The sequence below is a fragment of the Rhizobium lusitanum genome (assembly GCF_014189535.1).
In the GTDB taxonomy this organism is placed as follows: Bacteria; Pseudomonadota; Alphaproteobacteria; order Rhizobiales; family Rhizobiaceae; genus Rhizobium; species Rhizobium lusitanum_C.
The window spans coordinates 3,504,607-3,729,588 of sequence record NZ_CP050308.1 but is presented as its reverse complement, the minus strand read 5'-3'; the positions used below and the strand labels follow the sequence as shown (position 1 = coordinate 3,729,588).

The 224,982-nt window shown below is 60.6% G+C and carries 223 protein-coding genes, 1 tRNA gene and 5 pseudogenes (2 of these 229 cut by a window edge); 118 read left to right on the top strand and 111 right to left on the bottom strand.

Features of this window, described 5'->3' with window-relative positions; translation table 11 throughout:
* Positions 1–477, top strand: the 3' end of a protein-coding gene (pdxA, locus tag HB780_RS31810) for a 4-hydroxythreonine-4-phosphate dehydrogenase PdxA (protein ID WP_183692360.1). The gene continues 549 nt to the left of window position 1, outside the view; the window shows 477 of its 1,026 coding nt (coding positions 550–1,026); the start codon falls outside the window, past its left edge; its stop codon occupies positions 475–477.
* A complete protein-coding gene (rsmA, locus tag HB780_RS31805) occupies positions 477–1,304 on the top strand; it encodes a 16S rRNA (adenine(1518)-N(6)/adenine(1519)-N(6))-dimethyltransferase RsmA (protein WP_183692358.1) in 828 nt (275 codons plus the stop codon). The genes pdxA and rsmA overlap by 1 nt, the downstream gene beginning before the upstream one ends.
* Positions 1,305–1,348: 44 nt before the next feature.
* On the opposite strand, the gene gmk is transcribed toward rsmA, so the two are convergent.
* The 7 genes and pseudogenes from gmk to fabD form a co-directional block, all read right to left on the bottom strand.
* A complete protein-coding gene (gmk, locus tag HB780_RS31800) occupies positions 1,349–2,014 on the bottom strand; it encodes a guanylate kinase (protein WP_183692356.1) in 666 nt (221 codons plus the stop codon).
* Positions 2,015–2,017: 3 nt separating this feature from the next.
* Positions 2,018–2,905 carry a YicC/YloC family endoribonuclease gene (locus HB780_RS31795; protein WP_183692353.1) on the bottom strand — a complete coding sequence of 296 codons (888 nt, stop codon included), beginning with the start codon at positions 2,903–2,905 and terminating at the stop codon, positions 2,018–2,020.
* Between the two features lie 110 nt (positions 2,906–3,015).
* Positions 3,016–4,233: an endolytic transglycosylase MltG gene (gene mltG, locus HB780_RS31790; RefSeq protein WP_183692351.1), complete on the bottom strand. Its 1,218-nt coding sequence runs from the start codon at positions 4,231–4,233 to the stop codon at positions 3,016–3,018.
* Positions 4,234–4,453: 220 nt separating this feature from the next.
* The gene (fabF, locus tag HB780_RS31785; RefSeq protein WP_183692349.1) at positions 4,454–5,716 is read right to left on the bottom strand and encodes a beta-ketoacyl-ACP synthase II; all 1,263 of its coding nucleotides are present in this window, start codon (positions 5,714–5,716) and stop codon (positions 4,454–4,456) included.
* Between the two features lie 111 nt (positions 5,717–5,827).
* A complete protein-coding gene (locus HB780_RS31780; protein WP_047464729.1) occupies positions 5,828–6,064 on the bottom strand; it encodes an acyl carrier protein in 237 nt (78 codons plus the stop codon).
* A 290-nt stretch (positions 6,065–6,354) separates the two neighbouring features.
* Positions 6,355–7,093: pseudogene (gene fabG / locus HB780_RS31775) on the bottom strand (3-oxoacyl-[acyl-carrier-protein] reductase).
* A gap of 26 nt (positions 7,094–7,119) precedes the next feature.
* On the bottom strand, positions 7,120–8,061 hold the full coding sequence (fabD, locus tag HB780_RS31770; RefSeq protein WP_183692347.1) for an ACP S-malonyltransferase: 942 nt from the start codon (positions 8,059–8,061) through the stop codon (positions 7,120–7,122).
* 195 nt (positions 8,062–8,256) lie between these two features.
* On the opposite strand from fabD, the gene HB780_RS31765 reads away from it, so the two are divergent.
* The 7 genes from HB780_RS31765 to rplI all read left to right on the top strand — a co-directional run bounded on the left by HB780_RS31765 (position 8,257) and on the right by rplI (position 13,947).
* On the top strand, positions 8,257–9,300 hold the full coding sequence (locus HB780_RS31765) for an aldo/keto reductase (protein WP_183692345.1): 1,044 nt from the start codon (positions 8,257–8,259) through the stop codon (positions 9,298–9,300).
* Between the two features lie 192 nt (positions 9,301–9,492).
* Positions 9,493–10,326 carry an FkbM family methyltransferase gene (locus HB780_RS31760; RefSeq protein ID WP_183692343.1) on the top strand — a complete coding sequence of 278 codons (834 nt, stop codon included), beginning with the start codon at positions 9,493–9,495 and terminating at the stop codon, positions 10,324–10,326.
* A 368-nt stretch (positions 10,327–10,694) separates the two neighbouring features.
* Positions 10,695–11,111 carry a hypothetical protein gene (locus tag HB780_RS31755; protein ID WP_183692341.1) on the top strand — a complete coding sequence of 139 codons (417 nt, stop codon included), beginning with the start codon at positions 10,695–10,697 and terminating at the stop codon, positions 11,109–11,111.
* 374 nt (positions 11,112–11,485) lie between these two features.
* On the top strand, positions 11,486–11,938 hold the full coding sequence (rpsF, locus tag HB780_RS31750) for a 30S ribosomal protein S6 (protein WP_183692340.1): 453 nt from the start codon (positions 11,486–11,488) through the stop codon (positions 11,936–11,938).
* A 14-nt stretch (positions 11,939–11,952) separates the two neighbouring features.
* A complete protein-coding gene (gene rpsR, locus HB780_RS31745) occupies positions 11,953–12,201 on the top strand; it encodes a 30S ribosomal protein S18 (protein ID WP_047464718.1) in 249 nt (82 codons plus the stop codon).
* Positions 12,202–12,364: 163 nt separating this feature from the next.
* Positions 12,365–13,345 (top strand): DUF2232 domain-containing protein, encoded by a 981-nt coding sequence (locus HB780_RS31740; RefSeq protein ID WP_183692338.1) that lies wholly within the window; start codon positions 12,365–12,367, stop codon positions 13,343–13,345.
* Positions 13,346–13,365: 20 nt separating this feature from the next.
* The gene (rplI, locus tag HB780_RS31735) at positions 13,366–13,947 is read left to right on the top strand and encodes a 50S ribosomal protein L9 (RefSeq protein ID WP_183692336.1); all 582 of its coding nucleotides are present in this window, start codon (positions 13,366–13,368) and stop codon (positions 13,945–13,947) included.
* Between the two features lie 105 nt (positions 13,948–14,052).
* Here the strand turns inward: rplI and HB780_RS31730 are convergent, their stop codons facing one another.
* The 3 genes from HB780_RS31730 to HB780_RS31720 are packed head-to-tail and all read right to left on the bottom strand — an operon-like array spanning position 14,053 to position 17,227.
* Entirely contained in the window at positions 14,053–15,117 is a 1,065-nt protein-coding gene (locus HB780_RS31730; RefSeq protein WP_183692334.1) for an HlyD family secretion protein, read from the bottom strand.
* A 17-nt stretch (positions 15,118–15,134) separates the two neighbouring features.
* Entirely contained in the window at positions 15,135–16,775 is a 1,641-nt protein-coding gene (locus HB780_RS31725; RefSeq protein ID WP_183692332.1) for an MFS transporter, read from the bottom strand.
* A gap of 8 nt (positions 16,776–16,783) precedes the next feature.
* Positions 16,784–17,227, bottom strand: a complete 444-nt coding sequence (locus HB780_RS31720; protein ID WP_183692330.1) for a MarR family winged helix-turn-helix transcriptional regulator — start codon at positions 17,225–17,227, stop codon at positions 16,784–16,786.
* A 343-nt stretch (positions 17,228–17,570) separates the two neighbouring features.
* Here HB780_RS31720 and HB780_RS31715 point away from each other — a divergent pair, with 343 nt between their 5' ends.
* Complete coding sequence (locus HB780_RS31715; protein ID WP_183692328.1) at positions 17,571–19,067, top strand: replicative DNA helicase; 1,497 nt, start codon at positions 17,571–17,573, stop codon at positions 19,065–19,067.
* A gap of 113 nt (positions 19,068–19,180) precedes the next feature.
* Entirely contained in the window at positions 19,181–20,344 is a 1,164-nt protein-coding gene (gene alr / locus HB780_RS31710) for an alanine racemase (RefSeq protein ID WP_183692326.1), read from the top strand.
* Between the two features lie 6 nt (positions 20,345–20,350).
* Here alr and HB780_RS31705 read toward each other — a convergent pair whose 3' ends face one another.
* Positions 20,351–20,986: a LysE family translocator gene (locus HB780_RS31705; RefSeq protein ID WP_183692323.1), complete on the bottom strand. Its 636-nt coding sequence runs from the start codon at positions 20,984–20,986 to the stop codon at positions 20,351–20,353.
* Between the two features lie 154 nt (positions 20,987–21,140).
* Between HB780_RS31705 and radA the strand changes: the two genes are divergently transcribed.
* The 12 genes from radA to rarD all read left to right on the top strand — a co-directional run bounded on the left by radA (position 21,141) and on the right by rarD (position 33,021).
* Positions 21,141–22,544 (top strand): DNA repair protein RadA, encoded by a 1,404-nt coding sequence (radA, locus tag HB780_RS31700; RefSeq protein ID WP_183692321.1) that lies wholly within the window; start codon positions 21,141–21,143, stop codon positions 22,542–22,544.
* Between the two features lie 93 nt (positions 22,545–22,637).
* Positions 22,638–23,249 (top strand): CvpA family protein, encoded by a 612-nt coding sequence (locus tag HB780_RS31695; protein ID WP_183692319.1) that lies wholly within the window; start codon positions 22,638–22,640, stop codon positions 23,247–23,249.
* Positions 23,250–23,414: 165 nt separating this feature from the next.
* Positions 23,415–24,899 (top strand): amidophosphoribosyltransferase, encoded by a 1,485-nt coding sequence (purF, locus tag HB780_RS31690; protein WP_183692317.1) that lies wholly within the window; start codon positions 23,415–23,417, stop codon positions 24,897–24,899.
* Between the two features lie 70 nt (positions 24,900–24,969).
* A complete protein-coding gene (locus HB780_RS31685) occupies positions 24,970–25,710 on the top strand; it encodes an SDR family NAD(P)-dependent oxidoreductase (protein WP_183692314.1) in 741 nt (246 codons plus the stop codon).
* A 212-nt stretch (positions 25,711–25,922) separates the two neighbouring features.
* Positions 25,923–27,314, top strand: coding sequence for a cysteine--tRNA ligase (gene cysS, locus HB780_RS31680; RefSeq protein ID WP_183692312.1), 1,392 nt, complete (start codon positions 25,923–25,925; stop codon positions 27,312–27,314).
* Positions 27,315–27,574: 260 nt separating this feature from the next.
* On the top strand, positions 27,575–27,895 hold the full coding sequence (locus HB780_RS31675; RefSeq protein WP_183692310.1) for an endonuclease domain-containing protein: 321 nt from the start codon (positions 27,575–27,577) through the stop codon (positions 27,893–27,895).
* Positions 27,892–28,374, top strand: coding sequence for a GFA family protein (locus HB780_RS31670; RefSeq protein ID WP_183692308.1), 483 nt, complete (start codon positions 27,892–27,894; stop codon positions 28,372–28,374). The genes HB780_RS31675 and HB780_RS31670 overlap by 4 nt, the downstream gene beginning before the upstream one ends.
* Complete coding sequence (locus tag HB780_RS31665; protein WP_183692306.1) at positions 28,371–28,862, top strand: GFA family protein; 492 nt, start codon at positions 28,371–28,373, stop codon at positions 28,860–28,862. Before HB780_RS31670 ends, HB780_RS31665 begins: the two co-directional genes overlap by 4 nt.
* Positions 28,855–29,331, top strand: coding sequence for a GFA family protein (locus tag HB780_RS31660; RefSeq protein WP_183692303.1), 477 nt, complete (start codon positions 28,855–28,857; stop codon positions 29,329–29,331). Before HB780_RS31665 ends, HB780_RS31660 begins: the two co-directional genes overlap by 8 nt.
* Complete coding sequence (gene pip / locus HB780_RS31655) at positions 29,328–30,293, top strand: prolyl aminopeptidase (RefSeq protein WP_183692301.1); 966 nt, start codon at positions 29,328–29,330, stop codon at positions 30,291–30,293. Before HB780_RS31660 ends, pip begins: the two co-directional genes overlap by 4 nt.
* An 89-nt stretch (positions 30,294–30,382) precedes the next feature.
* A complete protein-coding gene (gene cimA / locus HB780_RS31650; protein ID WP_183692299.1) occupies positions 30,383–31,999 on the top strand; it encodes a citramalate synthase in 1,617 nt (538 codons plus the stop codon).
* A 110-nt stretch (positions 32,000–32,109) separates the two neighbouring features.
* Positions 32,110–33,021, top strand: a complete 912-nt coding sequence (gene rarD, locus HB780_RS31645) for an EamA family transporter RarD (RefSeq protein WP_183692297.1) — start codon at positions 32,110–32,112, stop codon at positions 33,019–33,021.
* Positions 33,022–33,060: 39 nt separating this feature from the next.
* Here rarD and HB780_RS31640 read toward each other — a convergent pair whose 3' ends face one another.
* Both HB780_RS31640 and HB780_RS31635 read right to left on the bottom strand, forming a co-directional pair.
* Positions 33,061–33,402 (bottom strand): hypothetical protein, encoded by a 342-nt coding sequence (locus HB780_RS31640; protein WP_183692295.1) that lies wholly within the window; start codon positions 33,400–33,402, stop codon positions 33,061–33,063.
* Positions 33,403–33,499: 97 nt separating this feature from the next.
* Positions 33,500–34,123, bottom strand: a complete 624-nt coding sequence (locus HB780_RS31635; protein WP_183692292.1) for an LOG family protein — start codon at positions 34,121–34,123, stop codon at positions 33,500–33,502.
* A gap of 155 nt (positions 34,124–34,278) precedes the next feature.
* Here HB780_RS31635 and HB780_RS31630 point away from each other — a divergent pair, with 155 nt between their 5' ends.
* The 6 genes from HB780_RS31630 to HB780_RS31605 all read left to right on the top strand — a co-directional run bounded on the left by HB780_RS31630 (position 34,279) and on the right by HB780_RS31605 (position 41,403).
* Positions 34,279–36,306 carry a LysM peptidoglycan-binding domain-containing protein gene (locus tag HB780_RS31630; protein WP_183692290.1) on the top strand — a complete coding sequence of 676 codons (2,028 nt, stop codon included), beginning with the start codon at positions 34,279–34,281 and terminating at the stop codon, positions 36,304–36,306.
* Positions 36,307–36,505: 199 nt separating this feature from the next.
* Positions 36,506–38,392, top strand: a complete 1,887-nt coding sequence (locus HB780_RS31625) for an ABCB family ABC transporter ATP-binding protein/permease (protein ID WP_183692287.1) — start codon at positions 36,506–36,508, stop codon at positions 38,390–38,392.
* 74 nt (positions 38,393–38,466) lie between these two features.
* Positions 38,467–39,165 (top strand): acid phosphatase, encoded by a 699-nt coding sequence (locus tag HB780_RS31620; RefSeq protein ID WP_183692285.1) that lies wholly within the window; start codon positions 38,467–38,469, stop codon positions 39,163–39,165.
* A 248-nt stretch (positions 39,166–39,413) separates the two neighbouring features.
* Positions 39,414–40,112 carry a phosphatidylserine decarboxylase gene (locus HB780_RS31615; RefSeq protein WP_183692283.1) on the top strand — a complete coding sequence of 233 codons (699 nt, stop codon included), beginning with the start codon at positions 39,414–39,416 and terminating at the stop codon, positions 40,110–40,112.
* 20 nt (positions 40,113–40,132) lie between these two features.
* A complete protein-coding gene (pssA, locus tag HB780_RS31610) occupies positions 40,133–40,993 on the top strand; it encodes a CDP-diacylglycerol--serine O-phosphatidyltransferase (protein ID WP_183692280.1) in 861 nt (286 codons plus the stop codon).
* A gap of 269 nt (positions 40,994–41,262) precedes the next feature.
* The gene (locus HB780_RS31605) at positions 41,263–41,403 is read left to right on the top strand and encodes a hypothetical protein (RefSeq protein ID WP_183692278.1); all 141 of its coding nucleotides are present in this window, start codon (positions 41,263–41,265) and stop codon (positions 41,401–41,403) included.
* An 80-nt stretch (positions 41,404–41,483) separates the two neighbouring features.
* Here the strand turns inward: HB780_RS31605 and HB780_RS31600 are convergent, their stop codons facing one another.
* A complete protein-coding gene (locus HB780_RS31600) occupies positions 41,484–42,248 on the bottom strand; it encodes an SOS response-associated peptidase (RefSeq protein ID WP_183692276.1) in 765 nt (254 codons plus the stop codon).
* A gap of 43 nt (positions 42,249–42,291) precedes the next feature.
* Complete coding sequence (locus HB780_RS31595; protein ID WP_183692274.1) at positions 42,292–42,612, bottom strand: YnfA family protein; 321 nt, start codon at positions 42,610–42,612, stop codon at positions 42,292–42,294.
* 149 nt (positions 42,613–42,761) lie between these two features.
* On the opposite strand from HB780_RS31595, the gene HB780_RS31590 reads away from it, so the two are divergent.
* The 7 genes from HB780_RS31590 to HB780_RS31560 all read left to right on the top strand — a co-directional run bounded on the left by HB780_RS31590 (position 42,762) and on the right by HB780_RS31560 (position 46,927).
* Positions 42,762–43,181: an NUDIX hydrolase gene (locus tag HB780_RS31590; protein WP_183692272.1), complete on the top strand. Its 420-nt coding sequence runs from the start codon at positions 42,762–42,764 to the stop codon at positions 43,179–43,181.
* A gap of 78 nt (positions 43,182–43,259) precedes the next feature.
* Positions 43,260–43,721, top strand: coding sequence for a TIGR02301 family protein (locus HB780_RS31585; protein ID WP_435693902.1), 462 nt, complete (start codon positions 43,260–43,262; stop codon positions 43,719–43,721).
* A gap of 104 nt (positions 43,722–43,825) precedes the next feature.
* Positions 43,826–44,083 carry a hypothetical protein gene (locus tag HB780_RS31580; protein ID WP_183692268.1) on the top strand — a complete coding sequence of 86 codons (258 nt, stop codon included), beginning with the start codon at positions 43,826–43,828 and terminating at the stop codon, positions 44,081–44,083.
* A gap of 16 nt (positions 44,084–44,099) precedes the next feature.
* Positions 44,100–44,870, top strand: coding sequence for a hypothetical protein (locus tag HB780_RS31575; protein WP_183692266.1), 771 nt, complete (start codon positions 44,100–44,102; stop codon positions 44,868–44,870).
* Positions 44,871–44,943: 73 nt separating this feature from the next.
* Complete coding sequence (gene ygfZ / locus HB780_RS31570; RefSeq protein WP_183692264.1) at positions 44,944–45,783, top strand: CAF17-like 4Fe-4S cluster assembly/insertion protein YgfZ; 840 nt, start codon at positions 44,944–44,946, stop codon at positions 45,781–45,783.
* The gene (locus HB780_RS31565) at positions 45,780–46,397 is read left to right on the top strand and encodes a YfbR-like 5'-deoxynucleotidase (RefSeq protein ID WP_183692262.1); all 618 of its coding nucleotides are present in this window, start codon (positions 45,780–45,782) and stop codon (positions 46,395–46,397) included. Before ygfZ ends, HB780_RS31565 begins: the two co-directional genes overlap by 4 nt.
* A complete protein-coding gene (locus HB780_RS31560) occupies positions 46,394–46,927 on the top strand; it encodes a tyrosine phosphatase family protein (protein ID WP_183692260.1) in 534 nt (177 codons plus the stop codon). Before HB780_RS31565 ends, HB780_RS31560 begins: the two co-directional genes overlap by 4 nt.
* A 59-nt stretch (positions 46,928–46,986) precedes the next feature.
* On the opposite strand, the gene HB780_RS31555 is transcribed toward HB780_RS31560, so the two are convergent.
* The 3 genes from HB780_RS31555 to HB780_RS31545 form a co-directional block, all read right to left on the bottom strand.
* Positions 46,987–47,631, bottom strand: coding sequence for an EF-hand domain-containing protein (locus HB780_RS31555; protein WP_286203098.1), 645 nt, complete (start codon positions 47,629–47,631; stop codon positions 46,987–46,989).
* Between the two features lie 263 nt (positions 47,632–47,894).
* Complete coding sequence (locus HB780_RS31550) at positions 47,895–48,401, bottom strand: superoxide dismutase family protein (RefSeq protein ID WP_183692256.1); 507 nt, start codon at positions 48,399–48,401, stop codon at positions 47,895–47,897.
* Between the two features lie 144 nt (positions 48,402–48,545).
* The gene (locus HB780_RS31545) at positions 48,546–48,884 is read right to left on the bottom strand and encodes a hypothetical protein (RefSeq protein WP_183692254.1); all 339 of its coding nucleotides are present in this window, start codon (positions 48,882–48,884) and stop codon (positions 48,546–48,548) included.
* A 307-nt stretch (positions 48,885–49,191) separates the two neighbouring features.
* On the opposite strand from HB780_RS31545, the gene HB780_RS31540 reads away from it, so the two are divergent.
* The 3 genes from HB780_RS31540 to HB780_RS31530 are packed head-to-tail and all read left to right on the top strand — an operon-like array spanning position 49,192 to position 53,535.
* Positions 49,192–51,963: a DUF2339 domain-containing protein gene (locus HB780_RS31540; protein ID WP_183692252.1), complete on the top strand. Its 2,772-nt coding sequence runs from the start codon at positions 49,192–49,194 to the stop codon at positions 51,961–51,963.
* Positions 51,964–52,023: 60 nt separating this feature from the next.
* Positions 52,024–52,677: an HD domain-containing protein gene (locus HB780_RS31535; protein ID WP_435693936.1), complete on the top strand. Its 654-nt coding sequence runs from the start codon at positions 52,024–52,026 to the stop codon at positions 52,675–52,677.
* A gap of 9 nt (positions 52,678–52,686) precedes the next feature.
* A complete protein-coding gene (locus tag HB780_RS31530; protein ID WP_183692250.1) occupies positions 52,687–53,535 on the top strand; it encodes an MOSC domain-containing protein in 849 nt (282 codons plus the stop codon).
* Between the two features lie 23 nt (positions 53,536–53,558).
* On the opposite strand, the gene recO is transcribed toward HB780_RS31530, so the two are convergent.
* The 10 genes from recO to rpoZ form a co-directional block, all read right to left on the bottom strand.
* Positions 53,559–54,338 carry a DNA repair protein RecO gene (gene recO, locus HB780_RS31525; protein ID WP_183692248.1) on the bottom strand — a complete coding sequence of 260 codons (780 nt, stop codon included), beginning with the start codon at positions 54,336–54,338 and terminating at the stop codon, positions 53,559–53,561.
* 58 nt (positions 54,339–54,396) lie between these two features.
* Positions 54,397–54,771, bottom strand: a complete 375-nt coding sequence (locus HB780_RS31520; RefSeq protein ID WP_183692246.1) for a response regulator — start codon at positions 54,769–54,771, stop codon at positions 54,397–54,399.
* 671 nt (positions 54,772–55,442) lie between these two features.
* Positions 55,443–56,390 (bottom strand): GTPase Era, encoded by a 948-nt coding sequence (gene era / locus HB780_RS31515; protein ID WP_183692244.1) that lies wholly within the window; start codon positions 56,388–56,390, stop codon positions 55,443–55,445.
* 8 nt (positions 56,391–56,398) lie between these two features.
* Positions 56,399–57,118 (bottom strand): ribonuclease III, encoded by a 720-nt coding sequence (gene rnc, locus HB780_RS31510; RefSeq protein ID WP_183692242.1) that lies wholly within the window; start codon positions 57,116–57,118, stop codon positions 56,399–56,401.
* Positions 57,115–57,861 (bottom strand): signal peptidase I, encoded by a 747-nt coding sequence (gene lepB, locus HB780_RS31505; RefSeq protein WP_183692240.1) that lies wholly within the window; start codon positions 57,859–57,861, stop codon positions 57,115–57,117. The genes rnc and lepB overlap by 4 nt, the downstream gene beginning before the upstream one ends.
* Positions 57,862–57,976: 115 nt before the next feature.
* Entirely contained in the window at positions 57,977–58,381 is a 405-nt protein-coding gene (gene acpS / locus HB780_RS31500; protein WP_183692238.1) for a holo-ACP synthase, read from the bottom strand.
* 40 nt (positions 58,382–58,421) lie between these two features.
* On the bottom strand, positions 58,422–59,009 hold the full coding sequence (locus tag HB780_RS31495; RefSeq protein WP_183692236.1) for a DUF2062 domain-containing protein: 588 nt from the start codon (positions 59,007–59,009) through the stop codon (positions 58,422–58,424).
* A gap of 221 nt (positions 59,010–59,230) precedes the next feature.
* Positions 59,231–59,380, bottom strand: coding sequence for a DUF3563 family protein (locus tag HB780_RS31490; RefSeq protein WP_183692234.1), 150 nt, complete (start codon positions 59,378–59,380; stop codon positions 59,231–59,233).
* Positions 59,381–59,571: 191 nt separating this feature from the next.
* Positions 59,572–61,800 carry a RelA/SpoT family protein gene (locus tag HB780_RS31485; RefSeq protein WP_183692232.1) on the bottom strand — a complete coding sequence of 743 codons (2,229 nt, stop codon included), beginning with the start codon at positions 61,798–61,800 and terminating at the stop codon, positions 59,572–59,574.
* 102 nt (positions 61,801–61,902) lie between these two features.
* Positions 61,903–62,307, bottom strand: a complete 405-nt coding sequence (gene rpoZ, locus HB780_RS31480) for a DNA-directed RNA polymerase subunit omega (protein ID WP_183692230.1) — start codon at positions 62,305–62,307, stop codon at positions 61,903–61,905.
* 309 nt (positions 62,308–62,616) lie between these two features.
* On the opposite strand from rpoZ, the gene HB780_RS31475 reads away from it, so the two are divergent.
* A complete protein-coding gene (locus HB780_RS31475; protein ID WP_183692228.1) occupies positions 62,617–63,201 on the top strand; it encodes a LabA-like NYN domain-containing protein in 585 nt (194 codons plus the stop codon).
* A 127-nt stretch (positions 63,202–63,328) separates the two neighbouring features.
* Here the strand turns inward: HB780_RS31475 and smpB are convergent, their stop codons facing one another.
* Positions 63,329–63,808 (bottom strand): SsrA-binding protein SmpB, encoded by a 480-nt coding sequence (gene smpB / locus HB780_RS31470; protein WP_183692226.1) that lies wholly within the window; start codon positions 63,806–63,808, stop codon positions 63,329–63,331.
* A gap of 119 nt (positions 63,809–63,927) precedes the next feature.
* Positions 63,928–64,812, bottom strand: a complete 885-nt coding sequence (gene dapA / locus HB780_RS31465; RefSeq protein WP_183692224.1) for a 4-hydroxy-tetrahydrodipicolinate synthase — start codon at positions 64,810–64,812, stop codon at positions 63,928–63,930.
* Between the two features lie 218 nt (positions 64,813–65,030).
* On the opposite strand from dapA, the gene HB780_RS31460 reads away from it, so the two are divergent.
* The gene (locus HB780_RS31460; protein WP_183692222.1) at positions 65,031–67,085 is read left to right on the top strand and encodes a lytic transglycosylase domain-containing protein; all 2,055 of its coding nucleotides are present in this window, start codon (positions 65,031–65,033) and stop codon (positions 67,083–67,085) included.
* 84 nt (positions 67,086–67,169) lie between these two features.
* Entirely contained in the window at positions 67,170–68,060 is an 891-nt protein-coding gene (locus HB780_RS31455) for an alpha/beta fold hydrolase (RefSeq protein WP_183692220.1), read from the top strand.
* 124 nt (positions 68,061–68,184) lie between these two features.
* Here HB780_RS31455 and HB780_RS31450 read toward each other — a convergent pair whose 3' ends face one another.
* The 3 genes from HB780_RS31450 to HB780_RS31440 form a co-directional block, all read right to left on the bottom strand.
* Positions 68,185–69,252: a porin gene (locus HB780_RS31450; protein ID WP_183692218.1), complete on the bottom strand. Its 1,068-nt coding sequence runs from the start codon at positions 69,250–69,252 to the stop codon at positions 68,185–68,187.
* A 473-nt stretch (positions 69,253–69,725) separates the two neighbouring features.
* Positions 69,726–70,817: a porin gene (locus HB780_RS31445; RefSeq protein WP_183692216.1), complete on the bottom strand. Its 1,092-nt coding sequence runs from the start codon at positions 70,815–70,817 to the stop codon at positions 69,726–69,728.
* 615 nt (positions 70,818–71,432) lie between these two features.
* Positions 71,433–71,957 (bottom strand): DUF6428 family protein, encoded by a 525-nt coding sequence (locus HB780_RS31440; protein ID WP_183692214.1) that lies wholly within the window; start codon positions 71,955–71,957, stop codon positions 71,433–71,435.
* A gap of 46 nt (positions 71,958–72,003) precedes the next feature.
* On the opposite strand from HB780_RS31440, the gene HB780_RS31435 reads away from it, so the two are divergent.
* The 4 genes from HB780_RS31435 (at position 72,004) to arsK (ending at position 75,176) form a co-directional block, all read left to right on the top strand.
* Entirely contained in the window at positions 72,004–72,366 is a 363-nt protein-coding gene (locus HB780_RS31435) for an ArsR/SmtB family transcription factor (RefSeq protein WP_183692212.1), read from the top strand.
* Between the two features lie 87 nt (positions 72,367–72,453).
* The gene (gene arsC / locus HB780_RS31430; RefSeq protein WP_183692210.1) at positions 72,454–72,879 is read left to right on the top strand and encodes an arsenate reductase (glutaredoxin); all 426 of its coding nucleotides are present in this window, start codon (positions 72,454–72,456) and stop codon (positions 72,877–72,879) included.
* Positions 72,880–72,888: 9 nt separating this feature from the next.
* Positions 72,889–73,944 carry an ACR3 family arsenite efflux transporter gene (gene arsB / locus HB780_RS31425; protein WP_183692208.1) on the top strand — a complete coding sequence of 352 codons (1,056 nt, stop codon included), beginning with the start codon at positions 72,889–72,891 and terminating at the stop codon, positions 73,942–73,944.
* The gene (arsK, locus tag HB780_RS31420; RefSeq protein ID WP_183692205.1) at positions 73,944–75,176 is read left to right on the top strand and encodes an arsenite efflux MFS transporter ArsK; all 1,233 of its coding nucleotides are present in this window, start codon (positions 73,944–73,946) and stop codon (positions 75,174–75,176) included. The genes arsB and arsK overlap by 1 nt, the downstream gene beginning before the upstream one ends.
* Before the next feature lie 56 nt (positions 75,177–75,232).
* Here the strand turns inward: arsK and HB780_RS31415 are convergent, their stop codons facing one another.
* Complete coding sequence (locus HB780_RS31415; protein ID WP_183692203.1) at positions 75,233–75,865, bottom strand: FMN-binding negative transcriptional regulator; 633 nt, start codon at positions 75,863–75,865, stop codon at positions 75,233–75,235.
* A 72-nt stretch (positions 75,866–75,937) separates the two neighbouring features.
* On the opposite strand from HB780_RS31415, the gene HB780_RS31410 reads away from it, so the two are divergent.
* On the top strand, positions 75,938–77,422 hold the full coding sequence (locus tag HB780_RS31410; RefSeq protein WP_183692201.1) for a MocR-like pyridoxine biosynthesis transcription factor PdxR: 1,485 nt from the start codon (positions 75,938–75,940) through the stop codon (positions 77,420–77,422).
* 92 nt (positions 77,423–77,514) lie between these two features.
* Here the strand turns inward: HB780_RS31410 and HB780_RS31405 are convergent.
* From HB780_RS31405 to HB780_RS31395, 3 genes are all read right to left on the bottom strand, one after another.
* Positions 77,515–77,604, bottom strand: a tRNA-Ser gene (locus HB780_RS31405).
* A gap of 128 nt (positions 77,605–77,732) precedes the next feature.
* The gene (locus HB780_RS31400) at positions 77,733–78,950 is read right to left on the bottom strand and encodes an NAD(P)/FAD-dependent oxidoreductase (RefSeq protein WP_183692199.1); all 1,218 of its coding nucleotides are present in this window, start codon (positions 78,948–78,950) and stop codon (positions 77,733–77,735) included.
* Between the two features lie 146 nt (positions 78,951–79,096).
* Complete coding sequence (locus tag HB780_RS31395) at positions 79,097–80,215, bottom strand: Gfo/Idh/MocA family protein (protein ID WP_183692197.1); 1,119 nt, start codon at positions 80,213–80,215, stop codon at positions 79,097–79,099.
* A 233-nt stretch (positions 80,216–80,448) separates the two neighbouring features.
* Here HB780_RS31395 and HB780_RS31390 point away from each other — a divergent pair, with 233 nt between their 5' ends.
* The 5 genes from HB780_RS31390 (at position 80,449) to iolB (ending at position 87,181) form a co-directional block, all read left to right on the top strand.
* Positions 80,449–81,324 (top strand): MurR/RpiR family transcriptional regulator, encoded by an 876-nt coding sequence (locus tag HB780_RS31390; RefSeq protein ID WP_183692195.1) that lies wholly within the window; start codon positions 80,449–80,451, stop codon positions 81,322–81,324.
* 183 nt (positions 81,325–81,507) lie between these two features.
* Entirely contained in the window at positions 81,508–83,442 is a 1,935-nt protein-coding gene (locus tag HB780_RS31385; RefSeq protein WP_183692193.1) for a bifunctional 5-dehydro-2-deoxygluconokinase/5-dehydro-2-deoxyphosphogluconate aldolase, read from the top strand.
* 25 nt (positions 83,443–83,467) lie between these two features.
* Positions 83,468–85,318, top strand: a complete 1,851-nt coding sequence (iolD, locus tag HB780_RS31380; protein WP_183692191.1) for a 3D-(3,5/4)-trihydroxycyclohexane-1,2-dione acylhydrolase (decyclizing) — start codon at positions 83,468–83,470, stop codon at positions 85,316–85,318.
* A gap of 67 nt (positions 85,319–85,385) precedes the next feature.
* Entirely contained in the window at positions 85,386–86,303 is a 918-nt protein-coding gene (gene iolE / locus HB780_RS31375) for a myo-inosose-2 dehydratase (protein WP_183692189.1), read from the top strand.
* Positions 86,304–86,383: 80 nt separating this feature from the next.
* Positions 86,384–87,181, top strand: a complete 798-nt coding sequence (gene iolB, locus HB780_RS31370; RefSeq protein ID WP_183692187.1) for a 5-deoxy-glucuronate isomerase — start codon at positions 86,384–86,386, stop codon at positions 87,179–87,181.
* Positions 87,182–87,232: 51 nt separating this feature from the next.
* Here iolB and HB780_RS31365 read toward each other — a convergent pair.
* From HB780_RS31365 to HB780_RS31355, 3 genes and pseudogenes are all read right to left on the bottom strand, one after another.
* Positions 87,233–88,601, bottom strand: a pseudogene (locus HB780_RS31365) (MATE family efflux transporter).
* Positions 88,602–88,667: 66 nt separating this feature from the next.
* Complete coding sequence (locus HB780_RS31360) at positions 88,668–89,105, bottom strand: glyoxalase superfamily protein (protein WP_183692183.1); 438 nt, start codon at positions 89,103–89,105, stop codon at positions 88,668–88,670.
* Between the two features lie 251 nt (positions 89,106–89,356).
* Positions 89,357–89,803, bottom strand: a complete 447-nt coding sequence (locus tag HB780_RS31355; protein ID WP_183692181.1) for a baeRF12 domain-containing protein — start codon at positions 89,801–89,803, stop codon at positions 89,357–89,359.
* Positions 89,804–90,029: 226 nt separating this feature from the next.
* Here HB780_RS31355 and HB780_RS31350 point away from each other — a divergent pair, with 226 nt between their 5' ends.
* The gene (locus tag HB780_RS31350; protein ID WP_183692179.1) at positions 90,030–90,431 is read left to right on the top strand and encodes a PilZ domain-containing protein; all 402 of its coding nucleotides are present in this window, start codon (positions 90,030–90,032) and stop codon (positions 90,429–90,431) included.
* A gap of 184 nt (positions 90,432–90,615) precedes the next feature.
* Positions 90,616–91,728: a pyridoxal phosphate-dependent aminotransferase gene (locus HB780_RS31345; protein WP_183692176.1), complete on the top strand. Its 1,113-nt coding sequence runs from the start codon at positions 90,616–90,618 to the stop codon at positions 91,726–91,728.
* Between the two features lie 219 nt (positions 91,729–91,947).
* Here the strand turns inward: HB780_RS31345 and HB780_RS31340 are convergent, their stop codons facing one another.
* Entirely contained in the window at positions 91,948–92,211 is a 264-nt protein-coding gene (locus HB780_RS31340) for an SEL1-like repeat protein (protein ID WP_183692174.1), read from the bottom strand.
* 455 nt (positions 92,212–92,666) lie between these two features.
* Here HB780_RS31340 and HB780_RS31335 point away from each other — a divergent pair, with 455 nt between their 5' ends.
* The 3 genes from HB780_RS31335 (at position 92,667) to HB780_RS31325 (ending at position 95,035) form a co-directional block, all read left to right on the top strand.
* Positions 92,667–93,005: a DUF2147 domain-containing protein gene (locus HB780_RS31335; protein WP_183692172.1), complete on the top strand. Its 339-nt coding sequence runs from the start codon at positions 92,667–92,669 to the stop codon at positions 93,003–93,005.
* A gap of 227 nt (positions 93,006–93,232) precedes the next feature.
* Positions 93,233–93,409 carry a hypothetical protein gene (locus HB780_RS31330; RefSeq protein ID WP_183692170.1) on the top strand — a complete coding sequence of 59 codons (177 nt, stop codon included), beginning with the start codon at positions 93,233–93,235 and terminating at the stop codon, positions 93,407–93,409.
* Positions 93,410–93,532: 123 nt separating this feature from the next.
* The gene (locus HB780_RS31325) at positions 93,533–95,035 is read left to right on the top strand and encodes an AMP nucleosidase (RefSeq protein ID WP_183692168.1); all 1,503 of its coding nucleotides are present in this window, start codon (positions 93,533–93,535) and stop codon (positions 95,033–95,035) included.
* A gap of 17 nt (positions 95,036–95,052) precedes the next feature.
* Here the strand turns inward: HB780_RS31325 and HB780_RS31320 are convergent, their stop codons facing one another.
* Positions 95,053–95,283, bottom strand: a complete 231-nt coding sequence (locus tag HB780_RS31320) for a hypothetical protein (protein WP_183692166.1) — start codon at positions 95,281–95,283, stop codon at positions 95,053–95,055.
* Positions 95,284–95,439: 156 nt separating this feature from the next.
* On the opposite strand from HB780_RS31320, the gene HB780_RS31315 reads away from it, so the two are divergent.
* From HB780_RS31315 to HB780_RS31305, 3 genes are read left to right on the top strand one after another with little or no spacing between them, the layout of a single operon-like run.
* Entirely contained in the window at positions 95,440–95,799 is a 360-nt protein-coding gene (locus tag HB780_RS31315) for a YciI family protein (protein WP_183692164.1), read from the top strand.
* A 10-nt stretch (positions 95,800–95,809) separates the two neighbouring features.
* Positions 95,810–96,172 (top strand): YciI family protein, encoded by a 363-nt coding sequence (locus HB780_RS31310; protein WP_183692162.1) that lies wholly within the window; start codon positions 95,810–95,812, stop codon positions 96,170–96,172.
* 19 nt (positions 96,173–96,191) lie between these two features.
* On the top strand, positions 96,192–97,433 hold the full coding sequence (locus tag HB780_RS31305; protein WP_183697663.1) for an RNA polymerase sigma factor: 1,242 nt from the start codon (positions 96,192–96,194) through the stop codon (positions 97,431–97,433).
* A 6-nt stretch (positions 97,434–97,439) separates the two neighbouring features.
* Here the strand turns inward: HB780_RS31305 and HB780_RS31300 are convergent, their stop codons facing one another.
* Complete coding sequence (locus HB780_RS31300) at positions 97,440–98,399, bottom strand: lysylphosphatidylglycerol synthase domain-containing protein (protein WP_183697660.1); 960 nt, start codon at positions 98,397–98,399, stop codon at positions 97,440–97,442.
* 93 nt (positions 98,400–98,492) lie between these two features.
* Here HB780_RS31300 and HB780_RS31295 point away from each other — a divergent pair, with 93 nt between their 5' ends.
* The 3 genes from HB780_RS31295 to HB780_RS31285 are packed head-to-tail and all read left to right on the top strand — an operon-like array spanning position 98,493 to position 101,678.
* A complete protein-coding gene (locus tag HB780_RS31295; protein WP_183692160.1) occupies positions 98,493–99,512 on the top strand; it encodes a glycosyltransferase family 2 protein in 1,020 nt (339 codons plus the stop codon).
* The gene (locus HB780_RS31290; RefSeq protein ID WP_183692158.1) at positions 99,505–101,001 is read left to right on the top strand and encodes a glycosyltransferase family 39 protein; all 1,497 of its coding nucleotides are present in this window, start codon (positions 99,505–99,507) and stop codon (positions 100,999–101,001) included. The genes HB780_RS31295 and HB780_RS31290 overlap by 8 nt, the downstream gene beginning before the upstream one ends.
* A gap of 56 nt (positions 101,002–101,057) precedes the next feature.
* The gene (locus HB780_RS31285) at positions 101,058–101,678 is read left to right on the top strand and encodes an NUDIX hydrolase (RefSeq protein WP_183692156.1); all 621 of its coding nucleotides are present in this window, start codon (positions 101,058–101,060) and stop codon (positions 101,676–101,678) included.
* On the opposite strand, the gene HB780_RS31280 is transcribed toward HB780_RS31285, so the two are convergent.
* On the bottom strand, positions 101,679–103,046 hold the full coding sequence (locus HB780_RS31280; RefSeq protein ID WP_183692154.1) for an aspartate aminotransferase family protein: 1,368 nt from the start codon (positions 103,044–103,046) through the stop codon (positions 101,679–101,681).
* A gap of 82 nt (positions 103,047–103,128) precedes the next feature.
* On the opposite strand from HB780_RS31280, the gene HB780_RS31275 reads away from it, so the two are divergent.
* Positions 103,129–104,469, top strand: a complete 1,341-nt coding sequence (locus HB780_RS31275) for a glutamine synthetase family protein (RefSeq protein ID WP_183692152.1) — start codon at positions 103,129–103,131, stop codon at positions 104,467–104,469.
* Between the two features lie 6 nt (positions 104,470–104,475).
* On the opposite strand, the gene HB780_RS31270 is transcribed toward HB780_RS31275, so the two are convergent.
* Entirely contained in the window at positions 104,476–105,423 is a 948-nt protein-coding gene (locus HB780_RS31270) for a diacylglycerol/lipid kinase family protein (protein ID WP_183692150.1), read from the bottom strand.
* A 355-nt stretch (positions 105,424–105,778) separates the two neighbouring features.
* Here HB780_RS31270 and HB780_RS31265 point away from each other — a divergent pair, with 355 nt between their 5' ends.
* A complete protein-coding gene (locus HB780_RS31265) occupies positions 105,779–106,987 on the top strand; it encodes an MFS transporter (protein WP_286203200.1) in 1,209 nt (402 codons plus the stop codon).
* On the opposite strand, the gene HB780_RS31260 is transcribed toward HB780_RS31265, so the two are convergent.
* Positions 106,952–107,356, bottom strand: a complete 405-nt coding sequence (locus tag HB780_RS31260) for a winged helix-turn-helix transcriptional regulator (RefSeq protein ID WP_183692145.1) — start codon at positions 107,354–107,356, stop codon at positions 106,952–106,954. The two genes, HB780_RS31265 and HB780_RS31260, sit on opposite strands and share 36 nt — an antisense overlap.
* A gap of 103 nt (positions 107,357–107,459) precedes the next feature.
* On the opposite strand from HB780_RS31260, the gene HB780_RS31255 reads away from it, so the two are divergent.
* Positions 107,460–108,473, top strand: a complete 1,014-nt coding sequence (locus HB780_RS31255) for a zinc-binding alcohol dehydrogenase family protein (RefSeq protein ID WP_183692143.1) — start codon at positions 107,460–107,462, stop codon at positions 108,471–108,473.
* 354 nt (positions 108,474–108,827) lie between these two features.
* On the top strand, positions 108,828–110,201 hold the full coding sequence (mgtE, locus tag HB780_RS31250) for a magnesium transporter (RefSeq protein ID WP_183692142.1): 1,374 nt from the start codon (positions 108,828–108,830) through the stop codon (positions 110,199–110,201).
* A gap of 52 nt (positions 110,202–110,253) precedes the next feature.
* Here mgtE and HB780_RS31245 read toward each other — a convergent pair whose 3' ends face one another.
* Positions 110,254–110,727: an Lrp/AsnC family transcriptional regulator gene (locus tag HB780_RS31245; protein ID WP_183692140.1), complete on the bottom strand. Its 474-nt coding sequence runs from the start codon at positions 110,725–110,727 to the stop codon at positions 110,254–110,256.
* A 145-nt stretch (positions 110,728–110,872) separates the two neighbouring features.
* On the opposite strand from HB780_RS31245, the gene HB780_RS31240 reads away from it, so the two are divergent.
* From HB780_RS31240 to HB780_RS31230, 3 genes are all read left to right on the top strand, one after another.
* Positions 110,873–111,775 carry a DMT family transporter gene (locus tag HB780_RS31240; RefSeq protein ID WP_183692138.1) on the top strand — a complete coding sequence of 301 codons (903 nt, stop codon included), beginning with the start codon at positions 110,873–110,875 and terminating at the stop codon, positions 111,773–111,775.
* A 103-nt stretch (positions 111,776–111,878) separates the two neighbouring features.
* Positions 111,879–112,076 (top strand): type II toxin-antitoxin system VapB family antitoxin, encoded by a 198-nt coding sequence (locus tag HB780_RS31235; RefSeq protein WP_047464553.1) that lies wholly within the window; start codon positions 111,879–111,881, stop codon positions 112,074–112,076.
* A complete protein-coding gene (locus HB780_RS31230; RefSeq protein ID WP_183692136.1) occupies positions 112,073–112,438 on the top strand; it encodes a type II toxin-antitoxin system VapC family toxin in 366 nt (121 codons plus the stop codon). Before HB780_RS31235 ends, HB780_RS31230 begins: the two co-directional genes overlap by 4 nt.
* 1 nt (position 112,439) lies before the next feature.
* On the opposite strand, the gene HB780_RS31225 is transcribed toward HB780_RS31230, so the two are convergent.
* Together HB780_RS31225 and HB780_RS31220 are read right to left on the bottom strand one after the other, a co-directional pair.
* Positions 112,440–112,967, bottom strand: a complete 528-nt coding sequence (locus tag HB780_RS31225; protein ID WP_183692134.1) for a GNAT family N-acetyltransferase — start codon at positions 112,965–112,967, stop codon at positions 112,440–112,442.
* A gap of 5 nt (positions 112,968–112,972) precedes the next feature.
* A complete protein-coding gene (locus tag HB780_RS31220; protein WP_183692132.1) occupies positions 112,973–114,637 on the bottom strand; it encodes an electron transfer flavoprotein-ubiquinone oxidoreductase in 1,665 nt (554 codons plus the stop codon).
* Positions 114,638–114,933: 296 nt separating this feature from the next.
* Here HB780_RS31220 and HB780_RS31215 point away from each other — a divergent pair, with 296 nt between their 5' ends.
* The 7 genes from HB780_RS31215 to HB780_RS31185 all read left to right on the top strand — a co-directional run bounded on the left by HB780_RS31215 (position 114,934) and on the right by HB780_RS31185 (position 123,417).
* Entirely contained in the window at positions 114,934–115,722 is a 789-nt protein-coding gene (locus tag HB780_RS31215) for an SDR family oxidoreductase (protein ID WP_183692130.1), read from the top strand.
* A 426-nt stretch (positions 115,723–116,148) separates the two neighbouring features.
* On the top strand, positions 116,149–117,393 hold the full coding sequence (locus HB780_RS31210; protein ID WP_183692128.1) for an efflux RND transporter periplasmic adaptor subunit: 1,245 nt from the start codon (positions 116,149–116,151) through the stop codon (positions 117,391–117,393).
* Positions 117,390–120,509 (top strand): efflux RND transporter permease subunit, encoded by a 3,120-nt coding sequence (locus HB780_RS31205; protein WP_183692126.1) that lies wholly within the window; start codon positions 117,390–117,392, stop codon positions 120,507–120,509. Before HB780_RS31210 ends, HB780_RS31205 begins: the two co-directional genes overlap by 4 nt.
* Before the next feature lie 159 nt (positions 120,510–120,668).
* Positions 120,669–121,958 (top strand): Hsp70 family protein, encoded by a 1,290-nt coding sequence (locus tag HB780_RS31200; RefSeq protein ID WP_183692124.1) that lies wholly within the window; start codon positions 120,669–120,671, stop codon positions 121,956–121,958.
* Between the two features lie 55 nt (positions 121,959–122,013).
* The gene (locus HB780_RS31195) at positions 122,014–122,904 is read left to right on the top strand and encodes a uracil-DNA glycosylase (RefSeq protein ID WP_183692122.1); all 891 of its coding nucleotides are present in this window, start codon (positions 122,014–122,016) and stop codon (positions 122,902–122,904) included.
* 142 nt (positions 122,905–123,046) lie between these two features.
* Positions 123,047–123,238, top strand: coding sequence for a hypothetical protein (locus HB780_RS31190; protein ID WP_183692121.1), 192 nt, complete (start codon positions 123,047–123,049; stop codon positions 123,236–123,238).
* Positions 123,239–123,252: 14 nt separating this feature from the next.
* Positions 123,253–123,417: a hypothetical protein gene (locus HB780_RS31185; RefSeq protein ID WP_183692119.1), complete on the top strand. Its 165-nt coding sequence runs from the start codon at positions 123,253–123,255 to the stop codon at positions 123,415–123,417.
* Positions 123,418–123,525: 108 nt separating this feature from the next.
* On the opposite strand, the gene HB780_RS31180 is transcribed toward HB780_RS31185, so the two are convergent.
* Positions 123,526–124,401, bottom strand: coding sequence for a hypothetical protein (locus tag HB780_RS31180; RefSeq protein ID WP_183692117.1), 876 nt, complete (start codon positions 124,399–124,401; stop codon positions 123,526–123,528).
* Between the two features lie 321 nt (positions 124,402–124,722).
* Here HB780_RS31180 and HB780_RS31175 point away from each other — a divergent pair, with 321 nt between their 5' ends.
* From HB780_RS31175 to HB780_RS31160, 4 genes are all read left to right on the top strand, one after another.
* Positions 124,723–125,961: an MFS transporter gene (locus tag HB780_RS31175; protein ID WP_183692116.1), complete on the top strand. Its 1,239-nt coding sequence runs from the start codon at positions 124,723–124,725 to the stop codon at positions 125,959–125,961.
* A gap of 187 nt (positions 125,962–126,148) precedes the next feature.
* Positions 126,149–127,258: a methyl-accepting chemotaxis protein gene (locus tag HB780_RS31170; protein WP_183692115.1), complete on the top strand. Its 1,110-nt coding sequence runs from the start codon at positions 126,149–126,151 to the stop codon at positions 127,256–127,258.
* Positions 127,259–127,427: 169 nt separating this feature from the next.
* Positions 127,428–130,076 carry an aminopeptidase N gene (pepN, locus tag HB780_RS31165; RefSeq protein WP_183692114.1) on the top strand — a complete coding sequence of 883 codons (2,649 nt, stop codon included), beginning with the start codon at positions 127,428–127,430 and terminating at the stop codon, positions 130,074–130,076.
* Positions 130,077–130,305: 229 nt separating this feature from the next.
* Complete coding sequence (locus HB780_RS31160; RefSeq protein ID WP_183692113.1) at positions 130,306–132,621, top strand: PAS domain-containing sensor histidine kinase; 2,316 nt, start codon at positions 130,306–130,308, stop codon at positions 132,619–132,621.
* A gap of 1 nt (position 132,622) precedes the next feature.
* On the opposite strand, the gene HB780_RS31155 is transcribed toward HB780_RS31160, so the two are convergent.
* From HB780_RS31155 to ccmI, 8 genes are all read right to left on the bottom strand, one after another.
* A complete protein-coding gene (locus HB780_RS31155) occupies positions 132,623–135,583 on the bottom strand; it encodes a bifunctional [glutamine synthetase] adenylyltransferase/[glutamine synthetase]-adenylyl-L-tyrosine phosphorylase (protein WP_183692112.1) in 2,961 nt (986 codons plus the stop codon).
* Between the two features lie 105 nt (positions 135,584–135,688).
* Complete coding sequence (locus HB780_RS31150; RefSeq protein ID WP_183692111.1) at positions 135,689–137,104, bottom strand: sensor histidine kinase; 1,416 nt, start codon at positions 137,102–137,104, stop codon at positions 135,689–135,691.
* Entirely contained in the window at positions 137,101–137,859 is a 759-nt protein-coding gene (locus tag HB780_RS31145; RefSeq protein ID WP_183692110.1) for a response regulator transcription factor, read from the bottom strand. Before HB780_RS31145 ends, HB780_RS31150 begins: the two co-directional genes overlap by 4 nt.
* Before the next feature lie 106 nt (positions 137,860–137,965).
* Positions 137,966–139,528 (bottom strand): Do family serine endopeptidase, encoded by a 1,563-nt coding sequence (locus HB780_RS31140; protein WP_183692108.1) that lies wholly within the window; start codon positions 139,526–139,528, stop codon positions 137,966–137,968.
* Positions 139,529–139,703: 175 nt separating this feature from the next.
* A complete protein-coding gene (locus tag HB780_RS31135; RefSeq protein ID WP_183692106.1) occupies positions 139,704–140,159 on the bottom strand; it encodes a cytochrome c-type biogenesis protein in 456 nt (151 codons plus the stop codon).
* Positions 140,156–142,147: a heme lyase CcmF/NrfE family subunit gene (locus HB780_RS31130; RefSeq protein ID WP_183692104.1), complete on the bottom strand. Its 1,992-nt coding sequence runs from the start codon at positions 142,145–142,147 to the stop codon at positions 140,156–140,158. The genes HB780_RS31135 and HB780_RS31130 overlap by 4 nt, the downstream gene beginning before the upstream one ends.
* Positions 142,144–142,593, bottom strand: a complete 450-nt coding sequence (gene ccmE, locus HB780_RS31125; protein WP_183692103.1) for a cytochrome c maturation protein CcmE — start codon at positions 142,591–142,593, stop codon at positions 142,144–142,146. Before ccmE ends, HB780_RS31130 begins: the two co-directional genes overlap by 4 nt.
* Complete coding sequence (gene ccmI / locus HB780_RS31120; RefSeq protein WP_183692101.1) at positions 142,590–143,747, bottom strand: c-type cytochrome biogenesis protein CcmI; 1,158 nt, start codon at positions 143,745–143,747, stop codon at positions 142,590–142,592. The genes ccmE and ccmI overlap by 4 nt, the downstream gene beginning before the upstream one ends.
* Positions 143,748–144,126: 379 nt before the next feature.
* Between ccmI and HB780_RS31115 the strand changes: the two genes are divergently transcribed.
* Complete coding sequence (locus HB780_RS31115) at positions 144,127–144,435, top strand: hypothetical protein (protein WP_183692099.1); 309 nt, start codon at positions 144,127–144,129, stop codon at positions 144,433–144,435.
* Here HB780_RS31115 and HB780_RS31110 read toward each other — a convergent pair.
* The 7 genes from HB780_RS31110 to HB780_RS31080 form a co-directional block, all read right to left on the bottom strand.
* Positions 144,432–144,863 (bottom strand): hypothetical protein, encoded by a 432-nt coding sequence (locus tag HB780_RS31110; protein ID WP_183692097.1) that lies wholly within the window; start codon positions 144,861–144,863, stop codon positions 144,432–144,434. The two genes, HB780_RS31115 and HB780_RS31110, sit on opposite strands and share 4 nt — an antisense overlap.
* Before the next feature lie 90 nt (positions 144,864–144,953).
* The gene (locus tag HB780_RS31105) at positions 144,954–146,351 is read right to left on the bottom strand and encodes a sensor histidine kinase (protein ID WP_183692095.1); all 1,398 of its coding nucleotides are present in this window, start codon (positions 146,349–146,351) and stop codon (positions 144,954–144,956) included.
* Positions 146,341–147,012: a response regulator transcription factor gene (locus HB780_RS31100; protein WP_007693256.1), complete on the bottom strand. Its 672-nt coding sequence runs from the start codon at positions 147,010–147,012 to the stop codon at positions 146,341–146,343. Before HB780_RS31100 ends, HB780_RS31105 begins: the two co-directional genes overlap by 11 nt.
* Before the next feature lie 136 nt (positions 147,013–147,148).
* Positions 147,149–147,397, bottom strand: a complete 249-nt coding sequence (locus HB780_RS31095) for a hypothetical protein (protein ID WP_047463086.1) — start codon at positions 147,395–147,397, stop codon at positions 147,149–147,151.
* A gap of 516 nt (positions 147,398–147,913) precedes the next feature.
* Positions 147,914–148,522, bottom strand: coding sequence for a DUF3455 domain-containing protein (locus HB780_RS31090; RefSeq protein WP_286203097.1), 609 nt, complete (start codon positions 148,520–148,522; stop codon positions 147,914–147,916).
* Positions 148,523–148,756: 234 nt separating this feature from the next.
* Positions 148,757–149,065 carry a Dabb family protein gene (locus HB780_RS31085; protein ID WP_183692093.1) on the bottom strand — a complete coding sequence of 103 codons (309 nt, stop codon included), beginning with the start codon at positions 149,063–149,065 and terminating at the stop codon, positions 148,757–148,759.
* A gap of 105 nt (positions 149,066–149,170) precedes the next feature.
* Positions 149,171–149,656, bottom strand: coding sequence for a YcgN family cysteine cluster protein (locus HB780_RS31080; protein WP_183692092.1), 486 nt, complete (start codon positions 149,654–149,656; stop codon positions 149,171–149,173).
* Between the two features lie 164 nt (positions 149,657–149,820).
* Between HB780_RS31080 and HB780_RS31075 the strand changes: the two genes are divergently transcribed.
* From HB780_RS31075 to HB780_RS31055, 5 genes are all read left to right on the top strand, one after another.
* Positions 149,821–152,016: a transglycosylase domain-containing protein gene (locus HB780_RS31075; protein WP_183692091.1), complete on the top strand. Its 2,196-nt coding sequence runs from the start codon at positions 149,821–149,823 to the stop codon at positions 152,014–152,016.
* Positions 152,017–152,154: 138 nt separating this feature from the next.
* On the top strand, positions 152,155–152,742 hold the full coding sequence (locus HB780_RS31070; protein WP_183692090.1) for a DUF1214 domain-containing protein: 588 nt from the start codon (positions 152,155–152,157) through the stop codon (positions 152,740–152,742).
* Positions 152,735–153,283, top strand: a complete 549-nt coding sequence (locus tag HB780_RS31065) for a DUF1254 domain-containing protein (RefSeq protein WP_183692089.1) — start codon at positions 152,735–152,737, stop codon at positions 153,281–153,283. The genes HB780_RS31070 and HB780_RS31065 overlap by 8 nt, the downstream gene beginning before the upstream one ends.
* A 799-nt stretch (positions 153,284–154,082) precedes the next feature.
* Complete coding sequence (locus tag HB780_RS31060; protein ID WP_183692088.1) at positions 154,083–154,289, top strand: hypothetical protein; 207 nt, start codon at positions 154,083–154,085, stop codon at positions 154,287–154,289.
* Positions 154,290–154,715: 426 nt separating this feature from the next.
* Positions 154,716–155,744 carry a DUF2336 domain-containing protein gene (locus HB780_RS31055; protein ID WP_286203096.1) on the top strand — a complete coding sequence of 343 codons (1,029 nt, stop codon included), beginning with the start codon at positions 154,716–154,718 and terminating at the stop codon, positions 155,742–155,744.
* Between the two features lie 89 nt (positions 155,745–155,833).
* On the opposite strand, the gene HB780_RS31050 is transcribed toward HB780_RS31055, so the two are convergent.
* The 3 genes from HB780_RS31050 to HB780_RS31040 are packed head-to-tail and all read right to left on the bottom strand — an operon-like array spanning position 155,834 to position 158,588.
* On the bottom strand, positions 155,834–156,193 hold the full coding sequence (locus tag HB780_RS31050; protein ID WP_183692086.1) for a DUF1491 family protein: 360 nt from the start codon (positions 156,191–156,193) through the stop codon (positions 155,834–155,836).
* Positions 156,194–156,241: 48 nt separating this feature from the next.
* Positions 156,242–157,084, bottom strand: coding sequence for a peptidoglycan-binding domain-containing protein (locus HB780_RS31045; protein ID WP_183692085.1), 843 nt, complete (start codon positions 157,082–157,084; stop codon positions 156,242–156,244).
* On the bottom strand, positions 157,056–158,588 hold the full coding sequence (locus HB780_RS31040) for a sensor histidine kinase (RefSeq protein WP_183697655.1): 1,533 nt from the start codon (positions 158,586–158,588) through the stop codon (positions 157,056–157,058). Before HB780_RS31040 ends, HB780_RS31045 begins: the two co-directional genes overlap by 29 nt.
* A 469-nt stretch (positions 158,589–159,057) precedes the next feature.
* Between HB780_RS31040 and HB780_RS31035 the strand changes: the two genes are divergently transcribed.
* Positions 159,058–159,516, top strand: a complete 459-nt coding sequence (locus tag HB780_RS31035) for a DUF5330 domain-containing protein (protein ID WP_183692084.1) — start codon at positions 159,058–159,060, stop codon at positions 159,514–159,516.
* A gap of 131 nt (positions 159,517–159,647) precedes the next feature.
* Positions 159,648–160,070 (top strand): SufE family protein, encoded by a 423-nt coding sequence (locus HB780_RS31030; RefSeq protein ID WP_183692083.1) that lies wholly within the window; start codon positions 159,648–159,650, stop codon positions 160,068–160,070.
* Positions 160,071–160,145: 75 nt separating this feature from the next.
* Here HB780_RS31030 and HB780_RS31025 read toward each other — a convergent pair whose 3' ends face one another.
* From HB780_RS31025 to HB780_RS30985, 9 genes are all read right to left on the bottom strand, one after another.
* Positions 160,146–160,577: a Ros/MucR family transcriptional regulator gene (locus tag HB780_RS31025; RefSeq protein WP_183692082.1), complete on the bottom strand. Its 432-nt coding sequence runs from the start codon at positions 160,575–160,577 to the stop codon at positions 160,146–160,148.
* 536 nt (positions 160,578–161,113) lie between these two features.
* Positions 161,114–161,476, bottom strand: coding sequence for a monovalent cation/H(+) antiporter subunit G (gene mnhG, locus HB780_RS31020; protein WP_183692081.1), 363 nt, complete (start codon positions 161,474–161,476; stop codon positions 161,114–161,116).
* Positions 161,476–161,865 carry a cation:proton antiporter gene (locus HB780_RS31015; RefSeq protein WP_183692079.1) on the bottom strand — a complete coding sequence of 130 codons (390 nt, stop codon included), beginning with the start codon at positions 161,863–161,865 and terminating at the stop codon, positions 161,476–161,478. Before HB780_RS31015 ends, mnhG begins: the two co-directional genes overlap by 1 nt.
* Positions 161,862–162,335: a Na+/H+ antiporter subunit E gene (locus HB780_RS31010; protein WP_183692077.1), complete on the bottom strand. Its 474-nt coding sequence runs from the start codon at positions 162,333–162,335 to the stop codon at positions 161,862–161,864. The genes HB780_RS31015 and HB780_RS31010 overlap by 4 nt, the downstream gene beginning before the upstream one ends.
* Positions 162,332–163,900 carry a Na+/H+ antiporter subunit D gene (locus tag HB780_RS31005; RefSeq protein ID WP_183692075.1) on the bottom strand — a complete coding sequence of 523 codons (1,569 nt, stop codon included), beginning with the start codon at positions 163,898–163,900 and terminating at the stop codon, positions 162,332–162,334. The genes HB780_RS31010 and HB780_RS31005 overlap by 4 nt, the downstream gene beginning before the upstream one ends.
* Positions 163,901–163,904: 4 nt before the next feature.
* The gene (locus tag HB780_RS31000) at positions 163,905–164,282 is read right to left on the bottom strand and encodes a Na+/H+ antiporter subunit C (RefSeq protein ID WP_183692073.1); all 378 of its coding nucleotides are present in this window, start codon (positions 164,280–164,282) and stop codon (positions 163,905–163,907) included.
* Positions 164,282–164,701, bottom strand: coding sequence for a Na+/H+ antiporter subunit B (locus HB780_RS30995; RefSeq protein ID WP_183692071.1), 420 nt, complete (start codon positions 164,699–164,701; stop codon positions 164,282–164,284). Before HB780_RS30995 ends, HB780_RS31000 begins: the two co-directional genes overlap by 1 nt.
* Complete coding sequence (locus tag HB780_RS30990; RefSeq protein ID WP_183692069.1) at positions 164,698–167,073, bottom strand: putative monovalent cation/H+ antiporter subunit A; 2,376 nt, start codon at positions 167,071–167,073, stop codon at positions 164,698–164,700. Before HB780_RS30990 ends, HB780_RS30995 begins: the two co-directional genes overlap by 4 nt.
* A gap of 148 nt (positions 167,074–167,221) precedes the next feature.
* Positions 167,222–167,728, bottom strand: coding sequence for a GNAT family N-acetyltransferase (locus tag HB780_RS30985; RefSeq protein ID WP_183692067.1), 507 nt, complete (start codon positions 167,726–167,728; stop codon positions 167,222–167,224).
* A gap of 206 nt (positions 167,729–167,934) precedes the next feature.
* Here HB780_RS30985 and HB780_RS30980 point away from each other — a divergent pair, with 206 nt between their 5' ends.
* Entirely contained in the window at positions 167,935–168,450 is a 516-nt protein-coding gene (locus tag HB780_RS30980; protein WP_183692065.1) for a hypothetical protein, read from the top strand.
* Here HB780_RS30980 and trhA read toward each other — a convergent pair.
* A complete protein-coding gene (gene trhA / locus HB780_RS30975) occupies positions 168,425–169,093 on the bottom strand; it encodes a PAQR family membrane homeostasis protein TrhA (RefSeq protein WP_183692063.1) in 669 nt (222 codons plus the stop codon). The genes HB780_RS30980 and trhA overlap by 26 nt on opposite strands.
* Before the next feature lie 232 nt (positions 169,094–169,325).
* Between trhA and HB780_RS30970 the strand changes: the two genes are divergently transcribed.
* Together HB780_RS30970 and HB780_RS30965 are read left to right on the top strand one after the other, a co-directional pair.
* Positions 169,326–170,288, top strand: coding sequence for a VOC family protein (locus HB780_RS30970; RefSeq protein WP_435693935.1), 963 nt, complete (start codon positions 169,326–169,328; stop codon positions 170,286–170,288).
* Positions 170,289–170,387: 99 nt separating this feature from the next.
* Positions 170,388–171,560: an AI-2E family transporter gene (locus HB780_RS30965; RefSeq protein WP_183692059.1), complete on the top strand. Its 1,173-nt coding sequence runs from the start codon at positions 170,388–170,390 to the stop codon at positions 171,558–171,560.
* A 43-nt stretch (positions 171,561–171,603) separates the two neighbouring features.
* On the opposite strand, the gene HB780_RS30960 is transcribed toward HB780_RS30965, so the two are convergent.
* Entirely contained in the window at positions 171,604–172,398 is a 795-nt protein-coding gene (locus HB780_RS30960) for a polysaccharide deacetylase family protein (RefSeq protein WP_183692057.1), read from the bottom strand.
* A gap of 269 nt (positions 172,399–172,667) precedes the next feature.
* Between HB780_RS30960 and HB780_RS30955 the strand changes: the two genes are divergently transcribed.
* A complete protein-coding gene (locus tag HB780_RS30955) occupies positions 172,668–173,579 on the top strand; it encodes a DnaJ C-terminal domain-containing protein (protein WP_183692055.1) in 912 nt (303 codons plus the stop codon).
* A gap of 3 nt (positions 173,580–173,582) precedes the next feature.
* Positions 173,583–173,915: a chaperone modulator CbpM gene (locus HB780_RS30950; protein ID WP_183692053.1), complete on the top strand. Its 333-nt coding sequence runs from the start codon at positions 173,583–173,585 to the stop codon at positions 173,913–173,915.
* Between the two features lie 5 nt (positions 173,916–173,920).
* Here HB780_RS30950 and HB780_RS30945 read toward each other — a convergent pair whose 3' ends face one another.
* Positions 173,921–174,310 carry a DUF930 domain-containing protein gene (locus HB780_RS30945; RefSeq protein WP_183692051.1) on the bottom strand — a complete coding sequence of 130 codons (390 nt, stop codon included), beginning with the start codon at positions 174,308–174,310 and terminating at the stop codon, positions 173,921–173,923.
* 293 nt (positions 174,311–174,603) lie between these two features.
* Between HB780_RS30945 and HB780_RS30940 the strand changes: the two genes are divergently transcribed.
* Positions 174,604–176,697, top strand: coding sequence for a S9 family peptidase (locus tag HB780_RS30940; protein ID WP_183692049.1), 2,094 nt, complete (start codon positions 174,604–174,606; stop codon positions 176,695–176,697).
* 20 nt (positions 176,698–176,717) lie between these two features.
* Positions 176,718–177,240 (top strand): annotated as a pseudogene (locus tag HB780_RS30935) (DUF1697 domain-containing protein).
* A gap of 13 nt (positions 177,241–177,253) precedes the next feature.
* Here the strand turns inward: HB780_RS30935 and HB780_RS30930 are convergent.
* Together HB780_RS30930 and HB780_RS30925 are read right to left on the bottom strand one after the other, a co-directional pair.
* Positions 177,254–177,631, bottom strand: coding sequence for a VOC family protein (locus HB780_RS30930; RefSeq protein WP_183692047.1), 378 nt, complete (start codon positions 177,629–177,631; stop codon positions 177,254–177,256).
* A 2-nt stretch (positions 177,632–177,633) separates the two neighbouring features.
* The gene (locus HB780_RS30925) at positions 177,634–177,915 is read right to left on the bottom strand and encodes a ribbon-helix-helix domain-containing protein (RefSeq protein ID WP_183692045.1); all 282 of its coding nucleotides are present in this window, start codon (positions 177,913–177,915) and stop codon (positions 177,634–177,636) included.
* A gap of 93 nt (positions 177,916–178,008) precedes the next feature.
* Between HB780_RS30925 and HB780_RS30920 the strand changes: the two genes are divergently transcribed.
* Positions 178,009–179,517 (top strand): protein adenylyltransferase SelO, encoded by a 1,509-nt coding sequence (locus HB780_RS30920; RefSeq protein ID WP_183692043.1) that lies wholly within the window; start codon positions 178,009–178,011, stop codon positions 179,515–179,517.
* A 140-nt stretch (positions 179,518–179,657) separates the two neighbouring features.
* Here HB780_RS30920 and bla read toward each other — a convergent pair whose 3' ends face one another.
* From bla to dmeR, 3 genes are all read right to left on the bottom strand, one after another.
* Positions 179,658–180,677 (bottom strand): class A beta-lactamase, encoded by a 1,020-nt coding sequence (gene bla, locus HB780_RS30915; RefSeq protein ID WP_183692041.1) that lies wholly within the window; start codon positions 180,675–180,677, stop codon positions 179,658–179,660.
* A gap of 85 nt (positions 180,678–180,762) precedes the next feature.
* Positions 180,763–181,722, bottom strand: a complete 960-nt coding sequence (gene dmeF / locus HB780_RS30910; protein ID WP_183692039.1) for a CDF family Co(II)/Ni(II) efflux transporter DmeF — start codon at positions 181,720–181,722, stop codon at positions 180,763–180,765.
* 37 nt (positions 181,723–181,759) lie between these two features.
* A complete protein-coding gene (gene dmeR / locus HB780_RS30905; protein WP_183692037.1) occupies positions 181,760–182,032 on the bottom strand; it encodes a Ni(II)/Co(II)-sensing transcriptional repressor DmeR in 273 nt (90 codons plus the stop codon).
* A 339-nt stretch (positions 182,033–182,371) separates the two neighbouring features.
* Between dmeR and HB780_RS30900 the strand changes: the two genes are divergently transcribed.
* A complete protein-coding gene (locus tag HB780_RS30900; protein ID WP_183692035.1) occupies positions 182,372–182,860 on the top strand; it encodes a GNAT family N-acetyltransferase in 489 nt (162 codons plus the stop codon).
* Between the two features lie 37 nt (positions 182,861–182,897).
* Here HB780_RS30900 and HB780_RS30895 read toward each other — a convergent pair whose 3' ends face one another.
* Positions 182,898–183,548, bottom strand: coding sequence for a C39 family peptidase (locus HB780_RS30895; RefSeq protein WP_183692033.1), 651 nt, complete (start codon positions 183,546–183,548; stop codon positions 182,898–182,900).
* Positions 183,549–183,634: 86 nt separating this feature from the next.
* Between HB780_RS30895 and HB780_RS30890 the strand changes: the two genes are divergently transcribed.
* Positions 183,635–184,405 carry a class I SAM-dependent methyltransferase gene (locus HB780_RS30890; protein ID WP_183692031.1) on the top strand — a complete coding sequence of 257 codons (771 nt, stop codon included), beginning with the start codon at positions 183,635–183,637 and terminating at the stop codon, positions 184,403–184,405.
* A 19-nt stretch (positions 184,406–184,424) separates the two neighbouring features.
* Here HB780_RS30890 and HB780_RS30885 read toward each other — a convergent pair whose 3' ends face one another.
* The 3 genes from HB780_RS30885 to HB780_RS30875 all read right to left on the bottom strand — a co-directional run bounded on the left by HB780_RS30885 (position 184,425) and on the right by HB780_RS30875 (position 186,683).
* Positions 184,425–185,339 carry a c-type cytochrome gene (locus HB780_RS30885; RefSeq protein ID WP_183692029.1) on the bottom strand — a complete coding sequence of 305 codons (915 nt, stop codon included), beginning with the start codon at positions 185,337–185,339 and terminating at the stop codon, positions 184,425–184,427.
* Positions 185,340–185,445: 106 nt separating this feature from the next.
* A complete protein-coding gene (locus HB780_RS30880) occupies positions 185,446–185,892 on the bottom strand; it encodes a c-type cytochrome (RefSeq protein WP_183692027.1) in 447 nt (148 codons plus the stop codon).
* Positions 185,893–186,047: 155 nt separating this feature from the next.
* On the bottom strand, positions 186,048–186,683 hold the full coding sequence (locus HB780_RS30875; protein ID WP_183692025.1) for a LysE family translocator: 636 nt from the start codon (positions 186,681–186,683) through the stop codon (positions 186,048–186,050).
* A gap of 128 nt (positions 186,684–186,811) precedes the next feature.
* On the opposite strand from HB780_RS30875, the gene HB780_RS30870 reads away from it, so the two are divergent.
* Positions 186,812–187,504: a helix-turn-helix transcriptional regulator gene (locus HB780_RS30870; protein ID WP_183692022.1), complete on the top strand. Its 693-nt coding sequence runs from the start codon at positions 186,812–186,814 to the stop codon at positions 187,502–187,504.
* Between the two features lie 58 nt (positions 187,505–187,562).
* On the opposite strand, the gene HB780_RS30865 is transcribed toward HB780_RS30870, so the two are convergent.
* Both HB780_RS30865 and HB780_RS30860 read right to left on the bottom strand, forming a co-directional pair.
* Positions 187,563–188,411 (bottom strand): metallophosphoesterase, encoded by an 849-nt coding sequence (locus tag HB780_RS30865; RefSeq protein ID WP_183692020.1) that lies wholly within the window; start codon positions 188,409–188,411, stop codon positions 187,563–187,565.
* 101 nt (positions 188,412–188,512) lie between these two features.
* Positions 188,513–189,115, bottom strand: coding sequence for a superoxide dismutase (locus HB780_RS30860; protein WP_183692018.1), 603 nt, complete (start codon positions 189,113–189,115; stop codon positions 188,513–188,515).
* Positions 189,116–189,482: 367 nt separating this feature from the next.
* Here HB780_RS30860 and HB780_RS30855 point away from each other — a divergent pair, with 367 nt between their 5' ends.
* The 8 genes from HB780_RS30855 (at position 189,483) to HB780_RS30820 (ending at position 194,593) form a co-directional block, all read left to right on the top strand.
* On the top strand, positions 189,483–189,689 hold the full coding sequence (locus tag HB780_RS30855) for a cold-shock protein (RefSeq protein ID WP_007699502.1): 207 nt from the start codon (positions 189,483–189,485) through the stop codon (positions 189,687–189,689).
* Positions 189,690–189,886: 197 nt separating this feature from the next.
* Entirely contained in the window at positions 189,887–190,102 is a 216-nt protein-coding gene (locus HB780_RS30850; RefSeq protein WP_012651133.1) for a hypothetical protein, read from the top strand.
* A gap of 143 nt (positions 190,103–190,245) precedes the next feature.
* Entirely contained in the window at positions 190,246–190,683 is a 438-nt protein-coding gene (locus HB780_RS30845) for a hypothetical protein (RefSeq protein ID WP_286203094.1), read from the top strand.
* A gap of 13 nt (positions 190,684–190,696) precedes the next feature.
* Complete coding sequence (locus HB780_RS30840; protein WP_183692016.1) at positions 190,697–190,948, top strand: BON domain-containing protein; 252 nt, start codon at positions 190,697–190,699, stop codon at positions 190,946–190,948.
* Between the two features lie 48 nt (positions 190,949–190,996).
* Complete coding sequence (locus tag HB780_RS30835; RefSeq protein WP_183692014.1) at positions 190,997–191,647, top strand: aspartate/glutamate racemase family protein; 651 nt, start codon at positions 190,997–190,999, stop codon at positions 191,645–191,647.
* 105 nt (positions 191,648–191,752) lie between these two features.
* Positions 191,753–192,565 (top strand): helix-turn-helix domain-containing protein, encoded by an 813-nt coding sequence (locus HB780_RS30830; protein ID WP_183692012.1) that lies wholly within the window; start codon positions 191,753–191,755, stop codon positions 192,563–192,565.
* 109 nt (positions 192,566–192,674) lie between these two features.
* On the top strand, positions 192,675–193,367 hold the full coding sequence (locus tag HB780_RS30825; protein WP_183692010.1) for a YbhB/YbcL family Raf kinase inhibitor-like protein: 693 nt from the start codon (positions 192,675–192,677) through the stop codon (positions 193,365–193,367).
* Positions 193,364–194,593, top strand: a complete 1,230-nt coding sequence (locus HB780_RS30820) for an MFS transporter (RefSeq protein WP_183692008.1) — start codon at positions 193,364–193,366, stop codon at positions 194,591–194,593. The genes HB780_RS30825 and HB780_RS30820 overlap by 4 nt, the downstream gene beginning before the upstream one ends.
* Positions 194,594–194,598: 5 nt before the next feature.
* Here HB780_RS30820 and HB780_RS30815 read toward each other — a convergent pair whose 3' ends face one another.
* Positions 194,599–194,850: a DUF1488 family protein gene (locus HB780_RS30815; RefSeq protein ID WP_183692006.1), complete on the bottom strand. Its 252-nt coding sequence runs from the start codon at positions 194,848–194,850 to the stop codon at positions 194,599–194,601.
* 71 nt (positions 194,851–194,921) lie between these two features.
* Positions 194,922–195,044, bottom strand: a complete 123-nt coding sequence (locus HB780_RS33275) for a hypothetical protein (protein WP_007699477.1) — start codon at positions 195,042–195,044, stop codon at positions 194,922–194,924.
* A gap of 154 nt (positions 195,045–195,198) precedes the next feature.
* Between HB780_RS33275 and HB780_RS30810 the strand changes: the two genes are divergently transcribed.
* Complete coding sequence (locus tag HB780_RS30810) at positions 195,199–195,735, top strand: GNAT family N-acetyltransferase (protein ID WP_183692004.1); 537 nt, start codon at positions 195,199–195,201, stop codon at positions 195,733–195,735.
* 25 nt (positions 195,736–195,760) lie between these two features.
* Here the strand turns inward: HB780_RS30810 and HB780_RS30805 are convergent, their stop codons facing one another.
* Positions 195,761–196,648 (bottom strand): branched-chain amino acid aminotransferase, encoded by an 888-nt coding sequence (locus tag HB780_RS30805; protein ID WP_183692002.1) that lies wholly within the window; start codon positions 196,646–196,648, stop codon positions 195,761–195,763.
* Between the two features lie 207 nt (positions 196,649–196,855).
* Between HB780_RS30805 and HB780_RS30800 the strand changes: the two genes are divergently transcribed.
* The 3 genes from HB780_RS30800 (at position 196,856) to zwf (ending at position 200,499) form a co-directional block, all read left to right on the top strand.
* Entirely contained in the window at positions 196,856–197,896 is a 1,041-nt protein-coding gene (locus HB780_RS30800; protein ID WP_183692001.1) for a zinc-dependent alcohol dehydrogenase family protein, read from the top strand.
* A 57-nt stretch (positions 197,897–197,953) separates the two neighbouring features.
* Positions 197,954–198,724, top strand: a complete 771-nt coding sequence (gene tam / locus HB780_RS30795; protein WP_183691999.1) for a trans-aconitate 2-methyltransferase — start codon at positions 197,954–197,956, stop codon at positions 198,722–198,724.
* A gap of 254 nt (positions 198,725–198,978) precedes the next feature.
* Entirely contained in the window at positions 198,979–200,499 is a 1,521-nt protein-coding gene (gene zwf / locus HB780_RS30790) for a glucose-6-phosphate dehydrogenase (RefSeq protein WP_183691997.1), read from the top strand.
* A 72-nt stretch (positions 200,500–200,571) separates the two neighbouring features.
* Here the strand turns inward: zwf and HB780_RS30785 are convergent, their stop codons facing one another.
* Both HB780_RS30785 and HB780_RS30780 read right to left on the bottom strand, forming a co-directional pair.
* Positions 200,572–201,933: a metallophosphoesterase family protein gene (locus tag HB780_RS30785; protein WP_183691995.1), complete on the bottom strand. Its 1,362-nt coding sequence runs from the start codon at positions 201,931–201,933 to the stop codon at positions 200,572–200,574.
* Positions 201,934–202,014: 81 nt separating this feature from the next.
* Positions 202,015–202,413 carry a hypothetical protein gene (locus HB780_RS30780; RefSeq protein WP_183691993.1) on the bottom strand — a complete coding sequence of 133 codons (399 nt, stop codon included), beginning with the start codon at positions 202,411–202,413 and terminating at the stop codon, positions 202,015–202,017.
* A 226-nt stretch (positions 202,414–202,639) separates the two neighbouring features.
* On the opposite strand from HB780_RS30780, the gene HB780_RS30775 reads away from it, so the two are divergent.
* The gene (locus HB780_RS30775) at positions 202,640–204,166 is read left to right on the top strand and encodes a helicase HerA-like C-terminal domain-containing protein (RefSeq protein WP_183691991.1); all 1,527 of its coding nucleotides are present in this window, start codon (positions 202,640–202,642) and stop codon (positions 204,164–204,166) included.
* 130 nt (positions 204,167–204,296) lie between these two features.
* Here HB780_RS30775 and HB780_RS30770 read toward each other — a convergent pair whose 3' ends face one another.
* The gene (locus HB780_RS30770; protein WP_183691989.1) at positions 204,297–205,076 is read right to left on the bottom strand and encodes a VOC family protein; all 780 of its coding nucleotides are present in this window, start codon (positions 205,074–205,076) and stop codon (positions 204,297–204,299) included.
* A 208-nt stretch (positions 205,077–205,284) separates the two neighbouring features.
* Between HB780_RS30770 and HB780_RS30765 the strand changes: the two are divergent.
* A pseudogene (locus tag HB780_RS30765) lies at positions 205,285–205,614 on the top strand (MarR family transcriptional regulator); the annotation flags it as partial.
* A gap of 3 nt (positions 205,615–205,617) precedes the next feature.
* Here the strand turns inward: HB780_RS30765 and HB780_RS30760 are convergent.
* From HB780_RS30760 to HB780_RS30750, 3 genes are all read right to left on the bottom strand, one after another.
* The gene (locus HB780_RS30760) at positions 205,618–206,370 is read right to left on the bottom strand and encodes an RES family NAD+ phosphorylase (protein ID WP_183691987.1); all 753 of its coding nucleotides are present in this window, start codon (positions 206,368–206,370) and stop codon (positions 205,618–205,620) included.
* On the bottom strand, positions 206,330–206,713 hold the full coding sequence (locus tag HB780_RS30755) for an MbcA/ParS/Xre antitoxin family protein (RefSeq protein ID WP_183691985.1): 384 nt from the start codon (positions 206,711–206,713) through the stop codon (positions 206,330–206,332). The genes HB780_RS30760 and HB780_RS30755 overlap by 41 nt, the downstream gene beginning before the upstream one ends.
* Positions 206,714–206,842: 129 nt before the next feature.
* Positions 206,843–207,265 carry an organic hydroperoxide resistance protein gene (locus HB780_RS30750; RefSeq protein WP_183691983.1) on the bottom strand — a complete coding sequence of 141 codons (423 nt, stop codon included), beginning with the start codon at positions 207,263–207,265 and terminating at the stop codon, positions 206,843–206,845.
* A 132-nt stretch (positions 207,266–207,397) separates the two neighbouring features.
* Here HB780_RS30750 and HB780_RS30745 point away from each other — a divergent pair, with 132 nt between their 5' ends.
* Complete coding sequence (locus HB780_RS30745; protein WP_183691982.1) at positions 207,398–207,859, top strand: MarR family winged helix-turn-helix transcriptional regulator; 462 nt, start codon at positions 207,398–207,400, stop codon at positions 207,857–207,859.
* 38 nt (positions 207,860–207,897) lie between these two features.
* Here the strand turns inward: HB780_RS30745 and HB780_RS30740 are convergent, their stop codons facing one another.
* Together HB780_RS30740 and HB780_RS30735 are read right to left on the bottom strand one after the other, a co-directional pair.
* Entirely contained in the window at positions 207,898–208,638 is a 741-nt protein-coding gene (locus HB780_RS30740; RefSeq protein ID WP_183691980.1) for a L,D-transpeptidase, read from the bottom strand.
* 162 nt (positions 208,639–208,800) lie between these two features.
* Entirely contained in the window at positions 208,801–209,604 is an 804-nt protein-coding gene (locus HB780_RS30735; RefSeq protein WP_183697649.1) for a L,D-transpeptidase, read from the bottom strand.
* A gap of 158 nt (positions 209,605–209,762) precedes the next feature.
* On the opposite strand from HB780_RS30735, the gene HB780_RS30730 reads away from it, so the two are divergent.
* Positions 209,763–211,103: a methylmalonyl-CoA mutase family protein gene (locus tag HB780_RS30730; RefSeq protein ID WP_183691977.1), complete on the top strand. Its 1,341-nt coding sequence runs from the start codon at positions 209,763–209,765 to the stop codon at positions 211,101–211,103.
* Positions 211,104–211,358: 255 nt separating this feature from the next.
* Entirely contained in the window at positions 211,359–213,491 is a 2,133-nt protein-coding gene (gene scpA / locus HB780_RS30725; protein WP_183691975.1) for a methylmalonyl-CoA mutase, read from the top strand.
* Between the two features lie 4 nt (positions 213,492–213,495).
* Here the strand turns inward: scpA and HB780_RS30720 are convergent, their stop codons facing one another.
* The 4 genes from HB780_RS30720 to HB780_RS30705 form a co-directional block, all read right to left on the bottom strand.
* Complete coding sequence (locus HB780_RS30720) at positions 213,496–214,494, bottom strand: alpha/beta hydrolase family protein (protein WP_183691973.1); 999 nt, start codon at positions 214,492–214,494, stop codon at positions 213,496–213,498.
* An 89-nt stretch (positions 214,495–214,583) separates the two neighbouring features.
* Positions 214,584–216,221, bottom strand: a complete 1,638-nt coding sequence (locus HB780_RS30715) for a cisplatin damage response ATP-dependent DNA ligase (protein WP_183691971.1) — start codon at positions 216,219–216,221, stop codon at positions 214,584–214,586.
* Positions 216,221–217,231 (bottom strand): ligase-associated DNA damage response exonuclease, encoded by a 1,011-nt coding sequence (locus HB780_RS30710; RefSeq protein ID WP_183691969.1) that lies wholly within the window; start codon positions 217,229–217,231, stop codon positions 216,221–216,223. The genes HB780_RS30715 and HB780_RS30710 overlap by 1 nt, the downstream gene beginning before the upstream one ends.
* A gap of 27 nt (positions 217,232–217,258) precedes the next feature.
* Positions 217,259–218,029: a carbon-nitrogen hydrolase family protein gene (locus HB780_RS30705; protein WP_183691967.1), complete on the bottom strand. Its 771-nt coding sequence runs from the start codon at positions 218,027–218,029 to the stop codon at positions 217,259–217,261.
* A gap of 179 nt (positions 218,030–218,208) precedes the next feature.
* Between HB780_RS30705 and HB780_RS30700 the strand changes: the two genes are divergently transcribed.
* Positions 218,209–219,582 (top strand): TIGR03808 family TAT-translocated repetitive protein, encoded by a 1,374-nt coding sequence (locus HB780_RS30700; RefSeq protein ID WP_183691965.1) that lies wholly within the window; start codon positions 218,209–218,211, stop codon positions 219,580–219,582.
* Positions 219,583–219,586: 4 nt separating this feature from the next.
* Here HB780_RS30700 and HB780_RS30695 read toward each other — a convergent pair whose 3' ends face one another.
* The 5 genes and pseudogenes from HB780_RS30695 to HB780_RS30675 form a co-directional block, all read right to left on the bottom strand.
* Positions 219,587–220,369 carry a crotonase/enoyl-CoA hydratase family protein gene (locus HB780_RS30695; RefSeq protein ID WP_183691963.1) on the bottom strand — a complete coding sequence of 261 codons (783 nt, stop codon included), beginning with the start codon at positions 220,367–220,369 and terminating at the stop codon, positions 219,587–219,589.
* A pseudogene (locus HB780_RS30690) lies at positions 220,366–221,236 on the bottom strand (hydroxymethylglutaryl-CoA lyase). Before HB780_RS30690 ends, HB780_RS30695 begins: the two are co-directional and overlap by 4 nt.
* Positions 221,233–223,221 carry an acetyl/propionyl/methylcrotonyl-CoA carboxylase subunit alpha gene (locus HB780_RS30685; protein ID WP_183691961.1) on the bottom strand — a complete coding sequence of 663 codons (1,989 nt, stop codon included), beginning with the start codon at positions 223,219–223,221 and terminating at the stop codon, positions 221,233–221,235. The pseudogene HB780_RS30690 and the gene HB780_RS30685 overlap by 4 nt, the downstream one beginning before the upstream one ends.
* A gap of 7 nt (positions 223,222–223,228) precedes the next feature.
* Positions 223,229–224,836, bottom strand: coding sequence for a carboxyl transferase domain-containing protein (locus tag HB780_RS30680; RefSeq protein ID WP_183691959.1), 1,608 nt, complete (start codon positions 224,834–224,836; stop codon positions 223,229–223,231).
* A gap of 36 nt (positions 224,837–224,872) precedes the next feature.
* Positions 224,873–224,982: the final stretch of an isovaleryl-CoA dehydrogenase gene (locus HB780_RS30675; protein ID WP_183691958.1), read on the bottom strand. The gene runs 1,054 nt beyond the window's last position; the window shows 110 of its 1,164 coding nt (coding positions 1,055–1,164); its start codon lies off the right edge, out of view — the gene reads right to left on this strand; its stop codon occupies positions 224,873–224,875.

Genomic DNA, 224,982 nt, shown 5'->3' with positions numbered 1-224,982 from the left:
GCGCTGACCTTGGATCTCATCGTCGAGACCTGCCGGATCACCGATCACGATCTCAGAACCCGCTTCGGCATCGCCAAGCCGCGGCTGGCGGTCGCCGGCCTTAATCCGCATGCCGGTGAGAACGGCGCGATCGGCAAGGAGGATGAGGAGATCATTCGCCCGGCGATCGAGCTACTGCGCAAGGAAGGCATCGATGCCTTCGGCCCCCTTCCCGCCGACACGATGTTCCATGACGACGCGCGCCGTCGTTATGACGTCGCCATCTGCATGTATCACGATCAGGCTCTGATCCCGGCCAAGGCGCTTGGCTTCGACGATTCCGTCAACGTCACGCTCGGCCTACCCTTCGTGCGCACTTCGCCGGATCATGGCACGGCCTTCGGCATCGCCGGCAAGGGCGTCGCCAAGGAGGATAGCCTTGTGGCCGCCCTCAGGCTGGCAAGCGAGATCGGCTACACAATGGGAAGTAATCACTGATGGCTGCACTCGACGGCCTGCCCCCGCTTCGCGATGTGATCCAGCGCCACGGCCTCGACGCGCGCAAGGCACTTGGCCAGAACTTTCTGCTCGACCTCAACCTGACCCAGAAGGTCGCACGCACCGCCGGATCGCTGGAAGGCGTCACCGTCTTCGAGGTCGGACCCGGCCCAGGCGGTTTGACACGCGCCATCCTGGCGCTCGGAGCCGCCAAGGTCATTGCCGTCGAGCGCGACGCGCGCTGCCTCCCGGCGCTGGCCGAAATTGCCGATCATTATCCCGGCCGGCTGGAGGTCATCGAGGGTGATGCGCTGAAAACGGATTTCGCGGCGATGGTGCCGGAAGGCCGGGTGAAGATCATCGCCAACCTGCCCTATAATGTCGGCACGCAGTTGCTGGTAAACTGGCTGCTGCCGGGCCATTGGCCGCCTTTCTGGGAATCGCTAACGCTGATGTTCCAGAAGGAAGTCGGTCAGCGGATCGTCGCTGACGAGGATGACGATCATTATGGCCGTCTCGGCGTTCTCTGCGGCTGGCGGACGCAGGCGCACATGGCCTTCGACATATCGCCGCAGGCCTTCTCGCCACCGCCGAAGGTAACCTCGACGGTGATGCATCTGACGCCCAGAGAGAACCCGATCCCCTGCTCTGTCGACAAGCTGGAAAAGGTGACGCTGGCGGCCTTCGGTCAGCGGCGCAAGATGCTGCGCCAGAGCCTGAAATCGCTCGGTGGCGAAACGCTGCTACAGAAGGCCGATATCGACCCGCAGAGGCGTGCCGAAACGCTCTCCGTCGACGAGTTCTGCAGGCTGGCGAATTGCCTCTGACCTGAGATCAGAACTTCCGATCGGATCGGAGTTTCCGATCGGGATCAGAGTTTCGGCGTTTCTTCCAAGAGACCGCGTACGAAATCGAACATGCCATGACGACGGTCGCGGCGCAGACGTTCGGCCTTGACGATCGACTGAACGGCATCGAAGGCGGCATTCAGGTCGTCATTGATGATGACGTAGTCATACTCGCGCCAATGGGCGATCTCGGATCGCGAATTGGCAAGCCGTGTGGCAATCACTTCTTCGGAATCCTCGGCACGACGGTGCAGGCGTGATTGCAACTCCGTCATGGTCGGCGGCAGCACGAAGATGGAGACGACATCGGCGGGCATCTTTTCCTGCAACTGCTGCGCGCCCTGCCAGTCGATGTCGAAGAGCATGTCGCGGCCTTCGGCCATCGCCGTTTCCACCGGCTCGCGCGGCGTGCCGTAGAAATTGCCGTGGACCTCGGCCCATTCGAGCAGCGAATCCGAATCACGAAGCCGTTCGAACTCCCGTTGCGAAACGAAGTGATAGTGCACACCGGCGATTTCGCTCGGCCGGCGCTGCCGTGTCGTGACGCTAACCGAAAGACCGACATGCTTGTCGATGTCCAGCAGCGTGCGCGCGATCGTTGATTTGCCTGCCCCCGATGGCGAGGAAATGGCCAGCATCAGCCCCCGGCGGGCAATGGGAATGGATGATGTGGGTGTCGCCGGCGTCATAGCCTACTCCAAATTCTGAACTTGTTCACGGAACTGGTCGATGACCACCTTCAATTCGATACCGGCAGCGGTCACCGCCGCGGAATTCGATTTCGAGCAGATGGTATTCGATTCCCGGTTAAATTCCTGTGCAAGGAAATCAAGCTTGCGTCCGACCGGGCCACCCTTGGCGATGAGGTCGCGCGCGGCCACGACATGCGCCTTCAGCCGGTCGATCTCCTCGCGCAGATCGGCCCTGGTGGCGATCAGCGCGGCCTCGGCATGCAACCGGTCTCGATCGAGGCTGGCAGCGCCGTCCAGGAGCATGGAGACCTGTGTCGCCAGCTTCGCCGCGATCTCCTGCGGCGAGCGCGACGGATCGCGCTCCACGACCGCCGTCAGCGTCTCTATCGTGGCGACGTGACCGAGGAGGATCTGGCCAAGCGCCCGGCCCTCCTGGCTACGCATCTCGCTGAGATCGGCAAGTGCTGCCTCCAGACCCGCCATGATGTCGGCGTCGCGCGCTGCAAGTGCGTCTTCGCTCTCCTCGGCTTCCTTGAATTCCACGATGCCACGGATGCCAAGCAACGTGTCCAGCCGCAGCGGCGCGGGATCGATGATGCCCGCAAGCTGATCGCGCAGCGCCAGCACAGTCGCCAGCGCACCCTGATTGACGACGGCTTCGACCCGGCTTTCGTCGACGGATACGGAAAGACCGACCTGGAGATTGCCGCGCGAAAACCTGTCGGTGATCAGCTTGCGCACATCTGTTTCCAGGCGCTCCAGCCCCGACGGCAGGCGCAGGCGCGCGTCGAGACCCTTGCCGTTGACCGACCGCAGCTCCCATGCCCAGCGAGAGCGCCCGCTCGTTCCTTCACGCCGGGCAAAACCGGTCATGGACTGCAGCACCATGCAAGCCTCCGATGATTCAAATCCTCATCCGCCGAAAATCAGCGCATTGCGGACGAATATAAAGTGAGTCCGCCCGTGCGTCTCATCGAAAGCACGGTGCGGGCCAAGGATCAGTTCGTCTTCTTTTTCTGCTGCGTGCCGGAACCGGTGGTAGCAGCGGCGCCGTCGTCAGGCTGACCATCGACCGCGATCGCGCTCGGGTCCTCGCCCTTCTCCGCAACGAGCTTGCGCCAGCGTTTGACGTTGGCGTTGTGCTCTTCCAGCGTCGCGGCAAAGACGTGTCCGCCAGTGCCGTCAGCGACGAAATAGAGGTCCTGCGTCTTCCAGGGGTTGGCAACGGCTTCCAGCGCGTCCCTGCCCGGATTGGCGATCGGCGTCGGCGGCAAGCCCTTGATGATATAGGTGTTGTAGGCTGTCTCTTTCTTCAGATCCGACTGGAAGATCGGGCGGTCGCTCGGCTTTCCGTCACCGCCGAAGAGACCGTAGATTATGGTCGGGTCGGATTGCAGACGCATGCCCTTGCCAATGCGGTTCAGGAAGACGGAGGCAACATGGGCGCGCTCATCCGCCAGACCGGTTTCCTTTTCGACGATCGAAGCGAGTGTCACGAATTCCTGCTTGTTGGCCAGCGTCAGGTTCGGATCGCGCTTCTGCCAGATCTGATCGACCAGTTTCTCCTGCGCCCCCGCCATCTGCTGGACGATCTCCGTCCGCTTGGTGCCGCGCGTGAATTTATAGGTGTCGGGCCGCAGGCTGCCTTCAGCCGGCAGCGCCGAAGGCAATTCGCCTTCCAGCACCGTGTCGGCCTGCAGCTTGTTGAATATCTGGCGCACCGTCAGCCCTTCCGGCAGGGTGACCGAATAAAGGATCGACTTGCCGGACTTCAGCAGCTCCATGATGTCCTTCATGGAAGCGCCGGCCTTGATCTCATATTCGCCGGACCGCAGGGTCTCGCCTTCATGCAGATTGGTGGCCGTCATATAGCGAAAGATGCGGGCGTCGGAGATGAGATTATTGGCTTCGAGCCGATTGGAGATTTCGGCGAGGCCCGCGCCACTGCGCACGATGAAGTTGCTGTTGGTCGCCAGCGGGCCAGGGCTCTGATAGGCGGAGATGGCGTAATAGGCGCCGATGATCGCGAGAGCGATGACGAATACCACCAGCGTCATCAGAAAGTTCAGGAAGATCACCATCTGGCTGCGGGCTTTGCGGGAACGCTTCGGCGGATCCGGAACACGCTCCGGACGCAGCGCCTCGTTGGCCGATTTCGGGATGATCGGCCCCTTCTGCCCGTTCGGAGTTCCGTTGCTCTGATTCGTATCGCTCACCGGCAATCCCTTCGTTTTGTCATTGCCTGCTGTTTGGCCAAGCAATGCGGCAAAAAGCAGGTTCTGGAAACAAAGCGGAGCCCGGTGGAGCTCCGCTTTCGACCGATCAGACATTACCGCAAACGCATCCGGGATGCGCAAAAGACGCGGTAACATTCAAGGGCGGTGCATAGCTTTGCCGAAAAACACCTCCGCCTTTCGGACTTATATGCGCAGTTTATTATGCCTCATAACGCCGCAGGACAAGTGACGCGTTCGTACCGCCGAACCCGAAGGAATTCGACAATGCGACATTGATCTCCCGTTTGCGGGCCTTATGCGGGACGAGATCGATCGCCGTCTCGCGTTCCGGATTGTCCAGGTTCAGCGTTGGCGGAGCGACGCTGTCGCGAATGGCGAGCACAGAGAAAATCGCCTCAATCGCGCCCGCAGCCCCCAGCAGATGGCCGGTCGCCGACTTGGTCGAGGACATCGAGATCCTGGAAGCGGCATCACCGACCAGACGCTCGACGGAACCGAGCTCGATCGTGTCGGCCATGGTCGAGGTCCCATGCGCGTTGATATAGTCGACGTCAGCCGGCGTCAGGCCGGCGCGCTTCAGAGCCGATGTCATGCAACGGAACGCACCCTCGCCGTCCGCGGACGGTGCAGTGATGTGATACGCATCGCCGGAAAGGCCGTAGCCGACCACTTCGGCGTAGATCTTGGCGCCGCGCGCCTTGGCATGTTCCAGTTCTTCCAGAACGACAATGCCAGCGCCCTCGCCCATGACGAAGCCGTCGCGGTCGCGGTCGTAGGGACGCGAAGCCCTCTGCGGATCGTCATTATAGTCCGTCGACAGTGCCTTGCAGGCGGCGAAACCGGCAAGCGAGATACGGCAGACCGGAGCTTCGGCACCGCCGGCGACCATGACGTCGGCATCACCGAGCATGATCAGGCGAGCCGCGTCGCCGATAGCGTGCGCGCCGGTCGAACAGGCCGTGACGACCGCGTGGTTCGGACCGCGCAGCTTGTGGCGGATCGAGACCTGGCCGGAAACGAGATTGATGAGGCGTCCGGGAATGAAGAAGGGCGAAATGCGGCGTGGGCCCTTGTCGCGCAGCGTATAGCCGGCCTCGACAATGCCTTCCAGGCCGCCGATACCCGAGCCGATCATGACGCCGGTGGCGATCTGGTCTTCATCAGAGGTCGGATGCCAGCCCGCATCGGCCAGCGCCATGTCAGCCGCTGCCATGCCGTAAATGATGAAAGGATCGACCTTGCGCTGTTCCTTGGGTTCCATCCAGTCGTCGGCATTGAAGGTGCCGTCGCTGCCATCACCGACCGGAACGCGGCAAGCAATCTTTGCAGGGAGGTCTTCAACCTCGAATTCCGTCACGAGGCGGGCGCCATTGTGCCCTGCGATCAAGCGCGACCAGGACACCTCCGTGCCGCAGCCCAAAGGTGATACCATGCCGGTACCCGTGATAACGACACGTCTCATCGCCTGCAGACCCCCGTCCTTTTATGCCATGCGTATTAATAGAAATCGCCCGACCCTGCCGGACGAAATAGGGCGGACTCAGAGAGCCCGCCCATCAGAAAGTGCAATTGATTAGGCCTGGGCCTTTTCAATGAACTTTACCGCATCACCGACCGTCAGGATCGAGTCGGCAGCGTCATCGGGAATTTCAACGCCGAATTCTTCTTCGAAGGCCATGACCAGTTCGACGGTGTCGAGCGAGTCAGCGCCCAGGTCGTCGATGAAGCTGGCGCCTTCAACAACCTTGTCGGCGTCAACGCCAAGATGATCAATAACAATTTTCTTTACGCGTTCTGCGGTATCGCTCATGTCGGTTTCCTCGACTTTATGTCCTGATCAGAATGCCGTGTGACATTCCTACCCTGTTCTAAGCCTGCAGCACCCCTATTGGTGCCGTTGGCAAATCTGCTCAACCCCGCCCTGAGATCCGGTCCGGCCGCCTTATACGCGGCGCAGTCCAGCTGCATTTTCGGGGCGACTGTTCACAGTCATGGCCCGCTTAACACGGTTTAAGTCCGTCGCAAAGCCAGAAAATCGCCGGTTCTGCGTTGCTCAACATGCTATTGGAGGGAAAGTTCCTGCCAACAGACTTTTCCATTTCAGATCATCGCCATGCCGCCGTTGACGTGAATCGTCTGGCCGGTGACGTAGCTCGCCTCGGAGGAAGCGAGATAAGCGACGGCAGACGCGACTTCGGCGCCGTTGCCCATGCGCTTCATGGGAATGGCCCCCATGATCGCTTCCTTCTGCTTGTCGTTGAGCTTGCCGGTCATCGCGCTCTCGATAAAGCCGGGAGCGACGCAATTGACCGTCACGTTGCGGGTTGCGATTTCCTGTGCCAGCGACTTGGTGAAGCCGACCATGCCGGCCTTGGCCGCACAGTAGTTGGCCTGGCCAGGATTGCCGACGACGCCGACGACGGAGGTGATGTTGATGATGCGGCCATAGCGGCGGCGCATCATCGGATGCGTCAGTTCCCGGGTCAGGAGGAAGGCGGATGTGAGGTCGACCTCCAGCACGCTGTCCCAGTCCTCGTCGCTCATCCGCACGAAAAGACCGTCCTTGGTGATGCCGGCATTGTTGACGAGGATATCGACGCCGCCGAGCTCCTCTTCCGCCTTGGCGCCAAGCGCCTTGACCTCTTCGCGATTGGACAGGTTGGCCGGAAAGATCTTGACGCGGTCGCCAAGGTCGGCAGCCAGCGCCTCAAGCTTTTCGACGCGGGTGCCGTGCAGGCCGACGATGGCGCCCTGCTTGTGCAGCAGCCTTGCGATTTCTTCGCCGATACCACCCGAAGCACCGGTTACCAGGGGCCTTGCGGCCGGTCAAATCAAGCATGTGGTGTTCCTCGTTCCGTAATATTCTTAAAGCAGGCTTGTCAGCGCGGTATCGATATCGGCGGCCGAATTCACCGCGATGCCGTTCACCGATTTGTCGATGCGCCGTGCAAGTCCCGTCAGCACCTTGCCGGCGCCGATCTCATACAATGTTGTCACGTTATGGGCAGCGAACCATTCCACCGTCTCGCGCCAGCGCACCTGACCCGTGACCTGCTCCACCAGCAGGTTGGCGATTTCGCCAGCATCCGTGACCGGAGCAGCGCGAACGTTGGCGATGAGCGGCACGACGGGACTGGATTTCGCGACGTCGGCGAGTGCCGCGCGCATCGCCTCGGCTGCTGGCGCCATCAGCGAGGAATGGAAGGGTGCGGAGACCGGCAGCAGGATAGCGCGCTTGGCACCCTTGGCGGTCGCCAGCTCGGCGGCCTTCTCTACCGGGGCCTTTTCACCGGAAATAACGATCTGGCCGCCGCCATTGTCATTGGCGATCTGGCAGGCGCCAAGGACCGACGCCTCCGCGCAGACCGCGACGACATCAGCATGTTCCAGGCCGATGATCGCCGCCATGGCGCCGACGCCGACCGGAACCGCCGCCTGCATGGCATTGCCACGGATGCGCAGCAACCGCGCCGTATCGGCAAGCGAGAACGTGCCGGCGGCACACAGTGCCGAATATTCGCCGAGCGAATGGCCCGCGACGTAAGCGACCTTGCTTTTCAGATCGAGGCCGCGCGACTGAAGAACGCGGATGACGGCAATCGACACCGCCATCAGCGCCGGCTGGGCATTGGCCGTCAGCGTCAGCTTGTCCTCTGGACCATTGAAGATGACGTCGGACAGCTTTTCACCGAGCGCTTCATCAACTTCCTCGAAGACGGCGCGCGCTTCGGCGAAATTGTCTGCGAGATCCTTGCCCATGCCGACAGTTTGGCTGCCCTGGCCGGGAAATGTGAAAGCTACAGTCATTATATTAGGCTTCCTATGGCGTCGTTTCGTTCCCAAATGACATTGTTTGCGGTGGAGTCAATAGCGCGAGCCCCATAGCCGACGGCTTTTGCGTCTGCGAAATGTGCCAATTTTCCTCTTGCGCTTGCTCAATTCGAGCCTAAATTCGCTCGACCTTCCCCTTAGAGACGCTCCCGTTATCCGCAAGGTTTTCCCATGAAGTATAAGAATTTAGGCCGCACCGATATTTCCGTTTCACAGATCTGCCTGGGCACGATGACCTGGGGCACGCAGAACAGCGAAGCCGAGGCGCACGAACAGATGGATTACGCCCTAACCAAGGGCGTCAATTTCTTCGATACCGCCGAAATGTACCCGACGACGCCCGTCGGCGCGGAGACTCAAGGCCGCACCGAAGAATACATTGGCACCTGGTTCGAAAAGACCGGCAGGCGCAAGGACGTCGTGCTTGCCACCAAGGTCGCCGGCCCCGGCCGCGACTATCTGCGCAGCGGCCAGGGCGCCGATGCCGCCAATATCCGCGCAGCGATAGACAGCAGCCTTAAGCGGTTGAAGACCGACTATATCGACCTTTACCAGGTGCATTGGCCGAACCGCGGCCACTTCCACTTCCGCCAGAACTGGCACTATAACCCTTTCACTCAGGACCGTGAGAAGGTGGTCGCCAATATCACCGATATCCTGGAGACGATGGGTGAACTGGTGAAGGCCGGCAAGATCCGCGCCCTCGGCCTTTCCAACGAGACGACCTGGGGCATCCAGAAGTACCTGACGATCGCCGAGCAGAAGAACCTGCCGCGTGTCGTCTCGACGCAGAACGAATACAATCTGCTCTACCGGCACTTCGATCTCGATCTCGCCGAGTTGTCGCACCATGAAGATGTCGGCCTGCTCTCCTATTCGCCGCTGGCCGGCGGTATCCTCACCGGCAAATATGTCGGCGGCGCCCGCCCGGCCGGCTCGCGCGGCTCCATCAACCCCGACATAGGCGGCCGCCTGCAGCCACTGCAGGAACCAGCGGTCAAGGCCTATCTCGAAATCGCCGCCAAGCACAATCTCGATCCGTCCAAGCTGGCGATCGCCTATTGCCTCACCAAGCCCTTCATGACCTCCGTCATCATCGGCGCGACGTCGATCGGCCAGCTTGAGACCGATATCGGCGCGGCCCATGTGACGCTGTCGGAAGAGGTATTGGCGGAGATCGAAAAGGTACACCGGGTGTATCCGCTGCCGATGTAACCTCCAGGAAAAGGCGCCTTGCCCGTTTTCGGGCGAGGCGCAACGACGGCCTTGGACGACAGTTGCCTGCCTGATTTTGTACCGCGCACGTTATGAGAGCTGCTCGCACCATGATTGTCGCGCGTAAGTATTGATCGATACGGAAAGTTACTTTAGTCTGATCTGACTTATAATCTCATCTGGATAGTCAGAATGTTCGATGTAAGAAAACTTACTTTTTCCAGCATGGCAGCTATTTTCGATAGATTTCACAGCAATAAATCTATGCAGAAGATGATATTCAATGCCATTCGTCTGAACCGGCCCCAGATATCAGATGTCATCTTGAATGAAGATGTCAGATTTATTAGTTATTGCTTATCAAGACGAGACCGCTCCAAAGCCCAGATCATGCAGGATTTATGGGTCTGTTTTGAACTGTCGGAAAAGAGAAACGGGTTTTTCGTGGAATTCGGTTCAACCAATGGACTGAAAAACAGCAATACTTGGCTGCTCGAAAAGAAGTTCGACTGGAACGGCATCCTGGCCGAACCCAATCCAATCTGGCACGCGGATCTGGCCACCAACAGAACGGCCTTTATCGAACACAAATGCGTCTCTTCAAAATCCAATGAGATTGTCACGTTTATCGCGACCGATGAATCCGATCCCGAGCTGAGCGCGATCGCCGATTTTTCCACGGGCGATCACTTCTCGGACGTTCGCAGCCAGGGAAAGCATATTCAGGTGGAAACCATATCCCTGGACGATCTGCTTGAAAAATATCAGGCACCGGCCGTTGTCGATTATCTCTCGATCGATACCGAGGGCAGCGAGCTGGACATATTGTCCGCCTACAGCTTCGACCGCCAATTCGATCTCATATCTGTGGAGAACAATACGAAGACGGAGGGCGCGATACAAAAGCTACTGGAGAGCAAGGGATACAAAAGAGTGTTCGAGCAGTTCTCCCAGTGGGATGGCTGGTATGTCTCCAACAGGCTTCGGGACGGAAAGAAGATCGAAATAGCGGCTCCGTCATCTTGATGGCGCTGATGGATCGCAGGTGAAAGCCTGCTTCTCTGCCTCCGATGCGTAAGTTTTTTGCGCCATAGCGTTTCTCTGTCATCGGCATTCTCTCAGTGACACTCGTCACCCGATGCAGGACCATTTCCGCCGCCAACTATCAATTTCATAGTTATTTTATCGGCAGCGATCTATATATTCAAGATATTATATCTAAAAGATTCGCAAAATATATTGTATGAAAGATAGGTTTTCTTACAATTTACATCACACCAAAGAAAATACCTCGATATCTATTATTACCGGCTAGACCATTCGCAGCTTTAAACCTTCGTTATATTGAAGCTGATATTTGACCGGAACACACCCCAAACAGAGAGGTTCTGGGAATGCGTCGCCTCCAACATGCAATCTGGGCAATCACCTTCAGCGCGGCCACGGCTATCTCATCTATCGCGTGGGCTGACGGCTTCGCAAACATTATTATCTCCTCAACCAAGGACGCGGAGACATCCGAAGACACTTTCGCCCCTGATACCGCCAAAATATTCGTAGCGGCGGACCTGACGGATGACGTCAAATCGGGCTCGACAATCACCGTGTCCTGGATAGCGGTAGACACTGCCGGAGCGGCTCCGCCGAATTACAAGATCGACGAAGTAAGCTTCGATATCAAAGCAAATGAAAATCAGGTCAATTCGTCGATCACAAAGCCGAACACGGACTGGCCCGTCGGCACTTACAACATCATATTCTCGGTCGATGGCAAGCCGATGGAGACCGCAGACTTCTCCATAGAAGAATAACTCCTCGACCTGGCCAGCGGCTTTGCACCTGGCCAGGTCGACAGAATTGCAGTATCGCCGAAAAGCTCGAGCGGACTTCAATTGGCGACACGTTCGAGCGCACAACCCAATTTCGCCCCTCCCCTTGCCTTTCTTGCAAAAATCCGTATAAGCCGCCCTGTTCGCAACCCGGTCTTCTGGCTGGTGGCTGAACGGAGGGCCGGTTTTCTTTTGGGAAAATCGTCGGAACGGAAGCGTTCCAGCCTCCCGTGTCTCCGCTCTCGACCGTCTCGGAAACGCTTTTCTTGCTTGGGGTTACCCCTACTCAGGAGCAGTCGTTGAGGCTTAGCCGCTAGAGCCCGGGTTCAGATCAACGCAAGAAAGGCGAAGCTATCATGGCTCTTTATGAACATGTATTCCTTGCCCGACAGGATATTTCCGCACAGCAGGTCGATGCCCTCGTAGAACAGTACAAGGGTGTTATCGAAGCTAACGGCGGTAAAGTCGGGCGTATCGAGAACTGGGGCCTCAAGTCCCTTACCTATCGCATCAACAAGAACCGCAAGGCTCACTACGCCCTGATGGACATTGATGCACCTCCGGCTGCCGTCCAGGAAATGGAACGTCAGATGCGCATCAGCGAAGACGTCCTGCGTTACATGACGATCGCTGTTGAAAAGCACGAAGAAGGTCCGTCTGCCATGATGCAGAAGCGCGACCGTGACGATCGTCCGCGCCGCGATGGCGACCGTCCGGAGCGCAGCTTCGGTGACCGTGATCGTGGTCCGCGCCCGGATCGTGGTGATCGCGAAGACCGTCCGCGCCGTCCGCGCGAAGACCGCGTATAAGGAGATTTTGAACAATGTCTGAAGTTTCCTCCGCACCGGTCCGCCGTCCGTTCCATCGCCGCCGCAAGACCTGCCCGTTCTCGGGTGCCAATGCGCCGCGTATCGATTACAAGGACGTTCGTCTCCTGCAGCGCTACATTTCCGAGCGTGGCAAGATCGTTCCTTCCCGCATCACGGCCGTTTCCCAGAAGAAGCAGCGCGAACTCGCCCAGGCGATCAAGCGCGCTCGTTTCCTCGGCCTGCTGCCCTACGTCCTCTCTTAATCAGAGCTGACGCTACATGATTTGAGGGAAGGCATTCGTGCCTTCCCTTCTCCCTTTCGCGGTGGGCGCGGATCGGAACTTTAAACCCCATGTTGGGGACGGCTTTCAGAACCGAGTTTCGAAAGCATCCTCTAACTGCTCGATTATGAAGCAGGACAGCGACTTGAAAAATTTGAACGCCAAAGTGCTGGCCATCGGCGCCCTTGCCGGTTTTACCGCTGCCCTACTTGTGTATGGCGCGACAGTACAGCCGTTGCTGTTCATCCTGTTTGGCGCGCTCTCCGCCCTCCCCATTCTCATTGTCGGCCTTGGCTGGGGCAACGTTGCCGTCATCACCGCCGTTGTCGCGGCGGGCATCGTCGGCGCTGTCGGCCAATCGCCGTCCTTCGGGCTTTTCGCTATGGTCCTGGCGCTGGTGCCGGCCTGGCTCAGCCATCTTGCCAATCTCGCACGCCCAGCCTCCGAACTCGGCGGCCCCGAGCACCTGACGGCCTGGTATCCGCTCTCGGACATCATGCTGCATCTCTGCGGCCTCGCGGCGGTTGTCATCGTCATTGCCGGCGCGGTCATGGGCTATAGCGCCGATCTCGTCGGCCAGGTGGTGGATGTCTATACCAGCGTTGTGAACCAGCAGCAGCCGGAGCTTCAGCTCAACGCTGACGTAATCGCGAAGACGAAGTCACTGATGCTCTACGCCATTCCCCTCGTCTGGGGCATGATCTGGGTTATGATGCTGCTGGCCGCCTATTATATGGCCATCCGCATCGTCTCGACCTCCGGCCGCAACCTGCGCCCGCGCGAGGACATTCCCTCTGCACTGCGCATGAACCGCAACGCGATCTTCGTCTTTCTCGCGGCGGTCGTCGCCATGTTCTTCGGCGGTATCCCCGCCTTGGTCGGCGCCGTCCTGCTCGGTGCCTTTGGCGCCGGTTTCATCGTTTCCGGCTTCGCGTCGCTGCATTATCACACGCGTGGCAAGGATTGGCGCATACCCGTGCTGATCCTCACCTACCTGACGTCGCTGATGCTGACGGTGCCGCTCTTCATCATCCTTGTCCTCGGGCTCTACGATACGCGCAAGGCGATCGCGCTCACCCCGAACAAGAATGCCGAAATACCCAAACAACCAGACACGAAAATCTGATATCTGAAAGGAACACTAAAATGGACGTCATTCTCCTGGAGCGTATCTCCAAGCTCGGCCAGATGGGCGAAGTAGTCAAGGTTCGCGACGGCTTTGCCCGTAACTACCTGCTGCCGCTCGGCAAGGCCCTGCGCGCTAACGCTGCCAACAAGACCCGTTTCGAAGCTGAGCGCGCAACGCTCGAAGCTCGTAACCTCGAGCGCAAGAGCGAAGCCCAGAAGGTTGCCGACGTTCTCGGCGGCAAGACCTTCATCGTCGTTCGCTCGGCTGGCGAAACCGGCCAGCTCTATGGTTCGGTCGCAGCTCGTGACGTCGTTGAAATCCTCGCTGCCGAAGGCTTCAGCATTGGCCGCAGCCAGGTTCACATGAACACGCCGATCAAGGCAATTGGCCTGCACGCCGTTGCCATCGGGCTTCACGCCGAAGTCGAAATCACCGTCCAGCTTAACGTCGCCCGTTCCGCTGAAGAAGCCGAACGTCAGACCAAGGGCGAAACCCTTACCTCCGCTGACGCCATCTACGGCATCGACGAAGACGCCCTGCGTCCGGAAGACTTCTTCGATCCGGAAGCCGACGGCAACGCCGAAGACGACGACGCATAATTTCCAGCCCATCGCTGGATATCAGAAAGCCCGGATCTCGCGATCCGGGCTTTTCTTCTTTACGGCTATCGAAGCCCGGCTAAACGTATGTTTCCCGGAATCGCTTCAGTCGTCGTTGACGCCCACTTCCGGCTGGGAGTCCTTGTCAATCGAGACAACAACCGACATGCCGGGCGCCAGACCATCCACCAGCGGTTGATCCTTGTCGATCTTGATCCTGACGCCGATGCGCTGCGCGACCTTGGTGAAATTGCCGGTCGCGTTATCAGGCCTGATGACAGCGAATTCCGAGCCCGCCGCCGGCGAGAAACGCTGGATATGGCCCTTGAGCCGGCGATGACCGAGCGCATCGACGGAGATCGTCGCGGGCTGATCAATTTTCATTCCGTCGAGCTGGGTTTCCTTGAAATTGGCGATCACCCAGATATCCCTGGGCACGAGACCCATCAGCTGTGTTCCAGCGGTCACATATTGGCCGAGGCGCACGCCGACTTCTCCGACGCGACCATCCTGCGGGGCAACAATAGTCGCGTTCTGAAGATCGATCTCGGCGAGCTGCACGGCCGCTTGCGCGCCGCTAACGCCGGCTTCGAGCGAGGCGCGATTGACGATGATCGTCGTGAGATTCTGCTGCGATACGTCAATGCCCGCCTTCGCCTGGTTCACGGCCGCCTGCGCCTGTTGCAGCGTCGCCTGCGCCTGCTCGGAATCGCTGGTGGTGGACACGCCCTTGGCAACCAGCGTCGTCACGCGCTCCCAGGCGAGCTGCGCGCGCTTAAGCCCGGCGGTGGCGCTGTCGATCTGCGCCTGGCTGGAGGCGATGCCGGCCTTGGCGGCCTGCTCCTGCTGCTGGGAGTTTGCAAGCGCCGCCTTCTGGCCATCCAGCGTGGCACGCGCCTGCGCTACCTTTTGCTGATAGATGCGATCGTCGATCCTGGTCAGTACGTCGCCCTGCTTGACGAGCTTGTAGTCCTTGATCGGCACATCGGTGATATAACCGCTGACCTGCGGGCTGATCGTCGTGACATAGCCTTTGACATAGGCGTCGTCTGTCGTCTCGACCGAGCTTTTGAAGGGTGGCAAATGCCAAGCATAAAGTATGAGCATGACGCCGCCGACACCGGCGAGAACGGCAATAACTTCGATGGGGGAGCGAACGAGCCTCGACATGGCGCTATTTCATATCCTCAGGGGTTGGATGCCACGGTCTGCGGCCGATCGTCGGCAAGCCGTGCCTTGATAAAGCGATAGAACACATGCAGCGAAAGTCCGGCGAGTGATACGACAGCGATTACGCCTGCAACCAGAAAAGCATCGGCATAGGCGAGCGTATTGGCCTCGCGGCTGACCTGCGCGCCGAGCAGCGCCAATCCCTCGCCCTTCAGCAGCGCGCTGTCGCCGATCACCTTGCCGTAGGACGATGAAAGCTGGCTGACACGCTGGGCAACATGCGGATCCGTCAGCAGCACGCGCTCGGTCAGCACGGCGGAATGAAATTTTTCACGGATGATGATCAGCGTGCCGTAGAAGGCCGAGGCGATCAGGCCGCCGATGCTCTGCGTGAAGGTGAAGACCACGAAGAAGGTCACCAGATAAGGCGGACCTTTGGAAAAAGCCGCCTTGAAGCCCTCAGACATGGAAGGCGGCAGGAAAAGCGCCGCGCCGGCCGCTACCAGTGCCTGGCTGAGATACATCTGTTCGGGCCTGGTCAAGGTGGTGACCTGCGCATCCATGAAGGCGCCCGCCGCCATCATGATGAGTGCAGCAAACTGGATCTGCCAGCTGAGCCCATAGCTCATCAGCACCGTGCAGACGAGGCCGCCGACAATCGAGAAAACCAGGATGATCCAATAGAGCATTGAGAGCTGGTCATAGAGAAGGCCAACCGCACTCTGATAGAACGTCATGACGACCGCGCTCTGTTCGCCGACGATGATGCGGAAGACCAGAAGGATGCCGGTCAGATGCAGGATCGCCGGGCTGAGCAGCCAGCGGATGTCGATCAGTGGCGTCGGCCTGCGCAGTTCGATGACGGCGGCAAGCGTCAGGGTAGTGATACTGATCGCCGACAGCACTCCGAGCCAAGGCACTTCCAGCCACCAGTAGAGCCGCCCGACGGAGAGAACGACGGCCAGACAGCCGAAGCCGATCGCGACCAGCAGATAGCTGATGATGTCCCCGAAGACGATGACCTTCACGCGCGGCGGCGGCGTCAGCGGCAGCAGATAGATGATCGGCATCACCAGCAACGCCAACGCCATCTCCAGCGTATAAAGCCCGCGCCATTCGCCGTAGTCGAGCAGCGATGGCGAGACGAGGCGGGTGATGGGTGCGGCCAGCAGCGTATTCATCATCGCCAGGCTGACGCCGATCGTCATCTTCCTGGCCGGCTCGAAGGCTTCCAGCATATAGAGAAAGCCGAGCGTCGAGAGGGGGGCTGCGGCAATGCCGCTCAGGAAGCGAACAACGACGGCCGATTGCAGGTCGGAGACGAAGAGATTGAGCAGCGAGGCGGCGACGAAGCCGATAATGCTGACCTCGGCGAAATTGCGCACGCCATACTGCATGCGGATCTTCACCAGCGCGATGGCGAGACTGACGTTCGGCGCCATATAGGCGGCCGATAGCCACACCGACTCGGTGGTTGTCGCGGCGATCGAGCCCTGGATCTGGGTGAGGTTGGCCAAGGCGAGATTGAGACCGAGGCCCTGCGTCAAGAAGAACATCACAGACGCCAGGATATATAGCAGCATTTTCCAGCCGGGCATGGGCAGTTGAGCAGCTGCAGTGGCGTTCACATTCGCGATCGGGCCCGGCTTACCGCTCATAAGCTACCTCATGATTTGCCCAAATTCTGCAAATTGGCCGTCATGGCGCGGATGACCTTGAGAGCCATGCCGATATCCTCATCCGGAATTCCCTGCAGGATATCCGCCCGCACGCCGCTGGCAAGAGCCTCGACTTCGGCGGCAACGACTTTTCCGGATTCCGTCATGAAAATCTGCTTGGCACGCCGATCCGACGGAACCGCGCGACGCTCGATAAAGGTCTGTGCCTCCATGGCGTCGAGAATGCGCACCAGCGTCGGGGTCTCCAGCTCAAGCTCGTCGGCGAGTTCCCGCTGATTGATACCGTCACGGCGCGACAACTTATGGAAGACCCGGGCTCTCGCCAATGTCATTCCATGCTCGCGCACCAGGCTGTCGAACGCCGCCCTCAGCTTCCGATTGAAGGCGGAAAGCTCGTCGAAGATTTCTCGGCGCTGTGGATGACCCGGCATATAGCTACTTTATATGATTAATAACCTACCCTACTTCTAGGAAATATCTGGATTTTTTCATCTTTACAAGGGCGGCCGCCGGTTTGCCGATGTATGCTAGGGCGAGCTGGGTTAAAATCATCCTCAGACATTCTGCATAAGTGATTCGCGTGTCGGCAGTTCCATTGCAAGCTGGCGACAAGGACTTTTTTACCGCGGAGCGTTTGTCCCTGTGGATGAGTGGAACAACGTGAATAGCTCGAGCGAATTCGTCTCGCGCGCCACGCTGAGGCTCTTCTGCAATTGACCGTGACACCGGAACGTCGCAAACCATTCGACACACCACGAGACGAAGAGACGGAAAATGAACGAAGCTGCGCGCAACATTGCCGCCATTGCTCCCGCCGAAGCGCACTACCGCGAGGCGCCGAACAATATCGAGGCGGAGCAGGCCCTGCTCGGTGCCATCCTCGTCAACAATGACGCCTATTACCGTGTCTCCGACTTCCTGAAGCCGATCCATCTCTATGAGCCGCTGCATCGGAAGATCTACGAAGTGGCGGGCGATATCATCCGCATGGGCAAGACCGCCAATCCGGTGACGATCAAGACCTTCCTGCCGGCCGACGACAAGGTCGGCGACATGACGGTGGCGCAATATCTCGCGCGTCTTGCCACCGAAGCCGTGTCGATCATCAATGCCGAGGACTACGGCCGCGCCATCTATGACCTTGCCCTGCGCCGGGCGCTGATCACCATCGGCGAGGACGTGGTCAACATCGCCTATGACGCGCCGCTCGACATGCCACCGCAGAGCCAAATCGAGGATACCGAGCGCCGGTTGTTCGAGCTTGCCGAAAACGGCCGCTACGACGGCGGCTTCCAGGCCTTCAACGACGCCGTGGCACTGGCGATCGACATGGCGGCCGTCGCCAAGGAACGCGATGGCGGCCTGTCGGGCATTTCCACCGGCATTCATTCGCTCGACAGCAAGATGGGCGGCCTGCAGCGCTCGGACTTGATCATCCTCGCCGGCCGTCCGGGCATGGGTAAGACGTCGCTTGCGACCAATATCGCCTACAACATTGCCGCCGCCTTCGAAGGCGAAGTGCAGTCGGATGGCTCCACAAAGGCGAAAAACGGCGGCGTCGTCGGCTTCTACTCGCTGGAAATGTCGTCCGAACAGCTTGCCACCCGCATCATCTCCGAGCAGACGGAAGTCTCCTCGTCGAAGATCCGCCGCGGCGATATCAACGATGCAGATTTCGAAAAGCTTGTGGCATGCTCGATGATGATGCAGAAGGTGCCGCTTTTCATCGACCAGACCGGCGGTATCTCCATCGCCCAGCTGTCCGCGCGCGCGCGGCGCCTGAAGCGACAGCGCGGCCTCGACGTTCTCGTGGTCGACTACGTTCAGCTGATGACCGGCTCGGGGAAATCGAACGAGAACCGCGTCCAGGAAATCACCCAGATCACCACCGGCCTGAAGGCCCTCGGCAAGGAGCTGAATGTTCCGATCCTGGCACTTTCGCAGCTGTCGCGTGCCGTCGAAAGCCGCGACGACAAACGGCCGCAGCTGTCTGACCTTCGCGAATCCGGCTCGATCGAGCAGGACGCCGACGTGGTGCTCTTCGTGTTCCGTGAGGAGTATTACGTCAAGAACTCCGAACCGCGCGATCCGGCCGATCCTAAATATGCCGAATGGGAATCCCTGTTCGAAAAGGTGAAGGGCACCGCTGACGTCATCATCGCCAAGCAGCGCCACGGTCCCACAGGCACGGTGAAGCTCGCCTTCCAGGCGGAATTCACTCGCTTCGCCGACCTCGCCGACCCGTCCTTCTCGCCATATGAAGAGCATTGATTAAGGCCGCCCACGGCACATATGTGCAGTGCAGCACTTTCTCTTTGCAGCGATGATCACTATTCTGGCCGGAGCAATATTCCTCTCCGGCCATTTTTCGTTCAGGCGGTTTCATGACAGATAGTTTCGACGATAATGACGCTTTTGCCGCTGCCGGCCTGCGACTGACGGTCGATCTGGACGCCCTTGTCGAGAACTGGCGCGACATGGCGCACCGCTCCGGGCGCGCCCGCGCCTCCGCCGTCGTCAAGGCGGATGCCTACGGGCTGGGGATCGAGGATATCGGCGAGACGCTCTATCTGGCCGGCGCCCGGGATTTCTTCGTCGCGACCGCCGACGAGGGTGCGACCTTGCGCCTCTACGCGCCCGACGCGCGCATCTTCGTGCTCTCAGGCATCTGGCCGGGCATGGAGCGGGTCTTCTTCGAAAACGATCTCGTGCCGGTCATCGCCTCGGAAGAGCAGCTTACCTTCTGGATGTCTGTGCTAGCGGATTATGGCGACTACCCCTGCGCACTGCAGGTCGACACCGGCTTCAACCGGCTCGGCCTGCCGATGGAGGACGCGCTGGCGCTTGCCGACGACGTCTCCCGCCCGGCGAGCTTTGCCCCGGTGCTGGTGATGAGTCACCTCGCCTGCGGCGACGATCCAACCAATCCGATGAACCGGCAGCAGCTGGAATCCTTCCGCAAGGTGAGCGCCGCCTTCGAGGGCGTCGAGGCCAGCCTTGCCAATTCGGCCGGCATATTTCTCGGCTCGGACTATCATTTCGACCTCACCCGACCCGGCATCGCCACCTATGGCGGCGAGGCGGTTCCCGGCATCGCCAATCCGATGCGACCCGTCGCGACCGCTGAAGCGCGGATCATCCAAACCCGATTCGTGAAATCAGGCGAAACCGTCGGCTATGGGCGGGCGATGCAGCTTGCGCGCGACAGCCGGCTGGCGATCGTTTCCGCCGGTTATGCCGATGGCTATATGCGCAGCCAGTCGAGCGGCGGCGTGCCGCTGCGCCAGACCGGCTTGCCCGCCGGCCAAGGCTTTATCGCCGGCCACAAGGTTCCCGTTGCCGGCCGCATCACCATGGACCTCACCATCTTCGACGTCACCGATATCCCGCACCACCTCGTCCGTGCGGGCGACTACGTCGAGCTCTTCGGCACCAATATTCCGGTTGATGACGCGGCCCGCTCAGCCGGCACGATCGGCTATGAAATGCTGACGAGCCTGGGGCTCCGGCACGAGCGGCGCTATATTTCGGAAGAGGTTGAGGAATAGCCGACCTCAGCGCGCGCTGGTCGCCAGGCGGACACCCAATGCCACCAACAGCGCTCCAAGCCCGCGATCTAGCCACAAACCGACGCTTCGATTGCGCCGCAACGCCTCAGTGAGACGGCCGCCGAGAAGGATGAGCGGCGGCTCGATGAAGGCGGCAACGACGATGATGAGACTGCCGTGAAGCAGTAGCTGCGCCCAGACCGGGCCAGCGCCTTCAACGATGAATTGCGGCAGGAAGGCGAGAAAGAAGATCGCGACTTTCGGGTTGAGCAACGACACGAGAATACCCTGCCGATAGATCCGGCTCCACGGCAGTGTCTTGCCCGCTTCCTTGATCCAGGCTCCCTCGCCTTTCGAGCGCAGCGCCTGTATGCCGAGCCAGATCAGATAGGCGGCACCGACCCATTTGATCGTCGAGAAGGCGACTGCGGAGGCAGCCAATATCGCCGACAGGCCGGCCGCCGCCATCAGCACATGCAGGCATGCGCCGCTCCATATGCCAAACAGTGCGGCAAAACCGGAGCGTATGCCGCTTCTGACCGTATGGCCAAGAATGAAGGCGATGTCCGGCCCCGGCGACAAATTAAGAAGTATCGCGGCGGACAGAAATCCGATCCAGTGTGCAAGCGAATAGTCGAACATCAGTCGTCATCCATCAAAAAGCTGGCATAAGCCTGACATGATGGCCGTTGATGTGGAAATCATTAGTTTTGATAGGCCGCGAAAGACATTATCTGACAGCCAGTCGCGATTCGCTTCGACACGCGAAGCATTCGAACATTGAGAACAGCATCTGATGGCAAAAACCCGTACACAATTTCTCTGCCAGAACTGCGGCACGATCCACAATCGTTGGGCGGGCAAATGCGACGGCTGTGGCGAATGGAACACCATCGTCGAGGAAGACCCAATGGGCGGCATCGGCGGCGGTCCCGCCAAGGTGCCGAAAAAAGGCCGCCCGGTAGCACTGACGGCTCTGTCCGGCGAGATCGAGGAAGCACCGCGTATCTATACAGGTATTTCCGAACTCGATCGGGCAACCGGCGGCGGTTTCGTACGCGGTTCGGCGGTGCTGGTCGGCGGCGATCCCGGCATCGGTAAATCGACACTCCTGATGCAGGCAGCGGCGGCCCTTGCCCGGCGCGGACACAAGATCGTCTACGTCTCCGGCGAAGAGGCTGTGGCGCAGGTTCGCCTTCGCGCCCAGAGGCTGCACGCCGCCGATACCGACGTGATGCTTGCGGCCGAAACCAACGTCGAGGATATCCTGGCAACGCTCGCCGAAGGCAAGCGGCCGGATCTCGTCATCATCGATTCCATCCAGACGCTATGGAGCGAGCTTGCCGAATCCGCGCCCGGCACGGTGACGCAGGTGCGCACCGGCGTGCAGGCGATGATCCGCTTTGCCAAGCAGACGGGAGCCGCGATGGTGCTGGTCGGCCACGTCACCAAGGACGGCCAGATCGCCGGCCCGCGTGTCGTCGAGCATATGGTCGACGCCGTTCTCTATTTCGAGGGCGATCGCGGCCATCACTACCGCATCCTGCGCACGGTGAAGAATCGCTTCGGCCCAACCGACGAGATCGGCGTCTTCGAAATGTCCGACATGGGCTTGCGCGAAGTGGCCAATCCGTCCGAACTCTTCCTCGGCGAACGTAATTCCAAATCGCCGGGTGCTGCCGTCTTTGCCGGCATGGAAGGCACGCGGCCGATCCTGGTCGAAGTGCAGGCGCTGGTCGCCCCGACATCACTCGGCACGCCGAGGCGCGCCGTCGTCGGCTGGGATTCGGCGCGGCTATCGATGATTCTCGCGGTTCTTGAGGCGCATTGCGGTGTCCGGCTCGGCCAGCATGACGTCTATCTCAATATTGCCGGCGGTTATCGCATTTCTGAGCCGGCTGCCGACCTTGCCGTGGCTTCTGCACTGGTTTCCTCCCTGGCCGGTATTGCCCTTCCCGCCGATTGCGTCTATTTCGGCGAAGTAAGCCTGTCGGGTGCTGTTCGGCCGGTTGCGCATACCGCCCAGCGCCTCAAGGAAGCCGAGAAGCTGGGATTTTCTGCAGCGCTTCTCCCGACTGCCTCCCCCGACCTGCCGAAAGGCAGTGGTGGACGCTGGAGCGAGATCGACAGCCTGCCGGATCTGGTGGTGCGCATTGCAGGATCGAAGGCCGCGCTCAAGCGTGCGGAAGACGAAGACTGAGCCTTACTTCAGCCGTTCTTGACGGCAAGAGAGGCGAATAGTGAGGCCGATGGCGGCCATGCTCGGCATGGCAAGTCTTGGAGTGGATTATACATGCCCATTACGATTTTCGACGGTATTGTTATCGGCGTCATCCTGTTCTCTGCCGTTCTGGCCATGGTGCGCGGATTTTCCCGCGAAATTCTGTCGATCGTCAGCTGGGGCGGCTCGGCCGTCGCTGCCTACTATCTCTATTCGCTGCTCGTGCCCTATGCACTGCACTACACGGCAGACACCCGTATCGCGACGATCGCGTCTGCTGCGGTCATCTTCCTCATCGCGCTGATCATCATTTCGTTCATCACCATCAGGATCGCCGACTTCATCATCGACAGCCGCATCGGCGCGCTGGATCGCACGCTCGGCTTTCTGTTCGGCGCCGCCCGCGGCCTGCTGCTGATGGTCGTCGTCGTCGCCTTCTGGAACTGGCTGGTCGCGCCGCCGGCCCGTCCTGAATGGGTCAACAACGCAAAATCGAAGCCTTTCCTCGATTCGATGGTCGAAAAGCTGAAGTCCGCGCTTCCCGAGAATATCCAGGCGATGCTTCCGGCCGAGATCATCAACAAGATCTCGCCGAATCAGCAGCAGACGCAGCCGCAGGATGGTGGCGCGACCAACGATTCCGCGCCCTCCGACGACGCGCCGGCGCCGCAAACGAATAATTGACAAAGCGTTTACAGGCTTGACCCGCCGGGCGATAATCGCCATGTGAACGCCATGAAAACCGAAGATCCGGCCCGATAGTCTTTCCGGCCGGATTTTCAGCTATTTTTGCATTCAGTCGCGATGCCGCCCCGACCCACCCATGTTGAGAGCAAAGGTCCTGCAGCCATGACCCATTCCCTTTCCATCGAGGATGATATCGACGGCGATACGCTGCATGAGGAGTGCGGCGTATTCGGCATTCTCGGCCACCCGGACGCGGCAACCCTGACGGCGCTCGGCCTGCATGCTCTTCAACATCGTGGCCAGGAAGCGGCCGGCATCGTCTCCTTCGACGGCCAGCGCTTTCACTCCGAACGGCGCATGGGTCTCGTCGGTGATCATTATACTGATCCCGCCACGCTTGCCCGCCTGCCCGGCGACCGGTCGATGGGCCATGTGCGCTACTCGACGACGGGCGAAACCATCCTGCGCAACGTCCAGCCGCTGTTTGCAGAATTGGAAGTCGGCGGCATCGCCATTGCTCACAACGGCAACTTCACCAACGGCCTGACCATGCGCCGACAGCTGATCGCCGACGGTGCGATCTTTCAGGCCACCTCAGACACCGAAGTCGTCCTCCATCTCATTGCCCGCTCTAAGCAGGCTTCCTCCTCCGACCGCTTCATTGATGCGATCCGCCAGATGGAAGGCGGCTATTCGATGCTTGCGATGACGCGCACCAAATTGATCGCGGCGCGCGACCCGATCGGCATTCGGCCGCTGGTCATGGGTGAGCTCGACGGCAAGCCGATCTTCTGCTCGGAAACCTGCGCGCTCGACATCATCGGCGCCAAATACGTCCGCGACATCGAAAACGGCGAAGTCGTTATCTGCGAGATCCAGCCGGATGGCTCGATCACCATCGATGCCCGCAAGCCGGAAGTCTCCAAACCCGAACGGCTCTGCCTGTTCGAATATGTCTATTTCGCCCGTCCCGATTCCGTGGTCGGCGGCCGCAACGTCTATGTCACCCGCCGGAACATGGGCATCAATCTGGCCAGGGAAGCCCCAGTCGAAGCTGACGTCGTCGTACCCGTGCCGGACGGCGGCACACCGGCGGCCATCGGCTATGCGCAGGAAAGCGGCATCCCCTTCGAGCTCGGCATCATCCGCAACCACTATGTCGGCCGCACCTTCATCGAGCCGACGCAGCAGATCCGCGCTTTCGGCGTCAAGCTCAAGCACTCCGCCAACCGCGCCATCATCGAAGGCAAGCGTGTCATTCTGGTGGATGATTCCATCGTGCGCGGCACCACCTCGGTCAAGATCGTGCAGATGATCAGAGAAGCCGGGGCTCGCGAGGTGCATATCCGCGTTGCCAGCCCGATGATCTTTCATCCGGATTTCTACGGCATCGATACGCCGGACGCCGAGAAGCTGCTCGCCAATCAGTATAAAAGCCTGAAGGCGATGGGCGATTTCATCGGCGTCGACTCGCTGGCGTTTCTATCGATCGACGGTCTCTACCGTGCCGTTGGCGGCGCGCCGCGCGACAATGCGCAGCCGCAGTTCACCGATCACTATTTCACCGGTGACTATCCGACCCGCCTGCTCGACCGGGAAAGCACCAGCAATGTGCGCAAGCTTTCCATGCTTGCCAGCAACGGCTGACCCCGGTATCGGCTGATAAGGGGCGCTTTTTCGCCCCTTTCCTTCCCCAGAGCATTCGGATCCAGGCAGTATGAGCGTCAATCTCAAGGACAAGATCGCCCTCGTTACCGGCGCGTCGCGCGGTATCGGCTATTTCACCGCACTGGAACTGGCCAAGGCCGGCGCGCATGTGATTGCCTGCGCCCGTACCGTGGGTGGCCTTGAGGAACTCGATGACGCCATCAAGGCTGTCGGCGGGTCCGCAACGCTCGTGCCCTTCGACCTCGCTGACATGAACGCGATCGATGCGCTCGGCGCTTCGATCTTTGAGCGCTGGGGCAAGCTCGATATTCTCGTCGCCAATGCCGGCGTGCTCGGCGTCATCTCGCCGATCGGCCATATCGAGGCCAAGGTGTTCGAAAAGGTGATGACCGTTAACGTCACCGCGACCTGGCGGCTGATCCGCTCGGTCGAGCCGCTGCTGATGCGCTCCGACGCCGGGCGCGCCATCATCCTGTCGTCGGCCGCCGCCCACCGCTGCCGGCCTTTCTGGGGCGCCTACTCCGCATCCAAGGCCGCCGTCGAGGCGCTTGCCCGTACCTGGGCCGGAGAAACCCAAAGCACGCCGCTGCGTATCACCAGCGTCGACCCCGGCGCCACCCGCACCGCCATGCGCGCCCAGGCCATGCCCGGCGAAGACCCGGATACACTGCCGCATCCCCGCGACGTGGCCCAAGCCATCCTGCCGCTCGCCGGCCCGGATGTGACGGAAACCGGCAAGCTCTTCGTCGTGCGCGAGAACAAGCTCGTCGATTATCGGATGCCGGAATAATCGCTCGCTACGGCCCTATCCTGGCACTTGACCAATCACCATAGTCGAGCGATAAAGCCTGCCATGAAAACGGTTATCTGCATTATCTGCCGGAAAATTATTCGCTAGCGTTTCGCTGGCCTGGCCGTTTTCGTCTCCCAAAATCCAAGATGACAAACGCCCCGGCCTGCCGGTGACGATATTTTTCGGATTTATGCCTTTGGGAGAATGAAATGGGTACCGAGCCACAACTGAAGCTGTACAACACGCTGACGCGCGAAAAGGTCGACTTCCAGCCGATCGACCGCGAGAACGTCCGCCTGTATGTCTGCGGCCCGACTGTCTATGATTTCGCCCATATCGGCAATGCGCGGCCGGCCATCGTCTTCGACGTGCTTTTCCGGCTGCTCAGACAGGTCTATGGCGAAAGCCACGTCACCTATGCGCGCAACATCACCGATGTCGACGACAAGATCAACGCGCGGGCACTCCGCGATCATCCCGGCCTGCCGCTGAACGAGGCGATCCGCCTGGTCACCGAGAAGACCGAGACGCAGTATTATCAGGACACGACCGCGCTCGGCTGCCTTGAACCAACCGTGCAGCCGCGGGCGACGGACAATATCGCTGAGATGATCGAGATCATCGAAAAGCTGATCGTCAGGGGCCATGCCTATCAGGCGGCGGGTGAAGTACTGTTCGACACCAAGTCCATGGCTGATTACGGCCAGCTCTCGAAGCGCAATCTCGACGAGCAGCAGGCCGGCGCTCGCATCGCCGTTGATGCGCATAAGAAGAGCCCCGGCGACTTCGTGCTCTGGAAGCTGTCTGCCGGGAACGAGCCCGGCTGGGAAAGCCCCTGGGGGCGCGGCCGTCCCGGCTGGCATATCGAGTGCTCGGCCATGAGCGGCCGCTATCTCGGCGACGTCTTCGACATCCATGGCGGCGGCCTGGACCTGATCTTCCCGCATCATGAAAACGAGATCGCCCAGTCGCGTTGCGCCCATGGCACGGACGTGATGGCGAATGTCTGGATGCACAACGGCTTCCTGCAGGTCGAAGGCCGCAAGATGTCGAAATCCGAAGGCAATTTCGTCACCATCTACGAATTGCTGCAGACGGAGAAACTCGGCGGCCGGACGTGGCCGGGCGCGGTGCTGCGCCTTGCCATGCTGATGACGCACTACCGCGAGCCGATCGACTTTTCGGTGAAGCGGCTGGAAGAGGCAGAACGCTTGATTGCCAAGTGGCCGGCGGCGGATATCGGCGATGCCGCCCCGGACGCCAGCGTACTGGCCGCCCTTGCCGACGACCTCAACACCGTCATCGCCATCCAGGCTCTGCATGCTCTGGCCCAAGCAGCCAATGCCGATGCCAGCGTTTTGCCTGTGTTTGCAGCAAGCGCGGCGTTGCTCGGCCTGCTGCCCGAAAAGGTCGAGATGGATGACGGCGTCGTCTCGGAAATCGACCGGCGGGTGCAGGTGCGCCTGGAGCTGCTGAAGGCGAAGAACTTTGCCGAGGCGGACAAGGTCCGTGACGCGCTTTTGGCTGAAGGTATTCAGCTGAAGGACGGCAAGGATTCTGCGACGGGCGAGCGCATCACGACTTGGGAGATCAAGCGGTGAGTGTGAATACCCCCCTCTGTCACTTCGTGACATCTCCCCCACAAGGGGGAGATTGGGGGTGTCTGCCGACCGTTTCAACACAAAACCCACCCCTCTTGCAGTAGAAAGATGCGTTCGTATTCTTCCGAAGGAAGACGGGAGGTGGAGCGTTCGCCGCAGACGATCTCCCCCCTTGTGGGGGAGATGTCACGAAGTGACAGAGGGGGGGTCTCTTCCCACATACTCCGGTCCCGCCGAAGATACGAAACAATGCCCGCCGCATGCGCAAAGTCATGACGGACGCCGAACTCCGCGTCTGGAATGAGTTGCGCGCGCACCGTCTCATGGGTCTTGGCTTTCGCCGCCAATTGCCGATCGCTGGATACATCGTTGATTTTGCCTGCCCCGCCGAGAAGCTCATTGTCGAAGTCGACGGTTCCCAGCACGGTAAAGAGCATGATCAAATCTATGATCAGGTTCGCACCCGCCGTCTAGAAGTTGACGGCTGGACCGTTCTCAGATTCTGGAATGACGATATCCTCCGGGACATCGACAATGTCTGCATGCATATCCTCATTGTCCTCGGAAAGGATAAGGCATGACTGTCTCGACTTACACCGGCGGCTGTCAATGCGGTGCGGTTCGTTTCCGAGTGCGGGGCGAACTCAAGGACGCGTCGATCTGTCATTGTCGGATGTGTCAGAAAGCTTTCGGTGCCTATTATGCACCGCTGGTCTCGACGCGTGGCGCTGAACTTGTGTGGACGCGGGGGGAGCGGAAGACATTCCGGTCGTCGAATTTCGTCGAGCGCGGTTTCTGCGGTGATTGCGGCACGCCGCTGACCTATGAGGCGCCGGATGGCGTGGCGGTTGCGGCAGGCGCCTTCGATGATCCGTCGCTGTTGCCGCCGGTGGTGCAGTTCGGCACGGAGGGCAAGATCAGCTTCGTTGACGGGCTGCATCTGCTACCGGGCCACCGCACGGAAGAGGATGCGGAACAGGCGCCGTTTGTGCTGGAGCTTGTGTCCTACCAGCATCCGGATCACGATACGGCAGCATGGCCATTGGAGACAGGTCAATGACGATGGCGGCGGGATATAGTGGTGGATGCCAGTGCGGCGCGGTTCGTTATCGAACCGCCGGTGCCCTCGGCTATCCGCATCTCTGCCATTGTCGCATGTGCCAGAAGGCCTCCGGCAATTACGCCCTACCGCTGGGCAGCGCCAAGCTTACGGATTTCGAGCTGACGCGCGGCGAGCCTTCGTGGTTTCATTCATCCGATCTCGTACGCCGCGGCTTCTGCGGCACCTGCGGCACGCCTTTGTTCTATGACATTCCGGGCGCGGATTCGATCAATGTGACGCTCGGCTCGCTGGACGAGCCGATGGCGGTGCAGCCCGTCGCGCAATCGAATCTCGCGGGAAAAATGCCGTGGTTCCATGCGCTGGATGTACTTCCGGTGGAACCGGATGGCGACGAGGCTGACCGCACCGAGGCGATCCGCTTGTCCAACCATCAGCATCCCGATCACGATACCCAAACCTGGCCACAGGAGAAGAGCCATGACTGAAGTCACCAGAAGCGGAGGATGCCAGTGCGGCGCGGTGCGGTTTCGCATTCGCGGTGAACTCGGCCGGCCCTCGATCTGCCATTGCCGCATGTGCCAGAAGCAGTTCGGCAGCTTCTTCTCCGCCCTGGTGACGGCACCGGATGGCAATCTGGAATGGACGCGCGGCGAGCCGACCTATTTCCAGTCCTCGGTCAACATCGAACGCGGCTTCTGCAAGAATTGCGGAACGCCGCTGACCTATCGCCATCCCGGCGGGGTGGAGATCGCCATTGGTGCCTTCGACGAGCGCGACGATCTGGCACCGCAGATCCAGGTGAACCACGCCTCGCGCCTGCCCTGGGTTGAAACCATATTCCAGCAGCCAGTGCATCAGAATCCGGACTTCTATGCCCAGCAAGAGCGGATCATCTCCTTCCAGCACCCAGACCATGACACCGACATCTGGCCTTCGGAAGGGCTGAAAATATGACGGAAGCCTTGCGTACGCTCTATCCGGAAATCGAACCCTATGCCTCCGGCCATCTCGATGTCGGCGACGGCCATGTCATCTATTGGGAACGAGCCGGCACGCCTGGCGCCAAGCCCGCCGTCTTCCTGCATGGCGGCCCGGGCGGCGGCATCTCGCCGAGCCATCGCCGCCTGTTCGATCCGGCGCTCTACGACGTGACGCTGTTCGACCAGCGCGGCTGCGGCAAGTCCACGCCGCATGCAGGGCTGGAAGCCAACACGACCTGGCATCTGGTTGACGATATCGAGCGGTTGCGCGAGATGGCGGGCGTCGACAAATGGCTGGTCTTCGGCGGCTCCTGGGGATCGACGCTGGCGCTCGCCTATGCGGAAACCCATCCGGGGCATGTTTCGGAACTGGTCGTACGCGGCATCTATACGCTGACGAAGGCGGAGCTCGACTGGTACTATCAGTTCGGCGTCTCGGAAATGTTCCCGGACAAATGGGAGCGCTTCATAGCGCCGATCCCGCCGGAAGAGCGCCACGAAATGATGCTCGCCTATCACCGCCGGCTGACGCATGAGGACAAGGCGGCCCGTCTCGAGGCCGCCAAGGCATGGTCGCTCTGGGAAGGCGAGACCATCACCCTTCTGCCGGACCCTTCAACCAGCACACCGTTCGAAGACGCGGAATTCGCGCATGCCTTCGCGCGCATCGAAAACCACTTCTTCGTCAATGCCGGCTGGATGGACGAAGGCCAACTGCTGCGCGATGCCTATAAGCTGAAGGATATTCCCGGCGTTATCGTTCATGGCCGCTACGACATGCCCTGCCCGGCAAAATATGCCTGGGCGCTGCACAAGGCATGGCCGAAAGCGGAGCTTCATCTGATCGAAGGCGCAGGCCATGCCTATTCCGAGCCTGGCATCCTCGATCAGTTGATCCGCGCCACGGACAAGTTTGCAGGGAAGATCCGAGCCTGAACGATACCTCTCCCCGCCCCTTCGACAAGCTCAGGGTGAGGAGAGGAAGTGACTGAGCAAGAAGAAACCGGCTCGCCGGAGGAAACAGTATGACACGCGAAAAAATCTATCTCTTCGACACGACCTTGCGCGACGGGCAGCAGACGCCCGGCATCGATTTTTCCGTCGAGGACAAGATTTCGATCGCAACCATGCTGGACGAATTCGGCCTCGATTATGTCGAGGGCGGCTATCCCGGTGCGAACCCGACCGACACCGCCTTCTTTAACGAGAAGCGGACGCAGAAGGCGTCCTTCGTCGCCTTCGGCATGACCAAGCGCGCCGGCGTTTCCACCTCCAACGATCCGGGCCTTGCGACCCTCCTGCAGGCCAAGGCCGACGCCATCTGTTTCGTCGCCAAAAGCTGGGACTATCACGTCAAGGTCGCGCTCGGCTGCACCAACGAGGAGAACCTCGAAAGCATTGCCGAAAGCGTCAACGCGGCTGTCGGCGCGGGCAAGGAAGCGCTGGTCGACTGCGAACATTTCTTCGACGGCTACAAGGCCAATCCGACCTATGCACTCGCCTGCGCCAAGACGGCGTACGAGGCCGGAGCGCGTTGGGTCGTGCTCTGTGACACCAATGGCGGCACGCAGCCGCCGGAAGTGCGCGCCATCGTCGAAGCCGTGATCGCTGAGGGCGTTCCGGGGCACTGTCTTGGCATTCATGCCCATAATGATACCGGCCAGGCGGTCGCCAATTCGCTTGCCGCCGTCGAAGCCGGCGTGCGGCAGATCCAGGGCACGCTCAACGGCATCGGCGAACGCTGCGGCAATGCCAACCTGATCACGCTGATCCCGACGCTGGCATTGAAGAGAACCTATAGCGAGCGTTTCGAAACGACGATCGATGGCGAACGGCTGTTGGGGTTGACCAGCCTGTCGCACGCCTTCGACGAGTTGCTGAACCGTTCGCCGGACCACCAGGCACCCTATGTCGGCGCCTCCGCCTTTGCGACCAAGGCCGGCATCCACGCCTCGGCACTGCTGAAGGACCCCCGCACCTATGAGCATGTGCCGCCGGAAACTGTCGGCAATTTCCGCAAGGTTATGGTCTCTGACCAGGGCGGCAAGTCCAACTTCATCAATGCGCTGAAGCGGCGCGGCATCGAAGTCGGCAAGGACGACCCGAAGCTTGACCGGCTGATCCAGATCGTCAAGGAACGGGAAGCCACCGGTTACGCTTACGAGGGTGCCGACGCCAGTTTCGAGCTTCTGGCGCGCCGCACGCTCGGCGCCATTCCGGACTTCTTCGCCGTCGACGGCTTCCGTGTCATGGTGGAGCGCCGCTTCGATTCCCATGGCCGGGTGAAGACCGTCTCGGAAGCGGTGGTCAAAATGATCATCGACGGCCAGACCATCATGTCGGTTGCCGAAGGCGACGGCCCGGTCAATGCGCTCGACCTGGCGCTGCGCAAGGATTTCGGCAAATACCACCACGAGATCGATGATCTGGAACTGGCCGACTTCAAGGTGCGTATCCTCAATGGCGGCACCGGGGCCGTGACCCGCGTCCTGATCGAATCCACGGATAGCGACGGCGTGCGCTGGTGGACGGTCGGCGTTTCGGAAAACATCATCGACGCCTCTTTCCAGGCGCTGATGGATTCGGTCATCTACAAGCTGATGAAGAACCGGCATATGGCGGGCAGAATAGCGGCGGAGTGATCCGCCGTTCATCAAAAACCTTGACCATGCCGTCAAGGAAATGAATTGGCCCTGCGTCACGCTTTGGAGTAATCCCGTCCCAAATAAAACAACATGGGCGGGAAACACCAATGGCCACCGATACGGTCGCACCTGACGTCAAGAATGGAGACAGCCTTCGCGGCTTCGGCTTCGCGCTGACGGCCTATCTCTTCTGGGGCGTTCTGCCACTTTACATGAAGACTATGGCGCATATTCCCGCCATAGAGGTCGTCGCCCACCGAATTTTGTGGTCCGTTCCCGTCGCCGGCATTGTCCTTTTAGCGCTCGGCCGCATGGGCGATATCAAGGTGGCGCTCAGCAGTCCACGCACGGTCGCCATGGCGTCGCTGACGGCGACGCTGGTGACCATCAACTGGGGAACCTATGTCTGGGCGATCAGCGCCGGACATTCGCTCGATGCGGCGCTCGGCTATTTCATCAATCCGCTGTTCAGTATCGCGCTCGGCGCCGTGCTGTTGAAGGAGAAGCTGGCACCGCTGCAGATTGCCGCGATCTGCCTTGCAGCGGCGGCAGTGGTCCTTCTGACCATCGAGGCCGGCACCGTGCCCTGGGTGGCGTTGACGCTGACCTTATCCTGGGGCTTCTATGCCTTTTTCCGCAAGACATTGCCGGTTGGAGCAAACCAAGGCTTCTTCCTGGAGGTGCTGCTGCTCTGCATCCCGGCGATACTTTACATTCTCTATCTGGAAGCGCGCGGCGAAGGCCATCTCTACCGCACGGGCATCTCGGATACGGCGCTTCTGCTCGGTTGCGGCCTGGTGACCGCCCTGCCGCTGATGATCTTCGCCAATGGGGCGAAGCTGCTCAGGCTCTCCACCATCGGCATCATGCAGTATATCGCGCCGACGATGATCTTCCTCATCGCCGTCTTCCTGTTCAAGGAGCCTTTCGGCACAACGCAGATGACCGCCTTCTCGCTGATCTGGGCTGGGCTGGTGCTTTATAGCTGGTCAATGCTGCGCCAGAGCCGGGCGCGTTAGACATCATGCAGGGTAGCTAAACCGCTCCTCTGACCGCAATTACGCGATTTCGTTAGCGTTGCTATCCGAGGCACCCACGCGAGCCTCTTGATATTTGCGCGCAAACTCGATGCACTCATTCAAGCTATCGCGAAGCCTAATGGCCGTATCAACATCGAAGTTGATATAATTTTTGACGGAGCCTTCCGGTCCTGCATAGCTGTCGGGCCGCATTTTAACCGCGATAAAGACGTCGGATTTATCAATGGATTCTTTGACACGCCATTCGAAAAACGAGTGGCGGGAGACACCGCTTTCTTGTGAAGTAGCGAGAACGATCTCGCCAGCCGTCACGTTTAACAACTTCGAGCCAGATAACAACGTCTTGAAGATCGGCCACATGTTAGATCTCTCATTTCAAGATAGAACTGAGCCGTATGTTAACCGATCGCATTCGGTCAGCAAGCTTCGATACTTGACACCGAAGTCCTGTCTACCATCAGAGCTTCGAGATAACGGCCACTTCGCCATCGCGCGGTCCCTGCACTTCGGCGGCATGTTTGCGGATCGCCGGGATGATGTCGGCTATCTTGTCGATGACCAACGGCTGGACACGGTGGGACGTATGGATGAAGCCCTCTTCCGTCATGTGGCGGATCAGCTCCATCATCGGGTCCCAGAAGCCGTTGATATTGGCGAAGACCATCGGCTTTTCGTGACGGCCGAGCTGACCCCAGGTCATGATCTCGACGATCTCTTCCAGCGTGCCGATCCCGCCCGGCAGCGCGACGAAGGCGTCGGCGCGCTCAAACATGCCGTGTTTGCGCGTATGCATGTCCGGGGTTATGATGAGTTCGTCCAATTGGCCGAGCGAATGACGCGTCGCTTCCATATCGACGAGGAACTCCGGGATGATGCCGGTGACTTTGCCGCCATTTGACAGGACGCCGCTCGCCACAGCGCCCATGATGCCCTTCGTTCCGCCGCCATAGACGAGGCGCAGCCCGCTCTCGGCGATATGCTTGCCAAGCTCGCGGCCTGCGGCCATGTGGGCGGGATCGCGTCCCGGCCTGGAGCCGCAATAGACGCAAATGGATTGAATTGGTGCAGAATCGTCGGTCATGAATGCAAACAACTATGCTGCAGATGCTCAGTCAAGAATTTTCAAAGGAAAACTTGTGCCAGAACATGCGGAAATGGCTGAGAAAGCTTGTAAAAGCAGGCGAAATCGTTAGCAATTTCAAGAGTGGGGACGATGCCGCCGCTTGGAGATGAATGATGATGAAGAACCGTGCCGGCTGGCTGGCTCTGTTGGTGCTGGTAATTGCAACACTCTTGATGGTCTTTTTTGTGATGCCGCGCATCAACGGCGACAAAAAGCCGATCGGCGATGCCGTCAATCAGGCCAGTGACACGGTGAAGAACACCATCACGGAGAGTGCGCAAAAAGCTGATGATGCGGCGCAAAAGGCAAGCGAAGCAACGCAGAACGCTGCCGCGACCGCAATCAATGCCGCCGATGTCTCCAAGAAGCTCGCGGACCTCAGCGGCACGGCTGCCGCCTCCCTCGCCGATCTTAAGGCGCTCTTCAAGGACGGCAAAGGCCCGAGCGAGGATGTTTTCGCGGCCACCAAGACGAAGGCGATCACGGCGCTGCAGGCGATCGTCGGCTTTGCCGCGCCCCAAGGGGCGGACGCCGTGACCACCGCCTTGATCAACACGACGCATGATGGCGCCGGCAAGGCGCTCGCCATCATCCAGTCGCTTCCGGAAAATATTGCCGATGCCGGCGCTGCAATCGACAGAGCGCTCGCGGCGCTCACCGGTCAGGCAGCACCGCAGACACAGGCCGCAGCAGACTCTTCTGCGCCGTCCTTCGACGTGCTGCGTGTCGAGCCCGACGGTTCTACCGTCATTGCCGGCTCGGCCGAGCCCAATTCCAAGCTGGAAATCGTCGACGGCGACAAGGTTGTGACCACGACCCAGGTCGGGCCTACCGGCGATTTCGTGGCCGTGCTCGAAAACCCGCTGCCACCCGGCGACCATGAACTGGCCTTGCGCGCGACCGGCAAGGACGGCAAGGCCGTGACATCGGAAGAAGTCGCCACCGTTTCAGTTCCGAAGGACGACAAGAGCCAGCTTCTCGCCATGGTCTCCAAGCCCGGCGTGGCAAGCCGCATCATCACCGCGCCATCGGCCAAGCAGGGACGCGTCACTCCGAGCGAGCCGGCGACGACGACCAATGCGCCCGCGACTACGACCGACGCCAAACCGCAGGATAATGCCGCCGTTGCCTCTGCCAATCCTGCAGTCGGTAGCAATGCTGCCACCCCGCCTGCCGCAACATCCAGTGGCGAGCCGGACGTGATGGTCAATGCAGTCGAGATCGAGAACGACCGGATCTTCGTTGCCGGAACGACCAAGCCGAACGCCAAGGTCCGCGCCTATGCCGACGACAAGCTGATCGGCGAGATCACCGCCGGAGCCGACGGGCACTTCGTCGTCGACGGCACGTTGCCCCTGGCGGTCGGCGACCACAAGATCCGTGTCGATGTCCTCGGCAACAATGGCGACGTGGTGGTGCGCACCAGCGTCAACTTCACCCGCCCCGCAGGCAATCAGTTGACCGTCGCGGCGCAGACACCGGCCGCCGGCACCAGCAGTGCTGCCAACACCATGGTGCCGCTTGATGAAGGCGAGCTCCGCAAGCTGACGGAGAATGCCGGCAAGGCCTTCGCCCTGCTCAAGAGCTTGTTCACAGACGGAAAGCTGCCGAATGCCGAACAACTCGCCGCCGCCCGCTCGGGCACGGAAATCGCGCTCAAGTCCCTTTCGGAATTCCGTCCTACGATCGATGCGAATGCAGCGCTGAAACAGGCGGCCACGGATGCCTCGAACGCGGCGCTCAAGGCACTGTCCGCGCTGCAGGCCTTGCCGAAGGATCCGAAGTCGGTTGGCGATGCGCTGCCCAATCTCGAGCAGATGATCGCCGCCGTCGCCAAGCCCAAGACAGCGCCGCCGGCAAGCGCTGAAGCCGCCTCCAATGGCGGCCCGAAGACCCTTGAGCAGGCGCCGCTATCGCAGGACACCAATGCGGTCATCATCCGCCGCGGCGATACGCTCTGGCAGATCTCCCGCCGCATCTATGGCGCCGGCGTGCGCTACACGACGATCTATATCGCCAACGAAGACAAGATCAACAATCCGGACCGCATCCTGCCGGGCCAAGTCTTCGGCCTGCCGAAGGACGCATTGCCGAATGCGGAAGAGCTGCACCGTAAGCGGCTTTCGGGCGAGCATCTGTAAAGGGCGACCTTTCACGACAAACCGACACGATATGGCCAGGCGCAATCAGCGCCTGGCCATTGCTTTTACCCGCCATAAAAATGGTATAAGCCTGCCTCCAACCCCATTGCCCTGATCATGATCCGACGGGGCCTTTCCAGCCAGGCTGCGCGAGCACGCGCCATTGCCCGGCTGCCTCACATATTCGCCGGAGACGGACATGGCAGACCGCAAGAAAACCATATCGGCGGATTCCAGCAATCCATTGAATACGCTCGTCAATCTCTGGCCCTATATGTGGCCGACGGGGCGCATGGACCTGAAGATGCGGGTCGTCTGGGCGACCGTCTACCTGCTGATCTCGAAATTCTTCCTGCTGCTGGTCCCCTATTTCTTCAAATGGTCCGTCGATGCCCTCAACGGCAAGCTGGACATGCAGGGCATCCTGCCGGCCTTCATGGTAGGCGCCCTCGCGCTGATCGTCGCCACCAACGTCACGCGCCTCATCCAGCTCGGCCTCAACCAGCTGCGCGACTCACTGTTTGCCAGCGTCGGCCAATATGCCGTGCGCCAGCTCGCTTATCGGACCTTCGTGCATATTCACGAATTGTCGCTGCGCTTCCATCTTGAGCGCAAGACCGGCGGCCTGTCGCGCGTCATCGAGCGCGGCACCAAGGGCATCGAAACGATCGTCCGCTTCACCATTCTCAACACCCTCCCGACCTTCGTCGAGTTCCTGCTGACCGCCATCATCTTCTGGCGCGGCTATGGCTTTTCTTATCTCGCCATCACGGCGGTCACCGTCTGGCTCTATATCTGGTTCACCGTCAAGGCGAGCGACTGGCGCATCTCCATCCGCCGGACGATGAACGAGAGCGATACGGACGCCAACACCAAGGCGATCGATTCTCTCCTGAACTTCGAGACGGTCAAATATTTCGGCAACGAGGAGATGGAGGCCAAGCGCTTCGACCAGTCGATGGCGCGTTACGAGAAGGCCGCCACCGGCGTCTGGACCTCGCTCGGCTGGCTGAACTTCGGCCAGGGCGTGATCTTCGGCCTGGGCACCACAGTCATGATGGTCGTCTCCGGCTGGGCCGTTCTCAACGGCCACCAGACGGTTGGCGACTTCGTCTTCATCAATGCCATGCTGCTGCAGCTCTCCGTCCCGCTCAACTTCATCGGCTTCGTCTACCGCGAAATCCGCCAGGGCCTGACCGATATCGAGGAGATGTTCGACCTTCTGGAAGTCAAGCCGGAGGTGACCGACGCTCCTGACGCCAAGGAACTGGTCATCGGCCACGGCGCCATCTCCTTCAAGGACGTGCATTTCGCCTATGACGCCGCCCGGCCGATCCTGAAAGGCATCTCCTTCGAAGTACCTGCCGGCAAGACCGTCGCCGTCGTCGGTCCCTCGGGCGCCGGCAAATCGACCCTGTCGCGACTGCTCTATCGCTTCTACGATGTCCAGAGCGGCACGATCACCATCGACGATCAGGATCTGCGCACAGTGACGCAGAAGAGCCTGCGCAAGGTGATCGGCATGGTGCCGCAGGACACCGTGCTCTTCAACGACACCATCGCGTACAACATCCGCTATGGCCGCCCCGGCGCGAGTGAAGCGGAGGTGACGGCGGCAGCCGAGATCGCCCAGATCGGAAACTTCATCAGTCAGTTGCCCGAGGGTTTCGAGACCAAGGTCGGCGAGCGCGGCCTGAAGCTCTCCGGCGGAGAGAAGCAGCGCGTCGCCATTGCCCGCACCGTTCTCAAGGCCCCGCCGGTGCTCATCCTCGATGAAGCGACATCCGCGCTGGACACCACGACCGAGCAGGAAATCCAGACGGCGCTCGATGTCGTTTCGCAGAACCGCACAACGCTGGTCATCGCCCACCGGCTCTCCACCGTCATCGGCGCCGACGAGATCATCGTGCTGAAAAGCGGCGAGATCGCCGAGCGCGGCACCCATGCCGCCCTTCTGGATCAGAACGGCCTCTACGCCTCGATGTGGAACCGCCAGCGCGAGGCAACGCAGGCCGAAGAACATCTGAAGCAGGTGCGCGAGAACGACGACCTCGGCGTCGTCAACCGGCTGGCGCCGGCGCGCTGAAGCAAGCGGCTGTCATGAGACTGAGATGCCCGTTTGATAGCGAGAGCGGTCACTCATTCGAAGAGGCCCCCCGAATGCGCAATCTCGCCAGAACCTTTACGCTCCTTCTCGCCATTGGTCTTGCCGCGCCGGTTTTCGCCGACGACGCCAAGCCATTTGCCGATGCCAAGGAGATCAATCTCCTGAACCTTCTGCCGCCACCGCCTGCCAATGACTCGGCCCAGACGAAGGCCGAGCTGGGCGAAATCCTGACGTTGCAGGTGACCCGCACTCCGGAAATGGCGGCCCGGGCAGTTGCCGATGCCGAGGAAAACGTCTGGCGCTTCTCCGACGTTATCGACAATCCGAAGTTCACGAAAGAAAACCTGCCGAAATTCTCGGCCTTCTTCGATCGCATCGTCGAAACCGAAGGCGACGTGGTCGATCCAGCCAAGGATGTCTGGAAACGCCCGCGTCCGCATCTCTACAGCGACCTCGTCAAGCCGATCGTGCCTTTGTCGAAGTCCGGTTCCTACCCCTCCGGCCACACGACGCTTGGGACGCTGATGGGTATCGTGCTTTCGAACATGGTGCCGGAGAAGAAGGCCGCCATCATGACCCGCGCCTGGGAGTATGGCCACAACCGCATCGTCGGCGGCATCCATTACGCTACCGACATCGAGGCCGGCCGCATCGCGGGCACGGTCATTGCACAGACCATCACCACGCATGAGGACTACAAGACAGAATACGAGGCCGCCCGGGAAGAGCTGCGGACCGCTCTCGGCCTCTAACGTCCGCTTGGACACAAACCGAGTGTTGACGAGCCGCCGGACCGTGTCCGGCGGCTTGTTCATCTGCAGTCGCGACGGCTCTCATAGCCGCGCGGCATTTCGCGCTAAACCACGCCTTCCGGAATGAAGTAACGACGGCACGCCTGTGCCTCCACCGGTTTCACCTGGGGTGAATGCGCGAAACCATTGCCCATGACGGCTTTTGCCTGTAGTCACCGTCAACTGGTAGTCACAGGAGCCCGCCATCGATGAGCTTGTTGAATAGCGTACGCAACGTAATCGTCCCCGTGCACAAAGAAGGGTATCCCTTCGTCGCAGGTTTCTTTGTTGCATCGCTGGTTCTGGGCTGGGTCTTCAAGCCGCTCTTCTGGATCGGCCTGATCCTCACGCTCTGGTGCGCCTATTTCTTCCGTGACCCCGAGCGTATGACAGCGCAGGACGACGATCTCGCCATATCGCCCGCCGACGGCAAGGTTTCCGGTGTGCAGATGGTAACGCCGCCGGCCGAGCTCAATCTCGGCATCGAGCCGATGCTGCGCGTTTCGATCTTCATGAATGTCTTCGATTGCCATGTGAACCGCTCGCCGATGCGCGGCCGGATCACCAACATCGCCTATCGCCAGGGCAGCTTCCTCAATGCCGAGCTGGACAAGGCGAGCGAGCAGAACGAGCGCAACGGCCTCACGATCGAAACGAAGCACGGCGAAATCGGCGTCGTGCAGATCGCCGGCCTTGTCGCCCGCCGCATCCTTTGCTTCGTCAATGTCAACGAGCCGCTCGACGCCGGCGAGCGCATCGGCCTGATCCGCTTCGGTTCGCGTCTCGATGTCTTCCTTCCCGCAGGCGCCGAACCGCGCGTCGCGGTCGGTCAGAGGGCGATCGCCGGCGAAACCGTGATCGCCGAATTCGGCTCGCCGAAGGGCCCAACCGTCAGCCGTCGCAGCTAAGCCCCAAGGAAACGAGCAGGATGAAGACGCCTTTTCCGCCCTTCGAGCCGAATGGTCCCAATGACGAGGCGCGCGGGCCGCGCCTCCGGGAAATTCCGTTGCGGCTGATGGTGCCGAACATGATCACCGTTCTGGCGATCTGCGCGGGCCTCACCGGCATCCGTCTCGCTTTCGAAAACCGTTATGAACTTGCCGTGGTTGCCGTGCTGGTTGCCGCATTCCTCGATGGCGTCGACGGACGTGTGGCGCGGCTGATGAAGGCCACATCCAAATTCGGCGCACAGATGGATTCGCTTGCCGACATCGTCAATTTCGGTGTCGCGCCGGCGCTTGTCGTCTATGTCTTCCTCCTGGATCAGGCGCGCTCGCTCGGCTGGATCGCAGCCTTGATCTACACCATCGCGGCTGGGCTGCGGCTTGCGCGCTTCAACGTGATGGCGGAACGCGAGCATAAGGCCGACTGGCAGTCGGAATACTTTGTCGGCGTGCCTGCACCTGCCGGCGCCATGTTGGTGCTGCTGCCGGTCTATCTCGGTTTTCTGGGTGTGGAACCCACCAGGACTTTTGCCTATTGGGGTGCCGCTTATACCGTACTGATCGGCTTCCTGCTGGTCAGCCGCCTTCCCGTCTGGTCCGGCAAAACGGCAGGCAATGGCATTCGCCGCGATCTCGTGCTGCCGGCCATGCTGGCAATCGTCGTCTATGTAGCGCTGCTGATGAGCTACACCTGGCATGTCATGGTGGTGACTGTCGTTGCCTACCTGCTGTCGCTGCCGCTCGGCGCCCGCTCCTGGGCACGCAAATACGGCACCTTCACTATCAACGGCCCCGCCGATCCGGATGTCGACGATTCCAACGACGATATCGGCCGGCATATCTAACCAACAAGCCGTCATGGCTCGGTGCGCCGCTCGTCTCGTTGGACGATTGGTTGCGACGCTTCACGCAAAGCGCGAAGATGGTTAATGAAGAATTAACACCCTAGGTAGACAGGGAAAATACGAAAATTTCGCGCTCATCTCGCGAAATGTGGTCGGCGTTTACAAATGCTGATCGGCAAACGCCTTTGATTTGTCATGATTTAAGACAAATTGGCGAGGGACTTTGGTGATTCAAGAAACACCATCGCGAACAAGGTGAGGAGCACCCCATGACCACGAAGAAAGACGAAGCGGCACAACCGCAGGCAAAGATCGATCCCAGCTTGCTTTATCGTCCGCTCGGCCTGAAGGCCGTTCTGGCAGCACATCTGATGCTGAAGACAAAGCCGATGAAAAAGAAGATCGCCTAAGACCAGCCACCGCTCGCCAGCCGCGGAAGCCGCCTGTTCATCAGCGGCTTATGGCTGCAACGATCTCGACACAAAGCCGTTCAGAAGAGGTTCAACTGGCCATCGCCGGGGTCCGACTTCTTCGACGGCTTGGTCGAAGCCTCGATCGCTATCGGCTCATGCAAATCAGGCCCCATATTAGCGACCTTGTTGACGCGATCCGAAACCGGGATCGCCTCGAAGAAATCCTCCTGAACCGGTGCCATCAGATCGAGAACCTCGCGCGGCTCCTGCGTCTTGCAATCGAGCCAACGGGCAAAATCTTCCGGCTTGATCACGACGGGCATACGGTCATGAATGGGACGCATCGTTCTGTTCGCTGCCGTCGTCAGGATCGCACCGGTATCGACTTCCGATCCATCGGCCGACGCCCATGTCTCCATCAGGCCGGCAAAGGCGATGACGCCACCATCGCGCGGGCGTATCCAATAGGGCTGAGACTTCTCGCCGCTCTCCTTGGAAGGGCGTCGCCATTCGTAAAAACCCGAGGCAGGGATCAGAATACGCCGATGCCGCATGGCGGCACGGAACGAGGCCTTGCCGATCGCGGTTTCGGCACGCGCATTGATCAGTAGCGGAAATTCCTTGGGGTCCTTCACCCAGGCCGGCGTAAAGCCCCAGCGCACCAGCACCGCGCGACGATCCGGCAGATTGCTGCCCCGCTCCTGCCTGTCGCCCGAGATAACGACGAGGATCGGCTGTGTCGGCGCTATGTTATAGCGCGCGGGAAAGCCTTCGCTGAGCAAGACCCCCAGCCCCTCGCCGACGTATTCCGGCGTCGATGTCAATGCATAGCGTCCGCACATAGGGCTTGTTTTGCACCCTGAAAGCGCCGGGTCAAGGAGAAGGTCAGCCGCGCGGACCGAAGAGAATGATGGCGCCACCCGCAAGGCAGACGGCCGCGCCGGTGATATCCCAGCGATCGGGCAGGCGCCCTTCGGCCAACCAGAGCCAGAGAATGGAAGCGACAATGTAGATGCCGCCATAGGCCGCGTAAGTGCGTCCCGCCGCTTCGCTCGGCACCAATGCCAACAACCATGCGAACAGCGCGAGCGACACCAGGCCGGGCGCCAGCCACCAGATCGGCTTTGCCAGCCGCAGCCACGCCCAGAAGGCAAAACAGCCGGCGATTTCAGCCAGTGCGGCAAGGGCATAGAGTGCGTAGGTCATGATGATTTCCAGCAGCTTGGACGGCGGTCTCGAATCGCCATTCTCGCTTGCGAGTAAAAGGGCTTTCATCTGGCGCAACAAGGGCCGTATCTTGCGGGGACTGACCACGCCCATCGCCGCCTGACATTTTTCTCGGAATCAGAATACCCATGACCTCCATCCCACGCCCCGCTTCCTCCGCCATCCTAGAACGCGACGGCCGCTTCCTGTTGGTACTGCGCCGCAATCCGCCGTCCGCCGACATGTATGCTTTTCCAGGCGGGCGGGCCGAGGACGGTGAAACGCCGGCGGAAACGGCATTGCGGGAGTTCGAGGAGGAGACGGGGATATCAGCCCGCAATCCCCGCCTGTTCGAGACTTACGACCTCAAGAGCCATGCAGCAGATGGGACGCTCACCAGTCACTTTCTCCTGTCGGTCTTTCGGGTGGACGCCGACAAAGAAGCGACCGCCGAAGCGGCCGACGATGCCGCCGCGATCGGCTGGTACTCGCTGGAAGAGATCCGCGCCCTGCCCGTTCCGGCAAGCGTTCTCGAATGCGTCGAGCGGATCGCCGAAGCCCGCGATTGACGGGATGGGCAGGGCTCCGGCGTTAACGATGCTTAACAATAACGGGGTGGAAAGCGAGCATTTCGCCTTGTTCCCGTCATGCTTGCCATATCAATTGGGCACATGATTCATCGTCGCCTCATTCATCCGCTTGTGATCTGCGCCGCGCTTGCGGCCGCATTTCCGGCCTTTGCGCAGACGACGACGACCGCTCCACCGGTGCTGACGCCCGGCAATAGTGGCGAGGCCGAGCAGCCGACGCCCTATGACGACCAGCTTTTGCGGCTCGCCGAAATTCTCGGCTCGGTCAACTATCTGCGTAACCTCTGCAATCCCACCACGGAAGACGGTTGGCGGGTCGGCATGCAGCAATTGCTCGACGCCGAGACCAAGAACGAGCCGAAACGCAAGGAAAGACTGACCGCCGCGTTCAACCGCGGATACAGATCCTTTGCGTCGGTTTACACGAATTGCACGCCGCAGGCCGTTGTCGCCGAGGAGCGATACCGTAACGAAGGTGCAACACTGGCCACAGAAATAACCGCCCGCTTTGGAAATTGACGATTTATTAACCCCTTTTTGTACCGAGCCGTGTCGTTTTAGGAAAAGGCTGATAGAGTCGTTAAGCAAGTGGTAAGGACATGGGCGTCTTAAGGAAAGAAACAATGGAAACCAGCCTGAACGAAATTGACGACATGATCGTCCACGAAAAGATGCAGGCAGCGCTGGAATACCAGAACGAGGCTTGGGCTGACGGAATGGCCGATGGCATCGAGCCGGAGATCATTGCCGACGCCGCCATTGCCCATGCCCTCCGCGAAACTATTCGCATTAATGGGGAACAGGGCGCGGAAGCCTTGCTCGAATCGCTTAGGGAACGCATGCTTGCTGGTGAATTCTCTCCGAACCGCACCCTGCAATAACAGCCAGAGATCCCTTATGCATATCGTACCGGGCAGTGAGTTTCGACGTTCCATTGCCTCGCTTGCCGCTGCGACCATGTTTTTCGGCAGCCTTGCCCAGCCGTTGCCAGCCCTCGCCTTCTCGCTGATAAACCCACCCGCCGCTCAGCCGGGTGCTGCAAGCAAGCCCGCACAGCAGAACAATGACAAGCCGATCGAGCAGGCGCTTGAAGCGCCCTCCAAGGCTCTTCCCATGCCGGACCCGCTGGTCAAGAGCCAGGCAGGGCAGACGAGTAACAGCGCCACCGCCGCAGACGCTCCGAATAACGGCAAGTCCGTGGAAATCATCTACGATATCAGCAAGGTGCCAGAGCCGGTGCGCAAGCTGCGCGAGACCATCGTCGAGGCAGCGGCCTCCGGTGATCTTGAGCGTTTGCGCCCACTGATGAATATTGGCGGCGGCCTGAACCAGACACAGGTGACGGCGGACGATCCGGGCGAAGATCCGATCAAGACGCTGCATGATCTCTCCGGCGATTCCGACGGTATCGAGATCCTCTCTATCCTTCTTGATATCCTGTCGAGTGCCTGCGCCCATGTCGGCCAGGGAACGCCCAACGAAATGTATGTCTGGCCTTATTTTGCCGAGAAGGACATCAAGACCCTGACCGCGCCGGAAAAGGTCGACCTGATGCGGATTGTCACTGCTGGGGATTTCTCCGACATGCTGGAATTCGGCGGCTATAATTTCTACCGCGTCGGCATCACGCCCGACGGCAAATGGAAATTCTTCACCTCCGGCGAATGATCCGGCCGCAGAACTTGCGGTTCCCAAGCAGACGCCCTACCTCTGGGCGATAGGCGAAATTAGCGGGTCCATCATGCCAGCCGTATTCCTGAAAGACCGATCCTTTCTTCGCGTCACCGGCGCCGAGGCGGAGCCCTTCCTGCACAATCTCATCACCACCGACCTTGCCTCACTCGGCGCGGACGAGGCGCGCCCCGGCGCGCTGCTGACGCCGCAGGGCAAGATCCTGTTCGACTTCATGATCTCCAGGGATGGAGCAGGTTTCCTGCTGGAAACCGACACTGCGCAAAGGGATGGGCTGCTGAAACGGCTCACCATGTACCGGCTGCGCGCACCGGTCGACTTCGCGATCGCAGAAGCCGAAGGTATTACGGTCGCCTGGAGCGACGTTGCGGCCGAAGGCCCCAAGGACAGCCGTTTCACCAAGGCAGGCATTACGTTGACGCGCCAGGCCGGCCATCACGGCGACGATGCCGAGGCGCTTTACGACGCGCTGCGCATCGCCAATGGCATCGCTGTGTCCGGCCGGGATTTCGCCCTGCAGGACGCTTTTCCGCATGACGTGCTGCTGGACCTCAATGGCGGCCTCGGCTTCCGCAAGGGCTGCTATGTCGGCCAGGAAGTGGTTTCCCGCATGCAGCATCGCGGCACCGCGCGCCGGCGGGTGGTCACCGTCACCGGCAGCGCTGATCTGCCCGCGACCGGCACGGAATTGACCGCCGGAGGCAAGCCAATCGGCACACTCGGTTCGACCGAAGGCGCCAACGGCCTTGCCATCGTCCGCATTGACCGCGCCGGCGACGCTATCGCAGCCGGCACGCCGATCCTGGCGGACGGTCATGAAGTCTCCGTTGCACTTCCCGCATGGTCCGGCCTTTCCTTCCCCACGCAGACCGATGAGGCGTCGGCATGACAGCGGGTGCTGCCCCGCGCGCCTGGCAGCGCATGTTGTCCGGGCGCAGGCTCGACCTGCTGGACCCCTCGCCGCTCGACGTCGAGATCAGCGATATCGCCCATGGCCTTGCCCGCGTCGCGCGCTGGAACGGCCAGACGTCCGGGGATCACGCCTTTTCGGTGGCGCAGCACAGCCTGGTGGTGGAGGCGATCTTCCGCCAGTTGAACCCGGCGACACCGGACGAACTGCTGGCGGCGCTGCTGCACGATGCTCCCGAATACGTTATCGGCGATATGATCTCACCATTCAAATCCGTGGTCGGCGGCGAGTACAAGCTGGTGGAAAAACGGCTGGAGGCGGCGATCTATCGGCGCTTCGCCCTGCCGCCTCACTGCGCGCCGCGCCTGAAGGAAAAGATCAAGAAAGCAGACACGGTTTCGGCCTATTTCGAAGCAACGCTGCTTGCAGGCTTCACGCCAGAGGAGGCGCGCAAGTTCTTCGGCCAGCCGCGCGGCATTACGCAGGACATGCTGCCGATTCAGCCAATGCCGTCGGTCGAAGCCCAGCGGCTTTTCCTGAAGCGTTTCGAGGTGATTGAAGCCGAACGCTCCACCGCGAGAGCCGAGGCATGACCGTGATCGTCGTATCACCGCTAGCCCGCATTGCTGAAATGGCTGTCCGTCACGGCGCATCCGAAATGATCAGCCTGATGGCGAAAGAGCAAAGCTTTCACCGACCGGCCGTGATTAAGGCGAACCGGCACCTGTTGCTCGGCATGAACGATATCAGCTTTGCGGGGACCGGCGATCTCGTCGCGCCGCAGGAGACCCATGTCCGCGACATCATCGATTTCGCCCGAAGCTGGGATCGCACCGCACCGCTGCTGATCCATTGCTGGATGGGCGTGTCGCGCTCGCCGGCAGCGGCTTTGATCGCAGCGCTTGCCGTTCATCCCGAAGAGGACGACCTGACGCTTGCCCGCCGCCTGCGCACCGCCTCGCCCTATGCGACGCCAAATACGCGGCTGATCATGATTGCTGACGAGGTGCTTGGCCGTAAAGGTCGGCTGGTCGCTGCTGTCAAGACGATCGGCCGCGGTGCAGATGCGAATGGCAATGCGCCCTTCGTGCTGCCATTGTTGGCGGAGAACGACGTCACATAAAAACGGAGACTGCATTTGCGCAATCTCCTTCCATTCCAAGTCCAAGCTATGGCAGTCGATCAGGCAGCAACGCTGTCTGATGATGAACTGAGGTCATACTGTCCATAGGTATTCTGATAGGCGTTCATCGAGGCCTGCATCTCGCTGATGAAGGTTTCCAGCGCATTCTGATCGGCACTGTCACCAGCGCTCGTGCTGCTATTACCGCTGGAAGATTGTTCCTGCGACAGGACATCGGCGGCGGAGGCGTCAGTCGGCTTCAGGACATCGAGACCTTCGGCGAACTGATCCTTGTCCAGCGAACCTGAGCTCTGGCTATCCAGGCTCTTGAACAGGTTTGCGGCATCGCTTTCGCTCATATCCTTCGGGCGTCCGGCCACGAACTCGTCGGACGAAACCTTGCCGTCCTTGTTGGTGTCAAGGCTGGTGAAGAGCTGGTCCATCGGCGATTGGTCGGAAGAGTCGTCGCTCGACGTGTCCGTGCCGGTCTGGCCGTTGGCGCTCGCCTGCTGCATCTGCAGCAGCATGGACGCCAGATTGCCGGAGAACGCGCCGGTTGGGCTCTGATCACTACTGTCATCACTGTCTTCATCGCCGAGAACGCTCGCCGACAGCAGCCCTGATTGCGCTGCTTCCTGCAACTCCTGGGCGTCCACAACGCCGTCATGGTTTTTATCAAGGGGATTGTACGAGGCAGCGTTCATGCTGCTTCCAACTGAAGAAATACCACTCATCCAAATCTCCTGAAGTAAACGCCATCCGGCGCTTTCGGTGGGACGCAGCACGCTTGTTGAAATGCCTGATGGGATAGGCCGATTTGGAGGGGCGGTCAAAGATAGGTGTTAATTGATCATTAACCCCAATTGACAAGCATCGAATCATATCACCGGTGGGTCTCCGCATGAGGAAGACAACCGGCACGTGGCAAAGACCGGGACAAATGCCGCGAATCACTAAGGCGGCAAAACTATTGGATGACCGCGCAGGCCAGTCGTTTGCCGGCACCGCCGACAGGCTGGCTGCGGTAATCATCTGAGTCAGCATGGATCATCAGCGTCCGGCCCCGGATGCCATCCTTGCCGTCCAGCGACACCATGCCGTTGAAGACCTGCGCCCGCAGCTTGCCATCCTGATCGACATATTGATTGGGCATGTCACCGGCATGTGGGCCATTGGCCGCGAGCAAACCGTGCTCCACCTTGGTGGGGTTGAAATGACCGCCGGCGGATTCAAACCCGTGCGTATGGTCGCAACGGTCGCTCTCGTGAATATGGAAGGCAACCCAGCGGTTGACCGGTAGTCCGGAGATATCGAGCTCGATCAGCACGCCCTTTTTCGCTTCGGTCAGGACCGCACGCCCCGACTGCTTACCATCGGCACCGATGAAATTGGCAATCGCCGTCTGCTTGCTCTGTGCCAACGCAGGCAAAGCAGCCGTCAGCGCCAGCGTTGCGGCGATAATAATCGTTCTCATGGAAACACCTCCCTTTTAGCGTCATCAATGCAACGCATCACGGGGACAGGTGTTCCGGAGAGGAGGAAAATGAATAGTTTCAATCACAAGCATACGGTCCGCCGCTATTCGGCGAACCGCTATAATGATCCAGGCAAAAGCAGATCAAGCCGCCAGGTTGTCCACGTCGTACTGGCCATAGGTGCTGTTATAGGCATCCATCGGCGTCAGTAGATCGAGGTCGAAAGCGCTGTTCGTCTCCAGCGATTTGCTTGTTGCCGTGGCGTCACTGCTCGGCATTTGCATCAGCTTCGCCATCAGACTGCTCAGCGCGCTGCTCGTCCCGTCGCTGCCTTCGGCATTCGAGTCGGCCTCGAGGATACCCGGACGCTCGTCGGCCTCGCGCTCCTCGCGGCTTAAGACACCGTCGTCATTCGCGTCGAGCCGCGATAGCGTGGCACGATATGGATAGGAACTGTTGGATATGGAAGATACATGGGACATACAAACCTCCTAGTAGGTCAGGAGCCGCCTCATGCGACGTCGTTTGTACGCAATACATTTCAGTTGAACTATGTATGGTGATAAGCTGGTTCGCAGCACCGGTAAAGGACAAATTGTTAATGACTATTAACAATAGTTTCCAAGTTATAAATTACCTTTCTCTAATAACTTTAGAGCCGCCGGCAAAGCCGGATATGTCATCTTTCTCCGCGTAATCCACTGAAATCATAGGTGAATTGGATAATTTCCCCTTACTCCCCAGCTCATTTCATATAATGTGCGGCCAAGAGCCCATGGAGGGGATATCATGGATTTGCTGCTGATCGCGGCCGTAGTCGTCGGTATTTTTATACTGCGGAGCTACAATCTACGGCTAGGAAAGCTCGAAAGCCGCGTCCAGGAGCTGCAAAATGCGCTCGCCGGCCGGGTGCTGGCCGTGGGAAACAGCGAATCAGCCATTGCGGCCGAACCCATCAATATGGCCGATTCATACACCGAAGCCGTCGCGCAGCCATTGACTAAAACAGTCGTGGAGCCTGCGGTAGAAGCCGATTCCCTCACCGATAGCGAAGAAACAGAGGCAATCCAGGAGACTACGGCTCCCGCCTTTGCACGGGATACCGCTGCCCCCAGCAATGAGAGCCTGGAAAGCACGATCGGCGCGCGCTGGGCCGTCTGGGTCGGCGGCATCGCGCTGGCGTTCGGCGGCATCTTCATGGTCAAATACTCGATCGAAAGCGGCCTGCTGAGCCCCGGCGTGCGGCTGGCGCTCGCCGCGCTCTTCGGCCTTGTCCTTGTCGCGGCCGGCGAAGTGATCCGCCGCCGCTCCGCGCCAGTTCTCACCAACACCTTCCAGAACGCGATGATCCCCGGCGTGCTGACGGCGGCGGGCGTCGTCGCGCTGTTCGGCTCGACCTACGCCGCGCATGGCATTTACGGCTTCATCGGACCGGCGACCGCCTTCTTCTTTCTGGCGTTGATCTCTCTTGCCACGCTCGGCCTGTCGCTGCTGCACGGCCAGGCGCTTGCCGGCCTCGGCCTGCTGGCCTCAATGGTCACTCCGGCCCTGATCGCCTCGACATCACCTAAACCGTGGGTGTTGTTCGGCTATCTCGTCCTCACCTGGCTTGCCACGGCGATCGCCTCCCGGCTGCGCGGCTGGCGGATCGCGCCCGCCTTGGCCAACGTCTTCCTCAGCTTCTGGGCGTTGCTTTACATCCTCAATAGCCCCGAAGTGGAGCTCATCCCTGTGACCCTGGCCATGCTGGCGATGGTCGCCGGTACGATCTTCATCTGGCCGGGACGCTATGCCGCCGTAGCGGCGCCTGGTGAAGACCCTCCAGCGCTAGCCGAGCTAAGCGACTCAGAAGAGTCGCCAGCCTCGCAACCCGCGAGCCGTCCGGTCCTATTCCTGGCCCGCGAGCCACTCGGCATGACGTTGACGGCATCCATTGGCGCCAGCGCAGTCGCCCTGTCTCTGCTCGGCTGCAGCCTGTTGCACGGGTACTCGCTCCCCAACGCTACCCTACTGTTTGCGGCGATAGTAGCAGCGGTCGCGGCCTTCGGGGCTAGCCGTTTGTATGCAGCCTCGGCGGCGATCCTGTCGGCTATCACCGCCGGCCTTGGTATGTCCATGCTGCTGACATCCCCGATGAATGCAGCGGATTGGGGCATCGCGGAGGTCTCTCCGGCACTTCAGGATATCGTGGTCTACGAAGGCCTGGGCCTCGGCGCGATATTCGTGCTGATCGGCGCCTTCTTCCTCAAACGGTTCGGCGAGAGCGAGAAACCCTTTGCGGCGCTCTGGAGCGTCATCATGGCTGTCACGCCGCTGGCGATCGCCGCCATCAGCTATATCACCTTCGGCAATTGGACCCGCGACTGGCTGCACGGGTTCTATGGCATCGGATTGGCCTTTGTTCTGATGGCGCTCGCCGAATGGCAGCATCGCCGCTCCACCGAGGACAGCCTGGCACTGCCAACAAATATTCTCGCGGCCGGCTCCTTTGCTGCTGCCGTCTTTGCCCTGCATACGCTTGCACACGACGCCGTGCCGACGATCCTGCTGCCGGTTCTGGGCATTGCCTATCTGCTGGCCGGGCGGGTCCGTTCGTGGCTGGTGCTGCCATGGACGATGGTCGCGGCGCTGATCATCACCATGGGACGCATTGCCTGGCAGCCGACCATTGTCGATCCAGGTGAGCTCGGCACGACACCGGTCTTCAACATGCTGCTGGCCGGTTACGGCATCCCCGCAGCACTTGCCATCTGGTCCGCCTTCGAAGTCAGGCATTTGCCGAGCCCCAGGCTGCGCAATGCGCTGCAGGCGCTGGCGAGTTTGCTGGTGCTGCTGACGATCGCCATCCTCGTGCGCCATGCGATGAATGGCGGCGTGCTGAATTCAAGCATTCCGACGCTTGGAGAACAATCGATCTACACATTGCTGGCGATCGGCGCCTCCGCAACGCTGATGGCGCTCGATCTCAGCGCATCGAGTATCGTCTTCCGCTACGGCGGCATGGCGGTTGGCGTCATCTCCGTCGTCTCGATCCTGACACTGCATCTGCTCGGGCTCAATCCGTTCATCACCGGCGAAAGCACGGGCCGGATCCCCTTCTTCAACCTGCTGCTGCTTGGCTATCTCCTTCCGGCCCTCGCCTATGCTGGATTGGCGTTCTATGCGCGGAACAGGCGGCCGCTGCCCTATGTAACGATGCTGGCCGTGGCAGGCGCCGTCATGACCTTTGCCTGGGCCACGCTGTCGGTGCGTCGCTTCTGGCAGGGTGAATATATCCCGTTCTGGAATGGCTTCATTCAGGGCGAGCTCTATTCCTACTCTGTCGTCTGGTTGGCGATCGGCATCGCTCTTCTGTGGCTCGGTGCCCGCTTGGATGCACGCAACCTGCGCATCGCCTCGGCCGCGCTGGTGTTCGTCGCCGTCGTAAAGGTTTTCCTGATCGACATGGCAAATCTGGAGGGCTTCCTGCGGGCGCTGTCCTTCATCGGCCTCGGTGCGGTGCTGATCGGCATCGGCCTATTCTATCAGAAGCTCCTGACGGGCAAGAAGGCGCCAGAGTGATTGCAGAGAATCTCCGCGCTCGGTAGTAACGAGACTGAATATTCCGACACGGGGCCGACGATGGACACCAACAGGATGGCGCGGGCCTTTGCCCCGTTCGAAACACTCGCTGCGGATCTTATTCCGCATGCAGCCGATGGCGATGACGGCTCGCATGACATCGCCCATATCCTGCGCGTCTTCAGGAACGCCATGGCCATCCAGGCCGAGGAAGGCGGCAATGCCCGCATCCTCGCCGCTGCCGTGTTGCTGCATGATTGCGTCGCGGTCGAAAAGAATTCGCCGCATCGCGCCCAGGCATCCAGGCTCGCCGCCGCGAAGGCATCCGGCGTTCTCAGAGAGCTTGGATGGGCCGACGGGGACATCGCCGCCGCTGCGCATGCGATCACCACGCACAGCTTCTCCGCCAATCTTCCGCCGGAAACACTTGAGGCAAAGATACTGCAGGACGCCGACCGGCTGGATGCAATCGGCATGGTGGGTGCAGCCCGCTGCTTCTATATCGCCGGACGCATGGGATCCGGTCTCTATGACCCGTTCGATCCGCTTGCCACGGAGCGGCCGCTTGACGACAAGCGCTTCGCCATTGATCATTTCGAGGCAAAACTGTTCAAACTGGCGGATGGGTTCCAGACCGCAACCGGCCGCAGGTTCGCCGGCGCGCGGCATGAGCGGCTGAAAACCGTGCTGGCAATGTTTATCGACGAAATCTGAGGGCTATTCATGCAGGTCAGCGACCTCTTCATCTATCCGCTCAAGAGCGCGCGCGGCATTGCCATTCCGTCCGCCGCCATCGATGCCTTCGGCCTGGCCGGAGACCGCCGGGCCATGCTGGTCGACCCCTCGGGCCATTTCATCACCCAGCGTGAATTGCAGGACATTGCCCGGATCGACGTCCAGCCGGCTCCCTCTTATTTGCGGCTGAAAATGGAGGGCAAGGCCGATATCATCGTACCTCCCCCACACCCGGATAATCGTATGGAAGTCGACGTCTGGAAGTCGGCCGTCAATGCCTCGGTGGCCGACGACGCGACGAACACAGCGCTGTCGGGCTGGCTCGGCCGCGACGTCAGAATAGTCTTCTTCGACAGGCTCGCCAACCGCATTGCCAATCCGGAATGGGCGGGCAACGACACCCCTGTCACTTTTTCCGATGGCTACCAGATCCTGATCACCACCACCGGCTCCCTGAAGGCGCTGAATGCCAATCTTGCCGCCCATGGCGAGGGCTCGGTCGGCATGGAGCGTTTCCGCCCGAACATCGTCATCGATTGCGACGAGGAATGGCCGGAGGATCGTTGGGCGGCGATCGAGATTGGCGGTATTCGCCTCGATCTCGTCAAGCCCTGCGCTCGCTGCATCATGACGACGCAGGACCAGCAAACGGGCTCGCGCGACGTTCCGAACCCGATGCCGGCGATGGGCCGCGTCCGCATGTCTGCCGACCGGCGTGTTCCAGGCCCGCTCTTCGGCTGGAATGTCGTCCCACGCGGCGAAGGCTCGGTGAAGATCGGCGATGCGGTGACGGTGGTCGAGGAACGGCCGGAGGGTTGGGCGTTCAAGCGGCGATAGTCATTCCGCCCAATTAATACGCCTCAGCGCTTGGCGGCGATAACCGGCTGATTGTCCGGCCGATCCAGTGGAACGGCATTCACCGCTTTCAGCGCTGCCTGAATGAAACCGTCGCGCGCGGCGGCGATCTCGATGCCGCGCGGCTCATAGACATGGCGATGCAGGAAGAAGCCGGTCAGACGGAAAGCTGCGGCAAGGCTCTCGCCATTCGCAGCTTCGACCGTGCCGGCGGCAAGGAAAGGCGGCAGCGCCAGCATCTTATCGGCCCAAGGGGCACCGGCTGTACGGCAGACGGCCCGTCCGGTCTTTGGCGACACGAAAGCCAGGTCCTCGCGAACGCCGGTCGCGGCACATTCGCCCAGATCCAGGCCATAGCCAAGCTCGTTGAGCACCGCCAATTCGAAGCGGACGAAAAGCTCGCCGGCATCCATCGGATTCTGCATGTTTTCGAGGATGACGTCGAGCGCATCATAGAGATAGGGATGCGGATCGCGCTCCGGCAACAGACGCAGTAATGCGCCCATGGCCTGCACGCCATAGACCGCTGTCGCCGTCTCCATCAGCCGCGCCGCCCGTAGCCGCACCGGCTCCATGCGGAATTCGCCGAGATGTTCATGCAATCTCGCGCGCCACGTCACCTCGACCAGATTGCCCGGCTGCAGCACCGGCTGCATGGAGCGCGACCGGCCTGACCGCACCAGCCCCATATGCCGGCCGCGATCACGCGTCATCACCTCGGCGATGACGCTAGTCTCGCCAAGACGTTTGACGCCCAGAATGATCGCATGGTCCTGCCACTGCATCGGCCGATTTGTCCCGCAGACTGTCTTGATTCGAGTTTAGGGCAAACGGCGAGCGCTGTCACATCTCGGAGGATCTGCTTGCCGATGACAGCCTGTCGACAAACACCCGCATGGCGGCCTCGTCGAAGGGCTTGTTGAGCAGCGGCACATGCCGCAGGTCCGCCGGGAAGTCGAGCGTATCGGAATAGCCGCTGACGAAACCGAAGGCGATGCCGCGCTCGACCAGCAACCGGGCAAAGCCGAAGCTCATCGACTCCCCCAGATTCACATCCAGCATCGCAAAATCATAATGATCGGTATGAATGGCGTTGACTGCCTGCTCCAGGTTCGAGGCGATTTCCACCTCCTCGACCCCTACAAGACGAAGGATTTCCTCCGCCTCCATGGCAATGATCAGGTTATCTTCCAAAATAAGAGCGCGCTGAACCGTCATATCAGCGCCACCCCTGCATGCGTGCTCTTGGCAACGCTACGCCCCGTAGTACTTTCCACATCTATCCCTCCGGCGCCAATCATCGGCCCGTGTTGAATGGACGGTATTCCCCCATCCGTGTTGGCTCGGTCTCAAGTCACATGACCTTACCCTAACCCGCTTCGCACTTTTCGCCCCGCGGTACTATGGGCTCGTGATCACGCTCCAATCGCTTTTGCCGCTGCGGTTAGTAAGAGGTGAAACTGGTCGAAAAGTGACGGCGATACTAGTCTATGTTGATACACTATTAGCTGCCATTAAAAAGACATGTGCCAGATCGTGTCAATGCTCCCACCTGCCAAGCGGTCACTTGACCGAACAGAGCCGTTCCGATTCGCGCAAGCGTGGTGAACCCGTCAGCCCGCAACAAGTCACAGCTGCGTGCCGCGAATGGATCGCCCCACGTTTCGATAGGTTTTTCAATATCTTGTTTATCTGAACGGCGCAGAGGCGGATGAGGTCGCCGGGATCAGATGGGTGATCGCCTGCCAGCGGCCTTCTTCAAGGGGTCTACTGCGAAAAATCCAATCGAAGGGATGCGCGAGGGGGTAACCACTCCAAAAAATCGCCTTGCCGGCCCTAGCATTTGTCCGGCGATTGTCGCGAGGTGAGACAGTCGCCGGAACTCAATTCTATCCGCGCGGAAACTCGAGCCCCATTTCGCGGAAGCGTTCGGGATCGTCGCCCCAGTTTTCGCGCACCTTCACGAAGAGGAAGAGATGCACGGGCTGTTCCAGGATCGCGGACAGCTCCTTGCGCGAAGCGGTGGAGATCGCCTTGATCGCGTCACCCGATTTGCCGAGGGTAATCTTCTTCTGGCTTTCACGCTCAACATAGATGACCTGCTCGATGCGAACCGAGCCGTCCTTGCGCTCTTCCCACTTTTCCGTCTCGACATGCGAAGAATAGGGAAGTTCCTGATGCAGGCGCAGAAACAGCTTTTCGCGGGTAATTTCGGCGGCGAGCTGGCGCATCGGCAGATCGGAGATCTGGTCTTCCGGATAATACCACGGGCCCTCAGGCAGGGTCTTTGCCAGATAATTCATGACATCGTCGCAGCCGGAGCCGTTCACGGCCGAGACCATGAAGGTTTCCTGGAAGGCAATCTTTTCGTTGGCGGCGGCGGCAAGCGCCAAGAGATCCTCGTGGCGAACGCGGTCGATCTTGTTGAGAACAAGGATCTTCGGCTGGAAAACTTCCTTCAGCCCTTCGAGAATGGCTTCGGCATCGCCGCGTATGCCGCGTTCGCTGTCGATCAAAAGCATGATGAGATCGGCATCCTTGGCGCCGCCCCAGGCTGAGGTCACCATGGCGCGGTCGAGACGGCGGCGCGGCTTGAAGATGCCGGGCGTGTCCATGAAGACGATCTGCGCATTGTCGTGAATGGCGATGCCGCGCACGATGGCGCGGGTCGTCTGCACCTTATGGCTGACGATCGACACCTTGGCGCCGACGAGCCGGTTGACGAGTGTCGACTTGCCGGCATTGGTCGCGCCGATAAGAGCCACGAAACCCGAATGCGTCGGGCCGCGATTTTCAGCCGCGCCTTCGCCGGCAGCCGTGTCTTCCTGATTGGTCATTTTTTCCGTCATTCCTGAGCCGATTGCGGCTGCCATATACCTTCGCGCTCCAAGATCCGCGTCGCGGCCACCTGCTCGGCGGCGCGCTTGGAGCGTTCTATACCGGTCTCGGGCGCGGCTCCCGCCACTTCCACCGTCACCGTGAAGCGGGGATCATGATCCGGTCCGCTGCGGTCATCAACCCTATAAACGGGTGTCACGCCGAATTTCGCGTGCGCCCATTCCTGCAATTCCGTCTTGGCATCGCGTCTGGCACCGTCGGGCCGGATAGCGCGCCCTTCCCAATAGCGTAAAATGAACTTGCGCGCCACTTCGAGGCCGCCATCGAGATAGAGCGCCGCGATCAAGCTCTCGACGACATCGGCGCGTACGTTCAGCATGCGCTTGCCGGTGAGCTTCTTCACATCCGCGCCGGTGCGGATGAAGAGATGCAGCTGCATCTCGTCGGCAACTGCCGCACAGGTCTCGGCACTGACCAGCTGGTTGAGGCGCACCGAGAGCTCGCCCTCGGTCGCCACGCCGAACGTCCGGAACAGGAGCTCGGCGATGCACAGGCCGAGAACCCGATCGCCGAGAAATTCCAGCCGTTCGTAATTGCCGGCCTTGTGCGTGCGGGCGCTGGCATGCGTCAGAGCCCAGTCAAGACGCTCCTTTTCCACAAAGGCATGGCCTATTGCAGCTTCAAGCGTAAGACGATCCGCCTGAGAGAGCGTCGTCGTCTTCGTCATTCGACAACCTTGAAGAGGCGGTCCCAACGCATGTTGGTCGGCCATTTCCAGATTTCGCGGAACGATGTGTCATGGCCGAGCGAGAAGAAGATGACGCTGGCGCGGCCGATCAGGTTCTCGGCTGGCACGTAACCAACGTCGAAACGGCTGTCGTCGGAATTGTCGCGGTTATCGCCCATCATGAAGTAATGATCAGCCGGAACGACATATTCCTGGGTGTTGTCGCCACGCGAGGTCGGAGAGAGGTCCAGCGTGTCGAAGACCTTACCGGAGTCCGCCAGACGCTCGCTGTAGACGGGAATGCTGTCGCCCGGCTCCTGGCTGTAATCCGAGGCAAAAGTGCCGTGCGGCTCACGCGGAACGGCCTCGCCGTTGATGTAGAGAATGTCGTTCTTCACCTGAATGCGGTCGCCCGGCAGACCGATGACGCGCTTGATATAGTCGACATCCGGATTAGGCGGGAAACGGAAAACGACGACATCGCCACGCTTCGGCACACTGCCTAAAATACGGCCGCTGAACAGGTCGGGCGAGAAAGGCAGCGAATATTTCGAGTAACCGTAGGCGAACTTATTGACGAAGATGTAGTCTCCGACAAGAAGCGTCGGCATCATCGAGCCGGACGGGATGGTGAACGGCTGAAATAGCACCGTGCGGATGATCATGGCCAGGACGAGCGCCTGTACGATAACCTTGATGTTTTCCCAGAGGGCGTTCTGCTGTTTTTCGGCTTTCTCGGACACGCAGTCTTATTCCTTATTTGCACCCCACCGGCGCACTTCACATTCAGGCACTCTCTATCCGCTTCATATCACGGCGGCAATGGCGCGGGTATCAAAAGCGATATACGGCTGTCATTCAGCCCGCAATCGGCAGCGCCTCGATAATCACAAAAGCTTGAGCAAGAGGGAAATCATCAGTTATCGTCAAATGAATGGCGGCGCGGTGATTTTCCGGCAGCATGGCGGCCAGTCTCTTGGCCGCCCCACCCGTCAATTGCATGGTCGGTTTGCCGCTCGGCAGATTGATGACGCCCATGTCACGCCAGAAAACGCCCTGCGCCAGACCGGTGCCGAGCGCCTTGGAGCAAGCTTCCTTGGCGGCGAAGCGCTTGGCGTATGAAGCGGCCTTGTTCTTGCGCCCTTCGGACTTGGCACGCTCGATGTCGGTGAAACAACGCTCCGTGAAGCGCGTGCCGAAACGCTCGATAGATTTCTCGACGCGGCGGATGTCGATGAGGTCGCTGCCGATCCCGATGATCATGAGAAGGCCCTCCAGCCGGCCACGGCGATATCAGCGCTGGTCAGACGCTCGATGCGTTTTCGGCAAGCGACATGCGCTCGCGGGCGCGTTCCATCAGCCGTTCCTTGCGTCGGGTCTTGAAGCCCTTCACACCGTAATAGGTCAAGGCATAGACAATGATGCCTGAAACGATGGCCGGCGGAATGCCGCCAATCAACATCGGCTTCAGGACCGGGTCCCAAATTTGCGAGAGATCGCCCTTGTGCCACAGCGCCGGCAGATCAACGCCACCGCCCTGCCCGCCGCTGTCGCGCGCCAGGATCAGATGACCGATTTCCCAGGTGAAGGCCCAGATGAAGGGATAGGTGATAGGATTGCCGGCCGCCAGACAGCCGAGCGCTGACGCAATCACATTGCCACCGATCAGATAGGCAATGATGATCGCCATCACGAAATGCACGCCGATGAACGGGGTCCAGGAAACGACGATGCCCGCCGCAAAGCCTGCCGCCACCGAATGTGGCGAAGCGGCAAGGCGCACGAGGCGTTTTCCAAAGTATTGGAATGAGCGGACAAAACCCTTACGGGGCCAAAGATGCTCCCGCAGTTTCTCGCTGAACGTCAGTGGTTTTCGGCGTCGAAATAACATGCGGCTTATCTAGTGTACTGAGGGCCGTCATGACAAGAGCGGCAAAGCGTTCATATGCTGATTGTCCAGCAACTATGCCCTGCTCTTCAGAGCGTTGGGTGTTCAGAACACCGACAACCGCTCCAGCTTGTGGATCCGGAGCATTCAACCCGCTCGTGGCGGGATGCTCCAAGGGCGCAGCAACTGTCACGCCCCTTCCCATTCGAAAGTATTGTCAGCGATTAACGCTGGCGGAACATGCCGCGATCGACCTGACGCTGACGATATTCAAGGTCAAAACGGTCATGCGAGCCGTTCAGGTAAGCCATTTCGCGCTCGTCAGCACTCGGAACGCGCAGGGCACGGGCGAATTTCTTGATAGGACCAAACATTGTCTTCTCTCATCTCTGTTTCGTTTCTTCGATGACCAGAAGATAAGCGTTGCAAAGGTTAATTACCAACGCTGTAAAACCGATGCAGCCATGCGAATATCGCATGGCTTTACATAATGGCGGTCGGATTTGACCATAAATTGGTCACAAAATATGCAGCTCCACCAGATCGGCGCCATCGCTAGAGATAATTACTCGTAGAGCCGCTTTACAGTGGCAATGCAGTCAAGCTCCTTGAGCTGCACCAGGAGCTGGTTCAGCTGGCGCAGATCCCAGACTTCGACGTCCAGAGCCATTTCTGTAAAGTCGGCGGCAACCCGCACCGTGTTGAGAATGCGGATGTTGACGTCGACGCCGGCCACCGTCTGGGCGACCTTGGCGAGCGTGCCGGGTTCGTTCAGCGCGTTGATCAGTATCCTCGCGCCGAAGCGGGACTTGTTGGCCTCGTCCAGATCCCAACGAACATCGATCCAGCGCTCCGGCTGATCGTCGAAGTGCTGCAGCACCGGCGACTGGATCGGATAGATGGTGATCCCCTTGCCTTTTTCCATGATGCCGACGATGCGGTCGCCGGGCACGGCGCCAGTCGAGGCGAAATGCACCTCGACATCCGCCGCCAGGCCACGGATCGGCAGGGCGTCGATACCCTCGATGCTCGCGGCGAGATCGGCCTTGGTCTTGCCGGGGATCTTAAAAATCATGCCTGAGGCACTGCGAACGTTAAACCACCCTTCATCGCCTGCTGGCTTGACGGTCACACGTTCGTCCTGATGGTCGGGATAGACGGCGCGCAGCGCATCGAGCGACGACATCTCCCCGCGCCCGACGGCGGCAATCGCGTCCTCGACATCCTTCTGTCCCAAGCGGTGCAGCGCCGGCTTCAGCGCCTCGCGCGAAAAGATCTTGCCGGCGCGCTCAAAGGTGCGCTCCAGAATACGGTGGCCGAGGCCGGCATATTGCTTGCGGATCGCAAGCCGCGTGGCACGGCGGATGGCGGCGCGCGCCTTGCCGGTCACGACGATCTCTTCCCAGGCGGCAGGCGGCACCTGCACGCCGGAGCGGATGATCTCGACTTCATCGCCATTGGTCAGGCGCGTCACCAGCGGCATGATACGGCCATTGATCTTGGCGCCGACGGTGGTGTCGCCGATATTGGTGTGGACGGCATAGGCGAAATCGATCGGCGTGGCGCCGCGCGGCAGCGCGATCAGCTTGCCCTTCGGCGTGAAGCAGAAGACCTGATCCTGGAAGAGTTCGAGCTTGGTGTGCTCAAGGAACTCTTCCGGGCTGTCGCCTTCGGCCAGTGCCTCGATGGTGTGGCGCAGCCAGGAATAGGCATTGCTTTCGCGCGACAGCAGTTCACCGTCGCCATTGCTGCTGCCGTCCTTGTCCTTGTAGAGCGCATGGGCGGCAATGCCGAACTCGGCGATTTCATGCATGCGCTTGGTGCGGATCTGCAGCTCGATGCGTTGGCTGGACGGACCGACGATTGTCGTGTGCAGCGAGCGATAGTCGTTCTGCTTCGGCGTCGAGATGTAATCCTTGAACCGGCCGGGTACGACGCGCCAGCGCGTGTGCACGATGCCGAGCGCGCGATAGCAGGAGGGAATATCGTCGACGAGCAGGCGGAAGCCATAAACGTCGGACAGCTGCTCGAAGGAAAGCGACTTCGACTGCATCTTGCGGAAGACCGAATAGGGCTTCTTCTGCCGTCCCTTGACCATCGCATTGGCAAGGCCGTTGGCAACCAGCAGGTCGCGCAGCTCCACCTCGATCTTCCTCACCAAGCCTTCGTTGCGCCGCGACAGCTCCTCAAGGCGCTTGGTCACCGTTTCATTCGCTTCGGGATTGATGTGGCGGAAGGAAAGCTCCTCCAGCTCCTCGCGCATGTCCTGCATGCCCATGCGGCCGGCGAGCGGCGCATAGATTTCCATCGTCTCCTCGGAGATGCGAGCGCGTTTCTCCGGCGGCATATGGTCGAGCGTGCGCATATTGTGCAGGCGGTCGGCCAACTTGACCAGAAGCACGCGGACGTCGTCGGAAATAGCGAGCAGCAGCTTGCGCAGGTTTTCCGCCTGCTTCGCCTTCTTGGTGACGAGATCGAGCTTCTTGATCTTCGTCAGCCCTTCGACCAGACGGCCGATATCCTCGCCGAACAGCTCATCGATTTCGGCACGCGTTGCTGTCGTGTCTTCGATCGTATCGTGCAGGAGAGCGACGGCGATCGTCGATTCATCCAGACGCATGTCGGTCAGGATGGCGGCAACTTCGAGCGGATGGGAAATATAGGGGTCGCCGCTGGCGCGTTTCTGCTGTCCATGCTTCTGCATCGCATAGACATAGGCCTTGTTGAGAAGAGCTTCGTTGGCATCGGGCTTGTATTTCTGCACACGCTCAACAAGCTCGTATTGCCGCATCATTCCCAAGCTACTCCAGCAAAAACAAAAAAGCGCGCCAGTCATACGACCGGCGCACACATTACTTCATCATATCGCTCTTGGTTAGAGCATCAAGCTCGACGATCAGTAATCGTCGCTTTTTTCTGGCGGAACAAGGCCTTCGATGCCGGCCAGCAGCTCTTCTTCCGACATCTGGTCGAAAGTGACGGTTTCCGGCTGATCTGCTTCCTCGTCGCCCGAAGCCGAAGTGTTGCCGCCGGCAGCCAGCAGGCTTGCCGGATCGGGTTCCGGCTCATCGATTTCAACGTGCTTCTGCAGCGAATGGATCAGGTCTTCCTTCAGATCGTCGGGAGACAGTGTCTCATCGGCGATTTCGCGCAAGGCCACGACCGGGTTCTTGTCGTTGTCGCGGTCGATCGTGATTGAGGACCCCTGCGAAATCAGGCGGGCGCGATGGCTGGCGAGCAATACGAGCTCGAACCGGTTCTCAACTTTATCAATGCAATCTTCTACTGTGACACGGGCCATTGCCTGTCCTTTGCGGTCGTGATGTCGTCATCATGTCTCGGAGTAGCACGCCGATACAAGCAAACGAAGGCAAATTCAAGTTTTTCCTGCTCCAAGGGTCCCAATCCCTCCACAATGCGCTAAATTTCATTAGACAAATCATGGATTCTACTTAAGATTGCTTGGAATATCGAACTGCGTACCCTAAATCTCGGTTATATGAATGATTCATAAAGTAATATGAATCGTTCGCCAACGTCATGTAAGACATTGTTTTGGCTACATTTTGCGCACAGTAATTGCATTTTTGTAACAGTGGATATGTAAGCGATGTTCGACCCACGCGAGAAAATTGCACTTTTTATAGACGGCGCCAACCTCTACGCCGCATCCAAGAGCCTCGGTTTCGATATTGACTACCGCAAGCTGTTGAAGGCATTCCAGAAGCGCGGTTACCTGCTGCGCGCCTATTATTATACCGCCCTGATCGAGGATCAGGAATACTCTTCTATCCGCCCGCTGATCGACTGGCTCGACTATAATGGCTACAAGGTCGTTACCAAGCCGGCGAAGGAATTCACTGATTCCATGGGGCGCCGCAAGATCAAGGGCAACATGGATATCGAGCTGGCGATCGACGCCATGGAGCAGTCCGAAACCGTCGATCATCTCGTGATCTTCTCCGGCGACGGCGATTTCACTACCCTGGTTGAGGCGTTGCAGCGGCGCGGCCGCAAGGTGTCGGTGATCTCCACCATGGCCACCCAGCCGCCGATGATCGCCGACGACCTACGCCGCCAGGCCGATCACTTTATCGATCTTGTATCGCTGAAGGCCGAAATCGGCCGCGATCCCTCCGAGCGTCCGCAGCGCCCGGTTGAACCGGTCGCTACCGTGGCCGATGCCGAGGAGTAGGTGAACCCGCAGCGGATGCGTCCAGTATTCGCTGCACCACCGGCCCTTCGCGTTGGCTGAGGGCATTCGTCGCTGCAATCGATTCACTGGATCGATTGCTTTGGCTACGCGGAACCGCTTCTCACACTCACCTATTGTCCTTGAGAATCCGGCTCTTTTGCCGGTTCCAGTCGCGTTCCTTCTCGGATTGGCGCTTGTCGTGAAGCTTCTTGCCCTTGGCAAGCGCCAGTTCGAGCTTGGCACGACCATTGTCGTTGAAATAGATCTTCAACGGGATCAGCGTCATGCCTTCGCGATTGATGCCGGAGCGCAGCCGGCCGATCTCGCGGCCTGAGAGCAATAGCTTGCGGCGGCGGCGCGGCTCATGATTGAAGCGGTTCGCCTGCAGATATTCCGGTAGATAGGAATTGATCAGCCAGATCTCACCATCCTCGTCCGAGGCATAGGATTCGGCGATATTGGCCTTGCCTTCGCGCAGGGACTTGACCTCGGTGCCCTTCAGCACGATGCCAGCCTCGTAGGTATCGATGATCTCGTAATTGAAGCGCGCCTTGCGGTTCTCCGCGACAATTTTCTTCACTACGCGTTGGCTGCCTTTGGGGGCCATGATTTTTCTTCTTCTTTTTCGTGCGTCAATTCCGAGGTTCCAGACCTTAAATAAGCGAGACCGCCCTCCTTGTGAAGAGAGCGGCCTCGAATAGGACTTCAGTCAGCACTGTGTTTCCGTCAGTTCAGCAGGCCAGCGTGGCGCATGGCGGCGTCGATGGCTGCTTCAGTGCCGGCTTCCAGCGTCGAAAGCAGCGGCGAACGCACATTGCGGCTCATCCGGCCGAGGCGGGACAGGCCGTACTTGGCGCCGCAGAGACCTGGCTCCAGGAAAATCGCCTTGTGCAGCGGCATCAGCCGATCCTGATAGTCGAGCGCCTTGGCATAATCGCCGGCAAGCGTCGCCGCCTGCAATTCGGCACAAAGGCGCGGCGCGACATTGGCCGTCACCGAGATGCAGCCGACGCCGCCATGGGCGTTGAAGCCGAGCGCCGTCGCATCCTCGCCGGAAAGCTGACGGAAGTCGTTGCCGCAGGTGATGCGCTGCTCGGACACACGCTCGATCTTGCCCGTTGCATCCTTGACGCCGACAATGTTGGCATAGGCCTTGGCAAGCGCCCCCATGGTCTCCGGTGTCATGTCGACAACCGAGCGGCCGGGAATATTGTAGATATAGATCGGCAGCTTCACCGCTTCCGCAACGGCCGCGAAGTGTGCGTAAAGCCCCTTCTGTGTTGGCTTGTTGTAGTAAGGGGTCACGACCAGAACCGCATTGGCGCCGACCTTTTCGGCATGCTGGGCAAGCTCGATGGCTTCGCGGGTGTTGTTGGATCCGGCGCCGGCCATGACTGGGACGCGCTTGTTGGCAACTTCGATCGAGAGCTCGACGACGCGCTTGTGCTCATCATGCGACAGGGTCGGTGATTCTCCCGTCGTGCCAACGGGAACAAGCCCGCTGCTACCCTCTTTGATCTGCCAATCGACATGGGAAGCGAAGGACGCTTCATCCACCTTGCCGGCGTCAGTGAAGGGCGTAACGAGTGCGGGAATGGACCCCTGGAACATGCAAGTCTCCTCGCGGCGGCGTTTTCACGCTTCAGCCGCAATCCATGGTTATGAATCCGCGCACCATAAAGCGCCGACTTGCCGGCGACAAGCAGGCTTTCAATGGTGAAGGGCAGTTTCCGATATCATAATTGATTGAAATTCGGACCAGCGCTAAGGTTTCGTTAATGTAAATTTCGGCAAATGGAAGGGACCTGTTTTTTGTTGTGAGTAACCGGATGAAGAGACCTCTCGTGATCATGACTGCTGTGGGCGTGGCGGTCGCGTGGGGCACTTTTGCGTCACAACTCCCCGGTGAACAGACACAGTCCCGCAAGACGACCGATATCGCGATGAGCGTGCCTGATCCGCTGAACACAGGCGCCATCCCGCGCGGCACCGCCGTAGCGCCTCTCAACAGCGATCTCAAGTCCGGTCTCGACGCCCTTTCCAACAAGAACCCAATGCAGGCGCTCGCCATCCGCAACGGCATGGGCCAGGGCACGCTTGACCGTCATATCCTGACCTGGGCGATCGCAACCTCGGGCCAGGTGGGCGTTCCCTCCGGCGAAATCGCCGCGGCGGCGCGCGAGCTCGTCGACTGGCCGGGCCTTAGCAGCCTGCGCGCCAATTCCGAACGAGCGCTCTACACTGAAAATCCACCTGCAGATCAAATACTTGCCGCCTTCGGCAATACGCAGCCGGAAACGCCGGAAGGCAGCGTGATCCTGTCGCGAGCACTGGTTTCTCGTGGCGCATCGGCGCAAGCTGCCAAGCTGATCCGCAAGATCTGGCGCGACGAGGCGCTGGACAAATCCTTCGAAGACAAGATCCTCGCCGAATTTTCCAGCCTGCTGACGCCCGCCGATCACAAGGCGCGGATGGACTATCTGCTCTATCGCGACCGCACCGCGCAGGCCAAGCGCTTCGGCGATCTCGGCAGGGCGCAGTCGCTCTACAAGGCTTGGGCTGCGGTCAACAATCGCTCCGCCAACGCCGGAACACTGCTTGCCAATATCGATGCGCAATCGCGCAAGGATCCCGCCTATCTTTTCATGAGGATCGAGAACCTGCGCCGTCAGGACAAATATGACGACGCCGCCAATCTCCTGACGCAGATGCCGCGCGACCGCGCGGCACTCGTCAATGGCGGCGCATGGTGGAACGAGCAGCGCATCGTCAGCCGCGGCCTAGTGGATCAGGGTAACTTCAAGGCCGCCTACCGCGTCGTCGATGTCAGTGCTGCGGAGAGCCCGCAGGATGTCGGCGAGGCAGAATTCCATGCCGGCTGGTATGCTTTACGCGGCCTGCGGGATGGCGCTGCGGCCTCGACACATTTCCGCAAGATCCTGCAGGTGTCGAACGGCCCGATCTCGCAATCGCGCGCCTGGTACTGGCTCGGCCGTGCGGCTGAAGCCGGCGGTCCCGGCAAGGCTGTGGATTTCTATACGAAGGCCGCTTCCTATCCGAGCACCTTCTATGGTCAGCTCGCCGCCGAAAAGCTCGGCCGACGGACACTGAACGTCACCTATCCCTCGCCAACAAGCGACGACCGGCGGCTCTTCCAATCCCGTGAGGCCGTGCAGGCCATCACGCGGCTCGAGGCGGCAGGTCATGGCTGGCGGGCCGAAGCTCTCTATCGGGCCTTGGCGAAGCAATTGCAGAGCCCCGGTGAGATCGCCATGCTGGCGGCGCAGGCCGAGCGCTCCGGCAATCATCAGCTTTCTCTTCAGGTCGGCAAGATCGCCTATGGCCGCGGTGTCGATGTCGCGGCACTTGCCTTCCCGATCGGCGTCATTCCGGACAATGCGAATATTACTGGCTCGGGCAAGGCTCTCGCCTACGCCATCGCCCGGCAGGAAAGCGCCTTCAATCCGGCCGCTGTCTCCTCCGCCAATGCTCGCGGCCTGTTGCAGCTTCTGCCAAAGACGGCCAAGGCTGTCGCCGGTCGACATGGTCTGGCCTATTCCGACGCCAAGCTGACGCAGGATGCCGGCTACAACGCGACGCTCGGTGCTCATTATCTCGGCGAACAGATCGACGCTTTCGGCGGCTCCTACATTCTAACCTTCATTGCCTACAATGCCGGCCCGAACAAGGTTCCCGAGTGGATCAACCGCTATGGCGATCCGCGCGGCAAATCGATCGATGAGGTCGTCGACTGGATCGAGCGGATCCCCTTCCCCGAAACGCGCAACTACGTCCAGCGCGTCATGGAGAACTATCAGGTCTATAAGGCGCGGCTCGGCCAGAAGACCGATATCGAGCACGACCTGATCTACGGCCGCGGCTAAAGTTCCTCCCTCGCAAGTGCGATTGTCCAGGACTGCAAAATGGCGTTACATCCCTCTTGGACCATCATCCACGAGGGATCATCCATGAACAGTGACGATGAAAGCGGCTTTGTAGTCAGAACGATCTCGACGCCAGACGGCCTGAGGCTCTATGCGCGTGATTACGGCGGCGGCTCATCTGTTTCCGGCCTACCACCCATCATCTGCCTGCCGGGACTGACCCGCAATTCGCGGGATTTTCATCAGTTGGCGCTGCTTTTATCCCGCGATCCGATTACGCCACGCAGGGTCGTTACGCTCGATGCTCGCGGTCGTGGATTGTCGGCCTGGGATGATGACAAGAGCCACTATAATCTCGCTTTGGAAGCCCAGGACGTGCTTGTCATGTGTGCAGCACTCGACGTATCCGAGGCCGCCTTTATCGGCACGTCGCGCGGCGGCCTCGTCCTGCACATCCTCGCAGCCAGCCAGCCGGATATTCTGAAAGCGGTCATACTCAACGATATCGGCCCCGCTCTGGAGAAAGAAGGGCTTGGCGATATCCGCGACTATCTGAACCGCGACCGAAAGCCGGCCGACTGGAGCGAGGCCGTCGATATTCTGCGGGAAAATCACGCCCAGGCCTTCACCGCGCTTGTGGAGGAAGATTGGGGCGACATGGCGCAGGCGATCTACACCGTAAAAGATGGAAGAATCACCGCCGATTATGACCCCGCCATTGCAACGCAAATGCAGGCGCTGGACCTCGAGGCGCCACTTCCGGATCTGTGGCCGCAATTCGAGGCATTCCGAGATATCCCGCTGATGGTGATTCGCGGGGAAAACTCCAAACTGCTGACGACCGCAACAGTCGAGGAAATGGCAAGGCGCCACTCCGGCGCGACGACAAAGACTGCCCTCGGGCAAGGACATGCGCCGATCCTGCATCTCGAGGATATTCCGGCCGCGATCAAGAATTTCCTCTCGACGACCTGAGCCTGCGCGACGCGAACTCAGGGCAAAAACAGAAATGGCCCGGTTGGGAAAACCGGGCCATTTCCTTCTGATCGGAGGTCAGATCAGAATATGAGCTATATCAAATCCGGTTCTACGAACCGAATTAGAAGGTACGCTGGAAGCGGAGGATACCAGCCCAGGTATCCTTGTTGGCGGCGTCATAGTTCACGTAGGTCAATTCCGGCTCGATCAGCAGGTCCTTGACAGGGTTGAACTTGACGTTCGTCGTCGCAGCGAAAGTCTTCACGTCGTCATAGGAAAGCTGCAGGTTCCACTTCAGCTTGTCGTTAACCGGAACGCCAACGCCGCCCCAGACAGCCCAGTCACCCCAGCCGAGACCATCTCCGCCTGCGCCAGCATACTTGTTGAGCTTGTTGCCATCGGTGTTGTAGCCACCCATGACGAAAGCGGTAAGAATGCCGAAGTCAGCGTCAACGCGAGCCTTGACAGCGCCTTCTTCAACGATGGAGTCGTAGCCACCGACGACGCGGAACTGCCATGCGCCGGCCTTGTAGCCAGCACCAGCGACAACATCCGGAGCATAGTGGTCGGAGCTGTTTTCGCCATTTGCACCGGTTGCGCCCGTGCCGGAATTGGAATCTTCCAGCGAGATTACAGCGGTGAAGCCGTTGCCGGCATCATAGTTGTAGGTGAGCTGGTTTAGCTCGTCGCCGCCATTGATACCATACTCGATGACGTCGTCGTTGATGACGTCGCCGGCATAGCCGAGGAAGGTCGAGTAGACCGAATCGTTCTTACCAACGAGGAAGCCACCGAGGCTGATATTGGCCCAGAGCAGCTTGCTGCTGGTGGAGTTGCCGTCGTTCCAGTCGAGGCGATAGACCGTGCTGGTCTTCAACGGACCGTATTCCGTATCCGATGCAGTGGCAAGTCTCAGCTCGGCGCGGGTATGCCAATAGGTACCGCGTTCACCGGCTTCCTGGCCAGCCTTGTAAGCATTGTACCAGCCACCTTCGGTACGAACCATGCCGCCGATCTTGAGGCAGGTTTCGGTACCTGGAATAAAGAAATAGCCGGCGCCATAGGCGTCGCAAATGCGAACGTATTCAAGCGGCTCGGGCTCGGCAGCGACGATAGCGTCGGCTGCATGAGCACCGGAAACTGCTGCCAGCGCAGCAGCGGAGCCGAGAAGAAGGCTCTTGATGTTCATGGTAACTCCAGTTCTAATATTAATTAGGTAAGAGATTTCGCGCCGAAAAACGACGTGCCCCACCCCACCTTGCGTTCAAAGTTGACCCCTGATCTGGGAGAAACGAAACCGTAAGCCTCGCTTCTGATTTGCGAACCTACAGATCGAATTTTTCAGAGCAATATCAGAGATAAACTATGAGCGTATGTGACGCTTGTTTCGAATTTTGCGTTGCACAAAAATCACGTCGCAAAATTGTCACATGAAATGACGGAGCTCGCCGTCGTCCTTACCTGATATTACTTTCCCTGGACTCTCCAGTTATGGAGCCGTCTCTAATTATTCAAAACTAATACATTAAATAAGTAAAACGCCCTCTAATCCCGGAAATAGGTGGCGATCGACTATGCTCCGAAACGCAAAAAGCCCGGCTCGAAAGCCGGGCTTTTCGTCACCTGCGTGACAAATCAGATTATGACCGGAGTCAAATCAGATTAGAAAGAACGCTCGAAGCGAAGGATACCAGCCCACTGGTTTTCGTTGATCGAATCCCAGTTGGTGTAGGATACTTCCGGCTCGATCAGGAGGTTCTTAACTGGGTTCCACTTGACGTTCGTGGTAGCAGCGAAGACCTTGGAGTCGGTGTAGGCGAGCTGCAGGTTCCACTTCAGCTTTTCGTTGACCGGTACGCCAACGCCGCCCCAGACTGCCCAGTCACCCCAGCCGATATCGCCAGCAACACCGCTGCTGCCCGCACCAGCGTACTTGTTCAGCTTGTTGCCATCGGTGTTGTAGCCACCCATAACGAAGGCCGAGAAAGCACCGAAGTCAGCATCGACGCGAGCCTTGACAGCGCCTTCTTCGACGATGGAGTCATAACCACCGACGACCTTGAAGGACCAAGCGCCAGCCTTGTAGCCAACACCGGCGACAACGTCAGGAGCGTAATGATCGCGGCTGTTTTCGCCGTTTGCACCGGTAGCATACTTAGGAGTACCGTCGGTGTTCGTGCCAACCGTACCAGAGTTGCTGTCTTCCAGCGAGATTACAGCCGTGAAGCCGTTGCCGGCGTCGTAGTTGTAGGTGATCTGGTTGAGTTCGTACGGGCCGTCATAGACAACGTCGTCGTTGATGACGTCGCCGGCATAACCGGTAAAGACGTTGTACTGCGAGTCTTCCTTACCGACGGTGAAGCCGCCGAGGCTGATGCTGGCATGCAACAGGTTAGTGCCGGTCGAAGCGCCTTCCTGCCAATCCCAACGAATTTCCGTGTTGGTCTTCAGCGGACCATACTCGGTGTCCGTAGCCGTCTGCAGCTGCAGTTCGGCGCGGGTGTGCCAAAGCGTGCCGCGAACATTCTTCGGGTTGTAAGCGTCGTACCACTGACCTTCGGTACGAACCTTACCGCCGATCTTGAGGCAGGTTTCCGTGCCCGGGATGAAGAAGTAACCAGCGCCGTATGCATCGCAGATGCGAACGTATTCAAGCGGCTCAGGCTCAGCAGCAACAATAGCGTCAGCTGCATGAGCACCGGAAACAGCTACCAGAGCGGCAGCGGAGCCGAGAAGAAGGCTCTTGATGTTCATTATTGACCTCCAGTCAAAGTTTCATTCGAGAATGAGAACTACCCGAAGGTATTCCCTGCCCCATCCTCTTGTTTCAAGAAGTGGACGATCAATCGCCCTCGCTTCCGAATTTGAAAATACAAGACGCGAACTGTCACGCAATCTACATCTTGCCGGAAAGGGGTTTTCACAGGAGCCTTACACAATTCCTGTTGCCGAAAGGACACAAGTCAGCAACACAGGCGCCACATTTGTTTAGACTTCGTTAAGAAAGCCCTTAATGTACCGGCACTTACGAGCCGATTTTAAATAGGGCATGGAAATGCGGCAGGCTGCCAACATGGCAGATCCGGGGCAAATCCGTGACATCAACGACGCCGCACGCGCCATTTCCGACATTTACCGCGACCCACCTCAACAGCGAGGAACGGACAAACCCCATTCCGAGGTCTCGGACCGATACTCACGAGCACGCGATTCTGTCGATTCTGTTGCGACCGATTCGACGGGAAGCGACAATTTGTGAATTATTCGCCCGCGAGATTGCACCAGAATGACAAAATGGGATCGACAAAGCTTAGTAGTGGAAGAAGCGGGGCCGGAATGGATGCCCTTTCAGGACCACCCTCTCGACCTTTAGGCCGCGCAGCAGTCCTTGCCAGCCGACTTGGGACCACAGCATGTGGCCGCCTCCTGCCTTACCCGATGCCTTGGCTTACAGATTGCCGAGCGAGCGACGAGCCGCAATATGACGCGACCGGCCTCCATACGCAGCCCATCAACATCGAAAATCTGCATGGCGGCGGCCGGAGGCCCCACCTCGAAGGTGAGCCGCGCACCGGCATCAAGCTCGACCCGCTGGGCAACCTGATCGAGGATCGCCCGAAATTTGTCGACCGACAAATAGCCGCCCTCGGCCTCTTGAGCGATATCCTCGATCTGTAGAATCGTCTCCTGCCAGGCATCGGGGTTTCCACCGCAGTCCAGCGTAACGAACGAGCCGGCCTTGATCTCGGTGATGTGATAGCCGGGCCGGATCATCCGCCCGCCATAATCGATCAACAGTTCTTTCCCGACATGGGGCTCCAATGCCGCCAAAAGCGCGCCGAGCGAGGCGTCGCCGTGAAACTCCGTCTCCAAGGGTCTGGCGTCGTCATTCATCTTGATATAACTTTATCTCAACTACTCTTGAGATATTGAGGAAATAATGAACGAAAAGCAAGCCCTCGACGCTTTTGCGGCGCTCTCGCAGGAGACACGACTGCGAATCGTCCGCCTGCTGGTGACGGCCGGACCTGAAGGGTTGCCGGCCGGCTCGATCGGCGAGGCCATGGACGGCGCGTCCTCCTCGCGCATGTCCTTCCATCTGGGCCATCTCGAACATGCCGGATTGGTCGAGTCCCGCCGCGAAGGTCGCTCGATCATCTACACCGCCGCCTACCCCGCGCTCTCCGGTCTCATCGAATTCCTCATGCGCGACTGCTGCCAGGGCCATCCCGACGTGTGCAGCCCGGCCTTCGCGGCGCTAACCTCCTGCTGCCAGCCCAAGTCGGACGTCGCCCATGCATGATTCCCATCAATCGGGCCGCATCTTCAATGAAATCGCCCAATTCGAAGGCACAGACGCGCCTTCGCACAAAGCAAAGTGAGACAGATCATGGATGTCATCATTTATCACAACCCCGACTGCGGCACCTCGCGCAACACGGTGGCGCTGATCCGCAATGCCGGCATCGAGCCGCACGTCATCGAGTATCTGAAGACGCCGCCGTCGCGCGCGATGCTGATACAGCTGATAGCACGGATGGGAATAGCCACCCGCGAGTTGTTGCGGGAGAAGGGTACGCCCTATGCCGATATCAACCTTGGCGATCCGAACCTGACGGACGACCAGCTTCTCGACGCCATAATGCAGCATCCCATCCTGATCAACCGACCGATCGTGGTCAGCCCGAAAGGTGTGAAGCTCTGCCGTCCGTCTGAAGAGGCTCTCGATCTGCTGCCTCCCCAGCTCGGCGAGTTCTTCAAGGAGGACGGCGAACGCATCGTCGACGAGCGCGGCCGCCGCGTTGCGACGGCGTGAGGAGACATCGTGTCAATCTTTGAACGCTATCTCACTCTCTGGGTCGCCCTTTGCATTGTCGTCGGTATCGCGCTTGGGCATGTCATGCCCGGCGCATTCCAGGCCGTCGGCGCGGCCGAGATTGCCCGGGTTAACCTGCCGGTTGCCGTGCTGATCTGGCTGATGGTCATTCCGATGCTGCTGAAGATCGACTTCGGCGCCCTTGGAGAAGTCGGCCGCCATTGGCGCGGCATCGGCGTGACGCTGTTCATCAACTGGGCGGTAAAACCCTTCTCGATGGCACTGCTCGGCTGGCTGTTTATCGGTTGGCTATTCCGGCCCTATCTGCCGGCCGGCCAGATCGACAGCTATATCGCCGGGCTGATCATCCTTGCCGCCGCGCCTTGCACCGCCATGGTGTTTGTCTGGTCGAACCTGACCAAAGGCGAACCGCATTTCACGCTGAGCCAGGTGGCGCTCAACGACGCCATCATGGTCGTCGCCTTCGCGCCGCTGGTCGGCCTGCTGCTCGGCCTTTCCGCCATCACCGTGCCATGGGGCACGCTTGCGCTGTCGGTCGTACTCTACATCGTCATTCCAGTGATCATAGCGCAGCTCTTGCGACGCCGATTGCTTGCCTCGGGCGGGCAACGCGCTCTCGACCGGCTCCTGGCCAAGCTCGGCCCGGTCTCGCTCGTGGCGCTGCTGGCGACGCTGGTGCTGCTGTTCGGCTTCCAGGGCGGAGAGATTGTTGCGCAACCGCTGGTCATCGCGCTCCTTGCGGTGCCAATCCTGATCCAGGTCTATTTCAATGCGGGGCTCGCCTATCTGCTGAACCGTATTGCCGGCGAACAGCATTGCGTTGCCGGCCCTTCCGCGCTGATCGGAGCCTCGAACTTCTTCGAACTCGCCGTTGCTGCCGCAATCAGCCTATTCGGCTTCCATTCCGGCGCAGCACTCGCCACCGTTGTCGGCGTACTGATCGAAGTGCCGGTCATGCTTACCGTTGTCTGGATCGTGAACAGATCCAAGAGCTGGTATGAGCGCGGCGACAGGGTCACGGCGGTCGCCGAGGCTCATCGCTGATGTCGGCGGATCTTGCGAGTGCGTCCACCGATTGCCTCGACGGGCCGCGCGCAAGACCCTGGCTTGTTATTGCCGCGCTCGGCCTGACGCAGATCATCGGCTATGGCACGCTCTATTACAGCTTCAGCATTCTCGCGCCCGCCATGGCGCACGACTTTGGATGGCCGACGGAATGGATCTTTGGCGCATTGTCGGGTGCGCTGCTGATCGGTGGCCTTGCCGCGCCATGGGCGGGGCGCTGGATTGACCGCTACGGCGCGGGACGCGTCATGACAGTCGGGTCGCTGGCGGCAGCAGTCGCTCTAATCGCCTGTGCCCTGGCGCCAATCGGCATCGCCTTCGTGCCGGCGCTGATCGCCATCGAGATCGCCTCTACCCTGGTGCAATACGGCGCCGCCTTTGCTCTGCTCGTACAGCAACAGCCTAGAACCGCGCAGCGCAGCATCGTCCACCTGACGCTGATTGCCGGTTTTGCTTCGACGATCTTCTGGCCGATCACCACGGCGCTCCACAACGCACTGTCGTGGCAGCAGGTCTATCTTGTCTTCGCGGCGATGAATCTTTTCATCTGTCTACCGATCCACGCATGGCTGTCACGGCGGACCCGGCTTCCCAATGAAACAGGTGACGCCGATACCTCCGCGCCGATCGCAGCCGTCGATGGCAGCCTTCCCCTCGCCGCACGACGGAGAGGCTCCATCCTCTTGGCGATCGGCTTCGCGCTTCAGAGCTTCGTCAGCTCGGCCATCCTCGTCCATATGCTGCCGCTTCTCGGGGCGCTGGGGCTTGGCGTTGCCGGCGTCATGGTCGGCACGCTGTTCGGCCCCGCGCAGGTGACAAGTCGATTCATCAATATGATGTTCGGCAAGAACCTGTCCCAACTCAGACTGGCGATGATTTCCGCCGCAATGCTGCCGGCATCAGTGGCGCTGCTGCTGCTGACCGCTCCTTCGGTCGCCGGAGCATTGGCGTTCGCCGTGCTGTTCGGTATGGGCAACGGGCTTTACAGTATCGTCAGCGGTGTATTGCCCCTGTCTCTCTTCGGCAGCGCCGGGTATGGCGCCCGCCAGGGTCAGCTCATCTCAGTGCGCCTCATCGTCTCCTCGGCGGCCCCCTTCGCCTTCGCCCTGCTGATGGAGAATATCGGCGTGAGCTGGGCGCTGACGATCACCGCTGTGCTCGGAAGCGGAGCCTTGCTTGCGTTTATGGGGATTGCCCGATTGTATCGCTAACCGCGCACTGATTGACACCACTGGCCCTTGAGAGATCACCGGCGGCAGCGACAATCTCAATCATCGTCCACGGGAATAAGACCAGCGACGATCCGGTCCATCGGCCGATCGCTCTCCCCGAGCCCCTCGGCGACGCCGGCCCGGTCTGCCGCGCTGCGATTCTGGCTCATCTTGCGCTTGCCTTCGATTCGGCCGATGGGCAGGCGTAGTCCGACGATCCCCTTGAGCTGCGCCTTGATGAAGGGTTCGGGCGCGTCCGTCACGGCCCATGGCTCGGCACGCGGCCGTTCGTAAAGATTGGTCAGGCGCGACACGACCTCAAGCAATCTATCCCCATCCTCGAAGAACTCCACCGGCCCATAGGCATGCACAGCGGCATAGTTCCAGGTCGGCACGACCTTGCCGTGTTCCCGCTTGGTTGCATACCAGGACGGGCTCACATAGGCGTCCGGACCCATGAAGATGGCGAGAGCGTTGCCGATCACCGGCATCTTCCATTGAGGATTGGCCCTGGCAAGATGGCCATAGAGCGTGCCATGCTCACCCTCGTCCGGATCGAGAAACAACGGCAGCGGCGTGGAGAGCAATCCGTCCGCGGTTGCGGTGATCAAATTGCACAGGCGCGCTTCGCGCATCATGGCATGGAGCTCGGCGGGATCGTCTTCCCGAAAGGCTGGCGGAACATACATGGAGATCATCCTTGGTTTTCCGGAGCAATAGCGGCACACTGGCATGTTAGAAACAGCCAGTTTGGAGAATAAATGGAAGACCAGCGAGAGGATGGGGTCAGCCAAGCACCCAGGCTCGGCGCGCGCCGCATCTATGAGGAGCTGAAGACGCAGATCGCAAACGGGATCTATGCCTCCGGCTCGTCCATGCCCTCGACCCGCTCGCTCGCGGCCGAGCTTGGCGTGGCGCGCTCGACGGTCACAATCGCCTATGAACAATTGTTGTCGGAAGGCTTCATCGAGAGCAGACAAGGGGCGCGCACCCGCGTCGCCATGCTGCGCCCCGTCGAATCCCCTCCGCAACGAGCCGCCTCAACGGCAACGACCAGACGCCACCTCTCTGCCTATGGCGAACGTCTGCGGGTGTTGCCGCATCCGCCGCAGCATAATCCTTCAAAGCTTATCGCCGACTTCCGCTACGGAGACCTGGCCGCATCGGACTTCCCGACCCTTCTGTGGAAACGGGCGGTCGATGACACAGTCAGGCGGCGGCGGGATCGGCTGGCCTACGACGACCCTCGTGGCAGTCTTGCGCTCCGCACGGCACTGCAAGCCTATCTCTGGCGGGCACGCGGCATTCGCTGCGAGCTAGACCAGATCATTGTCGTCAACGGATCACAGCAAGGGCTCGACCTCTGTGCACGCCTGCTCGTCGATCCCGGCGATGCCGTGGTGATCGAAGACCCCTGCTATGCGATGGCACGAAACGTTTTCACGGCGGTCGGCGCGACCGTCGTGCCGGTCCCGGCCGATCACGAAGGGCTAAGGACAGACCTGCTTCACGCCATCGATGCGCGGCTGGCCTTTGTAACACCCTCGCATCAATTCCCACTCGGCGGCGTCATGCCGATCGGACGACGCAACGCGTTGCTCGCCTGGTCGCAAAACTGCGGTGCCTATGTGATCGAGGACGATTACGACGGCGAATACCGTTACGACATAGCGCCGGTCCCACCGCTTCAGACGCTGGGCGGGGCGGACAACGTCATTTACCTGGGCACTCTCTCCAAGACGCTGTCCCCGACCCTTCGCCTTGGCTACATGGTCGTGCCGCAGGAGCTGGGAGATGCATTCACGGCCGCCAAGCGGCTCGCCGACCGTCATTCGCCGCAGCTCGAACAGGAGGCGGCCGCAGCTCTGATCACGACCGGCGCCTATGAACGGCACATCCGAAGGACGAGGCGACGCAATGCCGCCAGGCGCGCAACCCTGCTTGCCGCGCTGCGTGCAAAACTCGGCGATCGCGTCACAGTGGTCGGAGCCGATGCCGGCCTGCATGTCATCGTCTGGTGCAACACCCTATCCGCACGCGATGAAAACCAACTGATCGAGCGCGCAAGACAGGCCGGAATCGGCCTTTATCCCGTGACGCCGACCTATGCCGTCGTTGACGCACCCTATCGGCCCGATCGGGCCGGCTTCATCATCGGCTATGCGAGCCTCGACGAACTTCAGATCGAGCGTGGAGTGGATGTGCTGGCAAGGGTGCTGTTGTGGAAAGATCCCAGTCGCGACTGACGCCTGAAGCGCCGACTGACCGTGCCTCAGCACGTCCTGCACTCACTCCAGGAGGAGTTCGGCTGGGCCGACTTTTCGCATTTTTAGGAAAATGGAGGAGAAGATGGGATTCGAACCCACGATACCATCTCTGGTATACTCCCTTAGCAGGGGAGCGCCTTCGACCACTCGGCCACCTCTCCGGTGCGGCCCTGATAGGGCCATTCATTTATCGACGCAAGCCCTTTTTCGCCTGCATGCGCGTTCTCCCTGCATTCAGCGTTGCGCGCATCCTGCAGGGAGGAACCCGATAGCCGGCTTGCGGCCTCCGTCAGGCCAGGAGCTGCTTGAGGTCTGCTGAGGGATCCGCCAGAATGGACTTTGCCGGGTTGATGCCGGTTTCCAGCAGCTTCTTGCCGGTCACATAGGCTTTTGCGTCGTTGATGGCGTCAACGGCGATGAACCGGCCCTCCTTGAAATACCAAACCGAAACCGACCCTTCGCGGGTGCCGGGGCGCAGAAGGGTCTCGTCGTAACCGAGGTTGAAGCCGGCGATCTGCAGCTTCACGTCATATTGATCCGACCAGAACCAAGGCTTCGGATCATAGGCCGTATTGCCGCCGGCGATGATTCCGGCTGCGGCTTCGGCTTGGTCGACAGCGTTCTGTACCGATTCGAGGCGAATGCGGCCGCCCTTCCAGGGTAGCTCGGCGCAATCGCCCGCAGCGAAGATCGAGGGATCGGAGGTACGAGCGAACGAATCAACGATGATACCGTTGCCGACCTCCACGCCAGCTTCCTTTGCGAGCCTGTCGTTCGGGGCAACGCCGATACCGACAATGACGAAATCGACATCGATGGTGGAGCCGTCGGACAGCTCGGCGGCAACAACGTGACCGTTCTTGCCGATGAGCTGCTTGAGGCCGGTCTTTTCACGGATCACGACGTCATGTTCCCGGTGGATCACCCGCATGATGTCGGCGGTCTCCTTGGCGGCGACGCGCTGCAGGATTCGGTCAGCCATTTCGATGAGCGTGACTTCAAGACCGCGATGGCGGGCGACAGCCGCCGCTTCAAGGCCGATATAACCACCGCCAATGATGAGGACGCGGCGGCCCGCGCGCATTTCAGCGGCGAGCTGATCGGCATCGCGCTTGTCGCGGGCGACATAGACCCCTTCGAGCGCGCCACCGACAGCGGGTGGCAGGCGGCGCGGCGTGGCGCCGGTTGTAAGCGCAAGCGTCTCGTAGTCGAGCGCGGAGCCATCCTGCATGATCACCTGCTTTGCGGCCCGCTTGATCTGCTCGACCCAGGTGGACAGGCGGATCTCGACATTATTGTCGGCGTACCAATGTTCCGGGCGGAACAGCAGCCGGTCGAAGGCCATTTCGCCGAGAAGGTATTTCTTGGTTAGCGGCGGTCGCTGATAGGGAAGGCTTTCCTCCGATCCGACAATGGTGATCGGCCTCAGATCTCCGAGCGCCCGCAATTTGGCGGCAAGCGCGAATCCGGCCTGTCCGGCCCCGACAATGACCAATCTGCCCGTCACGATCCTTACTCCATAATAGTTATAGCGGCCCGCCGTCCTGATATAGGACGTCGAGCCCATGGATTTCAGGGGTAACGCTTACCCTTGCAAGCGTCAATTGCAGCTGACCTTGCATCTCGGATCGGGCGGAAATTAGGGCAGAACTGTCAGGCCGTTACTTCGACCCATCGGCGCTCGTGGAAGGAGCGCGCCATCGCGTGCACCGACTTTTCGATGCGCAAGCCGTCCACGAAGCTGATGACCGACGCCGCATCGCCGGAAATGGCGCGGATCAGTTCGCGGCACTCGATGATCTTCAGGTCGTTGAAACCGAGGCCGTGGCCGGGCGCGGGGATGAACCGATCATAGGGCTTGTGCGCGGGCGCTGCGAGGATCTTGCGGAACCCCTGCTCGGAGCCCCGACCGTCAGCCTGATAGAGCTCGAATTCGTTCATGCGCTCCTGATCGTAGGTGATCGACCCCTTCGAGCCGAAGATCTGCAGCGCGATGCGGCCTTTTCGGCCCCATGCGGAGCGATTCGCCATCAGCACGGCGGAAATGCCGCCACCGAGACGCATCAGCACATTGGCGAGATCATGATTCTCCACAGTCCGCCGGCCGCCATCCTTCAAAGGCCGTTCGGCATAGGGCTTCGCCATGTCGGTGATAACGGCCTCGACATGGCCGAACAGGAACCACAGCAGCGACAGCGGATGCACGGCGAAATCGTCGAGCGCGCCGTAACCGGAGGCAAGCTCGCTCTTCCAGTAGAACAGGCCTTCCGGATCGGCCATGAAATCCTCGTCCATCTCGACGCGGATATGATTGACGTCACCGATGGCGCCCTCGTCGATCAGCTGCTTGATATGCCGCATCACCGGGTTCTGGATATAATTGTAGCCGAGGATGGCAACCTTGCCCGAGGCCTTGGCGGCGCTCAGCATGCGTTCGGCATCCGCATAGCCCGGCGCCATCGGCTTTTCGCACCAGACGTGCTTGCCGGCTTCCAGCGCCGCGATCGCCATTTCCGGATGGAATTGATTGGGTGTGGTGACAGAGACGACATCGACCTCGGGATCGGCGATCAGCGCGCGCCAGTCGGCGGTCGCCTTTTCAAAACCGAATTCATCGCCGCGCGACCGCGCGAGATCGGCATTGGCCTCGGCAAGATGCACGAGGCGTGGCCGCTCGACGTCACCGAACACGGTCTTGACCGCATTCCAGGCCAGCGCATGGCATTTGCCCATATAGCCGGTTCCGATCAGTCCCACGCCCAATGGCTTCATTTCCGCTTCCTCCACACGCTTCCCTCGGAAGCCAGGCGCATTTTTTGGAATATTTAGACCGTTTTGACAAGCAGGCTCGTTGGGCGGCCATGTCGAAAGATCGGAATAATCATAATTTAATAACATAAATTCATAGACTTAAAAATAATCGTGCCGACTCTTTCAAAATCCGTTATCGTTCGAAATATGGAATGTTTGTTTCATTAACGGGCATAGCGGCAAGAAGGCGGGGCATGGACAACAGTATCGAGACGCGGACCAAGGTGCCGCGGGATTTCGAAAGCCTGCGCAGCATCATCATAGAGCGCAAGGATTCCATGCCGAAGCGACTGGCGCAGGTCGCCGCCTTCGCGCTTGGCAATCCCGACGAAATCGCCTTCGGCACAACGGCAAGCATTGCGACGGCCGCAGATGTCCAGCCCTCGACGCTGGTACGCCTCGCCCATCATCTTGGTTATGAAGGTTTTTCCGACCTGCAGAGCATCTTCCGCGAGCGGCTGCGTGAGCGGACGCTGAGCTATGAGGAACGCCTGATCACGCTTGAGCAATCCGGCATCGAGGATGAAGAGGCCGGCATTCTCTCCGGCTTTCTCTCGGCCGCCAGCCAGTCGGTCAATAAGCTTGCCGCCACCATCGAGACCGACACCTTCGCCAAGGCGGTGGATGTGCTGGCCGCAGCCGAGACCATCTATCTGATCGCCAAGCGCCGCTCCTATCCGCTGACGGCGCATCTGACCTACGCCTTTTCGAAGCTGAACATCCGTCATCAGATCGTCGCCTCGCCAAACGGTATCGATGGCGAGCTCGCGCGCTTTGCGACCGAGAAGGATGCGGCGATCGCCGCAAGCTTCTCCCCCTATGCCGCCGAAAGCCTGTTGCAGGCGCAGGATCTTGCCGCGCGTAACGTGCCGGTCATCGCCATCACCGATTCGGCCTTTTCACCGCTTACCGCCTGCGCCACCCACTGGTTCGAAGTGGCGGAGGCGGATTTTGCCGGCTTCCGCTCGTTGTCGGCGTCCATGGCACTGATCATGGCCTTTCCCGTCGCCATTGCCGAGCGACGGCGGAAAGAGACGACAGGAAAACCTCAGAAAACTAAAATGGAATAAACATTCCGAATTGACAAAATTTCGGAACCAATGTTTCATTACATCCATGATCGCGGTCTCGGGAGATGGCCGCAAAATCGACCACAACCCGGACGAAACGAAGACACACCGGAACTTTCAATGACGCATGACCCAGGGAGAAACTGAAGAGTTTCCCGGATCATGCCTGGACGGGAGGACATCATGGCACACGACAATCCTGGCACTCAGCCGGAACCGACACTCGATGTCATCACCATCGGCCGCTCTTCCGTCGATCTTTACGGCCAGCAGATCGGTTCGCGGCTGGAGGATATCGCCTCCTTCGCCAAATCGGTCGGCGGCTGCCCGGCCAATATCGCCATCGGCACGGCACGGCTCGGCCTGAAATCCGGTCTCATCACCCGCGTCGGCGACGAACAGATGGGCCGCTTCATCCGCGAGCAGACGGCGCGCGAAGGCGTTGATGTCCAGGGGATCGCCACCGACAAGGAACGGCTGACGGCGCTGGTGCTGCTCGCGGTCGAGGCCGAAGGCGTCTCGCCAATGATCTTCTATCGCTCCGACTGCGCCGACATGGCGCTCGACGAAAACGACATCGACGAGGATTTCATCAAGTCCTCCCGCGCCGTGCTGGTCTCCGGCACACATTTTTCCAAGCCAAACACCGAGGCTGCCCAGCGCAAGGCGATCCGCATCGCCAAGGCGAACGGCCGCAAGGTGATCTTCGATATCGATTACCGGCCGAACCTCTGGGGCCTCGCCGGCCATGCCGAAGGGTTCGAGCGCTATGTGAAGTCGGATCGCGTTTCCTCGAAGATGAGGGAGACGCTGCCGGATTGCGATCTCATCATCGGCACCGAAGAGGAGATCATGATCGGCTCGGGCGTCGACAACGTGCTCGGCGCGCTGAAGGAAATCCGCCGCCTATCGCCTGCGACCATCGTGCTGAAGCGCGGCGCCATGGGCTGCATCGTCTATGACGGACCGATCTCGGACGACCTCGAAGCTGGCATCGTCGGCGAGGGATTCCCGATCGAAGTGTTCAACGTGCTTGGTGCCGGCGATGCTTTCATGTCCGGCTTTCTGCGCGGGTTCCTGCGCGACGAGCCATTGAAGACCTGCGCCACCTGGGCAAATGCCTGCGGTGCCTTCGCCGTCTCGCGTCTGCTGTGCTCGCCGGAATATCCGACCTGGGCCGAACTCGACTTCTTCCTGAAGACGGGTAGCGAGCACCGGGCGCTGCGCAAGGACGAGGCGATCAACCATATCCATTGGGCCTCGACCCGCAATGGCGACATCCCGCTCCTGATGGCGCTGGCGATCGATCATCGCTCGCAGCTCGTCAGCGTCGCCGACGAACTGGGTGTCGGTCATGACAAGATCGTCGCCTTCAAGCGTCTGGCGGTGGAAGCGGCGGCACGGGTTGCCGACGGCCGACAGGGTTATGGCATGTTGATCGACGAGCGCTTCGGTCGCGATGCCTTCTTCGATGCCGCCACCAAGGACTTCTCCTGGATCGGCCGTCCCGTCGAACTGCCGGGCTCCAAGCCGCTGAAATTCGAGTTCAGCCAGGACATCGGTTCGCAGCTCGTCGAATGGCCGCTCAACCATTGCATCAAGTGCCTCTGCTTCTATCATCCGGACGATCCGAAAGAGTTGAAGGCGGAGCAGCAGGAGAAGCTGCGCACCCTGTTCGAAGCCGCCCGCAAGGTCGGCCGTGAACTGCTGGTCGAGATCATCGCCGGCAAGAACGGGCCGCTCACCGACGACACGATCGCAACCGCGATGGAAGAGCTCTACGCGCTCGGCATCAAGCCCGACTGGTGGAAGCTGGAACCTCAGGATTCGACTGCTGCCTGGAAAAAAATCGATGCCGTGATCGCCAAAAATGATCCATGGTGCCGGGGTATCGTGCTGCTTGGCCTGGAGGCACCGGCGGATGAATTGATCCGGAGCTTCGAAGCCACGCTGGCAGCACCTTCGGTCAAGGGTTTCGCCGTCGGGCGGACAATCTTTTCCGATGCGGCGCGTGCCTGGCTATCGGGTGGCATGAACGACGAGGAAGCGATCGCCGACATGGCCGGCCGCTTCCGGCAACTGACCCAGGCGTGGTTGAAAACCCGCGGCCTGCAATAGTTTAGAAGCATTTGGGAGGCGCCCCATGGGCAAGACGATCCGATTGACGATGGCACAGGCCGTCACACACTTCCTCACGAAGCAGATGACCGTGATCGATGGTCAGAAGCTGCCGATCTTCGGCGGCGTCTGGGCGATCTTCGGGCATGGCAACGTCGCCGGCATCGGTGAAGCGCTCTATCAAGTGCGCGACGAGCTGACAACCTATCGCGCTCACAATGAGCAAGGCATGGCGCACGCCGCCATCGCCTATGCCAAGGCGAGCTTCCGGCAGCGCTTCATGGCCTGCACAAGCTCGATCGGCCCCGGAGCCCTCAACATGGTGACCGCCGCCGGCGTCGCGCATGTCAACCGCATCCCCGTGCTCTTCCTGCCCGGCGACGTCTTCGCCAACCGCGCTCCCGACCCGGTGTTGCAGCAGATCGAGGATTTCGGCGACGGCACGGTATCCGCCAATGACGCCTTCCGTTCGGTCTCTCGCTATTTCGATCGCATCACCCGGCCGGAGCAGATCATCACGGCGCTGAAGCGCGCCATGCAGGTTTTGACCGACCCACTCGATTGCGGCCCGGTGACGCTCTCGCTTTGCCAGGATGTGCAGGCCGAGGCATACGATTATCCCGAAAGCTTCTTTGAGGAGCGCATCTGGACGACGCGCCGTCCGCAGCCCGACGCCGACGAACTCGCCGCGGCGATTGCGCTCATCCGCAAAGCGGAGAAGCCGGTCATCATCGCCGGCGGCGGCGTGCTCTATTCGCGGGCGACCAAGGAACTTACGGAGTTTGCAGAGACGCACGGCGTGCCCGTCGTCGTTAGCCAGGCCGGCAAATCGGCAATCGACGAACGCCATCCGTTGGCGCTCGGCTCTGTCGGCGTGACCGGAACCTCGGCTGCGAACGCGATTGCCGAAGACACGGATCTGATCATCGCTGTGGGAACGCGATGCCAGGACTTTACCACCGGCTCCTGGGCGCTGTTCAAGAATGAGAAGCTCTCTATTCTCGGACTCAATATCGCGGCATATGACGCATCGAAGCATGATGGCCGACCGCTCGTTTGCGACGCGCGCGAAGGGCTGAAGGCGCTTTCCGCAGGGCTCGCCGGCTGGCGTGCCCCGGCAGCGCTGCTGGAAAAGGCGACCCAGGAAAAGAAGATCTGGATCGAAGCCGCGGCCAAAGCGTTGGCCTCGACCAATGCCGCCCTTCCCTCCGACGCCCAGGTCATCGGTGCGGTAACTCGCACGCTCGGCGGAGAGAATGCTATTTCCGTCTGCGCGGCCGGCGGCCTGCCGGGAGAGCTGCACAAGCTCTGGCCGGCGACGGTTCCGGGCAGCTACCATATGGAATATGGCTTCTCCTGCATGGGCTACGAGATCGCCGGCGGCCTTGGCACCAAGATGGCTTGCCCGGAAAAGGACGTCATCGTCATGGTCGGCGACGGCTCCTACATGATGCTGAACTCCGAGATCGCCACCTCGGTCATGCTTGGCCTCAAGCTCAACATCGTGCTGCTCGACAATCGCGGCTACGGCTGCATCAACCGATTGCAGATGGCGACCGGCGGCGCGAACTTCAACAATCTGCTGAAGGATTCGTATCATGAGGTGATGCCGGAGATCGATTTCCGGGCGCATGCCGAGAGCATGGGCGCCATTGCCGTCAAGGTTGCCTCCATTGCGGAGCTGGAGCAGGCGATCGAAGCCTCGAAAAAGAATGATCGCACCTCGGTCTTCGTCATCGATACCGATCCGCTGATCACGACGGACGAAGGCGGTCACTGGTGGGACGTTGCCGTGCCTGAAGTCAGCACGCGCCCGCAGGTCAACAAGGCCCGCGCCGCTTACGAAGAAGCGCGCGGCGCCCAGCGTATCCGCTAATCGATTTCTGTCATTTTTGGGAGGAGCGTTGCTGCTCCTCCAAACTATGCCTTTAAGGAGACTATTGATGAAGGCCAAACTCGGCATGTCGCCCATCGCGTGGTGGAACGACGATCTTCCTGAACTCAGCGACGATGTGTCCCTCGAGGAATGCCTGCGGCAATCGCGCAGCGCCGGCTTCACCGGCATGGAAAAAGGCCGCCGCTTCCCGGATGATCCCGAGGTGATGCTGCCGATCCTACGCGCCGCCGACGTCACGCTGTGCGGCGGCTGGTTCTCGGGCACGCTGGTCAATGAGGAGCTTGCCGCCAACAAGGACCGCATCGCTCCGATGATCGAGTTGTTCAAGGCGGTCAATGCACCCTGCATCGTCTATGGCGAAGTCGGCCGCTCCATCCAGGGCGACCGCTCCAAGCCGCTCGCCACCAAGCCGCGCTTGTCGGATGACGAGATGAAGGCCTACGCGCAGCGCCTGACCCAGTTCGGCGAATGGTGCGCCGATCAGGGCATGCCGCTCTCCTACCACCATCACATGGCCGCAGTGGTGGAAACCGAGCCGGAACTCGACGCCTTCATGCGCTATTCGGGTTCAGGCATTCCGCTTCTGCTCGATGCCGGTCACCTGGCCTTTGCCGGCGGCGACGTCCTGCGCGCCATCGACAATCACCACGCCCGCATCAACCACGTTCACGTCAAGGATATCCGCAAGCCTGTCGTGGATGGACTGGATCGCAGCCGGCAGTCCTTCCTCGACGCGGTAGCGCTCGGCGCGTTCACGGTACCGGGCGACGGCTCGCTCGATTTCGGCGCCATCGTCCAGCGTCTGGCCGGTTACGGCTATGAAGGCTGGTTCGTCGTCGAGGCCGAACAGGACCCGCGCAACGCTCCGCCACAGAAAATGGCCGAGATCGGCCATGCTGAATTGATGCGCGTCATGACGGCTGCAGGTTATACGGTGGAAACCGAAGGTTTTCCCAAGGGATAAAGGGAAGCGAAGCCCTCCGGCCTCTTCTCACAAGGAGAGGCTGGCGTGGTTTTTCCCAAAGCAACGGAGGAAAAACGCCAATGCCAAATCTCAAGGTCAAACCTGATGGCTCTCATGGTCGCGTCACCCATGTCACGCCCGAAAGCGCCGGCTGGACCTATGTCGGCTTCGACCTTCACCGGCTGACATCAGGCGAAACGGTTTCGGCTGAAACCGGCGATCGCGAGGTCTGCCTCGTCTGGGTCAGCGGCAAGGGAAGCGCCAAGGCAGGCGCGAAGGATTTCGGCCTGCTGGGTGGCCGCATGAGCCCCTTTGAGGGCGCGCCCCACGCGCTCTATATTCCAGCCGGTTCAAGCTGGTCGGTGACCGCGGAAACCGATCTGGAACTTGCCGTCTGCTCGGCTCCGGGCGGCGGCTCCTATGAGGCCCGCGCCATTCCGCCGGGTACGCATCCGCCTGTGACACGCGGCAAGGGCACCAATGTCCGCCACGTCAACAACATCATGCCGGAAGACGATGGCGCGGCGCATTCCCTGCTGGTCGTTGAAGTGATCACGCCCGGCGGCCACACCTCTTCCTATCCGCCGCACAAGCACGATCAAGACAATCTCCCGAACGAGAGCTTCCTCGAGGAGACCTACTATCATCGCCTCAACCCGCCGCAGGGCTTCGCCTTCCAGCGCGTCTATACGGACGACCGGTCGCTGGATGAAGCCATGGCGCTGGAAGACGGCGACGTGACGCTGGTGCCTAAAGGGTATCACCCCTGCGCCGCCTGCCATGGCTATGATCTCTATTATCTCAACGTCATGGCCGGTCCGAAGCGCGTCTGGAAATTCTACAATGCGCCGGAGCATGAGTGGCTACTCAAGGCATAGCCTGCTTGAATATCGAAAAGGCCGCGCCTCGACAGCGCGGCCTTTTCCGTTTCATGCAGGCAGTAAACCGTATCGCCAGCCACGATCCCGGGCATTGCGTGACAGAACCAGCCAGGCAAGCGCGAACATCCCCGCCTCCGCAAAGACCGGCACCATCCAAATCCCGCGTTCGCCGAAGACGAAGGGCAGCAGGAATGTCAGCGGCAGCGTGAACAGATAGGGCCGCGACAGGCCGAAGATCGCCCCCCCGCTTCGCATCGCCGATCGACTGGAAATAGGACGAGAGCATCATCATCTGCCCATAGAGGAAGTAGGCGCCGATCGTCCAAGGCAAGATCCGCCCGACCTCGGCGACGATGACCGCATCGCCGACGAAGACAGCGCCAAGGTGCCGGGCAAGCAACTCCACGACCAGTTCCACCGCCGCACAATAGATCAGCGCCGACACCATGGCGATCTGCAGGCTGCGGCCGACACGGGCAGGATGAGCTGCGCCGTGATTGTGACCGGAGATGGTTTGCAGGGCGATGCTCAGGCCGAGCAGCGGCAGGTAGGTAAAGGTCATCACCCGGGTGATAATCCCGTAAGCCGCGACCGTCGTGACATAATCGCCCTCATGCCAGATCGACAGGTTGAACAGGATTGCCGCCGAACTCAGCGATATCCCGATGAAGCCGAGGCTCATCGGCGCACCGAAGGCGAGGATTCCACGCCATTCGGAGATCGCGATCGTCATCGCCGGTCTGAGTGCGGCGGGATGACGCCAGCGATAGGCGAGAATGATCGTCAGGCAGATAAACTGCGCCGCGATCGAGCCGCTGGCCGACCCGACAACGCCCCAATGTGCGACCGCGATCAGCAGCCAGTTGGCAAGGATATTGAGCAGTGTCGAGGCAAGGGTCACCAGCGTCATGAAGCCGATCTTGCCCTCGCAACGCAGGGCGTCAATGTGCAACGACAGCAGGAAGCTGACCGGCGCGAAGCCGACCATGACCCCCATGAAGGCATTGGCATTGGCGGCAACTGCGGCGTCTCCTGCTGCACTCACGACGATGACGTCCCGGCCAACCATCCAATAGAGGAGGTTGATCAGGATCACCACCACGAAGGCGAGCGCATGGGCCGCGGTAAAGACCTGCCTCGCTCCCACCCGATTCCCCGCCCCCAAGCGACGGGCCAAAATGCTCGCCATGCCGTTCGAGACCAGGGATTGCAGGGCGATCAGCAGCATGAGCGCCGGAAAGATCAGGCTGACCGCAGACAGCGCGTCGGCGCCGACATAGATACCGAGGAAATAGGCGTCGACGACGGCGAAGAGGCCGCTGATGGTCGTGATCATGATGATCGGCGCGGCTGTACGGGCAAAGACGCCCGGCAGCCAGCCGGTCAGGAAGATATTATTTTCGGACTGTTTGGTCATGGCAATATCCACGCGGCATCGCGCGCCACCAGTGGCGGCCGCGATCCATCGATAAAAAGAGGATGGTCAGATGTCGAGTACCAGATGCGGCACGCCGTCCGATGTCTTGCGCGGCGAAATGCCGTCGGCATCGATCTGGGCGTTGATGCGCCGGCGAAAAGCCGAAAAGCTCTCGAAGGTCACGACATCCACCGGTTCGTCGAAATGGATAGTGACCTTGTGGAGCCCGCCGGACTGTTCCGAAAGGGCCAGAATCTTGCCGGTGAAGGGCTGGTTCAGATAGCGGCCGCGAACGGCAGAGCCGACCGCAAATGACACACGAGGGGCGTCATTCGGCTTCGCAGCCAGCGCCGACAGCGTATTCCAGTCGCGCAGGCCATGTTGCCTGGCAACCAATTCCAGCGCGGCGCTATGGGCGATGTCGTTGCCGCGCTCCGCCATGGCCTGGCGCAAACGCCTGGCTTGCGCCTTCAGTTCATCGATGGATGGATAAATCGTCGTCACGGTATCAGCCTTTTCTAAGGCATGCTTTTACGACTGCAAATCGGGGCTCGCATTACCGTCAGTCAGCACGCCTTCAAATGGCTGTGACCATATTCGCGAGGGCTTCACCTTGGATTTTCATCCGCGAGCGGCCGGCGCCTCGAACCATGTCTTCGTATGGTTGAAGCCGAAGCCCCTGTCAAGACAAGGCGCCGGAATGCGGGTAGCGGCTCAAGGTGCGAGGGAAAGGCAGCTCACGCCTTCCATCTTTCTCAGGCGGCCAGATAGCGCTCGATCTGGTCAACCGGAAAATTCGTCAGGTCCTTGGCGACTTCGGCGACGATGGCCGTCTGTGAATGAGCCCCCAGCCGCGGCCGCAAGACGCCGAGCGCATGGGGCGGCGCGACGAGGACAATACTCTTGACGCCTTTGCTCTGCACAAGCAGATCGATCTCCGCCGCGACGCCCTTCAGGAACTCCTCTTCTGCCTGTTCTTGCCATGTCGTCTCCTGCACAGCGCTGCCTCCGACACCAGCGGCTTGATGGCTGCGCCCCGGCTTATCCGTTCCGAGCTCCCGATCCGGCGTACTCGGCTGCTCGAGGATTTCGCGCGTTTTCAGATCCAGCTTCAGATCACTGCTCATATTCTCCAAAAACAATGCCTTGGCGCCGTCGCAAATGACAACCCATGTCCCGCCTGCAATCCTGATATCGACCATTATCTCTGTCCTCATGCTTTCATGCCACGACTTAAAATGCCGATGGAAGGGAACGCCTCATGGCCCGAAGGGTTCAAAAATCGGCATATTCGGCAAGCGCGACCGTCCGATCGGACGCGAAAGCGCCGTTTCATTAAAATGCGATGGGCCCGATTGACGCTTATGCAAAACCTCCGTGCAAGGTTCATGCTGTACCGAGATGAATTCGGGCCGCCTCCAACGGGGAATGACAATGCTTCGCTCAACGCATCTGGCGAAAGTCAAATCCGAAGTCTACGAACACAGCTGGGAACGGTTCCACGTTCAGCGCCCAGCGCGTCTCATTGCCGTGCGCCCATGCCTGACCGGCATTTCCGTGCGCAGCGCCGAAATCGTCGATATCTCGCGGGGTGGCGCCAGCTTCTTTGTCGGCACGACCGTCGGGCTGCCGGCGCATTACTATCTCAACATCCTCGGCCTCGCCTATCGCATCGCCTGCGCCGAGGTCAGCCGGATCGACAATCGCATCTACGTTCGCTTCATCAACCTGCTGGAGCCGGAAACGTTGAGACGCGTCGTGCGCGCCGATTTCATGATCGGCAACACCGAAGCTCTTGCCGCGCGCGGCAAGAAAATTGTACGCGCCTAGCACGACAGCGCCGCGCGTTATATGTGACGCGCAAAGATCGCTGTAGCACCTTAAATCTACTGCATAATTCCTTAAATCGATACCGATTTAAGGAATTATGCAGCGGCCTTTTCCGCTCTTGCAACGGCTCGCCAAGCGCTTATTGTGCAGCGCCTTGCAACAGAATTCGGGAATCTTAGCCAGAATGTCCGCCTTTTCGCGCTTCACGCCGCTGATCAGCGCCCTTCCCTCCACCGTGCCCTTCGTCGGCCCGGAAGCTCTCGAACGTCAGCGTGGGCTGACCGTCCAGGCCCGCATCGGCGCCAATGAAAACGGTTTCGGCCCCGCTCCCTCGGTCATCGACGCAATGCGTGAGCAGGCCGGCGATATCTGGAAATACAATGATCCGGAAAATTTCGCGCTGAAGGAGGCGCTGGCCGCGCATCTCGGCGTCAGGCCCGCAAACATCGCCGTCGGCGAAGGCATCGACAGCCTGCTCGGCCTGATCGCCCGTATGATCATCGAGCCGGGCACACCCGTCGTCACCTCGTTCGGCGGCTATCCGACTTTCAATTTCCATGTCGTCGGCTTCGGCGGGCGGCTGGTGACGGTGCCCTATGTCAACGACCGCGAGGATCTCGACGGGCTACTGGACGCGGTCAACCGCGAGAATGCACCGCTCGTCTACTTCGCCAACCCGGACAATCCGATGGGAAGCTGGTGGGATGCCGACAAGGTCGTCGCGTTTGCCCGTGCCCTGCCGGAAAGCTGCCTGCTCATTCTTGACGAAGCCTATAGCGAGACCGGGCCTGCCAGCTCCCTGCCTGATATCTCCGCACTGATCGATCTACCGAACGTGCTGCGCACCCGCACTTTCTCCAAGGCTTACGGCCTTGCCGGCGCCCGTGTTGGCTATGCCATCGGCGTGCCGGAAACGGTGCTGGCCTTCGACAAGATCCGCAATCACTTCGGCATGAACCGGCTGGCGACGGCAGCCGCGCTCGCGGCGCTGAAGGACCAGACCTATCTCACTGAGGTCGTCGGCAAGATCCGTGCCGCCCGAGACCGGATCGGCTTGATCGCCCGCGACAACGGGCTCTCGCCACTCGCCTCCGCCACGAATTTCGTTGCTGTCGACTGTGGCCGCGACGGGACTTACGCTCGCGCCATCGTCGACGGGCTGATCGAGTACGGCGTCTTCATCCGCATGCCGGGCGTGGCGCCGCTCAACCGCTGCATTCGCATCAGCGTCGGCCCCAGCCAAGATCTCGACCTTCTGGCGGAAGCGCTGCCGAAGGTGCTGAAGACGATCGGTTAAAGATAGAGCGCCTAATCGCTCTATCCTATTGTCTTTACGCAATTCCGGACGGAAAACCGCTTGCGCACTTTTCCTGGAATTACTTAGCACAACAAAAAACCGCGCCGGCCTTGTTTCCGGCCGGTCGCGGTCTCCCTGTTTAGTGGCAGCGCGCTTTTCCACCCGCTGCCGTTCGCCCCTCTTTTGAGGTTATTATTGTCGCATTCTTTGTGGCACGCTTCAGTGCATGGTCATCCATTCGCGGGCGGCGCGGAGCGCTGCGGCGAGCTGCATCTTGGTCAGCGTGGCGGCGACGTCGGCGCGAAGCTCGGCGGCGCGGTCGCTGCCCTTGATGGCGGCGATATTCAACCATTTATGGGCGGCAACCGGGTCTGCCTTGCAGCCCCTGCCGGTCGCATAGTTCACGCCCATTTCGCAAAGGGCATCGGCGCTGTTGCCACCCATCATGGCCATTTCAGACATCGGAATTTCGAAGCGTGCCATCGGTTTTATCCCTGTTTCAGTCTCGTTGCGTCTGCCCTGTTTTCCGTCCGGACCTTGCCGTCTATCGCAGCTTGGTGGCCCTTCCGGTCGGCGGGTTTGCCCCGCTCGTTTGATGGCTTCACTATCGCAGACGGCTTTCAAAAAACGACTAAAATGCATGCTTAATTCGATGCAAACAAAGTACAAATGCTTGGTAAATTTGGGATTTTGTTAAACATCGCTTCCCTTGCAAATTAAGGACTTTTGCGCGAGTTTTACCCATTGTTAAGATTTGGATTTAAACCCTTCCTTCACCATAAAAAGAGCCGGGTGATGAGAGATGCATTTTCTGCCCGGCGAAAATGGCCGGCAAAACGGGAGCTTCACGCCCTGGAACATATTTACCTTTACGTTCGCGTAAGCTAATTTCGCCGTGATCCCGGCTATGGGAACGGGAGACTTTCGGGAGGAAAGACATGATCCGCAACACCATCATCACTGTCGCGCTGCTCTTGAGCGCGGGCGCCGCTTTCGCCGACGAGCCGATCGTCGGCAATTGGAAGACCGTGGCGGGCGACACCGCCGCCATCACGCCCTGCGCTGACAGCTATTGCGTGACATTGAAAACCGGCAAATATGCCGGCCGGCAGATCGGCAAGATGCAAGGCAAGGGTGGCGCCTATACCGGCGAGATCACCGACCCCGCCGCCGATAAAACCTATGCCGGCTCCGGCACCACGAGCGGCAGCACTTTGAAGATGCAGGGCTGCGTCTTGAAGGTTTTCTGCAAATCGCAGACCTGGACGAAGCTTTAAAAACCCTTCGCCTTATCGGCAAGGCTCAGCGAGGGCGGGAGCTTTCACGCCCTCTCATCCGCCGTCCGGACTGGCACGGCGCGTTGCATTTCCACTTCTCGCGCCTTCGATCCAGGCCCATTTTCCCGGTCATCTTCCTGAACGCCGGATGAACCGGTATCTCAGCACCCGTTCAGGCTGACCATGGCAAAACAGTGTCCAGTATAGGGCACGGTAGGGCCAGGAATATGAATTCGATCATCATGGCATGGCGTTTCGCAGTTATCATGCTGTTTGCCGCCGTTTTTGCATTCACGTTTTCGATGGCGGTAGAACATACCGGTCGCAGCGGCGCGCAATCGCATTTCGGCGCAAGCTTCACTTGCCTGCAAACAGGAGCCCCCTATTGCACTACGGTGCAATAGTCGGGGACCTCTGGCCGATTTTCAAGAACTGAACCGCGCAACGGCATAAAAATAGCTGCGAGAATCCCAGATCGTGCCTTGCAACGTCGTTTGCTTGTTAAAGATGCCACTATATAATAGCGCATGAGCAACCGAATCTCTCCCTTTTCGCCCCTCGAAATCTCGTCCCCCAGCCCGTTTCAGCCGCGGAGCTTTACCGATCCCGGCAAGGCAGTCGAGGCTCTGGCCGAGCTTTACGACCGCAACACCGCCTTCCTGATCGACAATTTCGCCAGGCTCGCCAAAGGTGAGCCGATCACGGCGCGCTACCGCGCCTTCTACCCGCAGGTCAGCATCGAGACGACCAGCTTCGGCCATGTCGACTCGCGCCTTTCCTACGGCCACGTCACGGCGCCCGGCGTCTATACCACCACCATCACCCGCCCGAAGCTCTTCAAGCACTATCTGAAGGAGCAGCTTGCGCTGCTGATGCGCAGCCATAATGTGCCGGTGGTGGTGTCGGAATCGACGACGCCGATCCCGCTGCATTTCGCTTTCGGCGAAGGAGCCTATGTAGAGGCGTCCGCTGCCGGCTTCGACGATATCCCGCTGCGCGACCTCTTCGATACGCCGGACCTGAACACCACGGACGATGAAATCGCCAATGGCGAATATATTCCGCCACCGGGTGAGCCCTCGCCGCTTGCGCCGTTTACCGCGCAGCGCATCGACTATTCGCTTGCCCGCCTCTCCCACTATACGGCGACAAGTGCCGCGCATTTCCAGAACTTCGTGCTGTTCACGAACTATCAGTTCTACGTCGACGAATTCTGCAACTGGGCGCGTGACATGATGGCCAAGGGCGGCGACGGCTATACCGCCTTCGTCGAGCCGGGCAACATCACCACGCCAGCCGGCTCCAGCCAGCCGGAAGGAGACACGACCCCGCCGCGGCTGCCGCAGATGCCGGCCTACCATCTGAAGAAGAAGGGTCATGCCGGCATCACGCTGGTCAATATCGGCGTCGGTCCGTCCAACGCCAAGACCATCACCGACCACGTCGCCGTGCTGCGCCCGCATGCCTGGCTGATGCTCGGCCATTGCGCCGGCCTGCGCAACAGCCAGCGCCTCGGCGACTATGTGCTGGCACATGCCTATATGCGCGAGGATCACGTTCTCGACGACGACCTGCCGGTCTGGGTGCCGATCCCGGCGCTCGCCGAAGTTCAGGTAGCACTGGAAGCAGCCGTCGCCGAAATCACCGGCTTCGAAGGCTTCGAGCTGAAGCGCATCATGCGTACCGGCACGGTCGGCACCATCGATAACCGCAACTGGGAGCTTCGCGATCAGGCTGGACCGGTCAAGCGCCTGTCGCAGGCCCGCGCCGTGGCGCTGGACATGGAGTCAGCAACCATCGCCGCCAACGGCTTCCGCTTCCGCGTTCCCTACGGCACCCTGCTCTGCGTCTCGGACAAACCGCTGCACGGCGAGCTGAAACTGCCGGGCATGGCGACCGCCTTCTACCGCACCCAGGTGAACCAGCACCTGCAGATCGGCATCCGCGCCATCCAGAAACTCGCCGAAATGCCGCCGGAAAAGCTGCATTCACGTAAGCTGCGCAGCTTTTTTGAGACGGCGTTTCAATAAGCGATAGGGCTTAGGCCTTACTGTCCTCCGGCAGATATCGCATACGTCTGAGCAGCGGCCGCAATTTGCGGCCGTTCGCTGTTTGGCTCGGCGGTCCAGCTCAAGCATAGGATCACCACGGCAAGAACGGCAAATCCGATCATCGTGCGAAGTATGACTTCGCGGGGATTGAACATTTGCAGTATCTCTTGCTCTGACAGCGTCTTCCTGTGCCAGTGATAGATGAGTGCTGCTTCCAGATTATACATCGCCGTCTCTCCTTTGATGATGCCGAGAACTGGTCGACTGGCTTCGGCTCTTTTCGACAGCAATCAAAATTTTTGTCATGCTGCGGATCGGGATGTCGATTTGCGCGCGGCCCGTTCGTCTATGGCTGTCAGCAAATGGAAAAGGAGACGGCTGCGATGAAATATCTTTGTCAGGTCTGGTTCGACGGCACGGCGCTCGCCGCCAGGACCGAGGAGGAAAAACATAGGCTCGGTTTGGAGTCGCTCGGCTACGACCGGGATCTGATGGCAAGCGGGCACATGATCCACGCCGAGGCGCTGCAATCGCCAAGCGCGGCGGTGACCGTGCGGGTGCGCAACGGCGAGACCTCTGTGACGGATGGCCCCTTTATCGAGACCAAGGAATATCTCGGCGGCTTCATCCTGATCGACGCCAAGGATCTGAATGACGCCATCCGCGTTGCGGCGGGCATTCCGCTCGCAAAGCTCGGTGCCATCGAAGTGCGGCCGATCCATTCCTTTGGTCCCGAACTCTGAGGAGGCGACGATGAAGTTTCTCTGCCAGGTCTGGTTCGACACCGCCGAGATCGCTACCCTTACTGAGGAGGAAGGACGGCGACTGACGCAGGAGTCTGTCGATAACGACAACCGGCTGCGCGATAGCGGACATCTTATCGTCGCCAACGCCTTGCGGGAGCCGGAGACCGCAAGGACCGTGCGGGTGCGCAAAAGCGAGGCCACGGTCACCGACGGTCCCTTCGCCGAGATAAAAGAGCATCTCGGCGGTTTCGTGCTGATAGAGGCGAAGGACATGGACGAAGCGACACGCATCGCCGCCACCTTTCCCGTCGCCCGATATGGCGAGATCGAAGTCCGGGCAGCCTATGACATCCGGTTTCCGGATGAATAGAAGAGAAACGGCCGTGTCCCTGAACGCAACCATCGACGATATCTACCGCAGCCAGTCGCGCCGCGTGCTGGCGACGCTGATCCGTCTGCTGGGCGATTTCGACCGGGCCGAGGAGGCGCTGCACGATGCCTTCGCGGCAGCGGCCCAGCAATGGACGGAGGAGACGATCCCGGCCAATCCCCATGCCTGGCTGGTCTCGGCCGGGCGTTTCCGGGCCATCGACCACATACGGCGGCGCACGCGCTTCGACGCCTCGAGGGCCGATATCGCCGACAGCCTCTATCCGGAGGGCGAGATGCTGGAGATCGCCGAGAGCCAGGAGATCGAAGACGATATGCTGCGGTTGATCTTCACCTGCTGCCATCCGCTCATTCCCGCCGAAGCACAGATGGCAATGGCGCTGCGCGAGGTCTGCGGCCTGACGACGGAAGAGATCGCCCACGCCTTTCTTGTTCCGGCACCAACCGTCGCCCAGCGCATCGTCCGCGCCAAGAACCGCATCCGCACCGCCCATATTCCCTATGAAGTGCCGGCGAAAACCGAGCTCCCTGCACGGCTGGCGCAGGTGCTGCACGTCATCTATCTCGTCTTCAACGAAGGCTATTCCGCCTCCTCGGGCGCGGCGGTCATCCGCGCCGACCTTGCCACCGAGGCGATTCGCCTCGGCCGCCTGCTGCTGACGCTGCTGCCCGATCTGGAGGTAGCCGGTCTGCTGGCGATGATGCTGCTGCAGGATTCGCGGCGCTCGGCACGGGCAAGCGCCTCCGGCGATCTCATTCTGCTTGCCGATCAGGACCGTACGCTCTGGGATGGCTCGAAAGTCCGCGAGGGGCTGGCATTCGCAGCCAAGGCGATGGCGGGAGAAAGCGTCGGCGGCTATGCGCTGCAGGCCGCGATTGCCGCCGAACATGCGCGTGCGGCAACGACGGACCAAACCGACTGGCAGCAGATCGTGACGCTTTACAATCTGTTGCTGGTGGCGCATCCCTCGCCGGTGGTCGAGCTCAACCGGGCCGTCGCGGTTTCGATGTGCGATGGGCCGGCGGCGGGGCTGCGGATCGTGGAAGGCCTACTTGGCGAGGATCGGCTGGCTAGGTATCACCTCGCCCACGCGGCAAGAGCCGACTTCCTCCGCCAGCTCAACCGCAAAGACGAGGCTCGACAAGCTTACGAAACCGCGCTCTCGTTTTGCCATCAGGCGCCTGAGCAAGCCTTCCTGCGCAAGCGACTGGCCGAACTTGCCGACAAGACCGGACAGTAGGCCCGGTCAGGCGCGTTTCCTGGAGGCGAGCAGGCCGAGCGCTGTCCCGGTCAGCGCGGATACCACGATCAGCAGATGCGCGTTTATGCTGGCCTGCGCCAGATTGTCGAGGGCGGCCTTTTCGCCCGATGCCCCGAAGGCCATCGCGCCGGCAGTGATACCGGCCGGATAGGTGCCGACGCCGCCGGGTGCATGTACCGGTAATACCGACGAAAGCTCGCCGCCGAGCGCACCGCCGAAGCTGGCCGAGAGCGGCGTGACATTCATCAGGCCGAGCGCCCAGGCAAGTACGGCGACCTTCACCAGCCAGTTGACCACCGTCGTCAGCCAGGCGCGGGCAAAGGCACCAGCATTGGCGGGCAAGCCGCGTTCCAGCTCATGCACCAGCCCCTGCGCCTTTTTCGGCAAAGCATTGGCGGCGAAGCGGATCAACGGCTGGCGCAGAGCAAAGCCGGCAACCGGCAGGAGCAGGAAGGCAACCCACACGACCCAGGCAAGCGCCGGATAGGGCGAGGCAAGCGCAAGGCCGATACCGGCTGCGGCCAGCAGCGCATGCAGGTCGAACAGCCGCATGACAAACAGTGCCGAAGTGCTGCGCGCCAGCGGAATGCCGAATTCAGAGCGCATCAGCACGGGGAAGCTGGTCTCGCCGGCACGGAAGGGCATCATGATGTTGAGGAGATTGTGAATCTGCGTCACGCGGAAGAGTGCGGCGAAATGGCCGCCAGTCTCCTTTGGGAAATAGTCGTAGATGCGCCAGGTGCGCAGAAAATAGGTGCCGGTCAGAAGCGCCAGCGCCAATAGGATGGGCAGGGCGCCGACCTTGCCCCATTGCGCCAGGATCGAGCTCCAGCCCCAGAACCACTCGATGAAGGCGGCATAGGCAAGCACGACGGCAAGCGTGAGCAGCGTCATGCGGTTGCGAATAAACCAGCTCTGTCGGCTGGCAACCATCGGAGTCTTCATGTAGTAGAGCACCCAACGCGAGCGGAGGCAGACGCCGGACATGTCGCTCGCTCCGTCCGGCAGGTTCTGTCGGTCTTTTAGGAGAAAGAACAGTTGCAGACAACGGCAGAGTCGATCCTCTCCCTGGCAGACACGACAAGCGCCCTTGAGCTTTCGCTGGTCGTGCCGGTCTTTAACGAGGAAGAAAGCGTCGAACCGCTGATCGAGCGCATCTGTTCGGCCATGGTGAATTTCACCAAGCCCTGGGAACTGATCCTGATCGACGACGGCAGCACGGACGCCACGCTTGCCAACGCACGCCGCTCGCTCGGACGCGAGGGGCTGAAGCTGCGTATCGTCGAGCTTCAGCGCAATTTCGGGCAGACCGCCGCCATGCAGGCCGGCATCGACGCCGCCACCGGCCGGCTGATCGCCACCATGGACGGCGACCTTCAGAACGACCCGAAGGATATCCCCTCGATGGTTGATGAGCTGGAACGGCGGCAGCTCGACCTGCTCGTCGGCTGGCGCAAAAACCGCCAGGACGGACTTTTCCTGCGCAAGATCCCCTCCTGGTGCGCCAATTATCTCATCGGCCGCATCACCGGCGTCAAGCTGCACGATTATGGTTGCAGCCTGAAAATCTACCGCGCCACGATCATCAAGCAGGTGAAGCTGATGGGCGAGATGCACCGCTTCATCCCGGCCTGGGTCGCCGGCGTCGTGCCGAGCTCGCGCATCGGCGAAGTCGCCGTTACGCATCATGCGCGCCAGCACGGCACGTCGAAATACGGGATTTCGCGCACCTTCCGCGTCATTCTCGATCTTCTGTCGGTGATGTTCTTCATGCGCTACAAGGCGCGGCCGGGCCATTTCTTCGGCTCTCTCGGCCTCGGCCTCGGGGCGCTTGCCGCAATAGTGCTGTTCTGGCTCTTCATCGACAAGTTCATCTTCGGCGACGATATCGGCAACAGGCCGCTGCTGTTGGTCGGCATCGTGCTGCTGCTGTCGTCCGTGCAGATGATCACGACGGGCATTCTCTCGGAAATGATCGCCCGCATCTATTATCGCGACGATCTGTCCCCGAATTATATCGTCCGCAAGATATTCGATCGGAATGATTTGGATGCATAGACTTCTGGTCCGCCGGCCAGATGCTATTATCCTCTTGCTTGCCGGTTACTTCCTTCTCGAGTTCGCGGTGCGGCTCGTCATGCCACATGGCATGCGATACGACGAGTCGCAGCAGGCATTGTTCTCGCAATGGCTAACGCTCGGCTACGATTCCCAGCCGCCGCTTTATAATTGGGTGCAGGCGCTGGTCGTCTCCATCTTCGGCCTGTCGCTGACGACAATCTCCATCGTCAAGAATGTCGTCCTGTTCCTGGTCTATTTCAGCTATTACAAGCTGGCGAAGGAGGTGCTGTCGGACAAGGTGTTCGCGGCGATCGCCACGCTGTCGCTACTGACGATGCCACAGCTGTTCTGGGAGGCGCAGCGCGACCTGACGCATACGGTGACACAGCTCCTGGCCATCAATCTCTTTCTCTATGGTACGATCCGCACTCTGAAGGCACCCAGCACAGGCTCCTACGTACTCACCGGCGTAGCGCTCGGCATCGGCATGCTGTCAAAATACAATTTCGCTTTGCTTGCCGCTGCCGCCACCGTCGCGGTCCTGATGCATCCGCAAGGCCGTGCGCGCATCTTCGACAAACGTTTCCTGCTGACCCTGCTGATCGCCGCTTTGACCTTCCTGCCACACGGGCTTTGGCTGATCCACAATCTCGACATCGCCTCCGGGCGCACCTTGGGGATCATGGGGCAGAATGCACCCAAAAGTGCCTTTACCAAGCTGCTGAAGGGACCACTGGAATTCGTGAAGCTGGTCGTCGTCATCGTCGCGCCGACGCTCCTGGTCTATTGGCTCGTCTTCGGGAAGAGCTTCTTCGGGAACTTGCGGCAGTCGAACGAATGGACGCGTTTTTTTGAAGTCCTGTTCGCCGTGATCGCCGCGCTAGTGCTGATCCTGATCATCGCCATCGGCATGACGGCGCTTCGGGACCGCTGGCTGATGCCATTTCTGTTCCTGCTGCCGATCTATGTCTGCCTGAAGATGGACGTGGCTGGCGTCAAGGCGGCGGATTTCGGCAAGCGCTTCTTCTTTGTCCCGCTGGCCATGATGTTGTTCGTCCCGGTGCTGCTTTGGGTTTGCGCTACCTTTCCGCTGCTCTTCGGCTCCTATGAGCATTACAACAGCCCCTACCCCACCTTCGTTCGCCAGGTCGTCGAGACGGAAGGCAAGAAGCCGGGGCTGATGCTGACGGATAATTGGTTACCGGCAGGCAATCTGCATTTGCAGCTGCCCGATGTGCCGACCATGTCGCTCTTCTTCGGAAATCTGACGGCAGACTATGTGTGGACCGCAGACCGGCCGATCCTTGTCGTCTGGCAGCCGAGAAGCGACGGCGCGGGAATGCCGGCGCCATTGACCAACTGGCTGCATGACACGCTCGGTCCGCAATATGCCTCACCGGAGGTCAAGCTCGCGGATGTTCAGTATATGAGCGGCAAACCCGGTGATACGATGTCCTTCGCCTATGCTTGGGTCTACCCGAAATAACCGTCGACCATTCGATCCGCGGGGACTGCTGCTCGATTTCAACGCTGGAACCGCTGATGAACCCGACCGACACGCCTGAGAACGCTCTGCCTGACTCCGCCGATCTTCCACCATGGCAGGTTAAAAGCTCCACCCAGCTGCTGCACGACCGGTGGCTGAAAGTCCGAGCTGACGCCTGCGTCACGGCGGAGGGGGTGGAGATTGCGCCCTATTATGTGCTGGAATATCCAGACTGGGTGGAAGTGGTGGCGCTTGATGCCGAGGACAACATCTATCTGGTCCAACAATATCGCCACGGTCTGGGTGTCGTCGCATTGGAACTGCCGGGCGGTGCTATTGACGCGAGCGATGCCAGTCCGGTCGAGGCGGCGGCGCGAGAATTGAGGGAAGAGACCGGGCTCTCTGCTCCTGAATGGGAGCATGTCGGCAGCCTTGCCGCCAACCCTGCTACCCACACCAACCTTTGCCACATCGTACTTGCCCGCAATGTCGAACTCACCGCGAAGCCCTCGGACGATCCGACCGAGCGCATCCGCCTCATTCGCATGCCGATCCGGCAGGCTATCGGGCTGGCGCTCGAGGGCAAGATGATCCAGGTCATTCATGTCGCGGCACTGACGCTTGCCCTGCACAAGGCGGGCAAGTGGGATGCGCCATCCTTGCCGGATAAGAGCTGACTACGCTCTGACGTCCGCCCAGACGGCATCCAGCGCCAGCCGGGTGATCCGGACCATCTCGTCCACCTGATCGTGGCTGATGATCAGCGGCGGCGAGGCCAGCATGCGGTCGGCGGTGGCGCGTAACACAAGACCATTGGTCAAAGCGTGATTGCGCACTGCCGAGCCGATCGCATCCGGCTTTTCAAAGCGGCGGTGGGTGGATTTGTCGGCGGCGAGCTGCAGCGCGCCCATCAGCCCGATGCTGACGGCTTCGCCAACCATCTCATGGTCCGCAAGACCGCCCCACACCTTGGCGAAGTAGGGACCGATGTCGTCGCGGACGCGCTCGATCAGCTGTTCGTCCTCGATGATCCGGAGATTTTCCAAGGCGGCGGCGGCGCAGACCGGGTGGCCGGAATAGGTGAAGCCGTGGTTGAACTCGCCGACATCGTTGATCAGCACATCGGCGATGCGGTCGCTGACCAGCACGCCGCCGATCGGCAGATAGCCCGATGACAGGCCCTTGGCGATGGGAGCAAGATCGGGCTCGACGCCGAAATGCTGGTAGCCGAACCAGGAGCCGAGCCTTCCAAAGCCGCAGATCACCTCGTCGCAGACCAGCAGAATGTTTCTCGCCTTGCAGATACGGGCGATTTCCGGCCAATAGGTCGAAGGTGGAATGATGACGCCGCCTGCCCCTTGCACCGGCTCAGCGATGAAGGCCGCGACATTGTCTTCGCCCAGCTCATCGATCTTCTCTTCCAGCTCGCGGGCGACCTTGAGGCCGAATTCCTCCGGCGAGAGATCGCCGCCTTCGCCGTACCAATAGGGCTGCCCGATATGGACGACGCCGGGGATCGGCAGGTCGCCCTGCTCGTGCATGTACTTCATGCCGCCCATGCTGGCGCCGGCAACGGTGGAGCCGTGATAGCCGTTCCTGCGGGCGATAACGGTCTTCTTCGCCGGCTGGCCGATAGCGCTCCAGTAGACGCGCGCCATGCGGAACCAGGTGTCGTTGGCTTCCGAGCCGGAATTGGTGAAGAAGACATGATTGAAGTGCGGGCCGGCGTGGGCGCAGACTTTCTGCGACAGCAGCGTCACCGGCGTCGTCGTCGTGCCGAAAAAGGTGTTGTAATAAGGCAGCTCGTTCATCTGCCGGATGGCGGCATCGGCGATCTCCGTTCGCCCGTAGCCGATATTGACGCACCAGAGCCCCGCAAAGCCATCGAGATATTTCTTGCCGTTGCTGTCGAAGATATAGACGCCCTGGCCACGCTGGATGATCCGCGCGCCGTCGGCGTTCAACTTCTTCATGTCCGCGAAGGGATGGAGATGATGAGCGGCATCGATGGCGGCGAGATTGGAGCGGCTGGAAGTGTCGGGCATCGTTTGCAGAATCCCTATCCGATTGAAAGGCTGGCTTCGATCGTTTACGACCATGACGTGAGCATCGGGGAATGACAAGGGCATGGCGGCTGACAACGCGACCAAGGGTACGGCACGCATCGAAGTGCTGATCGCCGACATGAACGGCCGCCTTCGCGGCAAGCAGATCCCCATCGAGGCCGAAAAGAAGGTCTTGAGTGGCGCGGTGCGCGTGCCGACCTCGACACAATCGCTGGATATCTGGGGCTATGACAATGACGAGATCACCGGCCTGTCGATGACCATCGGCGACCCCGACGGCATCTGCGTCGCCGATCCGCGCACACTCGCCGACATGCCCTGGGCGCCGCCGGGATCGAAACAGGTTCTCGCCACCATGCATGAGCTCGACGGCAGCCCGAGTTTCCAGGACCCGCGCGCGATCCTCAGCTCCGTCCTCGAACGCTACAAGGCGCTCGGCTTGACGCCCGTGGTCGCGACCGAGCTGGAATTCTATCTGCTTGCCGGCGACTGGCGCGAACGCGGCACCCCCTCGCCGCCGCCGGCGCTGATGTATCGCGGCGAACCGAACGGCTACCAGCTCTACGACATGGATGCTGTCGACCTGCTCGGCGACTATCTCGAAACCCTGCGCGCCTATGCCAAGGCGCAGAACCTACCGGCCGATGCGACCACCGCGGAGTTCGGCCCCGGCCAATTCGAGGTCAACCTGCTGCATCGCCCGGATGCGCTGGCCGCCGCCGACGATTGCATCCTCCTGAAACGGGTGGCCGAACAGGCGGCACGCAAACACGGCCTGAAATCGACCTGCATGGCGAAGCCCTATACAGACCATGCCGGCTCCGGCCTGCATGTGCATGCCAGCATTATCGACGACAAGGGCCACAATATTCTCGACGCTAAGGGCGGCGAGCCGGTGAAACTGAAATCGATCTCTGCCGGCCTGCTGCAGACTCTGCTGGATGCGCAGCTGGTCTTTGCGCCCTATGCCAATTCCTATCGCCGCTTCCAGCCGGGCTCGTTTGCGCCGATAGACCTCACCTGGGGCTACGGCCATCGCGGGACCGCCATACGCATTCCCGAAAAGGATGGACCGGGCGCGCGTATCGAACACCGTGTCGCCGGCGCCGATGCCAATCCCTACCTGATGCTGGCGGCAATCCTCGGCGGCATATTGCTGGGGCTGGAGAACGATCTCGATCCCGGCGAAGAGACAACACCAAACCATGTGCCGGCCGATGCGCCACGACTGACGCATGACTTCCTCACCGCCGTCGAGCGCTTCAGCACCTCCCCGTTCATCGCCGATATTTTCGGGATGCGATATCAGAAGCTCTATGGCGACACGAAGCGCAAGGAAGCGATCAGCCACCTGCGCACCGTTTCCGACTTCGATTACCGGACCTATCTGCCGCGGCTTTGATCAATTTCAGACGATCGCGCTGCGAGCCGTGTCTTCCTCGGCGGCGCGCGTCGCCGTGCCCTGCCGGATCATCACCTTCAGTTCGCCGGCATGAAGCTTGAGCGTGACATCGCGTTGCAGCGGAAGAAGCTCGCCGTCCATGACGCAATTGGCGAGGCTGCGCAGCTTCGGGAAATGCAGGTGTACTTCCCGCGTATGCATGACCATGACATCGGCGTTCTCGCGGAACCGACCGCGCAGCATATCGACGGCAAGCCGGGCGACGCCCAGCGGCCGCAGCGGCCTTGCCGTATAAAAACCAAGCTCGCCGCTGCGCAGATCGTCGGCATAAAGCAGTGCATTGGCACCATAGGGGTTGTTGGAAACCGAAATCGCCGAGACATGCCGGTGCTCGCGACGTCCTTCCACTTCGAAATCAACGGCGAACTCCGGCGGGTTGACGATGACGCCGAAGGCGGCGCGGGTGCTGGCCGATATCTTGCCGATGCGCGAGCGGTAGGTATAGGCGTTGCGGTAACGCACCATGCGCGCATGCAGGCCTGCGGAAAACTGGTGAATGAAGGGCCGACCGTTGGCGCTGCCGATATCGACCTGCTCGACCTCCCCGGTCGCCAGCACGTCCAGCACCTGCCAGATATCGAGCGGCAGCTTCAGCGACCGCGCAAAGAGGTTCATGGTTCCGGCCGGAATGACGCCGAGCGCGACGCCGTTTTTCCAGGCGACGGAGGCTGCCGCCGAGATCGTACCATCACCGCCGCCGGCAACGATGCCGTCGATATCGTCGCGTCGCGCCGCGCGCTCCATCGCCGCCACCACTTCTCCGCCCGAGACGACCAGACCCTCGAAATCATGCCCGGCATCCCGGAAAACCTGCTCCGCCTTCTTTTCGTAGGCGGCCATGTCCGTGGTTTTGAACGTACCGCCATCGCGGTTGAAAAAGCCGATCAGTTTCATAAAAGCTCTCGGTTTTCTCACCAAATGGGTTTCAGGAAGGAGCTGATCCCCACGCCTGCTCCTTCACAGATGGTTCCAACCGCCACGATTTCAAGCATTCGATGCCAGTTGCGGCCGAGACGGCGAGTGGCTGGTGGGCGAGGATGCGCAAGTACTTATGCGTGAAGCGGTATGCTGCACTGCAAAAAACGCACGCGACAGAGGTATGGCACCAAACATACTATCGCGCGAGGCATGTTCGTGCCTTCCCGATCTTTTCAGTTTCTATGCTGTGCCCGAAGCCTCTATCCCAGGTTTCGCTGCCTGCCTCGCGGCGCTTCTGCATGATCGCCGACATGGAGTTTTCGTGAGCGATATCACCGCCGACGTCATCGATTCCCAATCCGTCCTCGAGACGCCGTCGCGTGCTGCGATCGCGCTCGTCACGTTGGCTCTCGCGGTCGGCAGCTTCGGCATCGGCACCGGCGAATTCGTCATCATGGGGCTGTTGCCCGAGGTCGCCAATACCTTCGGCGTTTCCACTCCGCAGGCGGGCCATGTCATCAGTGCCTATGCGCTCGGCGTTGTCGTTGGCGCGCCGATCATCGCCGTTCTCGCCGCCAAGATGGCGCGGCGCACGCTGCTCCTTCTGATGATGGCGATCTTCGCGGCGGGCAATATCTCCAGCGCCTTCGCTCCGAGCTTCGAGAGCTTCGCCGCCCTGCGTTTCATCACCGGCCTGCCGCATGGCGCCTATTTCGGCGTTGCAGCACTCGTGGCCGCCTCGATGGTGCCGGTTCATCGTCGCGTCCGTGCCGTTGGCCAGGTCATGCTCGGCCTTACCATCGCTACCCTGATCGGCACGCCGATCGCCACCTTCCTCGGCCAGATCCTGAATTGGCGGGCTGCCTTTATGCTGGTCGGCGGCATCGGCCTCGCGACCATGCTGCTGATCGCCCTGTTCCTGCCCAAGGACCGGGTTGAGGAAGGCGCCAGCATCACCCGCGAGCTCGGCGCACTCAAGCGCATTCAAGTCTGGTTGACGCTCGGCATCGCAGCCGTCGGCTTCGGCGGCATGTTCTCGGTCTTCAGCTATGTCGCGACGACAACAACGCAAGTTGCCGGTCTGGGTACCGCCATGGTGCCCGTCGTGCTGGCGCTCTTCGGCATCGGCATGAATGTCGGCAACGTCGTCGGCTCGCGCCTCGGCGACCTATCGATCAAGGGCACGATCGGCGGCATGATGGTCTTCAACGTCATCGTCATGACGCTGTTTTCGCTGACCGCCGCCAATCCGATAATGCTCTGTCTCTGTGTCTTCCTGATCGGCTGCGGCTTTGCCGCGTGCCCTGCCGTGCAGACGCGGCTGATGGATGTCGCCGCAGATGCACAGACGCTTGCTGCCGCCTCCAATCATTCCGCCTTCAACATCGCCAATGCGCTCGGCGCCTGGCTCGGCGGCATGGTGATTGCCTGGGGCTTTACCGCGGCTGCGACCGGTTATGTCGGCGCGGTCCTCTCTGTCCTCGGCCTTGTTGTCTTCGGGATCTCAATTGCCCTGGAGCGCAACAGCCGGAGTGCATGAGGCTGGCGAAAGCCGCACCTCCTGCTTGCCGGTATGGCAGAGGACATTTTCCTCACCCCAGACGGCCATCGCCTTGATGAGCGGTTCCAGGCTGGTGCCAAGTGGCGTCAGCGCATAGTCGACGCGTGGCGGCACGACCGGGAAAACGGTACGCGAGACCAGACCGGACACTTCCAGTTCCCGTAGCTGCTTCGTCAGCATGCGCTGCGTCACCGACGGCAGCTTTCGGCGGATCTCATTGAAACGCAGCGTCCCTTCCATCAGATGGAACAGGATCACGCCCTTCCACTTGCCATCGAGCAGGCTCAACGTCGCCTCGACCGGGCAACCGGGGAAATTCCCGACGAGCTTGGCGCGGGGTAGTGACATCGACAGTATCCTTTTAGGTACTACGTACAGAATTTGTGCATTCTTGTATGTTCCATACATAAGACGCATCTGGATCCTGTGCAACGAATATAGGAGCTTTGCCATGCGTGCCGTCGCTTACAAGATCCCCCAGCCGATTTCCGCCGAGACGTCGCTTCTCGACGTCGATCTCCCGACACCCGAAGCCAAGGGCCGCGATCTCCTGGTCGAAATCAAGGCTGTCTCCGTCAATCCGGTCGATATCAAAGTCCGTGCCAGCGCCGCCCCCGCCGAAGGCGAATACAAGGTGATCGGCTGGGATGCCGCCGGTGTCGTCAAGGCAGTCGGTCCCGATGTCACCATGTTCAAGCCCGGCGACGAGGTTTTCTACGCTGGCGCCATCAATCGCGGCGGCTCGAACGCCGAGTTTCAGCTGGTGGACGAGCGCATTGTCGGCGCCAAGCCGAAGAGCCTCGATTTCGCTGCGGCAGCTGCCCTGCCGCTCACCTCGATCACCGCTTACGAGACATTGTTCGACCGCCTCAAGGTTCAGGACCCTGTCCCGGGTGCCGCCAATGCCATCCTCATCATCGGCGGTGCCGGCGGCGTCGGCTCGATCGCTATCCAGATCGCTCGGGCACTGACCGGCCTGACCGTGATTGCCACCGCCTCTCGGCCGGAAACCCAGGCTTGGGTGAAGGAACTCGGCGCCCACCACGTCATCGATCACTCCAAGCTATTGGCGCCTCAAATCGAAGCCCTTGGCATCGGCGCCCCGGCCTTCGTCTTCGCGACCACCAACACCAGCGATCATATCGCCTCGATCGTGGAAATCATCGCGCCACAGGGCCGCTTGGGGCTGATCGACGATCCGAAGGTGCTCGATATCGTCCCCTTTAAGCGCAAGGCGATCTCGATCCATTGGGAGATGATGTTCGTCCGCCCGCTCTTCAACACGGCCGACATGATCGAGCAGCACCGGCTGTTGACCACGGTCGCCGAACTGGTCGATGCCGGCAAGATCCGAACCACGCTCACCGAAACGCTGGGCACGATCAACGCCGCCAACCTGAAGAAAGCACATGCGCTGGTCGAGACCGGCAAAATGAAGGGCAAGGTCGTTCTGGCCGGCTTCTGAGGCTCATTCATTCGCTCACACGGCCGGGTGCAAACCGCCCGGCCAAGCCATTTTTGGTCCTTCTGAAATAGTGATTGCTGCAATGCAAAAGCCGTTGGCTGCGCAATCGAATTTTTACTGCGACATTATGGCATTAACCGTCTCGCCCACTTGACTTTTCGCCACTTCGGAGCGACTTCTGCCCCCATGTGGGGAACAGCGTTTTCCATACCGATTAACCGGAGCCATCTTACGATGCCTAGCGACAGTAGTAGTCGATTGCCCTTGCCGTCAGTGGCCTTCGTGCAGTAACCGACTCCTGTCGGCTCGCCACGATCCGCCACGACGGCAGATCGACTGGAAAGGCGAGCTATTATGAACATCAACAGCCTTCCCGTGCGAGCCGGCAATGCCGCTCGTGCGTTCATCAATAACAACCGCGCCGTCACCATCGCGGAACGCGTCGAGCAGCTGAATGCTATCGACGCGAAAGAAGCCGCACGCATCCTCGCCAAAATGCCGGAGGAACGCGCCGTTCGCATCCTCGACCGGCCGGAACTTCGCAACGCCTCCGCCATTCTCGAGGTCATGACCGATGCCGACGCCGCGCGACTGCTGCACGGCATGTCCAACGACCGCGTGGCCGACGTCCTGCTGGAGCTGGATAGCGAGGCGCGCACTCGGCTGTTTGCCACCCTTGACGAGCCGGTTCGCGTCGCGATCCAGGGCCTGATGGGCTACCCGCCGCGCACGGCAGGCGGCATCATGACGACGGAATTCGTCAGCGCGTCCGCCAGCTGGACCGTTGCCCAGACGCTCGACCATGTTCGCAAGGTCGAACGCTCCCGCGAGACCGTCTATGCCATCTACGTGCTGGACGACGAAACGCAGGCGCTGCTGCATGTGGTGACACTGCGCCGCCTCATCACCGGCGAGCCGGACGCCTGTATCCTGACGGTCGCGCAGAAGGGTACGCCGGTCACGGCGCCTCCCCTGATGAAACAGGAGGATGTCGCTCGCCTCATTCGCCGCCACGACCTGCTGGCATTGCCGGTTGTCGATGAAAACTGTCGCATGCTCGGCATTGTCACCGTCGATGACGTCATCGACACGATGATTGCCGACAACACGGAAGCCGCGCAAAGGTTCGGCGGCATGGAGGCCCTCGGCCAGCCGTACATGAAGATCGGCTTTGTGGGCATGATCCGCAAGCGCGCCGGCTGGCTCGCCGCCCTCTTCCTCGGCGAAATGCTGACGGCAAGCGCCATGCAGCATTTCGAAGGCGAATTGGAAAAGGCCGTCGTCCTGACGCTGTTCATCCCGCTGATCATGAGCTCGGGCGGCAATTCCGGCTCGCAGGCGACCTCGCTGATCATCCGGGCACTGGCGCTTGGCGAGCTCAAGCTTTCCGACTGGTGGCGCGTCGCCCTGCGCGAACTGCCGACCGGCATGGTGCTCGGCTCCATCCTCGGCCTTGTCGGCTTCGCCCGCGTCGTGCTTTGGCAGACCATCGGCCTGTTCGACTATGGCCCGCACTGGCAGCTGGTCGGCCTGACCGTCTTTGCCGCGCTGATCGGTATCGTCACCTTCGGCTCGCTTGCAGGTTCGATGCTGCCGTTCCTGCTGCAGAGGCTGCGGCTCGATCCAGCCAGCGCCTCGGCTCCGGCCGTTGCAACGCTGGTCGATGTGACCGGCTTGGTGATCTACTTCTCAGTCGCGCTGCTGATCCTCAGCGGCACGATGCTCTGAAGACAATCGAAATCGCGACATCGAAGGGGCCGGTATCGGCCCCTTTTTCGTTTCAGACCGGCGGACGCAGCTTCAAGGCGCCATTGGTCTTGAGAGTGCGGATCGCAAAATTCGAGCGCAGGTCGGATACGCCGGGCAACACCAGAAGCTTTTCCGACATCACCTTTTCATAGGCAGCCAGATCCTCCACTACGACTTCGGCCAGAAAGTCAGCCGTTCCTGAAATCAAATGGCAGGCGACGATCTCGGGGATCGCCAGCAATGCCGCCTGCTGCGCCTCGGAATTTTCCTTCGAGTGGTGCCCAACCTTGAGCTCGACGAAAACCGTCAAACCGAGACCCACTTCCTTGCGATCGATATCGGCGCGGTAACCGCGCAGCAGACCAGATTTTTCCAGATTGCGGATCCGCCTCAGACAGGGTGACGGAGAGAGGTTCACCTTCTCGGCAATCTCGACATTGGTTGCGCGCGCATCCTCCTGCAGGCAGTTAAGGATGGCAATATCGAATTTATCCAGTTTTGGCATCTTTGAGAAATCCAATTGCCTATATTGGCAGATTATTGCTCATAGCATGTTTCTGGAGCCATAACTAGCAAGGACATGCCTCGGCCTTCGGCGTTATCTTTTCTTCAACCGGATGATGATCCGGACGGTTAGAAAGGATACGTCGATGACCACTTTGGCTTTCTCCTCCCGCAAGACAATGCCCACCGCGATCGGCTATGCCGGCGCCATCATCACAGTGCTGATCTGGGCCAACTGGATCCTCGCCACCCGCCACACCACTGAGACGCAGATGAGCACGATCGACCTCGGCCTGATCCGCTACGGTGTTCCGGCACTGGTGCTTTCTCCTGTCTGGCTGCGCACAGGCCTTCTGCCGAAAGGCGTTCCGCTGAAACTGCTGGCGCTGATGGTATGCGGCTCTGGCGCGCTGTTTTTCCAGTTGACCACCTTCGCCATTCACTTCACGCCCGCCGCATCGGCCGGCATTCTGCTCGGTGGCTCGATGCCGCTGGCGGCCGCGCTGATTGGCGTGCTGCTGTTTCGTGAGCGTCCGGATATCACCCGCTGGCTCGGCCTTGGCGGCATCGTCGCCGGCGTCGTCATCCTTTTGGTGCGCAGCCTTTCCGGTGCCGATGTCTCCTGGATCAGCTTCACGCTGCTGCCACTCGGCGCTCTGCTCTGGGCCGGCTATACCCACGCCTTCCGCCGCTCCGGCCTGAACGCCATCCAGTCGAGCGCCATCATCGCCGTCTGGTCATTCCTCATCCATGTCGTGCTGGCTTTCGTCTTCGGCAGCTCACTCGCCTCCATCCCGCTGCCTGAGATCGGTCTGCAGGTCGTCAGCCAAGGCCTACTTTCCGGCCTTGCCGCCACCCTCGCCTACGGTCTTGCCGTCCAGGCCCTCGGTGGCACGCAAGCCGCCGCCTTCACCGCCATCACCCCGGTGCTTGCCACCTTCGGCGGCGGGATGCTGCTGGGCGAGCCGCTCGGTGTCGCCGAGATTTCGGCGGCAGTGGTTACGGGACTGGGTGTCGCGCTGTCGACGGGACTGCTGTCACGCAAATGAGCGCGCCATCCGCAGAGCTAGACATTGAAGGCTGCCATCGGCAGCCTTCGGCATTGAAAGCGACATCATCTGATGCTAATTTTGATGACAAAGGAGCATATCAATGCGCACCACGGTAGCCATCGACGACAAATTGCTCGCGGATGCACGCGAGGTTACCGGTTTGGCCGAGACCTCGGCGATCCTGCGCGAAGCGTTGAAAGCCCTTGTGGAACGCGAAGCCGCCAGAACCTTGATACGCCTTGGCGGTTCGGAACCGGATATTACGGCCCCTCCTCGTCGTCAGTTTGGCGTCGAATGATCCTGGTCGATACGTCGATCTGGATTGATCATTTTCACTCGCTGGACATCCGGCTCCAATCTCTGTTGGAGCAGAAACAAGTTCTTGTTCACCCCTTCGTCGTCGGCGAGATCAGCCTTGGAAATCTGCGGCAATATGATCTTGTGATGCGAAGCCTGAGCCGGCTGTATCAGATTGCAAAGGCGTCGGATGATGACGTCCTTTATTTCATCCGGACCAACAAATTGCAGGGTGCGGGGATCGGTTATGTCGATGCTCATCTCGCCGCAGCCGCGATGCTGACACCAGGAACCTATCTTTGGACGCGCGACAAACGACTTCAGCGCGTTGCCGAAAACCTCAGAATTGCCGCACCATTATAGCTCAGAACCACAGCGCCATCGCAACCCGCCGGGCCGGATCCGCGCCGTGCTCGACCTCCCTTTCCAGGATTCGCGTCAATTCCGCCGATCTCTCATTTTCGTCCAATATGCGGAATCCAAGTGAGGCATAGAATGGCGCGTTGAAGGGTACATGGCGGTCCGTCGTCAGGGTAACGCCAGATGCGCCGCGCGCCCGCACGGTCTCGATGACAGCCTGCATCAAGCGGCGTCCAACGCCCTTTTTCTGCCAGTGCCGGATAACATCGATTTCCGCAACATGGACAGCATCTGCCATCGCGAGGCCTGCAAGAAAGCCGAACGGCTGGTCCAACTGGTCGGCTGCGACGAGCAACAGATCCGCTTCGAGCGATTGCTTCAGCACGCCAATCGGCAAGGAGGTCGGTTCGCAGGCGACCGCGCCGGCCTCGTGCAGTGCCCAGAAAGCATCGACCTCGATGGCGGCCAGCAGGTGCAGTTCGTCCGGGCGAGCCAAGCGTATCGCGTAGATGTCTCGCCCGGTCTCCAGCATCCCGATCACATATTCGGATAGACCGGTCCCTCGCCGCCCTGCGGCGGGACCCAGTTGATGTTCTGGTTCGGATCCTTGATGTCGCAGGTCTTGCAGTGGACGCAGTTCTGGGCGTTGATGACGTAGGTCTCCTTGCCGTCCTTCTCCACCCATTCATAGACCCCTGCCGGACAGTAGCGGGTCGACGGGCCGGCATAGATGTCGTGCTCGGACGATATCTGCAGCGCCATGTCCTTGACCTTGAGATGAACCGGCTCGTTTTCCTCGTGATTGGTGTTCGACAGGAACACCGAGGAGAGACGATCGAAGGTGAGCACGCCGTCCGGCTTCGGATAGTCGATCTTCTTATGCTTGGCCGCCGGCTCCAGCGATTGCGCGTCGGTCTTGCCGTGCTTCAGCGTGCCGAAGAAGGAAAAGCCGAGGAGTTGGTTGGTCCACATGTCGAGGCCGCCGAGTGCAACGCCGATCGCCGTGCCGAACTTCGACCAGAGCGGCTTGACGTTGCGCACGCGCTTCAGGTCCTTGCCGATATCACCGGCACGCCATTCGTTCTCGATCTCGATGACTTCGTCATTGGCGCGACCGGCCGCGATCGCGTCTGCAATCTTGTCCGCTGCCAGCATGCCCGACAGCACCGCATTGTGGCTGCCCTTGATGCGCGGCACGTTGACGAAACCGGCGGAACAGCCAATCAGCGCGCCGCCGGGGAAGGTCAGTTTCGGCACCGACTGGTAGCCGCCCTCGGTGATGGCGCGGGCGCCATAGGAAATACGCTTGCCGCCTTCAAACGTGCCGCGAATGGCCGGATGTGTCTTGAAGCGCTGGAATTCCTCGAAGGGATAGAGATAGGGGTTCTTGTAGTTGAGGTGCACGACGAAACCGACGGCCACCAGATTGTCCTCGAGATGATAGAGGAAGGACCCGCCACCAGTCTTCATGCCGAGCGGCCAGCCGAAGGAGTGCTGCACCAGACCCTGCCTGTGGTTCTCGGGCTTGACCTGCCACAGCTCCTTGATGCCGATACCGAACTTCTGTGGCTCACGATCTTTCGACAGATCGAACTTGGCAATCAGCTGCTTGGCAAGTGAGCCGCGCACGCCTTCGCCGATCAGCACATATTTGCCGAGCAGCTCCATGCCGCGGGTATAGTTCGGGCCGGGCTCGCCGTTCTTCTCGATGCCCATATCGCCGGTAGCGACACCGATGACGGCGCCGTCGTCATTATAAAGCACTTCGGTCGCGGCAAAGCCGGGATAGATATCGACGCCCAGCGCCTCGGCCTTCTCGGCGAGCCAGCGACAGACATTACCGAGAGAGACGATATAATTGCCGTGATTGCTCATCAGCGGCGGCATGGCGAAATTCGGCAAACGGATGGAACCGGCGGGACCCAGCAGCATGAAGTGATCGGCCGTCACCTCGGTCTTGAAGGGATGCCCCTCCTCCTCGCGCCAGCCCGGCAGCAGGCGATCGATGCCGATGGGATCGACGACGGCGCCCGACAGGATATGAGCCCCGACTTCAGCCCCCTTTTCAAGCACGACGACGGTCAGGTCCGGACTGACCTGCTTCAAACGGATCGCCGCCGACAGCCCGGCAGGGCCTGCCCCGACAATCACAACGTCGAATTCCATGCTCTCGCGTTCAGGCAGCTCGCTGGCGTCAGTCATTCACTCTCTCCGATTGGCCAGGCTCCGATTGAACCGGATGCGCGGCCTTGTCCCCTTTGGGCGTCTTCCCCATTTCGATTATCTCTTCTCAAAACGGGAGAGGATTGTCGAGCCGGGAAGCGACAGGCAATCCTCCAATTCACCCAACGCGTCAGTGAAGTTAAATGACGCTTACGTTAACGTCAATATTTTAACCCATATTTCGCGATCGTTCGTGGCATTCAACTTTCAAAAGCGGTTTGCAGCGCTCTATAAATTCCGCCTGAAAGACTCAAACAGTGTGAAGGATGAACAGGATGGATCTCGGCATCAAGGGAAAGCGAGCGCTGGTTCTCGCCTCGTCCAAGGGACTGGGTCACGGCATCGCGGTGGCGCTGGCGCGGGAGGGGGCGAATGTCCTGCTTTGTGGACGCAGCGGCGAGAGGCTGGAAGCCAATTGCAAGGCCATCAATGCCGAGGGCAAAGGCCGGGCCGACTGGATCTGGGCCGATCTCAACGACGACAACTTCGTGGACGTCGTCAGCAAGGCGGTCGCCGACAAGCTCGGCGGCCTCGATATTCTCGTCAACAATAGCGGCGGGCCGACGCCGGGGACGACGGCTGACATGACCGCCGAGCGGCTGGAGACCTATTTCCTGTCGATGGTGGCGCGGATCATCACGCTCACCAATGCGCTGTTACCGGGCATGAAGGCGCAAGGATGGGGGCGTATCCTCACCGTTGCCTCCTCCGGCGTCATCGAGCCGATCTCCAATCTGGCACTGTCCAACACGCTGCGTCCCGCGCTTGCAGGATGGAGCAAGACCTTGGCGGGCGAAGTGGCGGCGGATGGCATCACCGTGAACATGCTCCTGCCGGGCAGCATCGCCACCGACCGGTTGGCCGATCTTGACAGTGCGGCGGCCAAACGCAGCGGCAAAAGCCTGGAGGACATCAGCGCCGAGCGGCAGCAGCGAATTCCCGCCGGCCGTTACGGCCACGTCGAGGAATTTGCCGCCACGGCGGCCTTCCTCTGCAGCGAACCCGCAAGTTATGTAACCGGCTCGATGATCCGTTGCGATGGCGGCGCCGCGCGATCGCTCTAAAGAACAACTTTCACGCGCTAGAAGACACGCTCTGAAACCAGCCGTGACAACACAATTGCGTGAGTAACGGCGAGTCTCGTCATGACGACCGGACTCGCTGTCTCAAGATAAACTCAGCAAAAGTCGGCTTCGGCTCGCTTTTATTACATGGCGGCAATCAAAAAATAGTCATTTCGATCATTTGCTGCGCTGCAAGAAGCGTCGCATCGGCAAAGCTTTCCAAGCTTTAATTTTTCACCACCGCGAACTGTGATAAATTGCGGCGGAATAGCGTTCATGAATTCGCGTTATAGGGACAGGATAACCGAACGTTAGCGGTAACGGCGATGTGAGAAGTTGCAGCGAAACACGTCTCTGTTTGCGCCGCAATAAATCCACTTCGAAGTCATCGCATTTCCCGCAACTCGCTTCGACCGGTTCTTAAATATGAAGAAATTCTGGCTCTCTCTCGGCCTTCTCGTTATTGCCGCCTTCGCAGTATGGAGCTATCGCGACCGTATTCCCTTTATGTCCGCTTTCGTCGACAAGGCTTCCGCCAAGACCGAGGATAGCGCCAAGACGGCGGACGCCGGTGGACATGGCAAACATCAGGCCGCAGCTACTGTCGTCAAAACCGTCGCCGTCACGAAAACGTCGTTGGCCAACGATGTCACCGCCACCGGCTGGGCCGATGCGCAGGATACGACGACGGTCGCCGCGCAGGAATCCGGCATCATTACGTTGATCCAGGCCCAGGACGGCGCCATGGTCAAAGCCGGCGACTTGATCGCCAAGCTCGATCCACGCACAGCTCAGGCCGCCGTCGACAAGGACGAGGCAACGCTGGCTAAGGATCAGGCGACTCTTACCCAAGCCGAATCGGCCCTCGCGCGTGCCAAAAGCCTGTTGAACGGCGCCGGCACACAGCAGACGGTGGATCAGGCCGTCGCGTCGCGCGATACTGCGGCAGCGACAGTCAACGGTGACAAGGCGCAGCTCGCTTCCGATCAGGTCCTGCTTGAGAACACCCAGATCCGCGCGCCCTATGATGGCCGCCTCGGCGACGTCGCCCTCAGCGTCGGCGCCTATGTGAGCCCCGGCACCGCGATCGTATCGATCGCGCAGTACAATCCGATCTACGTCAAGTTCCACCTGCAGGAGAGCCATCTTCGCGAGCTGGAAGAAGCGATGCAGGTTGGCTCCGTGCCGGTCAGCACCGTGCCGCGGTCGGAGCAAGGCAAGTCGCGCCAGGGCGCAATGAGCTTTTACGACAATCAGGTCGATGCCGCATCCGGTACCATCCTCGCCAAGGCGAAGTTCGACAATGCCAATGGCGCCATCTGGCCCGGCCAATCGGTCAATATCGTCGTGCACTTCAACAACAACCAGCCCGTGATCGTCGCGCCCACGGTCGCGATCAGTCCTGGCGCCGAAGGCTTCTACGCGTTCGTCGTCAAGGACAATAAGGTGCATATGACGCCGGTCACCGTCGCCCGCCAGAACGGTAGCTTCACAGCCGTCGCCAAGGGGCTTTCGGAAGGCGATCACGTCGTGGTCGAAGGTCAGGTGCAGCTCAACGACGGCCAGAGCGTTGTCGAACAGTTCAACGATGACAAGTCTCAGAATGTCGCCTCGGCTGACGGCCAGTCGGGTCAGAAGACTGAAACGATTACGGTTGGAGCGCAGCAATGATCCCCAATTTCTGTATCCAGCGGCCGGTTGCAACGACACTTCTGGCCTTGGGTGTGGTCATGGCCGGTCTGGCTGGCTACCAGCTCGTGCCTGTGGCAGCCCTGCCCCAGGTCGACTTTCCGACTGTCAACGTTTCTGCGCAGCTGACCGGCGCCTCCCCGCAGACCATGGCGACCTCGGTTTCAACGCCGTTGATCAAGCAGTTCGAAACCATCCCCGGCATCAGCGAAATCTCGTCGACGAACTCGCTCGGCAACACGAGCATCGTTCTCCAATTCGACCTCAACCGCGATATCGATGCCGCCGCCGCCGACGTTCAGGCGGCGATTTCGCATGCAACGCGCCAGTTGCCCGACAATCTGACGACCGCACCGAGCTATCGCAAGACCAATCCGGCCGATGCGCCGATCATGCTGCTGGCCGTGCAGAGCGATACGATGCCGCGCAGCAAGCTTGACGAGATCGCCGAGGACATCATTTCGCCGTCGCTGTCGACCCTTCCGGGCGTCGCCGAAGTGACGGTGTTTGGCGCGCAGACCTACGCCGTGCGCGTTGAAGTCGACCCGAACAAGCTGCAGAACCGCGGCATCGGCATCGACACCGTCAACACCGCGCTCGTTAACGCCAACAGCCAGGTTCCCGTCGGCACTCTGCAGAACGATTCGCAGAGCATGACCGTCAATGCGAACACCCAGCGCACCAATGCCCAGGAATTTCGCTCGCTGGTGATCGCCAACCCGAATGGGGCGCCGATCCACCTGAGCGATGTCGCCGACGTCCAGGACAGCGTGGAAAACACCAATACTGGCTCCTGGTATGACGGCAAGCGGGCGATCATCCTCGCCATCCAGCGCCAACCGGACGCCAATACCGTCGACGTGGTCGATGCGATCAATGCCAAGCTGCCGCAATTGCATGCGGAAATCCCGGCTTCGGTGAAAACGACGATCATGAACGACTCGGCACAGCCGATCCGTGACGCCATTTCCGACGTGAAGTTCACGCTGCTGCTGACCATCGGCCTCGTTGTCCTAGTCATCTATCTCTTTACGGGCCACCTGACGGCAACGATCATTCCGGGCCTTGCCGTGCCTTTGTCGCTGATCTCGACCTTCGGCATGATGTATGTGCTTGGATACAGTATCGACAATATCTCCCTGCTGGGGCTGACGCTCGCGGTCGGCCTTGTCGTGGACGACGCCATCGTCATGCTCGAAAACATATTGCGGCATGTCGAGGAAGGCATGCCGGTGCTGCAGGCGGCGATCAAGGGCTCGGCGGAAGTCAGTTACACCATCATCTCGATGTCGATCTCGCTGATCGCCGTCTTCATCCCTATCCTTCTGATGGGTGGTGTCGTCGGCCGTATCTTCAACGAATTCGGCATGGTGGTCGCCATCGCCATCGTGTCTTCGGCTATCGTCTCGCTGACCGTCACGCCAATGCTCAGCTCTCGCCTGTCCGGCGGCCACAGCCGACCACCGCTACCCGTGCGTATCTTCAACATCGGCTTCGACTGGACCCAACGCGGCTATGACCGGGGTGTCGCCTGGTGCCTGCGTAACCGTGGTATCGTTCTTCTCTGCTTCCTCGGCTCGATCGGTCTCTCGGTCTATCTGTTCATGGCGCTGCCGGCGAGCTTCTTCCCAACGGAGGATATCGGCCGACTGACGATCTCGACCCAGGCCCGTCAGGATATTTCCTATCCGGCCATGCGTGACCTGCAGAACCAAGCCGCCGCACTCGTCAAGCAAAACTCCGCCGTCGCCCATGTCATGTCGATCGTCGGCGGCAATGCTCGACAGCCGTTGAATAATGGCACGATGTATGTCGAGCTGAAGGCAAAGGACCAGCGCGAGCCTCTGGATCAGACGTTGCGCGAACTGCGCTCCAGCATCGGCAAGATCGCCGGTCTCAAGGCCTTCATCACGCCGCAGCAGAGCCTGCGCTTCGGTGGCCGCCAAACAGCCAGCCAGTATCAGCTCGTCGTACAGGCGCTGAGCGCCGACCAGACCAACCTCTGGGCCAACAAGATCGAAGACACCATGCGTCGCGATCCGCGCTTTACCGACGTGACGTCGGACGAGCAGAACAACGCGCTTCAGGCCAACATCGTCGTCGATACCGAAAAAGCGGCGGCCTACGGCATCAACAACAATCAGCTACGCACGACGCTGGAAGAATCCTTCGGGGGTTACGCCGCGGCCCAGATCCAGTCCACGGGCGACAGTTACGACGTCATCGTCGAATATGACACCAGCGCGCCCTGGGATGACCAGAAGCTTCAGGAAATCCAGATCGCTTCGGCAAGCGGCGCCCTCGTTCCGCTGTCGAACTTCGCGCATGTCCAACGCACGACGGGGCCGGTTACCATCAACCAGACTGGACAGCTCGTTTCGACCACCGTGTCCTTCAACCTGCCGGCCGGCGAGGCGCTCGGCGACGCTACCGCTCAGATCGAGCAGATCAAGAAGGACCTCAATGTGCCGGCGGACGTCTTCACGTCCTACGGCGGCACCGCCCAGATCTTCCAGCAGTCGCAGGGCAGCACGCCTTATCTGATCCTTGCTGCCGTCCTGACGATCTATGTGGTCCTCGGCGTTCTCTATGAAAGCTTCATTCACCCGCTGACCATTCTTTCCGGTCTACCGGCAGCCGCCCTCGGCGCGTTGCTCGCCCTGAAGCTCTTCGGCTTCGACCTGTCGATCATCGCGCTCATCGGCTTGCTGATGCTGATCGGTATCGTCAAGAAGAACGCGATCATGATGATCGACGTCGCGCTGGAAACGCTTCGATCCACTAGCGGCATATCGCCGGCGGATGCGATCCATGAAGCCTGCGTGCGTCGTTTCCGTCCGATCATGATGACGACCTTCTGCGCCCTGCTCGGTGCTTTGCCGATCGCTATTGGCGGTGGCGCCAGCTCGGAGCTTCGCCAGCCGCTCGGTATCGCTGTCGTCGGTGGTCTCGTCGTCTCGCAGATCCTGACGTTGTTCATCACGCCGGTCATCTTCCTCGAGATGAACCGCCTGAACGACTTCGTCGGCCGCCTCGGCAAGCGCAAGGACAAGCATCCGCACGAAGAGGAAAGACCGACCGCCATTGCGGCCGAATGACAGACAACGGGCGCCGAAAAGGCGCCCGTTTTGCTTCGGCAAGTCTTGCACTCGTAATCCAGTCATGCCATGACGCGCCCTCTTTACGACAAGGGCGCGTCTCGCGTTCGATGAGGGGCCTCGCCCCATTCCAAAAATTCGACAGAAGGGAGTGCGGGCATGGCTCGGGCGCTTGGTCTTGACTTCGGCACAACGAATACGGTTCTGGCTCTGGCCGACGGCCCGGCAACGCAATCGGTCGCCTTCACCAGTGCGGCCGGCACGGCGGACAGCATGCGCACGGCACTATCCTTCATGAAGGATCCTGGGCTTGGGGCTGCGGCCCTGAAGGTCGAAGCGGGGCATGCCGCCATCCGGCAGTTCATCGACAATCCGGGCGACTGTCGCTTTCTGCAGTCGATCAAGACCTTTGCGGCGAGCGCACTCTTCCAGGGCACGCTGATCTATGCCAAGCGCCATACGTTCGAGGATTTGATGGAGATCTTCGTGCGCCGCCTGCGCGCCTATGCCGGCGAGGGCTGGCCGGCGGATGTCGGCCGCATCGTCGCTGGCCGGCCAGTCCATTTTGCCGGCGCCAATCCTGATCCCTCGCTTGCCACCGCACGCTACAATGAGGCGCTGTCTCGGTTCGGCTTTCCGGAAATCCATTACGTCTACGAGCCAGTGGCGGCCGCCTTCTATTTCGCCCAGCATCTGAAGGCGGATGCGACCGTGCTGGTCGCCGACTTCGGCGGCGGTACGACGGACTATTCGCTGATCCGCTTCGAGAGCCATGCCGGCCGGCTGACGGCGACACCGATCGGCCATTCGGGCGTCGGCATCGCCGGCGACCATTTCGACTTCCGGATGATCGACAACATCGTCTCGCCCGAGATCGGCAAGGGCAGCTACTTCAAGAGCTTCGACAAGCTTTTGGAAGTGCCCACCTCCTACTATGCCAATTTCGGCCGCTGGAACCAGCTTTCGATCTTCAAGACCTCGCGCGAATATGCCGACCTGAAGAAGCTGGTGCGCAGCAGCATCGAGCCGGAAAAGCTGGAGACCTTTATCGATCTCGTCGAGCATGACGAGGGCTATCCGCTCTATCAGGCGGTGTCGGCGACGAAGATGGCGCTGTCGGCCGAAGAAGAAGCCGAATTCAATTTCCCGCCGCTTGGCAAGGCCGGCCGCAAGACCGTGCGCCGCACCGATTTCGAGCGCTGGATCTCCGACGACCTCGCCCGCATCGAGGGCGCGCTGGATGACGTACTGACCAGGAGCAACACTTCGCCCGACACGATCGACAAGGTGTTCCTCACCGGCGGCACCTCCTTCGTGCCGGCCGTGCGCCGCATCTTCACCGAGCGCTTCGGTCAGGAGCGGATCGAGACCGGCGGCGAATTGCTCTCGATCGCCCATGGTCTCGCCCTGATCGGCGAGCGCGACGACATCAGTCAGTGGACGGCGTGAGAAGGAAGGGAACTCAGCACTTCCCCTGCCTTGCCGGGTTGGTTACAGTTCACCCATGATCTCCGCCAACGACCTTTCGCCAGCCGAACTCGCCGCCCTTCTGCATTTTCATGCGGATGCGGGCGTGGAGTGGCTGCTCGAAGAGGAGGCCGTCGATCGCTTCGCCGAGTTCGAGGCGATGAAAGCCGCGCGTCAGGGCACGCGGGCGGCCCAGCCGCGTGTCGAGGTGCAGCAACCCGCAGCACGGCCGACACAGCAACCGGAGCGTCGTCAGGCAGCGCCGCAGGCTGCAGCTCCTGCAGCGGCGCCCCGCAACGCACCTGCCATTCCTGACGAACAGGCAGTCGAGCAGGCTCGCTTCGCGGCCGAAAGCGCGCGGTCGCTCAGTGAACTCAAGACGGCGCTGGAAGCCTTCAACAGCTGCAATCTGAAGAACAGCGCCCGCTCGACCATCTTCGCCAGTGGCACCCCCGAAGGCCGGGTCATGGTGATCGGCCCGATGCCCAGCGCCGATGACGACCGCGAGGGTACGCCCTTTGCCGGGCGAACAGGACAGTTGCTCGACAAGATGCTGGTCGCCATCGGTCTTAAGCGCGACGATATCCTGCTCACCAATGTCATTCCCTGGCGACCGCCGGGCAATCGCGCGCCGTCGGCGCCGGAAATCGAGATCTGCCGTCCCTTTATCGAGCGGCAGATCGTGCTCGCCGAACCGAAAGCCCTGCTGCTGCTCGGCAATTTCACGGCCCGCCACTTCTTTGGAAGCAATGAAACGATCCACGGCCTGCGCGGACAATGGCGGGAGGTGACGATATCCGGCCGGGCGATACCGGCGATCGCCAGCCTCCACCCCCAGGAATTGCTCACCGCCCCAATCAACAAGCGATTGGCCTGGAACGACCTGTTAGCCTTTAAAACTCGCATCGATGCTGAAGCCAGAGGCTAATTTTTTTGCAGTATTAACGGAATATGAAAGCTGCCATGCGCATACCGCATAGCAGCACTCCAATTGCGTGTATTGCGAAATCAATGCTGCACTGCAATATACAAGGCGTGTCTTGGGAGGACTTTTGAAAGGAACCAAGGCCGTGACAGCACGTTTTCGACCTATCCATTGCGGGTTTGATACCCTGCGCCGCGCTATCCAGCCTGCGCGCGCCACCAACGGCCATCGCAGCGTCGGCATTGCCGCTAATGAGCAGATGATTGCTCGCGGCACCGGGATTTCCGCGCGCGTTGCCCGCCCGACCGCCATATTTGCCGATTTTCGTCAGTGCTGAGGAAGGATCATATCATGTCTGTAGGATTTCGCTCCCTCTTTACCCTCCTCGATACCGTTGGGCATATCGGCTCGGCCGTGCGCGCGGCGGAAGAATTCGAGCGCTCCCGTGGCCTGCATAAGGTCGGGAAGCGCGAAATGAACCCCGCATATGCAGCGGCGGCCGGCATTCCCCTGTAAGTTTAAAAAGGGCGGGATCAATGATCTCGCCCTTTTTCGTTTCGAATTTTCATAATCAATTTTCATGAAGCGCGCGCCGGGCCTAGCCCGGCGTTTTTTTTCTTCGGATCATTCCTTCGTTAGGGCGCCCGCCACAACGGCTTGCGCCCATTCGAACCCCTCGTCCACCGCAGCGAATTTCACGGCTTGCCAGCTGCAATATTCATCGAGAAAGTCACGCGACATCCAGAGCCGCGTCTTCTTCGGCTCGTCATACCAGCCGATGCAGCCATGGTCAGCGGCCTTGCGCAGAAGGCGCTGCAAATGGGTGCGCGACATCATGAACTGCGCCGCCATCGCACGCGTGTCGATACGGCCAAGATCAATGCGACCGTCGGCCTCCGCGCCCGGGTCCAGCCGGGACATGAGATTGTCGACCACGAGACCGCCTGCCTCTGTCCAGAGAAACATGCCGACACGCTCCGGCGGCTCGCGCCAGGCCGCCTCCTCCAGGCAGCGGCGTGCCATGCGCGGCTGCGCCAGATCGAACAACCCCGGATGGGCAGCAAGCGCTACGGCACGACTGCCATTATCGAGCAGGTCGAGGGCGGCAAGATTGGCGAGAAACCAACTGAACATCGCTGTGTGGCTGATCTCCGCCGGCTCGTAACGCCGCGGGCGCAGGACCAGGCCGGCAGCGGGAAAGAGGAAGCGATAGGTCAGTAGTTCCTCAATATAGGTCAGCACGGTATTGCGGCTTGCTACGCGGTAATGGGTAATGAGATTGCGAAGCTCTACAGCGGTCAGGCCGGAACCGGGCACGGTGGGGTCGTATTCCAGATGAAGCGCATAGGCCGTCTGGGTCAAAAGCCAGCGCTGTTGCGAAGCCAGCAGGCGTGCAATCCGCGGTCCGCTGTCATAACGGTTCCGCAGCGCCTCCGCCAGAAAGCGCAAGGAGGATATGAATTCGGGATGGCGAGCAAGCTGCTCCGCGGAAAAACTCAAACGGGCCTCCTTATGGCGCCCTTCTTAAATATCAATAGAAAAAGATTTTTTCTAATTCTTACATAACTCTGCCGTCATTGTGTATGCCAATGGCACAACATAGCATGCTATAAACGTTATTGGCGTAAGAAATTGACCAAAAGATCACTTTCCTGACATTTCCTTCGACCATCCTTTCCATGTCGGCGCACCGACCAAGACGGGAACAACCATCCGCGTCACACAGCGTCGCGATTGATCGCGCTTCATTGCCAGGTTAGAGCAAGATGCACGGCGGCAATCGGCGCGCGCTCCAACCCACTCGTCCGGAATCCTGTTCCAATGCTGGCCAGCCTCGTCTCGATCGCCAGTCTGATGTTGTCAACGCTGTTGATGATGATCGGCTATGGCCTGATGAATTTCGTTGTTCCGATCCGATCGGTTGCGGAAGGCTGGTCGACCTTCACCATCTCGGTGATTGCCACCGGCTATACCTTCGGCTTCACCATATCCTGCATCATCACGCCGCGCTTCGTACGGCGGGTGGGGCATGTGCGCGTGTTCGGTGCGCTGATCTCGCTGCTCAGCATCGGCATCCTGCTTTGCGCCCTGATGGTCGATTGGCGTGCCTGGCTCGTCTTCCGCTGCATCAGCGGCTTCGGGATCGCCGGCGCCTATCTCATCATCGAGAGCTGGCTGAACGAGCGGGTCAACAACGAGAACCGCGCAACCATCTTCTCGGTCTATATGATCACCTGCCTGGTCGGCTCGATCGGCGGGCAATATCTGGTGCCGCTCGGCGATCCCAGCAATACCTCGCTCTTCATCCTCTGCGGCATCATCTTCGCACTCGCCATGCTGCCGACAGCGCTCTCGACCGCCAAGTCGCCGACGCCGATCCATGAGGCCAAGTTCGACCTGCCGAAACTTTACCGGCTCTCGCCCATCGCCTTCATCGGCTCGCTGCTATCGGGCGCCCTTTCCGGCACCTGGAGCAGCCTTGGCGGCGTCTATACCCAGAATGTCGGCATGAATACCGCCGAAGGCGCGACGCTGCTTGCCTGCGTGCTCGCCGGTGGCGCGGTGTCGCAAATGCCGATCGGCCGCATTTCCGATCTGGTGGACCGGCGCTACGTCATGATCGTCTGCGGCGGCATCGGCGTTCTTGCCTGCATCATCATGACCCTGTTCGACGCGCATACACGGATGACGCTCTATATTGCCGGCTTCTTCATCGGCACCGTACTCTACCCGATTTATGCGCTCAATGTCGCCCATGCCAACGATCGCGCAGCACCCGACGAATATGTCACCATCTCCAGCGGCATCATGCTGCTCTACGGGCTCGGCACCGTCTCCGGCCCGCTGGTCGGCGGCGCATTGATGGAATTCGCCGGCCCGTCCGGCCTTCTCTGGTTTCTGGCGCTGGCCTTCGCGCTCTACGCAGGCTACGCCGGCTGGCGCATCGCCAAGCGCAAGCCGAATGAAGGGCGTATCGACAAGACCGATTTCCAGTCCATTCCGCTCCCCGTGCGCGGTGGCGAGCCACCCGCTCCCCCGGTGCCGTCAACAGTCGATTGACCGGCCAGCCCCCTTGGCCAAGACTTTTTTGGGTCAAAACGATATAGCTACTTCATAACAGGTCATATTAACCTTTTAAGAACCATAATATTTCAACTTCATTTCACCGAAACTCAATAGTTTCTGCGGCGCAGCATGTATTTCTAACAACTACTTCAGCTTTTACTGTTTACGAGGTCTAAGTCCGATGACAGCAGCCCCATCGATGAAACGGAGCTCTCAACAGCATGCGGTAACACCGCGCTCGATGCGCGTCGTGACCGATGGCATCGGCAAGGACCTCGAGCGCTTCAGCACCGATAACACCCACGTCGTCAAGCAGATCAAGCTTCTGGCGATCAATGCGCTGATCGAAGCTGCCCGTGCCGGCGAAACCGGCAAGGGCTTCGCCGTGGTCGCCAACGAAGTGCAACGCCTGGCGCAGATCGCCACCGATATCGCAAGCAAATTTCAGGATAACGTGCTCAGCCGCATCGGTGTCAGCCGCAGCATGGCTGAAGCGCTGGTAGACGAGATGGAGGGCGTTCGCCTGACCGATCTCGCCCAGACGCTGGTACAGCTCATTGTCCGCAATCTCTTCGAGCGCACCGCCGACGTCCGCTGGTGGGCGACCGATACGGCACTGTGGGAAGCGCTTCAGGACCCTCAGCCGCAACGCATCGCCTTTGCCGCCGAACGGCTCGGCGTCATCAACCGCTTCTATACGGTCTACCTCGATCTGGTCGTGACCGACATGAAGGGGCAGGTCATCGCCTCGGCCAATCCCGCTTATCAGCGCAAGCTCGCCGGCGCCAATCTTGCCTCGGATCCCTGGTTCACGGCGGCAGCCAATTGCCGGTCGGGCGACGACTATATCGTCGACGACGTCCGGCCGAGCGAGTTTCACGAGCGGCGGAATGCTCTCATCTATGCCACCGGCATTCGCGAAGGCGGACGGTCGGACGGCAGACAGATCGGCGCGCTGGGTGTCTACTTCGACTGGCAGAATCAAGGACAGGCGATTGTCGACAAGGAAGCCAACCTGCCGCCACAGGTCGCCGAAAAGACGGTGGTGATGCTGCTTGACGGCAAGAAGCGCGTGATCGCCTGCAGCGATCCGAAACTCATGTTCTCGCATTTCGCGCTTGCCAATCCCGAAGGCACGACGCGGGGAAGCTATTACGACAATAATGGCGCCATCGTCGCCTACGCCAAGACGCTCGGCTATGAGGACTACGATGGTCTCGGATGGTATGGCGTCGTCGTGCAACAGACTGAAGCCGACGATACGATCAAGGCGGCTTTCAACCTGAAATGAAGCACAACCTTCTCGATCAAATACTTTCGCCGTCGACACAAATTGCAGTGGCGCAATGACATGACTTTAACTTTGGTTCAGATTTCGATGTAATGATGCGGCAAATTTCGCTCCAGAGCATTGCTCCGGATCAATGCCCGCCGCAGTATCAGCCCGATCAGGATAGACCATGCGAACAGACACCGGCCAGATCGTTCATCTGGCAGACTATCGTCCCACCGACTTCGTTCTGGAACGCGTGGACCTTACCTTCGATCTGCATCCGACGGAGACCAAGGTCGAAGCCCGGCTGATCTTTCACCGTAGCGAAGGCATTGATCCCAAGGCACCGCTGGTACTCGATGGCGACGAGCTGGTTCTTTCGGGGCTGCTGCTCGACCAGACCGAACTTCCAGCCGAACACTATACGGCAACGCCCGACAGCCTGACGGTCAAGGACCTGCCGGAAAGCGCGCCCTTCGAGCTGACGATCACGACGGTCATCAATCCCGAAGCCAATACGCAGCTCATGGGGCTATACCGCACCAGCGGCGTCTACTGCACCCAATGCGAGGCCGAAGGCTTCCGCCGCATCACCTATTTCCCCGATCGCCCGGATGTGCTTGCGCCCTATACGGTCAACATCATCGCCGACAAGGCCGCCAATCCGCTGCTGCTGTCGAACGGTAATTTCCTCGGTGGTGCTGGCTATGGCGAAGGCAAGCATTTCGCCGCTTGGTTCGATCCACATCCGAAGCCGAGCTATCTCTTTGCGCTCGTTGCCGGCGATCTCGGCGTGGTCGAGGATACGTTCGTCACCGCATCGGGCCGCGAAATCGCGCTGAAGATCTATGTCGAACACGGCAAGGAGCCGCGTGCTACCTATGCGATGGACGCGCTGAAGCGCTCGATGACATGGGACGAGGAGCGGTTCGGCCGCGAATATGATCTCGACATCTTTATGATCGTCGCCGTCTCCGATTTCAACATGGGCGCCATGGAGAACAAGGGCCTCAACGTCTTCAATGACAAGTACGTCCTCGCCGATCCTGATATCGCCACCGATGCCGACTATGCCAGTATCGAGCGGATCATCGCGCATGAATATTTCCACAACTGGACCGGCAACCGCATCACCTGCCGCGACTGGTTCCAGCTCTGCCTCAAGGAAGGCCTGACGGTCTATCGCGACCACGAATTTTCCGCCGACCAGCGCTCGCGTCCGGTCACGCGCATCGCCGAAGTTCGTAATCTGAAGTCGGAGCAGTTTCCGGAAGACGGTGGCCCGCTCGCCCATCCGGTGCGCCCGACCACCTATCGCGAGATCAACAATTTCTACACGACGACGGTCTACGAGAAGGGCAGCGAAGTCACCAGCATGATCGCCACCCTGCTCGGCCGCGATCTGTTCAGGACGGGCATGGACCTCTATTTCGACCGGCACGACGGCCAGGCTGTGACGATCGAGGATTTCGTCAAGTGCTTCGAGGATGTCAGTGGCCGCGACCTCACGCAGTTCTCGCTCTGGTACCACCAGGCCGGCACACCGCTGGTGACCGCTTCCGGCGCCTATGACGCCGCCGCGAAGAGTTTCACGCTGACGCTCGAACAGATGCAGCCGGCCACTCCGGGCCAGACAAGCAAGGAGCCATTGCACATTCCGCTGCGCATAGCGCTGATCGCCGAGGACGGCACCTTGCTGACACCGACATCGGTGACCGGCGCCGAGTTGACCGACGACGTTCTGCATCTGACGGCACGGACACAAACGGTGGTCTTCCACGGCATCCCCTCGCGGCCGGTGCTATCGCTCAACCGCAGTTTCTCGACACCGATCAATCTGCAATTCAGCCAGAGCGCCAAGGATCTGGCGCTGATTGCCCGTTACGAGACCGATCATTTTGCCCGCTGGCAGGCGCTGATCGACCTTGGCCTGCCCAACCTGCTGCAGGCCGCCCGCGACGCTCGTGAGGGGGCTCCAGTTACCTGCGACGCCGTCTTCATCGACGCGCTTCTGGCAGCAGCCAGCGACGAGAGCCTGGAGCCCGCCTTCCGTGCGCTGGCACTCGCTCTACCGAGCGAGGCCGACATTGGCCGCGAGCTCGGCGGCGACAACGACCCCGACGCAATCCATACCGGCCGTCGGGCGATCCTCAAACAGATCGCCGAGGCCGGGAAGGATATTTTCGCATCCCTCTACGATAGCATGCAGACACCAGGCCCCTTCAGCCCGGATGCGGCCAGCGCTGGACGGAGGGCATTGCGTAATGCCGCCCTTACCTATCTCTCGCAATCGGACGATAGCCCCGCCCGTGCCAAGGCAGCCTATGACGCCGCCAACAACATGACCGATCTCAGCGCCGCGCTGACGATCCTTGCCCATCGTTTCCCCGACACGGCGGAGGCCAAGGCTGCCCTTAAGGACTTCCACGAGCGTTTCACCGAAAACGCGCTGGTCATCGACAAATGGCTCGCCATCCAGGCGGCCATTCCGGGTGCTGCGACGCTCGATCGCATTCAGGGCCTGATGGAGACGCCGCTGTTCAAGCGCGCCAATCCGAACCGCATGCGCGCCCTCGTCGGCACCTTCGCCTTCTCCAATCCGACTGGCTTTGGCCGCGCCGATGGTGCCGGCTATCGCTTCCTCGCACAGGAAATCCTCGATATCGACCAGCGTAACCCGCAGCTTGCCGCGCGCATTCTGACCTCGATGCGCTCCTGGCGCTCGCTGGAACCCGTGCGCGCCGACCATGCTCGCTCCGCTTTGATGCAAATCGAACGCGCCGGCGGCCTTTCGACCGACGTTCGCGATATTGTGGATCGTATCCTTAAGGACTGATTTTCCGCTTGCCATCCGGTGAACGAGGCGGGTGATTTGCACCCGCTTTTTCATCCAGGACGAGTCCCGGATGAGGGCTACCTACCCTTGCGGGTACAAAAAGCACTGAAATCACTTATGGTTAACAAAGTTTTACCAGACCCTCTGGACAAGGCGAATCACGAGTGATTCATTAGGGTAGATTCGGGCGAGCGGCGCAGCGAATCACACGAGGGACAAGGCTAGAGCGATGGTGGACGTGCGGCGGGCAACCGCGGCCGAAGGACGGCTGCGTGTTAATTTCGACGGTCTGAAATCCTGGCATAGCGGTGTTAACGATAGAGCGGGAGTCCGCGCGGAGACCATTTCGCGCCGCTTTCCGCAGACAGAACATATCCTGAAGCGGGTTATTCCGGTCCTCATCGTCTCCTTCCTGATGGTCGTTGCCGCCTCGCATTTCTTCAGCATGGTCACCGAACACGGACGCATGGCAGCCTCGGCCCGCCAGGCGACGTCGCTTTCCATTGCTGCCGCAGCGGCAGCCTTTTCGAACGATGCCAGCCCGTTTCGGGCCGGTGATCGCAACGGTGCCGAACAGAAGCTCGCGACCTACCTGCCGCAGGATCGGCTCGACGCCGGAGCATTCATACTCCTGGTCCAGGCGAGCGGTCGCGTCTTCGGCTCATCGGTTGCCGGTTCCAACTATATCGGCCTGACGATCTCCGATTTCTTCCCCGAGGTCTCGGCCATCCGCAGTTTCGGCGACCATGCCGGCGTGATCGAGACGATGATCGACGGGGCGCCCTATTATGCGGCGATTTCGTTGGTCGGCGACAAGGGTGATTTTGTTCTCTCCGCCACCTCAATGGAGCAGATCGACAAGCTCTGGCGCGATGAGCTGACGCTCAATGTCACGCTCTTTGCCGGTATTTCCTCCATCCTGCTCGTCATCCTCTATGCCTATTACACCCAGGTGAAACGGACGCGCGACGCCGACGAGATCTTCCTCGAATCCAATCTGCGCGTTGAAACCGCGCTGTCGCGCGGCCGCTGCGGCCTCTGGGATTTCGATTTTACCACCCGCGAATTCTTCTGGTCGCGGTCGATGTACGACATGCTCGGCCTGCCGGCGGCAGACCGGCCCATGTCGTTTGCCGATGCGGAACGGTTGATGCACCCCGACGACAACAGCCTGCATACGCTGGCGCGCGCAATCACCCGCGGCAGTGCCGGTCAGGTCGACCAGATCCTGCGCATCCGTCATGCCAAGGGGCACTATGTCTGGATGCGCGCCCGCGCCCAGGTCATCCGCACCAATTCCGGCCGCGTCCATATGATCGGCATCGCCATGGACGTCACCGAGCAACACCGGTTGGCACAGCGCTATGCCGAGGCCGACCAGCGTCTGGCGGATGCGATCGAATGCACCTCGGAAGCTTTCGTGCTCTGGGACAAGAACGACCGGCTGGTGATGTGCAACGACCATTTCCAGCAGGCTTATGGCCTGCCGAACGGCGTGCTGGTGCCGGGCACGGAACGCGCCGTGGTCAATGCCGCCGCGGTACGTCCGATCATCGAGCGGCGCATTGTCGATCCCGGCCGCTCCAACCATTCGCAGACGACGGAAGTGCAGCTTGCCGACGAGCGCTGGCTGCAGATCAACGAACGCCGGACCCGCGACGGCGGCCTCGTTTCCGTTGGCACCGACATCACCCAGCTCAAGCGCAACCAGGAGCGCCTGCGCGAGTCCGAGCGGCGACTGATGGCGACGATCAACGATCTCTCGGCCTCCCGGCAGATTCTCGAGCGGCAGAAGGCGGAGCTTTCGACCGCCAACACCAATTATCTCGCGGAAAAGGAACGCGCCGAAGCCGCCAACAAGGCCAAATCGGAATTCCTCGCCAACATGTCGCATGAGCTGCGCACGCCGCTCAACGCCATCCTCGGCTTCTCCGAAATCCTGCAGGACCAGATGTTCGGTCCGCTCGGTTCGTCGAGATACAATGAATACGCCAAGGATATCCACGACAGCGGCAAGCATTTGCTGAACGTCATCAACGATATTCTCGACATGTCGAAGATCGAGGCAGGCCACATCAAGCTATCCTGCGAGAAGATCGATCTTGCGCCGCTAATCGAAGAATGCCTGCGCCTAACCTCCATCCCGGCCGCCTGCAAGAACATCCTCGTCGAGCAAAGCATCTCCTCCGGCATCAAACTGACGGCCGACCGCCGCGCCATGAAGCAGATCCTGCTCAATCTCCTCTCCAATTCCGTGAAGTTCACCAACAACGGCGGCCGCATCGCGGTACGCACTCGCAAGGTTGAGAACGCGGTGGTGCTGACCATTGCCGATACCGGTATCGGCATTCCCAAATCAGCATTGAGTAAGATCGGCCAACCTTTCGAACAGGTGCAAAGCCAATATGCCAAGAGCAAGGGCGGTTCGGGCCTCGGGCTCGCCATTTCGCGGTCCCTGACCTTGCTGCATCACGGCCGCATGCGCATCCGCTCACGCGAGGGCCTCGGCACCGTCATCGCCATCCGCATCCCCGACCGGGGCTGAATCAGGCCTTCACGACCGACTGAAAAACTTTCCGTACCGCTTTCGACAGCCGTTTCAGCTCCGCCTCCAGCGTGCGGATATCGGGGCAGTCGCCAGCACGAGAGACCAATTCGATCAGCCCCGAAGGAGCCTTGCCCGGATCGAAGGGTCCGTCGACGCAAAGCCGGATCAGCTGTGACAGTTCGGTGTAAAGATGCAGCGCTTCCAGGCAAAGATCGAGGTCGTTGCGATCCATCAGACTGCCGCCGAGCAGCTTCAGCGCCTCACCGGTGCTCAGACCATTGGCATCAATACCGACGCCGCGAGCGGGTGCGATCAGCCTCAGATATTGCGCGATGAATTCGATATCGATCAGCCCGCCCGGGATCAGCTTCAGGTCCCAGAGGCTGACTGGCGGCTTTTCCTGCTCGATCAGGCCGCGCATCTCCGCGACATCCTTGGCGATCTCCGGGATATCGCGCTTTACCGAGAGCACCTCACCGATGATCCGCTCCGCGTTGGCGATAAGTTCTTCGTCGCCGCAGATCAGGCGGGCGCGGGACAGCGCCATATGCTCCCAGGCCCAGGCCTCTTCGCGCTGATATTTCTCGAAGGAATTGATGCGGGTTGCGACCGGGCCTTTGTTACCGGACGGACGCAGGCGCATATCGACCTCGTAGAGCACGCCCTCCGCCGTCGGCGCTGACAGAGCCGCGATCAGCCGTTGGGTGATGCGGGTGAAATACCGGGTGGCATCGAGCGGTTTCTGGCCGGAAGATTCGCCCGCAGTGTCGTCGTAATCGTAAAGCAGGATGATATCGATATCCGAATCGGCGGTCAGCTCGAAGCTGCCGAGCTTGCCCATGCCCATGACGGCGACGCGACCGCCGGGATAGTCGCCGTGCGCCGCCTTGATTTCTTTCATCACCGCATTCAAGGCCGCCTCGACGATCAGATCCGCGAGATAGGTGAAGGCGCGAGCCGCCATGGCACCGCCGATCGTGCCCGTCAGCAGGCGGATGCCGATCAGGAAGCGCTGCTCCGAGGCGAAGATGCGCAGCCGGTCCAGTACCTCCTCATAATGCCGCGCCGAGGCCAGAAAGCTGTTGATGCGCTCGGCCAGATAATCGCGCGTCGGCAGCTCCGCCATCAGGCCGGGGTCCAACATACCGTCGAAGACATGCGGTTTGGCGGCGATGATCTCGGCAAGCCGAGGTGCCGACGACATGATGTTGACGATGAGGGAGAGCAGCGCCGGGTTCGTGCTCAGCAGCGAGAAAAGCTGGATGCCGGCAGGCAGGCCGGAGATAAAGCTGTCGAAGCGCAGCAACGCCTCGTCCGCCCGCTTGCTCTCACCGAATACCCTCAGCAGCTCGGGCGTCAGTTCGGTCAACCGCTCGCGCGCCTCGACCGATTGCGTGGCGCGGTAGCGGCCATAGTGCCAGGTGCGGATGACGTTGGAGATGTCGGAAGGGCGTTCGAAGCCGAGACGCCGCAGCGTCTCCAGCGTATCGGGATCGTCGCCCTGACCGGTGAAGACGAGATTGCCCGTCCCGCTCGAAAGCTTCGTTTCCTGCTCGAACAGATTTGCATAGCGCCGCTCCACCGTCTTCAGCGTGGCGACCAGCGCCTCGGAGAAGCTGGAAATATCGGTGAAGCCCATCATGAAGGCGACACGCTTGAGCTCGGCATCGGTTTCGGGCAACAGATGCGTCTGCTCGTCGCGCACCATCTGGATGCGGTGTTCGACATCGCGCAGGAACCAATAGGCCTCCGTCAGTTCATCGCGCGTTTCCGCGTCGATCCATTTCGCCTTGGTCAGCTCCGCCAGCGTTTCCTCGGTGGCGCGGGAACGCAGCTCCGGCATGCGGCCACCGGCGATCAGCTGCTGCGTCTGGACGAAAAACTCGATTTCGCGGATGCCGCCGCGACCGAGCTTGACGTTGTGGCCCTTGACCGCGATTGCGCCGTGGCCCTTGTGCACATGGATCTGCCGCTTGATCGAATGGATATCCGATATCGCCGCATAATCGAGATATTTGCGGAAGACGAAGGGCACGAGATCGCGGATGAAGGCCTGACCGGCCGCGATATCGCCGCCGACGGCGCGGGCCTTGATGAAGGCGGCGCGCTCCCAATTCTGACCCCTGCCCTCGTAATAGTTCATTGCCGCATCGACAGGGATGGCAAGCGGCGTCGAACCGGGATCAGGACGCAGGCGGAGATCGGTGCGGAAGACATAACCATGCGCAGTGCGCTCCTGAAGGATGCGCACCAGGCGGCGCATCAGGCGCGGGAAGATATCGATGGCATCGTCGGGGTTGGCAACGATGCCAGCCATCTCGTCGAAGAAGACGACCAGGTCGATATCGGAGGAGTAATTCAGCTCCCCGGCGCCGAGCTTGCCCATGCCGAGGACGATCAGACCGGAACCCCGGCTCGGTGCGGAAGGGTCGAAAACCGTAATTTTGCCGGCCTCGTGCGACGACAGCAGCAGATGATCGATGGCAGCCGAAATCGCGGCCTCGGCGAGCGCGCTCAGCCAGCGCGTCGTCACCCAGCCGTCGAAAATGCGGGCGAGATCGGCAAGCGCAATCAGGAAGGCGGCGCGACGCTTGGCGATGCGCAGGCGGCTCATGACCTCGGATTCCGAGGGAGAGGATGTATCGTCCCCGCCCGGCAACCAGGCACGGCGGGCCTCGGCCACCAAAGCCTCGATCTGCGGCGACAGCGGTTCGCTGATGGCCGCGACAAGCAGTGCCGGGTCGAGATTGGCGGTTTCCCGAAGATAGGGCGACAGCGTCAGCGCGGCGGCGATAAAATCGCGCAAGGGGCTGTCACCATCGAGAAGAGCGGCGATTGCCGGTTCCGATTTGGCGATATCCTTAAGGTCGGCAAGCGCCGCTTTCAGCTCCGTCTGGTTGAGCGGACGAAGCCGCCCGAGCGGAACATCCCGCAGCAAATCGCTTTCCATCATCGTCATGCAATTTCCTCCCTACCGCGGCACACGTCCGATTGGACATGCAAAGACGCAGCAATCCCCCTGATCGGCATGTGATCCCGAGCAATCCGATGAAGCAGGATTAACCTATTGTTTCTGCGTGGGGAAGATCATGGTCACGGTGAGGCCGCGAGCGTCGGGGCTGGCCGGGTCGGTATCGGAAAGCTCCAGATGGCCGCCATGCAGCTCCATCACCGCCTCCACCAGTGAAAGGCCGAGGCCGGTGCCGGGCTTGGAGCGGCTCTCGTCCAGGCGGAAGAAGCGCTTGAGCACCTCGGTCCGCTGGTGGGCGGGAATACCCGGGCCGTGATCGGCGACAGCGAGATTGACGGCGTCCGGCGTCCGCGACAGCCTCAGCGTTACCGCCTGCTTGCCGGGGCAGCCGGAGGCATATTTGACGGCATTGTCGATCAGATTGAAAATCGCCTGACCGATCAGCTCGCGATTGCCCTGCACCTCGACATCGGCCTCGATTTCGGCGGTCAGCGCGAGGCCGGCCTCTTCGGCGACCGGCTCGTAGAGCTCGGCGGTATCGGCGACGATGGAGGAGAGATCAACGCCGGTCATTTCGGCTGCGACTGAGCCGGCCTCAACGCGGGAGATCATCAGCAGCGCGTTGAAGGTGCGGATCAGCTGGTCGGATTCGCCGATAATACCTTCCAGCGCCACGCGACGGCCTTCGCCGTCGGCATTGTCGAGCGCATCCGCTGCCTTGTTGCGCAGCCGCGTCAACGGCGTCTTCAGGTCATGGGCAATATTGTCGGAGACCTGCCGCAGGCCTTCGTTCAGCTTCTCGATACGGCCGAGCATGGCGTTCAGCGATGTCGACATGCGGTCGAATTCATCCCCGGAGCCGCCGACCGGCAGGCGCTGCGACAGATCGCCGGCCATGATCTTGCGGCTGGCATCGGTCATGCGGTCGATACGTTTCAGAGCGTTGCGGCCGATGCCGAACCAGATGACCAGAGCGCCGAGGCCCATGATCGCCAGCGCCAGCATCAGCGCCTGGCGCACCAGCAGGCGAAAGCGCTCCGGCTCGCCAAGGTCGCGGCCGATCAGGATGCGCAGGCCGTTGTCGAGAAGGAAGATATTGGCGATCGCCAGATGCGTACGCTCGGGGTCAACACCTGAATCCGTGTAGCGCTCATAGACGAAAGGCAGCTCCGTCCAGCCGGCCTGGCCGAGAACGCCTGGTTGTACAGAGGCGACATTGCCGGCGAGGATATCGCCGGTGGGGCTGGCGATGACATAGAGGTTGGCGCCCGGCTGGCGGGCTCGGCGTTCCATCGTGCGCAGCAGCAGGTTCAAACCACCGACGTCATAGGCACGCTTGACCTGGCTGACCTCCTGCTGCACGGCATCCCGGATCTGCCCGGTCAGCAACCGCTCGGACATGGCCGTGACGTAGAAAACGAGGGTGGCGGCGCAGAGCGCGAAAAGAAGAATATAAAGGGCGGAGAGGCGGACTGCGGTGGACTTGAAGAGGACGCGAAAGCGACTCATCCCTCGTCCTTGATCATGTAGCCAGCGCCGCGGATCGTCTTCAACAGCGGCTGATTGTAATCTTTTTCGATCTTCGAGCGCAGGCGCGAGACGTGAACGTCGATGACGTTCGTCTGTGGATCGAAATGGTAATCCCAGACATTTTCGAGCAGCATGGTGCGCGTCACCACCTGGCCGGCATTCTTCATCAGATATTCGAGCAGACGAAACTCCCGCGGCTGCAAGGGGATATCCTTGCCGCCACGACGGACTTCATGCGACAGCCGGTCGAGTTCCAGATCGGCAACGCGGTAGAGTACGTCCTGATCCGGCGTGCCCTTGCGGCGCCCGAGGACTTCGACGCGGGCGAGCAATTCGCTGAAGGCATAGGGCTTCGGCAGGTAGTCATCACCGCCGGCGCGAAGGCCGGTGACGCGATCGTCGACCTGACCGAGGGCGGATAGAATGAGAACCGGCGTGTGCACACCCTTGCGGCGCAGCTCGCTGATGACGGAAAGACCGTCGCGGCGCGGCAGCATGCGGTCGATGATGGCGACATCGTAGACATTCTCGGTGCCCATGAAGAGGCCGCTCTCGCCGTCGCTCGCATGGTCGGCAACAATACCGGCCTCGCGAAACGCCTTGGTGAGATAAGCGGCGGCTTCCAGATCGTCTTCGATAATCAAAATCTTCATGTGGGCGACATTATCCGCCGGCAGTGCTTTAGCACAACCGGAATCGGAGGGGTCCACAGCATGTTGGCCAGAGGTTGTCATTTTCTACCTGCCCTGAAAACGTTGATCGGTGAAGGCACGTTGGAAACAAAGGAGCCGCGCCAGCCGTGGCCAGCGCGGCTCCTAATTCATTCAATCGGCTAAAAAATCAGCCTGCGTTGATCGGCAGGGCAACGAAGCGGCTGCCGTCGCCGGACTGAATCTGGAACAGCGCGCGGGTGCGGCCATCCTTCTTCGCCTGGTCGATAACCTTCGCAATGTCACCGGCATTGGAGATCTCCTGGTTGTTGACCGAGGTGATCTTCTCGCCTTCCTTCACGCCCTTGTCGGCGGCGTCAGAGTCCGGATCGACGCTAGTGATCGCGACACCCTTGCCGTCATCGGACGGGCCGACAGCGAGCCCGAGATCGGCAAGCGCCTTTTCAGAAGACGGCTGCTGCGGCTGGGACGGCTGCGCATTGTCGTCGTTCGACGCCTGGCTCTGTTCCGCCGGCAGCGTACCGAGTTCAACGGTGACCGACTGAGACTTGCCACCACGCCACAGCGAAACATCGACCTTGGCGCCCGGCTGCATCGCGCCGATACGACGGGCGAGATCGCGCGGATCCTTGACAGGCTCGCCGTTGACGGCGGTTACGACGTCACCGTTCTTGATGCCGGCCTTCTGCCCGGGAGAACCATCCTGCGGGGAGACGACGAGCGCACCGCTCGGCTCGGACAGACCGAGAGATTCGGCAATGTCCTTGGTGACCGGCTGAATCTGAACGCCAAGCCAGCCGCGAGAAACCGTACCGCTCTTGATCAGGTCGGCAACGACATCCTTGGCGGTGGTGGCGGGAATGGCGAAGGCGATGCCGACGCTGCCGCCCGACTGCGAGAAAATCGCGGTGTTGATGCCCACAACCTGACCATTGAGGTTGAAGGTCGGGCCACCGGAATTGCCCTTGTTCACGGGTGCGTCGATCTGGATGTAATCGTCATAGGGGCCGGAGTGGATGTCGCGGCCACGCGCCGAGACGATACCCGCAGTGACCGTGCCGCCGAGGCCGAAGGGGTTGCCGACGGCAACGACCCAGTCGCCGACACGAACCTTCTGGTCGTCGGCCCAGTTGACATAGGTGAACTTCTTACCCTTGCCGTCGACCTTCAGCACAGCGAGGTCGGTGCGCGAATCCTTGCCGACCAGCTTGGCGTCGAACTCGGTGCCATCGTTGAGAATGACAACGAAGGCAGCACCGTCGGAAACGACGTGGTTGTTGGTGACGATGTAACCATCTTCCGAGACGAAGAAGCCAGATCCCTGGGCGACCGGGCGCAGATGGCCCTTGCCGTCCTGCGGGTTCTTCTGCTGGTTCTGGCCTTGCTGCTGATTGCGGCCCTGTTGCTGCTGTTCGAACTGCTTGAAGAACTTCTTCAGCGGATGATCGTCCGGCAGATCATCGAAACCACGACCAAGACCGAAGGAATCGTCTTCATCGGCAACCGGATTGATGCGGGATTCGACGCGAACGGAAACGACCGCCGGAGATACGGCGTCGACGACATTGGCGAAGCTCGGAACCTGCGGAGCCTGGACATTGACGGCATCAGCATAAGAGCTGCTGACTTGAGCCGGGATACCGGTGGCAAGGGCAGCGACAGCGAGACCGGCGACGACAGAAGCTTTCATAACGGTGCTGCGGGACAAAGTGTCCTTGATATTCCTGAACATATGCAAATTACCTTTTCTTCTCTCGTCCGTTTTTTCTCCACCGGCAGAACCGGTGATGAAGTCTCATGGGAATGATATAGGGCTTCAGACCTTACAGCGAACTGTCCGACCCATGAAAACTTGGTAATGTAACGAAATATTGTCGACAGGCGTAAACACAACTTGTCGTGTGATATCACTTATCGAGGATCTCGCTGAGACGCGCCTCTTCCTCCGGCGTCAGCCGCGTGCCCGTCGGCTTGCCGGCGCGGCGTCTGGCATAGACTGCCAGAGCAAGCCCGCCGAAAACGAAGAGCGTCACCGGCGCTCCCCAGAGCAGCAGCGTCTTTTCGGTAAAGCGCGGCTTCAACAGTACGAACTCGCCATAGCGGGAGACGATATAATCGAGCACCTGCTTGTCGGTATCGCCATCGGCGAGGCGCTTGCGAACCAGAAGGCGCAGGTCGCGGGCGAGATCGGCATTGGAATCGTCGATCGACTGGTTCTGGCAGACCATGCAGCGCAGCTCGGCCGAGATCGTGCGCGCCCGCGCTTCCTGAGCCGGATCGGGTAGCACCTCATCCGGATTGACGGCGAAGGCGGGAGCGGCCGCGAGCAGGAGTGCAAGGGCCAGCAGCAACCGCCGGATCATTCCGCCGGCTCCATGGCCGGGCGCGGAGCCGGCTTCGCCTTGCGGCTCGGCGCGCCGACGCGCAGGCGGCGGTCGCTGAGCGAGATCAAGCCGCCCAGCGCCATGATCACGGCACCGCCCCAGATGCAGAGGATGAAAGGCTTCCACCAGATGCGCACGACCATGCCGCCATCGTTGGTGGCATCGCCGAGCGAGACGTAAAGCTGGCTCAAGCCGAGGCTCAGAATGCCGGCCTCCGTCGTCGCTGTGCGACTGGCGGTGAAGACGCGCTTGGAGGATGAAACCTGCGCGATGGCGACACCGCCGCGGCTGACCGTGAAGTGAGCGCGATCCTCGGTGAAGTTGGGGCCGACACCAGGCTGCATGTCCTCGAAGCGTAACGTATAGCCGCCGAGTTCGGCCGTGCCGCCCGGCTTCATCGTGGTGATGTTCTCGGTCTCGAACGTGGTGACCGCGACGATGCCAAGCACGGTGACGCCGAGCCCGGCATGGGCAAACGCCGTCCCGAAGGCGGAGCGCGGCAGACCGCTCAGCCGCCGCCAGGCGACATTGTTTGCCACCTTGCCGATGCCGGCGCGATACCAGAGATCAGTCACCGCGCCGAAAACCAGAAAGAAGCCGGCGGCAAGGCCGAGAACGGCAAGCACCGGCCCGCCATGGCGGACATAGAACAGGATAAGGCCGGCGATCAGGGCGAGGCCAGCGGCGACATAGAGCCGTTGCAGCACGCCAAGCAGATCGCCGCGCTTCCAGGCAAGCAGCGGCCCGAAGGGAACGGCGATCAGGATCGGCATCATCAACAAGCCGAAGGTCATGTTGAAAAAGGGCGGGCCGACCGAGATCTTGTCGCCGGTCAAGGTTTCCAGCGCCAGCGGATAGAGCGTGCCGGTGAGCACCGTACCGCAGGCGACCGTCAGGATGAGATTGTTCAGCACCAGCGCGCCTTCACGCGAGATCGGCGCGAACAGGCCGCCGGCGGCAAGCTTCGGAGCACGGAAGGCGAAGAGCGACAGCGCGCCGCCGATGAAGATCAGCAGGATACAGAGAATGAAGATACCCCGCGTCGGATCGCTGGCAAAGGAATGTACCGAGGTCAACACGCCGGAGCGCACCAGGAAGGTGCCGAGCAGCGACAGCGAGAAGGTCAGGATCGCCAGCAGAACCGTCCAGATCTTCAGCCCATCGCGCTTTTCCATGACGAGCGCGGAATGCAGCAGCGCCGTGCCGGCAAGCCAGGGCATGAAGGAGGCGTTCTCCACCGGATCCCAGAACCACCAGCCGCCCCAGCCGAGTTCGTAATAGGCCCAGTAGGAGCCCATGGCGATACCAAGCGTCAGGAAGGTCCAGGCGGCGAGCGTCCACGGGCGAACCCAGCGCGCCCAGGCGGCATCTATGCGGCCTTCGAGAAGGGCTGCGACAGCAAAGGAGAAACAGACGGAGAAGCCGACATAGCCGAGGTAGAGCAGCGGCGGATGGATCGCCAGGCCGATATCCTGCAACACCGGATTGAGGTCCTTACCCTCGGCAGGCGCCGGATTGAGGCGGATGAAGGGATTGGAGGTCAGAAGGATGAAGACCAGAAAGGCGGCCGAGATCCAGGACTGCACTGCGAGCACGTTGGCGCGCAGCGTATCCGGCAGATTGCGCCCGAACAGCGCAACCAGCGCGCTGAACAGCACCAGGATCAGCAGCCAGAGCATCATCGATCCCTCGTGATTGCCCCAGACGCCGGAGATCTTGAAGATCAGCGGCATCAGCGAATGCGAGTTCTCCCAGACGTTCAGCACCGAAAAGTCGGAAACGACATAGGCATAGGTGAGCACGCCAAAGGAAAAGGCGACCAGCGCGAACATCAGCACCGCGCCGACCGGGGCGATATCCATCATCGACAATTCGCCCCGCCGCGCGCCGATCACCGGAATGATCGAAACGATGATCGCCGTCGCAAGCGCCAGCACCAGCGCGTAGTGTCCGAGCTCGATGATCATTGGCTTGTCTCCTCGCCCTTCCAGACGCCATCGGCCTTCAGCCTGTCGGCGACCTGCTTCGGCATGTAGCGCTCATCATGCTTGGCCAGCACGCTGTCGGCAACAAAGACATCGCTACCCGGCTCGAATTTGCCTTCGGTGACGACCCCCTGCCCCTCGCGGAAGAGATCGGGCAGGATGCCGTTATATCTGACCTTGATCGCATCGGCACCATCGGTAACGGAGAACTGGACCTGCGCACCCTCGCCGCGCACGATACTGCCTTCGCCCACGAGACCGCCGAGACGGATCAATGTGCCGGTGCCGACGGGGTTCTTGGCGAGATCGCCAGGCATGTAAAAATAGGCAACCGACTGGCTGAAGGCGAAAAGAACGAGCAGGACGGCGGTGGCGATGAAGCCCATGCCGCCGGCAATGACGGCCAGGCGTTTCTGCTTGCGGGTCATTGCTGCGTCACCTCCATCGGCAGTCCAAGCTCCTTCGCCAGAGCCACCAGCTGCTGCCCCTCGCCGCCATCGGCGGGAAACGCCGCAAGGCCACGTTTCAGCGCATCAACCGCGCGGTCCCTGTCGTTCAGCACGGCATAGGAGCGGATCAACCGTACCCAGCCTTCAAAATTCTTCGGATCTTCCTTGAGCCTGGCGTCCAGGCTCTCGACCATGCCACGGATCATCTGCTGACGATCGCCGCCGCTCAGGGAATTCATGGCCTCGACCTGCTCGGGCGTCGGATTGCCCGGCGCCTTCGCGTCGGCCGACGTTGCCGTGGCCATATCCTCGGCTGTGCCGCTGTTCTTGGCGATATGATCATTGACCGCAGCCATCCATGGCGCCTCGGGCGGCGATTGCTGCGCCAGTACCACGAAGGCTGTTCTGGCTTCCGCCGCCCTGCCGTCCTGCTCCAGCGCCAGCGCGAGATAGAAGAGTGCGCGGGGGTTGTTGGCATCGAGCGCCAGGGACTGCTGCAGCGTACTGCGCGCCTCCGCTGTGACGATGCCGCCGGCCTTCATGATCAGTACCTCGCCCAGGCTGCCGAACCGCTCGGCGCTGGGGCCGAGCAGGCGGATGATATTGCGGTAGGCGAGCTCCGCGTCAACAATGCGGTTGGTCTTCAGGTAGATCGGCGCCAGCACCTCCCAACCCTTACCGTCATTGGGATCCTGCGCCAGATGCCGCTCGACCTTGACGATCGAAATGGCAAGATCGTTTCCGCGCTGCTCGAGGCGCGCCTCCAGCGGCTGCGACGGCAGACCGGGGGCGCCCTTCATGAGATAAAGACAGAGGCCGATAGCCGGCAAGATGAGAATGATGAAGGCCTGCGAGAAGCGATAGTTGCCCCGCGTCGCCGCTTTCGCGGTGTTCGACGTTGCACTCGAAACGGCAAGCAGGCGACGGCCGATTTCAGCGCGGGCATAGCCGGCCTCTTCGGCGGAGATCAGGCCGGCCGCGAGATCGCGGTCCAGTTCGCGAAGTTGATCGCGATAGACCGCAGCCTCCCCGGCACGGCCGTCTTCCACCACATTTGCTCCGCGCAAAAGAGGATAGAGCAGGACGGCGCCGACAACGGCCGTCAGAACGGCCACGAGAATCCAGAACAGCATAGACGCCCAATACTTTAACCGGGCGCTTATTCCAACCGTCAAAGCCCTGTTGACGAAGATTTGAGGCGTTTGGCCGCGCTTTTCAGACGTGCGGAATCCTAGGCAGTGGGCTGACAATGGCGTAGCTTGAGACTGATGCAAACGACTTTGGGACCGGATTATGACGATCCGTACTATGTTGCAGGTCGCGCCCGAAAGCCCTTTGCTCATGGCACTCAAAAAATGCCCTCGAACACAGGCCAGTTATCGACGCAGGGCACACCTCATGATTTATTTTGAACGAGCGCCTCTATCGCGCGCCATTCGAAGTTAGTAAGATTATGTCGGCTCATTTTGAGCCTTGAATCGATCTATTAGCGCGAAGCGACGCGCAACTTTCATGATCTGGAACATCATTGATCGACGAAACCGCCCGTATCGTTGGCAGTGCGTCAATGTGATTATCGAAGCCGTAGAACACGACAACAGTTGCCCGGACGCAGATCAAGCTGACGAGGCTCCGCCATCATTAGTCATCGACTACGACAGTCGAAACAATTTATCTGTTCGCGAAGCCATCGAATGGGCTAACCGGCAGCGTAGCCCTGTGACCATGTACATCTATGATGCCGATGATAAAACCATGGCCGTCCATTTTCGAGCCGCCGGGAAGCGGTTCTCGAACGATGCCGACGCTGACACGACCTAGTTTAACGGCGACCAGGTGCCATCGTCATTGCGGCAGGCAGCGCCCCTTGCCTGGGTCGGTTTGTCGTCGACGGTGACCGTGTGCCTGTATTGGCGGCAGTTCTGCGAGCCGACCTGATAGGGGGCGGCGGCCACGACTTCGCCGCTGACGTTGCTGCCCGTCCAGACGACAGGCATGCCAAGCGGCGCGGTTTCCAGCGCTCGATATTCCGCTTCCAGCGCCCGGCGTTGATCATTGTCGCTGAGCTTGATGCCTGTGCGGCCGACAATACCGCCTTCCAAGGCGGCAATGTACGGCGTCGAAGCCGGCGGTTTGGCGGTAGACAGGAAACTGACGCCAGCGATTTTACCGCTCGGTGTCGAGCAGGCGGAAAGGCCGATCATCACAAGAAAGGACGGAACGATCAGAAAAAAGGTGCGAAGCTTCATACAACCGAACCAATATTAACGAGCAAACCAGAGGTACTGCAATGCGGCATCGTCATGACGCAGCACATCTTTTTGGCATCATGGCGCGCATCAAGCAACATCCTTCGTTACCCCCGGCAGAATTAGACTGGCGCGAAGGCCGCCCCAGGGACCGCGGGACAGCTCGAGCCGCCCCTGATATTCGTTGATGATCTCGCTGACAATCGAAAGCCCGAGGCCTGTGCCCGGCTTGCTCTCATCGAGCCTGCGGCCACGCTTCATCGCCTCGCGGATCTGGTCCGGCTCCAGGCCGGGTCCGTCGTCCTCGACCACCAGTTCCACCCAATGGCGTCTGGCCGGATCGATGCCTTTCATTTCGGCGGGCGCCTCATTGGCCACTACACGCACCTTATGCTCGGCAAAGCGAGCGGCATTTTCGAGGAGATTGCCGACGGTTTCCTCCAGATCCTGCTGCTCCATGGCGAGCGCCAGGTTCGGCGAAACGGAAAGCTCGAACTCCTTGTCGGCATTGAGCCGCCGCATGACACGCACCAGGCGCTCCAGCGCCGGCTCCGCCTCGGTGCGGGCCAGCACGGATTCGCGCTGCGCCGCGATGCGGGCGCGGTTGAGATAAGACTGCACCTGACCCTGCATCGCCTCGGCCTGGCTCTTGACGAGATCGCCATGCGAGCGTTCCAGCACGCGGGATTCGTTGAGCAGAACCGCAATCGGCGTCTTCAACGAATGGGCGAGATTGCCGACCTGCATGCGCGCCCGCTCGACAATGCGCCGGTTGCTCTCGATCAGTGCGTTGACCTCGTTGACGAGCGGCAGGATCTCGCGCGGGAAATCCCCCTGCAATCGTTCGCTCGCGCCGTCGCGGATGCGCTCCAGCGCCGCGCGCGCCTTATCGAGCGGCATCAGGCCATAGAGAATGGCGAGCGCATTGACGACAAGGCTGCCGACACCGAAGCCTACGAGCGCGAAATAGAGGCTATGGGAGAAATTGCGGACATCGTCCTCGACGACAGCAACATTGCCGGTGACGCGGAAGCGCGCGGCGCGGCCGTCAGTGTCGAGCACGACCTCGGTCTCGGCCACCTGCACCTGGTTTCCGAAGGCGTCCGTGACGATGTAGTAGCGCTCGTAATTCTTGTCGAAGGGCGCTTCCAATACCGACAGGACAGGCAAGGTCGAAGCGCCGAGCGAGGGCGAAACCAGTGGCGTCGCCGTGTAGGTGCCGAGCGGCTCGACCATCCAGTACCAGCCGGTCTTCGGTTGGGCGAAACGCAGGTCTCCAAGCTGCGGGCTACCCGACAGCGTGCCTTGATCTCCGATGATGACGGAGTTGATGACGTTATAGAGCTGCGCTCTCAGAAGATCCTGAAAGCCGCGTTCGGCGCTTTTGCGATAGATATTCGAGATGACAAGCCCGATCACCACCAGCGCCACGGCGGACCAGAGTGTGGTCAACAGCAGGACGCGAGCGGTGAGTGATTTAATTCGCATTGGTCGGAGCTTGGATGCGATAGCCGAGACCACGGACAGTCTCGATCAGGTCGACGCCCATCTTCTTGCGCAGGCGACCAACGAAAACTTCGATCGTATTGGAATCGCGGTCGAAATCCTGATCGTACATATGCTCCACCAGCTCGGTGCGCGAGACCACCTCGCCCTTGTGGTGCATGAGATAGGCAAGCAGGCGATATTCATGTGAGGTGAGCTTCAACGGCTTGCCGTCGACGGACGCCTTCGAGCTCTTGGTGTCGAGACGTACCGGGCCGCAGATGATTTCAGACGAAGAGTGGCCGGCGGCACGGCGGATCAACGCCCGGATGCGGGCGAGCACTTCCTCGACATGGAAGGGTTTGGCAACATAATCGTCGGCGCCCGCGTCGATGCCGGCAACCTTGTCGCTCCAGCGGTCGCGCGCCGTCAGGATCAGCACCGGCGTTCCCCGGCCCGCGCCGCGCCATTTCTCGAGCACGGTGATCCCGTCCATTTCCGGAAGGCCGATATCGAGGATGATGGCGTCATAGGGTTCGGTATCGCCAAGGAAATGCCCTTCCTCGCCGTCGAAAGCGGTATCGACCACATAACCTGCCTCTTTCAAGGCATCGGCAAGCTGGCGGTTGAGATTGATATCGTCTTCGACAATGAGAATGCGCATATTCCGACCCAATTTCCCCGGTTCGAGAAACAGTACTGCAAATCAGGTTCGAGTGGAATCCACTTGGCCATAAGATTTTGCGTGAGATTCAAAGCGTTAGAGTGTTCCCTGCGTGTCGGCGTGACAGTGTTTCCACCTACATCGGCACCTTCATGGTCACCTTGCGCGGCCGCTGGCCATTGCCCTGAACGAGGACAGTGACGACGCAACTATCGCCCGACGGCTGGGCGGAGAGGAGCTGCCCTCCAGTCTTGGCGACAACTTCGGCCGCAGCCTCGCTGCAGTCACTATTTGCACGTGCCACCAGGGTCGGGGTCGGCGTCGGCAGAACAGTCGAGCCGGCCATGAGCGCGGCCGCTGCTGCTATGCTTATGAATGATGCCATACTCAGACTTCCCACGGGGACATTAACTTGACTGAATATGTACCCAAACGCGTCTGAATGGCAAATGAATGGGTGGTAACTTTCCACGCGCAAAACGTGCGGTCGGCGTTTTTCCTCTTTTAAGTCATTGCGTTAATTAAACTTATCCGGATCCCTTGCCCTGATCCGGTGGAGAGCGGCCGGTTGACGCGGTTCAAACCTCGGCCGCATCCTGAAACGGCCGGCAAGCACCACCAAATCCCCCTTTCGAGCACCGGAACAGGCCTGAGGCTCTCAAGACGTCAGTCATTTTTAATCTTTCTTGATTATCATTATCTGATACGCGCACCATGACAGGTGACGCATCACGGGCCAATGCAACCGGCCTTAAGGCGTTTTACACACGTAAAGCGCGCTGCTTTTCTTGAGTCTTTTGAATTGTTTGCCCTCGCTTTTTCGCGAGTTGAGTCGCAAGCGTGAGAAGTTGAGTCAGGATATTGGCGTCGTGAATCCGGTCACGGCGAACTGATTCCGCGATCAATTCGTCAGGAAAACATAGCTAGCAGTATAGGGTTCGAGATGCATCGCGCCGGGTTGATCGCATGCGCCCGAAAATACGCCACCCTTCGTGTCTAGACGCTGGACCATTGTCGCCTTTGACAAGGCCCCGTCACCCCGATGTTCCACAACATCGAGCCTCAGAAGAGCGATATCGTTCAGTGTTGCACCCGAAGCCTGGCCCGCGACCTTGCCCTTGATAGAGCTGCCATCGGCAAATTGCCAACTGGGACCCGCGAAATGACGCCCGACGGTCGTATCGCCCTTCAGCAAAGTTGCCAGCGGCTCGCGGAACTGCCAGCTCATCTTTTTGTCCGAACCGGTTTTGCACTCGTAGATCTGAACACCTTCGGCGTGCACCGTTTCAATTATTGTCGCATCTTTAATCTCTATGTTCTCAGGAATGTTAGCGGCACCGGCTCGTTGAGGATTAACGGAAATAATCGCAGTTACAGCCAGACAAACCGTCGATAGGCCGATTGGAATCCTCATCCGCTGTGGTCGTTTGCCGAGGGTGATCGCATGCTCCAGAACTGGAGGCTCTCCAATGGTGTCGGCGCTGTATCCGCTAAAATCTAAAATCTGCATGATACTCGTATTCCTCGTTCGTTCTTGGCGCATTGGGTCCGCATACGGGCGAACGATTCTCACACCTCATCCAAATCTTTAATTCGAGCGAGATCAACCTGACTGCTCGCACCTCACAAACGTTTGACACACTTTCAAACCCGCCTGGATCCATCTGTAGCCTCTTCAACGCCGAAGAGTTGCGGGAACTATTTCAGAGCCGCTGGATGTGGAGGCGATTAAAGGTGCGATACTCTAGACCGGCTGCCGCACCGCTTTTGCGCTCTCGTAGTCCGCCGCGATCCGCATTTCGCGTAGCGGACGAACCCGCTCGATGGAAAGCTGATAGTTCGGATGCGCCTTGTAGGCGGCCAACGCCGCTTCATCGTCGAATTCGCCATAGACGACGATATCGACATCGGTGCCGAGCTGATCGGTCTTCACATTCGTGCCGATCTCCAGCAGCCGCGCATGCGGAATAGCCGTCAGGATCGACAGCCCGGACCGCACTTCTTCAAGATCAGCGCGATCGGGAACGGTGAAGAAAACGATGTGGCGGATCACGCGGAAGCTCCCTGTGCGTTGGCGAAGGCACTGGGCGATATCATGCGTGGCCGGTGAATTCAACGAGCGCCGATGCGACAGCTTAGCGCGACACGGGGCCAAAACCTAGGGCTTTGCCGGAGGGGCAGTCTCCATGTCATCTTCCACCGTCAATGGCCAGTCGACGACATAATCCTCGAAATCGTCGACGGAGACTTCCTCTTCGCTGACGGTGCGGCCACGCGCCGAAGCGCCGGCTATATGGACCGTTTCCGGATCGCCCGACACCAGCGGATGCCACCAGTAGAGATCGCGGCCTTCGTCGACGAGGCGGTAGGCGCAGGTCGGCGGCAGCCAAGGCAGATCCGGAACCTTTTCCGGCGTGAGCTGCACGCACTCGGGAACAAAATCCCAGCGGTTCGGATAGCTGGTGCATTGACAGCTTTCGCTATCCATCAGCTTGCAGCGGACCGACGTGAAATAGACGTCGCCGCTATCCCAGTCCTCCAGCTTGTTGAGACAACAGAGGCCACAGCCGTCGCAGAGGCTTTCCCATTCGGGTGTGCTCATCTCCGTCAGCATCTTGCTTTTCCAGAAAGGTCTATCGTCCATTATCGTTGTCCTCGCCGCGCGCGAGGGAAATGCGGGCTGCGGCATGCATGTCTCTTGTTCTTTTTGGTAAATCAACCAAATATTCAGTATGCCAGTCTATCAGAAGATAGGCTTTGCGTGTCCCAAAAGAATACGCGATGTGGCAAGTGGTCGGGAAGTAGAGCGTGGAAGACCCATCCAACCCAGAGAACGGGCCAGAGACCAAGCCCGATACGCAAGCGGAGGGCCAGGCAGAGAAGCGCCCGCGCCGCAAGCGGCATATTCTCCTGCGTATCGATTCCTGGATCGACTCTACGCTGTGGAACGCGGGTTTTCGCCTCGGCGAACTCTGGGAAGACATTACTATTTTCTTTCGCCGTTTCCGCGCCCGAGGCTGGAAGCGCATCCTGTTCGAGTTGCTTGGTGAAGGATTGACACTCGGCACCGCTGGGTCCGTTGTGCTGCTGATGCTCGCCATGCCGGCTTTCGAGGCGACACACGGCGACTGGCGCAATCGCGGCAACTTCGCAGTCACTTTCCTCGATCGTTACGGCAACATCATCGGCCATCGCGGCATCATCCACGAGAATTCCGTGCCAGTGGACCAGTTGCCGGACTATTTCGTCAAGGCGGTGCTGGCCACCGAGGACCGGCGCTTCTTCGACCACTTCGGCATCGACGTCATCGGCCTGTTCCGGGCGTTATCGGTCAATGCGCAGGCCGGCGGTGTCGTCCAGGGCGGTTCGACCCTGACGCAACAGCTCGCCAAGAATATCTTCCTCAGCAATGAACGCTCCCTCGATCGCAAGATCAAGGAAGCTTTCCTGGCGATCTGGCTGGAAGCCAATCTCTCCAAGAAAGATATCCTCAGCCTCTATCTCGACCGCACCTATATGGGCGGCGGCACGTTTGGCGCGGCCGCCGCCTCCCAGTTCTACTTCGGCAAGAGCATTACCGACGTCAATCTGGCAGAAGCCGCAATGCTCGCCGGCCTGTTCAAGGCGCCGGCGAAATATGCGCCGCATGTCAACCTGCCGGCCGCTCGCGCTCGCGCCAACGATGTTCTGAGCAATCTCGTGCAAAGCGGGCTTATGACCGAGGGACAGGTGATTGCCGCGCGGCGCAACCCCGCTTCCGTCGTCGACCGCGCCCAGATCGAATCCCCGGACTTCTTCCTCGACTGGGCTTTCGACGAGGTGCAACGTCTCGCCGCCCGGTTCCCCGAGCGGTCGCTGATCGTGCGCACCACCATCGACATGGGCCTGCAGAAGGCGGCGGAGGATTCGGTCGAATCCAGCCTGATGGAATATGGCGAACGCTATCATGCCAAGCAGGGTGCCACGGTCGTCATCGAAAATGGCGGTGCAGTCCGCGCCATGGTCGGCGGCCGGGATTACGGCGAGAGCCAGTTTAACCGCGCCACAAGGGCACTGCGGCAACCGGGCTCATCCTTCAAGATCTACACCTATTCCGTTGCCATGGAGCGGGGGCTGACGCCGACCTCCACCATCGTCGACGCGCCGATCACCTGGGGCAACTGGAGCCCGCACAATTACGAAAACCGCTATTCAGGCAAGGTGACGCTAGCGACCGCGATCGCGCAGTCGATCAACACCATTCCGGTGCGCCTCGCCAAGGAGAAATTCGGTATCCAGCCAATCCGCGACATGGCCAAGGCCATGGGCGTGGAAACGCCGATCCGCAATGACAAGACCATTCCGATCGGGACGTCCGAAGTGACCGTGCTCGACCAGGCGACGGCCTACGCCGTTTTCCCGGCCGACGGCATGCAATCCCGCCGCCACGGCATCGGGCAGATCGTCGGCTATGATGGCAAGGTGCTCTACGATTTCAGTCATGACGAGGTGCCGGCCAAGCGCGTGCTTACCGAAAAAGCCAATTCCTACATGAACCAGATGCTGATCCAGATCCCGCAGATCGGCACGGGCCGCAGGGCGGCGCTCGATCGCGGCATCCTCGTCGGCGGCAAGACCGGTACGACGCAGGCCTATCGTGACGCCTGGTTCATCGGCTTTACCGGTAACTACACCTGCGCCGTCTGGTTCGGCAACGACGACTACACCTCCACCAACAACATGACGGGCGGCACGCTGCCGGCCATGACCTTCAAGAAGATCATGGACTATGCGCATCAGGGCATCGTGCTGAAGCCCCTTCCCGGCATCGATAATCCCTTCCCGGTGCAGAAGCCGCAGGCGGTGGCTGCCAAGAAGCCGGCCGATGGATCAGAAAACACCTTGCCGCCACTTATTCGCCCACGCTCGCTATCGGTGGATTCCACCAAAATCCTGCGCGATCTCGGCGAGAAGCTGAAGGCGGCGGCACCGCTTGCGACGCAGAAGGTGGCCACGGCGGAATAAGGTCAAGCCGCCCGCACAACGCGATGGTTATAAGCTGGTTTTGATGTGCAAGTTCAGCAATCACCCCACTAACCCTTTCCCCTGCCGTCAGAATCAGGGATAAATCGGCGCCTGATTGGTCATAAGGACGATCTTAGGGTGTTCCGGGTTCCCCTTCTTGTTGCGCTTTCGCTGATGCTCGCTTTTGGCGGCGGAATCCTATTCACGCTTTTTGCGCTCGATGCGACCTCCGGCTTCGGCGCCATCAAGCTCGGCGCCTGGCAGGCTTTTCCGGATATGCACACCTCGGATGCCGACCCTTATGCGAAGTCGCATCGCGCCCGCGCCGGACGATTGCTCTATGGCACTGCCGAGGGGCTTTCGTTCATTGCATCTGATGACGATAGCGGCGCGCGGCTGACGGCGGCTTGCCGGTATCGGATCAGCGGCCAGACTCCACCGGCAAGGCTGTGGACGCTATTCATCGCCGGCAACGACGGCGAACCGCTCGAGCCCGCTCCTGGCAGGCCCTCGGCGATCAATTCATGGGTGGTGCTGCGCAATTCCGATTCAAGCTTCAGCATCACCGTTTCGCCGGACGCACAGGCCGGCAACTGGTTGGCGCTGCCCTCCGGAGGCAACTTCCGACTGGCGTGGACGCTGCTGGATACACCGGCTGCCGGCAATTCCGGTCTGATCGATCTGTCCATGCCGAAGCTCGAGAAAATCGGATGCGGCCATGTTTAGGACCGTCTTCGCCATCCTGACCGGAGTGCTTGGCGCAGCCCTTCTGCACCTCATCATCATCCTGTCCCTCCCCCATTTTTCCGACCGCGACGCCTATACCCGCGTCGAGGATGAAGGCGATGAAAACCACTTCTACATGCTCGACAACAAGGACGACGATGCGGGGCTGTCCAATAGCGATCCCTATATCCGCACCGCCGTCTGCGCTTTCGATATCGGATCGCAACCGATCCGCCTGACCGCCAAGGGCAAGGTGCCGTTCTGGTCGCTATCGGTCTATGACGCGGCGTCCAACGAAGTGTTCAGCATGAGCGACCGCACCTCGGTCGGCGGAGCGCTGGACCTGCTGCTCGCCTCGCCTGTCCAGCTGACGGGTATCCGCAAGACGCTGCCGTCATCGCTCGCCCAATCGATCCTGGTCGAGGTGCCCCGCGCGGAAGGCTATGTCGTACTGCGCGCCATGGCGCCCGAAGCAAGCTTCGACGATGCCGCCCGGAACTTCCTGTCGGAAGCCGGATGCGACGTGTTTGATGGACAGTGAGATTAAGCTGAAAAGCCGGGCTAATCGGATGCATATCGTGGTTTGAACCGCGAAGCTGAAAGCCGCCTTGGCGGCTGGGCGCGGCTGACTGCGCCGGCCTATGATCGAGCTACTTGCCCTTTGCCCGCTTCGGTCCCGCGCCGGGACGGTGGGAACTGGCGTCGAGGCGCTCGTAGCGCACGCCGGTGAACAAAAGGATCCTCGCTTCAACCGGCTCCTTTTGGACGCGCCGAGGCGACCGCGATCGTCGGTCCGAAAGGGAAATGATCTTTACCATTCTCGTCTCCATCCACAATCTGAGACGGATGAATTTGCGACTGATTTCACCCTGCCCGCCATTGAAGCGGACCAGCGTGCCCTTTAGACTTCTCCAACTCGTGTGGATCCGACAAAGGGCATTCACGCCTTCTCACGGCATTCCCTGAACACCGCGACATGGACGCCGGACTGTGGCTTCCATGCGAACTATCATGCGACTAAATTCTGCAAATCGCTGTTTTCAACCGAATTCAGACATACTGTAGTTAACAGAGTGCTAATCATCGCCGCGCCTTGCATGAGCTTCTGCGGCCTCCTGACCAATAAACGCGGAGAGGCCGGCTATGGTTTCATATGCAATGTAAAAAACTTGAGAAGAATTTTTCCCATAAAACATCATGAAATCATATTCTTAGATAGAAAACCACCAGCGGCGGCGGGTGGAGTCTCGATGCGGCGCGTTGCAGAAAAGCGTCACGCAAATATTATTTGTGGTAACGGCAAATTAACGTATTGTGACGGGTGAAACAGAGGGTGGGCAATGTCAATGGCAGGCAATTCCTTCTTCTCTCCCGAGGACGTCACCGTCTTGCGGGGCGCACTCGATAAATGGTGCCTGGAGAAGCGGATCGACATCAAAAGTACCGAGGCGCAGTTCGCGGCAACGGCGGCCATCAGCCTGTTTCAATCCGGTTACGACACATCCGAGAAGCTGGTGGCGGCGTTAAGGGAACATAGAGGGCTTTAAGTTGGAGCCGTCGATATCCCGGCTTCCGGCCACATCCTCACGTCATTGGCGGGCGAGAGCCGCCAAAGCTCTCATAAGTTGAGTACGACAATCAGCCTGCCGCACCTGAATAGCTGCCATGCGGGCCAAGAACCATCAAACACAAGCGATCCGACGCGCATTCCGCGAAAAACCTCGCGCAAGCTTAACGCGCAGTTTTTATTCGGATTTTAATAAAGTTTTCACCAACCATTAACCCTGCCAGCCTTACTCTGGAAAAAAGCCAGATCAGGACGACCGTGTATACGACCGTTTCGACAGCCACTGCCAATTGCGCGCGCAAGAGCCTAGCGCGCTCCGGCTTGGCCGAAGAAAGACACCGCGTCGCATGCGTTTGATGATCCGGCTCCCGTTCTTTTTGTTTCGCGTATCAGTATGGGTGTTGGCGTGCGTGACCGGTTTCGAGATCTGGAAGAGCCTGCGGCAGTTCGCAAGAAGGACGTGGTCCTAATGGCGACGGTCACCAGTTTCGAAGGCATGAGCCACCCGTCCAAATCCGAGCTGCGCCAGTTCGCCGAACTCTTCACTCCCCTCTTCCAGGCATCGACCGACGAAGCAAAACGCCAGGCAGTCGCAGCCCTCTCGCAATGCCCGAGCGTACCGGCAGCCGTCTCCCTCTTCGTCGGCTGTCAGCCGATCGCCATCGCCGCACCTTTTCTGACAAGTTCGCAGGCGATCGACGACGACACGCTGATCACCATTGCCCGCACGCAGGGCGCCGCACATGCGAAGGCCATCGTCCGCCGGCCGTCGCTATCTCCCAAAGTCATCGATGCCCTTGTCGGCCTGCATCAGGCGGAGCCGGAGCGTGGCATGTCCACACTGGAGATCCCGGCGGTCGAACTTCCTCCGACGCCACGCTCGGAAACAGGCTTGCCTGACCCCGAGGCCGAGCGCCTCGCCCGCGAGGAAGCCCTGCGGCGGAAGATCAAGCAGGTGACACGCCATCTCGGCCGCGACGACAATGACCGCCTCGGTCTTCGCAATCTTTCCGATACGCAGGAAGCCTTGATGGTGCGCTTCGCCCGGGAACGGGATGCGCAGCACTTTGCCGCCACGCTCGCCGATGCGCTCACCTCCAGCCATTGGCTTGCCGAGCGCATCATGATCGACACTTCCGGCCAGCAACTGGCGGTGACGCTGGTGAGCCTCGGCATGGGCTTTGCCGATGCCGTCTATGCATTGGAGCGCTTCTATCCGCAGCTTGCCGAACGTCACGGCAGCGTCAGCCGTGCCTGGCTGGTGCTGGACAGCATCGATGCGGAGGAAAGCCACGTCCGCGTCGAAGCCTGGCGCCGCGCCGACAGCTACACCTATCTGCCGCCGGAACAGACGACCGCACCGCAATCAGGTGCGCCTCTGTTCGGCAACAGGGAAAGCCCGATCCGCGAACTGCGCGTCGTCAGCCGGCGCTAGAGCAATTTCAGGAAAAGTGCGCAGCCGTTTTCCGTTCGGAATTGCGTCAAAACAACAGGATAGAGCGCTGAACCGCTCCAGCTCCCATCTCAGTCGAGCGGATTGATGCGCTGGTCGGTCAGCGGCACGATATCGGCGATATCATCCGTTTCCAGTTCGATGATCCAGAGATCGGGATCGAATTTCAGCTCGCGATCGAGCATCTGCCTGATCTCGTCAGGCTCCTTGCGATCCATGCGGATTTCAAACAGGCGCGCACCGCTTTCCTCTTCATCGAAAAAGCTCTGCGGCGCGGGCGCATAAAGCGTCTCCAGACCATCACGAAAACGCTGGCGAATGAAGATCGCCCCGGCCTCCTCCGAGCCTTTGTGCTCGACAGCGGCGAAGTCGCCGCGCGAAAAAAGGCGGCGGGTTAAGGCGGAAACGAAGATGTCGCTGCGCAATCTCATGGCTGAGCTATAGCGGCCAGCGGAAGGCGAGGCAATTGACGGCAAGGATTAAAGCGCGCCGATATCCTGCAGTTTCTTCAGGACAGCCAGGTCGGGTTCGCCGGTTTCCGGCAGCCGGTAATGCTTCTGGAAGCGGCGGATGGCGGCCTTGGTCTGCTCGCCTGCAACGCCATCAATGCTGACATTGCTATAGGCGATGTTGCTCAGGCCCTTCTGGATCTGCATCACCATGTTGACGGTATTGACCGCGTCGCTCGGCGCGCTCCTTGGGGTAGCACCGCTTTTGCCAACATCCTTCTCGGCGCTGCGGATGGCGGCGGCGACAGGGTCGATGGCCGACGCATCGGCGGAAACATTGATCGGCCGCTCCGTCGGTACGGCGGCGACCGTCGGCTTGCTGGCAATGCGAGTGACAGAACTGGCGGTTTGAACCGATGCCGTCGGTGCGAGAGCCGGCTTATTGGAGGCGGCGTCGTTCGACGCTTCCGAGTCCTGACGCTCGATGCGGAACGTCGTAACATTGCCATTATCGGCTTGCTGCCCGAGCAGGAAGGCCTTGCGACCGGGGATCTGATAGGGCGCACCGGGATCGCGGGTGCGCAGCAGCGGCGATGGGTGCGTGCCCACCTGATACCAGAGGGCATTGGCTGTGACGAAGCCGAAGACCGCGAAGAAGAGCGCAATGCCGCCGGCCGCCGCCGGATGCCGGCCGACAGCGCTGCCGAGCAATCCGGCCAATGCACCGGCGCCGCGCGCACCAAAGCCACCCAGCGCGCCGGCACCGCGCAGGCCAAGGCTGCCAACGGCAACCGCCCCTCGGGAAGCAAGGCCAGGTTGCTTGCGCCTGCCCTTGCCCCTTCCCTTAGGCGATTTTCGCTTTTGCGGGGCCATTCATCTCTTCCTCTTTTCGCTTTCCATTCATCTCCAGATTATGTTTCAGACGTGGCGGAAAATCGACCGTTCGGTTGACATCCACAGGCTGTTGCACCACCACGCCGGATCCGTCGAGCGGGATGAGGATCGTGATCACGGTTCCCTCGCCCGGGGCGCTGGCGATGGCAAAGCTGCCTCCATGCAGCCCGACCAGTCCCTTGACCAACGACAAGCCCAGGCCGGTGCCGGCGTAACGGCGAGTATAATCGTTCTGGATCTGGACGAAAGGCTGACCAAGGGAAGCGAGCCGATCGGCCGCGATGCCGATGCCGGTGTCGCAGATCGAGAGCTTCAGCATACCCTCGGCCATTGCCGCATCGATGGTGACGGCTCCGCCGGCATCGGTGAACTTGATGGCATTGCCGACGAGGTTGATAAGGATCTGCTGGATGGCGCGCTGGTCGGCGACGATATCGCCCAGGCCGCGCTGTACGCGGCTCGAGAGCGTCAACCCTTTTTCCTTCGCCTGCAGCGCCAGCATGGCTTCGCAAGCGCCAATGGAGGCCTCGATGGGGAATGGTTCGGTCATAAGCTCGTAGCGCCCGGCCTCGATCTTGCTCATGTCGAGCATCGTGTTGACCACGGAGAGCAGATGCCCACCGGATTGGCGGATCAAAGCGACATATTCGCGCTGACGGTCATTCTCGAGCTTGCCGAAATACTCGCCGCTCAGAATATCCGAAAAACCGAGGATGGCGTTGAGCGGCGTGCGTAGCTCATGACTGACAGCGGCGAGGAAGCGCGACTTGGCATCATTGGCCGATTCCGCTTCCTCTGTCTTGCGGACAGCCTCCTCGCGAAGCTGCTGATCATAGGAAATATCACGCGACTGACTGACGATCGCGGTCAACCGGCCCTCGCTGTCGCGCCGCGCACTCATCTCCATGCGGATATGGATGAACTGGTCGTTGCCCTCGATAACCGCCGAGCGCTCCAGACGCAGATCGACGCCAAGGGCGTCGCGGCCCTGGCGCAGCGTATCGACAGCCTGCAGGAAAAGAATGCGGTCGGAGATATGTACTTGTTCGATGAAGCCGCGCCCGGAGGGGTCGCGCATCCAGCCCAGGAATTCCGCGCGATCGCGCCCGCCGACAGCGGTGACGCTGCCCTGCGGATCAAACAGAAGCACGAGGCCACTGGCCGCCTCGAGCATCAGGTCACGATGCTCGACGACGACAACCTCGACGGCTTCCGAGGCGGGCCGCTGACGTGACAGAGCGATGCTGCCGACTGCGGAAAACAGGAATGCGGCGCAGACCGTGGCAACGCCGACCGGCAGCGCAACGGCCGGGGTGGTGATGAAGGAAAGTCCTACCGGAACGGCGATAAGCGCCACGGAGGAGGCGAGCGCGAGCCGGCGCAGGATCGCCAGTTCTTGTCCACGGACCTCGCCATTCCCGCTTGTCCGGGACAGCCAGCTTTCGCCCGTCCGGTCCACGAGGGCTCCAGCCCTGCCAGCCATGTTACTCAATACGCGCACACCAAAACCCGCACAAACGGTCATTTATCCAGGCCACAATAGGCTCTGGCGACTTAAGGAAAGAATAAAGGACAGGCGCGTGGATCTGCTGAAAAAGCCCGAAAATCCCGTTTTGGCGCACATCGCCGGACCTTTGGGTTTTGTGGTTAACAGCGGGTAAGCAACGGATTTTATTTAGATTTCCGTTGCGTGTTAACTTTTGGAGCGCGGCCGGCAACCGCAATCCCCTAGAGATCAAGCAGATCGGCCGAGACATACTTAACAGCAATCGCTACAATTCGAGCTAAATAGGCGTCAAATTCCGAAAGCTACAATTTGAATCAAATTTGCCGAAAATACATCCAAGTTTTGAAAAGCGATGTTTTCCTCTGCCGAATAGGGTCTGAACAACGTCGGATCAACGGATTCGAATCGGTTTCAAGACCGAACGAAGTACAGGATGGGCAAGGCAATGTGGTTTCTCATTAGAGCAGGGTTCTGGTTTTCGCTGGTCCTCATGTTCCTGCCGATCTTCGCCAAGCCGCAGGGCGATCCCCGGCCGGCGGGTGAGCCGCAGGTACAGGTTTCCGACGCACTGTCAGCTGCCTCCGGCGTCATGCAATATGTCGGCTCCATGTGCACCGAGAAACCCGATGTCTGCCTCAAGGGCGGCGAAACGCTCACCGCGCTCGGCTACCAGGCCCGCGACGGAGCCCGCGTCGCCTATGACCTGCTCGGTCAGCACTTCAAGGATCAGAAGCCGGGCGATCAGGCTGCGCCCGCCGCCGTCAGCCATGAACAGGCCGCAGCCGAGGCACAGCCGCTGCCAGCCAAGCGCGCGATCAACAATGAGACTGCCGATGTGGTCGTCACCGGCTCGCTTAAGCTGCCGTCCTTTATCCCGGTGCCTTTGCCGAAACCGCGGACCTGATCCATTCACATCGATGACTGTGTCCTACGCGCCGTGAGCCAGCCCATCGCTCACGGCGTTCTTTTTGACACGGGTTCAAATCATCGGCCATTTCGCCTATATGCAGACAATTAGACAATTGGACCGGCATAATGGCAACGCTTGAGCAGATCATTGAGGATTTCTCCTACCTGGACGACTGGGAGGATCGCTATCGCTATGTGATCGAGCTCGGCAAGATGCTGCCGGACCTGCCGGAAGAGAAACGGATCCTGGAAAACAAGGTGCAGGGTTGCGCTAGCCAGGTCTGGCTCGTGACCCATGCCTCGGGCGATCCGGAAAATCCGGTGCTGACCTTCGAAGGCGACTCGGACGCGCATATCGTGCGCGGGCTGGTGGCCATCGTGCTCACCACCTACTCCGGCAAGCCGGCCTCGGAGATCGCCGCCCTCGACGCGCTCGACGTCTTCGGCAAGATTGGCCTCGTCGAACATCTCTCCTCGCAGCGCGCCAATGGATTGCGCTCGATGATCAGGCGTATTCGCGAAGAAGCGAGAATCCGCGCCGCGGCGTAATTTTCGACGCGCGAAGGCCCACATAAAAAACCCGGCTCGAAAGCCGGGTTTTTTGGATATAGTCCATTCGAGAACTCAGCGGGCACCGCGCTTGCGGCGCTGACCGAGACCCATTTCCTTCGCAAGACGCGAACGGGCTTCGGCATAGGCTGGCGCGACCATCGGATAGTCGGCCGGCAGATCCCACTTCTCCCGGTATTCTTCCGGAGAAAGGGTATGATGAGTCATAAGGTGACGCTTCAACGACTTGAAGCTGCCGCCGCATTCCAGGCAGGTAATCTGATCGTCCTGTACTGACTTACGAACGGATACGGCCGGCTTCTGCTTTTCAACAACGGTGACGGCAGGTGCCGGAGCCGAAGTGCTGCTCAAGGCGGAGTGTACGTCGGTAATCAGATTCGGAAGGTCAGTGACCGGGACTACATGATTGCTGACATAAGCCGCCACGATGTCGGCTGTAAGCTCAACCAGCAAATCCTGGCCAGCGCCAAGGGCCATATCTGTCATTATTTTCTCCTGTTCATCGGCTTGCTTACCGTGTCACGCCTCCACTTGAGCGCGTAAGACACAGCATTCCTCATGATCCGCGCATAATCCTGTCGAAAACCATTTTGATTTTCGGGGCCTATGCACTGGGCAATCCGCGCAAGCGCGTATCGTCCATATTCGTAGCAGCCATCGGCAAAAAACGGGGCATTACATGCCAAAGTGCCGACAATACGAAATCCACCCCTAGACCTCGTACGACGAAACCCGTTTCTATACCGTCTGATGATAGAATCAGTGACGACGGAGATAGGTCCGCCAATCCTTAACCGGAAGCAAGTTTTTCGCGCCGTTGCTTGAAAGAAAGATCAGAACATTGGGCACTTAAAGCCGGTCGAGACTAATTCAACATCAGAACTCTACTTGAATGTGAATTAGCACTCTTTACCCAAAAGTCCAGTTTTTAATTGTATCACTTACTGGCAAAATTCTCATCTATTAAAAATAGGTAACTTACAGCTAGAATTGTACTGCTTTTCTAGCAATCCTTGCGTTTGTTAGCCTTTCGTTTTGTAAGAACGCCGTCCCATCTGATACTTTGCCAACTCGTCGCGCACCGACGGTGGCGTCAGCCGGTGGCCAGCCTTGTGGGCGGCCCGTGCAAGGAGATGAGCCGAAATCGGCGCGGTCAAGGCGAAGAACAGGAACCCCGCTAGCGCCCGCGCCAATATGGACAGATCCTGCGAATGGACACCGACCGCAAGTAGCAGCAGGCCGGAGCCGACCGTGCCAGCCTTCGAGGCGGCATGCATGCGGCTATAAAGGTCCGGCAGGCGGACTATGCCGATCGCGGCAACGAGCGCGAACAATGCTCCCGCCAGAAGCAGGAAGGCGACGATGAGGGCCACGACCAGTTCCATTACCGTCCTCCCTTTTTGCGCCGGCCATCCTTGCGCGACTTTTTGCTTGCGGCTGGCCTGGCCCCGCCCTCCACCACATTCGTCGGCGAAGCCTGTTGCTCGGTTCCTCTCTGCCCGCCCTGGGTCAGGATGAACCGGGCAAAAGCGACGGTGGCAAGGAAGCCGACAAGGCCGAGCGAAATGGCGATATCGATATAAAGGGTGAAGCCGGTCTTGATCGCGATCACGGCGATAAAGCCGATGGCGACCGCCACCAGCATGTCGAGCGCCAGCACCCGGTCGGGCAAGGTTGGACCGACTACCACGCGATAGACGGTGAGCAGGAAGGCCAAGCAGAGAATGCCAAGCGCCACCATGGCGGCAGCGGACACGATGGACGCGGCGATCATCGGAAAGCCTCCAGTATCCGGCGCTCGAAACCCTCGGCGATATCACGCTTCACCGCCTCCGGGTCGGAGCAGTCGAGCGCGTGCACATAGAGCGTCTTGCGGTCGTCGGAGACATCGACCGAGAGCGTGCCAGGCGTCAGTGTGATGAGATTGGCGAGCAGCGCGATCTCGAAGTCTCGGTCGACCGTCAGCGGAAAGGCGAAGATGCCGGGCTTCACATCCATCCTCGGGCTCATGACCGTGACCGCGACGGCCCATGCGGATTTCGCCAGTTCACGCAGGAACAGAAGAAGCAACGCCAGAATGCGTCTGACACGGCCGAGATACAGCGCGCCACCATAGGATTCCCGTACGATCGCCAGCGCGAGCGCGGAGAGGACAAAGCCGAAGACGAGATTAAGGAAGGAGGCGCTGCCGGTGATTGCAACCCAGACAACGGCAAGCAGCAGGTTGAAGACGAACAGGATCATTGTACCCCTACCCCTCCCGGAAAGACCGAACGCAGATAGGCGGACGGATCTTCAAGGCCGCCGGCGGCACGTTGTGTCAGGAGCAGAAGTTGCTCGGGAAACAGGCCGAAACCGATCACCAGAGCAGTCAGCGCCAGGATCGGCAGGCCAGCCTGCCAGACAATCGGCCCCGGCGCGACGGTGTCCTCCTGCTCTGATCTTGATCGCCAATAGGCGAGCAGGAAGATGCGGCCAAAGACGATGGTGGTGAGGAAGCCAGTCAACAGGATCGTGGCGGCGAGCCACCATGCGCCGGTGTCGAGCGCTGCCTTCACCAGGATGACCTTGGGCCAGAAGCCGGAAAATGGCGGCAGGCCGCAAGCGGCGAAAAACAACACCAGCGACAGACCGGCGAACCAGCCGCTTTGCCGGTAAAGTCCGCCGAGCGCGAAAAGCGAGAAGCTGCCACCAAGGCGGGCCGCCTGGCCCGCCAGCAGGTAGAGCGCTGTCATCAGCACCATGGAATGCAGCGCATAGAAGATCGCGCCGCTGAGGCCCTCGGCGCTGCCGAGCGCCACGCCCGCCAGCATCGTGCCGATGCCGGAGATGACGACATAACCGAGCAGGCGGCGGAGATCGTTTTCGCCAAGCGCGCCAAGTACGCCGGCAAGCATGGTGGCGATGGCGACCGCCGTCGTGATCGGGCCGAGCCCGGCGCGCTCGACCGGGAACAGCATGACCAGCACCCTGATCAGCGCGTAGATGCCGACCTTGGTGAGCAGCCCGGCGAACAGCGCCGAAACGGTGATGCGCGGCGTATGATAGGAGGCAGGCAGCCAGAAATTGACCGGGAAGGCCGCAGCCTTCATGCCGAAGGCGAGAAGGAAAAGCCCGGCAAGCGTCATCAGTGGCGCCGTGTTGCCGGGCACCCTCGCCTTCATGGCGATATCGGCCATGTTGAGCGTGCCGAAGATGGCGTAGAGGTAGCCGACAGAGACGAGGAACAGCGTCGTGGCGATCAGGTTCAGCACGGCATATTTCAAGGCGCCGTCGATCTGCTCGCGCTCCGAGCCTAGGATCAATAGGCCGAAGGAGGAGATCAGCAACACTTCGAACCAGACGTAGAGATTGAAGACGTCGCCGGTCAGGAATGCGCCGCTGACGCCGGCAAGCAGCAGCATCAGGAAAGGGAAGAAGCCGTAGCGACGGCCACTAGTGGTAATCTCGCCGAGCGCGTAGAGCCCGCCGGCAAGCGCCACGACGGCCGCGGTCAGCGCCATGATCGCACCGAAGAGATCGACGCTGAAGGCGATGCCGAAGGGCGGGAGCCAGCGGCCCATGACCATGGTTATCGGCCCTTCGGTGGCGACCTTGTGAAGCAGGGCCGCATCGACCAGCACCAGCAGGACCAGGCCGGGAATGGCGATCCAGCCGTGCCAGGCCGTACGGTCGCGCAGCATCATCAAGATCGCGCCGAGCCCGATGCACAGCACCACCGGCAGGATGACCAGCCAATGCCCCGCCTCCACCGGCGCTGTCACCAGCGCGGCGGAAAGATCGACAGCGGTGTTGCTGGGTGCCGCCATGTCGTTAGTACCCCAAAGGCGGCATCGGCCGCTCGTCCGGTTCTGCCACCCGCATCTCGCCGGTATTGTCGGTCTTGAGATCCTGATAGGCCCGGTAGGTCAGCACCAGCAGGAAAGCGAGGAAAGAGAAGGAGATGACGATTGCCGTCAGGATCAGCGCCTGTGGCAGCGGGTTGGCGGCGTCCATGCTCAGTGTATCGGCACCGGCCGGAATGATCGGCGGCACTTCGCGGGTCACCCGGCCCGCTGTGAACAGCAACAGGTTGACGGCGTTTCCGAGAATGGCGATGCCGAGCATGATGCGGATCGAAAATCCCGATAGCATCAGATAGATCGCGACAGCGAAAAACAGACCGACGAGGCCGGCAAAGACAGCCTCCATCACTCCACCTCCCGCTCTTCGAGCGCCAACGCGATCGAGGTGATCGCGCCGACGACGACCAGGTAGACGCCGATATCGAATAGCATGACGCTGGAGAGCGGCACCTCGACGCCCAGGAGATGCGGATAGATCCACAGCCCGGTCATGAAGGGCACGCCGGAGAAGATCGACAGGAGCCCGGCAACCGTCGACGCCAGCAGCCCGAAACCGGCAATCGCCAGCGGATGGAAGACAATCGCGCGTCGTACCGCCGACACACCGCAGGCAATGCCATAGATCGCAAAGCCCGATGCCGCAATCAAGCCGCCAATGAAGCCGCCGCCGGGCTCATTATGGCCGCGCAGCAGCACGAAGACGGAGAAGAGCAGCATCAAAGCGGTCAGAAACGGGGCGGCGGTACGGAAGATCAGCGTGTTCATCGGCGCTCGGCCTCCATCTTCTCGTCCAGATCCGGATCATTGGCCGCGAGCTTGCGTTCGCCGCCGGCACGGATGCGAATCAGCGCCAGGATGGCAAGGCCGGTGATGGTGACGACGGCGATCTCGCCGAGCGTATCCGTGCCACGGAAGTCGACGATGATGACGTTGACGACGTTGGTCCCATGGGCGATCAGCTTGGAATATTGATTAAAGAAGGCGGTCAGTGTCAGGTCGAAGGGCGCTTGTGTCGCCTTCAGCAGCAACAGCCCGAAACCAAGACCGCAGGCAGCGGCGAGCACGGCATGCAAGAGCATCTGCAACGGTGGACGGCGATCGGAAGCGGAAAGCCGCAGCCGCGTCATCACCAGCGCCAGAATGACGACGGAGAGCGTCTCGACCATGAACTGGGTGAAAGACAGGTCGGGTGCACCGAACAGCAGGAAGATGACGGCGACGGCAAAGCCCTGAATGCCGAGCGACACGATTGCCGTCAACCGGTCGCGGGCCATGACGACGGCACCGAGACCGATGATGGCGATGAGGAAGATCGCCGCTTCGTGCCATTGCATGTCGGGCCATGAGGGGACGGCGGGCAGCTCGCCATAAAGCACCGGCGGCACCAGCAGCATGGCGGCGAGGCAGAGGAAGGTCACGGCGATATAGATCTCCAGCCGGCCGGGCTGCAGAAAACGTGAAACGATGTGCGACAGGCGCACCAGCCCGGAGATGAAACCATCGAAGCCGCGATCTGGCCCCGGCCCGAGGTGGCGCAGCACCACCGACATCAGGAAGCGCGCGCGGTCGAGTTTCCAGTAGACGAGGACACCGATCAGCACGGTCAGAGCCGACAATAGCAAGGGCACGCCGATATGCGGAATGAGTGAGACCGATATCTCCATTGTCTTGCCGCCGACGGCTGTTGCCATCGGTGAGGAGACATAGGCATGCCAAAGATCTGAGAACAGCGCAGCGACCAGGCCGAGAGCGGCAAGCACGACCGGACCGAGCCAGAGCAGCGGCGGCGCTTCATGCGGATGCCTGGGCGTCTCGACGCGAGCCCCAAGGAACGGCTTCAGCGCCACTGCGAAGGCGATGGCGAACATCAGCGCGTTGCCGGCAATCGCGACAACCGTCAGGGCAATCGACCAGACGGAAGCCTCGGCCAGTGCGGCATAGATCTCCTCCTTGGCGAGGAAGCCGAAGGCCGGCGGCAGACCACCCATCGAGATTGCCGCAACCAGTGCTGCCGCAAAAGTCAGCGGCATGGCGGCGCGCAGGCCGCCGAGGCGGGTGATGTCGCGCGTTCCGGTTTCGTGATCGACGATGCCGGCGACCATGAAAAGCGCGCCCTTGAACAGCGAATGCGCCACCAGATAAAGCACGGCCGCCTCGATGGCATAATCGGAGCCGAAGCCGGTCAATAGCACCAGCAGCCCGAGCGAAGAGACCGTCGTATAGGCAAGCTTCAGCTTCAGGTCGGTCTGGCGAATGGCGAGCAGCGTGCCCACCAACAGCGTCGCGGCGCCGAAGAGCGGCAGGATCGTCTGCCAGGCCGTCGTGCCGCCCATGGCGGGATTGAGGCGCATCAACAGATAGACACCGGCCTTCACCATGGTCGCGGAATGCAGATAGGCCGACACCGGCGTCGGCGCTTCCATGGCGTTGGGCAGCCAGAAGTGGAAGGGAAACTGCGCCGACTTGGTGAAGGCGCCACCGAGGACCAGGATGAGCGCGGCAAGATAGAGCGGGCTCTCGCGCAACGTGCCGCCCGCCTTCAGCAGGCCGGACATGTCGGCGGCCCCGGTGATCTGCCAAATCAGCAACAGGCCGGCGAGCAGCAACAGCCCTCCCCCGCCGGTGACGACCAACGCCTGCAGCGCTGCCCGGCGCGCCGCTTCGCGCTGATGATCGAAGCCAATCAGCAGGAACGATGTGATCGAGGTCAGCTCCCAGAAGACGAACAGTGTCAGGAAACTGTCCGACACGACAAGGCCGAGCATCGAGCCCATGAACAGGAAGATGAAAGAGAAGAAGCGGCCGAGGTCTAGATGCCCCTTCAGATAACCGCCGGCATAGAGCACGATCAGCGCGCCAATACCGGTGATCAGCAGCGCGAAAGTCAATGACAGGCCGTCAAGCAACCAGGAAAAGCGCAAGCCCAGGCTCGGCACCCAATCGAAACCACCCTGGACGCTCTGGCCGGCAGCAACAGTAGAGAGGAAGCCGGCAAAATGCAGAAAGGCGAGCGCGGGAAACAGCGCAAGAGGCCAGGCCGCATTGTGACCGAAATAGCGGACAGCGGCAGGCGCAATGAGCGCGCCTAGAAAGGGCAGACACAAAGCCAGGAATGTCAGGCCGGTAACACTGGCCATGTCTTCTCCCTGCTGAACGATCGCGCAGAATCCGGCAAAGCCGAAGCACACCCTTGGGATAGGCTAAAGGCCTGATCGCCTCAAGCCCTGCGGGAGAAAACCCGGACGTAACCCACTGAAATCATTTTTTTCGGCATGACCAGTGAGATCAGGCCGGGATGCGCAATTCCATGCAGGTCAGGTCCAGCCAACGCCCGAACTTGGTGCCGACTTCGGAAAATTGTCCAACGACGCGGAAGCCCAGCTTTTCATGCAGGCGGATGGAGACGGCGTTGCCGGTCTCGATGGCAGCGATCATGACGTGGACATCGCCCTTGGCGGCACGGGCAACGAGTTCGCGCAGCAGTCCCTCGCCGATACCGAGACCACGATGGTCCTTGTCGACATAGATGGAATTCTCGACCGTGTGACGGTAGCCGTCGAAGGCGCGCCAGTCGCCATAGGAGGCATAGCCGGCGACCTTGCCGTCTTTCTCGGCGACAACGACCGGGAAGCCCCGCGCCTTGCGTGCCTTGAGCCACTCGATACGGTTATCGACGTCGACCAGCGTGTCGTTCCAGATCGCGGTCGTATGAACGACGGCGTGGTTGTAGATCTCGCAAATCGCAGGCAGATCGGCCTCGGTGGCATCACGCAACAGCACGGCTTGGTCCATAATCGTCTCGTCCAATTGCTTATGAAACAGAATTCGGCATTACTCCGCGATATTGACGAAGTAAATCCGCCATTCCTGCATGGCTCGCAATCAAGCTGTAACGAATTCGCGCTATTTTTCGACCATCCTGAGAATCACTATGGGATTTCTGCTGAAAAATGCGCTATTCATAGCTGGTTTGCAGACCCCGCCTCCCGGAAACCGCAATGCTCGCGCGATTGACCGCCCTTCTGTTTCTTTCCGTCGTGCCGGCGCAAGCCGCCGACTGGTGGTCCTATGACAATGCGCACTTCGGCTATGCGATTGAGCTACCTTCGGAATTCCGCCTGTCCGCGCGCAGCGACGACGGCAACGGATTGACCATGACGCCAGCCGATCAATCGGCGCGGCTGCTGATTTTCGGGGCTAATGCTCTCAACGGCGATTTCTCCTCGGAAGCGAATATCCGTGTCGCGCGCGCCAAGGATGAAGGCTGGCAGATCTCCTATTCGAAATCGACCTCGCGCGGCATCAGCTTCTCAGGCACAAAACAGGGCCACATCATCTATGTGCGCGGCGTCGCCCTCTGCAATGGCGCCGCTGCCTTCTTCCAGATGGATTATCCGAAGGCGGCCATGCAGCGCTATGACGCCGTGGTCATGCGGCTGGTGCGCAGCCTGCACCCCACGAAGAAATGTGCGCCGACGACGCAGGTCGTCAAAAGCTTCCCGGTGACAGGCTGAAGCAGGTGAACACCGCCGAATAATGCACGGCGGCGGCGGAGATGACGAAGCCGTGCCAGATAGCGTTCTGGAAGCGCAGCTTTTCCCAGACATGGAAGATCACGCCCAGCGAATAAATGACGCCGCCGATCACGATCAGCATCATCGACGCCGATGGTATGTGCATGGACACCGATTTGGCGACCAGCACGCCGCTCCAGCCCATGGCGAGGTAAAGAAGGATCGCCAGTCGATCGTAACGGCCGGGAAAGAAACATTTCAGTGCGATGCCGCAGGCCGCGAAGACCCATAGAGCGATCAACGTCGCAAACAATAGCGGATCCGCCGAGCCACGCTCGAGAAACGGCGTATAGGTGGCGGCGATCAGCACGAAAATGGCGGAATGATCAAAGCGCCGCAGGAACCACTTCGTCTTCGATACCGGCCAGAGATTGTAGGTGAAAGACATGGCAAGGGTCAGGACGAGGCCGACGCCATAGATCCAGGCCGCGGCAATCTCACCGTTAGAACTCCACACGGTCGCATAGAAAATCAGCGCAGTCGCGCCGATCAGCGCAAAGACCACGCCGACGCCGTTGACGATGCTGTCGGCGATCACTTCATATCGATCATAGGCCCAGCGGATGCCTTTTAACTCAGACATATATATACGTTCCAGTTCCATATCGGCATCAATCGTGGCATCTCGGAAGCATTGAGGCAACCGCGTTCGACCGGCATATCGGTAAATCTTCGTGAATGACGAGACGCGCAAGTCAGAGGGCCCGTCAACAAATTGCGAACGCTCAATCCGCAATTTCTGGCCTTCTGTGAACAATCGAAATCCGCCATATACAGCGTCAAGTACAGCGGGCCAAAGGATCGTAAAGAGGCATATTAACCGGCGACAGCTCCTCAGGCCTGCCATTGGTGGTGTTTTCGCCCCCGCGCCGGTTCCTCTTTCTTCTGAACATCGAGGTTGGAATAAGCTCATGACCGAAATCACCCCTTCCTATGCGCTGACGCGCCCCGCCTATGTCGGACAATCGCACCTTGTCGTCACCGACCTGACGCTGGTATCGCGCTTCTATCAGGACATGCTGGGCCTGAAGGTCATCGAAAAGACCGCGAGCGGCGAGGTACTAGGCGTTGCCGGGCAGCCCCTGCTGACGCTGACGACGGATCGCGCCGCCAAGCGCGCGCCGCAGACGGCGGCCGGTCTGTTCCACACCGCCTTCCTGCTGCCCAACCGGGTCGAGCTTGCCCGCTGGCTGCGGCATGCGGCGCAGAACAACGTCGCCCTTGAAGGCGCGTCGGACCATATCGTCAGCGAAGCCATCTATCTGTCCGATCCCGAAGGCAACGGCATCGAGATCTACGCCGACCGGCCTCATGACCAGTGGACCTTCCATGGCGACGGCACGGTCGAGATGGCGACGCTGAGGCTCGATCTGCAGAAGCTTTATGAAAGCGCGCCGCAGGATCGCTGGGACGGCATGGCCGATGGCTCGGCGATCGGCCACATCCATCTGCAGGTCGGCGATGTCGAGGAGGCGAATGCCTTCTATCGCGACGTGCTTGGAATGAACGTCATGGCCGGGCGCTATCCCGGTGCGACGTTCCTGGCAACGGGCGGCTATCACCATCATCTTGGCGCCAATACCTGGAACAGCCGTGGCGCCGGCGTTCGCTCCGAACACATGACCGGCCTTTCCGATTACACGCTGCGCTTCAACGACAGACAGGCGCTCGACAAGGCAGTCGGCGCGCTCGATGTGCACGAAATCAAGACGGAGAAGCGCGACGGCGGCGTTTCTTTGCGTGACCCCTGGGGCATCGGGCTGAACCTGATCGCCTGATCGCAACCATAGATCGATTATCTTAAGGCTCGTTCCGGAACCGGAGCGGGCCTTTCGCGTTTATATTCAAAGGCAATAAGGCTTCGGGGATTGTACAGGATGGATATCGCCAAGGGCACACGCAAGCAGGAGCGCAAGCTGGCGATCGCGCGTGAAAAGCGCACCAGCGCCTGGATGGAAACGCTTCAGGCGGATACCGCACAATTGGACGGTGCCACGCCGGCCAGAGACATCGTGAAGGATGGGCTGGATATAGCCTCGGCCTGGGCTCTTATCGGCATCTTCCTCATCCTGGCGTTCGCTGCCGTCAACATGATGTCGATCATCCTCATTCCGGTGACACTCGCGGTGGTGGTCGGCATGATCCTCGGCCTTGCGGCGGAAAGGCTCAGCAAGCTTGGTGTTCCGCGCGTCCTCAATGCCGTCCTCCTGTCTTCGGCGGTGGCGCTGGTGATCTTCCTGTTCATCAATGCGCTTGCCGGACCGTTGGCCCGGTTGGCACAGGAGGGGCCGGACGTCTTTCAGCGCACCATTGACCGGCTGATGCCCTATCTCGAACGGATCAAATGGCTGCACATCACGCCGCAAACCTTTGAAAGCGGTCCGATGTCGATCAGTGTGTTGCTCGAAAACACCGGCAATGTGCTGCATGTTGTCACCAGCAGCCTGACGCCGGCCATCGTCCAGGGGCTAATCTTTTTTGCGGCCTTGCTGCTGTTCCTCGCCGGTCGCGTCAGCCTGCGCAAGACGATCATCATGGCCTTTTCCAACCGGATGTCACGATTGGCGGCGATCCGCATCATCAATGCGGTGGAACAGGTGCTCGGCTTCTATTTCGCGACCGCCGCACTGATCTATGCCAGCCTCGGCGTTATCATGACGATCATCGCCTATGCCGGCGGCCTGAGTGCGCCGATCCTTTGGGGCGTCTTCGCCTTTCTCTCCAGCTTCATTCCCTTCCTCGGTATCGCAACGATGACGATCGCGCTGGCGATTGCCGGCATCATCACCCATGACGATATCATTTTTGCCCTTGCACCTGCCGTCGCTTTTTTCTCCGTCCATCTGGCCGTGGAAAATCTGGTGTTTCCGGCCGTCATGGGCCGGCAATGGGAGCTCAATCCCTTTGTCGTCTTCCTCGCCATCATCTTCTGGACGTGGATGTGGGGCGCTGTCGGCGCCATGCTCGCTCTGCCGCTATCCCTGGTCGTGATGACCGTGGTCAACGAGTTGTTCATCGAGGAAAAGGTGCGGCCGCAATTGCCTGAATAAAGACCGCGGCACGAACGGTGATCGACCGCCGCCGATCATCCGCTCAGTTCGTGGTGTCGTCATCGCCCTGTTCGGGGATATCCTCCAGGCGGACGAACTGCACGCCCTTAGCCTTCAGCGCCAGGATGCTCGCCGCGACCCCCTCGCCGGCCGCATGCGTCGGCTGGTTGATGTGGGAGATGATGACATCGCCATCCTTGGCGGAAGCATATTGCTTTTCCACCATCTTGGCCGGCAGCAGCGAGCCGCTGTCGCCATTCACCGAATAGCCGGCGATGCGATAGCCCATGCCGCGGATCTGAGCGATGGCCGACAGGCTATATTTTGCCGTTGCGCCCCGGAACCAGCGCGGCTGCGGGATACCGGCGGCAAGCATGGCGTCAGCGCCACCCTTGACTTCCTGGCCCACGGCCTGCGGTGAGCCGGCAGCGGCAATGCCATAGACCTTGGTCGGGATATCGACAGCGGGAATATGGTTCTGGCCGTGGTTTTCAAGCTCGAAAAGTTCGGGATGCGCGAGGAAAACGGCAAGCGCGTCGGGATTGGTCCGCAGCCAGCGGGCGGTGACGAAGATCGTCGCGGGGATACGCTGATCGACCAGAGTGGAGAGGATGCGCGGATCGGTCTTGCCCATGCAGGCATCGAAGGTGAGTGCGATACGCGGCGCGCCCTTGCCGGCGCGATTGACGTGCAGATGCGGCTCGACCAGCTTGACGTTCGAAACAGCTTCCTTCGGCGGCAGCGGGGGCCAGCCGGCGGGCTGAGTCGCCTGCCCGGTAGCATAGGCGGCCGGTACAGCGGCAGCTAAGAATACGGACGTCAACAGAAAGCGGTTCATCAGTATCCACCGATCGGATCGAGCGAAATCAACTTTGGCGGAAAAAGCGCGCGATTGCCATAGGGCCTTTCCCTTCGCGCCCGCCATCCTCTGGCAAGGCGACCGAAATATGGCGATGTGCCGGCAAGAGGGTCATTTCCCATCGAAAATGTGTCTATAGTCATTCTACCGCAGTCGCTGCTTCGAAGCTCCCTCATCTATGATAGGATTGACCCGAAGCCGGCGTATTACTATCTGCATATTTCCTGCGCTCCCAAAGGGAACCATTCATGAGTCGTGATCCCTATGACATTCTGGGCGTAAAACGGGACGCCCCGCAAAAGGACGTCCAAAGCGCATATCGCAAGCTTGCGAAAAAGCTGCATCCAGATCTCAACCCCGGCGACAAGAAAGCCGAGGAAAAATTCAAGGAAGTCTCCGCGGCCTATGGCATCGTCGGGGACGAGGAGAAGCGCGCGCGCTTCGACCGCGGCGAGATCGACGGCAGCGGCGCGGAGAAGCAGGCCCGTAACTATTATCGTGACTACGCGGGGGGCGAAGGCCAACGCGGTCCCTACCGCAACACTGGTGGCTTTGCCGATTTCGGCGATACCGACGATATACTTTCCAGCTTCTTTTCACGTCGCAGCCGAGGCCAGTCCGCAATGCAGGGTCAGGATCGTAAATATTCCATGGAGGTCGACTTTCTCGACGCTGTTAACGGCACGAAAAAGCAGATCAGCCTGCCGGACGGACCCGCGCTCGATGTACAGATACCACCAGGAACCAAGGACGGGCAGACGCTGCGCCTGCGCGGCAAGGGCGACCACGGTTCTGGCGGCGGCGCTCCGGGCGATGCGCTGATTGAGGTGCATGTGCGGCCGCACCGCTTCTTCACCCGCGACGGCGACGATATCAGGCTGGAATTGCCGATCTCGCTGACGGAAGCAGTGCTTGGCGGCAAGGTCCGCGTACCCACGCCCTCCGGCCCGGTGACCATCACACTCCAGCCGAACTCCAACACTGGCAAGGTCTTGCGGCTGAAGGGCAAAGGCGTGCCCGTCCGTGGCAAAGACGCCGGCGACGCCTATGTTTCACTGAAGATCGTCTTGCCGGACGAGCCGGACGCCGAGCTTACTGCCCTGGTATCCGATTGGCAGGCGGGCAAGACGCATGATCCCAGAAAGACCATGGGAGACTGAGCGATGAACGAGAGCGAGTTTCGTCTGCGCCTCGAGATTGATGTCACAGTGCTGGAAGTCTGGATTGGCCAAGGCTGGCTCATTCCTGAAACCACGGAAGAAGGCCGGGATTTTCGCGATGCCGACCTCGCGCGTGGACAGTTGATTCTCGATTTGATCAACGCCATGGGCGTCAATGAGCCGGGCGTCGATCTGGTCATGGATCTGGTGGATCAGCTTCATGGGCTGAGATCGACGCTACGCGAATTGACGGATGCCGTCTCCCGCCAAAGCCCCGATGTGCAAGAGCACATCCTCTCTGAACTCGACCGCCTGGAGCGCCACGAAAGGCGCTGAGGGCATCAGTCGTAGAGATAGTATTTCTGCCAGCTATCGCGCGGCACCTTGTCGCCGATCTGAAAGCTGAGATTCCGCACCTCAACGTGCTCAGGGTCGGTCGCGCATTTATAGGAGAGATGATACCAATCGCCCTTGCTGCGGAAGACAGCGCCGGCAGCATTCATCGAATTCGGCTCCATATTCGGGTCGCTGAAGGTATAGGCGATTACCTTGTCCGGCTTGAAGCCGGTCTTCTCCGTGCCGATCCGCTTCATCGCTTCCGCATCGCAGGCCTGCTCCATCCGCTCGGAAGGATCGAGCTTTTCGAGCTCCTTCTTCATGGTCGCATCGACGGCGAACGCCGAGGTTGCGATGGAGGCCAAAGGCACGAGAATGGCGACGAATTTCAGCATGAAGACCGGTCCCTCATTTGTCTGTTTTCCGGGCTGGGCTGCATCTGTTCCACTGGGAAAGCGTTTCCAAGAAACACTTGTTATCGACGCAGCGCCAAGCGGACTTCGTTAAAGAATGTGGTCACATCAAGGCAGGCCTGCGCGGGACCGTACCACCATCGCCAGCGCGGCACGAAGTTAGGATCATCCGCTTGCCTGAGGCTTGAGCGGGCAATTGCCGCTTGAACCTCGACCGAGCGCCCTCTATTTCTCTTTCATCGCATACCCGACTTTCACTCAGAGAAAGCCCTCCAGTGTCTTCATTCAAAAGCCTCCCCACCCCGCCCACCGCGCCGAAGAAGCCGGTCACGGATACGCGCCATGGCATCACTCGCAGCGACGATTACGCCTGGCTGCGCGCCGACAACTGGCAGGCGATGTTCAAGGACACGTCGATCCTCGATCCGGAAATCCGCGCGCATCTGGAGGCTGAAAATACCTATATGAACGCCGCCATGGCGGACACGAAAGAGCTGCAGAAGCTGCTGTTTGCCGAAATGAAGGGCCGGATCAAGGAGGACGACAGCTCCGTGCCGGTCAAGGACGGCCCCTATGCCTACGGCACGCTCTTCGTCACCGGCGGCGAGCAGCCGCATTATTTCCGCGAGCCACGCGACGGTGGCGACCGCAAGCTGCTTCTCGATGGCGACAAGGAGAATGAGGGCAAGTCCTATTTCCGCCTCTCCGGCATCGATCATTCCACCGACCATAGCCACGGCATCTGGGGCTATGACGACAAGGGCTCGGAATATTTCACGCTGAAGGTCCGCAACCTCGACACCGGCGAGGACCTTGCCGACGTGATCGAGAATACCGGCGGCGACGGCGTCTGGGCGCCTGACGGCAAGAGCTTCTTCTATACGCTACAGGACGAAAATCATCGTCCGTCGAAGATATTCCATCACATTGTCGGCACGCCGCAATCGGAAGACCGGCTGGTCTATGAGGAAGAGGATTCTGGCTTCTTCATGGGCGTCGGCGGCTCCTTGCTCGACGACTTCATCTTCATCGACATCCACGATCACGAGACCAGCGAATACCGCCTGATCCCGACCTCGGACCTGACCGCCGAGCCGAAGCTGGTGGCCGAGCGCGATACCGGTATCGAATATGAAATGGCGGAAGGCGGCGACGTCTTCTACATCCTCACCAATGACGGTGACGCCAAGGATTTCAAGATCATGGAGACGCCGGTTGACAAGCCGGGCAAGGAAAACTGGCGCGATGTCGTGGCTCACAAGCCGGGCACGCTGATCCTCAGCCATATGGCCTATGCCCGCCACCTCATTTGGCTGGAGCGCAAGGACGGCCTGCCCCGCATCGTCATCCGCGACCGCGTCTCCGGCGAGGAACATGCGATTGCCTTCGACGAAGAAGCCTATTCGCTGGGTCTACAGGGCGCCGCAGAATACGACACTGACGTCATCCGTTTCTCCTATTCCTCGATGACGACGCCAAGCCAGCTCTACGACTACAATTTGGTGACGCGCGAGCGCACTTTGTTGAAGACGCAGGAGGTTCCCTCCGGCCATAATCCGGATGATTACGTCACCCGCCGCGTCTTCGCGCCGGCATGGGACGGCGAAACCGTGCCGGTCACCCTGCTCTATCGCAAGGATACTCCGCTCGACGGCACGGCACCCTGCCTGCTCTATGGTTACGGCGCTTACGGCGTCACCATTCCGGCTGGCTTCAATACCAATTGCCTGTCGCTCGCCGATCGTGGCTTCGTCTATGCCGTCGCCCATATCCGCGGTGGCAAGGACAAGGGCTTTGCCTGGTACGAAGACGGCAAGATGGAGAAGAAGACCAATACCTTCAAGGACTTCATCTCAGCGGCCGACTATCTGAATCAACAGAAGTTCACGTCCTACGCGAACATCATCGCCGAGGGCGGTTCGGCCGGCGGCATGCTGATGGGTGCTGTCGCCAACATGGCGCCGGATAAATTCGCCGGCGTCATCGCCGCCGTTCCCTTCGTCGACGTGCTCAACACCATGCTGGACGACACCCTGCCGCTGACTCCGCCGGAATGGCCGGAATGGGGCAATCCGATCGACAGCCAGGAAGAGTATGAGCAGATCGCCGCCTACAGCCCCTATGACAATGTCGGAGAAAAGCCCTACCCGCCGATCCTGGCGCTCGGCGGCCTGACGGACCCGCGCGTTACCTATTGGGAACCGGCAAAATGGGTCGCCAAGCTACGTGAGAAGACCACCGGCGACGCACCGATTCTCCTCAAGACCAATATGGACGCCGGTCACGGTGGCGCATCGGGCCGCTTCCAGCGGCTGGAAGAGATCGCCTTCGAATACGGCTTCGCCATCAAGGTCGCCGGCAAGATGTAAGCGAACATCGGGAGGAGCCGATGCCAGTCCATATCGCCCTGCTGCGTGCCGTCAATGTCGGCGGCACGGGCACTCTGCCGATGGCGGAGTTGAAGGTCCTATGTGAGGGCATCGGCTTTACCGACGTGAAGACTTATATCCAGAGCGGCAATGTGCTCTTCCGTTCTGATGAGAACGAGGCGACAGTGCGTGTGCGCCTGGAAGAGGCGTTGGCGCGCAAGATGGGCAAATCGCCGGGTGTGATCCTGCGCAGCCGGCAAGCCCCTGCAAGCGGTGGCCAAACACTCACCCTTCCCGCATGCCAAGCCGAACTATCTGCTCGTCACCTTCCTGCCGGAACCCGCACTCGCCGATGCTCTGGACAAGCTCGTAGCGCCTGATGGCGAAGAGGTGCATGTTGCCGGCAAGGAAATTTATATCCACTATCCCGATGGCTCCGGCCGCTCGAAACTGAAGCTGCCGGTGCTGAAGCTTGGGACGGCGCGGAACCTCAATACGGTGAGGAAACTGGTGGAAATGGCGCGGGAGATGGAGGAGAGCTAGGGCGCGCTTCGCATCATTGCGCGGGGACTTGCCAGGGAGGATCGATCCGATTGGTCCCGGCAAAATAAAGGAGGACGCGATTTCCTCCGGGATCGAAGAGCTCGGCTTCGCGCCATAGCCATTTTTTGTCTTCGGGTCCGCTTGTGAAGCGAATACCGGAGGCTTTGAGCGCATCGACGGTTGCATCGAGATTGTCGCACTCGAAATAGACCGTCGTCCCGCCGCCGCCCTTCTCGCCCTGATGCAAGGAAAAGGTGCTTTCTCCGTCTGGGCAAACAAATCGCGCATATCGGGGGCGAGCATCAACGATCGGCTTGAGGCCCAGGGCACAATAGAAATCCCACCCCGCGTTCAAATCCGGCATCGTAACCGTTACTTGGTTTAAGCGCACAATCAGTACCTCCTACTACGAGCCACGCTCGGCCTGTCGAAAACAGGTTTCCAAACATTGCTCGACTTCCTCCCACTCAAATTTGGCCTCGGATCATCCAGCGATGCCTTGACCTTCTGGCGGATCGTCGCGATCCGTTCCTGATATTCTTCCTCTTCCCGCAGCCAGACCCTGACAGCAGCACGTAGAACTTCACTCGTGGAGGCATAGGCCCCGGCATCGACGCGGCTCTTGATGGCGGCGACCATTTCGCTGGGGAGCGAGATGCTGAGTTTCTCGTTCATGGCAAACTCCTATCCTTGGCAGGATAAAGTAGGATTTTCCCTACTTTGGACAAGCGCCTTGCGCCGCATTCCCGCCGGCCCTACCTTAGACCTATGAGCTCTTCTCTCCGCGACAATCCGGTGCTTGAGGCACCGTCCATACCGTTCGACAACAGCTACGCGCGCCTGCCTCCGCAGTTCTTCGCGGAACAGGCTCCGACTCCGGTTGCCGCGCCCCGGCTGATCAAGTTCAACGCGGCGCTCGCACAGGAGCTTGGGCTGGAGGCCAAGGCTCTGGAACAGGATGGAGCGGCGATCTTTTCCGGCAACGCGCTGCTGCCTGGCTCCCAACCGCTTGCCATGGCCTATGCCGGCCACCAGTTCGGCGGCTTCGTGCCGCAGCTTGGCGATGGCCGGGCGATCCTGCTTGGCGAGGTCATCGACCGCAACGGCAAGCGCCGCGATATTCAGCTCAAGGGCGCTGGGCCGACGCCGTTTTCACGCCGCGGTGACGGACGGGCAGCTCTAGGGCCAGTCCTGCGCGAATATATCGTTAGCGAAGCCATGTATGCGCTCGGCATTCCCACAACACGGGCGCTGGCGGCAGTCACCACCGGTGAGCGGGTCTATCGCGAAGGGGCATTGCCCGGCGCAGTCTTCACTCGCGTCGCGGCAAGCCATATCCGTGTCGGCACCTTCCAGTATTTCGCCGCTCGTGGCGATACGGATAATCTGCGCATCCTCGCCGACCACGTGGTCGACCGGCATTATCCGGAGATCAAAGATCGCCAGAACCGCTATCTGGCGCTGCTCGAAGCCGTGGCCGACCGGCAGGCGTCCCTGATCGCGCGTTGGCTGCATGTGGGTTTCATCCATGGCGTGATGAACACCGACAACATGACCATTTCCGGCGAGACGATCGATTTCGGCCCCTGCGCCTTCATGGACGCCTACGATCCCGCAACCGTCTTTTCCTCGATCGACCGCCAGGGCCGCTACGCCTATGCCAACCAGCCGGCCATCAGCCAATGGAACCTCGCGCGGCTCGGCGAGACGTTGCTGCCGCTGATCGATCCGACGCTCGATACCGCCGTCGAACTGGCGAATGGAGTGATCAAGGCCTATGGCGAGCGCTTCCAGACCTATTGGCTTGCCGGAATGCGCAAGAAGATCGGCCTCGCGACAGAAGAAGACCGCGATCTCGATCTGATCCAGTCGCTGCTCGCAGTGATGCACGAGCAGGAGGCGGATTTCACCTTAACCTTCCGACGGCTTGGCGTGCTTGCCGCAAGCGATGGAAACGAGGCCGCCTTTGCCGCCAGTTTCAGGGATCCGCAATCCGTCGCGCCGTGGCTGGCTCGCTGGCACGAGCGGCTTGGCCGCGATCCGCAATCACCGGCCGCGCGCGCAAAGGCGATGTTGGGCGTGAACCCCGCGTTCATCCCGCGCAACCATCGTATCCAACAGGCAATCGAGGCTGCCGTCGAGGAGGATGATTTTTCATTGTTCGAGGCGCTGTTGACCGTGCTTGCCAGGCCCTATGAAGACCAGCCGGCCTTTGCGCCCTACATGGAACCACCGCAGCCGGCGGAACGGGTGCTGCAGACCTTCTGCGGAACGTAAGGGAAGCCGGGCCTTGAGCCTCAGGATACAGAGCTATTCATCGTCTGAACTTCTCAAACAACATGAAGGCGATGCGATCCTGATTCACATCGCGACCGTATCGCCCTGATTTGTCGATTTCATTTCAGAACGCTACTATTTCACACCACCATGCCCGCGACGATCTTGCCGACTGAAGCGAAGACATCTTCGATATCTTTCGCAGGAGCGGTCGCTTCGCCAACATAGGTTACAACGAGGATGGGGCCGCGCTCGGGCGGCCAGATGATGGCGATGTCGGCATAGGAACCGTTCTCACCGGTGCCGGTCTTATCGCCGACCTTCCATTCCTTCGGCAGGCCGGCGCGCAGGCGGCCATTGCCGGTGGTATTGCCGACGAGCCAGTTCGACAATTGATCCCTGGAGGCCTCCGACAGCGTGTTGCCGAGCGTCAGAAGCCCGATCGTATCCAGCATGGAATCGGGCGTCGTCGTATCCCGTGGGTCGTCCTTGACCGCCTGATTGACATCGGGCTCCTTGCGGTCGAGCCGGGTTTCCGTGTCGCCGGTGGTGCGCAGCCATGCCGTCAGCGCCGCCGGTCCACCGAAGCTGTCGAGCAGCAGATTACCGGCAGTGTTGTCGCTCAGCGTGATTGCCGCGCCGCAGAGCTCGGCGATCGTCATGCCGTCGGTGCCGGCGTGCTTTTCAGTCTCCGGCGAATAGGTAACGACGACATCTTTGCCATAGGTGACGCGACGGTCGAGCTTCTCTACGCCCTGATCGACGCGAGCGAGCACGAAACCGACGGCAAGCGCCTTATAGCTGCTGCACAGGGCGAACCGTTCCGCTTCGCGGTAGCCGAGCGAAATATTGGTTTCCGTATCCAGCACGGAAACACCGAGACGGCCGCCGGTCTTCTTTTCCAGATCCGCGAGCTGCTTATCGGCATCTTCCGTTACCTGGGAATTGTCCGCCCCCTGAATACCGTCCATTCCATCATCATCGTCGGGCGTCGCGGAACTGTCCGGCGCATCAGATGTGCCAGGTGCTGGAGCCGTCGCGTCCGGGCTCTTGTTGGCGCTGGCATCCTGCGCGAACAGGACTTGCGGGCCAAATGTGATGGCGGGAAGGAGCAGCGCCGAGCCTGCCAAGAGGCGGCGGCGGGTAAGCAAAGTGGGCATGCGGAAACCTCCAGCGGAATCAGGCGCATTCAGAGCTAAGCGAGGAATATGGCAAGCCTCTGGCACACCCTTCCTTCAATCCGCCTTATGCCGCTTTTTCGACCGTGACTTCAACGGTGACATGCGACAATTCATGCAGTTCCGCCAGCCGGGCCTTGTAGAAGGCTGGATCGCGCGGCTCCGGCGTTGCCACGGCAACGATCGCCGCGTGATGGCCGGGGCCGACCTGCCAGACATGCAGGTCCGTGATGCGGTCGCCGTCAGTTTCGATGACCTCCCGGATTTCGTCCGGCAGTTCTTCGCCAGACGGGATGAAGTCGAGCAGGATCGAACCGGAGGAACGCAACAGGCTCAGGGACCATTGCAGGATCACCAGGCCGCCGACGATGCCCATCAGCGGATCGAGAAAAGTCCAGCCGAAATGACTGCCAAGCACGAGGGCGACGATCGCCAGAACCGATGTCATGGCGTCGGCGATGACATGGACATAGGCCGAGCGCAGGTTGTTGTCCTTGCCGCCCTGGTGATGATCGTGCCCGTGGTCATCACTATGATGGTGATCATGGCCATGGCTGTGGCCGTGATGGTCATGATCATCGTGCAGCAGCCACGCGCTGAGGATGTTGACGAGGAGGCCGACTGACGCAATGGCGATCGCCTCGTGAAAATTGATCGCGACCGGGTTCATCAATCGCACCAGGCTTTCCCAGCCCATCAACACCGCGATCATGGCAAGGATGATGGCGCTGGCGAAACCGGCGAGATCGCCAAGTTTCCCGGTGCCGAAGGTAAAGCGCGCATTGTGCGCATGACGGCGAGCGTAGAGGTAGGCCAGCGCCGAAATCAGCATGGCGCTGGCATGTGTCGACATGTGCCAGCCATCGGCGGTCAGCGCCATCGAGCCATAGAGCGTGCCGGCGGCGATCTCGACCACCATCATCACCGTGGTCAGGGCGATGACCAGCCAGACGCGGCGCTCGTTGCGCCGGTGATCGGCGCCCAGAAACACATGGCTATGCGTCAATGCATCCGAAGAACCACTCATGACATCCGTCTCCTGTTGAATGCTCCAAAGCCCCTGCTCAGCGCAGATAGGTCTTCAGCACATCGGATATTTCATCGACCGCCCGACGGCGGTCCGCTTCGCTCTCTGCATGGAGCACATGCTCATGCAGATGATCGTCCAGTATCTCGCCGGTCAGTCCCGTCAGCGCGCCCCGGATCGAAGCAAGAAGCTGCAGGACCTCCCCACAAGGGCGCTCGGCTTCCAATGCCCGCTCCACCGCCTCCATCTGCCCCTTCAGGCGACGGACACGGGAAAGAAGTTTGGCTTGCTCGCGAACGGTATGGGACATGGCGACCTCATTTATAATATAGGGGGTATACTATATTCAGCGCCAAGAGCAACCCTCGCTTGATGAGGCGCGGATGCGACAGGCTGACGCGCGCTTGCGGCGATCTCGATGCCTAAAGGTTGGCGCCCATGGTCATCGGCGGGGTCCCATTGACAAATCCGCCATTCCGGATCATTGATGCGCCCATGATCAAGCACGCGCTCAACACCTGCACGTATTTTTGGCTGTACCTGTAAAGGGCGGCTTAGACAGATCATATTGTCAACAAGCCGCCGTCAGGCGGCTTTGTTGTATCAGCAGCGTCCTGACGGCTCATTCGAAACAAGGACGCGAAATGCCATGCTAGACGATAGCGAAATTTCCCTTCTCCGCCCGCCGGTGCTCACCATCCGCAACGCGCATCCGCGCGACATGCCGGAACTGAACGACATGATCAGGCTGCTGGCAGCCCATCACGGCGATCCCTCCGGCGCGACGCCCGAGCAGCTCGAACGCGATCTCTTCGGCCCGATGCCATGGATCACGGCACTGGTGGCCGAAGGCGAAGATGGACTGATCGGCTACGCCATCCTAGTGCCGCTCTACAAGGCGCAGGAAGGCCAGCGCGGCATGGACCTGCATCATCTCTTCGTGCGCGACGGCCATCGCGGCCATGGCATCGGCCAGCATCTCGTCGATCGCGCCCGTGACGTCGCCCGCAAGGCCGGATGCAGCTTCCTCTCCGTCGGTGCGGCGACCGGCAATTCTCAGGCGCACCGTTTCTACGAAAATATGGATTTCAAGCCACGCCCGGTTACCGGGATGCGCTATCTCCAGGCACTGGCCTAACTGGCCACGACCGGGATCGCCGTTGACCTTCCTATCGTCAGCGATCGATGGCGATCCCGCGCCCGGCGAAGAATCGGCCGAATATCTCCAGCGGCAGCTCCACATTCTCGCGCGTAGCAACTTCGTGCCCGGAGGGATTGTGAAAGCGAACCGAGCCTGCGTTGACTGCCGTCACCAAAACAAGATGTCCACCCTTTGATGGCGGCGCGGTATCCGACCAGCGGATGGAATGGTGCACGGACGCGATGAAGAATTCGGATTGCGTCAGGATGTCGCCGATATCTGCGACCGAAATCCCCGTGACGACCCTGGCGTTCAAGCCGAAACGATCTTTGACGAAGGGAACGAAGGGCGCATAGATCAATCCTTTGATCTTGCCATCGACCTCCTCGACATAACCGCCATAGTCCTTGCATCCCATGGCCAGATCCATGATCGGCACTATCAGGCCCGTGCGGGCGGCAAGAACCATCTTCAGGCAGGCCATGCCGCAGAGATTGCCGGCCCAACGCGCGTAGTCCTCGACAGTGCGAGCCCCTGAAGATGCCCAAAGCGGATCTTTCAGCAGCGCTGCCGGCGCGCCCTCAGCCACCACGGCCAGCGTCATGTCAGGCGTTTCCCATTGGCTGAAATAAGGAACCTCATGCTTCACCGCGGCGTCCAAGATCACCCTCTCCCGTTGCTGCATCCCAAGCTCACCGGGCTGTAAAATTCAACGGAAATGCGCTATAAAAATGGCTGCGCATCGGCGATTTCTCAACTGAGGATATCCCCTTGGAACAGCGGTTTACTTTCGACGGCGTGGCAGCTCTTTATGGCGGCGCCCGCCCCGTCTATCCCGAGGCGCTCTTCGATGACATCGTCACCTTCGCCGGTTTCGCCGCTACGGATCGCATCCTCGAAATCGGCTGCGGCACGGGACAGGCGACGCAAGGGTTTGCACGACGCGGCTTTTCGGTCCTCGCGCTGGATCCCGGTTCGGACCTGATCGGCATCGCAAGGGAAAACCTGGCTGACTTTCCCAATATCCGCTTCACGACGTCGACCTTCGAAGCCTGGTCGGGTGAAGCGGCAGCCTTCAAGCTGGCGATCGCCGCCCAGTCCTTTCACTGGGTTGCACCAGAGATCCGGTTTGCCAAGACGGCCGCCCAGCTCACAGCCGACGGAACACTTGCGGTTTTCGGTAACGTGCCGCTGCCGCCGGCATCACCCCTCGGCCCGGAATTCGCCCGCGTCTATTCGCAATACGCTCCATCCCTCGCCGGCCCGCCGGCGGAGGCTTGGTATTTGCCGGATGGCCCTTTCGCGGCGCTGTTCGAAGAGTCCAACTATTTCGGGCCGGTAGCACACCGCTGCTATCCCTGGAGCCGAATGCATAGTGCAGCAAGCTACACCGATCTGCTGCGAACGCTCTCAGGTCATCGGCTTCTGGCGGATAGGCAGAGGGAGCTTCTACTTGGAGCGATTGCGGAGACGATCGCTGCGCATGGTGGAGAGTTCGAGCTTCATTACGAGACGCACCTCTATATGGCAAGGCGACGTTAAAGAGGGACCATTCGGCCCCTCACCGCGCCGGCAGCGCCTTCAGATAAGCCGCGATCGCCTCGCGGTCAGCGGCCGGGAGGTGCGCGATATTCTGCTGCACTTCGGCCATCGAGCCACCGGCGGAATCATAGTCGGGGGTAAAACCGGTTTCGAGGTAGGTGGCGATATCGCCGGCACTCCAGCTGCCAATCGCCTTCGAGCCGGGGGTGATGTCGGGAATGTTGCCCTTGCCTTCCGGGTTTGGTGCGCCGGCGAGCCACTGGTCTTTCAGGAAGCCACCGAGCCCGTCGCGCGGGGTATGACACTCGCCGCAATGGCCCGGACCTTCGACCAGATATTGGCCACGCTTGATCTTGTCGTCGGCACTGGCGAGGACGACACGGGGCTGATCGTTGAAATAGAGGAATTTCCAGCCGCCAAGCGCCAACCTGATATTGAAGGGGAACGGCAGCTCATGCGGCGGGGCGACATTGTCGCTCTTCGGCAGGGTCTTCAGGAAGCCCCAGAGGTCGTTGATGTCCTTGTCGCTCATGCGCGCATAGGAGCCGTAGGGGAATGACGGATAGAGATGTTCGCCGTTTTTGCCGACACCGCGCTTCATGGCATTGCCGAAATCGGCCAGCGACCAGTTGCCGAGGCCAGCCTGCTCGTCCGGCGAGATGTTCGGGACATGGAAGGTGCCGAAGGGGCTGGCCAGCGCCAGCCCGCCGGACAACACCAGCTTGGCGTCGCCTTGCGCGCCGGATGCCGCATGACAGCTCGTGCAGCCGCCCGCCCAGAACACCATCTCGCCATTCTTGATATCGGGATCGCCGAGGCTTGCCCAATGGCTTGCCGGCAAGGGCGATGGCGCGGTGACGACATAGAAGGTGCCGAGGCCGATGATGGCGAGGCCGACAAGACAGAGCAGCCACCGGACAAAACGCGCAATCATGCCTCACCCCCTCCACTCAGCCTGCATCATGAAATACTGACATCCACACCGGCGGCAAAGCCGGTGCGGATGCATAATCTGATGTCCGGACGATGCCGGCCTACCGCTAGTCCTTCTTGATGCGGTAGGCCTGATGACAGGCGCCGCAACTGCCGCCCAGGGTCTTCAGCGTCGCGCCAACGCCTGCCTGATCGGCCGGGAGCTGCGCAAGGGCTGTCTCGGCATCGGTGGACAGCTTGGCGGCCTTGGCCTTGAAGTCGTCGAGATTGTCCCAGATCTTCGGATTGACCTCGGCATCGGTCTTGTCGCTGTCGGGGTTGAACTGATCCGGGAAAGCCTTGACCGTCTCGGCGATCGTCGTCAGCGAGGCCTTGACGATAGCGGCGTCATAGGGCTTGTCGCCCTTGGCGATGGCGCCGAGAGCGCCAGTCGCGCCGCCGATCTTCTTCATCAATGCAATACGGGCATCATGCGTGCCGCTATCGGCCGCCAGGACCGAACCAAAGGCAACGCCGGCCAGAGCCGTCGCCACCACAATCGCTCTCCATTTCATATGCTTCTCCTACCTCTGCCTGCGTGATCAAGACCGCTGATGCGGTTGGCGCATTGCCACGCTAGCATGTTTGCCGATTTCCGCGCAGTCGATGAAGTCACAAAGTGGTGAGAGCTGAGCAAAATCAGTGTCATATTCGAGACATATGCCGGCCCTCAAACCATCCTCCAGCCTTCCCATACAGTGAAGACCGATACCGCGAACAAGAGCAGCCCGGCGGCACGCCCGGCAAAAGCCGTCGCTCCAGGATTGGCAACCAACAGATCGCGGCTACGGCCAGCGGTGACGGCAAGACCGCCATAGATGAGCAACTGCGTGGCGACGGTCATCAACCCCATGATCGTCGCTTGTATCCAGATCGGACCGTAGTCCGGCTTCAGGAACTGCGGATAGACGGCAAGGATGAAGAGATAGGCCTTGGGGTTGATCAGGCAGGTGACCGCACCCTGGCGAAAGGCCTTCCAGCCGGAACGGCTGCCGGCTGGCCCCTGATCGCCGACGGTGATCGAGCTGCGCATCAGCGTAATGCCGATAAAGGCCATGTAGCCGGCGCCGGCAAGAAGCAGCGGATTGAAGAGAACCGGCACGAAATGCATCAGTAGGCCGACGCCGAGCGCGCCGTTCAGCGAATGCACCGCGCCGCCCAGCATGATGCCGCCCGTCGCGGCCAACCCTCTGTTGCGCCCGCCAGTCAGCGAATTGGCAAGCACGAAGAGCATGTCCATGCCCGGAACGATGATGATGCCGAAGAGAAGGAGAAAGAAAAGCCAGAGATTTTCGGTGTAGCCCATGTCAGTTGCCTATCGTCTCGTGCGGGCGAGCCGCAGAGGAATTTGTTGATTTTCAATTTGATAGGCAGTCTTATAGTTCAGCCCAACTGACAGGGTGTTGTCAGGAGCCTTCAAGCCCGGAGGATGAAATGCGCAAGGCGTCACGCCTGTTCGAGATCATCCAGATCCTGCGGCTGGCGAAAAAGCCGGTGACGGCGGCCGTCATCGCCGAGCGGCTGGAAGTGACGGTTCGCTCGGTCTATCGCGACATCGTCGCCCTGCAGGCGATGCGCGTGCCGATCGAGGGCGGGCGTGGCATCGGCTATATCATGCGGCCCGGCTTCGATCTGCCGCCGCTGATGTTTTCGATTGAAGAGATGGAGGCGATCGTGCTGGCGCTGGCGCTGCTGGAGCGCACCGGGGACGACGAGCTGAAGCTCGCGGCCAAGCGCGTCAGCGCCAAGATCGCCGGCGCGGTACCGCCGCCGCTGCGCCAGACATTCGAGGCCAACGCTCTGCACGCCTGGGGCTTTGCCGCGCCTTTGGCCGGCGCCATCGATCTCGCGCTGGTGCGCCGCGCCATCCGCGACGAGGAGAAACTGGATCTCTCCTATCGCGACGAACTCGGCCGCGCCACCGAGCGCATCATCCGCCCGATCGCCCTGATCTATTACGCCGAAACCGCCAACATCGTCGCCTGGTGCGAGTTGCGCCAGGCCATCCGCAATTTCCGCAGCGACCGGATCGAAAGCTGCGAAGCGGCGGGACAATGGTTCAAGGGCGAAGGGGATCGGTTGCGGCAGGTCTGGGTGAACGGATGGCAGGTGAATGCCCAGGCCTGAAGCATCATGCCGCCAAAGCGGGACGTGGCGGAGATGCGGGTGGCGGCGAAATAAAACGTTAGCTCAGGGACAGCACCCTGCTCTCTTCCCGCCCGAAGCCGGCAATCTCCAGCCGATCCTCGTAGACCGCGACAATCGCATAGGCGCTGTTGTCTTCGGTATCGACCATGCCTTTGAAATTAATGAAGTAAGTTCCACCGACGGTGCCGAAATTCCCGGCGTGATTATGACCATTGAGATAGGCGACGACGTGATCATGCCGTGAGAGCAGCGCCAGCATGCGTTCGCTGTCGAGTGCGTCGTGCGAATTCTCCGGGAAAACCGGATAGTGGTTCATGACCACGACTTTCTCGCCGGCGGCCTTCGCCTCGTTCAGCTTGGCGGCGAGCCAGTCATATTGCGTGTTGCTGATGGCACCGTTCCAGCGATGCGAATTCGGCGCGCCGGCGTCATCCAGCGCCTTCATCAACGCCTTGGCCTCATCGCGACGCGGGTCGCCTTCCGGTGGGGCAAACAGGCTGACCTCGTTGCCGTCAAGGGCGATGAAACGATAGCCGGCATGGGAGAAGTCATAATAGGCCGACGACAGGCCGACGCGGTTTACGACCTTCGTCAGGTGCTCTGGCGCGACCGCAAAATCGTGATTGCCGAGCAGGAAATACCGCTCATGCCGCAAGCTCGCGTAGACCGGCAGGATATCGTCGAAACTCTCCCAATGACGGTCGATGATGTCCCCGAGTGTGACGACGAAGGCGAGGTCGTGCCGGTTGAATTCCGCAATAGCCTCTTGAAGTTTGGCAAGACTCTTTGCCGGATAACGATCGAGCTCGAGATTGGGTTCGAGAGCGGCATATTGCGGATCGGCGACGACGCCGAAACGGAAGAGCGGAGCGGACGAAGACGACATGCAGCCTCCTTGGGCTGACGGGATGGCAACCGGACGACAGATACGAAAACACCCGACGCTTGGACAGCGCCGGGTGCAAAAGCAAGCCTGGAAGGCAAAACTTACTTCATGGCGGCTTCGTAGCGCTCCAGGACGTAGTCCCAGTTGATCAGGCTATCGATGAAGGCCTCAAGGTATTTCGGGCGCAGGTTGCGATAGTCGATGTAGTAGGAATGTTCCCAGACGTCGACGCCGAGGATCGGGGTCGCGCCATGAACCAGCGGGTTTTCGCCGTTCGGGGTCTTGGAGATTTCGAGCTTGCCGTTCTTGACGGAAACCCAGGCCCAGCCGGAGCCGAACTGGGTGGCGCCGGCAGCGGCGAAATCAGCCTTGAACTTGTCATAGCCGCCGAGATCGGAAGCGAAGGCAGCTTCGAGCTTGCCCGGCAGCTTGTTGCCGCCGCCGCCCTTCTTCATCCACTTCCAGAAATGGACGTGGTTGTAATGCTGGGCAGCATTGTTGAAGAGACCGGCATTGGTGCCGAAGGACTTCTTCACGATCTCTTCGAGAGACAGATCGGAAAGACCAGCTTCAGCCGCCAGCTTGTTGCCGTTGTCGACATAGGCCTTGTGATGCTTGTCGTGGTGATACTCGAGAGTCTCACGCGACATGAAGGGGGAAAGAGCATCGTAATCGTAGGGAAGTTCAGGCAATTCGAAAGCCATGGTCATATCTCCTCTTGGCAATTGATTGCGTCGGCAGGTGACCCGGAACATAGGAGGGGAAGATGGGAAGGGCAACCGGCGACATGCCAAAAAATCGTGGGCTGGAGGAAAATTTACCCGTCTTTCAACCAGATGCCACTTGCACCGATCACCGCCCGATTTCTGTGTCGAACGCTCTAATCGCCTCCTCACCCAATACTGGTCTTAATTAAGCCTTAATCATCCTGTAGTTGTCCTTTTATCGTCTTGGGCAGTTTGGCTTATCGCGGCGTCAGAGTTCTCGACCCGCCGATCTCCTCAACCGTATGGTCCTGAATATGCAAGGCATGACTGCCGGCGTCGACCATGCCAAGCCCAAGGAGACAGCATGTTCAATGGCATCGTCAAGAATTTCGACCTGGAAAAGGGCTACGGCTTCATTCAGCCGACCGACGGCAGCGTCGCTATTTTCGTTCACGCGAAAATAGTGGTGAAATCCGGCCTGGAAACACTCAAAAAAGGTCAGAAGCTGATCTTCGAAATCGAGCAGGACGGCATGGGCCGCAGCTCGATCTCCAAGCTCAGATTGGCCTGATTAGAACGGAATGCGGCGCTGACCACGGATGTACTGGCAGCCCGCGATCCCTCGATTGACAATCAAGCCAGAATGTTCGGCATGCGACGTTTCCGTCGTCTTGCCGGACATACATTTCCCGATAGACGATATTCGCGCGAAAGCGCCATGATAACAGGGCCGTTGCAACAGACAGGGCCGGAAAGACGTAGCGCACCGTGGCCATCCACCGTTTCCCCATCGGCGAGACCGTTCGACTGAAGAGCCTGAAAGGCCTTTCCCCGAAGGCCGCGGAGGTTTACCGGATCACGGCTTACCTTCCAGCGAGGGACAATTCCCCGCAATACCGGATGCGCAATGACGAAGTCGCCCAGGAACGGGTGACACAGGAAATCGATATAGAATCGATCGCCCCTGCGGCAAAAGCCGAATAATTCGCGCCGCAGCAGCCGCGCTCAGCAACAGCCTTTAAGGCCACTGTTTACTTGATGGTGCGCGGGAAACCGCGCCCGGTTAATGTAGGCGACAATTGTCGCATCGAGCTCCCAGACCGTCAGCAACGTCGGAAGGATTGACGATGCCTGCCGATAGTCCCCGCAAGATCAGCAACACCGATGGCCCGGTCGGCCTCATTCCATTCTTCGAAAGTCGCTCGTCCCGTCATATCAGGGACACGTTTCTCATGGACAGTCGGGCGCCTGTCTTTGAAAACGATGATTGGCTGATCGATGATTTCGGTATCCGCGCGAAGATGCCAGAGGGCACCTTCAAGATTCCCGCCAGCCGCCTGGGCGAATTGACGACATCCTCCGCAGGCGCGTTTCTGTTCTGGCCGACGCATATGGCACAGGAAAGCTGGCCCAGGATCGACCTGTTCATCGAAGCCTATAGAGAGGCCCTGACGATCCACAGGGGACGATACGGATCGAAAATTCCGGACGCGCTGCTCGATAGCAGCCTAGATACCGCGATGGCGATATCAACGGATAGAACGCGAAAGACAACCACTAGCTGAGGAAATCAGACCCATGACACCCTCATTCTCCCCCATTACATCGCACGCCAACACGCCTGAAACGATCGACCTCGAATTCGCGGTGGAAAACGCGCTGGCCATCGCCGAAGATATCGACGGCCCGGATGTTTTCGTGACTGCGGACGGCCCCAAGATCGTCCTTAGCGGCTGGCTTGCAACCAAAGAAGAGATCGATCGCGCCGGTAAAATCGCGGCCACGATCTGCGGCATTGCACGCGTCGACAATCAGATCGTCAGAGGCTAGGCTCCGCGAACCGCCGCCCTTTCGGGTGGCCTCAGCGAGACCAGTTCCGTGAAAATAGCCTGCCTGCACACTGCCGAAAGCAACATCCCGATCTATGAGGACGCAGCAAGGGAGCTTGGCCTTCCGGCTGGCGCCCTTCATCACCATGTCCGCGCCGACCTTCTCCTGACCGCCGAACGGTTGGGAGGGCTGACGACAGATATCACGGCTGAAACGGCTGATGTCCTGCTGCGTCTCGCGCAGGAGGCCGATGTTGTCGTGCTCAACTGCTCCACTCTTGGCCCGGCGGCATCGCTGGCGGCCGACCAGTCCGCGGTTCCTGTTATCAGGGCCGATGGCGTACTGGCGGAGACGGCCGTGAAGGCGGGCGGCAAGGTTGTCGTCCTCTGCACCGTCGGAACGACCATCGACCCCACCACCCGACTATTCGAGGACGCCGCGAAGGCAACCGGCGCTGAGATCCAGGTTCGGCTGATCGACGGCGCCTGGGCTCTGTTCCGGGCTGGCGAACAGGCGGCTTATCTGGCGTCAATCGCCGAGGCAGTCGATGCAGCGCAGCGCGAGGGGGCGAAGACGGTCGCCTTCGCACAGGCGTCGATGACCGGAGCGCTAAGGCTGCTGACCGGAAGTGCTCTTCAGCCGATGACCGGTCCACTCGTCGCGCTGGAAGCAGCTATGGCAGCGGTTGCCGCAAACTGAATCACCTGGAGCCGAGAGAACCGACAAGGCGCTTTGCGGGCTTGGCATCGTCAGCAGCGTGGTCCAGACTATTGCCCTCATCGACATCAGCAGGACGCCGCCGCCATGCCCGAGGCCTATCAGATATTGGAGAAGCTGCGCCGGCTGGCGGGGAAAGACAATCGACCGGTCGCAATGCCGGCTGATGGCAAAAGCTATTCCACGCTCTTCACCTTCGTCACCCGGCAGCGCGAGCGGATCGCCGGCTCGGCCTTTTCCCATGTATCGATCGTCGTTCTCGTCGAAGGATCCAAGGAGGTGCTCAGCATGGGGCGGCATCTGCGCTTTCCGGCAGGCACGGTGCTAGTGTTACCCGCCGGCTGGCGCGGCGATGTCGTCAACGACCCCGATCCGCAGAGCGGCATCTATCGCGCCATCTTCATCAGCTTTCCCGATGAACTCGTGCGCCGCGCTGTCAGGGCATTTCCGCCTGGGCGCATGGCCTCGCAGATCGACCTGCCGCTCGATCCGGTGCTGGCTGCCGCCATCCACCATGCCGGCGACGGTATTGCATCCGGCGAGCTGCCGGCGGAATTGATCGAGCATCGCCTGATGGAGGTGCTGATGGTGCTTGGCATGCGCGGCGCCCTGCCCGCGTCGCCTGAAACGACGGCGGAGGCCGTGCGCGCGCTGGTGCGCTGGCAGCCGGACCGCGCCTGGACCGCCGATCTCATTGCCATCGAACTCGGCACCAGCAATGCAACACTGCGCCGGCGTCTGTCGCGAGAAGGCTCCTCGCTGCGCGATGTGCTGGCAAGCGAACGCGTGGCGCTCGCGACCACATTGTTAGCCGAAGACGGGTTGTCGCTGCGCGAGGCAGCACTTGCCACCGGCTATCGCTCACCCCGCCGCTTTGCCGAGCGGCTGCGCGGGATTTGAGCGTTTCCGGCTGCATTTTGAGCGTTTACGTGCGCAAGCGTGCCGGATCGATCTGTTAGACCCTGCCCCATGAATGCTCGAAAGGGCTGAAACGCGAAAGGGCAAGACCATGCGAAATACCCCTCATCTCCTCGGCGCAATCGCTATTGCAGCGGCAGTCACCACCGGCTCGCCGGCCTTTGCGGCTGACCTCAAGGTCAAATTTGAAAAGAGCGATGGCCGCATGCTGCTGCCGGAAAACGCCTCGTGTATCGCCACCACCAATGACAAATCCGCGCCTGGGCCAAACAAGAGCCCGGCCTTGTCCTGGTCGAAGGGGCCGAAAGGCACGCGCTCCTATGCGTTGACCATGGTCGACCCTGACGTGCCCAGCGATTTCTCGTTGTTCAATAAGGACGACAAGAGCATCCCGAAGAACTTCAAGCGGATGGAATTCGTCCATTGGGTGCTCGCCGATATACCGGCCTCTCTGACCAGCCTTCCCGAAGGCGCCGATGGCGACAATTCGCCGGCGACCGGGCTGCCGCTCGAGCACACGGATCACGGTCGGCGCGGACAGAATGGCGCAGGCGGCGGCTCCTTGAAGAATGGGCCGCATGGGGGCTATATGGGCGCGTGCCCGCCCTGGAACGACGAGCGTATCCACGGCTATCACGTCACCGTCTACGCGCTCGATGTCGACCGGCTCAATCTTCCCGGTCTCTTCACCCGCGCGGACCTGCTGGCCGCGGCGAAGGGACATATCCTGGCATCGGGCAGCCGGGAATTATTGTATACGCTGAATGCAAAGGCCAGAAAATGACTGAGACGCAATGGGAGGCAGCCGCGCCGGCTGAACCGGAAACCGCTTATTGGATGCGGAATCTGATTATCTGCCTCGTCGGCTCCTTCACCACCATCGTGGCGATGACGCTGCTGCTTCCCTTCTTGCCGCTTTATGTCGAGGAACTCGGCGTCACCGACAAGGCGGCGATCGTGCAATGGTCGGGGATCGCCTATGGCGCCACCTTCTTTGCAGCCGCCTTCGTCGCGCCGCTCTGGGGCCGGCTGGGCGACATCTATGGCCGTAAATTGATGCTGGTGCGCGCCAGCCTCGGCATGACGGTGGCGATCTCGCTGATGGGCATGGCGGGCAGTGTCTGGCAGCTGGTGGCACTGCGCCTGTTCACCGGCCTTGCCGGCGGCTATGCCTCGGGCTCGATGGTCCTGGTGGCGACACAGACGCCTAAACATCGCTCCGCCTGGGCGCTCGGCATGCTGTCCTCCGGCATCATGGCCGGCAATCTGGTCGGACCTCTGATCGGCGGCGCCTTGCCGCCCGTCATCGGAATTCGCGGCACCTTTCTGCTGGCGGGCGGCGTGATCTTCTTCACCTTCCTGGCAACGGCCTTCCTGATCAAGGAAGAGAAGTCGCCGGCGCGCAAGAAAGCCGCGAAGGCCAGCGGCGGCTGGGCTTCCATCCCCGATAAACGGCCTGCCATCGCCATGTTGTCGATCGGCCTGCTGCTGATGCTCGCCAATATGTCGATCGAGCCGATCATCACCGTCTATGTCGCCCAGTTCGTCGAGAACGCGCATGTCACGATGACTTCGGGCGTGGTCATGGCGGCAGCAGCGCTTGGCAGTATCCTGTCGGCCTCATGGCTCGGCAAGCTTGCCGACCGTATCGGCCATTGGACTGTCATCATGGCAGCTCTCGCGGTCGCGGCGCTGCTGCTGATCCCGCAGGCTTTCGTCACCTCGGCCTGGCAATTGATCGCGCTGCGTTTCCTGATGGGGATAGCGCTCGGTGGACTGCTGCCCTGCATCACCGCCGTCATCCGCCACAATGTACCGGACGCGGCGGCCGGCAGCATCCTCGGTCTTTCGATTTCATCGCAGTATGTCGGTCAGGTGGTTGGCCCGGTCATGGGCGGCTTCGTCGGCGGCCATATCGGCATGCGCGCAGTCTTCCTCGGCACCTGCGTGTTGCTGGCACTCGGTGCTGTCTATTGCTGGTGGGTCAGCCCGAGGAAAGAGGCGGAGTAATCTCCTCAGCGAAAGTCATTCGCCGTCAGGATGTACATGCGCCGGCGGGCATAGCCATAGGCTTTCATAGCCACCTGCTGTATCGCATCGCGCCCGGCATCGAAGGCGGCGAGATAGCCAGCCTCCGTGTTGGCTTCTGGGAAGACATCAGCTTCGACCAGAAAAGGAACCTCGAACATGCCGTCATGCCCGATAAAACGGATACGCCGCGCAGACGCATCGTAACTGCGGTTCCGGTTGGGAAAACTCAGGCTCATCGTCGACTACCTTTAAACAAGAATGGACCCGGCGGCCTCATAAAGGCCGGCGGTCTCAATTGCTTCCGACATCACCACGTCAATCCGAACAGCATCGAATAGATGACGAACCCGATCGCCGCGATGACACAGAGCTGCAGAAACAGCCTGTAGTAGTCGAAAAGATAGACTGAAGCAGGAAGAGAGATTTTCATGGCGGCCTCCTTAGTGGTTTTGCCGACCAAGCTCATTGTATCACAAAAGCACTCTCCGCGCTGTTTAATTTAAATTAATTTTGACTTGCTTATTATTATTTTAAATCTCCGGCTTCTTATTTGATCTCACGTTGACAGCCTTGGAGACACACCATTGCTCCCGACCTTTGAAACCGAGCGCCTGATCCTACGCCCACGCAGCATGGCCGACCTCGACGATTGCTTCGCCATGGATCGCGATCCGGAGGTGACGAAATTCATTCCCGGCCCATGGAACGATCCGGAAGCGCACCGGCTATTCCTGACAAACCGCATTCAGGCCAACTTTGGTGAGGGCCTTGGCTACTGGTCCATCTTCGCCAAGGAAAATACAAAGCAATTTCTCGGTTGGATTCTGCTGATCCCCGCAGATGCGGTTGGGCCAGAGATCGAGATCGGTTGGCGGCTGAACAGGCTCACCTGGGGCAAGGGCTATGCCACGGAGGCGGCAAGGCCAGTCCTCGCCTATGCCTTCGCAACGCTCGGCCTGGAATATGTGATTGCCGATATCGCGCCCGGCAACACAGCCTCCATGCGCGTTGCCGAAAAACTCGGCCTGTCGCCGACGCGTGAGACGACATATCTCGGCCAATCCTTTGCGTCCTATTCGATCACAAGAGAAGCCTTCGAAGGCAATTCGGCCGCGCTATGATCCGGCGGCTGCGCTCCAATATCGCCTATTCTTCGCTGACACTCCGGCCAAAGGCCCAATCCATATAGAGTTCCAGCGCCTTGCGGGCGAGCGGGCCTGGCTGGAATTCGCGACCGTCGAGGCGAGTGACGCCGACGACCTTGGCGAAGTTGCCGGTGGTGAAGATCTCGTCGGCGGCCATGAACTGCTCGACGGATAGCGTTTCCTCGCGCACCTCGAACCCTTCCTGACGCAACAGGCCGATGACGCGGGCGCGGGTGATGCCGGCGAGGAAGGTGCGGTTGGCGACCGGCGTGTAGACGATACCGTCTTTCACCATAAAGACGTTGGACGATGCGGTCTCGGCGACATTGCCGTTCATGTCGCATGCCAACGCATTGTCAAAGCCGCGCTTCTTGGCTTCCAGGATCATGCGGCCGCTGTTCGGGTAGAGCGAGCCGGCCTTGGCGTCGGTCATCGCGGTTTCCGGCGACGGACGGCGGAAGGGCGAAACGGTCAGCGAAATACCGCCCTGGCCGCCAAGTGGCGCCTCGAACAGGCAAAGCGCAAAGCGGGTCGATTCCCCATCGACAGCAACGACGCTGCCCGGCGAACCATGCTCGCCCCAATACATAGGCTTGATATAGAGTGGCGTCTTGCCATCGAACTTCTCGATGCCCTCCCAGGCGAGCGTCTCAATCTCCTCCGGAGTCTTCACCGGCTTCAATCCCATAGCAAGTGCCGAGCGGTTGATACGCTGGCAATGGAGGTCGAGATCAGGCGCGATACCGTCGAACCAGCGCGCGCCGTCGAAGACGGTCGATGCCAGCCACATGGCATGCGAGGTCGGGCCGATCAGCGGCGGATTGCCGGATAGCCATTCTCCATCGACATGGGTCCAGGTGGTGGTGCGGGGGGATGTATCGACAGCCATGATAATTTCCTCGTGAAAGCGGCAAAAGAAAATCCCCGCGCAACCTGGGGGTCAAGCAGAATTTTCAGCTCAAAATCCATTCGCAACAAAGCTCCGGATGACGGTTTCGGCACGCAATTTTCATGCGCCGAAACAACAGCTTGACGAATGGGTCAATCAGGAAAAATGATGAGCCAAAGCAAACGCGGCGAGCTATACGAGATACCTATGAAAGCTATGTACTATGAGGCCTTCGAGGCCACCCCCGAGATCCGTACCCTCCCCGACCCCACGCCGGGCGAAGACGGCGTTGTCATCGCCGTCGGCGCCAGCGGGCTTTGCCGCAGCGACTGGCATGGCTGGATGGGACATGACCCCGACATCCAGCTGCCGCATGTGCCCGGCCATGAGCTTGCCGGCAAGGTGGTGGCGACCGGCCGGGGCGTCGTCCGCTTCAAGGTTGGCGACCGTGTCACCGTGCCCTTCGTCTCCGGCTGCGGCCATTGCGCCGAATGCCATTCCGGCAACCAGCAGGTCTGCCCCAGCCAATTCCAGCCCGGCTTCACCCATTGGGGCTCGTTTGCCGAATATGTGGCGATCGACTATGCCGACACCAATCTCGTACATCTGCCGGAAACGGTCGATGATGCCACGGCGGCGAGCCTCGGCTGCCGTTTCGCCACCTCGTTTCGCGCCGTCGCCGATCAGGCGAAAACACGTCCGGGCGAATGGATCGCAGTCCACGGCTGTGGCGGTGTCGGCCTCTCCGCGATCATGATCGCCAGCGCGCTCGGCGCCAACGCCATCGCCATCGATATTTCCGATGAGAAGCTGGCTTTCGCCCGCGAATGCGGCGCGGTCGCGACCATCAATGCCGCCGGTGTTGCAGATGTCGCCGAAGCCGTGCGCGAGATCACCAAGGGCGGCGCGCATGTGTCGATCGACGCGCTCGGCCATCCCGTCACCTGCTTCAACTCGATCAAGAATCTCCGCCGCCGTGGCCGGCATGTGCAGGTCGGCCTGATGCTCGGTGAGCATGCGACGCCACAGATCCCGATGGGTCAGGTGATCGGCCACGAGCTGGAAATCTACGGCAGCCACGGCATGCAGGCCTGGCGTTACGACGCCATGCTCGACATGCTCGCCGCCGGCAAGATCGCTCCGCAAAAGCTGATCGGCCGCAGGATCAGCCTGGAAGAGGCCGTGCCGGCGCTGATGACGCTGGACAAGGCGGAAGGCACGGGGATCAGCGTGATTACACGATTCTGATATATCCCGGTGCTACGCCGGGACGAAGCAAAGTCCATCCGAGAAGAGGATAGCATCATGGCATGGTCTGCCGGCCAATATGTGAAGTTCGAGGATGAACGCACCCGCCCGGCGCGCGACCTGCTGGCGCAGGTGTCGCTCGACCGCATCGACCGCGCCATCGATCTCGGCTGCGGCCCCGGCAACTCGACCGAACTGATCGTCGAGCGCTATGGCGCGGCCGGCGTCTCCGGCCTCGACAGTGACGACAACATGCTGGAGGCGGCCCGCGCCCGCATGCCCGGCACGGACTTCGTCAAGGCCGATCTGGCGACATGGCAACCCGACGAGCCCGTCGACCTGCTGTTCGCCAACGCCGTCTTCCAGTGGCTGCCCAATCATCTCGACATCTTCGACCGGCTGATGGATGGGCTGAAGCCCGGCGGCGTGCTCGCCATCCAGATGCCTGATAACCTGACCGAACTCAGCCATCTGATGATGGAAGAAACCGCAAAAAGTGGCCCCTGGAGCGAGACCTTCGCGAAGAAGAGCGTCCGCCGCAATGCCCTGCCCGCGCCGTCGGTCTATTACAACAGGCTGATCGGCAAGTCTGCGCGCATCGACCTCTGGCACACCAACTACAATCACGCGCTTGAAAACGCCGCCGCCATCGTCGAATGGGTCAAGGCTACGGGCCTGCGCCCCTATCTCGATCATGCCGGCGCCGAACATCGCGACGCCTTCACGGTCGATTATCTCGCGCGCATCGAAAAGGCCTATCCGCCGCTCACCGACGGCAAGGTCCTGCTGCGGTTTCCGCGGCTGTTTCTGGTCGCGGTGAAGAAATAGGCCGGCTGGCGGCGATCCATTGATCCCATCGACAACCGACGCCGGCCCGCGCCACAGGGCCGCGCGTCGCATGTGACGCGCAAAGGTCGCTGTAGCACTTCAAATCTGCTGCATAATTTTATCCTTAGATCGATTCCGATCTAAGGAATTATGCAGTAGAACATGCGCAGCCAACGCAAAACTGCAACAGGTCCGAGGAGATACCCCATGTCATCCAGAAACCCGATGTCCATCCGCTCGGCAAAGGTGCGCTCGTGAGCGGCCCGGATGTTGCACCCGCGCCGCCGTTGACTTTCGTCATCTTCGGCGCCACCGGCGATCTGACGCGGCGGCTGCTTATTCCGACGCTGATCAACATGTCGCGCAGCGGGCTTGTGGGCGACGACCTGCATATTCTTGGCATCGGCATCGAACCCGGCGGCGTCGATATGCTGCTGGAGAAGCTGGATTCGTTTCTCGCCACATCGGGCGACATGCAGGAGCCTGAACGGCAGCAGGCATGGCAGAGCCTGCGCAAGCGCATCACCTATATTTCCGGCGACTTCACTCAGAACGCCGTTTATGACGAGATCAGCAAATACTTGTCGCAGGCGCCAAGCGCCAATGCTGCTTTTTATCTCGCCGTGCCGCCGCGCTTCTTTGGCGATGTCGCCGAGAAGCTTTCCGCGAACGGGCTTATGACCGAAACGGCCGGCGCCTTCCGCCGGATCGCGATCGAAAAGCCTTTCGGCCACGATCTTACCTCGGCTCGCGAGCTGAACGCCCGGCTGCTCAGCCACGCCAACGAAAACCAGATCTATCGCATCGACCATTTCCTCGGCAAGGAAACCGTCCAGAACATCATGACGACGCGCTTCGCCAACATGATGATCGAGGCGCTCTGGAATAACAATTACATCGATCACGTCCAGATCACCGCGGCGGAACTGGTGGATGTCGGCACGCGCGGCAAATTCTACGATTCCACCGGCGCGCTGCGCGACATGGTGCCGAACCATCTCTTCCAGCTTCTGGCCATGGTAGCGATGGAGCCGCCGAACAATTTTGACGCAGAATCGATCCGCAATGAAAAAGGCAAGCTTCTGAAAGCTTTGCGCATCTATTCGCCAGAAGAAGCGGCCACGAACGGCGTGCGCGGTGCCTATACCGCTGGCCCGCTCAACGGCAACAACCTGCCCGCTTACACCGGGACGGCGGACGTTGCGCCCGATAGCAGCACCGAAACCTTCGTCGCGCTCAAACTGCTCGTCGATACCTGGCGCTGGGCCGGCGTTCCCTTCTACCTGCGCACCGGCAAGGCGCTGAAGGCACGCGATACCGAGATTGTCATCACCTTCCGGCAAGTGCCCTTCGCGCAGTTCCCGCGCCCCGCCTCCCGCCCGCAGCTACCGCCGAACCGGCTGATCATTCAGGTGCAGCCCGACGAGGGGCTGGACATGGAAATCTCTATCAAAGCACCGGGCCTCGTGCTGAAGACCGTGCCGATCTCGCTCGACTTCCGCTATGCCGACCGCTTCGACATCGGCAAGCAGACCGGCTACGAGAGCCTGTTCTACGAACTTTTCGTCGGCGACCAGACCCTGTTCCAGCGTGCCGACGGCATCGAAGCCGGCTGGGCCGCCGTGCAGCCCTTCCTCGACCTCTGGGCCGAAGGCGGCAAACCCGATCCTTACGCGCCGGGCAGCATGGGACCAGCCTGCGCCGACGACCTCATCCAACGCGATGGCCGCGCCTGGCATCAGCCAGATGAGAAGCCGGAGGGGAAGAAGGTTTGAGTTTGCGAGAGCCGGCTCTGGCGACGGAGCCGGCCGCGACCTTTTAGCTACAGGACATCCCGGCCTTGACGATCATCGCGCCGCAACAATCGAAACTTGTAGCTCGCGGCCCATAAAGGCACGATCCGCTGCTCCACCCTGGCCATGACCCACGCTCCATTGGTCCGGCCAGACCAGACGGTCGAGGCCCGTTGCGGAGGCTGCGTCGAATGAGGTCCATCTGTTATCGCCATGCATGCGATAGAGAACGCCACCCGGACCCATGCCGGCATGAAGGACGATATCAATATCGAAAGACTGGCCGGCAGCGAGATCGGGACCAACCCAATAGTGCGGGCTGCGTCCGGGTTCGCGGCCCAGGATCACGGTCACGGTCTGTCGCGGACCGCGCAAGCCTAGCCAGAGCGGCGCGATACTATCGGGATCGAAGGCGGAGAAGAGGGTTTGAGCCGGAGCATGTGCCGTGTCCGGCATCAGACCCCGTATACGCAGTTCGACAATGCGGTTATTGCTCGTCGAGCCGACAAAGGCAGCCGCATGCGTCCCGGGCAACAGACTTTGCCAGTCTTCCGAACCCGCCTCTTTGAAGGGCCATTGCAACCGTTCGCGAACAACACCGTCAGTATCCAACACCTGATAACGAAAACTATCCGCATCAAGCGCCGCCTGGATACAATGGAGATATTCCACGCCCTCCGGCATCCGATGCGCGGTGCCCGCGCCGGCGGTGCAAAGTTGCAGGACACCGCGGTGAACCTGGACGTCGAAGGCGAGGATATGGCTGCAAACATAGGCCAGCACATCCGTCTCGACCAGAATATCCCAGAACCGCTTGGCGTATTCGGGACCTATTTCGCGCTGATACGCGCCGGAAAATCCATTGACGGGGAAGACCGGATGATGGCCGAGGACAATCTTGTGGCTGATATCGCCGTGTGCCTTCAGCGTTGCCTCGAGCCACTCAGTCTCAACATGGCCCTCTCCGCCGAGGCCGGTCCATAGCGTATGAACGAAAACCAGCAGAAGATCGCCGCGGCGCACCCAATAGGACAGGCCTTCCTGGCCCGGCGGTCCGTTTTCCGGAAGCTGGAGGACCTCGCGGAAGATCTGCTCGCTCATTTCATCATAGGTGGTGTGGTTGCCGGTCGTGTGCCAAAGTGGCGTCTTTTGGCGGTCGAGCCAGCTCATTTCGTGATCGAGCCAATGCCGCCATTGTGCTCTCAACTCCTCGGCGTCGGCGGTCAGGCCAATGACTTCATCGCCCGGAAACAAAATGAATTCCGGCGGCGGATCGAGCCGACGCAAGACGGCATTGACGGCGGCAAAGGTCTTTTCGTGCAGCGCGCCGGGAACGCCGGAACAGGAATCGCCATAGAGCACGAAGCTGTGGCCTGATCCTTGCGGCATAAGAGACGGAATAGGATTGGCGGACATAGGTGGCCTGCAATTTACAACATGACAAAACGAAAAACCCCGCAGATGAACCGCGGGGCGCTTGTCACGAATAACAGCAGATTACACGAACTGGCTCAACCCCGGCACGGAGCCAACCACCTTGTCGACAACGTCGTTGCCTGCATGTTCGCGGGCAGCTTCAATGGTTGCCTTGGCGAGCGAGGTGACCTCACCCATGCTGAGGCCGCTGCTCATCAGCTGCTGGCCAAGCGCCATGATACCGCCGCCACCGCCGACCGCGCTCAGGAGGCCGCCAAGCAGGCCGCCGCCACCGGAGGCTTCTTCGCTGCCATATTGTGCCACCAGATCAGTTGCACCCGGAATAGCTGCAATCATCTTCGTGACCGGACCATCCGGAGCTTCGCGCTGCAGGAAGCCAAGAATCGTACCGACGGCCTTCTCCGCGACATCGGGGGCAATGCCGGCTTTCGCTGCAATTTGATCAATAACTTCGTTCACTGTGGCCTCCTGCCTGTTATTTCCGACGTTAACGTCAACGTAACTGAATGAAACAATCGGCACAAGCCGTACTGAATATCTCTATAGTACCAGAAGCATAACCATGACGCGACTGGTTGTCCCCACGCAACTCTGTTCTTATAACAGCTTCAGGACAAATCGATGAACCGGCCCTGGCAGCCTCCTCGGAGTTGCCGTGCCGCCGCCCACAGGGAGACGACACCTCATGCCGCAGCAAGATGGACAGATTTTCGTTGGCGCCAGCCGTAAGCCGGACGACAGTGTCAACAAGAGCGAATATCTGACGCTTAAATTCGGCAATCGCCATGGTCTCATCACCGGCGCGACGGGCACGGGCAAGACGGTGACCCTGCAGGTGTTGGCGGAAGGCTTTTCCAAGGCCGGCGTACCGGTCTTCTGCGCCGACATCAAGGGCGATCTCTCCGGCATCGCCGCCAAGGGCGAACCAAAGGATTTCCTTTTGAAGCGCGCCGAGGACGTCGACCTATCCCCTTACGAATTCGAGCAGTTTCCGGTGATCTTCTGGGATATCTACGGTGAAAAGGGCCATCGCGTGCGCGCCACCATCGCCGAGATGGGACCGCTGCTGTTGTCCCGGCTGATGGATGCCTCGGAGGCGCAGGAAGGCGTGCTCAACATCGCCTTCAAGATCGCCGACGAAAATGGCCTGGCGCTGCTCGACCTCAAGGATTTCCAGGCGCTCCTGAACTACATGGGCGAAAATGCCAGCGAGCTTTCCAGCAAATACGGCCTGATCTCGAAAACCTCCGTCGGCTCGCTGCAGCGGTCGCTTTTAGTGCTGGAACAGCAAGGGGCGGCGAATTTCTTCGGTGAGCCGGCGCTGAAAATCTCCGACATCATGCGCGTCAACAACAATGGCTACGGGCAGGTATCCGTGCTTGCCGCCGACAAGCTGATGATGAACCCGCGCCTCTACGCCACCTTCCTGCTCTGGCTGCTCTCCGAACTCTTCGAGGAGCTTCCGGAAGTCGGCGATCCGGAAAAGCCGAGGCTGGTGTTCTTCTTCGACGAGGCGCATCTGCTCTTCAATGATGCGCCGAAAGTACTGATCGAGCGCGTCGAGCAGGTCGTGCGCCTGATCCGTTCCAAGGGCGTCGGCGTCTATTTTGTCACCCAGAACCCTCTCGACGTGCCGGAAACCGTGCTCGCCCAGCTCGGCAACCGCGTGCAGCATGCGCTGCGCGCCTATACGCCGCGCGAACAGAAGGCCGTGCAGACGGCGGCCGACACCTTCCGTCCCAACCCGGCCTTCAAGACCGCCGACGTCATCACAACGCTCGGCACCGGCGAGGCGCTGGTCTCCATGCTCGAAGGCAAGGGCGCGCCCTCGATCGTCGAGCGCACCTTGATCCGTCCGCCGTCCGGCCGCATCGGTCCCCTGACCGATGCCGAGCGCCAGACCATCATCAATGCCAGCCCTGTCTCTGGCCTCTATGACGAGACCCTAGACCGCGAATCCGCCTACGAGATCCTCGCCGCGCGCGCGGGCAAGGCAGCCGAACAGGCGGCGACCAAGGAAGATGGAGACAGCACCGGCGGCTGGACACTTCCCGGCTTCGGCGGCGGTGACAGCAAACCGGCAGCCCGCGGCCGCTCCGGCTACCAGCGCGAGACGATCCTGGAAGCAACGATGAAAAGCATGGCCCGCACGGTCGCGACGCAGGTCGGCCGGGCGCTGGTACGCGGGATCCTGGGAAGCCTGAAGCGGTAGACTAGCACCTCCCCCTTGAGGGGGGAGGTCGCGGCGAAGCCGCGGGTGGGGGGTGACATGCCGCAAACACGGAGATCACCCCACCCCGGCCCTTCGGGCCGACCCTCCCCCCTCAAGGGGAGGGTAGAAATCACCGCCCCGGCGCAACGAGCGAGAAGAACGCTCCTTGCGGGTCGGTAGCCTGAACGATCCAGCCGCCGCCCGGGACTTCCATCGGGCCGTTGACGATCTTACCGCCGGCTTCGTTGACGCGGTCCACAGCAGCGTCGATTGCCGGAACGTTGAAGTAGAAGTTCCAGGCTGGCACGGGCATCTCGGCCGTCTTCGTCATGATGCCGCCGAAGTCACGGCCGTCGATCTTGAAAATCTTGTATTGGCCCATCGGCCCCATGTCGAAATCGGAACTCCATTCCCAGCCGAACATATCGCAATAGAAATCGAATGCCTTCGGGCCGTCGCCGGCATAAAGCTCGTGCCAGCCGACATAGCCGGGCGCGTTGGGTGCCGGCGCCTCCCAGTCCTGCCCCGGCAACGGTGTGAACAGGCAAAAGGCAGCGCCATAGGGATCGCCGACAACGGCGAAACGACCGACACTCGGAATGTCCGCCGGCTCGCGATAGACCCTGCCGCCTTTGGCCAGGATCGTCTTGGCTGCCTCGTCGACATTGGGCACGCTGACATAGCCGGTCCAGCAGGGCGGCGTGCCCATGGCCTTGGCCTCGTCCGGCAGGATCATCAATCCGGCGATCGGGCCCGCACCGGCGCTGAACAAAGTATAGGCCATCTCGATTTCCGGCATGCCAGCATCCTGCGCGTCCCAGCCGACGACCTTACGGTAGAAGGCTTCCGCCGCCGCCATGTCGGTGGTCATCAGCTCGTACCAGACAAAATATCCTTTCGCAGCAGCCATTGTCTCTCTCCCTATTGCTTGCGGCGGTGATTGGCTACACGGGCTGCCTCCGGCTCTCGCACGGCTGGCAAGCCCTATCCATAGTCCTAAACACGGCGCTCCGGATCTTTGTTCCCTCTGGCCTGCGGCCGCGACCTCGTGCAGCTAATCTCCCACGCTTCAGTGACAGCAGGATTGCGCCTTGGAGGCGTCTTCATATTCGTCGTGACGGCTGCTCGGGCTTACCAACGGCCAGTTTTCCCTGATGATGTCCCTGAACAGGCAGCAGCCCGCGCCCATGGAACCGGTCGCGACCCTGCTCGCAATAGACCAGACGACGCTGACAGCGGCCTTAAAGCCGCTGGAGCGGCGGGGCTGGGTGAGCGTTCTTCCCAATCCTAGGGATCACCGCGCCCGGCTGCTTAGCCTGACGCCGTCAGGCAAGGCGGTGCTGGCCGCCGCGGTGCCGATCTGGGAGGCGACGCATGCCGAGGTGGAACAGCGATTGCCGAATGGTAACGGCGATGGATTGCGGCGGGACCTGCTGACGCTGGCCTGACCGCTATTCCCGCATACGCGGATCGTCGCCGAAATCGTTGCGCGTGAAGCCGAGACGGGCTTTAGGAAACTCGCAAAGTGCCTGTACGCCGGTTGGCGATAGCCGGATGCGCCAGGTCTGACGCTCGACAGGCTCGCGCGCAGCGAAGGCGCGGGCGGTCAGAAGCGCGATATTCTTGCCGCCCTTGGGATCACGGACGGACTGGTAGAGGATCGCGTCGACGCTCCCTGCCCGCGCGGCATCGGCGAGCGACTGGCAAGCTTCGTAATTGACAGGATCGGCCCAGGCTTCGCGATTGCGCTCCAATGGCGGGAGCGTCAGATCAATCGCCTGTTCAGTCGCAATCGCAGCGGCGAAGGCGGTGTATTCCGCCGCGTTGGCTGGCAACGGCGTTTGCGGGGAATCGCTGAAGAAAAGCAGCCGGTAGAAGCTCATTTCCGCCAGCGCTGTTTCGATCTGTTCGGACGCATAGAAGACGCCCAACGTCCGCCCTGCCCGCCGGAAGCGCGAGCCATGGGGATAGATCGCGCCGTAGCGAAAGGGCGTGGCCAGCAGATAATCCAGCCCGGCGCATTCCGGCGGCAAAGCCGGCTTGCTCTCTTCCAGAAGGGTCTCGAGAAGCGCCTGTTCCTCCAGCGTGTCGACCAGCTTCAATGTCGAGACTTGATGCTGCGCCTCCACCAGCCGCCAATAGCGGCCGGAAATCGGCCGGGCCTCAGACGAGAGCTCGGCGGGCGTCCAAGTATGCAAGGACATCGGTCAATCCGGAAATGGAAGTAATCTTTTCAAGCGGCGTTGCGCTGAAGGCGAGATTGGAATTGCGCAGCCATTGCCGTGCCACGGCCTCGTCGCCGCCGACGATCGCGTCAAGAGAGCGGAAGAGGCGCACGAAGAGGACGGCGAGCTCGAACGGCTTACTGTGGCGTTCCAGCAGATGGTCCCGCCGTTTCATACGCGATACCGTCGCCTCCGAAACGCCGATGACATCAGCGAGTATGCGTGCATTCAATCCCAGCCGCTCTGCGGCATTGACGGCCGCCTTGGTGATGACCAGAGCCTCACCGGGGATTGCATGATGTATCGCTTGAACATTTGCCATGACGAAATCCTTTCTCAAGAAAATATATAGCAACTTTCTTGCAAAGAAAAAGAGGCGACACGCCGAAAAGCGTGTCGCCTCTTTTTGTACCCTCCGCTCCGTCAGCAAGTGCGAAGGTGAAGCCTATTCTCAGGCAACCGTGACCGGCACTTCGGTCGAGGTGCGCAGGGCATGGCTGTAAGGGCAAACGATGTGGGCAGCGGCAACGAGCTTTTCAGCCTCAGCCTTGTCCAGGCCCGGAATGTGAACCGACAGGGCCACTTCGATGCCGAAACCGCCGCCATCTTCACGCGGACCGACGCCGACCGTTGCGGTCACCTTGGCGCCTTCCGGAATCTTGACCTTCTGCTGGCCGGCGACAAACTTCAGCGCGCCGAGGAAGCAGGCGGAATAGCCGGCAGCGAAGAGCTGTTCGGGATTGGTGCCGGTGGCGCCATCCCCACCGAGCTCCTTCGGCACGGTCAACGTGACGTCGAGGACGCCGTTTTCGGAAACAGCATGGCCAGCGCGGCCGCCGGTGGCAGAAGCTTTGGTCGTGTAGAGAATAGGCATGTGGGATCTCCTTTGCGGGTTGGATGGATTTTATATATCGCAATATTTAATCGTGTACAACATATTTTTGCGATTTGATTTTAAAAAATGAACCTGTGACAATGACACTAACAACAAAATGGTGGAGCAGCGATGACAGACAAGGTGCAGGGGCAAGCAATCCCGGATGAGGAAAAGCGGCTGGAGCGGCAGCTTTGTTTTGCAGTCTACGCCACCGCACATGCCTTCAATCGCGCCTACAAGCCGATCCTCGAGCGTGTCGGCCTGACCTATCCGCAATATCTGGTGATGCTGGTGCTCTGGGAAAAAGGCTGCCTGCCGGTCAAGACCATCGGCGAGCAGCTCGATCTCGACTCGGGCACGCTGTCGCCGCTGTTGAAGCGTCTGGAACAGGCCAGCCTGATCGGCCGTGTGCGCGATCCGAAGGACGAACGGCAGGTGATCGTTTCATTGACGGAAAAGGGCGCCGGCATGAAATGCCAGGTCAGCACCATCATGGCCTCCATCGGCGAAGCCACCGGCTGCGACATGGATGAAATGGCCAGCCTGCGCGACCGGCTGCAACGACTAAGGGCGAATTTGACGGCTGAATGAAAGCCGCCAAACCCGCCCTGTCGAAAAGCTCTGCAAGCTTAGGCCTGCGTTACCAGGATCGGCGCGCGTTCCGGCACGCGATCGTAGAGATCGATGACATCCTGGTTCAGCAGACGGACACAGCCTGAGGAAACGGCCTTGCCGATGGAGCGCCAATCCGGATTACCGTGCAGGCGATAAAGCGAATCCTGATTGTCCTCGAAGATATAGAGCGCGCGGGCGCCGAGCGGGTTCTTCAGGCCAGGATCCATGCCGCCATTGGCGATGGAAAACTTGACCAGTTCCGGCTGGCGGGCGACCATTTCGTTCGGCGGGTTCCAGCGCGGCCACTTCTTGCGCCACTGGATGATGCCGCGGCCCTGCCAGGCAAAGCCCTCACGACCGACGCCAATGCCATAGCGCATCGCGGTGCCGCCCGCTTCGGTAACGTACAGGTGGCGCTCGCGCGTATTAACGACGACGGTGCCCGGCGCTTCACCGGTTGGGTCGGCAACGCGCTGACGATAGAATTGCGGATCGATCTGCTGGTAGGGCACAGGCGGAATGATAAATCCGCCATCCTCCACGGCCGCGTACATCACGGCCGGATCCGGTTGTTCGCCACCATAACTGGAGAACCAGCTACGGAAGGGTCGAGAGGCCGGAGCGCCGGTGTACTGCACCGGGCTGACGACAGGGCCGCTTTCGACCGTGGAAGCGCAGCCGGCGAGCGTCGAAACGGCGCCGATACCAGCGAAAGCGAGGAAATTTCGTCGGGAAAAAGAAGGGGGCAGGCTCATGTCGACAGCATCATTCCTGTTGGAAGGGAAGCAAGAACCGATGACAACATAACTGATTCGGCTTCCCACGAGATTCGCAGAGACAGGAGCAAAACTAAAGAGCGCAAACGAGTACGGCTATCGCACTTATGCAACATCACGAAAATTTGTTATAAACTGTCGTTATAAAACGACAATTTCCGCTTTATCGGGCACCCGATTGTAGAGATCGATCACATCCTGGTTCAGCATGCGCACGCAACCCGACGACGCTGCCTTGCCGATCGACTGCCAATCCGGCGTCCCATGGACACGATAAAGCGTGTCCTTGCCGTCCTTGAAAATATAAAGCGCCCGCGCGCCGAGCGGATTGGTCGGCCCCGGATTCATGCCGCCGCGCTCGGCCGAAATCGGCCTGATCTGCGGTTCGCGCGCCACCATTTCAGCTGGCGGCGTCCAGCGCGGCCATTTCGCTTTCCACTGGATCATGCCCCTGCCATGCCAGGCATAGCCAGCGGCACCAAGGCCTACGCCATAGCGCATGGCGCGGCCACCCGGCTCGATGAAATAAAGATAGTGGCTCCGGGTATCGACGACGATCGTTCCCGGCCTTTCATTGGTCCGGTAATCCACCTCCTGACGCAGGAACTGCGGATCGATGCGCTTATAGGGGATGGCCGGCAGCGTGAAATCATCCTCGCTCGCCTGCGCATACATGGCCTGATGCACGGGATTGAAGGTCGGCAGGCCATAGGTCTGGTGGAATTGCGTGCGGAAGAGATCACGTGATTGCGGCACCGGCTGCACCGGCAGGCGCTTCACCTTCTGCGGATCGATGCCTTCGGGCCGGTAGAAGACCGGCGATGTCTCCTGCACGAACCGGTCGGGATCAGTCGCACCCGTATCGGGAACGATGCTGCACGCGGACAGCATAGCAAGAGCCGCTATGGCAGGCAGGAGGCGGGAAACGGGCAAAAGATCGGCCATCATCGGGAACCAGTTGGAATACGGATCAGTGAGCCGCATGATGACCGGCCCGGCTGGCGCGAGGCTGGCGTCGGATGCAAAGATATTGCGCCGATAGATCAAACTCCTGTTTTCCCTCGCCCTGGCTTGGGTTAGACCATTGCGAGACGGAGGATCGCATGAATATCGACAGTCTCGACCCGAACCTTTTTGCGCCGGTAGACCGGGATGCCTGGCTCAAGTTGGTGAACCGGGCGCTGAAGGGGGCCGACTTCGAGGAGGCACTGGTATCGCGCACCGATGACGGCATCGAAATCCAACCGCTCTACGCCCGCCGCCCCGACGCCACCCCACTGCCCCGCGGCCGGATCGACGTCCCCTGGACGATCACCCAGCGCATGGACGACCCGGACATCGAACGTGCTTTCACGCAACTCGACGCGGATCTCGCCAATGGCGCCGACGGTGCCCATCTCCTATCGAAAGCCAGTCCATCAGCCTTTGGCATAGGCATTGATCAGGAAACAGGTGGACTAGCGGCGAGATTGGCGACCGCGCTTGCGGGCAAGCATATCTCGCTGCGCCTGGACGGTTTTTCTCCGGCCTTTGCCGAGGCCCTTGCCAACTCTTCCAAGCTCGAGACCCTGCATACCGGTCTCGACATCTTCACGTCGGGCAGTTCGACCAACGTGGTGGCAGACAGCTTCAAGCGCCTGTTTGATACCGGAGGTGCCGGCACGATCCTCAACGCCGATGGCCGCGCCGTGCACAATGCCGGCGGCACGGAAGCGCAGGAACTGGCCGTCGTTGCCGCCTCCCTCGTCGGCCATTTGCGGTTGCTGGAACAGGCAGGCTTCGCAGCGGAGACGATCCTGCGGGCCACAAGCATCTGCCTTTCGGCCGATCAGAACCAGTTCGTCACCATGGCGAAAGCCCGCGCGGCGCGAATGCTTTTCGCGCGCATCGCTGAGGCCTGCGGCGCTTCCAATCCGCCGGCGACCCATCTCTTCATGGAAACGAGCTACCGCATGCTCACCCGGCTCGATCCGGAAACCAACATCCTGCGCAACACCATCGCCGTCTTCGCCGCCGGCACCGGTGGCGCCGACGAGGTTTCTGTATTGCCGCATACCCTTACCCACGGCATCCCGGACCCGCTGGCGCGACGGCTGGCGCGCAACACGCAGACCGTCCTGGTCGCCGAAAGCCACCTCGATCACGTCATCGATCCCGCCGCAGGCGCGGGCGGCATCGAGGCGCTGACGGAAGCGCTGGCGGAAAAGGCATGGGAGATCTTTGTCGGTATCGAACGTGACGGCGGGTTGGCGACGATTATCACCAGCGGCCAGCTGGCGGCGATGGTGGCCGAAGCACGCGTAAGCCGCGTGGCGAAGCCAATCGTGGGGACGACATTGTTTGCGACAAAGACGGAGCGGCCGGTTGTGGTTTTGGGAGCGCTTGGTTCTGTTGCTGGAGGTATGGGGTTGAGGCCAGTGCGGCTGGATGAGGTGGAGGTATGAAGATGGCTATGGAGTTTGCGGAGAGTGCAGTACCCCCCCTCTGTCGCCTTCGCGACATCTCCCCCACAAGGGGGAGATTGTTAACTCGCGGGGCCATCCCGCTCCAAACAAGCATCCTATCTGTTGATACCTTACGGAGTTGCTTTGCTGAAACGGGCGGCAAACTCCAAACGATCTCCCCCCTTGTGGGGGGAGATGTCACGAAGTGACGGAGGGGGGGTACGCAGGCCCGGCATACGCGGAGACCTCGGCCCCATGACCCCTATCCCCGACTTCACCACCATCCCCTGGACAAAGCCCCAAACCGAGGCGCCGCAAACCGATGCCCCCGCCTGGCAAACCCCGGAAGGCATCGCCGTCAAGCGCGCCTATGACGCGGCCGATCTTGCCGACCTGAACTTCCTCGACACCTATCCCGGTGCCGCCCCCTTCCTGCGCGGCCCCTATCCGACCATGTATGTCCAGCAACCCTGGACCATCCGCCAATATGCCGGTTTCTCGACCGCCGAGGAATCGAACGCCTTCTACCGCCGCAATCTCGCGGCCGGCCAGAAGGGACTCTCCGTCGCCTTCGATCTCGCCACCCATCGCGGCTATGACAGCGACCATCCGCGCGTCGCCGGCGATGTCGGTATGGCGGGCGTGGCGATCGATTCCATCCTCGATATGCGCCAGCTCTTCGATGCCATCCCGCTCGATGAAATGAGCGTGTCGATGACCATGAACGGCGCGGTGCTGCCGGTCATGGCGCTCTATATCGTCGCGGCGGAGGAACAGGGCGTTTCCGAGGATAAATTGTCGGGCACGATCCAGAACGACATCCTCAAGGAGTTCATGGTCCGCAACACCTATATCTATCCGCCGCAGCCCTCGATGCGGATCGTCTCTGACATTTTCAGCTACACCAGCCAGCGCATGCCGAAATTCAATTCGATCTCGATCTCCGGCTACCATATGCAAGAGGCCGGCGCGACGGCGGATCTAGAGCTGGCCTATACGATCGCCGACGGCATCGAATATGCCCGCGCAGGCGTCGCCGCAGGCCTCGATATCGACAGTTTTGCGCCACGCCTCTCCTTCTTCTGGGCTGTTGGCATGAACTTCTTCATGGAAGTCGCCAAGATGCGTGCCGCACGGCTGATCTGGGCAGCGTTGATGCGGAAGAACTTTGCGCCGAAGGACCAGAAATCGCTGGCGCTGCGCACCCACAGCCAGACATCCGGCTGGTCGCTAACGGCGCAGGACCCGATGAACAACATCATCCGCACCATGGTCGAGGCCATGGCGGCGACGCAGGGCCATACGCAATCGTTACACACCAACTCCTTCGACGAGGCGCTGGCGCTCCCGACCGACCATTCGGCCCGCATCGCCCGCAACACACAGATCCTGCTGCAGAAAGAATCCGGCACGACCGATATCATCGACCCCTGGGGCGGCTCGGCCTATGTCGAGCGGCTGACCCACGATCTGGCGGCCCGCGCCCTCACCCATATCGAAGAGGTCGAGGCGCTCGGCGGCATGGCGAAGGCAATCGAAAAGGGCATTCCGAAGCTCCGCATCGAAGAGGCCGCCGCCCGCACGCAGGCGCGCATCGACAGCGGTCACCAGACCCTCGTCGGCATCAATTTCTCACGGCCGGAACAGGACATCGAGGTCGATGTGCTGAAAGTCGACAATTCCGAAGTCCGCGCCCGGCAGCTCTCGAAACTGCAGCAATTGAAGGGCACCCGCGAGACCGCGGCTGTGGAGAGCGCTTTGGATACGCTGACCGACGCCGCCCGCAACGGCACCGGCAACCTGCTCGATTTCGCCATCAAGGCGGCGCGAGCGCGGGCGACGGTCGGCGAGATTTCGCTGGCGTTGGAAAAGGCCTATGGAAGGCATGTCGCCGAGATCAGGACCATCTCCGGCGTCTATCGCAAGGAAGTCGGCACGGCCGATCCGGTCTTCAACAAGGCCATTGCCAAGGTTGAGGCCTACCGCAAGGCGCGTGGCGAAAAACCCCGTATCCTTGTCGCCAAGATGGGTCAGGACGGCCATGATCGCGGTCAGAAGGTGATCGCCACCGCATTTGCCGATCTCGGCTTCGACGTCGTCGTCGGCGCGATGTTCCAGACGCCGGAGGAAGTGGCCGATGTCGCCGTGCGCGAAGGCGTCGATATCATCGGCGCCTCATCGCTCGCCGCCGGCCATCTGACGCTGGTGCCAGAATTGAAGGAGGCGCTCAGCCGCCGCCATGCCGGCCGCGTCCTCATCGCCGTCGGCGGTGTCATCCCGCCACAGGATTTCGCCGCACTGGAAGCCGCCGGCGCCGACGCGATCTTCCCGCCGGGCACGGTGATCGCCGAAGCGGCAGGCGCGCTGGTCGATCGATTGATGAGGTGACGGCTTACGCCGCCACGCTCTTGAAGAACTGGATGCTCTGTTCGATTTCCGCCGGCAAGGCCGAGGTGTGATTGCCCTGAACGGTCGCAACCTCGATCTTCACGCCGCCGGCAATCGCGCGCTTGGCAAGCAGGCCGACGCGGGTGTCGAAATGGACCTCTTCGGTGCCGTGCATCACCTTCACCGGACACTTGAAGCTATGCGCATAGCAGAGCGGCGAGCGCATCTGGAATTCGCGCGGATTTTTGGCGTTGAAGCGGATATCCTCGGGATAGCGGTGGAAGAACGCGAAGGCATCCGGATTGCCGGAAATCGGCGTGACCGCCCTGAAGCGCTTGGTCGACATCGCGGTGAGCATCGCCAGCGTGCCGCCAACGCTGTGACCGGCAAGAAACAGGCGATGCGGATCGACGCCGGGCAGATGGCGCAGGCGATCGGAGGCGGCCAACACATCCGCCACCTCATCGTAGAAACCGGAGAAATTTCCCTTCTGGCCATTTTCGCCGCGCATCGACGGGATCATGACGACATAACCGGCGTCGATATAGCCTTTCATCGACAACCAGTGGCCCTGGCCGATGGCGTTGCCGCCATGCAGGAACAGCACCGCCGGTCGTGGCTTCGGCGTGCGCTCGTAGCGCGACACCCAGGCAACCAGCTCAAGTTCGCCGCCGAGCCCGCTGCGATAAAAGATCTGATCGGCGCCGGAAGGGGCGACCAGCGGCTCGTATTTGTCGGGCGCCGGCCCCTTGCTTAAAAGATCGGTGCGGAATTTGCGGCGTTCCTTGGCATAGTCGCCCGCCAGCAAGGGCGGATCGGCCGGGGCGTCGGCCGTTTCGGCGACCGGAGCCTTGGGATCTGCAACCTTGGCATCCGCCGCCTTGGCCTCAAGGACCTTCGTGTCGGTTGCTCTAGCGATATTGGGGGCCAGGAGAGTTGCGGCGAGACCGGCAAGAACGATGCGACGGTTGGGGCGAAATACTTTTTCTTCAGACGATGTCATATGCTCTGTCCAAATATGCCCGGCGAAGCGATATCTGCACCGGTTGAAAGGCGAGGCCAATTCACTTTGTAGTGAGGAATCAACCTAGCCTATTCATCAACCGCGGGAGCCTTGGCGTCAATTAGCGCCACCAAAGTTTCCAGCCGGTCGGCTTCATAGGGCGGCTTCTCTGGCCGAAGGCGGGAAATGCGTGGAAAACGCATGGCAACGCCGGATTTATGCCGCGTCGAACGGTTGATCCCTTCAAAGGCGACTTCGAGGACAAAGCCGAAATCGCGATCGGCCCGCACCGCCCGCACAGGACCGAAACGATCGACCGTATTGTTGCGCACGAACTTGTCGAGCACTTCGAGTTCGGCATCGGTGAAACCGAAATAGGCCTTGCCGACCGGCACGAGCTGTTCACCCTCCGGGGTCATCGACCAGACGCCGAAGGTGAAGTCGGAATAATAGCTGGAGCGCTTGCCATGGCCGCGCTGGGCATACATCAGCACCGCATCGACATTGTAAGGATTGCGCTTCCACTTGAACCACGGCCCCTTGGCGCGACCAGCGAGATAGGCACTGTCGCGGCGCTTGATCATGACGCCTTCGATGACGGGATCGGGCGGAGACGAACGCAGCTGATCGAGCTCTTCCCAGGACGTAAAATCGACCAGCGGCGACAGATCGAAACGATCGTGGGGCGCCGCTTCAACGATCTCCGTCAGCCGTTCGCGCCGGTCGAGAAAACCACGAGCGCGCACATCTTCTTCGCCGTCGAACAGCAAGTCATAAGCGCGGATGAAGGCCGGATACTCCTCCAGCATCTTCGCTGTCACCGTCTTGCGGTTCAGCCGCTGCTGCAGGTCGGAGAATGTGCGCGTCGGACTGTTCGAGCGCACGGTGCCGCCGATCAGCAGCTCACCGTCGACGACGCCATCGAAGCTGATCGCATCGACGATATCGGGGAAAGCGCCGGAGATGTCGTCGCCAGAGCGGGAATAAAGTTTGCTCGTCGCGCCCGCCCGCGACAGCTGGACGCGAATGCCGTCCCATTTCCATTCGGCAGCAAAATCCTTCGGGTCAAGCCCCGCGAGATCGCTCGGCTCGACTGGATTGGCGAGCATGACGGAATGAAAGATCGCCGGCGTCGCCAGCACCGGCCGGTCTCCCCTGCCTTCCAGCCATTGGAACAGGCTTTCATAGGGCGGCTGCAACCCGTGCCACAGCGTTTCGATCTCGGTCACGTCCTTACCGCTCAGCTCCGCCAGCGCCTGCTTGGCAAGCCGCGCCGACACGCCGATCCGCAATGCGCCGGTCGCGAGCTTCATGAAGGCGAAGCGGCCCGATGTGTCCAGCTGGTCCAGCAGATCGCGAACGAAGCCGCGTACCTCGGTACGCCCCAGCGCATTCATGCGGCGCACGACCTCGCCGAGCCTGGGCTGCTCACCGGGCGGGCGGACGATATCGCTTTCCTTGTCCCAGACCAGCGAGATGGTCTCGGCGAGATCGCCGACATAATCGTAGGAATAGCGGAACAGCACGTCGTCCATGCGCTCCAGCACCAGTTCACGCAGCATCGCCGGCTTGACGTTGCGCACTTCCAGCGTGCCGGCAATTGCCGCAAGTCCGTAGCCGCGATCAGGGTCCGGCGTATCGCGGAAATAGTCGGTCAACAGCTTCAGCTTGCCATTGCGGCTCGGCGTCAGCACCAGGCGGTCGAGAAGATCAGCGAAAGCTTTCATCAGTCGCCCTCATCTTCATAGCCGATCAGATGCAGCGGCTTGGCCGTGATGCCCTGTAATTCGCACCAGCGCACAAGGGCCTCCTCGCGCCCATGCGTGACCCAGACCTCCCCCGGCATCAGCTCCGAGATCGTCTCGGTCAACTCCGGCCAATCGCAATGATCGGAGATAACCAGCGGCAGCTCGACGCCGAGCTGCTTTGCGCGCTGGCGCACCATCATCCAGCCCGAGGCAAAGGCCGGCAGGGGATCATGAAACCGCCGCGCCCAGCGATCCTGGAAAGCGGAGGGCGGGCCAACGACGATGGCACCCTTGAAGATCGACTGGTCCCGGCTTTCCACGGTCGCCGGCAACAACTCGCCGAGCGCAATGCCCTGTCCGGCGTAATAGCCGCACAGGGTCTCCAATGCGCCGTGAATATAGATCGGCTTGTCGTAACCGGCATCGCGCAACAGTCGGATGACGCGCTGTGCCTTGCCGAGTGCATAGGCGCCGACCAGATGGGTGCGCTCCGGGAATTGCCGGAGTGACGCCAGCAGCTTTTCCGTCTCCGCCATGGGGTCGGGATGATGGAAGACCGGCAGCCCAAACGTCGCCTCGGTAATGAAGACGTCGCATGGGACCGGCACGTAAGCCGCGCAAGTCGGGTCAGGTCGCCGCTTGTAGTCGCCGGAGACGACGATGCGCAGCCCATCCTTCTCCACCGCGATCTGCGCGGAACCGAGCACGTGGCCTGCCGGATGGAACCGCACCTTCACATCGTTGATGATCACTTCCTCGTCGAACCCGACCGCCTGCTCGGATCCGGCGAAACCGCTGCCGTAGCGTATCCGCATGATGTCCAGGGTCTGGCGGGTGGCGAGCACATGGGCATGGCCGGCGCGGGCATGATCGGAATGCCCATGCGTGATCAACGCCCGCTCGACGGGCCGCACCGGATCGACATGGAAGCCGCCGATCGGACAGAACAGCCCTTCGGGGGCGGGATAAAGCAGTTGCTCCGGTCTCATAGAGAAAAGATAGTGTAATTTACGCAATTATGTAGCGATAAGCGATGCTTTTCGACCGAATCCACGCTCAGGCGGCTGATCGGGCAGGTCGAAGACCAGGACATCCTCGCTATAGGGCTTCGCCTTGGCGACGACGACGCCGTTCGGATCGACGATCGCGCTGCTGCCGTAACTCAGCCAGCCATCCTCGTTGCTGCCGACGACGTCCGATGCCATGACCCAGCATCCCGTATGCCTGGCGCATATCTGCAGGCCGGCGATGGCCGGCTTATGCCACATCTCCGCCTTATGCGGCCGCAGCATCAGATTGATGGGATTGCAGATGAGGCCCGCGCCCTGTCTGGCAAGCCGGGATGCCGTGTAGGGGTATCTGAGATCGGCACAGATATTGATGCCGAAGCGCCAGTCGTCCAACGGCCAGATCGGGAAATCCGTTCCTGGCGTACAGCCGCTTTCCAGCGGATGCGCCTTGGCATAGACCCCAACTATCCGGCCGGCTTTCACGACCATCGCGCTATTGTAGATCGCCTCCCCTCGCCGCTCGAAAAGCCCGATGATCGCCGTCGTCCTTACCGATGCGCAGCGGTCGACCAAGGCAATCAGGGCGGGGTCATCGAGAGAGAGTGCGCGGCGGCGGGCAATTGCCTCATTGTAGCTGTGCCCCTGAATATAGCATTCGGGGAAAAGAGCGAGATCGATGCCTTGGCTATCCGCCCATGCCAAATCGCGCGCAAGCACGTCGCCCACCGCATCGACGGCGTCGAACAATGCCAGACGTTGAAAGGCCGCGATCCGCATGGCGAAGGGCTAACACGCTTCGCGAGTCGTCCACAGAGCGGCGCGTGATTATTTCCGCGTCGGCGCGGAGGTAAACGAAGGAATAAGGCAGAAGGCTTATCGGCGCATTTCCGTATCAAATCGGCACAGATGCGCGTGGCACGCTTTCTGCTTCGGGAAGATGTGTTCAGGAGTTCAAGATGCAGCAGCGCCGCGCGTTCATCGCCTACATCGCCGCCTCGGCCACGGCCGGCTTGCTTGCGCCACGCGTCTTTGCAGCGCCGCTCGCCAAGATCGCCGGCGCCGAAATGCGCGGGCCGATCGACGCCATCGCCTACAAGACGACGCCGGGCACCAGCGATGTCAGGAGCGGCAAGCTGCAGGCAATGATCGACAGCGCCACGCGGGACAACACTCCTCTCTTCCTGCCGCCTGGAAACTACAATGTCTCGAACCTGACCTTGCCGGACAATACGCGCATCACCGGCGTGCCCGGCGCTTCACGGCTGATCTATAGCGGCGACGGCCACCTGATGAGCGCCGACAAGGCCAAGCGCATCGAACTCTCCGGCCTGGTGCTCGACGGCGGCAATCGCTGGCTTGCCGACTATACCGGCGGGCTGCTGCAATTTACCGGCGTCGGCGAGGTGCTCATCGACAATTGCGAGATCTCCGGCAGCCGGAAGCATGCACTGCAACTAGAACGCTGCGGCGGGCGGATCGAGCGCAGCCGAATATCAGGCGCTGCCGATGCCGGCCTCTATTCCGTCCAGTCGGCCGGATTGACGGTAACAGGCAATACGGTCGAGGATTGCGGCAATGGCGGCATCCTCATCCACCGCTGGGACAAGGGCGAGGACGGTAGCATCGTCACCGGCAATCGCATCGCTCGCATCAGCGCCAATGACGGCGGCACCGGCCAAAACGGCAACGGTATCAACATCTTCCGCGCCGGCGGCGTCCTCATTTCCGGCAACCGCATCGCCGATTGCGCCTTCACCGCAGTCAGGGCCAATTCAGCGTCGAACGTGCAGATAACAGGCAATCAATGCCTGCGCTCTGGCGAAACGGCGATCTTCTGCGAGTTCGAATTCGAAGGGGCGATCGTCAGCAACAATCTGCTCGATGGTGCCGCGAATGGCATCGCGATCGCCAATTTCGACAAGGGCGGCCGGCTTGCCAGCGTCACCGGCAATATCATCCGCAACCTGTCGCTGACCGGTCCCTATCCGCAGGAAAGCGGTTTCGGCATCGGTATCTCCGCCGAAGCCGATACGCTGATTGCCTCGAACATCATCGAGAACGCCCCGCTCTGGGGTCTGAAACTGGGCTGGGGTCCCTATCTCCGCAACCTCGTCGCCACCGGCAACATCATCCGCCAAACGCCAATCGGCTGCGCCGTCTCCGTGGTCGATGGCGCGGGTTCGGCGGTGATCTCGGACAATCTGTTCCAGCAGGTGGAAAAGGGCGCGATCATTGGCTTTCGTTGGGACAAACCGGCGTCGGGCGATTTGACGGCGAAGGGAAGCGAAGAGTTTCCGCAGCTGACAATCGAGAAAAACAGGCGGGCCTAGCCCCCTATCTCCACTTCGGCTGCCGCCGCTCGAAGAAGGCAGCGAGCCCTTCCCTTGCCTCCTCGCTCTCCCACGCCTCCACCAATTGCTCAATGACGCGATCGATGAGTTCGTCGGTGATCGGCATGCCGAGGGAGCGGGCCAGTGCCTTGGCGCGAGCGGCTGCCTGTGGCGAAGCGCCGAGAAAATGATGGATCTCGGCTTCGACGGCATCGTCCAGCGCATCCTCGGGCACGACACGGGACAGCAGCCCGGCGGCATGGGCCTGCCAGGCGTCGATAATCTTGCCCGAGAGGAAGAGCGGGCGGGCATTCGCTTCGCCGATGCGGGCGACAACATAGGGGCTGATGGTTGCGGGGATGATGCCGAGACGGACCTCCGTCAGGCCGAAGCGGGCGGTGGCGGCGGCAATCGTCATGTCGCAGATGCTAAGGAGACCGATGCCGCCACCGAAGACATTGCCATGCGCACGGGCGACCAGCGGCTTCGGCATCTCGTTCAGAGCCTTGAACAGCATCGCCAATCGACGGGCTTCGACGATGCGACCGGCGCGGGTGGCGTCAAACTGGGCGCGCATCCAGCCGAGATCGCCGCCGGCGCAAAAGCTTGCTCCCTCGCCCGTAAGGACGACAACGCGCACGCTTGCACTGCCGCCGAGGTCATTGGCGGCCTCGGTGAGTGCATCGATCATCTCGGCCGACAAGGCGTTGTGCTTTTCCGGGCGCGCCAGGGTCAGTTGCGCGACACCGCGTTCGTCGATGGCGATACGGATTGTTTGCGATGTCATGCGGCGCTCCTGAGGCTACGGGCGAAGGCGGCGGCGTTGACGAGCTTTTTCTTCATCGAGGCCGGTCTCGAAACCCCGTGTGGTCAGATAGCCGTGGACCGCCACCGTATCGACATTGCCCTTGGCGCCGGGCGCGAAGGGGCAGCCACCGAGACCGCCGGCGGCTGCATCGAACACCCTGAGGCCGCGTTCCAGGGCAACGGCGATATTATCCAGTGCCCGGCCCGACGTATCGTGAAAATGGCCAGCCAGCATGCCGGCCGGAAGCTCGCCAAGCACGGCTTCCAGCATCCGGTTCACCGCCTCCGGCATGCCTCTGCCGATCGTGTCCCCCAAGCTGATCTCGTAGCAACCGAGCCCTCCCAGCAATCCGGCAACGATGGCGGCGTTCGTCGGCGGCATCGTGCCCTCATAGGGGCATTCGACAACGCAACTGACATAGCCGCGCAGGGGAATACCGCGATTGCGGCACGCCTCGGCCACCGGCCGGAAACGCTCGATACTCTCGGCGATGGAGCAATTGATATTGCGCATCGAGAAGCTCTCAGAGGCTGAAGCGAAGATCGCCACCTCGTCGGCGCCGGCAGCAAGCGCGGCCTCAAACCCTCGCCTGTTCGGCGTCAGCACCGCATATTTGATACCCGGCTTGCGTTTGATCCCGGCCATGACCTCGGCGGCATCGGCAAGCTGAGGCACCCATTTCGGACTCACGAAACTGGTAACCTCGATGCGCTCGAAGCCGCAGTCAGAGAGCAGGTCCACCAGCTTGATCTTGTCCTGCGTCTCGATCTGCCGCTCTTCATTCTGCAAGCCGTCTCGTGGCGCCATTTCAACGATGGTGACATGGTTCGGAGCACGATCGGTCATGCTGCATCCTCCGGGTGGAGCGACAGCAAGATGGCGCTTTCGCTGGTCTGGTCGCCTTCGCCGACATTCAGGCTTTCCACCACGCCATCGCGCATCGCGGCCAGTGTCAGCTCCATCTTCATGGCCTCCATGACGATCAGCGCCTGCCCCTTCGCCACCACATCGCCTTCCCGCACCCGGACAATCTTGATGAGGCCGGGCATCGGCGCAATCAGCCGGTCACCGCCGGCCGCCTCTTCCGCCCCGCCGTCCAGCGGATCAGGCCGATGGAAATGATGGGTGCGGCCGTCGAGGAAAAGCGCCATGCCGTGTGGCATCCGGAAGACGGCAGTGCTCCGTTGCCGGCCGTCGATCTCGACCCGGCAGGCTTCGTCACCGCGGGCGACAAGACGAACAGTGACAGCGCGATCACCGACATGCACCGAGAAGAGATCCCGTCCTTTCGCAATCACGCGGCAGTTCGTCTGGCCACCGCCATGATGCAGCAGGACAGTCCGGCTTGCATCGCCCCAAAGCTGCCAGGCGCCAAGCGATTGCCAAGGGTCGTCGCTCAAGGATCGCGTCAAGCCGCCCGTTTCGAAAACGGCGGCAATCGCTAGCGCGATGTCATCCGGCGGCTGCACCGACGTCAACGCCTCCACCTCGCGGTCGATCAAGCCCGTATCAGGACGACCGGCGACGAAATCCGGCTGCTCGCTCAAGCGGATCAGGAAATCGAGATTACTCGCCGTTCCCACCATCTGCGTATTCTGTAGCGCTCGCGTCAGCTTGCCGAGCGCCGCCTCGCGGGTCGGAGCGTGAACGATGAGCTTGGCGATCAGCGGATCGTAGTATGGCGTGATGCTGTCACTCTGGCGCACGCCGGCATCGATGCGGGCATCGCCCTCGGGAAACCTCAGATGCGCCAGCGTGCCGGTCGCCGGCAGGAAGCCTTTCGACGGGTCCTCGGCATAGAGCCGTGCCTCGAAGGCCCATCCGTCAATGGCAAGCTCGGCTTGCATCTTCGGCAGGGGCTCGCCGCTGGCGACCCGCAATTGCCACTCGACCAGATCGACGCCTGCAATCGCCTCGGTGACGGGGTGCTCGACCTGCAGGCGCGTATTCATCTCCATGAAGAAGAACCGGTCCGGCAACAGGCCCTGCGAGACATCGACGATGAATTCGACGGTGCCGGCACCACGATAATCGATGGCGCGCGCTGCCCGCACCGCGGCCTCGCCCATGGCGCTGCGCATCTCCACCGTCATCCCCGGTGCCGGCGCTTCCTCGATCACCTTCTGGTGCCGCCGCTGCAACGAGCAATCGCGCTCGAAGAGATGCACGACGTTCCCTTGCCTGTCGCCAAAAACCTGGATCTCGATGTGACGGGGCTGGAGCAGGTATTTCTCGATCAGCACGGCATCATCGCCAAAGGCCGATTTCGCCTCGCGTCTTGCCGCCTCCAACGCCGCCGCAAAATCCTCCGGCCGGTCGACGCGGCGCATGCCCTTGCCGCCGCCACCGGCGCGCGCCTTGATCAGCACTGGAAAGCCGATCTCCGCTGCCCGCTTGGCGAGGAATGCCGCATCCTGCTTGTCGCCATGATAGCCGGGGACGACGGGTACGCCGGCCTTCTCCATCAGCGCCTTGGCCGCATCCTTGAGACCCATGGCCCGGATCGAGGCGGGCGACGGGCCGATAAAGGTCAGTCCGGCCGCTTCAACGGCCTCGGCGAAATTGGCGTTTTCCGAGAGAAAGCCATAGCCGGGATGGATGGCCTCGGCACCGGATCGCTGTGCGGCCGCGATGATCCGCTCCTTCGAAAGATAGCTCTCGCTCGCGGCTGCCCCGCCGATATGAACAGATTCATCGGCAAGCGCGACATGCAGAGCACCGACATCGGCGTCGGAATAGACGGCGACCGTGCGGACACCCATCCGCCTTGCCGTCCGGATGATCCGGCAGGCGATTTCTCCGCGATTGGCGATCAGTATCTTTGAAAACATTGTTCTCTCACATCCTGAACAGGCCGAAGCGTGTGTCTTCGATCGGCGCATTGAGCGCAGCCGACAGCGATAGCGCCAGCACATCGCGGCTCTTGCGCGGGTCGATGATGCCATCGTCCCAAAGGCGGGCCGAGGCATAAAGCGGGTGGCTCTGTGTCTCGAACATTTTCAAGGTCGGCTGCTTGAAGGCCGCCTCCTCGTCCTTCGTCCAGGGCTTTCCGGCACGCGCCAGCGCCTCGCCGCGCACCGTTGCCAGCACGCCGGCCGCCTGCTCGCCGCCCATGACGGAGATGCGGCTGTTCGGCCAGGTCCAGAGGAAACGTGGCGAATAGGCGCGACCGGACATGCCGTAATTGCCGGCGCCGAAGGAGCCGCCGATCAGCATGGTAATTTTCGGTACCTTGGTCGTCGCCACCGCCGTCACCAGCTTGGCGCCGTGCTTGGCGATGCCCTCGGTCTCGTACTTTCGACCGACCATGAAGCCGGTGATGTTTTGCAGGAAAACCAGCGGGATCTTGCGCTGCGAGCAAAGCTCGACGAAATGCGCGCCCTTCAGCGCCGATTCCGAAAACAACACGCCGTTGTTGGCGATGATGCCGACAGGAATGCCGTGGACATGGGCGAAGCCGCAGACCAGCGTTGCACCATAGCGCGCCTTGAATTCGTCGAAGCGGGAGCCGTCGACCATGCGGGCGATCACCTCGCGGACATCATAGGGCGTGCGCAGATCGGAGGGCACGATGCCCAAAATTTCCTCCGGGTCGTAAAGCGGCAGCTCCGGTGTGCGAAGCTCGACGGTTACCGGCTTGTGACGATTGAGATTGGCGACCGCTTGCCGGGCGAGCGCAAGCGCATGAGCATCGTCGCGCGCCAGATAATCGGCGACGCCGGAAAGCCGTGTATGCACATCGCCGCCGCCGAGATCTTCGGCCGAAACCACCTCGCCGGTCGCCGCCTTCACCAATGGCGGTCCGGCGAGAAAGATCGTCCCCTGTCCCTCAACGATGATGGTTTCGTCGGACATGGCCGGCACATAGGCGCCGCCGGCCGTACAGGAACCCATGACCACGGCAATCTGCGGAATGCCCGCCGCCGACATATTGGCCTGGTTATAGAAAATACGGCCGAAATGATCACGGTCCGGAAAGACTTCATCCTGGTTCGGCAGGTTGGCCCCGCCGGAATCGACCAGATAGAGGCAGGGCAGATTGTTTTCCGCCGCGATCTCCTGCGCCCGCAGATGCTTCTTCACAGTGACCGGATAATAGGTGCCGCCTTTGACGGTGGCATCGTTGCAGACGATCATGCAGTCACGGCCGGAAACGTGGCCGACGCCGGTGATCAGACCAGCACCCGGCGCATCATCGCCATAGAGGCCATGCGCCGCCGTGGCACCGATTTCGAGGAAAGGCGTCGCCGGATCGATCAGCCCCGTCACCCGGTCGCGCGGCAGCATCTTGCCGCGCCCGACATGCCGCTCGCGTGCCTGCGCGCCGCCACCTTCCGCTGCTCGCACGGCCGCCGCCTCGGCCACTTCGATCACCTCCAGCATCGCGGCGCGATTATCCCTGAACCGGTCCGAATGGGTGGAGATCTCTGATTTCAGGACGGTCATACGGCCTCACCAATGCGTTGGGGTGAAATCTCGAAATCAGGCAGTCTCGGCAAACAGCTCTCGTCCGATCAGCATGCGGCGGATTTCGGAGGTGCCGGCGCCTATCTCGTAGAGCTTGGCGTCGCGCAGCAGCCGGCCGGCGGGAT

What these genes read in the sequence shown, in the direction of transcription:
- rsmA (WP_183692358.1), top strand. Translation starts at nt 477, where the DNA reads ATGGCTGCACTCGACGGCCTGCCCCCGCTTCGCGATGTGATCCAGCGC.
- gmk (WP_183692356.1), bottom strand. Translation starts at nt 2,014, where the DNA reads ATGACGCCGGCGACACCCACATCATCCATTCCCATTGCCCGCCGGGGG.
- HB780_RS31795 (WP_183692353.1), bottom strand. Translation starts at nt 2,905, where the DNA reads ATGGTGCTGCAGTCCATGACCGGTTTTGCCCGGCGTGAAGGAACGAGC.
- fabF (WP_183692349.1), bottom strand. Translation starts at nt 5,716, where the DNA reads ATGAGACGTGTCGTTATCACGGGTACCGGCATGGTATCACCTTTGGGC.
- HB780_RS31780 (WP_047464729.1), bottom strand. Translation starts at nt 6,064, where the DNA reads ATGAGCGATACCGCAGAACGCGTAAAGAAAATTGTTATTGATCATCTT.
- fabD (WP_183692347.1), bottom strand. Translation starts at nt 8,061, where the DNA reads ATGACTGTAGCTTTCACATTTCCCGGCCAGGGCAGCCAAACTGTCGGC.
- HB780_RS31765 (WP_183692345.1), top strand. Translation starts at nt 8,257, where the DNA reads ATGAAGTATAAGAATTTAGGCCGCACCGATATTTCCGTTTCACAGATC.
- HB780_RS31760 (WP_183692343.1), top strand. Translation starts at nt 9,493, where the DNA reads ATGTTCGATGTAAGAAAACTTACTTTTTCCAGCATGGCAGCTATTTTC.
- HB780_RS31755 (WP_183692341.1), top strand. Translation starts at nt 10,695, where the DNA reads ATGCGTCGCCTCCAACATGCAATCTGGGCAATCACCTTCAGCGCGGCC.
- rpsF (WP_183692340.1), top strand. Translation starts at nt 11,486, where the DNA reads ATGGCTCTTTATGAACATGTATTCCTTGCCCGACAGGATATTTCCGCA.
- rpsR (WP_047464718.1), top strand. Translation starts at nt 11,953, where the DNA reads ATGTCTGAAGTTTCCTCCGCACCGGTCCGCCGTCCGTTCCATCGCCGC.
- rplI (WP_183692336.1), top strand. Translation starts at nt 13,366, where the DNA reads ATGGACGTCATTCTCCTGGAGCGTATCTCCAAGCTCGGCCAGATGGGC.
- HB780_RS31730 (WP_183692334.1), bottom strand. Translation starts at nt 15,117, where the DNA reads ATGTCGAGGCTCGTTCGCTCCCCCATCGAAGTTATTGCCGTTCTCGCC.
- HB780_RS31725 (WP_183692332.1), bottom strand. Translation starts at nt 16,775, where the DNA reads ATGAGCGGTAAGCCGGGCCCGATCGCGAATGTGAACGCCACTGCAGCT.
- HB780_RS31720 (WP_183692330.1), bottom strand. Translation starts at nt 17,227, where the DNA reads ATGCCGGGTCATCCACAGCGCCGAGAAATCTTCGACGAGCTTTCCGCC.
- HB780_RS31715 (WP_183692328.1), top strand. Translation starts at nt 17,571, where the DNA reads ATGAACGAAGCTGCGCGCAACATTGCCGCCATTGCTCCCGCCGAAGCG.
- alr (WP_183692326.1), top strand. Translation starts at nt 19,181, where the DNA reads ATGACAGATAGTTTCGACGATAATGACGCTTTTGCCGCTGCCGGCCTG.
- HB780_RS31705 (WP_183692323.1), bottom strand. Translation starts at nt 20,986, where the DNA reads ATGTTCGACTATTCGCTTGCACACTGGATCGGATTTCTGTCCGCCGCG.
- radA (WP_183692321.1), top strand. Translation starts at nt 21,141, where the DNA reads ATGGCAAAAACCCGTACACAATTTCTCTGCCAGAACTGCGGCACGATC.
- HB780_RS31695 (WP_183692319.1), top strand. Translation starts at nt 22,638, where the DNA reads ATGCCCATTACGATTTTCGACGGTATTGTTATCGGCGTCATCCTGTTC.
- purF (WP_183692317.1), top strand. Translation starts at nt 23,415, where the DNA reads ATGACCCATTCCCTTTCCATCGAGGATGATATCGACGGCGATACGCTG.
- HB780_RS31685 (WP_183692314.1), top strand. Translation starts at nt 24,970, where the DNA reads ATGAGCGTCAATCTCAAGGACAAGATCGCCCTCGTTACCGGCGCGTCG.
- cysS (WP_183692312.1), top strand. Translation starts at nt 25,923, where the DNA reads ATGGGTACCGAGCCACAACTGAAGCTGTACAACACGCTGACGCGCGAA.
- HB780_RS31675 (WP_183692310.1), top strand. Translation starts at nt 27,575, where the DNA reads ATGCGCAAAGTCATGACGGACGCCGAACTCCGCGTCTGGAATGAGTTG.
- HB780_RS31670 (WP_183692308.1), top strand. Translation starts at nt 27,892, where the DNA reads ATGACTGTCTCGACTTACACCGGCGGCTGTCAATGCGGTGCGGTTCGT.
- HB780_RS31665 (WP_183692306.1), top strand. Translation starts at nt 28,371, where the DNA reads ATGACGATGGCGGCGGGATATAGTGGTGGATGCCAGTGCGGCGCGGTT.
- HB780_RS31660 (WP_183692303.1), top strand. Translation starts at nt 28,855, where the DNA reads ATGACTGAAGTCACCAGAAGCGGAGGATGCCAGTGCGGCGCGGTGCGG.
- pip (WP_183692301.1), top strand. Translation starts at nt 29,328, where the DNA reads ATGACGGAAGCCTTGCGTACGCTCTATCCGGAAATCGAACCCTATGCC.
- cimA (WP_183692299.1), top strand. Translation starts at nt 30,383, where the DNA reads ATGACACGCGAAAAAATCTATCTCTTCGACACGACCTTGCGCGACGGG.
- rarD (WP_183692297.1), top strand. Translation starts at nt 32,110, where the DNA reads ATGGCCACCGATACGGTCGCACCTGACGTCAAGAATGGAGACAGCCTT.
- HB780_RS31640 (WP_183692295.1), bottom strand. Translation starts at nt 33,402, where the DNA reads ATGTGGCCGATCTTCAAGACGTTGTTATCTGGCTCGAAGTTGTTAAAC.
- HB780_RS31635 (WP_183692292.1), bottom strand. Translation starts at nt 34,123, where the DNA reads ATGACCGACGATTCTGCACCAATTCAATCCATTTGCGTCTATTGCGGC.
- HB780_RS31630 (WP_183692290.1), top strand. Translation starts at nt 34,279, where the DNA reads ATGATGAAGAACCGTGCCGGCTGGCTGGCTCTGTTGGTGCTGGTAATT.
- HB780_RS31625 (WP_183692287.1), top strand. Translation starts at nt 36,506, where the DNA reads ATGGCAGACCGCAAGAAAACCATATCGGCGGATTCCAGCAATCCATTG.
- HB780_RS31620 (WP_183692285.1), top strand. Translation starts at nt 38,467, where the DNA reads ATGCGCAATCTCGCCAGAACCTTTACGCTCCTTCTCGCCATTGGTCTT.
- HB780_RS31615 (WP_183692283.1), top strand. Translation starts at nt 39,414, where the DNA reads ATGAGCTTGTTGAATAGCGTACGCAACGTAATCGTCCCCGTGCACAAA.
- pssA (WP_183692280.1), top strand. Translation starts at nt 40,133, where the DNA reads ATGAAGACGCCTTTTCCGCCCTTCGAGCCGAATGGTCCCAATGACGAG.
- HB780_RS31605 (WP_183692278.1), top strand. Translation starts at nt 41,263, where the DNA reads ATGACCACGAAGAAAGACGAAGCGGCACAACCGCAGGCAAAGATCGAT.
- HB780_RS31600 (WP_183692276.1), bottom strand. Translation starts at nt 42,248, where the DNA reads ATGTGCGGACGCTATGCATTGACATCGACGCCGGAATACGTCGGCGAG.
- HB780_RS31595 (WP_183692274.1), bottom strand. Translation starts at nt 42,612, where the DNA reads ATGACCTACGCACTCTATGCCCTTGCCGCACTGGCTGAAATCGCCGGC.
- HB780_RS31590 (WP_183692272.1), top strand. Translation starts at nt 42,762, where the DNA reads ATGACCTCCATCCCACGCCCCGCTTCCTCCGCCATCCTAGAACGCGAC.
- HB780_RS31585 (WP_435693902.1), top strand. Translation starts at nt 43,260, where the DNA reads ATGCTTGCCATATCAATTGGGCACATGATTCATCGTCGCCTCATTCAT.
- HB780_RS31580 (WP_183692268.1), top strand. Translation starts at nt 43,826, where the DNA reads ATGGAAACCAGCCTGAACGAAATTGACGACATGATCGTCCACGAAAAG.
- HB780_RS31575 (WP_183692266.1), top strand. Translation starts at nt 44,100, where the DNA reads ATGCATATCGTACCGGGCAGTGAGTTTCGACGTTCCATTGCCTCGCTT.
- ygfZ (WP_183692264.1), top strand. Translation starts at nt 44,944, where the DNA reads ATGCCAGCCGTATTCCTGAAAGACCGATCCTTTCTTCGCGTCACCGGC.
- HB780_RS31565 (WP_183692262.1), top strand. Translation starts at nt 45,780, where the DNA reads ATGACAGCGGGTGCTGCCCCGCGCGCCTGGCAGCGCATGTTGTCCGGG.
- HB780_RS31560 (WP_183692260.1), top strand. Translation starts at nt 46,394, where the DNA reads ATGACCGTGATCGTCGTATCACCGCTAGCCCGCATTGCTGAAATGGCT.
- HB780_RS31555 (WP_286203098.1), bottom strand. Translation starts at nt 47,631, where the DNA reads ATGAACGCTGCCTCGTACAATCCCCTTGATAAAAACCATGACGGCGTT.
- HB780_RS31550 (WP_183692256.1), bottom strand. Translation starts at nt 48,401, where the DNA reads ATGAGAACGATTATTATCGCCGCAACGCTGGCGCTGACGGCTGCTTTG.
- HB780_RS31545 (WP_183692254.1), bottom strand. Translation starts at nt 48,884, where the DNA reads ATGTCCCATGTATCTTCCATATCCAACAGTTCCTATCCATATCGTGCC.
- HB780_RS31540 (WP_183692252.1), top strand. Translation starts at nt 49,192, where the DNA reads ATGGATTTGCTGCTGATCGCGGCCGTAGTCGTCGGTATTTTTATACTG.
- HB780_RS31535 (WP_435693936.1), top strand. Translation starts at nt 52,024, where the DNA reads ATGGACACCAACAGGATGGCGCGGGCCTTTGCCCCGTTCGAAACACTC.
- HB780_RS31530 (WP_183692250.1), top strand. Translation starts at nt 52,687, where the DNA reads ATGCAGGTCAGCGACCTCTTCATCTATCCGCTCAAGAGCGCGCGCGGC.
- recO (WP_183692248.1), bottom strand. Translation starts at nt 54,338, where the DNA reads ATGCAGTGGCAGGACCATGCGATCATTCTGGGCGTCAAACGTCTTGGC.
- HB780_RS31520 (WP_183692246.1), bottom strand. Translation starts at nt 54,771, where the DNA reads ATGACGGTTCAGCGCGCTCTTATTTTGGAAGATAACCTGATCATTGCC.
- era (WP_183692244.1), bottom strand. Translation starts at nt 56,390, where the DNA reads ATGACCAATCAGGAAGACACGGCTGCCGGCGAAGGCGCGGCTGAAAAT.
- rnc (WP_183692242.1), bottom strand. Translation starts at nt 57,118, where the DNA reads ATGACGAAGACGACGACGCTCTCTCAGGCGGATCGTCTTACGCTTGAA.
- acpS (WP_183692238.1), bottom strand. Translation starts at nt 58,381, where the DNA reads ATGATCATCGGGATCGGCAGCGACCTCATCGACATCCGCCGCGTCGAG.
- HB780_RS31495 (WP_183692236.1), bottom strand. Translation starts at nt 59,009, where the DNA reads ATGTTATTTCGACGCCGAAAACCACTGACGTTCAGCGAGAAACTGCGG.
- HB780_RS31490 (WP_183692234.1), bottom strand. Translation starts at nt 59,380, where the DNA reads ATGTTTGGTCCTATCAAGAAATTCGCCCGTGCCCTGCGCGTTCCGAGT.
- HB780_RS31485 (WP_183692232.1), bottom strand. Translation starts at nt 61,800, where the DNA reads ATGATGCGGCAATACGAGCTTGTTGAGCGTGTGCAGAAATACAAGCCC.
- rpoZ (WP_183692230.1), bottom strand. Translation starts at nt 62,307, where the DNA reads ATGGCCCGTGTCACAGTAGAAGATTGCATTGATAAAGTTGAGAACCGG.
- HB780_RS31475 (WP_183692228.1), top strand. Translation starts at nt 62,617, where the DNA reads ATGTTCGACCCACGCGAGAAAATTGCACTTTTTATAGACGGCGCCAAC.
- smpB (WP_183692226.1), bottom strand. Translation starts at nt 63,808, where the DNA reads ATGGCCCCCAAAGGCAGCCAACGCGTAGTGAAGAAAATTGTCGCGGAG.
- dapA (WP_183692224.1), bottom strand. Translation starts at nt 64,812, where the DNA reads ATGTTCCAGGGGTCCATTCCCGCACTCGTTACGCCCTTCACTGACGCC.
- HB780_RS31460 (WP_183692222.1), top strand. Translation starts at nt 65,031, where the DNA reads ATGAAGAGACCTCTCGTGATCATGACTGCTGTGGGCGTGGCGGTCGCG.
- HB780_RS31455 (WP_183692220.1), top strand. Translation starts at nt 67,170, where the DNA reads ATGAACAGTGACGATGAAAGCGGCTTTGTAGTCAGAACGATCTCGACG.
- HB780_RS31450 (WP_183692218.1), bottom strand. Translation starts at nt 69,252, where the DNA reads ATGAACATCAAGAGCCTTCTTCTCGGCTCCGCTGCTGCGCTGGCAGCA.
- HB780_RS31445 (WP_183692216.1), bottom strand. Translation starts at nt 70,817, where the DNA reads ATGAACATCAAGAGCCTTCTTCTCGGCTCCGCTGCCGCTCTGGTAGCT.
- HB780_RS31440 (WP_183692214.1), bottom strand. Translation starts at nt 71,957, where the DNA reads ATGAATGACGACGCCAGACCCTTGGAGACGGAGTTTCACGGCGACGCC.
- HB780_RS31435 (WP_183692212.1), top strand. Translation starts at nt 72,004, where the DNA reads ATGAACGAAAAGCAAGCCCTCGACGCTTTTGCGGCGCTCTCGCAGGAG.
- arsC (WP_183692210.1), top strand. Translation starts at nt 72,454, where the DNA reads ATGGATGTCATCATTTATCACAACCCCGACTGCGGCACCTCGCGCAAC.
- arsK (WP_183692205.1), top strand. Translation starts at nt 73,944, where the DNA reads ATGTCGGCGGATCTTGCGAGTGCGTCCACCGATTGCCTCGACGGGCCG.
- HB780_RS31415 (WP_183692203.1), bottom strand. Translation starts at nt 75,865, where the DNA reads ATGTATGTTCCGCCAGCCTTTCGGGAAGACGATCCCGCCGAGCTCCAT.
- HB780_RS31410 (WP_183692201.1), top strand. Translation starts at nt 75,938, where the DNA reads ATGGAAGACCAGCGAGAGGATGGGGTCAGCCAAGCACCCAGGCTCGGC.
- HB780_RS31395 (WP_183692197.1), bottom strand. Translation starts at nt 80,215, where the DNA reads ATGAAGCCATTGGGCGTGGGACTGATCGGAACCGGCTATATGGGCAAA.
- HB780_RS31390 (WP_183692195.1), top strand. Translation starts at nt 80,449, where the DNA reads ATGGACAACAGTATCGAGACGCGGACCAAGGTGCCGCGGGATTTCGAA.
- HB780_RS31385 (WP_183692193.1), top strand. Translation starts at nt 81,508, where the DNA reads ATGGCACACGACAATCCTGGCACTCAGCCGGAACCGACACTCGATGTC.
- iolD (WP_183692191.1), top strand. Translation starts at nt 83,468, where the DNA reads ATGGGCAAGACGATCCGATTGACGATGGCACAGGCCGTCACACACTTC.
- iolE (WP_183692189.1), top strand. Translation starts at nt 85,386, where the DNA reads ATGAAGGCCAAACTCGGCATGTCGCCCATCGCGTGGTGGAACGACGAT.
- iolB (WP_183692187.1), top strand. Translation starts at nt 86,384, where the DNA reads ATGCCAAATCTCAAGGTCAAACCTGATGGCTCTCATGGTCGCGTCACC.
- HB780_RS31355 (WP_183692181.1), bottom strand. Translation starts at nt 89,803, where the DNA reads ATGGTCGATATCAGGATTGCAGGCGGGACATGGGTTGTCATTTGCGAC.
- HB780_RS31350 (WP_183692179.1), top strand. Translation starts at nt 90,030, where the DNA reads ATGACAATGCTTCGCTCAACGCATCTGGCGAAAGTCAAATCCGAAGTC.
- HB780_RS31345 (WP_183692176.1), top strand. Translation starts at nt 90,616, where the DNA reads ATGTCCGCCTTTTCGCGCTTCACGCCGCTGATCAGCGCCCTTCCCTCC.
- HB780_RS31340 (WP_183692174.1), bottom strand. Translation starts at nt 92,211, where the DNA reads ATGGCACGCTTCGAAATTCCGATGTCTGAAATGGCCATGATGGGTGGC.
- HB780_RS31335 (WP_183692172.1), top strand. Translation starts at nt 92,667, where the DNA reads ATGATCCGCAACACCATCATCACTGTCGCGCTGCTCTTGAGCGCGGGC.
- HB780_RS31330 (WP_183692170.1), top strand. Translation starts at nt 93,233, where the DNA reads ATGAATTCGATCATCATGGCATGGCGTTTCGCAGTTATCATGCTGTTT.
- HB780_RS31325 (WP_183692168.1), top strand. Translation starts at nt 93,533, where the DNA reads ATGAGCAACCGAATCTCTCCCTTTTCGCCCCTCGAAATCTCGTCCCCC.
- HB780_RS31320 (WP_183692166.1), bottom strand. Translation starts at nt 95,283, where the DNA reads ATGTATAATCTGGAAGCAGCACTCATCTATCACTGGCACAGGAAGACG.
- HB780_RS31315 (WP_183692164.1), top strand. Translation starts at nt 95,440, where the DNA reads ATGAAATATCTTTGTCAGGTCTGGTTCGACGGCACGGCGCTCGCCGCC.
- HB780_RS31310 (WP_183692162.1), top strand. Translation starts at nt 95,810, where the DNA reads ATGAAGTTTCTCTGCCAGGTCTGGTTCGACACCGCCGAGATCGCTACC.
- HB780_RS31300 (WP_183697660.1), bottom strand. Translation starts at nt 98,399, where the DNA reads ATGAAGACTCCGATGGTTGCCAGCCGACAGAGCTGGTTTATTCGCAAC.
- HB780_RS31290 (WP_183692158.1), top strand. Translation starts at nt 99,505, where the DNA reads ATGCATAGACTTCTGGTCCGCCGGCCAGATGCTATTATCCTCTTGCTT.
- HB780_RS31285 (WP_183692156.1), top strand. Translation starts at nt 101,058, where the DNA reads ATGAACCCGACCGACACGCCTGAGAACGCTCTGCCTGACTCCGCCGAT.
- HB780_RS31280 (WP_183692154.1), bottom strand. Translation starts at nt 103,046, where the DNA reads ATGCCCGACACTTCCAGCCGCTCCAATCTCGCCGCCATCGATGCCGCT.
- HB780_RS31275 (WP_183692152.1), top strand. Translation starts at nt 103,129, where the DNA reads ATGGCGGCTGACAACGCGACCAAGGGTACGGCACGCATCGAAGTGCTG.
- HB780_RS31270 (WP_183692150.1), bottom strand. Translation starts at nt 105,423, where the DNA reads ATGAAACTGATCGGCTTTTTCAACCGCGATGGCGGTACGTTCAAAACC.
- HB780_RS31260 (WP_183692145.1), bottom strand. Translation starts at nt 107,356, where the DNA reads ATGTCACTACCCCGCGCCAAGCTCGTCGGGAATTTCCCCGGTTGCCCG.
- HB780_RS31255 (WP_183692143.1), top strand. Translation starts at nt 107,460, where the DNA reads ATGCGTGCCGTCGCTTACAAGATCCCCCAGCCGATTTCCGCCGAGACG.
- mgtE (WP_183692142.1), top strand. Translation starts at nt 108,828, where the DNA reads ATGAACATCAACAGCCTTCCCGTGCGAGCCGGCAATGCCGCTCGTGCG.
- HB780_RS31245 (WP_183692140.1), bottom strand. Translation starts at nt 110,727, where the DNA reads ATGCCAAAACTGGATAAATTCGATATTGCCATCCTTAACTGCCTGCAG.
- HB780_RS31240 (WP_183692138.1), top strand. Translation starts at nt 110,873, where the DNA reads ATGACCACTTTGGCTTTCTCCTCCCGCAAGACAATGCCCACCGCGATC.
- HB780_RS31235 (WP_047464553.1), top strand. Translation starts at nt 111,879, where the DNA reads ATGCGCACCACGGTAGCCATCGACGACAAATTGCTCGCGGATGCACGC.
- HB780_RS31230 (WP_183692136.1), top strand. Translation starts at nt 112,073, where the DNA reads ATGATCCTGGTCGATACGTCGATCTGGATTGATCATTTTCACTCGCTG.
- HB780_RS31225 (WP_183692134.1), bottom strand. Translation starts at nt 112,967, where the DNA reads ATGCTGGAGACCGGGCGAGACATCTACGCGATACGCTTGGCTCGCCCG.
- HB780_RS31220 (WP_183692132.1), bottom strand. Translation starts at nt 114,637, where the DNA reads ATGACTGACGCCAGCGAGCTGCCTGAACGCGAGAGCATGGAATTCGAC.
- HB780_RS31215 (WP_183692130.1), top strand. Translation starts at nt 114,934, where the DNA reads ATGGATCTCGGCATCAAGGGAAAGCGAGCGCTGGTTCTCGCCTCGTCC.
- HB780_RS31210 (WP_183692128.1), top strand. Translation starts at nt 116,149, where the DNA reads ATGAAGAAATTCTGGCTCTCTCTCGGCCTTCTCGTTATTGCCGCCTTC.
- HB780_RS31205 (WP_183692126.1), top strand. Translation starts at nt 117,390, where the DNA reads ATGATCCCCAATTTCTGTATCCAGCGGCCGGTTGCAACGACACTTCTG.
- HB780_RS31200 (WP_183692124.1), top strand. Translation starts at nt 120,669, where the DNA reads ATGGCTCGGGCGCTTGGTCTTGACTTCGGCACAACGAATACGGTTCTG.
- HB780_RS31195 (WP_183692122.1), top strand. Translation starts at nt 122,014, where the DNA reads ATGATCTCCGCCAACGACCTTTCGCCAGCCGAACTCGCCGCCCTTCTG.
- HB780_RS31185 (WP_183692119.1), top strand. Translation starts at nt 123,253, where the DNA reads ATGTCTGTAGGATTTCGCTCCCTCTTTACCCTCCTCGATACCGTTGGG.
- HB780_RS31175 (WP_183692116.1), top strand. Translation starts at nt 124,723, where the DNA reads ATGCTGGCCAGCCTCGTCTCGATCGCCAGTCTGATGTTGTCAACGCTG.
- HB780_RS31170 (WP_183692115.1), top strand. Translation starts at nt 126,149, where the DNA reads ATGACAGCAGCCCCATCGATGAAACGGAGCTCTCAACAGCATGCGGTA.
- pepN (WP_183692114.1), top strand. Translation starts at nt 127,428, where the DNA reads ATGCGAACAGACACCGGCCAGATCGTTCATCTGGCAGACTATCGTCCC.
- HB780_RS31160 (WP_183692113.1), top strand. Translation starts at nt 130,306, where the DNA reads ATGGTGGACGTGCGGCGGGCAACCGCGGCCGAAGGACGGCTGCGTGTT.
- HB780_RS31155 (WP_183692112.1), bottom strand. Translation starts at nt 135,583, where the DNA reads ATGACGATGATGGAAAGCGATTTGCTGCGGGATGTTCCGCTCGGGCGG.
- HB780_RS31150 (WP_183692111.1), bottom strand. Translation starts at nt 137,104, where the DNA reads ATGAGTCGCTTTCGCGTCCTCTTCAAGTCCACCGCAGTCCGCCTCTCC.
- HB780_RS31145 (WP_183692110.1), bottom strand. Translation starts at nt 137,859, where the DNA reads ATGACAACCTCTGGCCAACATGCTGTGGACCCCTCCGATTCCGGTTGT.
- HB780_RS31140 (WP_183692108.1), bottom strand. Translation starts at nt 139,528, where the DNA reads ATGTTCAGGAATATCAAGGACACTTTGTCCCGCAGCACCGTTATGAAA.
- HB780_RS31135 (WP_183692106.1), bottom strand. Translation starts at nt 140,159, where the DNA reads ATGATCCGGCGGTTGCTGCTGGCCCTTGCACTCCTGCTCGCGGCCGCT.
- HB780_RS31130 (WP_183692104.1), bottom strand. Translation starts at nt 142,147, where the DNA reads ATGATCATCGAGCTCGGACACTACGCGCTGGTGCTGGCGCTTGCGACG.
- ccmE (WP_183692103.1), bottom strand. Translation starts at nt 142,593, where the DNA reads ATGACCCGCAAGCAGAAACGCCTGGCCGTCATTGCCGGCGGCATGGGC.
- ccmI (WP_183692101.1), bottom strand. Translation starts at nt 143,747, where the DNA reads ATGCTGTTCTGGATTCTCGTGGCCGTTCTGACGGCCGTTGTCGGCGCC.
- HB780_RS31115 (WP_183692099.1), top strand. Translation starts at nt 144,127, where the DNA reads ATGATCTGGAACATCATTGATCGACGAAACCGCCCGTATCGTTGGCAG.
- HB780_RS31110 (WP_183692097.1), bottom strand. Translation starts at nt 144,863, where the DNA reads ATGAAGCTTCGCACCTTTTTTCTGATCGTTCCGTCCTTTCTTGTGATG.
- HB780_RS31105 (WP_183692095.1), bottom strand. Translation starts at nt 146,351, where the DNA reads ATGCGAATTAAATCACTCACCGCTCGCGTCCTGCTGTTGACCACACTC.
- HB780_RS31100 (WP_007693256.1), bottom strand. Translation starts at nt 147,012, where the DNA reads ATGCGCATTCTCATTGTCGAAGACGATATCAATCTCAACCGCCAGCTT.
- HB780_RS31095 (WP_047463086.1), bottom strand. Translation starts at nt 147,397, where the DNA reads ATGGCATCATTCATAAGCATAGCAGCAGCGGCCGCGCTCATGGCCGGC.
- HB780_RS31090 (WP_286203097.1), bottom strand. Translation starts at nt 148,522, where the DNA reads ATGCAGATTTTAGATTTTAGCGGATACAGCGCCGACACCATTGGAGAG.
- HB780_RS31080 (WP_183692092.1), bottom strand. Translation starts at nt 149,656, where the DNA reads ATGGACGATAGACCTTTCTGGAAAAGCAAGATGCTGACGGAGATGAGC.
- HB780_RS31065 (WP_183692089.1), top strand. Translation starts at nt 152,735, where the DNA reads ATGTTTAGGACCGTCTTCGCCATCCTGACCGGAGTGCTTGGCGCAGCC.
- HB780_RS31060 (WP_183692088.1), top strand. Translation starts at nt 154,083, where the DNA reads ATGTCAATGGCAGGCAATTCCTTCTTCTCTCCCGAGGACGTCACCGTC.
- HB780_RS31050 (WP_183692086.1), bottom strand. Translation starts at nt 156,193, where the DNA reads ATGAGATTGCGCAGCGACATCTTCGTTTCCGCCTTAACCCGCCGCCTT.
- HB780_RS31045 (WP_183692085.1), bottom strand. Translation starts at nt 157,084, where the DNA reads ATGGCCCCGCAAAAGCGAAAATCGCCTAAGGGAAGGGGCAAGGGCAGG.
- HB780_RS31040 (WP_183697655.1), bottom strand. Translation starts at nt 158,588, where the DNA reads ATGGCTGGCAGGGCTGGAGCCCTCGTGGACCGGACGGGCGAAAGCTGG.
- HB780_RS31035 (WP_183692084.1), top strand. Translation starts at nt 159,058, where the DNA reads ATGTGGTTTCTCATTAGAGCAGGGTTCTGGTTTTCGCTGGTCCTCATG.
- HB780_RS31030 (WP_183692083.1), top strand. Translation starts at nt 159,648, where the DNA reads ATGGCAACGCTTGAGCAGATCATTGAGGATTTCTCCTACCTGGACGAC.
- HB780_RS31025 (WP_183692082.1), bottom strand. Translation starts at nt 160,577, where the DNA reads ATGACAGATATGGCCCTTGGCGCTGGCCAGGATTTGCTGGTTGAGCTT.
- mnhG (WP_183692081.1), bottom strand. Translation starts at nt 161,476, where the DNA reads ATGGAACTGGTCGTGGCCCTCATCGTCGCCTTCCTGCTTCTGGCGGGA.
- HB780_RS31015 (WP_183692079.1), bottom strand. Translation starts at nt 161,865, where the DNA reads ATGATCGCCGCGTCCATCGTGTCCGCTGCCGCCATGGTGGCGCTTGGC.
- HB780_RS31010 (WP_183692077.1), bottom strand. Translation starts at nt 162,335, where the DNA reads ATGATCCTGTTCGTCTTCAACCTGCTGCTTGCCGTTGTCTGGGTTGCA.
- HB780_RS31005 (WP_183692075.1), bottom strand. Translation starts at nt 163,900, where the DNA reads ATGGCGGCACCCAGCAACACCGCTGTCGATCTTTCCGCCGCGCTGGTG.
- HB780_RS31000 (WP_183692073.1), bottom strand. Translation starts at nt 164,282, where the DNA reads ATGGAGGCTGTCTTTGCCGGCCTCGTCGGTCTGTTTTTCGCTGTCGCG.
- HB780_RS30995 (WP_183692071.1), bottom strand. Translation starts at nt 164,701, where the DNA reads ATGAACACGCTGATCTTCCGTACCGCCGCCCCGTTTCTGACCGCTTTG.
- HB780_RS30990 (WP_183692069.1), bottom strand. Translation starts at nt 167,073, where the DNA reads ATGGCCAGTGTTACCGGCCTGACATTCCTGGCTTTGTGTCTGCCCTTT.
- HB780_RS30985 (WP_183692067.1), bottom strand. Translation starts at nt 167,728, where the DNA reads ATGGACCAAGCCGTGCTGTTGCGTGATGCCACCGAGGCCGATCTGCCT.
- HB780_RS30980 (WP_183692065.1), top strand. Translation starts at nt 167,935, where the DNA reads ATGCTCGCGCGATTGACCGCCCTTCTGTTTCTTTCCGTCGTGCCGGCG.
- trhA (WP_183692063.1), bottom strand. Translation starts at nt 169,093, where the DNA reads ATGTCTGAGTTAAAAGGCATCCGCTGGGCCTATGATCGATATGAAGTG.
- HB780_RS30965 (WP_183692059.1), top strand. Translation starts at nt 170,388, where the DNA reads ATGGATATCGCCAAGGGCACACGCAAGCAGGAGCGCAAGCTGGCGATC.
- HB780_RS30960 (WP_183692057.1), bottom strand. Translation starts at nt 172,398, where the DNA reads ATGAACCGCTTTCTGTTGACGTCCGTATTCTTAGCTGCCGCTGTACCG.
- HB780_RS30955 (WP_183692055.1), top strand. Translation starts at nt 172,668, where the DNA reads ATGAGTCGTGATCCCTATGACATTCTGGGCGTAAAACGGGACGCCCCG.
- HB780_RS30950 (WP_183692053.1), top strand. Translation starts at nt 173,583, where the DNA reads ATGAACGAGAGCGAGTTTCGTCTGCGCCTCGAGATTGATGTCACAGTG.
- HB780_RS30945 (WP_183692051.1), bottom strand. Translation starts at nt 174,310, where the DNA reads ATGCTGAAATTCGTCGCCATTCTCGTGCCTTTGGCCTCCATCGCAACC.
- HB780_RS30925 (WP_183692045.1), bottom strand. Translation starts at nt 177,915, where the DNA reads ATGAACGAGAAACTCAGCATCTCGCTCCCCAGCGAAATGGTCGCCGCC.
- HB780_RS30920 (WP_183692043.1), top strand. Translation starts at nt 178,009, where the DNA reads ATGAGCTCTTCTCTCCGCGACAATCCGGTGCTTGAGGCACCGTCCATA.
- bla (WP_183692041.1), bottom strand. Translation starts at nt 180,677, where the DNA reads ATGCCCACTTTGCTTACCCGCCGCCGCCTCTTGGCAGGCTCGGCGCTG.
- dmeF (WP_183692039.1), bottom strand. Translation starts at nt 181,722, where the DNA reads ATGAGTGGTTCTTCGGATGCATTGACGCATAGCCATGTGTTTCTGGGC.
- dmeR (WP_183692037.1), bottom strand. Translation starts at nt 182,032, where the DNA reads ATGTCCCATACCGTTCGCGAGCAAGCCAAACTTCTTTCCCGTGTCCGT.
- HB780_RS30900 (WP_183692035.1), top strand. Translation starts at nt 182,372, where the DNA reads ATGCTAGACGATAGCGAAATTTCCCTTCTCCGCCCGCCGGTGCTCACC.
- HB780_RS30895 (WP_183692033.1), bottom strand. Translation starts at nt 183,548, where the DNA reads ATGCAGCAACGGGAGAGGGTGATCTTGGACGCCGCGGTGAAGCATGAG.
- HB780_RS30885 (WP_183692029.1), bottom strand. Translation starts at nt 185,339, where the DNA reads ATGATTGCGCGTTTTGTCCGGTGGCTGCTCTGTCTTGTCGGCCTCGCC.
- HB780_RS30880 (WP_183692027.1), bottom strand. Translation starts at nt 185,892, where the DNA reads ATGAAATGGAGAGCGATTGTGGTGGCGACGGCTCTGGCCGGCGTTGCC.
- HB780_RS30875 (WP_183692025.1), bottom strand. Translation starts at nt 186,683, where the DNA reads ATGGGCTACACCGAAAATCTCTGGCTTTTCTTTCTCCTTCTCTTCGGC.
- HB780_RS30870 (WP_183692022.1), top strand. Translation starts at nt 186,812, where the DNA reads ATGCGCAAGGCGTCACGCCTGTTCGAGATCATCCAGATCCTGCGGCTG.
- HB780_RS30865 (WP_183692020.1), bottom strand. Translation starts at nt 188,411, where the DNA reads ATGTCGTCTTCGTCCGCTCCGCTCTTCCGTTTCGGCGTCGTCGCCGAT.
- HB780_RS30860 (WP_183692018.1), bottom strand. Translation starts at nt 189,115, where the DNA reads ATGGCTTTCGAATTGCCTGAACTTCCCTACGATTACGATGCTCTTTCC.
- HB780_RS30855 (WP_007699502.1), top strand. Translation starts at nt 189,483, where the DNA reads ATGTTCAATGGCATCGTCAAGAATTTCGACCTGGAAAAGGGCTACGGC.
- HB780_RS30845 (WP_286203094.1), top strand. Translation starts at nt 190,246, where the DNA reads ATGCCTGCCGATAGTCCCCGCAAGATCAGCAACACCGATGGCCCGGTC.
- HB780_RS30840 (WP_183692016.1), top strand. Translation starts at nt 190,697, where the DNA reads ATGACACCCTCATTCTCCCCCATTACATCGCACGCCAACACGCCTGAA.
- HB780_RS30830 (WP_183692012.1), top strand. Translation starts at nt 191,753, where the DNA reads ATGCCCGAGGCCTATCAGATATTGGAGAAGCTGCGCCGGCTGGCGGGG.
- HB780_RS30825 (WP_183692010.1), top strand. Translation starts at nt 192,675, where the DNA reads ATGCGAAATACCCCTCATCTCCTCGGCGCAATCGCTATTGCAGCGGCA.
- HB780_RS30820 (WP_183692008.1), top strand. Translation starts at nt 193,364, where the DNA reads ATGACTGAGACGCAATGGGAGGCAGCCGCGCCGGCTGAACCGGAAACC.
- HB780_RS30815 (WP_183692006.1), bottom strand. Translation starts at nt 194,850, where the DNA reads ATGAGCCTGAGTTTTCCCAACCGGAACCGCAGTTACGATGCGTCTGCG.
- HB780_RS33275 (WP_007699477.1), bottom strand. Translation starts at nt 195,044, where the DNA reads ATGAAAATCTCTCTTCCTGCTTCAGTCTATCTTTTCGACTACTACAGG.
- HB780_RS30805 (WP_183692002.1), bottom strand. Translation starts at nt 196,648, where the DNA reads ATGGCTGTCGATACATCCCCCCGCACCACCACCTGGACCCATGTCGAT.
- HB780_RS30800 (WP_183692001.1), top strand. Translation starts at nt 196,856, where the DNA reads ATGAAAGCTATGTACTATGAGGCCTTCGAGGCCACCCCCGAGATCCGT.
- tam (WP_183691999.1), top strand. Translation starts at nt 197,954, where the DNA reads ATGGCATGGTCTGCCGGCCAATATGTGAAGTTCGAGGATGAACGCACC.
- HB780_RS30785 (WP_183691995.1), bottom strand. Translation starts at nt 201,933, where the DNA reads ATGTCCGCCAATCCTATTCCGTCTCTTATGCCGCAAGGATCAGGCCAC.
- HB780_RS30775 (WP_183691991.1), top strand. Translation starts at nt 202,640, where the DNA reads ATGCCGCAGCAAGATGGACAGATTTTCGTTGGCGCCAGCCGTAAGCCG.
- HB780_RS30770 (WP_183691989.1), bottom strand. Translation starts at nt 205,076, where the DNA reads ATGGCTGCTGCGAAAGGATATTTTGTCTGGTACGAGCTGATGACCACC.
- HB780_RS30760 (WP_183691987.1), bottom strand. Translation starts at nt 206,370, where the DNA reads ATGTCCTTGCATACTTGGACGCCCGCCGAGCTCTCGTCTGAGGCCCGG.
- HB780_RS30755 (WP_183691985.1), bottom strand. Translation starts at nt 206,713, where the DNA reads ATGGCAAATGTTCAAGCGATACATCATGCAATCCCCGGTGAGGCTCTG.
- HB780_RS30750 (WP_183691983.1), bottom strand. Translation starts at nt 207,265, where the DNA reads ATGCCTATTCTCTACACGACCAAAGCTTCTGCCACCGGCGGCCGCGCT.
- HB780_RS30745 (WP_183691982.1), top strand. Translation starts at nt 207,398, where the DNA reads ATGACAGACAAGGTGCAGGGGCAAGCAATCCCGGATGAGGAAAAGCGG.
- HB780_RS30740 (WP_183691980.1), bottom strand. Translation starts at nt 208,638, where the DNA reads ATGAGCCTGCCCCCTTCTTTTTCCCGACGAAATTTCCTCGCTTTCGCT.
- HB780_RS30735 (WP_183697649.1), bottom strand. Translation starts at nt 209,604, where the DNA reads ATGGCCGATCTTTTGCCCGTTTCCCGCCTCCTGCCTGCCATAGCGGCT.
- HB780_RS30730 (WP_183691977.1), top strand. Translation starts at nt 209,763, where the DNA reads ATGAATATCGACAGTCTCGACCCGAACCTTTTTGCGCCGGTAGACCGG.
- scpA (WP_183691975.1), top strand. Translation starts at nt 211,359, where the DNA reads ATGACCCCTATCCCCGACTTCACCACCATCCCCTGGACAAAGCCCCAA.
- HB780_RS30720 (WP_183691973.1), bottom strand. Translation starts at nt 214,494, where the DNA reads ATGACATCGTCTGAAGAAAAAGTATTTCGCCCCAACCGTCGCATCGTT.
- HB780_RS30715 (WP_183691971.1), bottom strand. Translation starts at nt 216,221, where the DNA reads ATGAAAGCTTTCGCTGATCTTCTCGACCGCCTGGTGCTGACGCCGAGC.
- HB780_RS30710 (WP_183691969.1), bottom strand. Translation starts at nt 217,231, where the DNA reads ATGAGACCGGAGCAACTGCTTTATCCCGCCCCCGAAGGGCTGTTCTGT.
- HB780_RS30705 (WP_183691967.1), bottom strand. Translation starts at nt 218,029, where the DNA reads ATGCGGATCGCGGCCTTTCAACGTCTGGCATTGTTCGACGCCGTCGAT.
- HB780_RS30700 (WP_183691965.1), top strand. Translation starts at nt 218,209, where the DNA reads ATGCAGCAGCGCCGCGCGTTCATCGCCTACATCGCCGCCTCGGCCACG.
- HB780_RS30695 (WP_183691963.1), bottom strand. Translation starts at nt 220,369, where the DNA reads ATGACATCGCAAACAATCCGTATCGCCATCGACGAACGCGGTGTCGCG.
- HB780_RS30685 (WP_183691961.1), bottom strand. Translation starts at nt 223,221, where the DNA reads ATGTTTTCAAAGATACTGATCGCCAATCGCGGAGAAATCGCCTGCCGG.
- HB780_RS30680 (WP_183691959.1), bottom strand. Translation starts at nt 224,836, where the DNA reads ATGACCGTCCTGAAATCAGAGATCTCCACCCATTCGGACCGGTTCAGG.